This is a genomic window from Candidatus Methylopumilus turicensis, from assembly GCF_000953015.1.
Lineage (GTDB): Bacteria > Pseudomonadota > Gammaproteobacteria > Burkholderiales > Methylophilaceae > Methylopumilus_A > Methylopumilus_A turicensis.
Genome location: NZ_LN794158.1, coordinates 1,151,819 through 1,382,504, shown reverse-complemented (window position 1 = coordinate 1,382,504; position 230,686 = coordinate 1,151,819). Strand labels below are relative to the sequence as shown.

At 44.5% G+C, this 230,686-nt stretch carries 220 protein-coding genes and 2 tRNA genes (2 of these 222 cut by a window edge); 126 read left to right on the top strand and 96 right to left on the bottom strand.

Annotated features, from left to right (window positions below):
- From alaS to mog, 8 genes are all read right to left on the bottom strand, one after another.
- On the bottom strand, positions 1 to 1,456 hold the 5' portion of the coding sequence (alaS, locus tag BN1209_RS06910; protein ID WP_045751522.1) for an alanine--tRNA ligase. Its footprint begins 1,181 nt before the window's first position; 1,456 of the gene's 2,637 nt are visible here — the first part of the coding sequence; the start codon lies at positions 1,454 to 1,456; the stop codon falls past the left edge of the window.
- A gap of 37 nt (positions 1,457 to 1,493) precedes the next feature.
- Positions 1,494 to 1,979 carry a recombination regulator RecX gene (recX, locus tag BN1209_RS06905; RefSeq protein ID WP_045751521.1) on the bottom strand — a complete coding sequence of 162 codons (486 nt, stop codon included), beginning with the start codon at positions 1,977 to 1,979 and terminating at the stop codon, positions 1,494 to 1,496.
- Positions 1,963 to 3,000, bottom strand: a complete 1,038-nt coding sequence (recA, locus tag BN1209_RS06900) for a recombinase RecA (protein WP_045751520.1) — start codon at positions 2,998 to 3,000, stop codon at positions 1,963 to 1,965. Before recA ends, recX begins: the two co-directional genes overlap by 17 nt.
- Before the next feature lie 243 nt (positions 3,001 to 3,243).
- On the bottom strand, positions 3,244 to 3,741 hold the full coding sequence (locus BN1209_RS06895) for a CinA family protein (protein WP_045751519.1): 498 nt from the start codon (positions 3,739 to 3,741) through the stop codon (positions 3,244 to 3,246).
- The gene (locus BN1209_RS06890) at positions 3,723 to 4,223 is read right to left on the bottom strand and encodes a phosphatidylglycerophosphatase A family protein (RefSeq protein ID WP_045751518.1); all 501 of its coding nucleotides are present in this window, start codon (positions 4,221 to 4,223) and stop codon (positions 3,723 to 3,725) included. Before BN1209_RS06890 ends, BN1209_RS06895 begins: the two co-directional genes overlap by 19 nt.
- Positions 4,207 to 5,169, bottom strand: a complete 963-nt coding sequence (thiL, locus tag BN1209_RS06885; RefSeq protein WP_045751517.1) for a thiamine-phosphate kinase — start codon at positions 5,167 to 5,169, stop codon at positions 4,207 to 4,209. The genes BN1209_RS06890 and thiL overlap by 17 nt, the downstream gene beginning before the upstream one ends.
- 15 nt (positions 5,170 to 5,184) lie before the next feature.
- Entirely contained in the window at positions 5,185 to 5,583 is a 399-nt protein-coding gene (locus BN1209_RS06880; RefSeq protein ID WP_045751516.1) for an MAPEG family protein, read from the bottom strand.
- A gap of 15 nt (positions 5,584 to 5,598) precedes the next feature.
- The gene (mog, locus tag BN1209_RS06875; RefSeq protein WP_045751515.1) at positions 5,599 to 6,183 is read right to left on the bottom strand and encodes a molybdopterin adenylyltransferase; all 585 of its coding nucleotides are present in this window, start codon (positions 6,181 to 6,183) and stop codon (positions 5,599 to 5,601) included.
- A 133-nt stretch (positions 6,184 to 6,316) separates the two neighbouring features.
- Between mog and BN1209_RS06870 the strand changes: the two genes are divergently transcribed.
- Positions 6,317 to 7,042, top strand: coding sequence for a PDZ domain-containing protein (locus BN1209_RS06870; protein ID WP_082048424.1), 726 nt, complete (start codon positions 6,317 to 6,319; stop codon positions 7,040 to 7,042).
- Between the two features lie 16 nt (positions 7,043 to 7,058).
- Here the strand turns inward: BN1209_RS06870 and yjgA are convergent, their stop codons facing one another.
- The gene (yjgA, locus tag BN1209_RS06865; protein WP_045751514.1) at positions 7,059 to 7,631 is read right to left on the bottom strand and encodes a ribosome biogenesis factor YjgA; all 573 of its coding nucleotides are present in this window, start codon (positions 7,629 to 7,631) and stop codon (positions 7,059 to 7,061) included.
- Between the two features lie 57 nt (positions 7,632 to 7,688).
- Here yjgA and pmbA point away from each other — a divergent pair, with 57 nt between their 5' ends.
- Positions 7,689 to 9,032 carry a metalloprotease PmbA gene (gene pmbA / locus BN1209_RS06860; RefSeq protein WP_045751513.1) on the top strand — a complete coding sequence of 448 codons (1,344 nt, stop codon included), beginning with the start codon at positions 7,689 to 7,691 and terminating at the stop codon, positions 9,030 to 9,032.
- Between the two features lie 74 nt (positions 9,033 to 9,106).
- Here the strand turns inward: pmbA and BN1209_RS06855 are convergent, their stop codons facing one another.
- The 11 genes from BN1209_RS06855 to BN1209_RS06805 all read right to left on the bottom strand — a co-directional run bounded on the left by BN1209_RS06855 (position 9,107) and on the right by BN1209_RS06805 (position 17,643).
- Complete coding sequence (locus tag BN1209_RS06855) at positions 9,107 to 9,835, bottom strand: MlaA family lipoprotein (protein WP_045752046.1); 729 nt, start codon at positions 9,833 to 9,835, stop codon at positions 9,107 to 9,109.
- 103 nt (positions 9,836 to 9,938) lie between these two features.
- Positions 9,939 to 11,381 carry a cryptochrome/photolyase family protein gene (locus BN1209_RS06850; RefSeq protein ID WP_045751512.1) on the bottom strand — a complete coding sequence of 481 codons (1,443 nt, stop codon included), beginning with the start codon at positions 11,379 to 11,381 and terminating at the stop codon, positions 9,939 to 9,941.
- A 27-nt stretch (positions 11,382 to 11,408) separates the two neighbouring features.
- Complete coding sequence (rlmH, locus tag BN1209_RS06845; protein WP_045752045.1) at positions 11,409 to 11,876, bottom strand: 23S rRNA (pseudouridine(1915)-N(3))-methyltransferase RlmH; 468 nt, start codon at positions 11,874 to 11,876, stop codon at positions 11,409 to 11,411.
- A 35-nt stretch (positions 11,877 to 11,911) separates the two neighbouring features.
- Complete coding sequence (gene rsfS, locus BN1209_RS06840; protein WP_045751511.1) at positions 11,912 to 12,274, bottom strand: ribosome silencing factor; 363 nt, start codon at positions 12,272 to 12,274, stop codon at positions 11,912 to 11,914.
- A gap of 49 nt (positions 12,275 to 12,323) precedes the next feature.
- Positions 12,324 to 12,704, bottom strand: a complete 381-nt coding sequence (gene panD, locus BN1209_RS06835) for an aspartate 1-decarboxylase (protein ID WP_045751510.1) — start codon at positions 12,702 to 12,704, stop codon at positions 12,324 to 12,326.
- A 104-nt stretch (positions 12,705 to 12,808) separates the two neighbouring features.
- Positions 12,809 to 13,684, bottom strand: a complete 876-nt coding sequence (gene panC / locus BN1209_RS06830; RefSeq protein WP_045751509.1) for a pantoate--beta-alanine ligase — start codon at positions 13,682 to 13,684, stop codon at positions 12,809 to 12,811.
- Between the two features lie 5 nt (positions 13,685 to 13,689).
- Positions 13,690 to 14,502: a 3-methyl-2-oxobutanoate hydroxymethyltransferase gene (gene panB / locus BN1209_RS06825; protein WP_045751508.1), complete on the bottom strand. Its 813-nt coding sequence runs from the start codon at positions 14,500 to 14,502 to the stop codon at positions 13,690 to 13,692.
- Between the two features lie 7 nt (positions 14,503 to 14,509).
- Complete coding sequence (locus BN1209_RS06820) at positions 14,510 to 15,157, bottom strand: deoxynucleoside kinase (RefSeq protein ID WP_045751507.1); 648 nt, start codon at positions 15,155 to 15,157, stop codon at positions 14,510 to 14,512.
- Between the two features lie 35 nt (positions 15,158 to 15,192).
- Positions 15,193 to 15,672, bottom strand: coding sequence for a 2-amino-4-hydroxy-6-hydroxymethyldihydropteridine diphosphokinase (gene folK, locus BN1209_RS06815; protein ID WP_045751506.1), 480 nt, complete (start codon positions 15,670 to 15,672; stop codon positions 15,193 to 15,195).
- Positions 15,669 to 17,069, bottom strand: coding sequence for a polynucleotide adenylyltransferase PcnB (pcnB, locus tag BN1209_RS06810; protein WP_045751505.1), 1,401 nt, complete (start codon positions 17,067 to 17,069; stop codon positions 15,669 to 15,671). The genes folK and pcnB overlap by 4 nt, the downstream gene beginning before the upstream one ends.
- Positions 17,070 to 17,097: 28 nt before the next feature.
- Positions 17,098 to 17,643 (bottom strand): cob(I)yrinic acid a,c-diamide adenosyltransferase, encoded by a 546-nt coding sequence (locus BN1209_RS06805; protein ID WP_082048464.1) that lies wholly within the window; start codon positions 17,641 to 17,643, stop codon positions 17,098 to 17,100.
- Positions 17,644 to 17,739: 96 nt separating this feature from the next.
- Between BN1209_RS06805 and murI the strand changes: the two genes are divergently transcribed.
- Entirely contained in the window at positions 17,740 to 18,549 is an 810-nt protein-coding gene (gene murI / locus BN1209_RS06800; protein WP_045752043.1) for a glutamate racemase, read from the top strand.
- A 101-nt stretch (positions 18,550 to 18,650) separates the two neighbouring features.
- Here the strand turns inward: murI and BN1209_RS06795 are convergent, their stop codons facing one another.
- Positions 18,651 to 18,842 carry a zinc-finger domain-containing protein gene (locus BN1209_RS06795; protein ID WP_045751504.1) on the bottom strand — a complete coding sequence of 64 codons (192 nt, stop codon included), beginning with the start codon at positions 18,840 to 18,842 and terminating at the stop codon, positions 18,651 to 18,653.
- 45 nt (positions 18,843 to 18,887) lie between these two features.
- The gene (locus tag BN1209_RS06790) at positions 18,888 to 19,802 is read right to left on the bottom strand and encodes a branched-chain amino acid transaminase (RefSeq protein WP_045752042.1); all 915 of its coding nucleotides are present in this window, start codon (positions 19,800 to 19,802) and stop codon (positions 18,888 to 18,890) included.
- A gap of 340 nt (positions 19,803 to 20,142) precedes the next feature.
- Between BN1209_RS06790 and BN1209_RS06785 the strand changes: the two genes are divergently transcribed.
- From BN1209_RS06785 to BN1209_RS06755, 8 genes are all read left to right on the top strand, one after another.
- Positions 20,143 to 20,721: an SCO family protein gene (locus BN1209_RS06785; protein ID WP_045751503.1), complete on the top strand. Its 579-nt coding sequence runs from the start codon at positions 20,143 to 20,145 to the stop codon at positions 20,719 to 20,721.
- An 85-nt stretch (positions 20,722 to 20,806) separates the two neighbouring features.
- On the top strand, positions 20,807 to 22,222 hold the full coding sequence (ccoN, locus tag BN1209_RS06780) for a cytochrome-c oxidase, cbb3-type subunit I (RefSeq protein ID WP_045751502.1): 1,416 nt from the start codon (positions 20,807 to 20,809) through the stop codon (positions 22,220 to 22,222).
- A gap of 37 nt (positions 22,223 to 22,259) precedes the next feature.
- The gene (gene ccoO, locus BN1209_RS06775) at positions 22,260 to 22,994 is read left to right on the top strand and encodes a cytochrome-c oxidase, cbb3-type subunit II (RefSeq protein WP_045751501.1); all 735 of its coding nucleotides are present in this window, start codon (positions 22,260 to 22,262) and stop codon (positions 22,992 to 22,994) included.
- Between the two features lie 57 nt (positions 22,995 to 23,051).
- Positions 23,052 to 23,219, top strand: coding sequence for a cbb3-type cytochrome c oxidase subunit 3 (locus BN1209_RS09050; RefSeq protein WP_082048423.1), 168 nt, complete (start codon positions 23,052 to 23,054; stop codon positions 23,217 to 23,219).
- Between the two features lie 14 nt (positions 23,220 to 23,233).
- Positions 23,234 to 24,175 (top strand): cbb3-type cytochrome c oxidase N-terminal domain-containing protein, encoded by a 942-nt coding sequence (locus BN1209_RS06770; RefSeq protein WP_045751500.1) that lies wholly within the window; start codon positions 23,234 to 23,236, stop codon positions 24,173 to 24,175.
- Between the two features lie 136 nt (positions 24,176 to 24,311).
- A complete protein-coding gene (gene ccoG / locus BN1209_RS06765) occupies positions 24,312 to 25,739 on the top strand; it encodes a cytochrome c oxidase accessory protein CcoG (protein ID WP_045751499.1) in 1,428 nt (475 codons plus the stop codon).
- A 26-nt stretch (positions 25,740 to 25,765) separates the two neighbouring features.
- Positions 25,766 to 26,533 (top strand): FixH family protein, encoded by a 768-nt coding sequence (locus BN1209_RS06760; protein ID WP_082048463.1) that lies wholly within the window; start codon positions 25,766 to 25,768, stop codon positions 26,531 to 26,533.
- Between the two features lie 10 nt (positions 26,534 to 26,543).
- The gene (locus tag BN1209_RS06755; RefSeq protein WP_045752041.1) at positions 26,544 to 28,988 is read left to right on the top strand and encodes a heavy metal translocating P-type ATPase; all 2,445 of its coding nucleotides are present in this window, start codon (positions 26,544 to 26,546) and stop codon (positions 28,986 to 28,988) included.
- 64 nt (positions 28,989 to 29,052) lie between these two features.
- On the opposite strand, the gene pqqA is transcribed toward BN1209_RS06755, so the two are convergent.
- From pqqA to BN1209_RS06680, 16 genes are all read right to left on the bottom strand, one after another.
- Positions 29,053 to 29,124 (bottom strand): pyrroloquinoline quinone precursor peptide PqqA, encoded by a 72-nt coding sequence (pqqA, locus tag BN1209_RS09045; protein ID WP_081624291.1) that lies wholly within the window; start codon positions 29,122 to 29,124, stop codon positions 29,053 to 29,055.
- A 162-nt stretch (positions 29,125 to 29,286) separates the two neighbouring features.
- Complete coding sequence (locus BN1209_RS06750) at positions 29,287 to 29,997, bottom strand: M48 family metallopeptidase (RefSeq protein ID WP_045751497.1); 711 nt, start codon at positions 29,995 to 29,997, stop codon at positions 29,287 to 29,289.
- A 1-nt stretch (position 29,998) separates the two neighbouring features.
- Complete coding sequence (locus tag BN1209_RS06745; RefSeq protein ID WP_045751496.1) at positions 29,999 to 30,709, bottom strand: lysophospholipid acyltransferase family protein; 711 nt, start codon at positions 30,707 to 30,709, stop codon at positions 29,999 to 30,001.
- 20 nt (positions 30,710 to 30,729) lie between these two features.
- The gene (gene gmhB, locus BN1209_RS06740) at positions 30,730 to 31,269 is read right to left on the bottom strand and encodes a D-glycero-beta-D-manno-heptose 1,7-bisphosphate 7-phosphatase (protein WP_045751495.1); all 540 of its coding nucleotides are present in this window, start codon (positions 31,267 to 31,269) and stop codon (positions 30,730 to 30,732) included.
- A gap of 2 nt (positions 31,270 to 31,271) precedes the next feature.
- Complete coding sequence (glyS, locus tag BN1209_RS06735; RefSeq protein ID WP_045751494.1) at positions 31,272 to 33,377, bottom strand: glycine--tRNA ligase subunit beta; 2,106 nt, start codon at positions 33,375 to 33,377, stop codon at positions 31,272 to 31,274.
- Positions 33,374 to 34,333, bottom strand: coding sequence for a glycine--tRNA ligase subunit alpha (gene glyQ / locus BN1209_RS06730; protein WP_045751493.1), 960 nt, complete (start codon positions 34,331 to 34,333; stop codon positions 33,374 to 33,376). Before glyQ ends, glyS begins: the two co-directional genes overlap by 4 nt.
- A 73-nt stretch (positions 34,334 to 34,406) precedes the next feature.
- Positions 34,407 to 35,888: an apolipoprotein N-acyltransferase gene (lnt, locus tag BN1209_RS06725; protein ID WP_045751492.1), complete on the bottom strand. Its 1,482-nt coding sequence runs from the start codon at positions 35,886 to 35,888 to the stop codon at positions 34,407 to 34,409.
- Between the two features lie 173 nt (positions 35,889 to 36,061).
- Positions 36,062 to 36,436, bottom strand: a complete 375-nt coding sequence (locus BN1209_RS06720) for a hypothetical protein (RefSeq protein ID WP_045751491.1) — start codon at positions 36,434 to 36,436, stop codon at positions 36,062 to 36,064.
- Positions 36,437 to 36,499: 63 nt separating this feature from the next.
- Positions 36,500 to 37,336 carry an HlyC/CorC family transporter gene (locus tag BN1209_RS06715; RefSeq protein ID WP_045751490.1) on the bottom strand — a complete coding sequence of 279 codons (837 nt, stop codon included), beginning with the start codon at positions 37,334 to 37,336 and terminating at the stop codon, positions 36,500 to 36,502.
- A 35-nt stretch (positions 37,337 to 37,371) separates the two neighbouring features.
- The gene (gene ybeY / locus BN1209_RS06710) at positions 37,372 to 37,839 is read right to left on the bottom strand and encodes an rRNA maturation RNase YbeY (RefSeq protein ID WP_045751489.1); all 468 of its coding nucleotides are present in this window, start codon (positions 37,837 to 37,839) and stop codon (positions 37,372 to 37,374) included.
- Positions 37,832 to 38,812 carry a PhoH family protein gene (locus BN1209_RS06705; protein ID WP_045751488.1) on the bottom strand — a complete coding sequence of 327 codons (981 nt, stop codon included), beginning with the start codon at positions 38,810 to 38,812 and terminating at the stop codon, positions 37,832 to 37,834. The genes ybeY and BN1209_RS06705 overlap by 8 nt, the downstream gene beginning before the upstream one ends.
- A 6-nt stretch (positions 38,813 to 38,818) precedes the next feature.
- Positions 38,819 to 40,150, bottom strand: a complete 1,332-nt coding sequence (gene miaB / locus BN1209_RS06700) for a tRNA (N6-isopentenyl adenosine(37)-C2)-methylthiotransferase MiaB (RefSeq protein ID WP_045751487.1) — start codon at positions 40,148 to 40,150, stop codon at positions 38,819 to 38,821.
- Between the two features lie 170 nt (positions 40,151 to 40,320).
- Positions 40,321 to 41,850, bottom strand: coding sequence for a ubiquinone biosynthesis regulatory protein kinase UbiB (gene ubiB, locus BN1209_RS06695; RefSeq protein WP_045751486.1), 1,530 nt, complete (start codon positions 41,848 to 41,850; stop codon positions 40,321 to 40,323).
- Positions 41,851 to 41,891: 41 nt separating this feature from the next.
- Positions 41,892 to 42,464: a ubiquinone biosynthesis accessory factor UbiJ gene (locus BN1209_RS06690; protein WP_045751485.1), complete on the bottom strand. Its 573-nt coding sequence runs from the start codon at positions 42,462 to 42,464 to the stop codon at positions 41,892 to 41,894.
- Between the two features lie 5 nt (positions 42,465 to 42,469).
- Positions 42,470 to 43,210 (bottom strand): bifunctional demethylmenaquinone methyltransferase/2-methoxy-6-polyprenyl-1,4-benzoquinol methylase UbiE, encoded by a 741-nt coding sequence (gene ubiE / locus BN1209_RS06685; protein ID WP_045751484.1) that lies wholly within the window; start codon positions 43,208 to 43,210, stop codon positions 42,470 to 42,472.
- Between the two features lie 98 nt (positions 43,211 to 43,308).
- The gene (locus BN1209_RS06680) at positions 43,309 to 43,698 is read right to left on the bottom strand and encodes a gamma-butyrobetaine hydroxylase family protein (protein ID WP_045751483.1); all 390 of its coding nucleotides are present in this window, start codon (positions 43,696 to 43,698) and stop codon (positions 43,309 to 43,311) included.
- 151 nt (positions 43,699 to 43,849) lie between these two features.
- On the opposite strand from BN1209_RS06680, the gene ccoS reads away from it, so the two are divergent.
- Entirely contained in the window at positions 43,850 to 44,068 is a 219-nt protein-coding gene (ccoS, locus tag BN1209_RS06675) for a cbb3-type cytochrome oxidase assembly protein CcoS (RefSeq protein ID WP_045752040.1), read from the top strand.
- A gap of 311 nt (positions 44,069 to 44,379) precedes the next feature.
- Here ccoS and rpoH read toward each other — a convergent pair whose 3' ends face one another.
- Positions 44,380 to 45,240 carry an RNA polymerase sigma factor RpoH gene (rpoH, locus tag BN1209_RS06670; protein ID WP_082048421.1) on the bottom strand — a complete coding sequence of 287 codons (861 nt, stop codon included), beginning with the start codon at positions 45,238 to 45,240 and terminating at the stop codon, positions 44,380 to 44,382.
- A 144-nt stretch (positions 45,241 to 45,384) separates the two neighbouring features.
- On the opposite strand from rpoH, the gene BN1209_RS06665 reads away from it, so the two are divergent.
- Positions 45,385 to 46,662 carry an MFS transporter gene (locus BN1209_RS06665; protein WP_045751482.1) on the top strand — a complete coding sequence of 426 codons (1,278 nt, stop codon included), beginning with the start codon at positions 45,385 to 45,387 and terminating at the stop codon, positions 46,660 to 46,662.
- Between the two features lie 3 nt (positions 46,663 to 46,665).
- Here BN1209_RS06665 and BN1209_RS06660 read toward each other — a convergent pair whose 3' ends face one another.
- The 10 genes from BN1209_RS06660 to BN1209_RS06615 form a co-directional block, all read right to left on the bottom strand.
- A complete protein-coding gene (locus BN1209_RS06660; protein WP_052661121.1) occupies positions 46,666 to 47,565 on the bottom strand; it encodes a hypothetical protein in 900 nt (299 codons plus the stop codon).
- 48 nt (positions 47,566 to 47,613) lie between these two features.
- Positions 47,614 to 48,522, bottom strand: coding sequence for a permease-like cell division protein FtsX (gene ftsX, locus BN1209_RS06655; RefSeq protein ID WP_045751481.1), 909 nt, complete (start codon positions 48,520 to 48,522; stop codon positions 47,614 to 47,616).
- Entirely contained in the window at positions 48,519 to 49,184 is a 666-nt protein-coding gene (locus BN1209_RS06650) for a cell division ATP-binding protein FtsE (RefSeq protein WP_045751480.1), read from the bottom strand. Before BN1209_RS06650 ends, ftsX begins: the two co-directional genes overlap by 4 nt.
- A complete protein-coding gene (ftsY, locus tag BN1209_RS06645) occupies positions 49,181 to 50,164 on the bottom strand; it encodes a signal recognition particle-docking protein FtsY (protein ID WP_045751479.1) in 984 nt (327 codons plus the stop codon). Before ftsY ends, BN1209_RS06650 begins: the two co-directional genes overlap by 4 nt.
- A gap of 105 nt (positions 50,165 to 50,269) precedes the next feature.
- A complete protein-coding gene (locus BN1209_RS06640; RefSeq protein ID WP_045751478.1) occupies positions 50,270 to 51,346 on the bottom strand; it encodes a sulfate/molybdate ABC transporter ATP-binding protein in 1,077 nt (358 codons plus the stop codon).
- A 28-nt stretch (positions 51,347 to 51,374) separates the two neighbouring features.
- Complete coding sequence (gene cysW, locus BN1209_RS06635; RefSeq protein WP_045751477.1) at positions 51,375 to 52,265, bottom strand: sulfate ABC transporter permease subunit CysW; 891 nt, start codon at positions 52,263 to 52,265, stop codon at positions 51,375 to 51,377.
- 11 nt (positions 52,266 to 52,276) lie between these two features.
- Entirely contained in the window at positions 52,277 to 53,110 is an 834-nt protein-coding gene (cysT, locus tag BN1209_RS06630) for a sulfate ABC transporter permease subunit CysT (protein WP_045751476.1), read from the bottom strand.
- A gap of 165 nt (positions 53,111 to 53,275) precedes the next feature.
- Positions 53,276 to 54,124 (bottom strand): sulfite exporter TauE/SafE family protein, encoded by an 849-nt coding sequence (locus BN1209_RS06625; protein WP_045751475.1) that lies wholly within the window; start codon positions 54,122 to 54,124, stop codon positions 53,276 to 53,278.
- Between the two features lie 82 nt (positions 54,125 to 54,206).
- Positions 54,207 to 54,911, bottom strand: coding sequence for an MBL fold metallo-hydrolase (locus BN1209_RS06620; protein WP_045751474.1), 705 nt, complete (start codon positions 54,909 to 54,911; stop codon positions 54,207 to 54,209).
- A gap of 39 nt (positions 54,912 to 54,950) precedes the next feature.
- Positions 54,951 to 55,301 (bottom strand): ArsR/SmtB family transcription factor, encoded by a 351-nt coding sequence (locus BN1209_RS06615; RefSeq protein ID WP_045751473.1) that lies wholly within the window; start codon positions 55,299 to 55,301, stop codon positions 54,951 to 54,953.
- A 126-nt stretch (positions 55,302 to 55,427) separates the two neighbouring features.
- Between BN1209_RS06615 and BN1209_RS09040 the strand changes: the two genes are divergently transcribed.
- Together BN1209_RS09040 and BN1209_RS06610 are read left to right on the top strand one after the other, a co-directional pair.
- The gene (locus tag BN1209_RS09040) at positions 55,428 to 55,880 is read left to right on the top strand and encodes a YeeE/YedE family protein (RefSeq protein ID WP_082048420.1); all 453 of its coding nucleotides are present in this window, start codon (positions 55,428 to 55,430) and stop codon (positions 55,878 to 55,880) included.
- 2 nt (positions 55,881 to 55,882) lie between these two features.
- Positions 55,883 to 56,302, top strand: coding sequence for a YeeE/YedE family protein (locus BN1209_RS06610; protein ID WP_045751472.1), 420 nt, complete (start codon positions 55,883 to 55,885; stop codon positions 56,300 to 56,302).
- Between the two features lie 53 nt (positions 56,303 to 56,355).
- Here BN1209_RS06610 and BN1209_RS06605 read toward each other — a convergent pair whose 3' ends face one another.
- Genes BN1209_RS06605 through BN1209_RS06595 form a run of 3 tightly spaced genes read right to left on the bottom strand, consistent with a single transcriptional unit; the run spans position 56,356 to position 59,300 of the window.
- Complete coding sequence (locus BN1209_RS06605) at positions 56,356 to 57,357, bottom strand: sulfate ABC transporter substrate-binding protein (protein WP_045751471.1); 1,002 nt, start codon at positions 57,355 to 57,357, stop codon at positions 56,356 to 56,358.
- Positions 57,358 to 57,386: 29 nt separating this feature from the next.
- Positions 57,387 to 59,024: an OprO/OprP family phosphate-selective porin gene (locus BN1209_RS06600; RefSeq protein WP_052661120.1), complete on the bottom strand. Its 1,638-nt coding sequence runs from the start codon at positions 59,022 to 59,024 to the stop codon at positions 57,387 to 57,389.
- Positions 59,025 to 59,081: 57 nt separating this feature from the next.
- On the bottom strand, positions 59,082 to 59,300 hold the full coding sequence (locus tag BN1209_RS06595; protein WP_045751470.1) for a YezD family protein: 219 nt from the start codon (positions 59,298 to 59,300) through the stop codon (positions 59,082 to 59,084).
- Positions 59,301 to 59,596: 296 nt separating this feature from the next.
- On the opposite strand from BN1209_RS06595, the gene BN1209_RS06590 reads away from it, so the two are divergent.
- The 6 genes from BN1209_RS06590 (at position 59,597) to gloA (ending at position 64,016) form a co-directional block, all read left to right on the top strand.
- Positions 59,597 to 60,907 (top strand): M16 family metallopeptidase, encoded by a 1,311-nt coding sequence (locus BN1209_RS06590; RefSeq protein WP_082048419.1) that lies wholly within the window; start codon positions 59,597 to 59,599, stop codon positions 60,905 to 60,907.
- Positions 60,897 to 62,210 carry a M16 family metallopeptidase gene (locus tag BN1209_RS06585; RefSeq protein ID WP_045751469.1) on the top strand — a complete coding sequence of 438 codons (1,314 nt, stop codon included), beginning with the start codon at positions 60,897 to 60,899 and terminating at the stop codon, positions 62,208 to 62,210. Before BN1209_RS06590 ends, BN1209_RS06585 begins: the two co-directional genes overlap by 11 nt.
- A 1-nt stretch (position 62,211) precedes the next feature.
- The gene (gene rsmD, locus BN1209_RS06580) at positions 62,212 to 62,763 is read left to right on the top strand and encodes a 16S rRNA (guanine(966)-N(2))-methyltransferase RsmD (protein WP_144402557.1); all 552 of its coding nucleotides are present in this window, start codon (positions 62,212 to 62,214) and stop codon (positions 62,761 to 62,763) included.
- Between the two features lie 69 nt (positions 62,764 to 62,832).
- Positions 62,833 to 63,321 (top strand): pantetheine-phosphate adenylyltransferase, encoded by a 489-nt coding sequence (gene coaD, locus BN1209_RS06575; RefSeq protein ID WP_045751467.1) that lies wholly within the window; start codon positions 62,833 to 62,835, stop codon positions 63,319 to 63,321.
- Positions 63,322 to 63,343: 22 nt separating this feature from the next.
- Positions 63,344 to 63,595, top strand: coding sequence for a YfhL family 4Fe-4S dicluster ferredoxin (locus BN1209_RS06570; RefSeq protein ID WP_045751466.1), 252 nt, complete (start codon positions 63,344 to 63,346; stop codon positions 63,593 to 63,595).
- A gap of 25 nt (positions 63,596 to 63,620) precedes the next feature.
- Positions 63,621 to 64,016: a lactoylglutathione lyase gene (gloA, locus tag BN1209_RS06565; protein WP_045751465.1), complete on the top strand. Its 396-nt coding sequence runs from the start codon at positions 63,621 to 63,623 to the stop codon at positions 64,014 to 64,016.
- 125 nt (positions 64,017 to 64,141) lie between these two features.
- Here the strand turns inward: gloA and dnaJ are convergent, their stop codons facing one another.
- The 11 genes from dnaJ to BN1209_RS06510 form a co-directional block, all read right to left on the bottom strand.
- Positions 64,142 to 65,266, bottom strand: coding sequence for a molecular chaperone DnaJ (gene dnaJ, locus BN1209_RS06560; protein WP_045751464.1), 1,125 nt, complete (start codon positions 65,264 to 65,266; stop codon positions 64,142 to 64,144).
- Between the two features lie 103 nt (positions 65,267 to 65,369).
- Positions 65,370 to 67,295: a molecular chaperone DnaK gene (dnaK, locus tag BN1209_RS06555; protein WP_045751463.1), complete on the bottom strand. Its 1,926-nt coding sequence runs from the start codon at positions 67,293 to 67,295 to the stop codon at positions 65,370 to 65,372.
- Positions 67,296 to 67,391: 96 nt separating this feature from the next.
- Positions 67,392 to 67,919 (bottom strand): nucleotide exchange factor GrpE, encoded by a 528-nt coding sequence (gene grpE / locus BN1209_RS06550; protein ID WP_045751462.1) that lies wholly within the window; start codon positions 67,917 to 67,919, stop codon positions 67,392 to 67,394.
- Between the two features lie 110 nt (positions 67,920 to 68,029).
- On the bottom strand, positions 68,030 to 68,875 hold the full coding sequence (locus BN1209_RS06545; protein ID WP_045751461.1) for a lysophospholipid acyltransferase family protein: 846 nt from the start codon (positions 68,873 to 68,875) through the stop codon (positions 68,030 to 68,032).
- Positions 68,875 to 69,846 (bottom strand): lipopolysaccharide heptosyltransferase I, encoded by a 972-nt coding sequence (waaC, locus tag BN1209_RS06540; protein ID WP_045751460.1) that lies wholly within the window; start codon positions 69,844 to 69,846, stop codon positions 68,875 to 68,877. Before waaC ends, BN1209_RS06545 begins: the two co-directional genes overlap by 1 nt.
- A gap of 39 nt (positions 69,847 to 69,885) precedes the next feature.
- A complete protein-coding gene (locus tag BN1209_RS06535) occupies positions 69,886 to 70,899 on the bottom strand; it encodes a glycosyltransferase family 9 protein (protein WP_171816510.1) in 1,014 nt (337 codons plus the stop codon).
- Positions 70,900 to 71,061: 162 nt separating this feature from the next.
- Positions 71,062 to 71,808, bottom strand: a complete 747-nt coding sequence (locus tag BN1209_RS06530; RefSeq protein ID WP_045751458.1) for a glycosyltransferase family 2 protein — start codon at positions 71,806 to 71,808, stop codon at positions 71,062 to 71,064.
- A gap of 11 nt (positions 71,809 to 71,819) precedes the next feature.
- On the bottom strand, positions 71,820 to 72,803 hold the full coding sequence (gene galE, locus BN1209_RS06525) for a UDP-glucose 4-epimerase GalE (protein ID WP_045752035.1): 984 nt from the start codon (positions 72,801 to 72,803) through the stop codon (positions 71,820 to 71,822).
- A 4-nt stretch (positions 72,804 to 72,807) separates the two neighbouring features.
- Positions 72,808 to 74,028: an O-antigen ligase family protein gene (locus BN1209_RS06520; protein WP_045751457.1), complete on the bottom strand. Its 1,221-nt coding sequence runs from the start codon at positions 74,026 to 74,028 to the stop codon at positions 72,808 to 72,810.
- Between the two features lie 12 nt (positions 74,029 to 74,040).
- The gene (locus BN1209_RS06515; RefSeq protein ID WP_045751456.1) at positions 74,041 to 74,811 is read right to left on the bottom strand and encodes a glycosyltransferase family 25 protein; all 771 of its coding nucleotides are present in this window, start codon (positions 74,809 to 74,811) and stop codon (positions 74,041 to 74,043) included.
- 627 nt (positions 74,812 to 75,438) lie between these two features.
- Positions 75,439 to 76,296 carry a glycosyltransferase gene (locus BN1209_RS06510; RefSeq protein ID WP_045751455.1) on the bottom strand — a complete coding sequence of 286 codons (858 nt, stop codon included), beginning with the start codon at positions 76,294 to 76,296 and terminating at the stop codon, positions 75,439 to 75,441.
- A gap of 174 nt (positions 76,297 to 76,470) precedes the next feature.
- Between BN1209_RS06510 and edd the strand changes: the two genes are divergently transcribed.
- The 6 genes from edd to BN1209_RS06480 all read left to right on the top strand — a co-directional run bounded on the left by edd (position 76,471) and on the right by BN1209_RS06480 (position 81,919).
- Positions 76,471 to 78,285 carry a phosphogluconate dehydratase gene (gene edd / locus BN1209_RS06505; RefSeq protein WP_045751454.1) on the top strand — a complete coding sequence of 605 codons (1,815 nt, stop codon included), beginning with the start codon at positions 76,471 to 76,473 and terminating at the stop codon, positions 78,283 to 78,285.
- Positions 78,286 to 78,410: 125 nt separating this feature from the next.
- Complete coding sequence (gene eda / locus BN1209_RS06500; protein WP_045751453.1) at positions 78,411 to 79,037, top strand: bifunctional 4-hydroxy-2-oxoglutarate aldolase/2-dehydro-3-deoxy-phosphogluconate aldolase; 627 nt, start codon at positions 78,411 to 78,413, stop codon at positions 79,035 to 79,037.
- A 75-nt stretch (positions 79,038 to 79,112) separates the two neighbouring features.
- Positions 79,113 to 79,784: an HAD family hydrolase gene (locus BN1209_RS06495; protein ID WP_320408763.1), complete on the top strand. Its 672-nt coding sequence runs from the start codon at positions 79,113 to 79,115 to the stop codon at positions 79,782 to 79,784.
- A gap of 34 nt (positions 79,785 to 79,818) precedes the next feature.
- The gene (locus BN1209_RS06490; RefSeq protein WP_045751451.1) at positions 79,819 to 80,550 is read left to right on the top strand and encodes a glycosyltransferase family 2 protein; all 732 of its coding nucleotides are present in this window, start codon (positions 79,819 to 79,821) and stop codon (positions 80,548 to 80,550) included.
- A gap of 26 nt (positions 80,551 to 80,576) precedes the next feature.
- The gene (locus BN1209_RS06485; RefSeq protein ID WP_082048418.1) at positions 80,577 to 80,939 is read left to right on the top strand and encodes a lipid-A-disaccharide synthase N-terminal domain-containing protein; all 363 of its coding nucleotides are present in this window, start codon (positions 80,577 to 80,579) and stop codon (positions 80,937 to 80,939) included.
- Entirely contained in the window at positions 80,936 to 81,919 is a 984-nt protein-coding gene (locus BN1209_RS06480; protein ID WP_045751450.1) for an NAD-dependent epimerase, read from the top strand. The genes BN1209_RS06485 and BN1209_RS06480 overlap by 4 nt, the downstream gene beginning before the upstream one ends.
- 14 nt (positions 81,920 to 81,933) lie before the next feature.
- Here BN1209_RS06480 and waaF read toward each other — a convergent pair whose 3' ends face one another.
- The 6 genes from waaF to hrcA all read right to left on the bottom strand — a co-directional run bounded on the left by waaF (position 81,934) and on the right by hrcA (position 88,234).
- Positions 81,934 to 82,905, bottom strand: coding sequence for a lipopolysaccharide heptosyltransferase II (gene waaF, locus BN1209_RS06475; protein WP_045752033.1), 972 nt, complete (start codon positions 82,903 to 82,905; stop codon positions 81,934 to 81,936).
- An 87-nt stretch (positions 82,906 to 82,992) separates the two neighbouring features.
- The gene (rfaE1, locus tag BN1209_RS06470; protein WP_045751449.1) at positions 82,993 to 84,456 is read right to left on the bottom strand and encodes a D-glycero-beta-D-manno-heptose-7-phosphate kinase; all 1,464 of its coding nucleotides are present in this window, start codon (positions 84,454 to 84,456) and stop codon (positions 82,993 to 82,995) included.
- 4 nt (positions 84,457 to 84,460) lie between these two features.
- Positions 84,461 to 85,024, bottom strand: coding sequence for a D-sedoheptulose 7-phosphate isomerase (locus BN1209_RS06465; RefSeq protein ID WP_045751448.1), 564 nt, complete (start codon positions 85,022 to 85,024; stop codon positions 84,461 to 84,463).
- Positions 85,025 to 85,037: 13 nt separating this feature from the next.
- Positions 85,038 to 86,006, bottom strand: coding sequence for an ADP-glyceromanno-heptose 6-epimerase (gene rfaD / locus BN1209_RS06460; protein ID WP_045751447.1), 969 nt, complete (start codon positions 86,004 to 86,006; stop codon positions 85,038 to 85,040).
- A gap of 76 nt (positions 86,007 to 86,082) precedes the next feature.
- A complete protein-coding gene (gene hemH, locus BN1209_RS06455; RefSeq protein WP_045751446.1) occupies positions 86,083 to 87,189 on the bottom strand; it encodes a ferrochelatase in 1,107 nt (368 codons plus the stop codon).
- A gap of 25 nt (positions 87,190 to 87,214) precedes the next feature.
- Entirely contained in the window at positions 87,215 to 88,234 is a 1,020-nt protein-coding gene (hrcA, locus tag BN1209_RS06450) for a heat-inducible transcriptional repressor HrcA (protein ID WP_045751445.1), read from the bottom strand.
- A gap of 120 nt (positions 88,235 to 88,354) precedes the next feature.
- On the opposite strand from hrcA, the gene BN1209_RS06445 reads away from it, so the two are divergent.
- The 3 genes from BN1209_RS06445 (at position 88,355) to BN1209_RS06435 (ending at position 91,821) form a co-directional block, all read left to right on the top strand.
- The gene (locus BN1209_RS06445) at positions 88,355 to 89,218 is read left to right on the top strand and encodes an NAD kinase (RefSeq protein WP_045752032.1); all 864 of its coding nucleotides are present in this window, start codon (positions 88,355 to 88,357) and stop codon (positions 89,216 to 89,218) included.
- 7 nt (positions 89,219 to 89,225) lie between these two features.
- Positions 89,226 to 90,881 carry a DNA repair protein RecN gene (gene recN / locus BN1209_RS06440; protein WP_045751444.1) on the top strand — a complete coding sequence of 552 codons (1,656 nt, stop codon included), beginning with the start codon at positions 89,226 to 89,228 and terminating at the stop codon, positions 90,879 to 90,881.
- Between the two features lie 148 nt (positions 90,882 to 91,029).
- Positions 91,030 to 91,821: a tetratricopeptide repeat protein gene (locus BN1209_RS06435; RefSeq protein ID WP_144402586.1), complete on the top strand. Its 792-nt coding sequence runs from the start codon at positions 91,030 to 91,032 to the stop codon at positions 91,819 to 91,821.
- A gap of 47 nt (positions 91,822 to 91,868) precedes the next feature.
- On the opposite strand, the gene fur is transcribed toward BN1209_RS06435, so the two are convergent.
- A complete protein-coding gene (gene fur / locus BN1209_RS06430; protein ID WP_420885812.1) occupies positions 91,869 to 92,300 on the bottom strand; it encodes a ferric iron uptake transcriptional regulator in 432 nt (143 codons plus the stop codon).
- Positions 92,301 to 92,386: 86 nt separating this feature from the next.
- Between fur and bamE the strand changes: the two genes are divergently transcribed.
- From bamE to BN1209_RS06400, 6 genes are all read left to right on the top strand, one after another.
- The gene (gene bamE, locus BN1209_RS08930; protein ID WP_171816509.1) at positions 92,387 to 93,832 is read left to right on the top strand and encodes an outer membrane protein assembly factor BamE domain-containing protein; all 1,446 of its coding nucleotides are present in this window, start codon (positions 92,387 to 92,389) and stop codon (positions 93,830 to 93,832) included.
- Positions 93,833 to 93,889: 57 nt separating this feature from the next.
- The gene (gene dapB, locus BN1209_RS06420; RefSeq protein ID WP_045752029.1) at positions 93,890 to 94,690 is read left to right on the top strand and encodes a 4-hydroxy-tetrahydrodipicolinate reductase; all 801 of its coding nucleotides are present in this window, start codon (positions 93,890 to 93,892) and stop codon (positions 94,688 to 94,690) included.
- A 179-nt stretch (positions 94,691 to 94,869) separates the two neighbouring features.
- Entirely contained in the window at positions 94,870 to 95,982 is a 1,113-nt protein-coding gene (gene carA / locus BN1209_RS06415; RefSeq protein ID WP_420885827.1) for a glutamine-hydrolyzing carbamoyl-phosphate synthase small subunit, read from the top strand.
- 7 nt (positions 95,983 to 95,989) lie between these two features.
- The gene (carB, locus tag BN1209_RS06410) at positions 95,990 to 99,193 is read left to right on the top strand and encodes a carbamoyl-phosphate synthase large subunit (RefSeq protein ID WP_045751441.1); all 3,204 of its coding nucleotides are present in this window, start codon (positions 95,990 to 95,992) and stop codon (positions 99,191 to 99,193) included.
- 105 nt (positions 99,194 to 99,298) lie between these two features.
- A complete protein-coding gene (gene greA, locus BN1209_RS06405; RefSeq protein ID WP_045751440.1) occupies positions 99,299 to 99,775 on the top strand; it encodes a transcription elongation factor GreA in 477 nt (158 codons plus the stop codon).
- Between the two features lie 32 nt (positions 99,776 to 99,807).
- On the top strand, positions 99,808 to 100,260 hold the full coding sequence (locus tag BN1209_RS06400) for a DUF4149 domain-containing protein (protein ID WP_045751439.1): 453 nt from the start codon (positions 99,808 to 99,810) through the stop codon (positions 100,258 to 100,260).
- A gap of 25 nt (positions 100,261 to 100,285) precedes the next feature.
- On the opposite strand, the gene BN1209_RS06395 is transcribed toward BN1209_RS06400, so the two are convergent.
- Positions 100,286 to 100,513 (bottom strand): YhbY family RNA-binding protein, encoded by a 228-nt coding sequence (locus BN1209_RS06395; protein WP_231855166.1) that lies wholly within the window; start codon positions 100,511 to 100,513, stop codon positions 100,286 to 100,288.
- Positions 100,514 to 100,636: 123 nt separating this feature from the next.
- Between BN1209_RS06395 and BN1209_RS06390 the strand changes: the two genes are divergently transcribed.
- From BN1209_RS06390 to glmM, 4 genes are all read left to right on the top strand, one after another.
- On the top strand, positions 100,637 to 101,269 hold the full coding sequence (locus tag BN1209_RS06390) for an RlmE family RNA methyltransferase (protein WP_045751437.1): 633 nt from the start codon (positions 100,637 to 100,639) through the stop codon (positions 101,267 to 101,269).
- A gap of 91 nt (positions 101,270 to 101,360) precedes the next feature.
- Entirely contained in the window at positions 101,361 to 103,253 is a 1,893-nt protein-coding gene (gene ftsH, locus BN1209_RS06385) for an ATP-dependent zinc metalloprotease FtsH (RefSeq protein ID WP_045751436.1), read from the top strand.
- A 69-nt stretch (positions 103,254 to 103,322) separates the two neighbouring features.
- On the top strand, positions 103,323 to 104,147 hold the full coding sequence (gene folP, locus BN1209_RS06380; protein ID WP_045751435.1) for a dihydropteroate synthase: 825 nt from the start codon (positions 103,323 to 103,325) through the stop codon (positions 104,145 to 104,147).
- A gap of 54 nt (positions 104,148 to 104,201) precedes the next feature.
- Positions 104,202 to 105,560: a phosphoglucosamine mutase gene (glmM, locus tag BN1209_RS06375; RefSeq protein WP_045751434.1), complete on the top strand. Its 1,359-nt coding sequence runs from the start codon at positions 104,202 to 104,204 to the stop codon at positions 105,558 to 105,560.
- A 44-nt stretch (positions 105,561 to 105,604) separates the two neighbouring features.
- On the opposite strand, the gene BN1209_RS06370 is transcribed toward glmM, so the two are convergent.
- Positions 105,605 to 105,880: a helix-turn-helix domain-containing protein gene (locus BN1209_RS06370; RefSeq protein ID WP_045751433.1), complete on the bottom strand. Its 276-nt coding sequence runs from the start codon at positions 105,878 to 105,880 to the stop codon at positions 105,605 to 105,607.
- A gap of 118 nt (positions 105,881 to 105,998) precedes the next feature.
- Between BN1209_RS06370 and BN1209_RS06365 the strand changes: the two genes are divergently transcribed.
- Positions 105,999 to 106,667: an outer membrane protein gene (locus BN1209_RS06365; protein WP_045751432.1), complete on the top strand. Its 669-nt coding sequence runs from the start codon at positions 105,999 to 106,001 to the stop codon at positions 106,665 to 106,667.
- A gap of 61 nt (positions 106,668 to 106,728) precedes the next feature.
- Here BN1209_RS06365 and BN1209_RS06360 read toward each other — a convergent pair whose 3' ends face one another.
- Positions 106,729 to 108,510: a glutamine--tRNA ligase/YqeY domain fusion protein gene (locus BN1209_RS06360; protein ID WP_045752028.1), complete on the bottom strand. Its 1,782-nt coding sequence runs from the start codon at positions 108,508 to 108,510 to the stop codon at positions 106,729 to 106,731.
- 67 nt (positions 108,511 to 108,577) lie between these two features.
- Here BN1209_RS06360 and BN1209_RS06355 point away from each other — a divergent pair, with 67 nt between their 5' ends.
- Genes BN1209_RS06355 through BN1209_RS06340 form a run of 4 tightly spaced genes read left to right on the top strand, consistent with a single transcriptional unit; the run spans position 108,578 to position 111,063 of the window.
- Positions 108,578 to 109,636 carry a biotin--[acetyl-CoA-carboxylase] ligase gene (locus tag BN1209_RS06355; RefSeq protein ID WP_231855125.1) on the top strand — a complete coding sequence of 353 codons (1,059 nt, stop codon included), beginning with the start codon at positions 108,578 to 108,580 and terminating at the stop codon, positions 109,634 to 109,636.
- A gap of 16 nt (positions 109,637 to 109,652) precedes the next feature.
- Positions 109,653 to 110,393 carry a type III pantothenate kinase gene (locus tag BN1209_RS06350; RefSeq protein WP_045751431.1) on the top strand — a complete coding sequence of 247 codons (741 nt, stop codon included), beginning with the start codon at positions 109,653 to 109,655 and terminating at the stop codon, positions 110,391 to 110,393.
- Positions 110,390 to 110,578, top strand: a complete 189-nt coding sequence (locus BN1209_RS06345) for a hypothetical protein (RefSeq protein ID WP_045751430.1) — start codon at positions 110,390 to 110,392, stop codon at positions 110,576 to 110,578. The genes BN1209_RS06350 and BN1209_RS06345 overlap by 4 nt, the downstream gene beginning before the upstream one ends.
- Positions 110,579 to 110,583: 5 nt before the next feature.
- Positions 110,584 to 111,063: a nuclear transport factor 2 family protein gene (locus BN1209_RS06340; RefSeq protein WP_045751429.1), complete on the top strand. Its 480-nt coding sequence runs from the start codon at positions 110,584 to 110,586 to the stop codon at positions 111,061 to 111,063.
- Between the two features lies 1 nt (position 111,064).
- Here BN1209_RS06340 and BN1209_RS06335 read toward each other — a convergent pair whose 3' ends face one another.
- The 4 genes from BN1209_RS06335 to aceE all read right to left on the bottom strand — a co-directional run bounded on the left by BN1209_RS06335 (position 111,065) and on the right by aceE (position 117,412).
- Positions 111,065 to 111,412 carry a hypothetical protein gene (locus BN1209_RS06335; protein ID WP_045751428.1) on the bottom strand — a complete coding sequence of 116 codons (348 nt, stop codon included), beginning with the start codon at positions 111,410 to 111,412 and terminating at the stop codon, positions 111,065 to 111,067.
- 157 nt (positions 111,413 to 111,569) lie between these two features.
- Positions 111,570 to 113,351, bottom strand: coding sequence for a dihydrolipoyl dehydrogenase (gene lpdA, locus BN1209_RS06330; protein ID WP_045751427.1), 1,782 nt, complete (start codon positions 113,349 to 113,351; stop codon positions 111,570 to 111,572).
- Positions 113,352 to 113,360: 9 nt separating this feature from the next.
- A complete protein-coding gene (aceF, locus tag BN1209_RS06325) occupies positions 113,361 to 114,695 on the bottom strand; it encodes a dihydrolipoyllysine-residue acetyltransferase (protein WP_045751426.1) in 1,335 nt (444 codons plus the stop codon).
- A gap of 62 nt (positions 114,696 to 114,757) precedes the next feature.
- Entirely contained in the window at positions 114,758 to 117,412 is a 2,655-nt protein-coding gene (gene aceE, locus BN1209_RS06320; protein WP_045751425.1) for a pyruvate dehydrogenase (acetyl-transferring), homodimeric type, read from the bottom strand.
- Between the two features lie 254 nt (positions 117,413 to 117,666).
- Here aceE and BN1209_RS06315 point away from each other — a divergent pair, with 254 nt between their 5' ends.
- Complete coding sequence (locus BN1209_RS06315; RefSeq protein ID WP_045751424.1) at positions 117,667 to 119,130, top strand: M17 family metallopeptidase; 1,464 nt, start codon at positions 117,667 to 117,669, stop codon at positions 119,128 to 119,130.
- A 121-nt stretch (positions 119,131 to 119,251) separates the two neighbouring features.
- Here BN1209_RS06315 and BN1209_RS06310 read toward each other — a convergent pair whose 3' ends face one another.
- Complete coding sequence (locus BN1209_RS06310) at positions 119,252 to 120,250, bottom strand: CYTH domain-containing protein (protein ID WP_045751423.1); 999 nt, start codon at positions 120,248 to 120,250, stop codon at positions 119,252 to 119,254.
- A 38-nt stretch (positions 120,251 to 120,288) separates the two neighbouring features.
- Positions 120,289 to 120,741: a SixA phosphatase family protein gene (locus BN1209_RS06305; RefSeq protein ID WP_045751422.1), complete on the bottom strand. Its 453-nt coding sequence runs from the start codon at positions 120,739 to 120,741 to the stop codon at positions 120,289 to 120,291.
- Between the two features lie 125 nt (positions 120,742 to 120,866).
- Here BN1209_RS06305 and BN1209_RS08925 point away from each other — a divergent pair, with 125 nt between their 5' ends.
- The 5 genes from BN1209_RS08925 to BN1209_RS06280 all read left to right on the top strand — a co-directional run bounded on the left by BN1209_RS08925 (position 120,867) and on the right by BN1209_RS06280 (position 124,943).
- Positions 120,867 to 121,886 (top strand): hypothetical protein, encoded by a 1,020-nt coding sequence (locus tag BN1209_RS08925; RefSeq protein ID WP_052661118.1) that lies wholly within the window; start codon positions 120,867 to 120,869, stop codon positions 121,884 to 121,886.
- 2 nt (positions 121,887 to 121,888) lie between these two features.
- Positions 121,889 to 123,595: a single-stranded-DNA-specific exonuclease RecJ gene (recJ, locus tag BN1209_RS06295; protein ID WP_045751421.1), complete on the top strand. Its 1,707-nt coding sequence runs from the start codon at positions 121,889 to 121,891 to the stop codon at positions 123,593 to 123,595.
- Between the two features lie 89 nt (positions 123,596 to 123,684).
- Positions 123,685 to 124,446 (top strand): triose-phosphate isomerase, encoded by a 762-nt coding sequence (tpiA, locus tag BN1209_RS06290; RefSeq protein ID WP_045751420.1) that lies wholly within the window; start codon positions 123,685 to 123,687, stop codon positions 124,444 to 124,446.
- 49 nt (positions 124,447 to 124,495) lie between these two features.
- Entirely contained in the window at positions 124,496 to 124,852 is a 357-nt protein-coding gene (secG, locus tag BN1209_RS06285; RefSeq protein ID WP_045751419.1) for a preprotein translocase subunit SecG, read from the top strand.
- A gap of 6 nt (positions 124,853 to 124,858) precedes the next feature.
- Positions 124,859 to 124,943, top strand: a tRNA-Leu gene (locus BN1209_RS06280).
- A gap of 119 nt (positions 124,944 to 125,062) precedes the next feature.
- Here BN1209_RS06280 and BN1209_RS06275 read toward each other — a convergent pair.
- Complete coding sequence (locus tag BN1209_RS06275) at positions 125,063 to 125,722, bottom strand: META domain-containing protein (protein WP_045751418.1); 660 nt, start codon at positions 125,720 to 125,722, stop codon at positions 125,063 to 125,065.
- A 590-nt stretch (positions 125,723 to 126,312) separates the two neighbouring features.
- On the opposite strand from BN1209_RS06275, the gene BN1209_RS06270 reads away from it, so the two are divergent.
- From BN1209_RS06270 to BN1209_RS09205, 13 genes are all read left to right on the top strand, one after another.
- Entirely contained in the window at positions 126,313 to 127,773 is a 1,461-nt protein-coding gene (locus tag BN1209_RS06270) for a mannose-1-phosphate guanylyltransferase/mannose-6-phosphate isomerase (RefSeq protein WP_045751417.1), read from the top strand.
- 83 nt (positions 127,774 to 127,856) lie between these two features.
- Positions 127,857 to 128,969: a nucleotidyltransferase family protein gene (locus tag BN1209_RS06265; RefSeq protein WP_045752025.1), complete on the top strand. Its 1,113-nt coding sequence runs from the start codon at positions 127,857 to 127,859 to the stop codon at positions 128,967 to 128,969.
- A 180-nt stretch (positions 128,970 to 129,149) separates the two neighbouring features.
- Positions 129,150 to 129,602, top strand: coding sequence for a type II secretion system major pseudopilin GspG (gene gspG, locus BN1209_RS06260; RefSeq protein WP_045752024.1), 453 nt, complete (start codon positions 129,150 to 129,152; stop codon positions 129,600 to 129,602).
- 2 nt (positions 129,603 to 129,604) lie between these two features.
- On the top strand, positions 129,605 to 130,792 hold the full coding sequence (locus BN1209_RS06255) for a type II secretion system F family protein (RefSeq protein WP_045751416.1): 1,188 nt from the start codon (positions 129,605 to 129,607) through the stop codon (positions 130,790 to 130,792).
- Positions 130,789 to 132,501 carry a GspE/PulE family protein gene (locus BN1209_RS06250; protein ID WP_045751415.1) on the top strand — a complete coding sequence of 571 codons (1,713 nt, stop codon included), beginning with the start codon at positions 130,789 to 130,791 and terminating at the stop codon, positions 132,499 to 132,501. Before BN1209_RS06255 ends, BN1209_RS06250 begins: the two co-directional genes overlap by 4 nt.
- A complete protein-coding gene (locus BN1209_RS06245) occupies positions 132,479 to 133,399 on the top strand; it encodes a hypothetical protein (protein ID WP_045751414.1) in 921 nt (306 codons plus the stop codon). The genes BN1209_RS06250 and BN1209_RS06245 overlap by 23 nt, the downstream gene beginning before the upstream one ends.
- Before the next feature lie 62 nt (positions 133,400 to 133,461).
- Positions 133,462 to 133,935 carry a hypothetical protein gene (locus BN1209_RS06240; protein WP_171816508.1) on the top strand — a complete coding sequence of 158 codons (474 nt, stop codon included), beginning with the start codon at positions 133,462 to 133,464 and terminating at the stop codon, positions 133,933 to 133,935.
- A complete protein-coding gene (pilO, locus tag BN1209_RS06235; RefSeq protein ID WP_052661117.1) occupies positions 133,932 to 134,552 on the top strand; it encodes a type 4a pilus biogenesis protein PilO in 621 nt (206 codons plus the stop codon). Before BN1209_RS06240 ends, pilO begins: the two co-directional genes overlap by 4 nt.
- Positions 134,546 to 135,184, top strand: a complete 639-nt coding sequence (locus BN1209_RS08920) for a hypothetical protein (RefSeq protein WP_052661116.1) — start codon at positions 134,546 to 134,548, stop codon at positions 135,182 to 135,184. Before pilO ends, BN1209_RS08920 begins: the two co-directional genes overlap by 7 nt.
- A gap of 81 nt (positions 135,185 to 135,265) precedes the next feature.
- Positions 135,266 to 137,296 carry a secretin N-terminal domain-containing protein gene (locus tag BN1209_RS06225; RefSeq protein WP_320408762.1) on the top strand — a complete coding sequence of 677 codons (2,031 nt, stop codon included), beginning with the start codon at positions 135,266 to 135,268 and terminating at the stop codon, positions 137,294 to 137,296.
- On the top strand, positions 137,297 to 137,767 hold the full coding sequence (locus BN1209_RS06220) for a type II secretion system protein (RefSeq protein WP_045751412.1): 471 nt from the start codon (positions 137,297 to 137,299) through the stop codon (positions 137,765 to 137,767).
- 4 nt (positions 137,768 to 137,771) lie between these two features.
- Positions 137,772 to 138,218 (top strand): type II secretion system protein, encoded by a 447-nt coding sequence (locus BN1209_RS06215; protein WP_082048415.1) that lies wholly within the window; start codon positions 137,772 to 137,774, stop codon positions 138,216 to 138,218.
- Between the two features lie 8 nt (positions 138,219 to 138,226).
- Positions 138,227 to 138,961, top strand: a complete 735-nt coding sequence (locus BN1209_RS09205) for a type II secretion system protein (RefSeq protein ID WP_197539008.1) — start codon at positions 138,227 to 138,229, stop codon at positions 138,959 to 138,961.
- 17 nt (positions 138,962 to 138,978) lie between these two features.
- Here the strand turns inward: BN1209_RS09205 and BN1209_RS06205 are convergent, their stop codons facing one another.
- Positions 138,979 to 139,590, bottom strand: a complete 612-nt coding sequence (locus tag BN1209_RS06205) for a lytic transglycosylase domain-containing protein (RefSeq protein WP_231855124.1) — start codon at positions 139,588 to 139,590, stop codon at positions 138,979 to 138,981.
- A gap of 119 nt (positions 139,591 to 139,709) precedes the next feature.
- On the bottom strand, positions 139,710 to 139,838 hold the full coding sequence (locus BN1209_RS09255) for a hypothetical protein (protein WP_269446871.1): 129 nt from the start codon (positions 139,836 to 139,838) through the stop codon (positions 139,710 to 139,712).
- Between BN1209_RS09255 and BN1209_RS06200 the strand changes: the two genes are divergently transcribed.
- On the top strand, positions 139,804 to 140,220 hold the full coding sequence (locus BN1209_RS06200) for a type II toxin-antitoxin system PemK/MazF family toxin (protein WP_045751410.1): 417 nt from the start codon (positions 139,804 to 139,806) through the stop codon (positions 140,218 to 140,220). The two genes, BN1209_RS09255 and BN1209_RS06200, sit on opposite strands and share 35 nt — an antisense overlap.
- A 246-nt stretch (positions 140,221 to 140,466) precedes the next feature.
- Positions 140,467 to 141,294 (top strand): XrtB/PEP-CTERM-associated transcriptional regulator EpsA, encoded by an 828-nt coding sequence (gene epsA / locus BN1209_RS06195; RefSeq protein ID WP_045751409.1) that lies wholly within the window; start codon positions 140,467 to 140,469, stop codon positions 141,292 to 141,294.
- Positions 141,295 to 141,378: 84 nt separating this feature from the next.
- Here epsA and BN1209_RS08915 read toward each other — a convergent pair whose 3' ends face one another.
- Entirely contained in the window at positions 141,379 to 143,385 is a 2,007-nt protein-coding gene (locus tag BN1209_RS08915) for a tetratricopeptide repeat protein (protein ID WP_052661114.1), read from the bottom strand.
- Between the two features lie 79 nt (positions 143,386 to 143,464).
- Positions 143,465 to 144,208 (bottom strand): DsbC family protein, encoded by a 744-nt coding sequence (locus tag BN1209_RS06185; protein ID WP_045751408.1) that lies wholly within the window; start codon positions 144,206 to 144,208, stop codon positions 143,465 to 143,467.
- Positions 144,209 to 144,713: 505 nt separating this feature from the next.
- Here BN1209_RS06185 and BN1209_RS06180 point away from each other — a divergent pair.
- The 12 genes from BN1209_RS06180 (at position 144,714) to BN1209_RS06130 (ending at position 166,768) form a co-directional block, all read left to right on the top strand.
- Entirely contained in the window at positions 144,714 to 145,517 is an 804-nt protein-coding gene (locus tag BN1209_RS06180) for a PEP-CTERM sorting domain-containing protein (protein ID WP_045751407.1), read from the top strand.
- Positions 145,518 to 145,546: 29 nt separating this feature from the next.
- A complete protein-coding gene (locus tag BN1209_RS06175; RefSeq protein ID WP_045751406.1) occupies positions 145,547 to 146,983 on the top strand; it encodes a hypothetical protein in 1,437 nt (478 codons plus the stop codon).
- 178 nt (positions 146,984 to 147,161) lie between these two features.
- Positions 147,162 to 148,730, top strand: a complete 1,569-nt coding sequence (locus tag BN1209_RS06170; RefSeq protein WP_045751405.1) for a ShlB/FhaC/HecB family hemolysin secretion/activation protein — start codon at positions 147,162 to 147,164, stop codon at positions 148,728 to 148,730.
- 135 nt (positions 148,731 to 148,865) lie between these two features.
- Complete coding sequence (locus BN1209_RS08910) at positions 148,866 to 152,747, top strand: two-partner secretion domain-containing protein (protein WP_082048414.1); 3,882 nt, start codon at positions 148,866 to 148,868, stop codon at positions 152,745 to 152,747.
- Positions 152,701 to 158,886 carry a filamentous haemagglutinin family protein gene (locus BN1209_RS08905; protein ID WP_052661112.1) on the top strand — a complete coding sequence of 2,062 codons (6,186 nt, stop codon included), beginning with the start codon at positions 152,701 to 152,703 and terminating at the stop codon, positions 158,884 to 158,886. The genes BN1209_RS08910 and BN1209_RS08905 overlap by 47 nt, the downstream gene beginning before the upstream one ends.
- A gap of 226 nt (positions 158,887 to 159,112) precedes the next feature.
- On the top strand, positions 159,113 to 160,783 hold the full coding sequence (locus BN1209_RS06160) for a DUF2341 domain-containing protein (protein WP_045751404.1): 1,671 nt from the start codon (positions 159,113 to 159,115) through the stop codon (positions 160,781 to 160,783).
- A 72-nt stretch (positions 160,784 to 160,855) separates the two neighbouring features.
- Positions 160,856 to 161,266, top strand: coding sequence for an ExbD/TolR family protein (locus tag BN1209_RS06155; protein WP_045751403.1), 411 nt, complete (start codon positions 160,856 to 160,858; stop codon positions 161,264 to 161,266).
- Positions 161,267 to 161,270: 4 nt separating this feature from the next.
- The gene (locus tag BN1209_RS06150; RefSeq protein ID WP_045751402.1) at positions 161,271 to 161,675 is read left to right on the top strand and encodes an ExbD/TolR family protein; all 405 of its coding nucleotides are present in this window, start codon (positions 161,271 to 161,273) and stop codon (positions 161,673 to 161,675) included.
- Positions 161,675 to 162,361 (top strand): TonB C-terminal domain-containing protein, encoded by a 687-nt coding sequence (locus BN1209_RS06145; RefSeq protein WP_045751401.1) that lies wholly within the window; start codon positions 161,675 to 161,677, stop codon positions 162,359 to 162,361. Before BN1209_RS06150 ends, BN1209_RS06145 begins: the two co-directional genes overlap by 1 nt.
- Before the next feature lie 77 nt (positions 162,362 to 162,438).
- On the top strand, positions 162,439 to 164,085 hold the full coding sequence (locus BN1209_RS06140) for a putative porin (protein ID WP_231855123.1): 1,647 nt from the start codon (positions 162,439 to 162,441) through the stop codon (positions 164,083 to 164,085).
- Positions 164,086 to 164,096: 11 nt separating this feature from the next.
- On the top strand, positions 164,097 to 164,789 hold the full coding sequence (locus BN1209_RS06135; protein ID WP_052661111.1) for a coiled-coil domain-containing protein: 693 nt from the start codon (positions 164,097 to 164,099) through the stop codon (positions 164,787 to 164,789).
- 173 nt (positions 164,790 to 164,962) lie between these two features.
- Entirely contained in the window at positions 164,963 to 166,768 is a 1,806-nt protein-coding gene (locus BN1209_RS06130) for a GGDEF domain-containing protein (protein WP_144402555.1), read from the top strand.
- A gap of 58 nt (positions 166,769 to 166,826) precedes the next feature.
- Here BN1209_RS06130 and BN1209_RS06125 read toward each other — a convergent pair whose 3' ends face one another.
- The 5 genes from BN1209_RS06125 to BN1209_RS06105 all read right to left on the bottom strand — a co-directional run bounded on the left by BN1209_RS06125 (position 166,827) and on the right by BN1209_RS06105 (position 172,109).
- On the bottom strand, positions 166,827 to 167,474 hold the full coding sequence (locus BN1209_RS06125) for a hypothetical protein (protein WP_144402554.1): 648 nt from the start codon (positions 167,472 to 167,474) through the stop codon (positions 166,827 to 166,829).
- Positions 167,435 to 168,040 carry a hypothetical protein gene (locus BN1209_RS06120; protein ID WP_052661110.1) on the bottom strand — a complete coding sequence of 202 codons (606 nt, stop codon included), beginning with the start codon at positions 168,038 to 168,040 and terminating at the stop codon, positions 167,435 to 167,437. The genes BN1209_RS06125 and BN1209_RS06120 overlap by 40 nt, the downstream gene beginning before the upstream one ends.
- The gene (locus BN1209_RS08900) at positions 168,040 to 170,298 is read right to left on the bottom strand and encodes an IPTL-CTERM sorting domain-containing protein (RefSeq protein ID WP_052661109.1); all 2,259 of its coding nucleotides are present in this window, start codon (positions 170,296 to 170,298) and stop codon (positions 168,040 to 168,042) included. The genes BN1209_RS06120 and BN1209_RS08900 overlap by 1 nt, the downstream gene beginning before the upstream one ends.
- 88 nt (positions 170,299 to 170,386) lie before the next feature.
- Positions 170,387 to 170,770, bottom strand: coding sequence for a VanZ family protein (locus BN1209_RS06110; RefSeq protein ID WP_045751398.1), 384 nt, complete (start codon positions 170,768 to 170,770; stop codon positions 170,387 to 170,389).
- Entirely contained in the window at positions 170,760 to 172,109 is a 1,350-nt protein-coding gene (locus BN1209_RS06105; protein ID WP_231855165.1) for an undecaprenyl-phosphate glucose phosphotransferase, read from the bottom strand. Before BN1209_RS06105 ends, BN1209_RS06110 begins: the two co-directional genes overlap by 11 nt.
- A 451-nt stretch (positions 172,110 to 172,560) precedes the next feature.
- On the opposite strand from BN1209_RS06105, the gene epsL reads away from it, so the two are divergent.
- From epsL to BN1209_RS05885, 43 genes are all read left to right on the top strand, one after another.
- Positions 172,561 to 173,808, top strand: coding sequence for an XrtB/PEP-CTERM-associated polysaccharide biosynthesis outer membrane protein EpsL (gene epsL / locus BN1209_RS06100; RefSeq protein WP_045751397.1), 1,248 nt, complete (start codon positions 172,561 to 172,563; stop codon positions 173,806 to 173,808).
- Positions 173,809 to 173,912: 104 nt separating this feature from the next.
- A complete protein-coding gene (locus BN1209_RS06095; RefSeq protein ID WP_197539007.1) occupies positions 173,913 to 174,953 on the top strand; it encodes a TIGR03790 family protein in 1,041 nt (346 codons plus the stop codon).
- Between the two features lie 149 nt (positions 174,954 to 175,102).
- On the top strand, positions 175,103 to 176,095 hold the full coding sequence (locus BN1209_RS06090; protein ID WP_045751396.1) for an EpsD family peptidyl-prolyl cis-trans isomerase: 993 nt from the start codon (positions 175,103 to 175,105) through the stop codon (positions 176,093 to 176,095).
- Positions 176,096 to 176,170: 75 nt separating this feature from the next.
- Positions 176,171 to 176,950, top strand: coding sequence for a polysaccharide export protein EpsE (gene epsE, locus BN1209_RS06085; RefSeq protein ID WP_045751395.1), 780 nt, complete (start codon positions 176,171 to 176,173; stop codon positions 176,948 to 176,950).
- Positions 176,951 to 176,960: 10 nt separating this feature from the next.
- Complete coding sequence (gene epsF / locus BN1209_RS06080) at positions 176,961 to 178,355, top strand: chain length determinant protein EpsF (protein ID WP_045751394.1); 1,395 nt, start codon at positions 176,961 to 176,963, stop codon at positions 178,353 to 178,355.
- Positions 178,356 to 178,377: 22 nt separating this feature from the next.
- Positions 178,378 to 179,250: a chain length determinant protein tyrosine kinase EpsG gene (epsG, locus tag BN1209_RS06075; protein WP_045751393.1), complete on the top strand. Its 873-nt coding sequence runs from the start codon at positions 178,378 to 178,380 to the stop codon at positions 179,248 to 179,250.
- A 347-nt stretch (positions 179,251 to 179,597) separates the two neighbouring features.
- Positions 179,598 to 180,683, top strand: a complete 1,086-nt coding sequence (gmd, locus tag BN1209_RS06070; RefSeq protein ID WP_045751392.1) for a GDP-mannose 4,6-dehydratase — start codon at positions 179,598 to 179,600, stop codon at positions 180,681 to 180,683.
- The gene (locus BN1209_RS06065; RefSeq protein ID WP_045751391.1) at positions 180,683 to 181,630 is read left to right on the top strand and encodes a GDP-L-fucose synthase family protein; all 948 of its coding nucleotides are present in this window, start codon (positions 180,683 to 180,685) and stop codon (positions 181,628 to 181,630) included. Before gmd ends, BN1209_RS06065 begins: the two co-directional genes overlap by 1 nt.
- On the top strand, positions 181,627 to 182,532 hold the full coding sequence (gene xrtB, locus BN1209_RS06060; protein WP_082048411.1) for an exosortase B: 906 nt from the start codon (positions 181,627 to 181,629) through the stop codon (positions 182,530 to 182,532). Before BN1209_RS06065 ends, xrtB begins: the two co-directional genes overlap by 4 nt.
- On the top strand, positions 182,522 to 183,238 hold the full coding sequence (gene epsI, locus BN1209_RS06055) for an exosortase-associated protein EpsI, B-type (RefSeq protein ID WP_052661108.1): 717 nt from the start codon (positions 182,522 to 182,524) through the stop codon (positions 183,236 to 183,238). Before xrtB ends, epsI begins: the two co-directional genes overlap by 11 nt.
- Positions 183,239 to 183,241: 3 nt before the next feature.
- Positions 183,242 to 184,330 (top strand): CgeB family protein, encoded by a 1,089-nt coding sequence (locus tag BN1209_RS06050; protein WP_082048410.1) that lies wholly within the window; start codon positions 183,242 to 183,244, stop codon positions 184,328 to 184,330.
- A gap of 4 nt (positions 184,331 to 184,334) precedes the next feature.
- Positions 184,335 to 185,492, top strand: a complete 1,158-nt coding sequence (locus tag BN1209_RS06045; protein ID WP_045751390.1) for a glycosyltransferase family 4 protein — start codon at positions 184,335 to 184,337, stop codon at positions 185,490 to 185,492.
- A 100-nt stretch (positions 185,493 to 185,592) separates the two neighbouring features.
- Positions 185,593 to 187,116 carry a hypothetical protein gene (locus BN1209_RS06040; RefSeq protein WP_045751389.1) on the top strand — a complete coding sequence of 508 codons (1,524 nt, stop codon included), beginning with the start codon at positions 185,593 to 185,595 and terminating at the stop codon, positions 187,114 to 187,116.
- 36 nt (positions 187,117 to 187,152) lie between these two features.
- Positions 187,153 to 187,968: a hypothetical protein gene (locus BN1209_RS06035; protein WP_144402553.1), complete on the top strand. Its 816-nt coding sequence runs from the start codon at positions 187,153 to 187,155 to the stop codon at positions 187,966 to 187,968.
- Between the two features lie 28 nt (positions 187,969 to 187,996).
- On the top strand, positions 187,997 to 189,529 hold the full coding sequence (locus BN1209_RS06030; RefSeq protein WP_045751387.1) for a lipopolysaccharide biosynthesis protein: 1,533 nt from the start codon (positions 187,997 to 187,999) through the stop codon (positions 189,527 to 189,529).
- Positions 189,530 to 189,631: 102 nt separating this feature from the next.
- Entirely contained in the window at positions 189,632 to 190,744 is a 1,113-nt protein-coding gene (locus BN1209_RS06025; RefSeq protein WP_171816507.1) for an acyltransferase family protein, read from the top strand.
- 64 nt (positions 190,745 to 190,808) lie between these two features.
- A complete protein-coding gene (locus tag BN1209_RS09250) occupies positions 190,809 to 191,933 on the top strand; it encodes a glycosyltransferase family 4 protein (protein ID WP_144402552.1) in 1,125 nt (374 codons plus the stop codon).
- A gap of 56 nt (positions 191,934 to 191,989) precedes the next feature.
- Positions 191,990 to 193,177, top strand: coding sequence for a glycosyltransferase (locus tag BN1209_RS06015; RefSeq protein ID WP_045751384.1), 1,188 nt, complete (start codon positions 191,990 to 191,992; stop codon positions 193,175 to 193,177).
- A 108-nt stretch (positions 193,178 to 193,285) separates the two neighbouring features.
- Positions 193,286 to 193,750 carry an LbetaH domain-containing protein gene (locus BN1209_RS06010; protein WP_231855122.1) on the top strand — a complete coding sequence of 155 codons (465 nt, stop codon included), beginning with the start codon at positions 193,286 to 193,288 and terminating at the stop codon, positions 193,748 to 193,750.
- Positions 193,747 to 194,592 carry a glycosyltransferase family 2 protein gene (locus BN1209_RS06005; RefSeq protein WP_045751382.1) on the top strand — a complete coding sequence of 282 codons (846 nt, stop codon included), beginning with the start codon at positions 193,747 to 193,749 and terminating at the stop codon, positions 194,590 to 194,592. The genes BN1209_RS06010 and BN1209_RS06005 overlap by 4 nt, the downstream gene beginning before the upstream one ends.
- A 24-nt stretch (positions 194,593 to 194,616) precedes the next feature.
- On the top strand, positions 194,617 to 195,825 hold the full coding sequence (locus tag BN1209_RS06000; RefSeq protein ID WP_045751381.1) for a glycosyltransferase WbuB: 1,209 nt from the start codon (positions 194,617 to 194,619) through the stop codon (positions 195,823 to 195,825).
- Positions 195,826 to 195,845: 20 nt separating this feature from the next.
- Entirely contained in the window at positions 195,846 to 196,991 is a 1,146-nt protein-coding gene (locus tag BN1209_RS05995) for a glycosyltransferase family 4 protein (protein WP_045751380.1), read from the top strand.
- A complete protein-coding gene (locus BN1209_RS05990; protein ID WP_045751379.1) occupies positions 196,981 to 198,009 on the top strand; it encodes an acyltransferase family protein in 1,029 nt (342 codons plus the stop codon). The genes BN1209_RS05995 and BN1209_RS05990 overlap by 11 nt, the downstream gene beginning before the upstream one ends.
- 154 nt (positions 198,010 to 198,163) lie before the next feature.
- Complete coding sequence (gene galE / locus BN1209_RS05985; protein ID WP_045751378.1) at positions 198,164 to 199,210, top strand: UDP-glucose 4-epimerase GalE; 1,047 nt, start codon at positions 198,164 to 198,166, stop codon at positions 199,208 to 199,210.
- A 283-nt stretch (positions 199,211 to 199,493) separates the two neighbouring features.
- Complete coding sequence (locus tag BN1209_RS05980; RefSeq protein WP_144402551.1) at positions 199,494 to 201,305, top strand: putative bifunctional diguanylate cyclase/phosphodiesterase; 1,812 nt, start codon at positions 199,494 to 199,496, stop codon at positions 201,303 to 201,305.
- Positions 201,306 to 201,702: 397 nt separating this feature from the next.
- Positions 201,703 to 202,059 (top strand): NADH-quinone oxidoreductase subunit A, encoded by a 357-nt coding sequence (locus BN1209_RS05970; protein WP_045751376.1) that lies wholly within the window; start codon positions 201,703 to 201,705, stop codon positions 202,057 to 202,059.
- 31 nt (positions 202,060 to 202,090) lie between these two features.
- Entirely contained in the window at positions 202,091 to 202,567 is a 477-nt protein-coding gene (locus tag BN1209_RS05965) for a NuoB/complex I 20 kDa subunit family protein (RefSeq protein WP_045751375.1), read from the top strand.
- Positions 202,568 to 202,578: 11 nt separating this feature from the next.
- The gene (locus BN1209_RS05960) at positions 202,579 to 203,172 is read left to right on the top strand and encodes an NADH-quinone oxidoreductase subunit C (protein ID WP_045751374.1); all 594 of its coding nucleotides are present in this window, start codon (positions 202,579 to 202,581) and stop codon (positions 203,170 to 203,172) included.
- A gap of 120 nt (positions 203,173 to 203,292) precedes the next feature.
- Positions 203,293 to 204,546, top strand: coding sequence for an NADH-quinone oxidoreductase subunit D (locus BN1209_RS05955; RefSeq protein ID WP_045751373.1), 1,254 nt, complete (start codon positions 203,293 to 203,295; stop codon positions 204,544 to 204,546).
- A complete protein-coding gene (nuoE, locus tag BN1209_RS05950; RefSeq protein WP_045751372.1) occupies positions 204,546 to 205,019 on the top strand; it encodes an NADH-quinone oxidoreductase subunit NuoE in 474 nt (157 codons plus the stop codon). The genes BN1209_RS05955 and nuoE overlap by 1 nt, the downstream gene beginning before the upstream one ends.
- Positions 205,019 to 206,341, top strand: a complete 1,323-nt coding sequence (gene nuoF, locus BN1209_RS05945) for an NADH-quinone oxidoreductase subunit NuoF (protein WP_045751371.1) — start codon at positions 205,019 to 205,021, stop codon at positions 206,339 to 206,341. Before nuoE ends, nuoF begins: the two co-directional genes overlap by 1 nt.
- 1 nt (position 206,342) lies before the next feature.
- Positions 206,343 to 208,724: an NADH-quinone oxidoreductase subunit NuoG gene (gene nuoG / locus BN1209_RS05940; protein ID WP_045751370.1), complete on the top strand. Its 2,382-nt coding sequence runs from the start codon at positions 206,343 to 206,345 to the stop codon at positions 208,722 to 208,724.
- A 26-nt stretch (positions 208,725 to 208,750) separates the two neighbouring features.
- A complete protein-coding gene (nuoH, locus tag BN1209_RS05935; protein WP_045752007.1) occupies positions 208,751 to 209,776 on the top strand; it encodes an NADH-quinone oxidoreductase subunit NuoH in 1,026 nt (341 codons plus the stop codon).
- 21 nt (positions 209,777 to 209,797) lie between these two features.
- Complete coding sequence (gene nuoI, locus BN1209_RS05930; RefSeq protein WP_045751369.1) at positions 209,798 to 210,289, top strand: NADH-quinone oxidoreductase subunit NuoI; 492 nt, start codon at positions 209,798 to 209,800, stop codon at positions 210,287 to 210,289.
- A 27-nt stretch (positions 210,290 to 210,316) separates the two neighbouring features.
- Positions 210,317 to 210,952 carry an NADH-quinone oxidoreductase subunit J gene (locus BN1209_RS05925; protein ID WP_045751368.1) on the top strand — a complete coding sequence of 212 codons (636 nt, stop codon included), beginning with the start codon at positions 210,317 to 210,319 and terminating at the stop codon, positions 210,950 to 210,952.
- On the top strand, positions 210,952 to 211,257 hold the full coding sequence (gene nuoK, locus BN1209_RS05920) for an NADH-quinone oxidoreductase subunit NuoK (RefSeq protein WP_045751367.1): 306 nt from the start codon (positions 210,952 to 210,954) through the stop codon (positions 211,255 to 211,257). The genes BN1209_RS05925 and nuoK overlap by 1 nt, the downstream gene beginning before the upstream one ends.
- 36 nt (positions 211,258 to 211,293) lie before the next feature.
- The gene (nuoL, locus tag BN1209_RS09165) at positions 211,294 to 213,315 is read left to right on the top strand and encodes an NADH-quinone oxidoreductase subunit L (RefSeq protein ID WP_420885811.1); all 2,022 of its coding nucleotides are present in this window, start codon (positions 211,294 to 211,296) and stop codon (positions 213,313 to 213,315) included.
- Positions 213,316 to 214,806, top strand: coding sequence for an NADH-quinone oxidoreductase subunit M (locus BN1209_RS09160; protein WP_045751366.1), 1,491 nt, complete (start codon positions 213,316 to 213,318; stop codon positions 214,804 to 214,806).
- Positions 214,807 to 214,846: 40 nt separating this feature from the next.
- Positions 214,847 to 216,295 carry an NADH-quinone oxidoreductase subunit NuoN gene (gene nuoN / locus BN1209_RS05905; RefSeq protein ID WP_045751365.1) on the top strand — a complete coding sequence of 483 codons (1,449 nt, stop codon included), beginning with the start codon at positions 214,847 to 214,849 and terminating at the stop codon, positions 216,293 to 216,295.
- A 12-nt stretch (positions 216,296 to 216,307) separates the two neighbouring features.
- Positions 216,308 to 216,598, top strand: coding sequence for a DUF2818 family protein (locus BN1209_RS05900; RefSeq protein WP_045751364.1), 291 nt, complete (start codon positions 216,308 to 216,310; stop codon positions 216,596 to 216,598).
- Positions 216,599 to 216,782: 184 nt separating this feature from the next.
- Positions 216,783 to 217,529, top strand: coding sequence for a L,D-transpeptidase Cds6 family protein (locus BN1209_RS05895; RefSeq protein WP_144402550.1), 747 nt, complete (start codon positions 216,783 to 216,785; stop codon positions 217,527 to 217,529).
- A gap of 4 nt (positions 217,530 to 217,533) precedes the next feature.
- On the top strand, positions 217,534 to 218,112 hold the full coding sequence (locus BN1209_RS05890; RefSeq protein ID WP_045751362.1) for an NUDIX domain-containing protein: 579 nt from the start codon (positions 217,534 to 217,536) through the stop codon (positions 218,110 to 218,112).
- Between the two features lie 16 nt (positions 218,113 to 218,128).
- Positions 218,129 to 218,971: an NAD-dependent epimerase/dehydratase family protein gene (locus BN1209_RS05885; protein ID WP_045751361.1), complete on the top strand. Its 843-nt coding sequence runs from the start codon at positions 218,129 to 218,131 to the stop codon at positions 218,969 to 218,971.
- On the opposite strand, the gene BN1209_RS05880 is transcribed toward BN1209_RS05885, so the two are convergent.
- Together BN1209_RS05880 and BN1209_RS05875 are read right to left on the bottom strand one after the other, a co-directional pair.
- A complete protein-coding gene (locus tag BN1209_RS05880; RefSeq protein WP_045751360.1) occupies positions 218,944 to 220,440 on the bottom strand; it encodes a pyridoxal phosphate-dependent decarboxylase family protein in 1,497 nt (498 codons plus the stop codon). The genes BN1209_RS05885 and BN1209_RS05880 overlap by 28 nt on opposite strands.
- On the bottom strand, positions 220,441 to 221,067 hold the full coding sequence (locus tag BN1209_RS05875; protein ID WP_052661107.1) for a 2OG-Fe(II) oxygenase: 627 nt from the start codon (positions 221,065 to 221,067) through the stop codon (positions 220,441 to 220,443).
- Between the two features lie 90 nt (positions 221,068 to 221,157).
- Here BN1209_RS05875 and BN1209_RS05870 point away from each other — a divergent pair.
- Both BN1209_RS05870 and BN1209_RS05865 read left to right on the top strand, forming a co-directional pair.
- Positions 221,158 to 221,234, top strand: a tRNA-Val gene (locus BN1209_RS05870).
- Between the two features lie 106 nt (positions 221,235 to 221,340).
- A complete protein-coding gene (locus BN1209_RS05865) occupies positions 221,341 to 221,934 on the top strand; it encodes a hypothetical protein (protein WP_045751359.1) in 594 nt (197 codons plus the stop codon).
- A 17-nt stretch (positions 221,935 to 221,951) separates the two neighbouring features.
- On the opposite strand, the gene BN1209_RS05860 is transcribed toward BN1209_RS05865, so the two are convergent.
- Both BN1209_RS05860 and cysC read right to left on the bottom strand, forming a co-directional pair.
- Entirely contained in the window at positions 221,952 to 222,788 is an 837-nt protein-coding gene (locus BN1209_RS05860) for a COG3904 family protein (RefSeq protein WP_144402549.1), read from the bottom strand.
- Positions 222,789 to 222,808: 20 nt separating this feature from the next.
- A complete protein-coding gene (cysC, locus tag BN1209_RS05855) occupies positions 222,809 to 223,381 on the bottom strand; it encodes an adenylyl-sulfate kinase (RefSeq protein WP_082048408.1) in 573 nt (190 codons plus the stop codon).
- Positions 223,382 to 223,453: 72 nt separating this feature from the next.
- Here cysC and cysQ point away from each other — a divergent pair, with 72 nt between their 5' ends.
- Positions 223,454 to 224,260 (top strand): 3'(2'),5'-bisphosphate nucleotidase CysQ, encoded by an 807-nt coding sequence (gene cysQ / locus BN1209_RS05850; protein ID WP_231855121.1) that lies wholly within the window; start codon positions 223,454 to 223,456, stop codon positions 224,258 to 224,260.
- A gap of 11 nt (positions 224,261 to 224,271) precedes the next feature.
- Here the strand turns inward: cysQ and BN1209_RS08895 are convergent, their stop codons facing one another.
- Genes BN1209_RS08895 through BN1209_RS05840 form a run of 3 tightly spaced genes read right to left on the bottom strand, consistent with a single transcriptional unit; the run spans position 224,272 to position 226,915 of the window.
- Positions 224,272 to 224,679 carry an FAD synthase family protein gene (locus BN1209_RS08895; RefSeq protein ID WP_052661106.1) on the bottom strand — a complete coding sequence of 136 codons (408 nt, stop codon included), beginning with the start codon at positions 224,677 to 224,679 and terminating at the stop codon, positions 224,272 to 224,274.
- The gene (locus BN1209_RS05845) at positions 224,672 to 226,120 is read right to left on the bottom strand and encodes a CDP-glycerol glycerophosphotransferase family protein (protein WP_045751357.1); all 1,449 of its coding nucleotides are present in this window, start codon (positions 226,118 to 226,120) and stop codon (positions 224,672 to 224,674) included. The genes BN1209_RS08895 and BN1209_RS05845 overlap by 8 nt, the downstream gene beginning before the upstream one ends.
- A 3-nt stretch (positions 226,121 to 226,123) precedes the next feature.
- A complete protein-coding gene (locus BN1209_RS05840; RefSeq protein WP_082048407.1) occupies positions 226,124 to 226,915 on the bottom strand; it encodes a Stf0 family sulfotransferase in 792 nt (263 codons plus the stop codon).
- A 548-nt stretch (positions 226,916 to 227,463) separates the two neighbouring features.
- On the opposite strand from BN1209_RS05840, the gene BN1209_RS05835 reads away from it, so the two are divergent.
- Both BN1209_RS05835 and BN1209_RS05830 read left to right on the top strand, forming a co-directional pair.
- A complete protein-coding gene (locus BN1209_RS05835; RefSeq protein ID WP_045751355.1) occupies positions 227,464 to 228,726 on the top strand; it encodes a TolC family protein in 1,263 nt (420 codons plus the stop codon).
- Positions 228,726 to 230,686, top strand: the 5' portion of a protein-coding gene (locus tag BN1209_RS05830) for a type I secretion system permease/ATPase (protein ID WP_144402548.1). It continues 277 nt past the right edge of the window; 1,961 of the gene's 2,238 nt are visible here — the first part of the coding sequence; its start codon is at positions 228,726 to 228,728; its stop codon lies beyond the right edge, outside the window. The genes BN1209_RS05835 and BN1209_RS05830 overlap by 1 nt, the downstream gene beginning before the upstream one ends.

The window sequence follows — 230,686 nt, the reverse complement described above, 5'->3', positions numbered from 1 at the left end:
TCAGCGCATTGACCGCTGAACCGTCTTTGTATAAGGCAAGCACTTTGGCTTCTGTTGAGAGTTCATCGTAGCCACGGAAGTTGGTCGATGCGCCATCATATTCAACGTTGGTGGCCATTTTGAATTTACCAGCAGAGCGGGCTTGTTCTTTTTGGCGTGACATCGCAGTATCAAAAGCAGCTGAATCTACACTCACATCTCTCTCACGGCAAACGTCTGCTGTTAGGTCCAGTGGGAAGCCGTAAGTGTCGTGCAATTTGAATGCGGTTTCGCCGTTAAATGTTGTATTACCTGCTTTTGCCATTTCAGACAATTCTGCTTCTAAAATCGCCATGCCATTCTCAATGGTTTCAAAGAATCGATCTTCTTCTTGTTTGAGTACTTCAGATACGCGTGTTTGCGCACTTGAGAGTTCTGGATAGGCTTCGCCCATTTCAGCTACTAAATCCGGCAACACTTTATGGAAGAATGCAGCGCGGGCGCCAAGTTTGTAGCCGTGACGTATTGCGCGACGGATAATCCGACGAAGCACATAGCCACGGCCTTCATTGCCAGGAATCACGCCATCGGCAATTAAGAAGCTACACGCGCGGATGTGGTCAGCCAATACTTTAAGTGATGGATTATCTAAATCCGTTGTTTTGGTTTCGCGTGCTGCAGCTTTGATGAGCGTTTGGAATAAGTCGATTTCATAGTTCGCATGTACATGTTGAAGTACTGCTGAAATACGCTCTAAACCCATGCCTGTATCAACAGAAGGTTTCGGAAGTGGATGCATCACGCCAGCTTCGTCACGATTGAATTGCATGAACACGTTGTTCCAGATTTCGATGAAACGGTCGCCATCTTCATCTGGACTGCCTGGAGGGCCACCCCAAATGTGTTCGCCGTGGTCGTAGAATATTTCAGTACATGGACCGCAGGGACCGGTGTCGCCCATCATCCAGAAATTGTCTGATGCGTAACGAGCGCCCTTGTTGTCGCCAATGCGGATAATGCGCTCAGTTGGCACACCGATTTCTTTTGCCCAAATGTCGTAAGCTTCGTCATCTTCTGCGTAAACAGTGACGGTGAGTTTGTCTTTAGGAAGCTTGTAAACTTCGGTCAATAATTCCCATGCGTATTTGATAGCATCGCGTTTGAAGTAATCGCCAAAGCTGAAATTGCCTAGCATTTCAAAGAATGTGTGGTGGCGGGCTGTGTAGCCAACGTTTTCTAAGTCGTTGTGTTTGCCGCCAGCACGTACACATTTTTGGCTGGTGGTTGCACGTGTGTATGGACGTTTATCAAAGCCTAAAAATACATCTTTAAATTGGTTCATCCCTGCGTTAGTGAAGAGCAGAGTAGGATCGCCGTGCGGCACCAATGAGCTAGAGGCCACCACTTGGTGACCTTTAGACGCAAAAAAGTCTAAGAATTGTTGTCTGATTTCTCTAACAGATACTGTTTTACTCATTCAATTAGCCTATTTATTTTCTTTGGTGACGGCCCTGCTAAATATCGTCTTTTTGCTCGTTAATGACTTTTTTGATTATCTCAAAACCAAAGCCGCGGCTTTGTAAAAACCGCGCTTGTTTTGCCCATTCTTCTCTTGAACTTGGCGGTGCATCGTATTTTTTCCGCCACACAGCTTTCGCATTCACCAGTTCGTTTTCTTTTATATCTTGCACCGCTTCGAAAATAAGTTCATCAGAGACGCCTTTTTCTCTCAGTTCATTTGCAATGCGTGCACAACCAAATTTTGATTTGCGTGCATGTAAAATCTGCTCGGTAAATCGAGTATCCGATACCCAATTTCGTTTATTGAAATCCGCTAATATTTCGGGGATAACTTCTGTATCTAACTCATATTGTCTAGCGACAGTGTTCAATTTCTTTGCAAGTTCCGCAACGCTGTATTCGCGTTTAGCTAAATAATCTAGTGCACGCTGACGCAACGAAACTTGCGGCTTTTTTTTACCTTTAGTCTGCAGCGTCATCAGGGCCAATCGTTTTCACGATCGCATCTAAATTGCCTTTTGCGTTTGCACGAATCTTCGCATCAATTTCATCCGCCACTTCCGGATGTTCTTTTAAGTACTCACGTGAGTTGTCTTTGCCTTGGCCAATCTTCTCGCCGTTATAGCTATACCAAGCGCCTGCTTTTTCAACGATTTTAAGATCTGATCCTAACTCTAAAATCTCGCCTTCGCGTGAAATACCTTCACCGTACAAGATATCAAACTCAGCTTGTTTGAATGGCGGGGCAACTTTGTTCTTCACAATTTTTACGCGGGTTTCAGATCCGATGACTTCGTCACCTCGTTTGATGGCCCCTGTACGGCGAATATCTAAGCGAACGGATGCGTAAAATTTAAGTGCGTTACCACCAGTTGTTGTTTCAGGATTGCCGAACATCACGCCAATCTTCATTCGGATTTGGTTAATGAAGATGACCATGGTGTTGGTGCGCTTGATGTTGCCAGTAAGTTTTCGTAATGCTTGGCTCATTAAGCGCGCTTGTAAGCCCATGTGCGAGTCGCCCATTTCACCTTCGATTTCCGCTTTCGGAACCAGTGCGGCTACAGAATCGACCACCACAATGTCAACTGAGCCTGAACGTACCAACATATCGGCAATTTCTAAGGCTTGCTCACCTGTGTCAGGTTGGGAAATTAAAAGCTCGCCAACATTGACCCCTAGTTTTTGTGCATATTGTGGATCGAGTGCGTGCTCAGCATCAATAAATGCGGCTGTTCCGCCCATTTTCTGCATCTGTGCAATGACAGATAGTGTGAGAGTTGTTTTGCCAGAAGATTCAGGGCCGTAAATTTCAATGACACGTCCGCGAGGTAAGCCGCCAATGCCTAGTGCGATATCTAGGCCCAATGAGCCTGTTGAAACCGCCTGTATGTCTTCTGCGACTTCTGTGTCGCCCAAGCGCATGATTGAGCCTTTGCCGAACTGCTTTTCGATTTGCGAAAGTGCTGCTGCCAGTGCTTTGCTTTTGTTGTCGTCCATGTCGTCCTCTGGTTTTTTCTCTTTATTGATTAAGGCTTTGTTTACGCCATAAAAGTGCTAAAAAAGTCTTCAAATCAAGAATGTAATTATTCCACAAATTAGGCCTAAAAGTAAGGCTAAGACTAGGACTAATTGCCGTTGATTAGTTATTTTGAAGGGTTTTTTAGCGTTGGTTTTTTGATTTTAGCAAACCATTGTACGAACGTACACTATTAATTGAAGATAATATGGAGGGGTTGATTTTTAACTCTGTTGGTTGAGAAAGTCTTTGAGTCCAATAAGCAATGCGATGGTGGATTGCTCGCGAATTTGCTCTCTATTGCCTTGGAATAAGTAAGTTTTGCTAATGGAAGGCAAGTCGTTGCTAGCCCAAGCAAAGCAAACTGTGCCGACAGGTTTTGTGGAAGAGCCTCCCTCTGGCCCTGCGATCCCTGTCACGCTTGCAGCAATATTGGCCCTGCCTTGCTGAAGTGCGCCAATCGCCATTTCAATTGCGGCTTGTTCGCTCACTGCGCCGTGTTGCGTGAGTGTAGTTTCTTTCACTTTGAGTAAATCCTGCTTGGCTTGATTGCTATAAGTGACCAATCCACTATCAAACCAAGCTGAGCTGCCTGCGATATTGGTGATAAGGGCTGAAATTAGCCCACCAGTGCAGGATTCCGCTAAGGTAAGTACATGCTTTTTAGCGAGTAGTAGTTTACCTATTTCTTGAGATAGTGCTTTTAATTCAGGGCTAAACATAACAATACTTTTAGGCTAATAATTGCATAAATGGCAGCGAGCAGGTCGTCAAACATCACGCCAAATCCACCTTTTAGTCTCGCATCGCAGTGACGAATAGGCGCAGGTTTCCAAATGTCGAATAAGCGAAACAACACAAACGCGATGCCCCACCATAAAGGACTTGCCGGCGTGAATTCTAGTACTAGCATTATGGCGACAATTTCATCCCACACAATACTGCCGTGGTCTGATACGCCTAAGGCATTGCCAGTCTTGGTGCAGAGCGGAATGCCAACTAAAAATAAAACGGCGAGGGTGATGCAGTGTGTTGGCTCGGGCGTGAAAGTGAGCATCCAAAACAGAGGTAAGCCAATAATCGTGCCGATACTGCCCGGTGCTTTTGGTGATAGCCCGCTGCCAAAACCCAAGGCAACAAAGTGGCTCGGGTGACGAAGTAAAAACTGCAGGCTTGGTATGGTGGCTTTAACCGAAGTGGTCATAGCCCGTCCTTTTTAGTTCGATGAGTTGGCGATTTTTATCATAAAGATTGATCTTGGTCTCTTTAGTCGTTACGCCAATGGTAGAAAGTTTTAAATTTAATTTTTCCCCAATGGCTAAAATTGCATCATGTTGGGTTACGGGCGCGGTAAAGCATAACTCATAATCATCGCCGCCAGCTAGGCTGAGGCTTTGCAGCGTTGCAGTATCTAATTTTTGGCTAAGATTGACGTGCGGAATATCCTCCCAGTATAGATCTGCGCCTAAATTTGAGCGTTCTAAAATATGCCCTAAATCGGCTAATAAACCGTCGGATATATCAATTGCACTATTGGCCGCACCTCTCAAAGCCAATCCTAGCGTCACCCTTGGCTGAGGCGCTTGTAATGCATGAATGCAAGTTTGTTTTTCACTGATGGATAAAACATTGTCTATGAGCTTGTTTTGTAGTTCTGCTAAACCCAATGCCGCGTTGCCTAATGTGCCAGAGACCCAGACCTCATCGCCCGCTTTTGCGCCATCTCGTCGTAAGGCTTTGCCTAAGGGTACTTCGCCCATGATTTGGACGCTAATGTTGAGCGGGCCACGCGTGGTGTCGCCACCAATCAGACTGACACTAAATTCATCAGCACAAGCAAAAAATCCCCGTGAAAACTCACTCAGCCAAGTTTCATCGATGTTGGGCAACGCAATTGCAAGTGTTGCCCACTTTGGTATAGCCCCCATGGCGGCCATGTCTGAAATATTAACAGCGAGTGATTTCCAGCCTATAAAGTAAGCTGGGCAATCCTCTAAAAAATGAGTGCCTGCCACAAGCATGTCAGATGAAATAGCAAGTTGATGGCCAGCGCTGATTTGAATAAGTGCGGCATCATCCCCCACGCCCAAGTCGATATTTTGGCCTGGTTTAGTAAAGTATTTTTTGATGAGATCAAATTCAGAAAGCATAAGTTAACGCTCGCATTAAAACGGCTGAAAGAAAGATTTAGTCAGCAGCAACAATGCACAAATCGCGATGATATTGATTGTGGTGGCGGTGCCAAAGATTCGAAATTTAAAATTCTCGTTAGTTTGACTGACCCCATAAGCATGAGCGACGCGTGCTAAGACCAGCAAAATACCAAGGCTATGAATGATGAGTGTTGTGAAGCCCTGCATTTCTAACATCCCAATAAGCAGGATAGTCAATGGAACATATTCTGCAAAATTGGCATGGACTCTTGATGCTCGCAATATGCTTTTTTCACCGCCATCACCAATCGCTACTTTATGTTGGCGTCTTGTTTTAATCGTTTTGATTGAGAGCAAGATAAACAGAAGTGCTAACACAGCTGCGTAGTAGGATGTTATATGAAGTTGCATGGCCGTCTCAATGAGTTATTTGTTAGTAGCGGATTTCGGTCTAAAGGCTTGAACGAACTCTGGATGAGTTTCAATGTAAGGTCCACCAATCAGATCAAGACAATAAGGCACCGCAGCAAAAATGCCATGCGTCGTTTGTTTGCCTGAGGCATCTTTTAACCCTTCTAATGTTTGGGCAATCGCCTTGGGTTGGCCTGGTAAGTTGATAATTAAACATTGTTTGCGAATGACGGCTATCTGGCGAGAAAGAATAGCCGTTGGCACAAAATTTAAACTGATTTGACGCATTTGCTCGCCGAAGCCAGGCATTTCTCTATCAGCGACAGCAAGTGTGGCTTCAGGAGTGACATCACGAATCGCGGGCCCTGTACCACCCGTCGTTAAAATCAAGCTACATTGGGCCTCATCCACTAACTGTTTAAGTGTCCATTCAATTTCGGATTGCTCATCTGGGATAAGCCGCGTTTCAGCTTGCCATGGTGAGATGAGCGTCTTAGTAAGCCAGTCTTGGAGGTGTGGCAAGCCAAGATCTTGATAAACGCCTTTTGAAGCGCGGTCACTGATTGAAACAAGACCAATTTTAATTGTTTGTGCTGACATTTGAATTATTTCGACTCAGGGTTGGTCTGACTTCAGTGATTAGGTTTTAAAGTGAAATCATCCCATATTATGAGTCGAAACTGTTATTGTGTTTATATTGAGTGATTCAAATGGTAAAAATAATAAAGGAAGTATGATGCGTTTACTAAGCTATATGTTGTTAAGTTTTCTTGTTGTAGCGAATGTCTCAAAAGCTGAGGATGCTAAGTCTTTAGAGGAGATGGTTGCAAATCAAAACTTTTTCATCAATACCTATGTTGAGTCAAAAACAACAAATGCAAAACGAATTGTCTCGAATGCGGAGCCAAAAATTTATTCAGGTACGGATAAAATTGCCGATAAACAGCGCATGGAAGAGCGTGGATTTGAATTGATTGGCTATTCTGATTTTAAAGCGGGAAATGTAGCGCCAGACTTGGCAATGCCGCAAGCTAAAAAAGTGCACGCGGAAGTCGTGTTGGTTTACAGTGAGCGCGCTGATAAACCTTCGGCAACTGCAAAAATTCAGCAGTTACGTGAAGCTAAAAAGACGGGTCAAGCACCACTTGAAGCGGGCGCAAGTTATGCTTACTTCGCATCTTATTGGGCTAAAATTGCTAAGCCATCAATGGGTGTTCATGTAAAAGTCCCAGAAAAAGACGATGACGCTGATGGCTTACTGGTGATGGTGGTGATAGATGGCTCAGCCGCGGAAAAAGCGGGAATCACAAAAGATGACTTTTTAGTGAGTATCGGGGAGGTCACCCTTTTAAAGGTCGCTGATCTGACCAAAGCAGTGACGCAATATGCGGGTCAAACAGTCGATGTGGTTTACACGAGGAATCGAATGCGCCTTGAAAGCAAAATGACGTTGAATTAAACCCTAGACTTCAATGTTAGTCGGTTTTGTTTTCATCATAACCAAAGTCTTCACTTGAGGAATCTTGACCGCCAGAGGTGATTTCTCTCAAGAGCTTAAACAGCTCCCGGCTACTTTTAGGTGGCTTCGCTAAGGAGGCTTCGCGACGTGCATTGCGTATTAAAGTGCGGACTTGTTGACTATCAATATTTGGATGTTGATTGATAAACTCAGAAAATGCACTTTCATCTTCAATCAGGCGAGTACGCCAACGTTCTAGGTTGTGAAAGTAAGCGTTTTCAGCCGTATTTTTACCTTCCCACTTTTCCATTTGCTCAATAATCGGTGCGACATCAATCTCTCGCATTAAGCTGCCGATATATTGTTTTTGGCGACGTGTAGCGCCATTGGCGGTAATGCGCTTAGATTCGTTGATTGCATCCAATAATCGTTCAGGTAAATCCAAAAGTGCAAGCTTACTGTTAGGCAAAGCAACAAGCTTTACGCCAAGCTCTTGTTGAGCATCGGCTTCTGCTTTAAGTTTGGTTTTACTGATTGGTTCGATTAAATCAACTTCTTCAGCGTTGGGATCTATCTTTTTAGGTCTCATAGTGCGATATGATAGCAGTTTTTAGAAATTCATTTGAATGAGAACGGTACAAATCCAATGAGTGAGCCGCGATTTAGTTATTCATTAGCGCAATTGCAAGAGATGAGCGAAAAGGTTTTGCGCCTTGCCAAAGAAGCGGGGGCGAGTGCTGCAGAGGCTGAAGTCAACTTAGGCTTTGGCCAAAATGTTTCAGTGCGGATGAGTGAGACAGAAACTATTGAATATAACCGGGATAAAGGCGTTTCGGTCAGTGTTTATTTTGGTCAGCAAAAAGGTCATGCGAGCACTTCCGATCTCTCGCCCCAAGCGCTTCAAGACACCGTAGCGGCGGCTTGCAATATTGCGCGTTACACCGCTAAAGACGAGTTTTGTGGTTTAGCTAATGCAGATTTAATGGCAACGCATATACCTGATTTAGATTTGCATCATCCGTGGGATATTTCGGTGGACAGTGCGATTGAATTAGCTAAGGTTTGTGAAGCTGAAGCCCTCAGTGTGGATGCTCGAATTACGAATTCAGAAGGCGCCGCTATCTCAACGTACGAAGGGATGTTCGCTTACGCTAATACGCATGGCTTTAATGCGGGCTATGCAAGCTCGCGACATAGTTTAAGTTGCTCTGTCATTGCAGATGACGGCCAAGACAACATGCAACGTGACTATTGGTATAGTACGGCTCGCTCGTCCGATGATTTAGAGAGTGCTGAGTATGTTGGTCGCTTGGCTGGTGAGCGCACAGTAAGAAGATTAGGAAGTCAGCGCATTAAAACAGCCCAAGTGCCTGTGATGTTTGATGCTTCACTATCTTCTGGTTTGATTTCTCATTTAATTTCCGCGATATCGGGTGGAAGTTTGTATCGTAAATCTTCATTTTTATTGGATAGTTTGGGTAAGCAAATCATGTCGCCTTCAGTGACGATTGAAGAGCAACCCCACTTATTAAGAGGTTTGGGGAGTAGTCCTTTTGATAATGAAGGGGTAGCAACGCATTCACGTACTTTGGTGAAAGATGGCGTGCTTCAGGGCTATGTCTTATCGAGCTATTCAGCACGCAAGTTGGGGATGCAGAGCACAGGTAATGCAGGCGGTAACCACAATTTAATCGTGAGTCACGGCAGCTTGGATTTTAATGGGATGCTGAAAGCGATGGACACCGGATTGTTAGTGACAGAGTTACTAGGTCATGGCATTAATATGGTGACTGGAGATTACTCGAGAGGCGCTGCAGGATTCTGGGTCGAAAAAGGCGTCATTGTTCATGCAGTTGAAGAAATTACAATCGCAGGAAATCTAGCTGAAATGTTTAAGCATATTATCGCGATCGGGAATGACGTTTTAGTTCAGGGTTCTAAGCAGGTTGGCTCAGTGCTGATTGAAGGTATGACGGTTGCTGGCGACTAGTCACAAAGATCGGTGATTTCGATAGGCACAAAAAAACCATGCTCTGATGAACATGGCTTTTGTTAAAGCATGAGTTACTTGGACGGTTTAGAATTATCTGGCTCAAAGCCATCATAATTGACAACTACTTCGCCATCCGCCACTTGGTTAGCACGTCTTTGTAAATAAGCATCACGCATAAATGTGTATGGATCAAGCGCGGCTTCATCTAACAAGTCACTGCCCGGAAGTAGCGCTGCGCGTGTATCAATAAATTTAGTGCCGATAAGAGTATTACGGACTCTTGGATTATCAACATATCCTAGAGGATCAATGGTGATTAAATCTACTGCCAAGCCTGTCGTGTCGCGGAAGGTACTTGGTCCAAAAAATGGTAGCATTAAATATGCTCCATTACCTACACCCCAATAGCCAAGCGTTTGGCCGAAATCTTCTTTGTATTGTGGGATGCCTTGTTTGGATGCAATATCAAACAAGCCTGCAATACCCACGGTACTGTTGATCACGAAACGACCTGCACTTTCAGCCGCCTTGTTAAATTTAAACTGAAGCGCTTGGTTAATGGCGGTCACAAATGTTTTTAAGTTTGCAAAGAAGTTATTAACACCACTTCTAACAGGGGTTGGCAGCACCGCTTTGTATGCGCCAGCGATTGGTTTGAAAACTGCTTTGTCAGACACATCATTAAACTTATAAACACCACGATTAAAACCCTCAAGCGGATCTTTATTGTCGACTGAAGCACAGCCTGTCATGAGCGAGATGATCAATACCATTAGTAGTGTTAAAAATTTAGTTCGCATTTTATTTCCGATTTGAATATTAATTTGCATAAAAAACCTTAATGCAATTAATGATTACTTTAACTGAGTGATACTTTTGTGTCCATAAATTTAATTTTATTTCTCAGCTTTGCCCGGCGTGTTCCCCGGCACTCTTGTATAAAGCGAGTGACAAATTCCTCTGCGTTGCATGATCCACAATTGGGTGAGGGTAAGTTTTACCGATTTGCAGATTAAGCATTTCTTGTTTTAGAGAAGGTATTAGCCAAGGCGCATGTATTTCTTTGTCTGAGCAATTCGCTAACTCAGGGACGTATCTGCGGATAAACTTGCCGGCGCTATCAAATTTTTCAGATTGGGTAATGGGGTTAAAAATTCTAAACCAAGGTTGTGAGTCACAGCCCGTGGAGGCGGCCCACTGCCATCCGCCATTGTTAGCACTTAGGTCAAAGTCGATCAGTTTCTCAGCGAAATAACGCTCGCCCCAACGCCAGTCGATTAATAAATCTTTCACTAAGAAGCTAGCGACCACCATACGTAATCGATTGTGCATATAGCCAGTTTGGTTCAGTTGTCTCATGGCCGCATCAATCAGCGGGTAGCCGGTTGCACCATCGCACCAAGCTTGGAAAATTGCTTGGTCATTAGGGAACGGCAATGCATCAAATTCCGCTTTGTAAGCCTTGCCATCGGCTACTTTAGGGTGGTGATACAAAATCTGAAAGTAAAAGTCTCGCCAAATCAGCTCATTGAGCCATGTTTCAGCACCAGCGCCGCCAGTACTTTTTGCGGTTCTTGCAAGATGACGGATTGAAATCGTGCCAAAACGTAAATGTACCGAAAGGTAAGAGGGGCCTTTAACTGCAGGGAAGTTTCGCGCATCTTGGTAGTGAGTGATGCGGTCTTTGAAATCTTCAAACAGTTGAAGTGCGCCAGACATGCCGGTCGGCAATTTCATTTGACTAAGATTGGTTGTTTTGAAGCCCATTTCGTCCAAGCTAGACATTGCATCAGCTTGATATTTTGCTAAATGCTTTGCATAGCGATCAACCTGGTAAGCTTGCACAAAGTAATCATCGAGCTTTTTAAGATGTGCGTTTTTGTATGGCGTAAACACGCCGTAAGATTTGCCCTGCTGCGTCAGCACTTCATCTTGTTCAAATAAAACCTGGTCTTTAAATTGATGAAACGCAATGTTATGTTTTGCTAGTTTTTCCGCAACATTGGCATCTCGTGCTACTGCCTTTGGTTCGTAATCACGATTGCTGAAGACAGCCTCAACGCCTAATGCTAGCGCTTTTTTAACCACAATCTCTTTGGCAACGCCATACTCAACAATCAGGTCGCTCCCTTGCATTTGAAATGCCGCTTTAAGTTCTTTGAGGCTTTCCCAGATAAACTCAACACGACGATCAGCTTTATCTTCTAACTGGTCTAGTATCTCTTGATCAAATACAAAGATGCAAAAAACTTGTGCTGAGTTTTTAAGTGCATGGTAAAGCGCAGCGTGATCATAATCACGTAAATCTCGACGAAACCACACTAAAGATTTATTGTATTCTTGCATGCGGATGTTTTGGTCGCGTTGAGGCGATTACTCTCGATGGTATGGATGATGGTTAATGACAGACCAAGCGCGATAAAGTTGCTCCGCGAGCACGACGCGCACCATGCCATGTGGCAGCGTGAGTTTCGATAAGCTCCATAGCCAGTCTGCATTTTTTTTGATGTCAGGATGCAAACCGTCAGCGCCACCAACAAGCAGGCAAACGTCACGACCATTGCCTAGCCAACTACTCATGCGCTCAGCCAATTGCAATGTAGTGACTTCTGCGCCACGCTCATCAAGCGCGACAACAAAATCTTTGCCACAAGCTTCTAAAATGCGCTTAGCTTCGGCTTCTTGAACAACATTGGCATTTTTGCCAGCAGCGCGTTTATCAGGTTTGATTTCGATGATGTCGACCGTGGCCTCACGTGGCATGCGTTTAATATATTCAGCGCATGCTTGCTCAACCCACGTTGGCATTTTGTGACCAACACTGATGATGCGTATTTTCATATTGGTACGTGCTTGAAGCTCAAGCGGCAAGCAATTTAGGGCGCTTTAGTGTCGTTGGTGATGTGGCGATTGCCTTCTGCCGCACCCCAAAGTTGCTCTAGGTTGTAATAGGCGCGTGTCGCTGGCAGCATAATGTGAACAATAATATCGCCCAAGTCGACCAATACCCATTCTCCTTCGCGCTCACCTTCAGTCCCGCGTGCTTCAACACCAAGCTCTTTTAATTTAACAATCACATTATTTGCCATTGCCTTAGTTTGGCGTGATGAGGTGGCGTTTGCCACAATCATATAACTGGCCATTGACGTCAATTTACGCACATCCATTACGGTGATGTCATAGCCTTTGATGTCTTCAAGCGCGTCAACAACGGCTTGTTTCATTGCTTCTAGTTCCATAGGGCTACTTTCTTGTGGTGAATTTGCTGGTAAATTGAGTGTGAAGGGCTTACGCCGCTTGAACAGGAATGCCGCGTCGTTGGTCAACGATACGGTTATCTTGGTCAACGTAAACGAGTTGGGGTTTGAATTTTTCGAGTTCTAATTCGGTATAGCTTGCATAGCTAGCGATAATCAATAAATTGCCTGGATCAGCCTTACGAGCAGCGGCGCCATTCACGGAAATAATACCAGAGCCACGTTGCGCACGAATTGCGTACGTAGTGAAGCGCTCACCATTACTGATGTTGTAGATGTCGATTTGTTGATATTCATGAATGTCAGCTGCATCAAGCAAGTCTTCATCAATCGCACATGAGCCCTCATAGTCCAGCTCCGAATGCGTGCAGCGCACTCGGTGCAATTTGGATTTGAGCATGGTTCTTTGCATAGATTTCCTATGGTTTTGATTGAAAAGCACGCACATTATAGTCGCTTAGTGTCGGTCACGCAAAATTACAAAAACTTGGATAAGTCCAAGGCTGGACAGGGGTTTTAAGCAGTTAAATTGAATTCGATATTGTCGATTAATCTTGTTGTGCCCTGACGTGCGGCACCAAGTACGACAAGCTTGTTATCGTTTTGCGTTGCAGGAAGGAGTGTTTGCGCTGAACGGACTGAGATGTAATCCACTATCCATCCTAGCTGCGTTAAGCATTCTGTGCTTCTTGCCTCTAAGGCTTTAAAATCAGTATTGCCTTGTTTGATCGCATCAACTAACAAGCTCAATTCACTGTACAAACGCGGTGCTTCTAACTTTTGTGCGGGTGTTAGATAGCCATTGCGAGAACTCATCGCCAAGCCATCCTCCTCGCGCTTGGTATCGGCAGCCATAATTTCAATAGGCAAATTAAATTGCTTCACCATGTCACGAATGATGAATAGCTGTTGGAAGTCTTTTTTTCCAAAAATAGCGATTTTAGTTTGTGCGCCGTTAAAAAATACGAGATTGAATAGTTTGAGAACCACGGTCGCCATGCCTGAGAAATGCCCTGGCCTTGCTGCGCCGCATAGTTCGTTAGCGATACTTGGTAAGTTGATGCTGATGCTTTGATGGGTGTTATTAGTCGAAGCATCAAAGTCTGGATATATTTCCTGTTCGCTTGGCGTGAATACAATATCAGCACCTGCTGCTTTTAGTTTTGCCAAGTCAACATCCAACGTTCGTGGATACTTGCTCAAGTCTTCATTTGCGGCAAATTGCAATGGGTTCACAAAAATGCTGACCACAACACAAGCGTTTTTCGTTTTTGCAAGCTCAACTAATTGAATATGCCCTGCATGCAAATTGCCCATGGTTGGTACAAAGGCAATCGCTGTTTGTTTTGCTAATGCTTGTGACAAAGTTTCAGAGGTTTTAACGATCTGCATAAAATTTAATAGCTGTGTTCAACGCTAGGAAACGTTTTGTTTTTCACTGCGGACACATAAGCTTGAATCGCGGCTTGAATAGTGTGGTTTTCTACCAAGAAATTTTTAGTAAATCGCGGCGATTTGAAATCATCGGGTCTTTTGGATGCAGGGCCAGTGTAAATGCCAAGTAGGTCTTGAATGACCAGCACTTGCCCATCGCAATCAACGCCAGCACCAATACCAATGGTTGGTGCTTTGATGCTTTCGGTAATCCGCTTAGCCAGAGCAGCTGGTACCATTTCCAGCAACACAAAACTCACGCCTATTTTGTCCATTTCGATGGCGTCTTGTAAAATGTTGAGCGCGCTTTCGTCCGTTTTCCCTTGAATACGATAACCACCCAACTGCATGACGGATTGCGGCGTAAATCCTAAATGTGCGCAAACAGGCACGCCATTTTTAATTAAGAATTCCGCCGTTTGAACGATGCCTCCACCACCTTCAATCTTGACGATATCGGCACCCGCGGCCATCAGTTTTTTTGCATTGACCAATGCGACTTCATTATTTTGCTCGTAGCTTCCAGCAGGCATGTCAGTCATGATGCAACAACTTTTGACGCCTGCGGCTACCGACTGGGTGTGGTATTCCATGTCCCGCATGGATACGGCCAATGTGTTTTCGGCGCCTTGTAACACCATTCCCAGCGAGTCGCCGACTAAAAGCATATCGACGCCTGCTGCTTCATTAAGTTTTGCAAAGGTAGCGTCATAGCAGGTAAGCATAGCGATTTTCTCATCGCGTGTAACAAGACTCTTTAGTTTTTCTAGCGACATGTTGCGCTTAGTTCCAATCGGGATTGAAAAACTCACGGCGGCTTTGCACTTGCATAATGCGTTCAACGAGCAGATCTAGTGCTTCATCGCTGGTGGTGATGTTGATTTTTTCATTATTCACAATCAGCAACGGTGAACTGTCGTAGGTGTGGAAGAATTCACTGTAAGCATCCGAAAGTCGCGTTAGATATTCACGCGGAATAGCTTGCTCATAGCTGATATTGCGCTGCTCGACGCGTTCAATAAGGGCGTCTACAGGAGTTTGTAAGTAAATGACTAAGTCTGGCCTAGCCGCTTGCACTTCCATGGTTTGATAAATTTGTCGGTAAAGTGAAAACTCTTCATCATTTAAGTTGAGGCGGGCAAATAACGGATCTTTTTCTAAAAAAAAGTCTGCGATAGTGGCATCGCCAAAAATATCGCGCTGACTTAAATCACGAATTTGATTGCTACGTTGATGCAAAAAGAAAAGCTGAGTTGGTAACGCGTAGCGCTCAGCATCTTGATAGAACCTTGCTAAAAAGGGGTTGGCTTCTGCTTTTTCTAGTAATAAGTTCACAGGAAATTGATCGGCTAATTTACGCGCAAGCGTGGTCTTGCCGCTGCCAATTGGCCCCTCTATCACAATGTAGGGAAATTTTTCTGTGATATTCATTTTCACGTTTTATACCTGAGGACTTATTTTTAAAATTAAGGTTTGCTTACGCCCTGATTATCGCATTTTGCGGCAACTACGTCAGCGTATCCATGGTTGCCAATGTTAATTTTTGGTGCGATTTCGGCAAGCGGCAACATGACAAAGCCCCGTAAATGCATTCTTGGATGCGGTATTGTCAGTTCTGGTGTGTTGATGACGAAGTTCTCATAAAGTAAAACGTCTAGGTCAAGCACTCTAGGTGCATTGGGAAAAGGCCTTTCTCGACCATGTTGGTTTTCAATATCCAAGATTGCGTGCAGCAGCGCTAAAGGCGTTAATTCAGTTTCTATTTCGGCAACGGCATTCATAAAATCGGGTTGATTGTCATAACCAATCGGGACAGTCTTGTAGAGTGAGGATGCTTTGATGAGCTTGATTTTTGGGGTGTTTGCAATGCTGTGCAAAGCTTGCTCAATTTGTGCTTGCGGATTATTTAGATTGCTCCCCAAAGCGATGAAAGCCTGGTGCTTCATTGTGAAGGAGGTTTTCTTCTGCGACGACGACGAGGCTTGGATTCAGTTTGGTTGCCTGCGGGAAGGTTTTTTAGCAGAGTTAAGCGCTCATCTGCATGAGATTCTGCAAACTTCGTCCACCATTCACCAAGCTCCATCGGAACTTCGCCTGACTCACAACGTAATAACAAAAAGTCATATGCGGCCCGATAGCGTGGATGCTCTAGTAGACCAAATGGACGTTTGCCCACACGCATTTCAAACCGAGGTTGTAGGCCCCAAATTTCCTTCATGGTGGTGCTGTAGCGTTTATGAATAGCGAGCTTCTCTGCTTGAATGTCGCTGACTTCTGTCATGGCCATATGAAGGGCAGGAATCGGACGATTCCCTTGCTTTTGATAGCGTTGCCATGCCACCAACACTTCGTGCCAAAGTAAAGTTGCGAAGAAAAATCCAGGTGAAACAGGCTTTTCAGCCAGCACGCGGGCGTCAGTATTTTTGAGTGCTAAATTGACGAACTTTGCGCCGATAGGTTGTTCAAGCACAACGTCTAGTAATGGAAGTAGCCCGTGATGTAAGCCATGTTTGCGCAATTGAATAACGCTTTCAATCGCGTGGCCAGACAAGAATAATTTGAGCATTTCATCAAACAGACGTGACGGAGGCACATCATTTAACAGTGTCGCTAATTTTGGAATGGGTGATTCTGTTGCCCCATCTATTTTTAAACCTAATTTTGCCGAAAGACGAATAGCTCTGAGCATTCGCACTGGGTCTTCACGATAGCGAGTAACGGGGTCGCCAATCATTTTTAATATTCCAGCTTGAATATCGGGGACACCGTTGTGGAAATCTAGGACATCTTCGGTCGCTGGATCGTAATACAGCGCATTGGCAGTGAAATCGCGACGAACGGCATCCTCTTCTTGGTTGCCAAAAACGTTATCACGCAGAATTCGACCGGAGTCGGCCACTTGGTTCTCATCACTTTCGCCCAAATGGCTGCCGCGGAAGGTCGAAACCTCGATGGTTTCGTCACCAAACATCACATGCACTAGTCGGAATCGGCGTCCAATAATGCGTGAGCGGCGGAACACACGATTCACTTGTTCTGGCGTAGCATCGGTCGCCACATCAAAATCTTTAGGACGCTTTTTGAGGAGCAGGTCTCTTACTGCACCGCCAACAATGTAAGCTTCGAAGCCGGCTTTTTGCAAACCTTCGGTTGTTTTTACGGCAGCATTGCTGAGCAAACGACGGTCAATTCCATGCGTTTTACTCGCAATACGTTTGGCGCTATGACCTGCATTTTTATTGGTGTCGGCGGGCTTATTAGCCCGGCCATTTTGCTTGGCAGTTTCATGCTTGGCGGATTTGTCTTTTTTTGAAAATACGCGCTGCAGTAGTTTTTTAATCATTCAGGCTCAAGGTTCAGTTGTTCTTAATTTAAGATTTATTATGCCACAAGACATCGGGCACGTTGGCAGCATGATTGATGCTGCGACACATGACAAATAACAAGTCTGACAAACGGTTGATGTATTGCAATGAAATGACGGTGACTGTTTCATCACGGTTGAGCTTAATCATGGAGCGCTCAGCACGTCGGCATACTGTTCGTGCTAAATGACAGTAGGCAGAAGCGCGGGAGCCACCAGGCAAAATAAATTCTTTAAGTGATGGAAGGGGCTCGTTTAGTTCATCGAGCACATTTTCTAGTGCAGTGACGCGTTCTGTTTTTAGCATGGTGTAGCCCGGAATGCAGATTTCCCCTCCCACATCAAACAGATCATGTTGAACATCATCAAGCGTGCTTCGTATCGCTTCAGGTAATGGTTCAGTCAGCAATATTCCGATCACTGCGTTTAGCTCATCAACGTCACCCATGGCGTCGATACGTAAACTGTCTTTATTGATTCGTGAGCCATCACCAAGGCCTGTGGTGCCTGTGTCCCCTGTTTTTGTATAAATCTTACTTAGTCTATTCGCCACCTTGATATCCTTGAAGCTTTTAATATAGTTGATATTGTAACTGATGCTGATGATAGAAAATGACATTCTGGTGCGAGTTCAGCTAAACTCATGGGCATGCAAAAAAACTTGAATTTTTCTGCCGCCCCTATCGGTGTTTTTGACTCAGGTGTGGGCGGTATTTCTGTGCTCAAACACCTTCGGGCATTGATGCCACATGAAGATCTTATTTATGTCGCTGATTCTAAGTTTGCCCCCTATGGCAATCAAACACCGGCGTTTATTCGAGCACGAAGTTTTTATTTGGCTGAATTTTTAATCAATCAAGGTGTTAAAGCTTTGGTCGTTGCATGCAACACGGCTACTGCCGCAGCAGTGGCTGACTTACGTGAACGCTACTCTGACTTATTGATTATTGGTATGGAGCCAGCATTGAAGCCTGCGGTAGCGGCAACAAAAACAGGCGTAGTTGGTGTGCTCGCGACTAGCGGCACCCTAAAAAGTGTTCAGTTTGCTGCTTTATTGGAACATTATGGACAGGGCGTTCAAGTCGTGACGCAAGCATGCATTGGCTTGGTAGAGTGTGTGGAAAAAGGCGAGCTTGCTGATGCATCAACAGTGGCGTTGTTGCGTCAGTATGTTCAGCCTTTGTTAGACGCCAATGCAGATACCATTGTGTTGGGATGTACGCATTACCCCTTTTTAAAGCCTTTAATCGAACAATTGGCTGGAGGAAGCGTTGTGTTGGTTGATACAGGCGATGCTGTAGCAAAGCACTTAAAGAGTAGGCTACAAGAGAGTCAGCTCCTGAGTGCTTCAGATGTTGCGGGGAACGTTAGCTTTTGGTCCAACATTAATGCGGTTGGTACTGAAAAAGTCATCAGCGCCTTGTGGGGGAATCCAGTGAGTGTAGCGCAATTAACTTAATTCTGGATTTAACTTAGGTCTAGATGTAATTTAGGCCTAGATGTAATTTAGGCCTGAATTTACATTAAGTCTGAATTGATAAGTCTGGTTTGATTTAGAACTTAGTGATGGCCCGTTTTTTCGCCCGCTTTTAGTTGGTATGTTGTCCCGCAATAAGGGCAGCTTGCTTTACCTGTTTCAGACAAATCCAAAAATACACGCGGATGAGAACACCACAGAGCGACCTCATCGGTAGGGCAGTGTAATGGTAAATCCTTTGCACTGACTTCAATGATTTTAGGGTTGTTGGCCATGTGGTGCTTCCTTAATCTTTCTGAATTGAATGAGACGGCAGTTTCTTAAGCTAACGTTAGCCAGTCAGCATGTTTCGCTGATTTGCCTTTAACAATATCGAAGTACATCGATTGGAGTTTTTCCGTGATCGGGCCGCGTTTACCCTCGCCGATTGCACGATTATCTAGCTCACGGATTGGCGTTACTTCAGCAGCTGTGCCAGTAAAAAATGCTTCATCTGCCGAATAAACTTCATCACGAGTGATGCGTTTTTCAATCACTTCTAAGCCTATTTCGCCAGCTAATTGGACGATGGTGTCGCGCGTAATGCCTTCAAGTGCGCTGGTTAAGTCTGGTGTGATTAATTTACCGTTACGAACAATAAATACGTTTTCGCCAGATCCCTCAGCCACAAAGCCGTCAACATCTAACAACAAAGCCTCATCGTAACCATCTTGCGCGGCTTCTTGGTGTGCCAAAATAGAGTTCATGTAGTTACCATTGGCTTTGGCTTTACACATAGTAATGTTGACATGGTGACGTGAAAAAGAAGATGTCTTGACGCGGATACCATTTTTAATGGCTTCGTCGCCCATGTAAGCACCCCAAGTCCAAGCGGCAACAATAACGTGCGTTGATAATGTTTTCGCTGAAATGCCCATTGCCTCAGGACCATAAAACGCCATTGGACGCATGTAGGCTGATTCAAGATTGTTTTCACGCACCGCCGCTTTTTGCGCTTCCATGAGCGTTGCTTTATCAAAAGGCATTTTCATGCCTAAGATGTGCGCTGAGCGGAAAAGTCGGTCTGTGTGTTCTTTCAAGCGGAAAATTGCAGGGCCTTTGTCTGTCTTGTATGCACGTACGCCTTCGAACACACCCATACCGTAATGCAATGTGTGGCTAAGGACGTGTGTCGTGGCGCTACGCCAATCCACCATTTTGCCGTCATACCAAATAAGACCGTCACGGTCAGCCATTGATGTGGCGATTGCCATGTTAATTCTCCAGCGCGCAAAAAACCTCAATTGTAAACGCTAGCCCGCGTGCTGAATAGACGCAATCAAACTAACTTTCAAAAATGAAGTTTATTTTTCGTTGAAAATAGGCTTAAAAAAAACAAAAATTGAATCTATAATGCTCAAACTTTCTGAAGCGCGAATATTAATATGTGCTGTTTGTTTCGTTGCGCACTGCCATCGTTCGGAGTGAGTTTCTTCATTTAAAAAGGCTTTGGCAAGCAATACGATTGTTTCAGGGCGTTAAATTCTTAACGGGTTGAATTTTGTTCATCGATCGTTGTCATGTATTGAGAAGAGAATGTACAAAATTTTATCAATACTGATTGTTTTGATTTTAAGCGGGTGCGCGCGTGATAAAGCGCAGAATGCCAATTATTTTGGGACAAACATTTCTGGCACCGGCATTACGAACGAATTAACGCTAAACGATCATTTTGGACATGAGCGCCAGTTAAGTGATTTTGTTGGTAAGAGTTTAGTGGTTGTTTTTGGATATACTCATTGCCCAGACATGTGTCCGACCACGATGGCGGATATGGCAAAAGCAATGAGGCTGCTCGGTGACCAAGCTGACCAAGTCCAGGTGGTTTTTATCACGCTGGATCCAGAGCGTGATACTAAAAAGATATTAGCGCAGTATGTGCCGAGTTTTGATGGGCATTTTATAGGCCTTTATGGGCATCCCAATCAAACTGTCGACATTGCTAAACACTTTAAAGTGTTTTATGAAAAACAATCATCAGCGACTAGTTATGGTTATACGATTGATCATGGCGCAGGAAGTTATGTCTATGACAAAACAGGAAAAATAAGAATTTATTTCAAGTATGGTCAAAAGCCGGTTGAAATTGCAAGTGACATAAAGCAAATTTTGTAACTCATTCAAGCTTGCTTTTAGGTAATCAAAAGTAGTTAAATATCGAAAGTTAAAGTTAATCATTTTAGTTTTAGGAGACGTGGTTATGACGACTGCGAGTGTTACAAATACTGAACAATACAATTATGACGTGATTCGAAAGTTCGCGATCATGACGTTGGTTTGGGGCGTGGTGGGAATGTTGGTTGGGGTATACATTGCCTCTGAACTTGCCTTTCCCGTATTGAACTTCGATATTCCTTACATTACCTTTGGTCGCTTACGTCCAGTTCATACTGGCGCTGTCATCTTTGGTTTTGGGGGTAGCGCGCTCTTCGCAACTTCTTATTACATTGTGCAACGTACTTGCCAAGCTCGTTTATTTAGCGATGGCCTTGCATCTTTCACCTTCTGGGGTTGGCAGGCTATTATTGTGTTAGCCGCGCTTGGTAATGTGATGGGTTACTCACAAGGCCGTGAATATGCCGAGATGGAGTGGCCTATTGACTTGCTGATTGAAGTCGTTTGGGTGGCGTATCTAGTTTTGTTTGTGGCGACTCTGATGAAGCGCAAACAACCACATATTTATGTTGCCAATTGGTTTTACCTCGCGTTTATCCTAGCAACGGCTCTGCTTCACACATTCAATAACTTGGCAGTACCCGTCAGTTTGTTCTCGATGAAGTCATATAGTCTCTTCGCCGGCGCGCAGGATGCGATGACACAGTGGTGGTATGGACATAACGCGGTAGGCTTCTTCTTAACAGCGGCATTCTTGGGCATGATGTATTACTTTGTGCCTAAACAAGCTGGCCGTCCAATTTACTCTTACAGACTCTCAGTGCTGCATTTTTGGGCATTGGTGTTCTTGTACATGTGGGCAGGTGCGCACCACTTGCATTGGACTGCGATTCCTGACTGGACATCAACGTTAGCTGCGACATTCTCTATCATGCTCTTGCTTCCATCGTGGGGCGGCATGGTAAACGGGATTCTTACATTGTCTGGGGCTTGGGACAAAATGCGCACTGATCCAGTGATTCGCTTCTTGATTGTGTCTCTCTCTTTTTATGGCATGTCTACATTCGAAGGTCCTGTGATGTCATTGAAAGACGTAAATGCACTTTCGCATTACACGGATTGGACGATTGGTCACGTTCACTCAGGCGCACTGGGCTGGGTAGCGATGGTCACTTTTGGTAGTTTCTATCATATGGTGCCTAAACTTTGGAATACTCAAATGTATAGCAACCGTCTCATCAACATCCACTTTTGGTTAGCGACGATTGGTATTTTGCTTTACATCACTGCGATGTGGATCTCAGGCATTATGGCTGGTTTAATGTGGCGTGCTTTTGATGATTTCGGCAATTTGCAATATGCATTTATTGAGGCTGTTGCAGCGGCGCATAACCTTTACATTATGCGTGCGGTTGGCGGATTATTCTTCCTAAGCGGTATGGTCTTGATGAGTTACAACATGTACAAAACGATCAAGAGTGGCACAACTGAACAGGCTTAAGCTTTAAGCCTAAACCATTATAAAAGCTGGAGTTACCATGAAGCATGACAATATCGAACGTAACGTGGGTATATTGATTATCCTAACAATGCTCGCAATTAGCGCGGGTGGTTTAGTTGAAATCGTCCCGCTGTTTTTTATCAAAGAAACTGTTGAAAAGGTTGACGGTGTTCACCCATACAGCCCACTTGAATTACGAGGCAGGGATATTTACATTCGCGAAGGTTGTTATTTGTGTCACTCACAAATGATTCGTCCATTCCGCGATGAAGCCCTACGTTATGGACATTACTCACTAGCAGCTGAATCAAAGTATGATCATCCATTCCAATGGGGCTCAAAGCGCACAGGTCCAGACTTGGCGCGTGTCGGTGGCAAATATTCTAACGATTGGCACACGCAACATTTAACAGCGCCTCGGTCACTAGTGCCGCAGTCTGTTATGCCAAACTACCCTTGGTTAGTAAAAACAGATTTGGATTATTCTGATATTCAAGGCCGAATGAAAGCGTTGAGAACCACAGGCGTTCCATACTCTATTAGTCAGGCTGAATACGACAAGAACGTGAAAGAGTTTGGCGCGGATGTAGCTAAAAACCTACATATTCCTGATGCAGAGAAAAATCTTCTCGCGCAAGCGCAAGCAGGTAACTACGATACCAATCCAGAGAAGCTAACTGAGACAGATGCATTGGTTGCTTACTTACAGTTACTTGGAACGATGGTTGATTTTAGAAAATATGACGATGACTACTTTGCTAAATTCCGCTAATCGCGTGGGTTATCAAAGTATTATTGATGATAAATATTTTAGCTAGGGGAAATTGATATGGAATGGCTAATGTGGTTTACCAAGTTTGAAAATACCAAGCCAGTATCTTTGGTTATTTTCTTCGGCTTATTCTGTGGGGTATTGATTTATCTTTATGGAAGCAAGCAGCGCGGTGCGCAATTAGAAAGTTTCAAACATATACCTTTGCAAGATGACGATATTTAAGTAGGGAAAAAATCATGAGTCAGGACAACAAAAAAGCAACAACTCAGACAACGGGTCACGTTTGGGACGATGATCTAGAAGAGTTAGATAACCCATTACCTAGGTGGTGGATCTGGGGTTTTTACGTTACATTTGCCTTTGCGATCGTATATTGGTTGTTTTATCCGGCATGGCCTGTAGCGAACACCTACACCAAAGGTATCGCCGGCTTAAATAATGTCACTTATGTTGCTACTAAAGCAGATGGCACACAAGAAACGAAAACCACACACTGGAATATGCGTTCTAAGTTAATGGTTGAAATGAACGAATTAAAAGCAGAGCAAAAGCAATACTTTGATAAGGTTGCTTCTAAGTCTTTTGAAGAAGTCGCAAAAGATCCGGAATTAATGCAGTTTGTTAACTCAGCGGGTAAAACGTTATTTGCCACTAACTGCGCGCCATGTCATCAAGCAGGCGGTCAGGGAAAGGTGAAATTTTCACCCAACTTGACAGATGACCACTGGCAGTACGGTGGTGCTTATGAAAATATTGAGACTACTATTATTGCCGGCCGTAATGGTGTGATGCCTTCATTTAAAGCGATTTTGAATGATGAGGAGTTGTCACAAGTGAGTAGCTATGTCTTGAGTTTGTCAGGTGAACCACATAATGCTGACGCAGCCAAATTAGGTGATGCAATTTTTCACGGTGATAAAGCCGGTTGTTATGCTTGTCACGGTGCAGATGCTAAAGGTAATCCAGCCATTGGATCTGCAAACCTTACAGATAAAATCTGGCTATGGCCTGATGTGTTAGGTGCTAAAACGCCTGAAGCAAAGCTCACTGAGGTTAAAACGCTTATTTATGATGGAATGAACAAAGGGGTTATGCCAGTTTGGGGCGCTCGTTTAAAGCCAGAACAAATCAAATTGTTAACTGTTTATGTGCATGATAGTTTAGGTGGTGGTAAGTAATTCATCGCTTGCAATACAAGCACTTGTTTTAGCGTCATTGTTTGTCGAAAACAGCTTAAACAAGCCAACACATCGTTGTAGTTAACAAATAAAGGCTTGCAAGTAATTGCGGGCCTTTATTGTTTGAAAGAAGATAATGTCAGAACAAGCAGATAAATCACTTTATCAAAAACACATACCCATTGTGACGCGGTCCGTTAAGGGCAAGTTTCGTCACTTCAAAACAGCCGTCATGGTGCTTGCTTACTCTGTATATTTCTTGCTGCCATGGATGCCTTGGGATCGTGTCAGCGCCGCAAGCCAAGCTATTTTGTTTGATCTCACATCACGCCGCTTTTTTATCTTTGATTTGATCGTTTACCCGCAAGATATTTTTTGGTTGGCGATGCTGTTATTTATTGCCGCTGCACTCCTATTTTTTGTAACGGGTCTTGTTGGTCGCGCTTGGTGTGGTTATTTTTGTTTCCAAACCATTTGGTCGGACCTCTTCATTCAAATTGAGCATTTAATTCAAGGCGAACGTCCAGCAAGATTGCGCTTAAAAAAACAAGCTTGGAACGTCGAAAAAATATTCAAAATAGGTTTATCTCATGCGTTGATGATATTGGTTTCATTTTGGACGGCCGTGACTTTCGTTTGTTACTTCAGTTACGCCCCCATGTTTGTCCAAGCATTTTTTAACGGTACGGCTTCTTCAGGCGGCTATTTTGCCGTGTTGATACTCACAATTTCAACCTACATTGCAGCGGGAATCGCCCGCGAGCAAATCTGTTTGTTTGCTTGTCCATATGCCCGTTTTCAGGGGGTGATGTATGAAGCTGACACTTTAGCTGTTACCTATGACGCTAAGCGTGGCGAAGGATTAAAAGGACGCACTATCCCAATTCAAGGGTTAAAAACACATGACGAGCGGACTCAAGCTGGTCACGGCGATTGTATTGATTGTGGATTCTGTGTGCAGGTTTGCCCGACAGGGATTGATATCCGAAATGGTCTTCAGTATCAGTGTATTTCGTGTGGTCTTTGTATTGATGCCTGCGATAACATTATGGATTCTGTTGGTTATCCTCGCGGCTTGATTCGTTATGACTCTGAAACTAATCTCGCGAGTGATTTACCGCATCCACCCAAAGTGATGTGGAAGCGGTTCAAAGTGCTTGGTTATGCAGGTGCCATACTGTTAATGACGGCATTGTTGTTTTATAACATTGGTACTCGAACCACGACCGAGGTAAACGTTCAGCAAGTTCGTCAGCCTCTTTACGTGATGCTGTCTGATGGTAGTTTTAGAAATCGATATGTGATCCATATCGTTAATAAAACAGAAGCTGATGAAATTTATGCAGTTGATGTAGAAGGGATTTCGCCAAGATCACTCGATATGCACTTTTTCAAACAGGTCTCTATCAAAGCGGGTAAAGGCTTAAATATGAATGCGACAGTGAATTTATCTGCCGAAGATGCATCCAAGATCGACGAGTTTAACTTTTTGATCACGCGCGCATCAACAAGTGAAGTGATTAGGGTTAAAACTAATTTCAACAGTCCGAGAGAGCACGACTAATGCCAATATTTGCAAATGAATTAAGCATGACAGAAACCCTGTTTGGTGGCTTACTTGTTGCCGTCATTTTATTCTTTTTGGTTCGCAAGGCAGGCCTTTCAAATTTTTGGGCGGGGGTGCTAAGTGGGGTTTTACCATTTATTACTTACATCGCATACAGCAGTAAGCACTGGCCTGGTGGCGATGTTCTGACCATTCATTTCGCTGTTTATCTTGCCAATGCAGGCTTACTGATTGTTTTTGGGGGCATGCAAAAGAAAAAAGAAAATATGCATTGGGCACCAAGAGTCATTATTGGCTTTTTTATGGGGTTGTTGCTGCTGAATGCAATACTCCTATCAGTCGCGACGCGAGGCCTGCCTGATCTGATTACACGCTCTTTTTTACCTAACCCCGCCAATCGTCAGGTGCATACAGGCTTTCCTGGTGTCATTCCGCATGATAGAAATAAACTTTATGAATCTCATGTGCAAAAGATTGAGCAACAAAAAAATCTCGGTTGGAATGTTGATATTCAAGGCTTAGATGTGTTGAAAAATAATCTTGCATCCAATATCACGATTAAGTTATCTGACAAACAACGACAGCCGATTGTTGCTGCGACGATCACGATCGAGTTTTGGCGTATGGCCAACAGTGCAGATGATCAAACGATCCGGTTTTCTGAGACGAAGCCTGGTGAATATCACGCGATGTTGCGTTTGTCGGATCAAGGTTTGTGGCTGAGTGATCTAGAGATTGTGAAAGGCGAAGCGCACTACGCACTTAAGCAGCCGATAACCGTTGGGCAATAGCATTAAAGTGATGCAAATCGGGCGGCAAGAGCAAACGCAACATCATTTATCTCAAGCTAAAGTAGTCTGCTTCCACTGTGGTTTAACACTTCAACAGGGATTTAATTTTTCAGCGACTGTTTTTGGGGTGTCCCAAAAGATGTGCTGTCGAGGCTGTCAGTCTGTCGCCGAGTCTATTGTTGAGAATGGTCTAGAAGACTATTACAAGCATCGTACTGAACTTCCTAAAACCGCTGAAGACCTCGTTCCCGATGTGCTGCTTCAGCTCGCGCTTTACGACCATCCTGAAGTACAAAAAAGCTTTGTGCTCGATGGCGAAGGGGACTACAAAGAGGCCTCGCTTATTCTTGAAGGCATTACCTGTGCTGCTTGTGTTTGGCTCAACGAGCGGCATTTAAATCAGTTGTCTGGTGTTATAAGCGTTAATGTGAACTACGGTTCACAGCGCGCCCGCGTTCGCTGGAACGACCATCAAATCAAGCTTAGTCAGATTTTGGCTGAAATCAATAAAATTGGCTATCACGCCCATCCTTTTAGTGCGCAGCAACAAGATGCCTTACGTCAGCAACAACGTAAATCGGATTTTAGAAGGCTTGCCGTAGCTGGCTTAAGTGCCGGTCAGGTCATGATGATAGCCGTGGCCTTATATGCAGGCCCTGCCCAAGGATTGGAATTTGCAACCGCACAATTATTACGCTGGTTTAGTTTTGTCCTAACTATCCCAGCGATTACTTATGCCGCGTGGCCGTTTTACGTTTCTGCATGGTGCAGTATTCGCAATCGCCAAGTTGGCATGGATGTGCCCATCAGCTTAGGCCTAATGACTGGCTTTGTGGGGAGCGTCTGGGCAACCGTGCACGGGCAAGGCGTGGTGTATTTTGACACGCTCACCATGCTCGTGTTCTTCTTGTTGGGCACACGCTATCTCGAACGTAATGCCCGTGAAAAGTCTATTGAAGCCTCAGAGAATCTTTTACGACTCGCGCCCGTCATGGCGACGAAAGTAGAGGGGCAGACGCAAACTTTAACCCCAGTGATGGAGTTGAAATTAGGTGACCTTATTCTAGCGAGACCAGGCGAAACCATTGCCGCGGATGGCAAAGTGGTGACAGGCGAGAGTAGTGTGGATGAGTCCCTGCTCACCGGAGAAAGCCGCCCACTGCCCAAATCTTTAGGCGCCCAAGTATTTGCAGGCAGTATCAATTACGAGAGTCCGCTTACCATTCAAGTCACCGCAATTGCTGAAAACACCATGCTCGCGGGCATTTCCCGTTTACTAGATAGAGCGCAAGCAGAAAAGCCAAAGCTCGCCGAAACGGCTGACCGTGTTGCTGCATATTTCACAAGCGCTTTGCTTGTCACCGTTGCCTTGGTTGCCTTGGTCTGGTGGCAAATTCAGCCTGACCGTATCTTAGAGATTGTGCTGACGGTTTTAGTGGTGAGCTGCCCTTGTGCCTTATCCCTCGCCGCCCCAGCAGCGTTTGCTGCGGCTGGCTCGCATTTGATTGAACGTGGCGTTTTATTAACGCGTGGCCATGCTTTAGAAACTTTGGCTAAGGTCACACATTTTGTGTTTGATAAAACAGGCACACTCACACTAGGTCAGCTAAGTTTAGTGAATACCATCACGCATGCTGATCTTGATGCAGAAGCCTGTTTGCAACTCGCCGCGAGTTTAGAGAAACACTCAGAGCATGCGCTTGCAAAAGCCTTCCTAAACGCACAGGGTCATCACCCAGTGCAATTAGCGACGGAAGTGAAGAATATCCCAGGCCAAGGGGTTGAGGGGCTGGTAGCGGGGCTTAAATTGCGTTTGGGCAATGCGAAGTTGCATCAGACTTTTTCGGCTGATTTAGCGCAAGAGTATTTATCAGGAGCAACTGTGGTTTGGCTCAGTGATGAAACACGTTTGCTCGCGACTTTTGTATTGGCAGACCAAACGCGGCCAGAGGCTCAAGCGCTCATCCAAAAATTGAAACAGCAAGGCCTGCAAGTGTCGATTTTGAGTGGCGATTCGGCTGAAGCAGTCTCGCACTTTGCCAAATTGGTTGGTGTAGATGACTGGAATGCGGCCTGCTCGCCAGCAGATAAATTAGCCCATCTCCATGCTTTGCAAGCGCAAGGCGCAGTAGTGGCAATGGTGGGGGATGGCATTAACGATGCGCCAGTGCTGGCGGCTGCGCAAGTTTCCATGGCCATGGGCAGTGGCACACAAATGGCACGCGCAACGGGTGATGTGGTCTTGCTTACCGAACACCTATTAGAAATTGAACATGCGCTGGTGACCAGCCGATTTGGCATCAGCGTGATTAGGCAAAATTTTATTTGGGCAATTGCTTATAACCTGGTTACTTTGCCATTTGCGGCAACTGGTTTGCTAAGCCCATGGATGGCGGCGATAGGCATGTCAGTTAGCTCGCTGATTGTGGTCTTGAATGCGCTTCGATTGAAGTGACCCTCACATAAAGAAAAAGACAGCCTAGGCTGTCTTTTTTTTAAACAACAATTCTTAAAAAGAATTATTTGTTCATTACGTACATTGTTACTTCAAAGCCGAAACGCATTTCTGTAGCTGCTGGTTTTGTCCACATAATAATTCTCCAAATGTTTGTTTAAGTTGCTTTGCAGTCATTGCATCGCTTTGAATGAATAATACGCTTCACATCAAAAGTCACGCTATCAGTGTTCATGAATAAGCACTCATGATTTTCATTAACTTGCTAAGTCGGCGGGTTCATAGTGATAGCCTATACTCAGATACGGTGCATTTTAGCCGACCAAGCTTTGAGTTCTTTTTCTGCAGTTTTGTAATCTGGATAAATTCGCTCCACCGTTGCCCAAAATTTAGCAGAGTGGTTCATTTCTTTAAGGTGAGCCAATTCATGCGCCACCACGTAATTTATGATGTGTGGCGGGGCTTGCAACAAGCGCCAATTGAGCCTTACTTCTCCGCGACTATTACAGCTCCCCCAACGTGAACGTGCGCTGCTTAAAAAGAGTGGTGGTGTGTCCACACCAAGCTTGGCTGCGAGTAATGCAATGCGCCTTGTGAAGTCAGTCAGCGCTTGTTTTTTGTACCATTGCAGCACTTTTCTAGCGATGCTGGTTTGGTTGTTGGGGGTGGGCAGTGCAACAGAAATACGGCCTGGCTCATATTCTAAAGCGCGACTAACCGAATCCATACGAACAGAAAGTTCGATGGCATTGCCGAGTAAAAGTAGTGATGCGCCATCTTCCCAAATGAATTTCTCAAGTTGGTTTTCTTGCTGAGATTGTAGTTTTTTGACTATCCAATCGGCTTTGCTGAGCAACATGCGCTCTAGCTCTTTTTGTGAAAGTCGCGTTGGGGCATGAACAATTAAGCCATTGTGGTTGATTTTTAGGCCAACGGTTTTACGAGTGCGACGCTCTAGGGTGTATGGAATTGCTTCGCCATTGGGAATAGGCAAATGGAACTGTGTCATTTTAGCGATTTCTTAAAAGCGGCATTTCACTTTCAATCCATGCTTCCACCATTTGATTGACTGCATCTGGCTTTAAGCCCGAAGTTTCAATTGGCTTACCGATGCTAACGGTAATCACGCCAGGTGTTTTTAAGAATGAATTTTTGCGCCAAAATTCACCGGCATTGTGCGCAACAGGAACAACAGTGGCTTGAGTATGCGTAGCTAACCAAGCGCCGCCAATATGGTATTTGCCTTTTTTGCCTGGTGCGATGCGTGTGCCTTCAGGGAAAATCACAACCCACAAACCTTTTGCTAGTCTATCCATGCCTTGGTCAACCATTTGTTTAAGTGCTTCGCGACCCGCGGCTCGGTCAATGGCAATGGCGCGTAGTGCTGCGAACGCCCAACCTAAAAATGGAATCCACAAAAGACTGCGCTTCATCACCCAAATCTGCGGGGGGAAAATGGTTTGGAACGCGATAGTTTCCCAAGCAGATTGGTGCTTGGCTAAAACGATGCAAGCGTGATTGGGGATATTTTCTTTACCGATGACGCGGAAGCTTAAGCCGCAAGTGACTTTAAGCCAAAACATGGCAAGGTAAGCCCAGCTGCTGACGATGCGTGAATGCAGGACTGCTGGTAAAGGGAAAAGCAAAATCGCCAAGACTGAAAATATAGGGGTGATCACAAGCATCCCTAGATTAAACAATATTGATCGTATTGATTGCATCTTATTAAGCCTTATTTCCCTTAGTTTTTTGCAATGATGTGTTGAACGGCTTCTGCTAAATCAGCGAAAACCAAAGTGCCATCAGGCAAGCCGCCAGTTGCCAAAGTTTGCTCACCTTTGCCTGTGCGAACCAACATGGGTTGCATGCCCAGCACCGCGCCCGCTTGGAGGTCACGTAAAGCATCACCCACCATCGGCACGCCTTTCATGTCTTGGCTAAAACGTCTGCCTATCTCTTCCATCATGCCTGGTTTTGGTTTGCGGCAAGCGCAGTTGTCATCTGCTGAATGTGGGCAGTAAAACATCGCATCGACTCTGCCGCCAAGTTGGCCAAGCGCCTTGTGCATTTTGTCGTGGATTGCGTTAAGCGTCACCATGTCAAATAGCCCACGGCTAATGCCAGATTGGTTAGTCGCAATCGCCACGCGGTAGCCACTTTGGTTGAGGAGTGCAATCGCCTCTAAACTGCCTGGAATAGGAATCCACTCGTTGGTGCTTTTTATAAAGTGAACAGAGTCAAAATTAATGACACCGTCTCTGTCTAGCACCACGAGTTTCATCTTTATGCCGCCAGCTTAGATAAGTCAGCCACGCGGTTCATGGCTTGGTGGAGCGTTGCTAGTAAGCCTTGTCGGTTGGCTTTAAGCGCAGGGTCATCAGCGTTCACCATCACATTATCAAAGAAGTCATCCACAGGCGCTTTGAGTGCCGCTAATGCTTTAAGTGAATTGGTGTAGTCGCCACTCTCAAACAAGGCATCTGCTTCTGGCTTGATTTTAGCAAGGGTGCTTGCTAAGGCTTTTTCAGCAGGTTCTTGAAGCAGGGCATCGTTGATTTTTGCTTCTACATTGCCTTCAATTTTCTTCAAGATGTTACCAACACGTTTGTTAGCCGCGGCAAGCGCTGGTGCTTCGTCCAAGCTTGAGAATGCGCGCACGGCTTCTAAGCGTTTTGGAATCTCGCTCAGCAAGCTTGGGTTGAGCGCTAATACCGCATCTACCTCTTGAGCGCTCGCGCCTTGTTCACGTAAATTAACACTCAGGCGGTCAAAGCAGAACTCGGTAATTGCGGCTAAAACACCCGCTTTATCTTCCACTTTGAATTGTTGAAGCGCCAGGTCGATAATCGTCTCAAATGAAATATTGAGTTTGCACTCAATCAGCATGCGGATAATGCCCAATGCCTGACGACGCAGTGCAAATGGATCTTTGTCGCCCGTTGGCTTTTCGCCGATGCTAAATAAGCCGACTAATGTTTCTAATTTGTCGGCAATGGCGACTGCAATACCGACGATGCTACGAGGTAATTCATCCCCTGCAAAACGTGGCTTGTAGTGATCTTCAATCGCAAAAGCAATGTCGTTATCTAGCTTTTCATGTTGCGCATAGTAGCGCCCCATGATGCCTTGTAACTCTGGAAACTCACCCACCATGTCGGTCAGCAAATCCACTTTTGAAAGCTGCGCGGCTTGCTCTGCTTTAGTCGCTAAGTTGGCATCACCAATCTTAGATGCAATCGCTTTGGCTAAATCACTGACGCGTTTTGATCGTTCGGCTTGCGTGCCTAGCTTATTGTGATAAACCACTTTTTCTAAGCCGCTCAGTCTTGAAGCTAAGGTTTTTTTGCGGTCTTGGTCAAAGAAAAATTTAGCATCAGCCAAACGTGGTCTAACCACACGTTCGTTACCATCCACTACTTTGAATGGGTCTGCCGGACTGATGTTAGAGACGATTAAGAATTTGTTGGTGAGCTTGTCGTTAGCATCGAGTAGTGGAAAGTATTTTTGATTCGCCTTCATGGTCAAAATCAAACACTCTTGCGGTACTTCCAAGAACTCAGTCTCAAATTGGCCAAGCAACACATTTGGACGCTCAACTAATGCCGTCACTTCATCGAGCAAGGCATCATCTTCGATAGGCTTGAGGTTTTGCTTTTGCGCTGCCGCCGTTAATTGGCGGACGATTTCAGCACGGCGTGCATCAAAGCTAGGGATAACTGCGCCTTCATTTTGCATTTGTGCTTCGTAGCTATCTGCATCTTTAATTACCACAGGCGAAACGCTCGCTTCAAAACGATGGCCTTGCGTGTGGTTGCTAGACTGTAAACCAAGTACGCTCAAAGGCACGACTGTATTGCCATGCAAAGCGACTAGGCCGTGGGCGGGACGAACGAAGTTAACGCTTTCCCAACCATCGCCCAATTGATAAGTCATGACTTTAGGAATTGGCAGTTTGCTTAAAGCTTCTTCAACGGCTTTTTGTAGGCCTTCAGAAAGTGAAGCCCCTTTGACGAGCGCATCGTAAAACAAGATGTCCGCTTTACCATCATTTTCACGTTTGAGTTTTGAAAAGGCAGATTCGTCAGCACCTAATGCGTTCAACTTTTTCACTAGTGCAGGCGTTGCATTGCCATTAGCATCCAAGCCAACTGTCACAGGCATTAGCTTTTGTGAAACGGCTTTGTCTTCAGCTTGCGATGACACTGCCGTAATGTGAACCGCTAAACGGCGTGGTGAAGCATAGGCTGTTGCAGTGCTACTCTCTCCTGTTAAGGCCTGGGCTTTAAGCACTTCTAATATTGTGCCAGCAAAAGAGTCACCTAGCTTCTTAAGCACTTTAGGCGGCAGTTCTTCGACAAATAATTCGACTAATAAATTGTTGCTACTCATGCTGCTGCCTTTTTATTTTGTGCTTGCTTCTCAAGTTCAATTTTTTCTAACACCTCATCGGCCCATACTTTTGGCGCCATTGGGAAGCCAAGGCGGGCGCGGCTATCTAAATAGCCAGCAGCAACTGCACGTGCCAAGTTACGAATGCGGCCAATGTAAGCAGCACGCTCAGTTACTGAAATTGCGCCACGCGCATCGAGCAAGTTGAAGGTATGGGCGGCTTTTAGCACTTGCTCGTAAGCAGGCAAGGCTAGTTTATTTTCTGTGAGGTGCTGGGCTTGTTTTTCGTGCGCATTAAATGCGGTAAGCAAGAAATCTACATCACTGTGCTCGAAGTTGTAGGTCGATTGCTCGACTTCGTTTTGATGGAATACATCACCGTATTTCACATCGGCTGAGCCATTCACTCCCTTTGAGTAAATAAGGTCGTAAACATTATCCACGCCTTGAAGGTACATGGCCAAGCGCTCTAAACCGTAAGTGATTTCGCCAGTAATTGGTTTGCAGTTAATGCCACCCACTTGTTGGAAATAGGTGAATTGTGTGACCTCCATGCCGTTCAGCCAAACTTCCCAACCCAAACCCCATGCGCCTAGCGTTGGGTTTTCCCAGTCATCTTCTACAAATCGGATGTCGTTTTGTTTGAGGTCAAAACCGAGTGACTCAAGTGAGCCAAGGTAAAGCTCAAGAATATTCGCTGGTGCTGGTTTTAGCACGACTTGGAATTGGTAGTAGTGCTGTAAGCGGTTTGGATTTTGACCGTATCGACCATCTTTAGGGCGGCGGCTAGGTTGCACATAAGCGGCTTTCCATGGCTCTGGACCAAGTGCGCGTAAGAATGTGGCAGTGTGAGAGGTCCCCGCACCAACTTCCATGTCGTAGGGTTGCATCAGCGTGCAACCTTGCTTATCCCAGTAGTTTTGCAGGTTTAAAATAATCTGTTGAAACGTCAGCATGATTGGTTTTCTTGTTTTATTAATGCCGCAATTTAATAGAATACGTTCGCGGCGTAAGTGGTAACACGCGATTTTACTTCTTTTTGCGCCCCCATAAAAGAATTAACGCGATGAATAATAAACTGATAATCGCCCAATTGCCCCAGCGGATGTACGGCGTGCTGCCTGTGTAACCTTGAACAGTCCCGTTTAAGATGACGGTAGTGAATTGCGGCACGGTGGCAAGCACATTGCCTTTGTTGCTGATAATGGCTGTCGCGCCAGTGTTGGTGGCGCGAAGCACCATGCGGCCTGTTTCTAAAGCGCGCATTTGTGAAAACTGTAAATGTTGTTCGGCGGCACTTGAGCGACCATACCAAGCGTCGTTGCTGGCATTGACCAGTAAAGTTGCTCCCGGCAATTGGCGAATAATTTCTTCGCCAAACACGTCTTCATAGCAGATATTCACTGCAATTTTTTGCCCTGCCATTTGCATCGGCCTTTGTTCGTGACTTCCTCGGCTTAAATCGCTGAGCGGCATGTTGAGCCAGTCTCTGTAAATCCAGCCAAAAACTGACTTAAACGGAATGAATTCGCCAAACGGCACCAAGTGCGATTTGTGATAAGTCTGAACGGCATCAAGGGTTGAGATGCCCAGCATGGTGTTGAAATAAGCATCTTTATTTTGTGACACTGCACCAACCAAAATGGCTTTGTGGTCTTGCATGGCGATGGTTTTGAATGGCGCCAACACTTGGTCTTGCGCCATGTCTTTTTGTGCCAAATTGATGGCCAGCGGCAAGGCAGTTTCTGGCAGGATGACCAACTCAGCGTGTGCTTGCTTGGCCATGCTCAAATACTGATTCACGGTTTGGATGGCAATAGCCTCATCCCATTTTATTTCTTGCGCAATATTCCCTTGGATTAAAGCAACTTTAGTCGGCTTGCCAATCGGGATTGTCCAATTAACGAGGCTGGCGGCCCCGCCAATCATCCAAATGGTCAAAATCCCTGCAAATGCCACGCGACGGTGTCTGTTTTGTGCAATCAAAACTAAAAGGCTTGCACTCACTGTGACCGCGAAGCCCACACTAAACACGCCGAGTATTGGTGCATAGCCAGCCAGTGGGCTAAATGGTACTTGTGAGTAGCCAACCGCTAACCAAGGGAATCCAGTAAAAATCCAGCTTCGCACCCATTCGCTCAGCACCCAGAGTATGGCTGCGCTGGCAAGTGGATGAACGCTAAGTTTTGCTGAGTAGCCAACGAGTGCAGGGAATAGCGCCAAAAATGCGCACAAGAGAAAGGTTGCCAACCCTGCCATCCAAAATGGCATGCCGCCGATGTCGTGCAGGCTAATATATATCCAATATATGCCAGCAATGAAAAAGCCCAACCCAAAAGCAAACCCTATTTTTGCGGCTTGCTTAGGAGAGGTGGTGAGTTCCCACAAATAAAATAAGCCTGCAAGGCTGATGACGGGTAGGATGAAAACATAAAACGGCGCAAAACCAAATACGCATAAAGCACCCAATAGTAGGCTAGTGATCTGTGGGGGCAGGTTAATTCTTTGCATGATTTCAGTACTTGTTGAGTTGAGTACTATTCTACGTGCAAATTTCTGGGAGCAGATTTAAAAATTGATGCTAAGCCCGTAAGGCGCTTTTCTATAAAATATATTCGCTAAAGCAGATTATTTTCACCAAAAAAAAGCGACTTAAAAAGCCGCTTGTTAGATTGTGTGAGACTCTATTTTTTGCCTGGTGTCACTTTAACCGCATCCGCTGGAACTTCTTTACCATCATTATTCATAAATACTACCATCACTACTTTATCGTCTATAAAGTCTAACTCAGTGGTTTGATAATACTCACCTTTGTCATTCGTATTTAAATAGTGATACTGCCAAATAGACGCAAAGGCTTTACCAGCTGACGATTGTACATCTTCGGCCATACTTGGCTCACCAAGCTGTTCAATAATTTTAGCTTTATCAAACCCATTAATTTTTTCAACAAATTCTTTATCAGCGGTTGGAATTTCAGCACTTTTTTTGGCTATTGCTGTTTCAGCAAACGCTACACCAGAAAGGCTGATTAACAGTGCGAATGTAACTAACTTCATGGTGAGCTCCAAATCATAGGTATTGTTGTGAGCGGAAGATCGGAAATAAGTTCCAGTTGTTGGCTATTCTGACGCTTCCTGAATCTCTAATTGTTCAATCAGTACGGAATGCAAGCGACGGCTATCAGCTCTTAGGGCCGTAAACTTTAGGTTGTTGAATGTCACCGTTTCACCCCGTTTTGGGAGGTGGCCGAATTGACTCACCACTAACCCACCGATGGTTGAAAACTCTTCATCACTAAATTCTGTACCCAGGATTTCATTGAAATCAGCGATTTCAGTCAGCGCTTTTACACGGTATCTACCTTGTGTATCACGAATGATATTGTCTTCTGTTTCGTCAAAGTCGTATTCGTCCTCGATGTCGCCAACGATTTGTTCAAGCACATCTTCAATCGTAATCATGCCTGCAACACCGCCATACTCATCTACCACGATCGCAATATGATTACGGTTGCTGCGGAATTCTTTGAGCAAAACATTGAGGCGCTTAGACTCAGGGATAAATACCACTGGGCGTAACATATCGCGCACATCAAAGTCTTCGCCTGCGTAATAACGCAGCAAGTCTTTCGCTAATAAAATGCCAATAATGTCATTTTTGTCATCATCAATGACTGGAAAACGTGAGTGTGCGGTTTCAATCACGAAGGGAATAAACTCTTCTGGCCTCTGCGTGATGTCGATCACATCCATTTGAGAGCGTGGAATCATGACGTCGCGTACTTGCGTTTCGGAAACTTGAAGCACGCCTTCAATCATGGCGAGCGCATCTGCATCTAGTAGGCTTTTTTCAAAGGATGCATGCAAGAGCTCGACAAGTTGTTCGCGGTCATCTGGCTCGCGTAATAGAAAATGACTTAACCGCTCCAACCAATTTTGTTTTTCTGCTTCAGCCATGATATTTGCTCTCGTTTTCCATTAAATATGAAAGATTATTCGTTATCAGCATATGGAGCTGCATCGCTGTAGGGGTCTGAATAACCAAGTTTAGTCAAAATTTGTGTTTCTATACTTTCCATCAATTCCGCTTGTTCTGCAACCTCATGGTCGTAACCATGCGCATGCAAAACACCGTGCGCTGTTAAATGGGCAAAGTGTGCTTCTAAGGTCTTGCCTTGCTCTTTGGCTTCTTTTGCCACTACGGGAGCGCAAATCACAATATCAGCCATGATGAATGGCTCTTCTGCCAATGGAAACGTCAGCACATTGGTTGCGTAATCTTTTTGGCGATAGGCATTATTAAGGTCAAGACCTTCGGCTTCATCCACGATACGTAAAGTGATTTCGCTATCCACGCGGATGGTATTGCGCGCCCAGCGTTTGAATTGCGTGGCAGTTGGTAAGCCAGTGAGTTCGCTGGCGTATTGCACATCCATAGAAAGAATAGGGTGTTTACTCATGTTTTTGATGTTTCGGGTCGTGTGGTTGAGCATGTTTAGATGCATCGTATTTTTCGTAGGCATTCACGATCTTTTGGACTAAAGGATGGCGTACCACGTCTTCGGATAAGAAGTGCGTAAAGGCAATGCCTTTGATATCTTTAAGCACTTGTTGTGCTTCGACTAAGCCGCTTTTTTGTCCGCGCCCCAAGTCAATTTGCGTCACGTCGCCTGTAATCACCGCTTTAGTGCCAAAACCAATACGCGTTAAAAACATCTTCATTTGTTCGGGGGTGGTGTTCTGCGCTTCATCTAAAATGATAAAGCTTTGGTTAAGCGTTCGGCCGCGCATGTAAGCCAGTGGTGCAACTTCAATGGCGCCACGTTCAAACATCTTGTTGACGCTATCGTAACCACCCAAATCGTAAAGCGCATCGTATAAAGGGCGTAAATAAGGATCAACTTTTTGTGATAAATCTCCCGGTAAGAAACCTAGGCGCTCACCTGCCTCCACCGCTGGACGAACGAGGACGATTCTTTTTACTTTATCACGTGTAAGCGCATCCACTGCGCAAGCCACCGCAAGGTAGGTTTTTCCAGTGCCTGCTGGGCCGATGCCAAAGGTGATGTCGTAATCTTGCACTTGTTGCAAATAACTCACTTGGCGAGGTGTGCGTCCATGTAAATCGGCACGACGGGTCATCAGGTTTGGCATCGCGGCGGTAGTAATTGTGTCAGCGTTGAGTTTGTTGGCTTCAACTAAACTAAGTTGAATGTCTTCCAATTCAATGGCCTCTTTTGACCGCGCGTAGAAGCTTTCTAATAGCTGTGCTGCAATCCGCGTATTGTCTTTGTCGCCGCTGAGTTTGAAATGTGCACCACGACGGGCGATTTCAATTTCTAAAGCGGATGCGATTTGTTTCAGATTCTCATCAAGCGGGCCACAGAGATTAGCAAGGCGGTGATTATCTTCTGGTTGTAGCGTGATTTCCATGATTACCTATTCAACAATCACGCCGACTAAACGGCGTGGGTTAGAAACGTCAGTGATTTTTACATTCACAAATTGCTGAATGAGGCGTGCATCGCCTTCAATATCAACAACACGGTTGTTATCGGTTTTTCCTGCCAGTAATGAAGCGTCTTTCCAAGATGCTCCTTCAATCAACACGCGTTGCACAGAACCTAGCATGGCTTTTGAAATAACTTTGGCTTGGGCTTCATTAATGGCTTGAAGTTTCGCTAGGCGTGCTAATTTCGTTGCTTCAGTGACATCATCTTTTAAAAATGCGGCTGGCGTTCCTGGACGCGGGCTGTACAAAAAACTAAAGCTTGCATCAAAGCCCACGTCTTGCATCAGTTTTACTGTGGCCTCAAAGTCGGCTTCGGTTTCGCCTGGAAAGCCAATAATAAAGTCAGAAGTAAATGTAAGGTTTGGATTGGCAGTCCGTAGTTTGCGAATAATAGATTTAAATTTTAGCCCAGTGTAATTGCGTTTCATCGCCATCAAAATACGGTCGCTGCCCGCTTGCACAGGCAAATGCAGTTGCGCCGCCAACTTAGGCACATTAGCAAAGCAGCTAATTAATTGCTCGCTCATTTCGTTGGGGTGGCTAGTGGTAAATCGAATGCGCTCGATTTGTGGAATTTCGGCAATTGTCTCAATGAGTAGTGCTAAATCAGCCTTATCGCCTTCGTATTCAGTGCGATAAGCATTGACGTTTTGCCCAAGCAGGGTGATTTCTTTTACGCCTTGCTCTGCCAACTGAATCGCTTCGGTCAGAATATCTTCAAATGGGCGTGAGACTTCTTCACCGCGGGTGTAAGGCACCACGCAAAACGTACAGTATTTGCTACAACCTTCCATGATGCTTAAAAACGCACTGGCGCCTTCAACGCGTGGGGGTGGCAAATGGTCAAACTTTTCAATTTCAGGAAAACTAATGTCCACTTGCGATGCGCCACTGGATCGACTTGTTTTGATCATTTCTGGCAAGCGGTGGAGGGTTTGAGGGCCGAAAACAATATCAACATACGGAGCCCGTTTGATGATGTTCTCACCTTCTTGGGAAGCCACGCATCCCCCCACGCCAATCACTAAGTTTGGATTTTTTTCTTTGAGTTCGACAAAACGTCCTAAATGACTAAAGACTTTGTCTTCTGCTTTTTCGCGCACTGAACAGGTGTTGAGCAAAATGACATCGGCATCCTCAACTGTCTCTGTGGTAACCATGCCATCGGAAGTTGAAAGCATATCCGCCATGCGCGAAGAGTCATATTCATTCATCTGACAACCAAAGGTTTTGATGAAGAGTTTTTTAGGGGAGTTCATGCTTAGGCAAACGTTGCGCGCTGCAAAGAGCGGAGCAAGTTGTTGGGATGTGTGGGGCTGCAGGAGCAACTTCGCAAAATAGTTTTAAAACTCAGAAAGCTAAGCGTTAATTGTAGCTTAGCTAGACTTGATTGCCAAACGCCATGGAAGATATTTCTGAGCTTATTGTTTTACTTATTCATCTGCCATAAGACTAAAACAATGGCTGAAAGGAGCGCTGTGATTAACAGGCGAAATGCTCTACTTTGTTTACGATGTTCTGCTTGTAAACGGTTCAATTCAATTTTCAACTCGGCGACCTGATTAACGTCATGCATTAAAAACGCATCAATTTTGCGTGGTAACGTTGGCAATACGGCGCCCCAATGCGGTGCTTCATTTTTGATACGTTTCAATACACTACGCCAACCAATTTGCTCGCTCATCCAGCGCTCAAGCAGTGGCTGTGCTGTCTTCCATAAATCTAGATCAGGGTCTAAATCGCGGCCCAAGCCTTCAACGTTAAGTAGTGTTTTTTGAAGCATGGTGAGCTGCGGTTGAATGATTAAGCCAAATCTTCTGGCTGTGTGAAATAAACGAATGAGTACACGACCGAAAGAAATGTCTTTAAGCGGTTTGTTGAAAATAGGCTCGCAGACCGCACGAATGGCCGTTTCAAATTGGTCAATAGACACATCGCTTGGTACCCAACCAGACTCAATATGTGCTTGCGCAACTTCGCGATAATCGCGGCGGAAAAAAGCCAGGAAATTACGAGCTAAATATTGCTTATCGCTTTCGGTGAGGGTTCCCATAATGCCAAAATCAAGCGCGATATAGCGGCCATCGTTAGCCACCTGAATATTGCCAGGATGCATGTCAGCATGGAAAAAGCCATCACGAAAGACTTGCGTGAAGAATATCTCCACGCCATCTCTCGCAAGTTTAGGTATATCGATGCCCATGCTTCGCAATTTACCCACTTGGCTTACCGGGGTACCATTCATCCGCTCCATGACCATGACTTGCTCATGACACCAGTCCCAATAAACTTCGGGCACTTGTAACAGCGGGCTGTTCGGAAAGTTGCGACCAAGCAAACTGCAGTTGGCCGCTTCAAGCATGAGGTCAAGCTCGTTATTAAGGTGCAGTGAGAAATCAGCCACCACTTCCCGCGGACGTAATCTTTTTCCATCAGACAGCAAGGCCTGAATAAGCCAAGCTGCAACTTCTAATAATTTAATGTCTTTTTGAATAACGCTTGCGATGCCTGGTCGTAAAATCTTAACAGCCACTGGTTTGCCATCCATTAAGTGTGCAAAGTGGACTTGTGCTACCGAAGCGCTGGCAATTGGGGTGATGTCGAATTGACTGAACACTTGATTAACCGGCTTGTTATAAGTCTCGATTAATACCTGTTCAACAAGTGCATATTCAAAAGGGGGGACTTGGTCTTGAAGCTTGGCGAGTTCGTCAGCAATATCAAGTGGAATCAAATCACGACGAGTTGAAAGCATTTGACCAAACTTCACAAAGATCGGCCCAAGCGCTTCTAGCGCTAAACGAAGACGCTCACCGCGCGCTTGTTTTTTGTTGCGGAAAAATAATACTGTTTGAAGCAATTTTCTGAGGAAGCGGAACTTGCTATGCGCGAGTACAAATTCATCAAGCCCAAATTTGAGGGAGATGAAGAGGATTTTGATGAGTCTTAATAAGCGCATAAATTTTTTCTATTTTTTCTTTTTAGCTATTTTTGGATGATTTATTTTGCGCGTATTTTTGCCATGCGCTTTTCTAGGCGCTCAACGTCATCACGAAGCACGTCAACTTGCTGCACAAAATCTTCGACATGGCGTTTTTTAGCGATGAGTGGATTTTCTTCTTGCCAGTACTCTGCAGCCATTTCGGCAAAATTCACCATTTGTTGTTTGGCTTCCTTGGCAGTGTCTTTAACTAAAGTGCTCGCTTTGTTCGCCGATATGTCACCAAGGACTTTACTTAAATCCTCTTCGTAATCCCATTGAATGTTTTGTAACACTTTAGCCAATGTTTTAGCGAGTTCTGTATCCCCTTCAATACGCACTTTAGACATGGCATCACTATCTTTTGCCAAGAGTCGCAATGCAAGCGAAGCAGATAAATGAATGGAAGCATCTGCATGGCTTGTTTCACCTGCTACCGCCAAACCACCATCTTCTAGTATGGTGAGGCTTGCTTGGGCTGGTGGTATATAAAAACGGACTGTTTTGCCACTAAAAGGTAAAAGATGAGACCGCGCCCATTGGTTTTGCGTGACAAGATGGTTTAGTAAGCGCGTTAATAATGGCTTGAACATAAAATCTAGACTTTCCAGCCTTTATGTAAAGCCACAACCCCGGCTGCTAAGTTGTAATAGTCGACTTTGGCTAAGCCTGCATCCAGCATCATTTGACGCAATGTTTCCTGATCTGGGTGCATACGAATTGATTCTGCAAGATATTGATAGCTGTCTGCATCTTTTGCAAATAATTTGCCCATGATTGGTAATAACTTGAATGAGTAAGCGTCGTAAATTGGGGCCAGCGGCTTCCAGACCTTAGAAAATTCTAGTACCAGCAACCGTCCGCCAGTCTTTAGTACACGGCGCATTTCGGCTAAGGCTTTATCTTTATGGGTCATGTTACGGAGGCCAAACGCAACAATCACGCAATCAAAATGATTGTCTGGAAATGGAAGTTTTTCTGCATCGCATTGCAATGCAGGCACTGCAGCACCATCATCAATTAAGCGGTCACGGCCCACAGCAAGCATCGAGGCATTGATGTCAGTCAAAATGACTTGGCCAGTTGGCCCTACTTTTTTATTGAACAGTCTTGATAAATCGCCACTGCCACCAGCAACATCGAGTACTTTATCGCCAGCTTTGACGCCACTTACTTCAATTGCGAAGCGTTTCCATGTGCGGTGTAAGCCAGCCGACATCACGTCATTCATCAAATCGTACTTTTGAGCGACCGAATGAAACACTTGACCAACTTTACTGGCCTTTTCGTTTTCTTTAACAGTTTTAAAACCAAAATGCGTTTGATTGGAGTCGGACATCTTTACTTACCTTTTTAAACTTTTGTTGAATCAAGCTTCAATAAATATATTGATCTTTTTCGCTGCGACCTGATTCATTAAGCGCAATGCATAAAGACTTATTGAACAGTTTCGATAGGGTTGCGCTTTACCCCTGCTGCATCGAGCTTACCGATGTATTCCAACCAAAGGCCTTCGTAATTTCGGGCTAAGTCGTATAAATAATCCCAAGAGTACAAGCCAGTATCATGACCATCTGAGAAAATCAGCTTAATCGCATATTGTCCGACAGGTTCAATCGCTAAGATGTTCACATTTTCTTTACCGACCTGAAGAACCTCTTGCCCAGCGCCGTGCCCACGCACCTCTGCGGATGGAGAGTAAACGCGAAGAAATTCACAGGAGAGCATGCATTCGGTGTTGTCAATGAACGCAATTTCTAAAAGCCGTGATTTTTGATGCAGTTTTATACTGCTCGGTATGGGTTGGTTGCCGTTATTTGAGTGCATAAATTTTAAATAAACCTAAAGTTGAATCATAGCAGAAAGCGCCTTCGCATTCAGTCAACCCAAGGTTGGCTGATATAAACTCAGCTGAATGCAGTTTAAGTCGGTATTATAATGATTTTATAGATTGATTATTTTTAAAGGGATTGGTTGCTTGAGTCTAAATGCTTTATTTTTTCAATTGGGTTTGACGATCGTTTTTATTGGATTGGCAGCGATTGGTATTTTTTGGGCCATTAAAAACGGGCAGTATGATGACCTTGATGGCCCTGCGCAAAGAATTTTGATGGATGAGGATGACCCGATGATTCCTTTTAAACAGCGCAAACAATCCTCACGATCTGTTGAACAAGATCGAGCAAATTCTAAATAAAAGCCTCTGCCTACATCTTTAAGTTGAACTGTCTCGCCTATACTTATAAACTACTGTTTTAGATTGTTTAGCACTTAATCATTCACTTTATTTAAACGGGCTCAGTATGAAACAATATTTCACATTTGAAAATTTGCCATTAACAATCATCGTTGGATTAATTACATTTTCTTGGTTGAGTGCATTATCAGTGATCTTTTTTCACTAAAAGACTGATAAGCCATAGTTGAAGCCTGCTCCCATAAGACACAGGCATCAGTTTCAAAGCAATAAAAAAGCTGCCTAGGCAGCTTTTTTATTGCTTTCATTTTTTAATGCGCATGCGCAGCTAAAGCAATTTTCATTTTTTCCATCGCCTTTTGTTCAATTTGGCGAATACGTTCAGCAGACACGCCAAACTCATCCGCTAAGTCATGCAAGGTTGCACTGCTATCCTGTGTGAGCCAGCGGGCTTCAACAATTCGACGGCTTCGCTCATCAAGGCTTGCAAGGGCGCTCGCTAGGCCAGTTGTTTGCAAATGCTCTTGCTCAATCGCGGATAACATTTCTGAAGGCTCAGGATGTTCATCTTCTAAATAAGCAATCGGACTAAAAGTGTCTTCGCTGTCGTCATCACTATTGCCCTCGAGTGAGATTTCATGGCCACCAAGGCGCGATTCCATCTCCAATACTTCTTCAGGCTTTACTTTAAGCTCACGCGCAATATGCGCCACCTCATCAGGCTGAAGGCTACCAGCGCCAGTTTTCATGCTACGTAAATTAAAGAATAACTTGCGTTGAGCTTTGGTCGTCGCCACTTTCACCAAGCGCCAATTGCGCACAATGTACTCATGCATTTCCGCTTTAATCCAATGCATTGCAAACGATACCAAACGCACGCCGCGTGTTGGGTCAAAGCGTTTTACCGCCTTCATTAGGCCGATATTGCCTTCTTGAATTAAATCGGCTTGCGGCAAGCCGTAGCCAGAGTAACCACGCGCAATGCTCGCCACTAAACGTAGGTGTGAAACGATGAGCGCTTTTGCAGCCTCAAGGTCGTTATTGTTTTTCAGGCGCGTTGCGTAATCCAGCTCTTCCTCTGCGGTGAGCACAGGAAAGGCTTTGATGGTGCGCATGTACTGGTCCAAGCTATCTAAAGCCGATGGAATCGGTAAGCTCAATGCATTCGTCATGGATTTGCCTTTATTCATGGTGCCAATTTTAGCACTCTACATTCGAGAGTGCTAGCCCTTAAAAGTTCCACCTTTTTCAAATTGTAAGTGCTGACCAAGCGATCGGGTACAATCCCCAAAAACACTTAACGAGAATCTATTCAAATGAAACAAGATGCCGCATTAATGCAACCCAACCCTCAAGGAAAAATCTTGTTAGGGAGCTTGGTCGGCACGACGATTGAATTTTTTGATTTTTACATCTATGCCAATGCCGCTGTCCTTGTTTTTCCTACTTTGTTTTTTCCATCTAGTGATGCAACGAACGCGATGCTGCAGTCACTCGCGACATTTGCGATTGCCTTTTTTGCGCGCCCCTTAGGCTCAGCCGTATTCGGACATTTCGGTGATCGCGTGGGCCGAAAAGCGACCTTGGTTGCTGCCCTCATGACCATGGGGCTGTCGACAGTGGCGATCGGGTTGTTACCAACCTATGCGAGCGTGGGCATTGCCGCGCCTGTGTTATTAACCTTGTGTCGTTTTGGCCAGGGCTTGGGTTTAGGAGGCGAATGGGGCGGGGCGGTATTGCTCGCAACTGAAAACGCGCCGGCGAATAAACGGGCCTGGTATGGCATGTTCCCCCAACTTGGGGCGCCGATTGGCTTCTTAATGTCGGGTGGAATTTTCCTGCTACTTAGCGATACATTAAGCAATGAACAGTTTTTTGATTTTGGCTGGCGCATCCCATTTTTAGCGAGCACTTTATTAGTCTTGGTTGGCTTATATGTGCGTCTTAATATCACCGAAACACCCGCTTTTTTAGAATCATTAAAATCCAATAAGCGTGTCAAAGTGCCAGCGATTACGGTGTTTAAAGAACATGGGCGCCATTTGTTTTTGGGTACTTTTATTGCCCTGGCGACCTTTGTGTTGTTTTACTTGATGACGGTGTTCACCTTGAGCTGGGCCACGACGAACTTAGGGTTTTCACGTCGTGAGTTTTTGTTTATACAACTTTTTGCCGTTTTATTTTTTGGCTTAGCTACTCCTATTTCTGCACTGCTTGCGGATAAATTTAGCCGCAAAGCGGTATTGATGACTGCATCACTTGCTATTGCTGCTTTTGGCCTATTGATGGCGCCATTATTTGGCTCTGGCGATGTGGTCAAAATCACCTTATTTTTATGCCTAGGTTTGGGGTTGATGGGCATGACTTATGGCCCGCTCGGTACGATGCTTTCGGAGTTATTCCCGACCGAAGTTCGGTATACAGGCGCGTCACTCACGTTTAACTTTGCGGGTATTTTAGGGGCTTCGTTTGCGCCGTTTATTGCGACTTGGCTTGCCGGGAATTACGGCTTGAGCTTTGTGGGTTTTTACTTGTCTGGCGCTGCGTTGATTACTTTATGCGCTTTGGCATTTAGCAAAGCAGAAGCGAAATGATCATTATCTGAAGCCGTGATTCGGGAACATTTCCCGCAATAAAAACTGCTCTAATTCAGCCGTATCTTCCAACCTTGCAGATTTAGTGATGGTGCGACCCTGGCGTTGGGACTCCCACTCAAAGTCGCCACTGTAGTCCTTACGAATAATTAATATCATTCGCCTGACGATGGCCAGCTCAATTGTTTCGTGTGGCTTGGCTTGCACGTCAAATATTTCTAGTCGCGCATTGTTGTAATTATTCTTCCAGCCTTTGAAGCTAAATTGCGCAGTATGTAAGCCAACTTCGCGAATCTGAAAAATCCCATTGGTGCCATCCTGCGCTAAGTTTCGCTTAATGATGGCGTCGCGCTGATCTTCATTCGGCGTGCCACGCTCTTTGGCTGTGGCAGCTTGTTCTTCTGCTTGTCTGCGCTGACGATTTGCATTCACCAAGGCCATCATATCAACGGGTTGATCTGCTAGCGTTTGTTTATATGTCTCTTGTTGTTTAATCGGCACCTGAAGCTGACTGTTGCTTTGGGGCTTTTGCGTTGCCATCACGGGCGGGGTTGGCGCTTCTTTTTTAACCACTTTTTTTTGTTTAGGCGCTGGCTTTGGTGGTTCGGGTATTGCAGGCGCAGGCTCCGCCATTTTTTGTGGCTGTGGTTTATTGAGCGTAATGGTCAGCGCCTGTGGTGGCGGAAAAACACTGTTGGGTTTGATGAGATTGGGCAATACAAAAAACAAAATCACCGCGTGGATAAGCAATGAAATAATAATTGCAAAGCTGGTGTTCCGACTAATGCGAATGTTGAGGTGAGCATCGCCTATCGGCGGTAAATAAAAAGTTCGCGATGCCAAATGTTGGTTGGCATTAAGCTCGGCAATTTTTTGTGCACGTGTCGTCCAAGGGAGTTTCATGGATTACTTTGTGAAATGACTAAGCGCTTTAGTTGAGTATTGATTGCATTATAGTTTTTCAATCTTCGCTAACGATCTGTTAACGGCGATAAAAGAACCGAGCCAACCCAAGCTAACCGCACTCAATAGCATGGCTAGGGTAATCGTTGCATTGGGCATACTAAGTCTAAATTGACTGGCATATAAATCTGCAATTTCAGTTACTGACGTGTTAAAAAATTGCACCACGGCCAGCACGATCAGCCAAGCCGCCAATCCACCGCCAAGGCCATAAAGCGTGCCAGCATATAAAAAAGGACGGCGAATAAATTGATTGGTGGCGCCGATGAGTTTGCTCACCTCGATTTCCTCAAGTTGCGTCATGATTTGCAGGCGAATGGTATTGCCAATAATGGCGACCAAAGCAAAGCCAAGCAGTACAACCAAAACAAAAATCGCTTTTTTACCTAATTTGAGCACGGTGTCTAAACGCTTAATCCAGTTAGCATCTATTTGCGCCAGCTCCACGCCGTTCCATTGTTGCATCTCTTGTTGCAGGCGCTCAATGCTCTCTGGCTTGATGTCTTTAGGCGTCACAAAGTAAGCATCTGGCAGCGGATTTTTATTTAGACTAGCGGTGATATTGGCAGTATCCGCGTTTTCCTGAAGTTGCGCCCAAGCAGTCTCTTTGCTCACGAACACATACTTGGCAATATCCGGATGTTTTTTTAACTGAGCATCAATGTTTGCTTTGGCACTACTTGAAGCATCCAGTTTTAAAAATAAGCTCAGTTGAGGCTTGCTTTCAACCCGACTCGCCACTTGGCCTAAATTGTCGACAATGGTAAATAAAATGGCAGGAAGCGAAAGTGTCACGCCCATGACACAGCACATTAAAAAGGTGCCTAATAAGTGTTGACGCATCCGATCCGCTACCATTTTGGCGGGTTGAATGTGTTGGTTTAGCCATTGATTCATGCGGATAATTCTCCATGTTGCAAATGCAATACTTTCATGACGGTTTGCATATTTTCTGGAATATTGTGGGGCAACTCATGGCAAGCGATGATGACGGTAACGCCCACTTGTTGGAATGCGTATAAGAACCCCAAAATATCGGCGGCATAGTTTTCATCAAGGTTGCCAGTGGGTTCGTCGGCAATTAGGATGGCAGGGCGGCTGACCACAGCGCGAGCAATCGCAAGGCGTTGCTGCTCACCGCCAGAAAGCGTAATGGGCATGGACTTTTCTTTTGCGAGTAATCCAACTTTGTCCAAAGCGGCACGAATACGCTTGGCGGCTTCTTCACCCAAGATGCCATTGATATGCAGTGGCAAAGCCACATTCTCAAAGCAATTGCGATCGTAAAGTAATTTGTGGTCTTGGAAAATTAATCCAAAGTTACGTCGTAAATAAGGAATCGCGGCCGCTTTTAGTTGGCTGACGTTTTGATTGTTAATCAGTACTGTGCCAGAAGTCGGGCGCTCAAGTCCTGCAATCAATTTGAGTAATGTGCTCTTACCTGCACCGGATGCGCCTGTGACAAACACCAAGTCGCCTTGGTTGATTTCAAACGTTGTGTTTTTAATGGCATCAAAGCTACCTGGATAGCGTTTGCTGACTCGGTCGAATTTAATCATTCAAATAATGCCTCTACAAATTCGCTTGCTTTAAAAGGGCGCAAATCTTCAATAGATTCACCCACGCCGATGAATCGAACGGGGATAGGCCTTGTTTGCGCAATCGCGGCAATCACACCACCTTTGGCCGTGCCATCTAATTTGCTCAATACTAATCCTGTGACGCCGAGTGCATCGTCAAAGGCTTTGACTTGCATCACCGCATTTTGACCAGTGTTGGCGTCCAGCACGAGCAGTACTTCATGCGGTGCGCCTGGTAGTGCTTTGTTGATGACGCGCTTAACCTTACTAATCTCTTCCATCAAATTAAGCTGAGTTGGCAAACGGCCAGCAGTGTCAGCCAGCACAACGTCAATGCCTTTTGCTTTCGCTGAGTTGATGGCGTCGAAAATCACTGCTGCAGCATCGCCACCTTCGCTCGCCACCACATGCACATCGTTACGCTCTCCCCAAGCTTGGAGCTGTTCGCGAGCAGCTGCTCTGAAAGTATCGCCAGCGGCAATCAGTACAGACTTACCTTCTGCTTGGAATAAATGGGTGAGTTTGCCGATGGTGGTGGTTTTGCCTGCGCCGTTAACACCAGTGAGCATAATCACAAAGGGTTGGTGTTCTGAAGTGTTGAGCGGTTTTTCTAATGGTGCCAATAAAGCCATCAGCGACTCTTTAAGCGCCGCTTTGAGCTGTGATGTGTCGCTGAGTGCTTGGCGAGCAACACGCTGTTTAATGTCGTCGAGTAAGGCTTGTGTGGCTGAGATGCCAACGTCGGAGGTCAGTAAGATAGTTTCGAGTTCCTCGTAAACATCCGTATCAATTTTGCCGCCACCAAACAAACTGGCAAGTTGATTGCCTAGTTGGCTGCGTGTGCGTGATAACCCTTGTTTAAGACGTTCTGCCCAGCTTGCTTTTGATGCTGCTTCTGCTGGGGCTTCTGCCTTAGTTTTTGCTTCTGGGGTTTTGTCTTTTTTGAAAAAATCGAACATAGCATCTTATCGAGTGAGTTAACGCCATTTTAGTCGCAAAGCCCCCTGCACGCTATCGTCTTGATGGCGTGCAGGGGATAAATGGATTGCAGAAGGTGATTTGTTTTAGGCTGATGCGGTGTTGTCCACAAAAACGCGAACATTGCGTGGGTAAATAAATACCTGTTCGCCAGTATTTAAAGCGAGTTCGCGGAAGCGTTCTTGGGTAAGTTCAGCTTCGATAATCGCATCTTGGCCTAGCTGTTGCAGCTCAAGTCTTACCAACGGGCCGATGGCATGAATGTAATTTACTTTCGCTTCAAAAGCCGGCGCAGTGCCGCTTTTGATTCTTTGCACATCAATATCATGCGGACGAATGAAAGCCAGTGCCGCACCATCTGCTTGCTGGTTTTCTTTTTCAAGCTTAATGCTCAAGCCGCCAATGCTGGCTTCGCCTTCTACTACTTGGCTATTAAATTGATTCACATGCCCCAAGAAGTTGTAGACATAGGCTGTTGCTGGCTTGTCATACACTTCTTGCGGTGTGCCAATTTGCTCAATCTTGCCTTTGTTCATTACTACAATGCGGTCAGCGACTTCCAGTGCTTCCTCTTGGTCATGCGTCACAAATACGCTGGTGATATGAAGCTCATCATGCAGACGGCGCAACCAACGGCGAAGCTCTTTACGCACCTTTGCATCTAAGGCGCCGAATGGCTCATCAAGTAACAATACTTTTGGCTCAACAGCCAAAGCGCGCGCCAAAGCAATACGTTGGCGTTGACCACCTGACAGCTGAGGAGGATATCGATCAGCTAGCCAGTCCAGTTGCACAAGCTCAAGTAACTCATGCACCCGGCGTTTAATTTCGGCATCGCTAGGACGAGTTTCTTTTGGGCGCACACGCAAACCAAATGCCACGTTTTCAAATACGGTCATGTGGCGGAATAGGGCGTAGTGTTGGAATACAAAGCCCACTTGGCGCTCACGCACATCACGCTCCGTGGTGTCTTTGCCGTGAAAATGGATGCTGCCAGCATCAGGCGCTTCTAAGCCTGCAATGATGCGAAGCAATGTGGTCTTGCCGCAACCAGAAGGGCCAAGTAGCGCAACAAGCTCGCCGCTAGGCACATCGAGCGTCACATCATTGAGTGCACTAAAGTCACCAAAGTTTTTTTTCACATGACGGATTTCGATACTCATAAAATAATCCTCTTAAAGTTTCTGCTATTTAGTTTTGTTCTATGGCACGTGCGCTTCTTGCGGCGTGCCATTCAACGATAGATTTCAATACCAAAGTCACCAGTGCCAATAAGGCTAAAACGGATGCCACCGCAAAGGCCGCTGCGTAGTTGTACTCGTTATACAAAATTTCAACATGAAGCGGCAGCGTGTTGGTCATGCCACGAATATGGCCTGACACCACAGACACTGCACCAAACTCTCCCATTGCGCGGGCATTGGTTAATATGACGCCGTATAGCAATCCCCATTTGATGTTCGGTAAAGTGACGCGCCATAAAATTTGCCAGCCAGAGGCTCCTAGCACTAAGGCTGCTTCTTCCTCATCTTTGCCCTGAGCTTGCATGAGAGGAATCAATTCACGTGCGACAAATGGGACGGTCACGAAAATGGTCGCGAGTACGATCCCAGGGAGCGCAAAAATGACTTTGAGGTCATGATCTGAAAGCCATTGACCAAACCACCCTTGTAAGCCAAAAACAAGCACGTAAATTAATCCAGCAATCACCGGTGAAACAGCAAAAGGCAGGTCGATTAAAGTGATCAGGATGCTTTTGCCTTTAAACTCAAATTTAGCAATCGCCCAAGCGGCGGCTACGCCAAATACTAAGTTGAGTGGCACGGCGATCAGCGCAGCAATAAAAGTGAGCTTCATCGCTGATAGTGCGTCCGCATCAGAAAGTGCTGAAGCATAGGTATCAAAGCCTTTGCTTAATGCCTCGGTAAAAACTGCCACGAGCGGCATAAATAAAAACAAGCTTAAAAACAGCAAAGTGACGGCAATGAGTGTCCATCGAACCCAAACAGGCTCTGATGTGGCGCGGCTTTTGGCGACTCTTGCGCTGTATTTTGAAAATTGCGTGGTACTAATGCCTGACATGGGTTTGATCCTTAAATCGCTGTTGCATTGCGTCGACTGCTCCACCATTGCAAGCCATTAATCGCAAGCAATAGGAGGAATGAAATGATGAGCATCACCACCGCAACCGCGGTTGCGCCAGCGTAGTCATACTGCTCTAGCTTGGTAATAATGATGAGCGGGGTGATTTCAGACACCATCGGCATATTGCCCGCAATAAAAATGACGGAGCCATACTCACCAATGGCGCGGGCAAAGGCTAATGAAAAACCAGTGAGCAGCGCAGGTGCAATCGCTGGGAAAATAATCTTAGTAAACGTTTGCCAGCGGTTCGCGCCCAAGCTTGCGGCCGCTTCTTCGGTTTCTGCTTCCAAATCTTCCAGCACAGGTTGCACGGTGCGCACTACAAAAGGGAGCCCAATAAAGGTTAAGGCAATCACCACGCCAATTGGGGTAAATGCCACCTTAATATCATGTGGTGCAAGTAGGCTACCAATCCAGCCATTGGGCGCATAAATGGCTGTTAATGCGATACCGGCCACTGCGGTTGGCAAGGCAAAAGGCAAATCCACTAAGGCATCAATAATACGTTTGCCAGGGAAGGTATAGCGTGTGAGCACCCAAGCAGTGAGTAGTCCGAACACAGCATTAATTGAAGCGCCAATCAGTGATGCGCCAAAGGTGAGCTTGTAAGACGCAACAACTCTTGGTGAAGCAACCGCCACCCAAAACTCGTGCAGACTTAAAGCGCTGGTTTTAATGAAAGCAGCTGAAAGTGGGATGAGCACAATTAAGCTTAAATAAAAGATGGTGAACCCTAAGGAAAGATTAAACCCAGGGAGTACGTTGTGATGTTTTTTTGCCATAAATTGCCGCATCTAACTAAATAAGTTGTGCGTAATTTATCAGACTTCATTATCAATATTAAATAATGAATGATGATATTGATATTCTTATTTGTTATATAAAAATATCAGCAGATTGATTGGTGTCAAGTGCTTTTGGAGGTTGATCTTGCCAAGGGGGGCTGCTTAGTTACCAAATAACATATTGAGTAACATCAGTAAGCCAATGAATAAGGACAATAATGAAAACATAAGCATACGGATAAGATTTGGGATTTTGTCATGAAGCCATCTGCCTAAAAACATGCCGCTGAGCATCGAAATTGTAAAAGGCAGCGCGATCGACCATAAGATAGTTCCATTGCCCGCGTAGCTTATAGTGCTGGCGATCGAGACCAAAGCAATGACCGCAAGAGAGGTCGCAGTGATTATCTTCGTTTCTAAGTTTGAAATTCGTTGCAGTGTCGGCACAATAATGAAGCCACCTCCCACGCCGAGCAATCCCGACAAGAACCCGGAAAGTCCACCAGTAGATATTAGGCTGACAGTGCAATGAGCGGTCCAAAATAGTTTAGATGTGGCTGGATGCAATGCACAGGCAGGCTCTATTTTTTTAACGAGATTTTTCCCATTGATGGTCTCAGTGCGATTCGTTATCAAAAGGGGAGAGACGTTCATGTTTTTGAATGATCGCCATGCAACAACGAATAGAACTGCAGAAAATAGCATTGCCAGCGTTTGTTCACTGAGATGGTGCGCAACATATACACCAATAGGCGCGCACAGTATCCCAAATGTCGCCAAGATCCCTGCTGCTTTGTATCGGACTATGCCGGCTCTGAGGCCTATTAATGCAGCAATGCCTGCTGAGATTGAAATGGCGATCAGTGAAATGGGGGCGGCTTCTATCATTTTGATATCTAAAAAAAGAACCAAAAGGGGCAAGGAGAGAATTGCACCACCAGCGCCAGTCAGCGCTAATACCAAGCCAATAAATAGTCCCAGCAATATCGTAATAAGGATAGGGTCAATCATTGTTGATCTAACATGGAATTGTTTGGGAGTGCCTCTGAGTTCAATGCTAAGTCCTTGTCTATTTTGTTGGGTATCGAAGGGCTTAGGCAGCCTGTGGCGACGCTACTTTTCCGCATGCCTGATTGGCAGGCACTGCGACGTCGATATATTTGGGGTAGGCTAACTTAAGCTCGCTCATCAAATTAATGAAGGCTTCGCGACTTCGGTTATTTCCCAGGCGCTTATTATTTTTACGCTCTTCCCCCACGGTTGATTGGGTGTTGCCGTTGTAATCATGCCCAGGATAAATAATGACATCGTCATTCAAGCTAAAAATCTTGGCATGAATGCTGTCATAGAGCTTTCCAGCATCGCCACTTTGGAAATCCGTGCGGCCACACCCGCCAATCAACAATGAGTCTCCTGTAAATATGCGGTCTCCTGCAAAGAAGCTAATGCAGCCATTGGTATGGCCAGGCGTGTATCGGACCTCTAAATCAAGGCTGCCAACTATGAGATGAACGCCATCAGTCACCAATAAGTCACCGCACATTGCGCCAGCATCACGATGTACAACGCTTTTACTGCCTAGTTTTTGTCTCAGAATGTCTGCAGCTGTCACATGGTCTGCATGCACATGCGTTTCGAGTGTGTAAACTAACTTCAAATCTTGTGCATCTAGTTTTTTTAGGTACTTAGGCACTTCAGATTCAACTGTATCAATCAGCACCGCTTGCTTGGTTTTTTCACAAGCCAGTAAATAGGTAAACGTGCAGGTTTCCGTCTCAAAGAATTGTTTAAAAATCATCTTGCTCTCCGATCGATTTTATTTTTAGCGTTGGGCGACTTATTGCGTAGCTTGAAGAGAAAAAATAAGCGCTTCATTTGCTGCCGCCTCTTGGCTCATTTGGCTTGCAATTTGTCCGCAAACTAAATTACATAAATCATAAATGCGTTGGTCTGCGATGGTGTAATACGCTTTTGTGCCGCGGGCTTCGCGCTTAATGAGCCTTGAGGCGGTGAGTAAAGTCAGATGTTTCGATACATTCGCCTGTGTGCCGCCTGAGATTTCAACAAGCGCGGTTACGTTCTTTTCACCATCTCTTAAGCCATTTAAAATCTTGAGCCGCATAGGCTCTGCCAAGGCTTGAAAGTATTTGGCAAGTTGAATAAAAGCTTGGTCATCTAACTGCATCATTAAAATATCTTTGGATAAAAGTATTAATCTATAATACATGAGTATATAGTTATATATAAATATATTTAATACACACACATCACTGCTTAATTTAAACTGTCACTAAAAAGTACTTGGGAGTTCACGATGTCCGTTACCATTGATTGGGTCAATTTCACACCCAGCAACGCCTTTTTTGGGGGGCTGCTGATAGGGTTGGGCGCTAGTTTGTTAGTAGTTTTTAGGGGCAAGATTGCTGGTATCAGCGGAATTCTTGGCGGGTTAATTGATATGGATAGTACTGCTAATAGCCATCGCCTTTGGAGAGGGCTTTTCCTGATTGGCCTGCTTGTCTCAAGTTTTGTTTATCAACTATTTGCGCCTTTGCCTGAATCAAGCATATCCGCCTCTTTAAGCACCTTAATCGTCGCTGGTCTCTTGGTAGGCTTTGGCACGCGGATGGGATCGGGTTGCACTAGCGGGCATGGCATATGCGGATTAAGCCGTCTATCACTTAGATCTTTAATTGCGACAATCAGCTTTATGTTTTCGGGCTTTGTCGTTTGCTACTTATTTCTCCATGTTTTAAGGATGAGTTAAACATGAAAAATATCATGACATTACTATCTGGAATAGTTTTCGGGCTCGGTTTAATTATCTCCGGTATGACCAACCCAGCTAAAGTAATTGGATTCCTGGATATTACAGGCGCATGGGATCCAAGCTTGATGTTTGTGATGATTGGCGGAATAGCTGTTGCCTTTGTTGGATTTAAGTTCGTACAAGATAAAACCCAAGCTATGTTTGATGAACCTATTCATTTGCCAGGCACAACGCACATCTCCAAAGAGCTTGTGATTGGCAGTCTATTGTTTGGTGCTGGCTGGGCATTGGCTGGTTTTTGCCCGGGCCCTGCATTGGTGACCATGGGGGCAGGCTACAAAGAAGCGTTTATTTTTGTGATAGCAATGATAGTCGGTATGACTATTCACGATCATCTTTTCAAGGCCTGCAGAAAATAAAAAAAGGTGGCTTGATTATTATTCAAGCCACCTGTTGTTTCCTGATTTCTTAATTACTTCTGGTAGATTTCATCAAAAGTACCGCCATCTGAAAAGTGCGTTTTTTGCGCCTTTTGCCAGCCGCCAAATACTTCATCAATCTTCACTAAATTCACTTTTGGGAATGATTTTTCGTATTTTTTAGCCACAGACTCTAAGGTTGGGCGGTAGTAGTTTTGTGCTGCGATTTCTTGGCCTTCATCAGAGTACAAGTACTCTAAATATGCGGTTGCTACGGCACGGGTTTTACGTTTATCGACCACTTTATCCACCACAGTCACGGTTGGCTCAGCCAAGATTGATAGTGAAGGCACTACAATCTCAAACTTGTCTGGACCTAACTCTTTTTGTGCCAAGAATGCTTCGTTTTCCCAAGCGAGCAATACATCGCCAATTCCGCGTTCTACAAACGTCGTAGTAGAGCCGCGCGCGCCAGTATCTAGTACAGGTACATTCTTAAAGAGCTTCGCAACGAACTCTTTTGCTTTCGCTTCATCGTTGTTGTTGTTTTTTAGTGCGTATGCCCAAGCAGCGAGGTAGTTCCAACGAGCGCCGCCTGATGTTTTTGGGTTAGGGGTAATCACAGAAACGCCTGGCTTAATCACATCATTCCAATCCTTAATTTTCTTAGGGTTGCCTTTGCGTACTAAGAAAACAATAGTTGAAGTGTATGGCGCGCTGTTATGACCTAAACGCTTTTGCCAATCTTTGGGAATGAGTTTGCCTTTTTCGTAAAGTTGGTCAACGTCGTAAGCAAGTGCAAGTGTTGCCACGTCGGCATCCAAGCCATCAATAATCGCGCGGGCTTGTTTGCCTGAGCCGCCATGTGATGCCTTAACTGTTACGTTGTCGCCAGTTTTTGCTTTCCAATAGCTAGCAAAAGCTTTGTTGTAATCTTGATAAAGCTCACGTGTTGGATCGTAAGAAACGTTTAGTAACGTGATATCAGCTGCTTGCGCAATTGGTGCGAGCACCAATGCAGTTAGCAGGCTAATGTGAAGTAATGATTTTTTCATGATTTTTCCTTTAGCTTGTTTGAGTTAAATTAAAAGGTGACTTGGAATCGGGCTAAGACTGCTTTTTCATCTGGGCGGTCTGCGACAATTCGAGTTCCGGTTGCTACATCAGCACCTGTGCCTGTTGCAGTGTTTCCTGAAATTGAACCACCATCAAAAGAGGTTTGGGCATAATTGACAGCGATTTTTGCATTTTGATTCAGATACCAGTTTGTGCCGATGGTCCAAGTCTTAGCGGCTTTTGCACTGAGGGTGCCGTCAGCGTAGGCGCCATTTAAAGCCACGTTTGCAGGTGCAGTTCCACCTGTACCATAGTTTTCTCCGGCTACATTACCAGCACCATTTTTAAACGTATTGCTATCAAGATTAATTTCGCTGTAACGCGCCACTAGCTCCCATGCGCCCCAGCCGCCTTTGTCCAAATCGAAATCATTCTTAGGTTTGACACCTTTGAATGAAGCATCTTCGCCTGTAATCAGGTAAGTCACGCCAATATTAAATGCATCGTGCTCTAGTTGCTTTTTAGTACCAGCTAGAATTGGAAGTTCAGCATTGGTTGTCGTTCCGGCACCGCGGTCTGTTAATGAAACGTCTTGATAAACACGCGCATATTCTGTGATTAAGCCAAATGGACCATTGTAGTAATAAGCCTGAGGCGAAACTCTAAGACGTTTGCCATCTGCGACAACGTTATTGCCATATCTGAAGAAAGTATTTTGGCCCTCAGTCACGTAGCTTGGTAAGCCATTACGTGTTGCATCAGCAGCTGTGGTATCTGTCCAGTTCAGGTTTTGCTCGCCCTTGAAGTCGGTATAAGTGCCACCAAGTCCAAAGCCTAAGCCAGATAGCGCTGAAATATCATCTTTGAACGGCGTTGCGAATAAGCGAGCAGTATATTCACGTTCTCCATTATAAGATGCGCCGGTTGTGATGTTACCGCCATCTGCCACGCCGTTAACGATACCAAAAGCGTAATCAAGTTTCTTATCGAACAGTGAGCCATATACCGCCACACCTAAGTCACGGTTAGGCAGAATTGCATTAGTCACATAACTGCGCTCGAGGAACTTAATATCACCGCCACCTTGCAAACGCTCCAGGCCAACAAAGCTTTTGAACTTACCAGCCTTAAGATTAAAGGCTGGGTTTAAGTTTGCATCTACATAAGCATCGACTACTGATGCACTCCCACCGCCAAATTCAGGCGTAAAACGGAAGCCGTACTTATCGTTAATTTTGCCTTCAATAGTAGGGCGAACGCGACGAAGCAAAGATGAACTATCAGCATCATTAAAGCCATCGTCTGCAATATTTCCCGCACGGTTTCTTGATCTTGATCGAACGTCATTAGCCCCATCGATAAATTCACGATGATCTGCCTGAATAAGGCCTCTGAATTTAATTTCGTTTTTGCCATCAGCTGAAGCAAAAGAGAAGCCACCACTGCCGGCTTTTACAACAGGCGTTTCTTTTTTCTTGGCGGCAGCTGCTTCTTCAGCAAGTTCGCTTTTGCGGTCTAGTACTTTGATTTTTTGATCTAGCTCTTGCACCAATTGGCGCAGTTTTTCTAGTTCATCGCTATCATTAGCTAAGGCTTGGCCTGACAATGTAAGGCCGACGAATAGGGGTGCAATGAGCACCGGGATTAGTTTTTTCTTAATGTGCATGTTAACTCCAGGGTTATCTAAATGTTTTTTTTGCTTGGGTAACGTTCAGACGTCTGATCAGTTACTATCTTGTAGAATTTTTGCCGCTGATTTTTCAGTGGGCGTTATTGGGTTGTTTGTTGAATCAGTGAATCTCACTTTTTCGCGCTTTTCGATTTGTGTCACACGGCCCTCATGGACGGTAATTTCAACCGAGCCAAAACGCAGCGAGTTAATCGCTGACAAAAGCGCTTGTACTAAGCTACTGTTTTGTTTGTTTGCTGTTTCAGTGCTCATTTGATTCACCTTTTCATCTTGCCTTGCTGCGAATGACGAGCACTTTATCAACGTTATTTAATAATTAAAAATACTTATTATTTATAAATAAATAACCAAATAGAATATAAGGGGCGTGTGACGAACTTAATAAGATGATGGCTGGTCTGAAAAACGAGCATCTATGTGCAACGCAATTAATGAGGCGATGCCAGCTATAATGTAATGCTGTTGAGGAGAGTTAAAACGTGCGAATTTTTAAACTAAGAAACCTATCATTGAGCCTGTTGCTGGGCTTGTCTTTCTCGCCTTTGGCCATGTCGGCGGAGGTTCAAGAGTTTAAGTTAGATAATGGTCTAAAGATTGTGGTGCAAGAGGACCATCGAGCACCAGTGGTTGTGTCTCAAGTGTGGTATCGCGCTGGGGCTTTAGACGAAGTGAATGGCAAAACTGGGGTAGCACATGTGCTAGAGCACATGATGTTTAAGGGCACTAAAGCGGTGCCTGCAGGAAAATTTTCACGTTTAATTGCTGCGGCCGGCGGTAAGGAAAATGCGTTTACTGCCCAAGACCAAACGACTTACTTTCAGCAACTAGAAAAATCTAATTTGCCGCTTTCAATGAAACTTGAAGCCGATCGTATGGCAAACTTAAATTTAACGGATGAAGAGTTTGCGAAAGAAATTAAAGTAGTGATGGAAGAGCGTCGCTGGCGCACTGAGGATAAACCTCAATCCAAAGTGACTGAACAATTTAATTCAACTATTTATCATGTACATCCCTATGGTCGTCCTGTTGTGGGCTGGATGAACGACCTCGAGAATATGACGGCGGATGATGCGCGCGAATGGTACAAAACTTGGTATGCGCCAAACAACGCCACCTTGGTGGTGGTGGGTGATGTGAACGCACAAGAGGTGCTCAAGCTAGCAAAGCAATATTTTGGTCCGCTTAAACCGCATGCACTCCCAGCGCGAAAGCCACAAGTGGAGCCTGAACAAAAGGGTGAGCGTCGCGTAGTAGTGAAAGCACAAGCAAAGCTGCCATACGTATTGATGGGTTTTCATGTGCCATCACTCCAAGATGCGGATAAAGACGTTGAGCCTTATGCGCTGGAGATATTAGCTGGGGTACTTAATGGCAACGCATCTGCACGCTTAAATCAAAATCTCGTCCGCCAAAGCCAAATTGCAGTAGACGTGGATGCGGCCTATGACATGGTGCAACGTGGTCGTCAGTCAATCTTTGTGCTGGATGCTACGCCTTCAGAAGGCAAGTCAGTCGCGGAGCTAGAAGCCGCGATTTTGAATGAAATTGAAAAGATCAAAACAGGCGGTGTCACGGAAGAAGAGTTGCAGCGCGTCAAAGCGCAAGTGATTGCGGCGGATGTTTATCAACGCGATTCGATGTTCTACCAAGCCATGCAAATTGGTAATTTAGAAACGGCTGGATTCTCTTGGCGTATCCTGAAGGGCTACCCTGCAAAACTTCAAGCAGTGACTGCTGAGCAAGTGCAAGCGGTGGCAAAGAAGTACTTCAACAAAGACAATTTAACGGTCGCGACGCTAGACCCTCAACCTATCGACCCTAATGACAACACCCCGAAAGGAAAGCCACATGTTCACTAAATCGCTTATTCGTGGCTTAGGCTTTACGCTAATTGGCCTATTGGCTTCTCTGCAAGCACAGGCAGGCTTAAAAATACAGCAATGGCAAACAAGTCGTGGTGCAGAAGTCTATTTTGTCGAAAATCATGATTTGCCGATTATCGACATTAGTACGAACTTTTATGCAGGAAGTGCGCGTGATGATGCATCTAAACTTGGTGTTGCTGGTATTACTCGTCATTTAATGACGTTGGGCGCAGCTGGCTTAACCGATGAAAAAATCTCTAAACAGTTTGCTGATATTGGCGCGCAATTAGGCGGCGGCATTGATGATGATAAGTCCAGTGTAAAGCTTCGTACTTTAAGCAGTGCCCTTGAGCGAGACAAAGCCTTGGACTTGTATACCAAGATTTTGCAAAAACCTGACTTTCCTGAAGATGTATTAGCGCGTGAAAAAGCGCGTGTGATTGCAGGGCTGAAAGAGGCAGCAACGCAACCAGAGACCATCGCGGATAAAGCTTTTAGCAAAGCTTTATTTGGTGCGCATCCTTACGGTTTCAATTCAGAGCCTGAGCAGATCGATCAAATAAAACGTGATGATGTGCAAAAGTTTTACCGCACTTACTACGGTGCTCAAGGTGCGGTAATTGCTTTAATTGGTGATATCAGTCGTGAGCAAGCCGCACAAATTGCGGAAAAAATCTCATTGGACCTGCCTCAGGCTGAGAAGCCAAAGCCATTAGCCTCTGTGATTTATCCTAACTCCGCCAATGAGCAGCGTATCGCCCACCCTGCAACGCAAGCCCACATCTTGCTTGGTTACCCAGGCATAAAGCGTGGTGATGCCGACTTTTTCCCACTGTATGTTGGTAATTATGTGTTGGGTGGTGGCGGCTTTGTTTCACGCTTAACCGAAGAAGTACGTGAGAAGCGTGGTTTGGTGTATAGCGTCTACAGCTACTTCATGCCGATGGCGGAATTAGGTCAGTTTCAAGTTGGCCTGCAAACCAAGCGTGAGCAAGCCGATGCGGCACTGGCTTTGGTACGTGAAACCTTAGATAAATTCATCAAAGATGGTGTGACAGATGCAGAATTAAAAGCCGCGAAACAAAATCTTGTCGGCGGCTTCCCAATGCGCATTGACAGCAATGGTAAGATTTTGGATTACCTTGCGTTGATTGGTTTTTATCATTTGCCGATGACCTATCTAGATGACTTTAATGAAAATCTAAATAAGGTTACAAAGGCGCAAATTAAAGACGCATTTAGTCGGCGCATTCATCCTGAAAAAATGGTCACGGTAGTGGTGGGTGGCGACTCATAAATTGAGCAGAAAAGCAAATAACACGGTTCGAATTAATGCAGGGGATTGGCGCAGTCGTCTGCTCAAGTTCCCTGATGTAGATGGCTTACGCCCAACACCTGACAGAGTGCGCCAGACTGTTTTTAATTGGCTGGGGCAAACGCTTCATGGGTTAAGCTGTTTGGACTTGTTTGCGGGCACGGGGGTGATGGGCTTTGAGGCTTTGTCGCGTGGTGCCACGCAAGTGGTCTTGATAGAGAAGTCACGCGCTGCTTATCAAGCCTTAGTGGACAATAAAACGACGTTAAAAGCGACCAATGCCCAAGTGCTTAACGTCGATGCCTTGCAATTCCTCAAGCAAAATCAGCAAAAATTCGACGTGATTTTTGCAGATCCCCCATACCATCAAGGCTTGTTAGATCAAGTATTGCCGCTTATCAAAACAGCGTTATCAGAAGATGGTTTGGTGTATGTTGAAGCTGAGTTTGCGCTAACTGATAACGCCGACTGGCAAGTCTATAAGTCAGGCAAGGCCGGCAATGTTTTCTATCATTTATTAAAAACCGCCACTTAGTAAAACCTCCAGAGCCTGTTAGAATTGGGCTATTGACCTCACACCACTGGTCGCAATTCGGTTGATGCTATGCAAAACAATCTAAAAGTCGTTTATCCAGGTACGTTTGACCCTATCACGATGGGGCACGAAGATATTGTGCGCCGTGCTGCAAGCTTGTTCTCTGAAGTGACTGTGGCGGTCGCGAGCAACCCAGGTAAAAAGCCATTTTTTGATTTGAATGAGCGCGTTGAAATGGCGAGCCATGTGCTTAAAGATTGCCCTAACGTTAAGGTGATTGGTTTTTCAGGCTTACTGATGCAGTTTGTACAAGACCAAGGCGCCCGTGTGGTGATTCGTGGCCTGCGAGCGGCTTCAGATTTTGAATATGAATTTCAATTGGCAGGTATGAACCGCAAGCTTTATCCGCAAGTGGAGTCTGTGTTTTTAACCCCATCCGAACAATTCATGTTTATTTCTTCAAGCTTAGTACGCGAAGTGGCCATGCTGGGCGGAGATGTCACACAATTCGTTTCACCGCATATCCAAGCATGTATTAATACCAAGTTGAAAAAGTAATAGAAAGTTAACAGGTTTACGTATGGCGTTAATGATTACCGATGAATGCATCAATTGCGATGTGTGTGAACCAGAATGCCCGAATGGTGCGATTTATCAAGGCGAGTCTATCTATGAGATCGACCCCAACTTATGTACTGAGTGTGTCGGGCATTACGATAAGCCGCAATGCCAAAAAGTTTGCCCAATAGACTGCATTCCGCTTAACCCTGATGTGGTTGAAACTCAAGCGCAGTTGCAAGAAAAATATCAACGCCTAATGGCGACTAAGTAATTTTTTATATTGAAAGGAAGTCATGATGCGCATGCTACATACCATGTTACGTGTGGGTAATTTAGAAAAATCCATTCAGTTTTATACTGAAATTTTAGGCATGAAAGTGCTGCGTCAGCATGATTTCCCAGATGGAAAATTCACATTAGCATTTGTTGGCTATGGCGATGAAAAAGACCATACCGTATTAGAACTCACTTACAACTATGGTGTAGAAAGTTACGATATGGGCAAGGCCTATGGACATGTGGCGATTGAAGTGGATGATGCCTATGCGACCTGTGAACAAGTCAAAAAAGCCGGCGGTAAAGTGGTGCGTGAAGCTGGACCGATGATGCACGGCACGACTGTGATTGCTTTTGTAGAAGACCCTGATGGCTATAAAGTGGAGTTCATTCAAAAAGGGACATATGGCGTGTGAATAATCCGCTTTAGCGGATATATTCCACGGACAAGACCCCTGCGGTCTTTCAGCTTCAACTTCTGAAATTTATAGTTAATAAAAAAGCCTGCTGATGCAGGCTTTTTTATTAACACTACTTTTAATTATTCAAAGAAGTCTTTCACTTTATCTAACCAACCTTTAGCACGCGGGCTGTGCTTTTCTGAATCTTGTTGATTGATCGCCTCTAACTCGCGCAATAATTCGCGTTGTTTTTCGTTGAGTTTGACTGGCGTTTCAACCACAACATGCACCATTAAATCGCCATTTTGATTGCTTCGAAGTGGCTTGATTCCCTTGCCACGTAGTCTAAATGTCGCCCCTGTTTGAGTTTCTGCAGGAATTTTCATTTTTGCATGACCATCGAGCGTCGGGATTTCAATCTCACCGCCAAGCGCCGCAGTCGTGAAGCTAATCGGCATTTCACAATGTAAATCGCCACCTTCACGTTGGAAGATTTCGTGTTGTTTTAGGTGCACAACCACATACAAGTCACCCGTCGGGCCGCCATTGACGCCAGCTTCACCTTCGCCTGTTAAGCGAATACGATCTCCTTCATCCACGCCTGATGGAATTTTCACCGATAAGGTTTTGTGCTCTTTAACACGTCCATCACCATGGCAGCTTGGGCATGGGTCTTTGACCATGCGACCGCTACCATGACATTTTGGACAGGTTTGTTGCACGGAGAAAAAGCCTTGTTGCATACGCACTTGGCCGTGACCTTGGCAGGTGGTACATGTGACTGGCGATGTGCCTGCTTTAGCGCCTGTGCCATTACAAGGTGAACATTTAGACATGACTGGAATACGGATTTTGGTCTCTGTGCCGCGCGCAGCATCTTCGAGTGAGATTTCCATGTTGTAACGCAAGTCGGCACCGCGATAAACATTAGAGCGACGACCACCACCTCCGCCACCACCAAAGATGTCGCCAAAAATGTCACCGAAAGCATCGCCAAAATTACCAAAGCCAGCACCGCCAGGACCAGGGCCTGCGCTAGGATCGACGCCTGCATGGCCATATTGGTCATAAGCACCACGCTTTTGGTCGTCAGAGAGCATTTCATAAGCTTCTTTGGCTTCTTTGAATTGCTCCTCCGCTTTTGGATTGTCTGGATTGCGGTCAGGGTGATACTTCATCGCAAGTTTGCGATAAGCTTTTTTAATTTCTTCTGCTGAAGCATCTCGGTTGACACCAAGTACTTCGTAATAATCACGTTTTGCCATTATTCTGTCGCTTATAAGGTTGGGCTAAAAATGCATGTAAAAATGCAAGAAAGCACACCCACGCTTTTGACGAGGATGTGCTTATCTTTACCAATAAAAAAGATTATTTTTTATCAGACTTTACTTCTTCAAACTCAGCATCGACCACTTCAGCATCAACTGTTTTTTCGCCTTGTGGTTGCGCTTCAGCACCGCCAGCTTGCTGAGCTTGTTGCTCAGCGTAAACTTTTTCGCCTAGCTTTTGTGATGCTTCCATTAATGCATTCGTTTTAGCTTCAATCGTTTCTTTGTCACCCTCTTTTAGCACATCTTCAACATCTTGAACTGCCGCTTCAATTTTCGCTTTTTCGTCAGCATCCAATTTGTCGCCGTGCTCTGTTAACGATTTTTTCACACTGTGAATCATGCCGTCTGCTGCGTTACGCGCATCAACCAACTCACGCAATGCTTTGTCTTCATCGGCATGCGCTGCTGCATCTTCTTCCATGCGTTTGATTTCTTCTTCAGACAAGCCTGAGTTTGCCTTAATCGTGATTTTGTTCTCTTTGCCAGTGGCTTTATCTTTTGCAGATACATGCAAGATACCGTTAGCATCAATATCAAAAGTCACTTCAATTTGTGGCATGCCACGCGGTGCTGGAGGAATGTCGCTCAAGTTAAATTGACCCAAGCTCTTATTGCCAGATGCCATTTCACGTTCACCTTGCAACACTTGAATGGTCACAGCGTTTTGGTTGTCTTCAGCTGTTGAGAACACTTGTGATGCCTTAGTTGGAATCGTTGTGTTCTTTTTGATGAGTTTAGTCATCACGCCGCCCATGGTCTCAATACCGAGTGACAATGGCGATACGTCTAACAACAACACGTCTTTTACATCGCCTTGCAATACGCCGCCTTGAATTGCTGCGCCAACAGCCACCGCTTCATCAGGGTTGACGTCTTTACGTGCTTCTTTACCGAAAATCTCTTTTACTTTTTCTTGCACTTTGGGCATACGGCTTTGACCGCCCACCAAAATTACATCGCCGATTTCATCGATGCTTACGCCAGCGTCTTTTAGGGCTGTGCGACAAGGTGCAATCGTGCGTTCAATCAAATCTTCAACCAAAGATTCAAATTTAGTACGGGTAATTTTCACGACCAAATGTTTAGGGCCAGAAGCATCTGCAGTGATGTAAGGCAAGTTCACTTCAGTTTGTTGTGCTGAAGAGAGTTCAATCTTCGCTTTTTCAGCCGCTTCTTTTAGACGTTGCTTAGCAAGCAAGTCATTACGCAAATCAAGGCCGTTCTCTTTCTTGAACTCATCAGCCAAGAAGTCAATCATGCGATTATCAAAGTCTTCACCGCCCAAGAACGTGTCGCCATTGGTTGAAAGTACTTCAAATTGGTGCTCGCCATCGATGCTTGAAATCTCAATGATAGACACGTCAAATGTACCGCCACCCAAGTCATACACTGCAATCTTGCGATCACCTTCTTGTTTGTCTAGGCCAAATGCTAATGCCGCTGCAGTTGGTTCGTTGATGATACGTTTAACATCTAGGCCAGCGATACGGCCGGCATCTTTTGTTGCTTGACGTTGGCTGTCGTTGAAGTACGCAGGCACGGTAATTACTGCCTCTGTCACTTCTTCGCCTAAGTAGTCTTCCGCAGTTTTCTTCATTTTGCGTAAAACTTCAGCAGAAATTTGCGGTGGTGCCATTTTTTGCCCACGCACTTCTACCCATGCATCACCATTGTCGGCTTTTGCGATTGAGTAAGGCATTAGATTGATGTCTTTTTGAACTTCTTTTTCGTCAAAACGGCGACCGATTAAACGCTTAACCGCGAACAATGTGTTCTTAGGGTTGGTCACTGCTTGGCGCTTAGCTGGCGCGCCAGTTAAAATTTCGCCATCATCTTGGTAAGCGATGATAGATGGTGTAGTGCGCCCGCCTTCAGCGTTTTCAATCACGCGTGGCTTGCCACCTTCCATGACGGCCACGCAAGAGTTGGTGGTGCCTAAGTCAATACCGATAATTTTACCCATGAGATATTCCTCTTTAAATAATTAGTTAATTCAAAATTTCTATGTACTGTTAATGGGGCTAAGTTTTGATCTTTCAAGACCCCATTTTGAAAAGTTCTATTCTTTTGCTTTGACGACCATCACTAAAGCAGGGCGCAGAACGCGTTCATTCAATGTGTAGCCTTTTTGCAAAACGCTATGCACGGTATTTGGTTCACCTTCGGCTTCAATGGCGCTAATTGCTTGATGTTTGTTTGGATCAAACTTTTCACCAACCGGGTTTACTTCAGCGATATTGAATTTTTCGAATACGCTAAATAGCTGTTTTGAAGTTAATTCAACACCGTCTTTGTAGCTTTCAAGCGTGGCATTCGCCACACCAAGCGCAGCATCTAAGCTGTCTTTAACTGCTAACAATTCACCAGAGAATTTTTCAAGCGCATATTTGCGCGCTTTGTCGATGTCGTCAGTCGCGCGGCGGCGGATATTTTCGCCTTCGGCTTTGGCATACAGCACAGCAGCTTGTTGCTCCACTAATTGCGCTTCTAGCTCCGCAATGCGCGCTTCAGGCGTTTTTTCTGTTTCAACAGAAGCTTCGGTTGTATTTTCAGCTTCAGGAGTTTGGTTTTGGTCTTCTTGCGACATAAAAATCCCTTATTTTTAGTGATTTGTTTTTACGATAAGTTGCTAAATGGGGATGATGTGGATGATTACAAGAGCAAAAATTAAATTTTGCTGATAATTTTTAAGCGAGATTAGTTTCGAACTTTATAACGGTCATAAATCCACATGTACTGCGAAGGGCACTGCGCTATGGTGTTCTCAATTGCTTGATTGAGTAATTCAGGTGTGTTGATGCCACCTTCAGGAATCGGCTTAATATGAATGTGGTAGCCACGTCCATTTGGCAATCGCTCACCAAAGGCCATGAGCACTTGCGCACCAGATTTTTGTGCAAGTTTCGATGCGAGTGTCATGGTGTAAGCTGGGCGTCCAAAAAATGGCGCCCATTCGCCTTCCCCTTCATATGGCGCTTGATCGGGCAAAATCCCAATCGCCTCACCACGTTTTAAGGCTTGAAGTAATAGCTTCACGCCTTGCGCATTAGCTGGTGCCAGGCTCACTTTGCCGCGTTGACGCCCTTGATTAATAAGCGGCATCAGCCAACTTTGTCTGGGGGGGCGGAATAATACGGTGATCGGGTGAAATTGCCCGTAGTAAAGTGAAGTAATTTCAAAGCATCCCAAGTGAGGCGTTAGAAATATAATGCCTTTGCCTTTACTTAAGCCTGATTCAACGTGCTCCCAGCCAGTGCAGCCTTGATACCATGGTGATAGTCTGGAGTAATCTTTAAACCAAATAGCAAAGGTTTCTAAGAAGGCTTTGCCTGTTTCACTAATGTTGCGGTGTAATGTTTTTTTGAGGCTGACGCTATCTTTTGTTAACTGGCTTAGCTTTAGGTTTGTGTTGATTAAGTGAGCGTATTTTTGGTAACTTAAATAGCTTAACCAGCCCAGTGCAGAGCCTAATAAGTGCACAACCCATAATGGCAGCTTTGCGAGCAGTTTTAGCATGTATGCCAATATTTGGTGATTCAACATTAGAACGTTCCTAGCCTATCAAATGCACTAAACACTTCGCTAGGTTCAGGCATGCGACCTTTTCCACCTAAATTAATCGCAAGTGCATTTTGGCCACCATAAGCACCATTCAAATCAGGATGTGTGTCTGTATAAATGGCAATTGTTGGAACGTCCATTGCCACTGCAAGATGGACTAGGCCCGTGTCTACACCCACAGCTGCTTGTGCGCCCGCGGTAATATGGGCAAGCGTTGTGATACTGGACTTCGGCAACACAACGGCTTGTGGCACATGTGTGGCAATAATGTTGGCGCGACTTTTTTCAGTATCACTCGCCCATGGCAAGCAGAGGGTGATGCCTTTTTTGGCCAATAAAAGACCTAAAGAAACCCAATGGCCCATCGGCCATAGTTTTGAATCACGACTGGTCGCATGAAAAGCCATGACGTACTTTTCAGGCAATTGCATATCAATTTTTTTAACCAGTTCGTTTCTTGGCAGTCCAAAGTTTGGCGCGCTTGTCGGCACTCTAAAATTGAGTGCTAATGCAGTTAACTGGCGATTACGCTCAACAGCATGTTGTGTTCGCGAGATAGCGAAGCGGTGGTGATATAAAAAACCAGCTAGTCTCTCGCGCGCAGTGCTCGGACTTTGGCCATAGCGTTTTCCATTAGCCAGACAGCCAATTAACGCGCTTTTTAGAAGCGATTGAGTATCAATAATGAAGTCGTAGTGCGTGCTTTTTAAGGCGAGCTTAAACGCTTTAATTTCCAGCCAAGTTTTTTTGCTAAATACATGTTTGCGCCAGCGGCGAATAGCGACTGGGATGACCCTGTTAATCTGAGGATTAAGCCTCAGCATATCTGTAAAGCCCTCCTCAACCACCCAATCAATCTGAGCGCTAGGAAACTCTGCATGGATGTCAGCGATGATGGGGAGGTTGTGAATCACATCACCCATGGATGAGGTTTTGACGATGAGGATACGCAAGGAATGTAATTTTCTGTGAAGATGCGTCTATTTTAACGCTTAAGAAGCCTTAAGAGGATAGCGTTCTTTAAGTCGCTCGAAAACTTGCTGGGCTGAGATCGAGTTCATGCAAGGGGAGGCGCTTTGGCAGGTTACAAATTGTGAGCTTTCAGCTAGGCAAGTGCATGGGCTACTCATGGCTAACTCATGATCTTTGTAAATCGGAGCTGCGTGGCGCACTGAATCTGCTGTGCCAAATAGCCCAATTACCTTAACCCCCAGGCCTGCAGCAAAATGTAGTGGCCCTGTGTCACCAGAAATTACAAGTTTTGCTTGGTCTAGCACAGATAAGTACATTGCCAAATCATTCACTGGGGGTAATTCAAAAGCATCTGGCAATGCTTTCTTTAGTTCTGCAATAAGATTTCGCTCGCGCTCGTTAGGCCCCGCTGAAAAAGCGATTTTGTAGCCAGCCTTAGTCGCTAATTGATAAAACTCAACCCAGCGCGCAATCGGCCATTCTTTTTTCTCTTGAGATGTACCTAAATGGCAGATGATCTGGTGATCTTGCAATAATTGCTTAGCTTGAGAGGCTAATAATGGATTGGCAACAATTAACATTTGAGGTGCTGTTGTTTCAGATGTGCCCATCAAGAGCCTCAACATTTTTAAATGTCGTTTAACCCAAGAAGTAGGAAGTAAGCTGGTTTGTATGGTTCGGGTGTAAGCTAGCTTTTGTAATAAAGTAAGTTGGTGCTCTATGGCTGAAACTCTAGATTTTGCACCCACCAAAAGGCTTAAAATACTTCCTCTGTCATTGCCAACAAAGTCGACCGAAAGGTCAAATTTTTCTTTACGTAGTGCTTGCACAAAAGGCAGTGACTCTGAGAGCTTAGCTTTGCCTCTCTTACGTGGGAAAGCCCAAGTTTTTGTGATGAATGGTAGATGCTCAAATATGGGAGCAACTTCTTTAGCCACTAAAACATGAATTTCTGCTTCAGGGTGTTGGTAATGAAGCGCCTGAAGAGCGGGTGTAATGAAAACGGCATCACCAAGGTATTTAAACTGGATCACTAGAATTTTTTGGATTTTTCTGCTGGGCTTGAATGACTTAAGCATAAATCGATGACTCTATCTTTGCGTTGTGTCTATTATGATATAGACCTCTGCTAACAAAATAAGAAAATTATAAAATAGGTGTTGTAACGAAAGAGATAGGATCTCGTCACATTGATTTTATTGTTGTGATAGCAAGTATAGCTTTAGATGTTTGTAATAAGATGATTCTGCGTTTGCGATTGCTAGGATTAAGCCAGCTTGACCATCTAAAAAACCTAGCTTGATAAAGTATGTTCGAAAAAAAGCCCAAAACCCGTGCGCAAGGGCCTTAGGAAGAGAACTGTTTTTACCATTTGCTAGCATGTCATTTGCAGAGCCTGAGGAGTAACGATTCATTTTTTCTAAAACTTCGTGACAGTTTTTGTAGCTATAGTGAATCATATGAGATTTAAGATGGCCGACTCTGAAAGAGGTAGAAAGATTTGCATGAATTTCATGGGTTGTAAATCTTGCGAATCCCCTCTTGAAAAGACGTCTTGTTCTATCAGGCCACCAGCCAGAGTGGTTCATGAATTTTGTGATAAAAAATGATTTTCTCGGAACGTCATAAACCTTGTGTTCTTCATGAGTTATGACGTTAAGTATTTCAGTTTTTAGTTCGGGAGTAATCCGTTCGTCAGCATCTATCGAATAAATCCAGTCGCCTTTAGAAGCATCTATTGCTTTATTCTGCTGTGGGCCATAACCTGGCCAGTCAGTTTCAAGTACCCTTGCTCCTAATTTTTTAGCAATATCTACGGTGTCGTCAGTGCTGCCAGAGTCAACTACTAATACTTCATCTGCGAAGGATGCGCTGATTACGCAGTCACTAATGTTGAGAGCTTCATTTTTTGTGCAAATGACTATGCTTAAGGTATTCTTCAAAATGGTCTTTCTTATATATAGCGCTTAATTTTAGTTTCCCAATTCAATGCATGCTCAATGATTGTTTCTATTTGTTCAAATTTTGGAGTCCAGCCAAGCTTTTCTCTGATCAAAGCTGAGTCAGCAATTAATTGCGTAGGATCGCCATCACGTCGATTCGAAAACTTGAATTTTACTTTTTTCTGAGAAATTTTTTCCACAGCATTCACAACGTCCAAGCACGAGTATCCCTTGCCATTGCCTAAATTAAACTCCATTGATTCATTGCAAGATAGCAACTTTTTCAGTACCAGCAAATGTGCATCACACAGATCTGAGACATGCACATAATCACGTATGCATGTGCCATCTGGCGTTGGGTAATCATTCCCAAAAATATTTAGCTCAAATTCTCCAGACAAGGCTGCAAATATAGTGAGTGGAATTAAATGTGTTTCTGGGGTGTGTCTTTCGCCCAGTTCAGCCTCCGGATCTGCTCCTGCAGCGTTGAAGTAACGTAATATCCCGTATTGAAGCTTGAAGTTTTTGTTCAGTGTGCGTATGAACTCTTCAATAACCAGCTTTGTTTTTCCATAGGGGTTGATTGGGTTTTTTTCATGGGACTCCTTAATCATTTCGGATTGAGGGTGCCCATAAACCGCAGCCGTTGAAGAGAATATTAGTTTTTCTACGTTATGCAAGTGCATTGCATTAAGCAAATTTAATGTCCCGATTACATTGTTTTCGTAATACTTATTTGGGTCTGATACCGATTCAGCTACAGAAATGAGACCTGCAAAATGAATGACGACATCAATGTTTTGTGAGGCAAATAAATGATTTACGGCAACGCTATCCAACAGGTCAATTTCAATGAGGTTGTTTGCTATCAGTTCATGCTTGAAGCCATTCGATAGGTTGTCTACCGTAATAATTGAGAAGCCTTTCCGCTCTAAAAGCTTCACCATATGAGAACCTATATAGCCGCCTCCTCCAGTCACTAAAACAGTCTTCATGTTGTTATTGGTTTGATTTTTCTGAGACATGACCAGCAAGCATTACACCGAGCCAAATAAATATGAAGCGTCCCTCAGTGAATGTTGAAAAATGGGAGCTAAACATGCTGGTCCCACACCAGGCTAGGAGAACTCCCGATCCTAGTATTTTATGTTCTCGAGATGAAGGTTGTTGTAATGAGGCGGTTGCAAGCATATAAAGAAAAGACATTAGGCCGAGTAGGCCGAGCTCCGCAACTATTTTTAAAAATTGATTGTGAGGGTCGTGAAGAATGACCTTTTGCCACTCTGGGGCATTCTGCATTCTTTCTGAATAAGCTTTTTGAAAGCCTCCTAATCCCACTCCCATAAGAGGCTTTTCTTTAATCATTTCGATTGTATTACCCCAAAGCTTTACTCTTTGTCCCATTGACGTTGGTTCGGCAATTTTGTCTACATTCTGCATTTCATTGATTCCCCTTGAAACCCCTTCATGAACTCTTGGGGATATAAAGATAAGGGTTGGAATTAACAATGCAACAAGAATGATAATTGAATTTATTTTTTTGTATGTCATTGCATAACTAACTACAGAAACTATTGTAAGCGTCAGTAAAACAAGATAACCACTCCTGCCTGGCGTGATGAATGAAACATTAATTACTAGCGCCAAAATACCTAATACAAGTATGGTAATTTTTGGTTTTTCTAATTTAGTGGGGGCGATGACTAATTTTGTGAAAATTACAAATGCAGCGATTGAAAAAATCATGCCTTGAGTCGCATGATTTCGGACAAGAACACCAGCCTCCCATCCATGCACTGCGTGATTTGTTAGGAACATTATATAAGACGCGACACAAGCGGCGATGCTAAAAGACATAAAACCTTTGAGTGCCTTTTCCTTCCAGATAGCCTCTTGAAAAAGCACTAAAGATATAGGTAGCAGTATTATTTTACGCCAGCTCCATAGTGAGTTCAGCGCTTCCGTTAGAGGAGCAACACTCCATGTTGTAGAAATCGCAAGTGTCAGAATAAAAACTACAGAGCTCACAAATAGGGGCTGACTTTTACTATTCCAAATCGTTGTTCTAATTTCCTTGGAAGTTATGCAAAAAGCAAATAAAACCATTTCAAATAAATTGCTTAGTGCAGGTGAAAAAAGAATCGCTATTAATTCAAGAATAATTAAGTATCTTGTAATTACAAGGGGGCTTATTTTTTGTTTTTTGAAAAAATTAATCACAACGAGCCTAACTTACAAAATATTTAATTTAAATTTGATTATGGCAATCCATCGCCTAACTACTCTGCGGTGCTTATTCCATTTATATCTTAACATATTGAACAACCACGAGTGTTTTTGTCTATTTAAGTCTAGATGACTTTTAAACATACCCGTCACACTTCCTTGTTCAACTAAGGCAGGTCTCGCCCAAAAACTTTTTACTGCTGAAGTCTGGTCTATCAGTTTAATCAAATGGTCAGCTGGTAACGATATTTTGTTTTGCTCTAACCATTGAAGCCTTTTTTTACAGGCATCAATGTCTGTGATGTATCCCTCCGTTGTGGCGATGGGCCTCTCTAAAAGTAAATTGTCGACTGCTAGTTCTGCCATTGGAATTTTGACATCTGCACCACCTAAAAAAATCAAATATCCAGGATCTAACCTGCTAGCTTCCTCGATGACTAGTTTAAATTGTTGGTTGAAGGTTTTAGACAAAAGGGCATCATCTTCAAAGATTAGAATTTTTTTATAGTTACTTTTTAAGGCATCTTTCCATGCCTGAATGTGCTTTAAAACCAGAGAAATTTGAGCCATTGATAACTTGTTTGACTCAAAGGTTTTTAATGAATCTAAATCAATCTCAGGAATGTCATGTGAGAAAATAAATTCAAATTGAATATTGTGCTTTTTCATCTCTCTCTGAATATGCGCAATCCGTTCAGTAAAGGTTTTGACAGAAAGAACATATACCTTGTCTACAAGAGCGCCAGCGGAGACGTCTATTGCTTTGCGTTTAATCATTGCCTAAAGCCTTTTAAATTTTTTACTCAAATTGACTCTTAAAAAAACTGTAACAACATTACCAAATGTTGTTTTTTCTTCGTTTTCATCAAAACAGATACTCCCAATCAACTGATGGCCAAGAGCGATGCCATTTCATATATCAATCGAAACCGCTTACTCTCATTACATAAAATCTCAATAACTTTTATCCGCCGGGTTGTAATGGCTGGTATCAGAGCTCTTAAGTAGCTTCTCCATGAAAACACCTTTTGTGATTTATTGGTATTTTCTAGACTCTCTGATTTACCTAACTGAAGGTTCCTATCTTCTAAGAATAGAGTCTTATGAGAAGAGAATATCTTGAGAGGTGGAAAAGTGTTGGCATAAACTTTCCATTTGTCACACGAGTCACGATTTCTATATTAAAAGGCTCTTTTTAATCCATCCATAAAATAGCTTTGACCCTAAATCGTTTTGTTCTCCTCGAAAATAAATGCTTCTCTAGATATAAATCAACACTTGGTTCAGCCCTTCTTAATAACAGCTCTGAGCTCGATCGAAAATTGTTATGCAGTCTGCAGTCTACAGTTACAGTGTGGGACATATTTTTTTAACCAGGATATTAGAGTAGGTGGTTGAGCTATATCAGGTTGTGAAATGTTTTTTGTTGAGTTTTATGTTAAACCACTTTTCAATTCTCATTGCCCATCGGTGTTTCTTTTCACGCTTCGTTAACTCATGGTTTTTGTTTGGCGTGAAATTTTGCTCTGCCTCATTTTTTAGCCAGTTGTTTGCGATTGCTGGGTGCGTTCCATCAAATGGCTTTAATGATTGAGGGTCAATCTGATATCCATTAAATAATGGATGATCATGTTTCCAGTATTTGCCTACGCGTTCATTTTTTTGGCGCATCGCTTCTACACTTCTCACATGACCATAATGATAAATTGGCGCACCTACTAAAGCAGCTCTCGGATAGCGGCCTTTTCTGTTCTTGTCCATCACCACAAAATAGAGTCCATCTGGCGCCCAGCTTCTGATGGTGTTACGAATAATCCTGCACTCTTGTCTGTACCAAGCGGGGCTGATGGCAACCCAGTCTGGGCTACCAAAGAAGTGATGGTAGTCAAACGCAAGTGCTTCAACTTCTGGATTGTTTAGATGCTTTTCCATTGAAGCTTTGATTTTTTGCAAGTCATCTTCATGCAACACTTCATCGCCTTCAAGATAAAAAGCCCAGTCTCCAGTGCAATTGTATTGCGCAATCATTTTTTGCTGTGCATAAACAAAACCACGATCTTGCATTTTTTCATTCCACTGGGTCTGGATGATGCGAATTTTGTCTGAGCCGATGGCGCGAATGCGTTCGAGCGTGTCGTCCTCGCTATCGCCAACAGCCACAATAAATTCATCGCAGATTGGGAGGGCGGAAAGGATGCTTTCTATGAAGGGGTAACCAAGAAGCGTGCCGTTTCGTATAAAGGTAAAGCCGCTGATTTTCATTTTTATATTGGTGATGGTTAATTTCGCCTTTGAGTATACTAAAAAAAACAGAATTACCAAGCTTAAATCCGGTTAAAAGATGTCTTTTGGGCTGGGTTTGAGGGCTGTTTGAATTGACGATAAGCCCTGCATTGGGGATAATCAAAGACTAATTCAATCCTCTATAGCGACAGCATGAAACAAATCCTAAATGAAGTGACCGAACGTATTCGTGAGCGCAGTGCGCCTACGCGTTACGCTTATTTACAACGTATTGAGAAGATGGCTGCACGCACTCGTGGGCCTGATCGTATGGGCTGTGCTAACGTGGCGCATGCATTTGCGGCAATGCCAGCAAATGATAAATTTAAAGTGGTGGTTGAAAAAGCACCAAATATCGGCATTGTGACTGCCTACAATGAGATGCTCTCTGCGCATCAGCCTTATGTGAATTTCCCGGAAGTGATTCGTGCTGAAGCCCATAAATATGGCGCTACAGTGCAAGTGGCTGGCGGCGTGCCTGCGATGTGTGATGGCATTACACAGGGCGAGCCTGGCATGGAGTTAAGCTTATTCTCACGTGATGTGATTGCGATGAGTACTGCTGTTGCGCTTTCACATGACGTATTTGATGCTGCATTGCTCCTTGGCGTGTGCGATAAGATTGTTCCCGGTTTGTTGATTGGTGCTTTGCAATTTGGCCATTTGCCTTGTGTATTCGTGCCTTCTGGCCCGATGAGCACTGGTTTGGATAACACTGAAAAATCTAAAGTGCGTGAAAAATTTGCGGAAGGCAAGGTTGGTCGCCCTGAATTGTTGGCTTCTGAGTCAGCGGCTTATCACGGTGCTGGCACTTGTACTTTCTACGGCACGGCCAATAGTAACCAAATGCTGCTTGAAGCCATGGGCTTGCATGTGCCTGGCGCGGCTTTTGTCCATCCTCATGATCCGCTTCGGGCGTGTTTGACACGTGAATCTGTTCGCGTGGTGTTAGAAAATACCTATCAAAATCGTTATATGCCTATCGGCAAGATGGTTGATGAACGTGTCATTGTGAACGCGATTGTGGCCTTATTGGCCACGGGTGGTAGTACGAACCACTGTATTCACTGGGTAGCTGTTGCACGTGCAGCGGGCATCATCATTGATTGGGCAGATTTTAACAAACTATCTAAAAACACACCGTTGTTGGCGCGCGTTTATCCAAACGGTAAAGCAGATGTTAACCAGTTCCAAGATGCAGGTGGCCCATCATTCGTGATTCGTGAGTTGGTGGAAGGTGGTTACATGCATGAAGATGTTCAATCTGTGGTGATTGGCGGCTTGCGTGATTATTGCAAAAAACCACAGACCGACGGCACAAGCTTGAGCTGGGTTGATTTGCCTAAAGAAAGCCCTGACGAAACAATTTTACGCACATCATCTAAACCATTTAGCGCTTCTGGCGGCTTGCTCTTGTTGCAAGGCAATCTTGGCCGTTCAGTGATTAAAAGCTCAGCTGTACCTGAAGACCGTCATATCATCGAGGCGCCAGCCGTGGTGTTTGATGCGCAAGAAGAGTTGTTAGAAGCTTTTGAGCGTGGCGAATTAGAAAAAGACTTTGTGGCGGTGGTTCGATACCAAGGCCCTAAAGCGAATGGTATGCCAGAGCTCCACAAATTAACGCCGCCATTGTCTGTGCTTCAAGGTAAGGGCTTTAAAGTAGCGATTGTGACTGATGGTCGTATGAGCGGTGCATCAGGCAAAGTGCCTGCAGCAATTCACTTGTCACCGGAAGCTTCAGCTGGCGGTGCGATTGGCAAGATTCGTACAGGCGACATAATCCGCTTGAACGTCATTGCGGGCACCTTAAATGCTTTAGTGGATGAAGACACTTGGAAAGCACGTCACATTGAAGAGTTAAGTGACTCAAAACGCTTTGCAAACGCCCATGGCATGGGGCGTGAGTTGTTTGGTGGGATGAGAAGTAATGTGCTAACAGCCGAAGAAGGCGCAGTCACCTGGCTGTAAAATAATTGATTGATACTGCGTTGCTTTCGCTTGCCGTGCTAGATGCACTGTCTTCGCGAAAGACGCCTTGTCTGAATCAATTTTGAACGGTTTAATCATTTTTAAAATTATAGAAAAAGTAGAACATGAATACATTAGATTTAGCTAAAGAAGGGCCAGTTATTCCAGTCATCGTGATTAACCGTGTTGAAGATGCGGTGCCGATGGCTGAGGCTTTGCTTGAAGGTGGCATTAAGGTGCTTGAGGTGACTTTGCGTACTTCATGTGCATTAGCTGGTATGGAAGCGATTGCGAAGGCGGTGCCTGAAGCGATTTTGGGTTCTGGCACTGTGCGTAACAACAAAGATGCACAAGCTTCTAAAGACGCAGGTTGCAAATTCGCTGTAAGTCCAGGCTACACAAGCGAGCTAGGTCAGTTTGCACGTCAAATTGGTTTGCCATTGTTACCAGGCGTTTCAACAGGCTCTGAAATCATGATGGCGAATGCGGATGATTATTATTTCTTGAAGCTATTCCCTGCAGTTGCAGTTGGCGGCATTAATTTACTAAAAGGCTTTGCGGGTCCATTTGGCGATGTGAAGTTTTGCCCAACCGGTGGTGTGACGGTTGAATCAGCGCCACAATTTTTATCATTACCTAACGTGGTGGTTTGTGGTGGCACATGGCTAACACCTGCGGATGCTGTGGCGCGTGGTGATTGGGCGCACATTACAAAATTAGCAAAAGAAGCTAGCGCGATTAAGCCTGCCTAATTTAGATCATTTTAGTTTGTTATTTATTTATTCAAGTCCGAACCTATATTCAGCGAAGTCGCTGGATATAGGTTTTTGAGTATTCAGGGGATGCGACCACTCGCTGAATACAAAACGCTAGTCTTTGATTGTGATGGGGTAGTGCTCAATTCCAATCAGCTTAAGATACAGGCTTATTATGATGTGGCGATTAAGTTCGGGGCGAATAAAACACAAGCTCAGGCCTTGGTTGATCATCATGTGAAGTTTGGCGGTATTTCGCGCTATCCAAAGTTTGAGTATTTTTTGCGTGAGATTATGCAGCTGACAGTCACAGAGCAAGCCATGCATGACTTGCTTGATAGCTTTACTGCAGAAGTAAAAAGACTGCTGACCGATTGCGAAATTTCGCCTTACCTTCACCATGTTCGAAATGAAAACAAGCATGCAAAATGGATGATTGTTTCAGGTGGCGACCAAGCGGAGTTGCGTGACATATTTAAGCAACGTGGTATTGATAGAATGTTTGATGCTGGTATTTACGGTAGCCCAGATAATAAAGATACCATTCTGGCGCGTGAACTCGATGCAGGCAGCATTGTTAAACCCGCGTTGTTTATTGGGGATAGTCGATATGACCATCAAGCTTCCACCAATGCGGGGTTAGATTTTGTGTTTTTGAGTGCTTGGACAGATGTTGAAGGTTGGCAAGATTATTGTGCCAACCACCAAATAACGGTTTTTAATCACCTTGGCGATCTTAGTTGAGGGTGATCTGATTTGAAAAGGTTAAGCTAATTTCATGGCGAAATTCACCCCTCCCAAAAAACTCTCCGTGGTCGTGCCCGTGCGTAACGAGCAAGATAACGTTGCGCCTTTAATTGCTGAAATTAATGCGGCGCTCCATGGCTTTACGCATGAGATTGTGTACGTCAATGATGGCAGCACCGATGCAACGCATGCGCGCTTGCAACAATTACAAACGCAGTATCCACAATTACGCATTGTTCGCCATGCGAATAGCTGCGGTCAAAGCACAGCTGTGCGTTCGGGTGTTAAGGCTGCTAAGTATGATTGGGTCGCTACGCTAGATGGTGATGGGCAAAACGATCCTGCCGATATTCCCAAACTGATTGCTGCGCTGGAAGAGGGCGTTTGGCTGGTGGGTGGTAACAGAAGACTAAGTCGTCGTGATACTTGGATTAAGCGTATATCTTCGGTAATTGCTAACACAGTCCGCTCAAAAATGTTGCGTGACGATACGCCAGACACAGGTTGTGGTTTAAAACTGTTCAATAAAGCTGCCTTTCTAGATTTGCCTTATTTTGATCACATGCATCGCTTTTTGCCTGCCTTGATTAAGCGTGCTGGTGGACAGATTCGTTCTGTGCACGTGAGTCACCGTAACCGCGAGTTTGGTCAATCCAATTACGGAACATTGGATCGATTAATGGTAGGGATTGTGGATTTGTTTGGTGTGGCATGGTTACAACGTCGCGCTAAATTACCTGTCATTGTTGTTGACGAAACTTAATAAGAAAAAGTCCAAATAGGAAAAGTATGGAATACGGTATTACTTCTTTTTTTCATCACATCGTTGATTCCGCGCATCATTATTTTAGTAGCACCTCGCAAGGAGATCTGATTTGGCTTTGTGTGGGTTTGTTTGGTCAAGTTTTGTTTATGATGCGCTTTATCGTCCAATGGCTTCATAGTGAGCGTCATCAAAAAAGCATTATTCCTGTGAGCTTTTGGTATTTCAGTTTAATTGGGGGCATAACAGTTCTACTTTACGGTATTCATAAATTAGAGCCGGTGATTATTTTTGGCCAAATTCCAGGCACCTTTGTTTATGCAAGAAACTTAATCTTAATTAAACGCCATGAGAAGACTCAGCGTGAATTGCAAAAGGATGTGGCGTGAAAATTTTAGTGACAGGTGCTGCTGGTTTTATCGGCCACCAAACCACACTTAGATTATTAGCCCGAGGCGATATCGTGATTGGTGTTGATAATCTCAATGATTATTACGATGTCAGCCTTAAAGAAGCACGTCTAAATGATATTGCCAAACATCCACATGCAGGCAACTTCAAATTTATTAAGCTCGATTTGGCTGATACCTCAGCAACTGAAGCCTTGTTCAAAGCAGAGCAACCAGAGCGTGTCATTCACCTCGCGGCACAAGCAGGGGTGAGGTATTCACTGCAAAATCCGCACGCCTATGTGCAAAGTAATTTAGTGGCTTTCACTAATGTCCTAGAAGGCTGTCGTCACAACAAAGTAGCGCATTTAGTCTATGCCAGCTCGTCAAGTGTTTATGGCGGCAATACCAAGTTGCCATTTAGCGAGCAAGATACGGTGGATCATCCTGTTAGCTTGTATGCGGCCACCAAAAAAGCCAATGAGCTGATGGCACATACTTATAGTCATTTGTATGGTATCCCAACCACAGGTCTTCGTTTCTTTACGGTCTATGGCCCTTGGGGACGTCCTGATATGTCGCCATTCTTGTTTGCTGATGCGATTTTGAATCACAAGACTATCAAGGTGTTTAATCACGGCGATATGATGCGTGACTTTACTTATATCGACGATATTGTTGAAGGCGTGGTCCGTGTGGCGGATAAGCCTGCAACGCCAGAGCCCAATAGCAGTGTGCCTTATCGTGTGTTTAATATTGGCAATAATCAGCCTGAAAAGCTCATGGATTTTATTGGCATGCTTGAAGATGCTTTTGGTAAAGTTGCTGAGAAAGAATTTTTACCGATGCAAGACGGTGATGTCAAAGCCACCTATGCAGATACTCAGGCTTTGGAAGCTTGGGTCGGATTTAAGCCTTACACGCCATTAAACGAGGGTATTGCGAAGTTTGCGACTTGGTATAAAGCTTTTTATAAATAGGCTGATAAAAAAGTTTATTGGAATAAATGCATCACGCTTTCGGGCGTGATTTTTTTTAAGCATTGCATATGTTCAACGGGGTTTGTCAGGGGGCAGGTCCGCTCAAAACATGGGCTGCAAGGCAGGCCCAGATATTGAATGTGAGACTTATCGCTCATTGGTGGTGTGTGGTGCGGGGTGCTTGAGCCAAAAATCGCGATAAGGTTTTTGTCTAAAGCCGCGGCAACATGCATCAGGCCTGAGTCATTGCTGATCACGGTGTCGCATAGAGCCATTAAGTCGATGGCTTCGCCTAGCTTGGTTTTTCCGCCTAAATCTAAACAACCATTTTTCGTGAGTTGATTGATTTGCTTAGTGTAAGGCATGTCTTTTTCAGAGCCAAAAATCCAAACTTCCCAGCCTTTAGCCAGCGCGGCTTTCGCAGCTTCGGCATAGTATTCAATTGGCCAGCGTTTAGCTTCGCCATATTCAGCGCCAGGGCATAAGCCAAGGACTTTGTGAGATGGTTTTTGATGACCAATTTTAGTTAATGTGACCAAGGCATTGGTATGATTAGCAATCAGTTTTGGGTTGGGGAGCTTATTGGGCAAATCGACATTTTTAGCTAATCCCAATGTGACAAAACGATCCACTGTTTTTGGTAGTTTGGCTCTATTTAACGGACGAATATCGTTAATTAAACCATAACGCATTTCTCCTAAAAAACTAGTCCGCCGCGGAATATTTGCTGCAAAAGGCAAAATGGCTGATTTAAGGGAGTTGGTCAGAACAATGGCTTGCGTATAAGCCTCTTTGCGTAAGCGCTTGCCAAAGCGGATGCGTTCCCAAAACGCAAACTCCCCGTGCTTGAAAGGGAGGGCAATTGCGTTTGTTACTTCGGGCATGCGCGCTAAAAGCGGTGATGTCCAAGCGGGGGCTGCAACGTCAATTTGGCATTGTGGGTTTTGTTGTTTGAGCGTGATGAATAGGCTTTGTGCTAAGACCATGTCACCGACCCAAGCTGGGCCTAATACGAGGATTTTTTCAGATGCTGAGTGAGCGTTTTGCACAGAATTGATTGAATGTGAAATGGATTATTGCGCCATTTTTGCTATGATTTTGCTCGTGCTGCGGCCTTGCACCAATGGGATAAGCTTCACTTGCCCGCCCCATGATTTGACTTCCACGCCGCCCACTACTTGCTCCTCCGTATAGTCATCACCTTTGACAATCACATCAGGCTTCACTGCATGGATAAGATTAAGCGGAGTGTCTTCATCAAACAAAATCACGGCATCAATGGCTTCTAATGCGGCCAATACGCGTGCTCTGTCGTTCTCATGGATGACTGGTCTCGTTGGCCCTTTTAAAGCGCTCACTGATCTATCGGTATTTAAGCCAAGGATAAGCTTGTCACCGGTCTTTTTAGCGGCTTCCAAATAAGTCACATGCCCAGCGTGAAGTAAGTCGAAGCATCCATTGGTAAAGACGATTTTTTGTTTAGCGGCGCGCCAAGCGTCTACCTTTAATTTCAAGCCTGCTAAATCCGTAATTTTATCGGCTTGCTCGCTGGTATTTTTTGCAGTTAACTCATGAAGGAGTTCATCCAGCTGAATAGGCACGGTGCCCACTTTTCCAACGACAATTCCCGCAGCGGTATTCGCTAAACTAAGTGCATCTTGTGGGCTTAGGCCATGAATTAAACCTGCCGCTAGCGTTGCAATCACTGTGTCGCCAGCGCCAGAGACATCAAACACCTGCTTAGCAGTTGCGGCTAAGTGGTGTTCATTAGTTTGATCAAATAAGGTAATACCTTCTTCGCCGCGCGTGACGGCTAAAAACTCAAGGCCTAAATTCAATTTCAGTTTCTTTGCGCCAGCTAATAAAGCCGCTGTGTCGTTCATATTCACACCACACGCCTCAGCGGTTTCTTTCTTATTTGGGGTGAGTGCGGTTGCGCCTTTATATTTGCTGTAGTCCTGGCCTTTAGGGTCGGCAAGAACGGGAATGTTCGCTTCTTTACATGCTTGAATGATGGACTGGCACACATCGTCACTCAGAACGCCTTTAGCGTAGTCTGACAAAATCACGATGGATGGTTTTTCGTGAAGTGCACGCGTAATCAATACATGCAATTCCGCATTTTCTTCAGCGCTAAATTTCGTTTGGCTTTCTTGGTCGATGCGAACAATTTGCTGGTGCGAGCTCATGACGCGTGTTTTACCGATCGTTGGTCTTGTGGATGATTGAATCACCGCTTCAGATTTGATGCCTAGATGATTAATCAACGCCAGCAATGTTGTTGCTTCTGCATCTTCGCCCACACAGCCTGCAATGCGCGTACTGATGCCTAAGTTGGCTAAGTTAGCCGCCACATTGGCTGCGCCGCCTGCGCGGTCATTTTGTTGTTTGAGAAGCACCACTGGCACCGGCGCTTCAGGAGATATACGCTGTACATCGCCAATTAAATAGCGGTCTAGCATGAGATCGCCAATGACCAGCACCCATTTATGAGATTCGTTGAATAACTTGACGGTATTAATGAGGTCTTGGTTCATGGTTTTATTCTGACTCAAGCAAGTCGCACAAGCAATGGCCAACAAAAATATGCGCTTCTTGAACACGGGCGGTTTCGCTTGAAGGCATGACTAGGTTGTATTTGCATAATGCATTCATCTTGCCTCCAGTGCCGCCAGTCAGACCAATCGTCGTTGCACCTAATTTATTTGCTTCTTCAATCGCTGCAACCACGTTTTTGCTGTTGCCTGAAGTGGTGATGCCAATTACCACATCTTCTGGGCGGCAAAGGGCTTCGATTTGGCGCGCGAAAATATAATCGTAGCCATAATCATTACCCACAGAGGTAATGATGGATGTGTCAGTTGTGAGTGCAATGGCTGCCAAGCCGCGACGCTCTTTTTTAAAACGCCCCACAATTTCAGCCGCGATATGTTGGCTATCAGCTGCGCTACCGCCGTTACCCATGATTAAGATTTTACCGCCACGCTTGATGCAGGCTTTAAGCTCTTCAGCAACAAGGCTAATTTGCGGAATTAAATCGCCTAGTTTGGCAAACATCGCTTGGTGTTCGGCAATGGCGTTTTGTAAGTTTTCTGATGAGGTCATGGTTTTTATATTGTTAGCAATAAGGGTCAGCTTGCAAGAGATAGTTTTGCACGTAGTCACGCACACCGTCTTCTAGGGTATGAAATTTTGCTGTGTAGCCAGCGTCTGCGAGTTTGAGCATCTTCGCTTCGGTGAAGTATTGGTACTTGCCGCGTAGGTCTTCTGGCATGTCGATATAAGTAATGTTCGGTGCTTTTCCCATGCTGGTCATCACTGCACTTGCAAGGTCTTTAAATGCCCTTGCTTGGCCTGTACCGATATTGTAGATACCAGATTCACACAGGTTATTTATAAAATGCACAACCGCCGCAGCCGCATCTTTGACATACACAAAATCACGCAACTGCATGCCATCTTCATAGCCCGCTAAATGGCTCTTGAATAACTTCACGTTGCCTTCAGCTTTGAACTGATTAAACGTATGGAACGAGACACTGGCCATACGCTCTTTGTGGTATTCGTTAGGGCCATACACATTAAAAAACTTAAAGCCTTGCCATTGAGGAGGGCTTTTGTGCGCGCCTTGTTGCAGGGCCCATTGGTCAAAGTATTGTTTTGAATAGCCATAGCCATTGAGTGGGCGAAGCGTATTAATGTCGCAAGCATCATCGTAGCCTTGCTCGCCGGCACCATAAGTGGCGGCAGAACTGGCGTACAAAAATGGCACTTTGTTTTCAGTACACCAATTCCATAAAAACTGGCTGTAGCGAATATTGTTTTGGACTAATTTATTGAAGTCGCGCTCGGTCGTCGCGCTAATCGCACCCATGTGGATGATGGCGTCGATTTTAGGCTTACCCGCTAAAAAGCAAGCAAGCTCGCTTTTGTCTAGATAATTGGCGTAGCGGCGTTTCACAAGGTTTTGCCACTGTTCAGGGTGCTGAATGTCGTCCACAATCACCAAGTCATCTCGGCCTGAATGGTTGAGATGCCATGCAATCATGCTGCCGATCATGCCTGCGCCACCAGTTATTACTATCATCTTTGCTTACCTATTTTTGGTTGCCTGTTTTGCTTAAAGCAAACGAATTCAAACATTATAAACGCTTAGTCTAGATTTAGGCCTTTTCGCTTAATGCCTGAGCGCGTTGTGCAGTCAGCTTGGCTTGTTTTTCGGCCTCTTGTGCATTCCATTCGCTCGATACCCAGCCCTGCAGGTTTTCCATGGCGATATCGCACATCGCGTTAATCCAAGCTTCACGCCCATTCAGGCATGGAATGTAATGGTATTCACCGCCACCATGGCTTTGGAAGATATGTTTGCCTTCCATGGCGATTTCTTCCAGCGTTTCTAAACAGTCACTGCTGAACCCTGGACAAATCACATCAATACGTTCAGTTTTGGCCTTGCCTAAATCTTCTAACGTGCTCGCCAAATAAGGCTTTAGCCACTCTTGTTTGCCAAAGCGAGATTGGAACGCGATTTGATATTCTTGTTTGCTGAGGTTGAGTGCTTCTGCCAATAAGCGACCTGTTTTCATACATTCACAGTGGTAAGGGTCGCCTTTGAGTAAGTGGAATTTCGGCACGCCATGAAAACTCATGACTAGCTTGCTTGGCTTGCCGTTAGTCGCCCAATGTTCTTGAACGCTGCTGGCCAATGCTTGAATGTAAGCAGGATGGTCGTGGTAATTACGAATGGTGCGAATCGCTGGTACATTGCGTGTTTTGAGTAAGACTTTCCAAATTGCATCTAATGAAGCCGCTGTGCTACTTGACGCATATTGCGGATAAAGTGGAAACACTAATATTTTATTGCAATGTTGCGCTTTGAGTCGCTCAATTGCAGAAGCCATGCTTGGGTTGCCGTAGCTCATGCCAAGCTCAACCACATAAGGCGATGCAATACGTTTGCTTAAAAAGCTTGAGAGCAGTGTTTTTTGTTTTTGCGCATTAACCATCAAAGGCGAGCCTTCGCTGGTCCATACCATGGCGTATTTTTCAGCGGATTTTTTTGGACGAATAACCAAAATAATGCAATGTAAAATCCAGCACCAAATAAAGCGCGGGATTTCGACGATGCGTCTATCCATCAGAAACTGGCCTAAGTATCTTTTTAAGGCTTTTGCATCCGGGGCATCAGGCGTCCCAAGGTTGGCGAGTAAAATGCCGACTTTTGCCTGGTCGCCATGTTGATAAGGGGGTTCTACTTTGTAGTAAGCCATTTTTCGGTCTTTATTAAAGTTATCGTTAAGTATTTGATAGCGCGTTTGAAAGAAGTTTCGCCGTAATATCCACAATTGGAATGACGCGTTCGTAGGCCATACGGGTTGGACCAATGACGCCAAGGGTGCCGACCACTTGACCATCGGCTTCGTAAGGGGCGGTGACCATGCTGCACTCATCCAGTGGCAAGTATCCGCTTTCGCCGCCAATAAAAATCTGGATGCCTTCAGCGCGCTGACTGTTGTCTAGCAATTGCATCAGCGAAGTGCGGCGCTCAAATATCTCAAACAGCTTGCGTAGCGAAGTCACGTTAGTTGATAAATCGTCCACCTGAAGTAAATTCCGCTCGCCTGAAATCACCACATTGTCCTTGTCTTCATCCAGTGCTTTGCCGCTGGCATCAAGTGCGGCGGCCATAAGGCGCGTCATGTCAGATTGCATTTGCTTGAGCTCTTCATGCAGTTTTTGCTGTGCCTGCTCAAACGTAAACCCGGTGTAGTGCTGATTAAAGAAGTTCGTCGCTTGCACCAACTCGGATGCTGAGTAGGGCTTCTCGGTCAAAATAATGCGGTTTTGCACATTGCCATCGGTGGTCACGATAATCACTAAAATACGCTTCTCAGACAAAGGCAAAAATTCCAAATGCTTAAACGCAATCCTTTTGCGTTTTGGAATCATCACCAAGCCAGCAAATTGCGTAAGCTCTGAAAGCATGCCTGCCGCAGAAGAGATCAACTCTTGTGGGTCTGGAGAGCGAAGCTCATGTTTGAGGCGCTGAATTTCTTGGCTGTGCATTGGTTGAACTGTGAGCAAAGTATCCACAAAGAAACGATAGCCGCGCTGTGTTGGAATGCGACCCGCTGACGTGTGCGGACTGGTGATAAAGCCTAAAGCCTCTAAGTCCGACATTACATTACGGATGGTCGCAGGACTTAAATCCAACCCTGAGCATTGTGAAAGCGTACGCGAACCCACAGGCTGTCCATCATTAATGTAATGTTCAACCAAGGTTTTGAGTAGAATTTGTGCGCGTTTGTCTAACATGCTTGTGGCTGAAATGAGGTCAAAAAATGCATTTTTGTATCATAGCAAGCCTACTCTTAATTCAAAAGCTTTTACGCAACAGACTTCTATGTCAGGCTTGAATATGATTAAATGTATGAGATGAAAAAAGCCTTCAAAAATGTGGCCATTATTGGCAAATATAATGCCTCTGAAATGCGCGACAGCATCCTTGAGATGTGTACGTTTTTAGCCTCTGAGCAAGTGACCGTCTTTTTAGAAACGGCCACGGCTAGTCATTGCAATCTCTCAGGTTTTGCGACGCTGGGGATGGATGAGATTGGCGAAAAGGTCGATTTGGCGGTGGTGCTGGGCGGTGATGGTACGATGCTGAGCGTTGCACGTAAGCTGGCCGACAGCCATATTCCGCTAATTGGCGTGAATCAGGGGCGCGTAGGTTTTTTAACTGACATTAACTCCGCTAACATGCTCGATGATATGCGTCATCTCCTCGCGGGCGATTACACTACCGAAGAACGAATTTTACTCAATGCGACCGTATTTCGAGATGGTCAACAGATCATGACCGGTCGTGCGATGAACGATGTGGTGATCAACAAAGCAGGCATGTCACGCCTGATTGAGCTGGAAGTGAATATCGATGGCCAGTTCGTGCACAGACAACGCTCGGATGGTTTGATTTTAGCTACGCCAACCGGCACAACGGCGTATGCGCTTTCAGCAGGTGGTCCGATTTTGCACCCTACGCTCGATGCGATTACTTTAGTGCCCATTTGTCCGCACACACTCAGCAATCGTCCGATCGCAATCCATAGCAACAGCAAAGTTGAAATTACTTTAGTGCATGGCGATGATGCGGGCGTGCATTTAGATGGGCACTTGCAGTTGGCATTGTTAGCGGGTGATCAATTGCTAGTGCAGCGAGACGAGAAAACTGTCTCACTACTACATCCAATCGGCCATAGTCATTACGACATGCTCAGACAGAAGCTGAACTGGGGCTAATCTAAGCATGTTGCAAACGCTTTCCATTCGAGATTTTGTCATTGTTGATGCTCTCAATATAGAGTTCTCAACAGGCTTTACTGTGCTGACGGGCGAAACCGGCGCTGGCAAATCCATTCTGATTGACGCACTGTCGTTAGCGATGGGCGCGAGAGGCGAGGGTGGCATCACACGTGCTGGTTGTGAAAAGGCCGAAATCAGCGCGAGTTTTTATATCGCCAAGCTAGAAGGCCTCAAAGCTTGGATGCAAGAAAACGAAATTCCTAACGATGACGACCAATTGCTCTGCCGTCGTGTGATTTATGCAGATGGTCGTTCACGGGCTTTTATCAACGGACAACCCGCGACGATTCAACAGCTTAAAGATGCGGGTGAGTTTTTGGTGGATATTTACAGTCAAAATGCCCACCACTCCCTGCTCAAACTCTCCACTCAGCGTGAAATTTTTGATGATTATTGTGGCTTGAGTTCGCTTGCGGCTCAAACATCATCTGCTTTTAAGCAATGGCAAACGCTTTATCAGCGCCGCATGGAGATGGAACAAAATGCCAGCAAATACGCGGATGAATTAGCAGAACTGCGCGATAAAGTGCGTGAATTAGTACAGTTAGCCTTTGCGGTCGATGAATGGGAAAACTTGCAACAAGAGCACAGCCGTCTTTCGCATGGCGCGAGTTTGCTTGCGGGTTGTGAGCAATGTCGTGAATTGTTATCGGAGGGTGAGATTTCAGCATTGCGTCAATTGAGTACTGCGCAAACCAAATTGCAGGCCTTGCGTGATTACGACGCAAATTTGGATGAGGCACTTGGGAGTTTAGATTCTGCAATGATTCAGCTGGATGAAACTGACCGATTTTTAAATCGCTATCTTCAGCGCGCTGAGTTGGATCCTGAAAGGCTTGCAGAAATAGAACTGCGCATCCAAACCATTCATGCGGCCTCACGCAAGTATCGCGTGCGCCCTGAAGAATTATCTGAATTGTTGCTTCAATGGCAAGCCCGCATGGCTGAACTTGAAAGCGTGCAAGCGGATGGCGAACTTGCCCGACAAGAAGCTGCTGCAAAGTTGGCTTATGATGCTTTAGCCGAAAAACTCAGCGAAGGTCGCCATCAAAAAGCGCCTGAATTGAGCCACAAAATCACAGGCGAAATGCAGCGCTTATCATTAGCTGGCGGGCGATTTGATGTTGCTTTAAGCCCACAAACGCCAGCAAGTACAGGCTTGGAGCAAGTTGAATTTTTGGTGGCAGGCCATGTGGGGGTGGAAGCAAGGCCGCTCAATAAAGTGGCCTCAGGGGGCGAGCTTTCTCGGGTGAGTTTAGCAATCCGCGTCGTGACTGCTCAGCAAGGCAGTGTGCCTACTATGATTTTTGATGAGGTAGATGTTGGCATAGGCGGCGGGGTGGCTGAAGTCGTTGGGCAACTTTTAAATCAGCTCGGCGCAGGGCGCCAAGTGTTGGTGATAACCCATTTGCCACAAGTGGCTTCGCAAGGCGCTCAGCATCTTAATGTCAAGAAAATCCAGCGCGACAACGTGACGCTTAGCGCTATTGAGCCTTTGGATGAAAGCGCGCGAGTTGAAGAAATTGCCCGTATGCTGGGTGGTGTGGAAATCACCGAAACTACACGTCAGCATGCCAGAGAAATGTTGGCTAGCGAATAAAAAATATTCCTCAATCTTTCCCTTGAATTAAGTTTGGCCAACCCCAATCTTCATATTAAAGTTTATCAAAACCAGTTTGCTCTAAAAAGCGTTTTCTTAACTGGCATTATTTAAACTAACAATCTTTACAAGAGGAAACAGCATGCGAATGAAATCCTTACTAAGCGTTTGTGCTTTGGCGCTGGCTTTTAATATGACATTGCCGACTTATGCGGCAGATCAATTTTCGCTTCATGATGTTTATCAAGCAGCGGAAACGGGCAATATGGCCAAGGCGCAAGCCATGATGGAGCAAGTGTTACGTGACCATCCTGATAGCGCAAAAGCCCATTATGTGGAAGCGCAGTTGTTGGCTAAACAAGGCAAGTTAGCTGCCGCTGCTGCCGAGCTTAGCACTGCAGAACGCTTAAAACCAGGCTTGCCAGATGAAAAGCCACAAGCCGTGCAAGCACTTAAAGCAGTGATTGCTGGACAAGCAGCTAATGCGGGTAATGCACGTCCACAAGAAGCGCAAAGCGGATTCGGCATGGGCTCAATATTGCTAGTGTTAGCTTTAATCGTATTTATCTTCTTTGTTGGCCGTGCTATGGGACGTCGAAGCAATCCAGTTGTCTATCCTGCGAATAACAACAGTGGTCCTTATGGCCAACAAGCGAATGGCGCGGGCATGCCAATGGGTGGCCCAGTAGGCGGAATGGGCGGTGGCATGGGTTCAGGTATTTTAGGTGGATTGGCCACGGGTGCAGCACTTGGTGCTGGGATGGTGGCAGGACAAGAACTCATGCACCACTTCACTGATGGCGACAAGGGTAATAACGGCATGGTGAGTGATGCCAACGCAGGTGATTCCTGGACAAATACCAACGACATGGGCGGTAATGACTTTGGTGTGACTGACAGCGGCTCATGGGATGATAGCGGTGGCGGTGATTGGACTTAAGCGGTAGAAAGAAAAAGGGGCGTGAGCCCCTTTTTTGTTGTTAAAAATTATTGATGCGGACAAGGGTTTTTGGTGCAATCTGCGTAGATATAAAGTGAATGTTCGTTAATCTTAAAGCCGCGCTCTTCAGCGGCTTTGTGTTGTAAGGCTTCGATATTTTCATCACAAAATTCTTCAACCCGACCGCATTGCATACACACAATATGGTCGTGATGCTCGCCGTGATTAAGTTCAAAAACGGCTTTACCGCCTTCAAAATGGTGCCGCACTAGTAAGCCTGCTTGTTCAAATTGTGTCAGCACGCGGTAGACCGTAGCTAAGCCAACGTCGTCACCTGTGCTTAGTAAAATTTTGTATACATCCTCGGCCGACATATGCCGCTCTTTGCTTTTTTCAAACAAACTCAAGACTTTTAATCTTGGCAACGTAGCTTTCAATCCGGCATTTTTTAGTTCATCAGGTTCACGTGTATTCATCATTGCTCGCATGGCTTTTGTTTAAAGGGGTGCGCCCCTTTGTTGCTACTTATGGGACCTTAAGTCGTGGTATATTATCGCTAATTCTTATGAAAGTCATTGCGATGCGTTACTTAGTTTTACTGCTTGCTGTTCTGAGTGCTTCTTGCACATCTACCTTACCATCGTTAAAGCCCTATCATTTAGATGTTCAGCAAGGAAATGTGGTGACCTCAAAAATGATGTTACAACTTAAACCTGGTATGACGAAATCGCAGGTGCGCTATGTGATGGGCACCCCCCTACTGCAAGATAGTTTTCATCAAGATCGCTGGGATTACCTTTATCAAATGAATAAGGGTGGTAACGTCATTGAGCGTCGTCGTGTGATTTTGGAATTTAAGAATGACGGCTTAGCGGCAGTGCGTGGTGATGTCATCGCGGCTGGTTCACCAGGCGCAGAAAATGCACCTATGGCGACGATTGATGAGGTGAAAACGGCGAAAAGTGATAAAACGCTCTTAGCCGAAGATGCTAAATCGAGTTGGATTGATCGCTTCAAGTTCTGGAAAGATGACGAAAAAACAGAAGTGGTAAAGACAGAAGCAGTCAAAACAGAAGTAGTCAAAACAGAAGGCTCAGTGGTTAAGCAAAAACCAGTGACACCAACACTCGAATCGGTTGCTAAGGCGGATGCTGTTGTGAGTCATGCACCTGAAATCGTCAAGCCTACTCAAGCGCAACAGCCTGAAGCAAAGGATTCATCGCTTGGTCAGGTGGCGATTGTTGAAGCTACTCCTCAGCAGCGATTGACTGAAACCTCACCAACGCTAGGCGATAAAGCGCCACCTCAAGGTGCAATGAATGAGGCGATGCCTGTCGATGCGAAAGCAGAGATCACCATAATGGTGAATGCTTGGGCGCAAGCCTGGCGCACTAAAAATGTGGGTGCTTATTTGGCATTTTATTCAGATCGATTTGTGCCCGAGGGGGCTAGCCGTAAAACATGGTTGGCTCAGCGCAAGCAACGCATTGCTGGGCAGTCTGGTGTCATTCAATTAACACTTGAAAATATTAAGGTTGATCTGAATGCCAACTCTGCGCGTGTTGAGTTTTTGCAACACTATTCGAGTGGAAAGTTTGCCGATCATGTGACCAAAGTATTGAGTTTGAGCCGAGAGCAAAATCAATGGCTGATTGTTAGAGAATCTCTCGCAGCTAAGGCTTCAAAAGTCGAAGCGAATGATGGAGCGCAAGTGGTAGAGGTATTTAAGTTGCGAGATGTAACGGCTGATGAAAAATCAGAAGCGATGCCAGAGAAGATGATGCAGGAGTCGGCGAGAAAGGCGCTTGAGCCGGCAGTCCCAGCGAAGCCTGAGCCCGTGAAAGCAGCGCCAGCCATTGTGCCAGCGCCCAAAGAAGTTAAGCCTGTTACGACTGACTTGGCGCCAGCTAAATCAGAAGCTGCTAAAGCTGAGTTGAACAAATCGAAGGCTCTGCCGCCAGAAGATGCGCCAGGTTATTTTGAGCGCATGCTCGAAAAAATTGGGTTCTAAGCCTAAATTAAGATGTTGGTCAGGGTTGAAATGAAAACAAAAAAGAAATGGATTGAAATGTTAAAAGTAGTGATTGCAGGTTGTTCTGGCCGCATGGGTTATGCACTTTTAGAAGGCGTTTTCGCGGATAATGAGTTGGTGTTGCATGGCGCTTTAGATCGCGCAGATAGCCCTCAAATCGGCCGCGATGCGGGCGAGCAGTTTGGCAAAAAAACAGGGGTATTGATTAGTCATGATGTCGATGCGGCCCTAAAAGATGCTGATGTGCTGGTGGACTTTACCCGCCCAGAGCCTAGCTTGGTTTATTTGGCTGCTTGCCAAAAATCAGGCGTCAATATGGTGATTGGCACAACGGGTTTTACTTCTGAACAGAAAGCGTTGATTGCGAATGCGGCTAAAGATATTTCGGTAGTTTTTGCGCCGAACATGAGTGTTGGCGTGACCTTGTTGATTAATCTTGTGCAGGCTGCGGCAAAAGTGCTTAGTGAAGGCTACGATATTGAAGTGATTGAAGCGCATCATCGCCATAAAGTGGATGCGCCATCTGGCACGGCCCTACGATTGGGTGAGGCGGCGGCAAGTGCTTTGGGTCGCAATTTAGAAGAGTGTGTGATTTATGGCCGAGAGGGCGTGACGGGTGAGCGCGACCCAAGTACGATTGGTTTTGCAACGGTGCGTGGCGGCGATGTGGTGGGTGATCATACGGTGCTATTTGCTGGTATTGGTGAGCGTGTGGAGTTGACGCACAAGGCAAGTAGCCGAGCAACGTTTGCCCTTGGGGCTTTGCGCGCCGGCAAATTTATACAAGGTAAAAAATCAGGCCTGTTTGATATGCAAGATGTCTTGGGTTTGAAGTGATCTTTGAAGTGAAGTAACTTTGCAATAAAGCTGATTGATGGCCTCGCCTAATTCAGCTATAATTGAAACATTATTTAGCGGGACGAGCACAACACTCATCCCGCTTTGCACATCCGCTTCTCTTCGAGCGATAACTATTTAAAAACAAGGGGTTACAAGTGCCGCAACACACACCAGCCATGTTAGTACTTGCTGATGGGACAGTGTTTCGTGGTATTTCAATTGGCGCTCCCGGCCAAACCGTTGGTGAGGTGGTGTTCAATACCTCAATGACTGGTTATCAAGAAATCCTCACAGACCCATCTTATACCAAACAAATCGTTACCTTGACTTACCCGCACATCGGCAACACAGGTGTGAACTCTGAAGACGTTGAATCAGGTCAGGTTTATGCAAGCGGTTTAATTATTCGTGATTTGCCATTAGTGCATAGCAATTGGCGTAGCGAACAATCTCTTTCTGATTATTTGGTTGCCAACAATGTGGTGGCAATTGCAGATATCGACACGCGTAAACTTACTCGCATCCTTAGGGAAAAAGGCGCGCAAGCTGGCTGCATTATCGCTGGCGCGGTCAGTGAGGCTGAAGCTTTGGCGCAAGCAAAAGCTTTCCCCGGTTTGTCAGGCATGGACTTGGCGAAAGTGGTGAGCGTTAAAGAGTCTTATGCGTTTGCTGAAGGTGAATGGGATTTGGTTTCTGGCTATGCAAAACCAAGCAATCCAGCTTTTCATGTAGTCGCATTTGATTACGGCGTTAAACGCAACATTCTTCGCATGTTGACTTCGCGCGGTTGTAAAGTGACTGTATTGCCAGCGCAAGCAACCGCTGAGCAAGCTTTGGCATTGAAGCCGGACGGTGTGTTTTTATCAAATGGTCCTGGCGACCCACAACCATGTGACTATGCAATTTCCGCGATTAAAACCATTGTTGATAAAGGCGTGCCAACATTTGGTATTTGTCTAGGTCATCAATTGTTAGCCTTAGCTTCTGGCGCAAAAACACTCAAAATGAAATTCGGACATCACGGCGCCAATCATCCTGTCCAAGATGTTGATGACAAGCGCGTATTTATTACCAGTCAAAACCACGGTTTTGCGGTCGACGCTGACAGTTTGCCAGCTAATTTGCGCACAACGCATGTGTCGCTTTTTGACGGTAGTTTGCAAGGCATTGCTCGCACTGATAAGCCTGCGTTTAGTTTCCAAGGTCACCCTGAAGCGAACCCTGGCCCAACTGAAATGAGTTATTTGTTCGATCGATTTGTCGAATCCATGAAACAGCACAAGCAATAAGAAAACTATGGCAAAACGTACAGACATTAAAAGTATTTTGATTATTGGCGCTGGCCCGATTGTAATTGGTCAGGCGTGCGAGTTCGATTATTCAGGTGCGCAAGCATGTAAGGCGCTGCGTGAAGAAGGTTACCGCGTTATTTTGGTAAATTCTAATCCAGCGACCATCATGACTGACCCTGAAATGGCGGATGCAACCTATATCGAGCCAGTGACTTGGCAAGTGGTTGAGAAAATTATCGCTAAAGAGCGTCCAGATGCTTTGTTGCCAACGATGGGTGGTCAAACGGCTTTGAACTGTGCTTTGGACTTGGACAAGCATGGCGTTCTGAAAAAATATAATGTTGAGTTGATTGGTGCGAGCAAGCACGCGATTGATAAAGCAGAAGATAGACAAAAATTTAAAGAAGCGATGACCAAGATTGGTCTTGGTTCAGCACGTTCTTCAATGGCGCATAGCCTAGAAGAAGCATTGCAAGTGCAAGCTAGCGTTGGTTATCCGGCAATTATTCGTCCATCATTCACTATGGGTGGTAGCGGTGGTGGTATTGCTTATAACCGTGAAGAGTTTGTGACAATTTGCGAGCGTGGTCTCGAAGCTTCGCCAACTAAAGAGTTGCTGATTGAAGAGTCTCTACTAGGTTGGAAAGAGTATGAAATGGAAGTGGTGCGTGACACCAAAGATAATTGCATCATTATCTGCTCAATCGAAAACTTAGATCCAATGGGTGTTCATACTGGCGACTCTATCACTGTTGCACCAGCACAAACGTTGACGGATAAAGAGTATCAAATCATGCGTAATGCATCGCTTGCGGTGCTGCGTGAAATCGGCGTGGACACTGGTGGTTCAAACGTACAGTTTGCGATTAATCCAGAAGATGGTCGTATGATTGTCATTGAGATGAACCCACGTGTATCACGTTCATCAGCATTGGCTTCAAAAGCGACTGGTTTCCCAATTGCAAAAGTAGCGGCGAAATTAGCTGTGGGCTTTACATTGGATGAACTTAAGAATGAAATTACTGGTGGTGCAACCCCAGCATCATTTGAGCCATCAATTGACTATGTCGTCACTAAAATCCCACGTTTTGCATTCGAAAAATTCCCGCAAGCCGATTCACGCTTAACGACACAAATGAAATCTGTAGGTGAAGTCATGGCCATTGGCCGTACTTTCCAAGAGTCATTCCAAAAAGCATTGCGCGGCTTAGAAGTCGGCGTAGATGGCTTAGATGAAAAAACTTTAGATATTGACCAAATTCAAAAAGAACTTGGTGAGCCTGGCCCTGAGCGTATTTGGTATGTGGGCGACGCTTTCCGTGCTGGCATGACCGTAGCGCAAGTACATGACCATTCTAAAATTGATCATTGGTTCTTGGTGCAAATCGAAGACATCATCAAACGTGAAATGGCATTAAAAGGCCGTCACTTAGCAGATTTGGACAAAGATGCGTTGTTCCAATTAAAACGTCGTGGTTTTTCAGACCGTCGTTTAGCTTATCTATTGGGTACGGATCAACATGCAGTGCGTGCATACCGCCAAGCACTCAATGTGCGTCCTGTTTACAAGCGCGTGGATACTTGCGCGGCTGAATTTGCGACCAATACTGCTTACATGTACTCCACTTATGAAGAAGAGTGCGAAGCAAAGCCTAACGATAAAAAGAAAATCATGGTATTGGGCGGTGGTCCAAACCGTATCGGTCAAGGGATTGAGTTCGACTATTGCTGCGTACATGCAGCATTCGCGATGCGCGAAGATGGTTATGAAACCATTATGGTGAACTGTAATCCTGAAACTGTTTCAACAGATTACGATACTTCTGACCGCCTTTATTTTGAGCCGCTTACATTGGAAGATGTGCTTGAAGTCGTAGCCATTGAAAAGCCAGTTGGTGTGATTGTGCAATATGGCGGTCAAACACCACTTAAATTGGCGCGCGATTTAGAAAAAGCGGGTGTGCCGATCATTGGTACCTCACCAGATGCGATTGACCGTGCCGAAGACCGTGAACGGTTCCAACAAATGTTGCAAGCGTTAGGCCTGAAACAGCCACCTAACCGCACAGCCAGAACGCCAGACGAAGCATTGCGATCAGCACAAGAAATTGGCTATCCATTAGTGGTACGGCCTTCGTATGTGCTTGGTGGTCGTGCGATGGAAATCGTGCATGAGCAAGCGCAACTTGAGCGCTACATGCGCGAAGCGGTAAAAGTATCAAATGAATCGCCCGTGCTGTTAGACCGTTTCTTAAACGATGCGCTTGAAGTAGACGTTGATGCCTTGTGTGATGGCGATGATGTGATTATCGGCGGCATCATGGAGCACGTTGAACAAGCCGGCGTTCACTCTGGTGACTCCGCATGTTCATTGCCTCCTTACAGTTTATCTACAAAGCTTCAAGACGAATTGCGTGTGCAAACAGTACAAATGGCCAAAGCGCTGGGCGTAGTTGGCCTGATGAACGTCCAGTTCGCGATTCAAGGTGAAACGGTTTATGTGCTCGAAGTGAACCCTCGTGCATCACGTACAGTGCCTTTCGTTTCCAAAGCATGTGGCTTGCAATTAGCCAAAATCGCAGCACGTTGTATGACAGGCGTAAAACTAAAAGATCAAGGCGTCACCAAAGAAATCGTACCGCCTTATTATTCTGTCAAAGAGGCCGTATTCCCATTTATTAAATTCCCAGGCGTGGATACGATTCTTGGCCCGGAAATGAAATCAACCGGTGAGGTCATGGGAATTGGCAGTACCTTCGCTGAAGCGTTTGTGAAGTCACAACTAGGTTCAGGCGATGTATTACCTAAAGGTGGAAAAGCCTTTATCAGTGTGCGTCGTGAAGACCGTGAGCGCGTAGTAGAAATTGCACAAGCTTTAGCGAATTTGGGTTTTCAATTGCTCGCAACACGCGGTACAGCCGGTGCGCTGGTTGAGGCTGGCTTACATGTAACGCCAGTGAATAAAGTAGCGGAAGGCCGTCCACATATTGTAGACATGATCAAAAACAATGAAATTAACTTTATTGTTAACGTGACAGAAGACAAGCGTGCAGTGCATGACTCCTACGCTATTCGTCGCAATGCCCTACAACAAAAAGTGACTTACTATACAACATTGGCTGGTGCCAAAGCTGCGTGCATGGGCATGGGGTATATGCAAGAGCTGGAAGTTCAGTCATTGCAAGAGTTGCATAAAACACTCACATAGTAATAAGATAACAAATCATTAACCACGCCTAGTTTGTTAGGTGTGGTTTTTATTTTATATAGACCGCAATTAGCGACACAACGAACAAGAAACAAGGTAGATAACATGAATCAAATTCCAGTCACAGTCAAAGGCGCAGAACTCTTAAAGGCTGAGCTTCAACGCTTAAGAAGTGTCGATCGCCCTGCCGTGATTGAGGCCATTGCCGAAGCACGCGCTCAAGGTGACTTGTCTGAGAATGCAGAATACGAAGCTGCCAAAGAAAAACAAAGTTTTATTGAAGGTCGACTTGCTGAAATTGAAGCAAAACTTTCAAATGCAATGGTGATTGATCCTAAAACGCTCAACGCAGAAGGACGCTGTGTGTTTGGTGCAACAATTGATGTAGAGGATTTGGATACTGGTGATACCGCAACCTACCAAATTGTAGGGGATGACGAAGCGGATATTAAGTCTGGCAAAATTTCGATTAGCTCACCAATTTCACGTGCGTTAATAGGCAAGTCAGCAGGTGATGTTGCAGAAGTCGTTGCCCCTAACGGCATCCGATCTTATGAAGTGTTGAATGTGCAATATATTTAGTTTAATGAGGACTTAATCACCTAAGGCGACCAATGAAACAATTTGCAGACAAGTTAGCATTAATTTCAATTACCCTTTGGGTGGGCTCATTGTGGGCTATTGGTTATATTGCAGCGCCAACATTGTTTTATCATCTGCCTGATCGCCTAGTGGCAGGTAGTTTAGCTGCGGAAATGTTTACGATTGTTGCCTTTATTGGCATGGCTTGTGGTGCTTATTTATTACTGAATCGATTGACTAAGTTCGGTGGCCTCGCCTTTAAACAGGGTTTCTTTTGGGCCGTGTTCTTTATGCTCTTGCTCACGTTGGCAGGACATTTTGGTATCGCACCAATTATTGCTCAGTTAAAAGCTGATGCATTGCCATCGGATGTGATGCACAGTGTGTTTGCTAATCGCTTTGAAGCTTGGCATGGCATTGCCAGTATTGCTTATGCGATTCAAAGCTTTTTGGGTTTGGTGTTGGTATTAAAAGCGACCCGGTAATCTCGAGTCGCTTTAAGTTGACATTTTACTTAGGAATAACGATTTTTGCAGGTTCACCTTGGCGGTAAATAACCAATTGTTTGCCGATATGATGGACTTTAACGGCGCCAGTCTTTTCACAGATTTCTTCTAGCATGGCAACACGTGCTTCTCTGTCATCACCAAATACTTTGATTTTGATCAGCTCGTGGGCATTTAGGCTGTTTTCAATTTCTTGCAAAACGCTGTCTGTCAGGCCATTATTGCCAACCATGACAACAGGATTTAATTTGTGTGCCAAGCCGCGAAGGTGGCTGATTTGTTTAGTATTCACGCAGTATTTATCTTATCTTGTTAATTCATTAAAAAAGTCATTTTATCACATGAAGCATAGGCCATGAAAAGAACCAAAACCAGTAAAGCTTGGATGCAAGAGCATGTGAATGACCCTTACGTGAAGCTTGCACAAAAAGATGGCTATCGTGCGCGAGCAGCATACAAGTTGATAGAGATAGATGATAAAGATAGGTTGATTAAGCCTGGCATGGTCGTTGTTGATTTGGGTTCAACACCAGGGAGTTGGTCTCAGGTTGCGATTCAGCGTCTGAAAAACAATGGACGTGTCATTGCTTTGGATTTGTTGCCCATGGTGGGGATTCCTTGCGTTGAGTTTATTCAAGGGGATTTTCGTGAGGACGAAATCCTTGAGCAGTTAGAGGAAAAATTGAATGGTCAACAAATTGACCTTGTAATTTCTGATATGGCCCCCAATATAAGTGGCATTAGTTCGGTGGACCAACCGAACGCTGTTTATTTAACCGAATTAGCCGTGGAGTTCAGTCTTAAATGGTTGAAACCGGAAGGCAATTTTTTAGTCAAGGTGTTCGTAGGCTCAGGTTTTGAAGAAATTGTAAAAATTATGCGCGAGAACTTTGAAAAGGTTGTCACAAGAAAACCTAAGGCCTCACGTGATCGAAGTACAGAGGTTTACTTGCTGGGTTTGAAACGAAAAGCTAACAATATTGAATAAGCTATTTAATTGCTCGGTATTCCGCTAATACTGTCTTGATTTAGTGGTAAGATTTTAATTAACCAATAGCAGTTTTTAAAAGGATGTGATTTTGAATAACACAGTCAAACAAATCGCGATATGGGTGATTATTGCCATCATCATGATGTCTGTATTTAACCAATTTGCTAACAAAAATGGTGCAGATAATCAGATTGTTTACTCACAGTTCATTAATGAAGTGAAGCAAGGTCACGTCGCTAAAGTGACGATTGAAGGTCGCGTTTTACGAGGTGAAATGAATGATGGTAAAAAATTCAACTCATATGCGCCTTATGACCCGGGCATGATGGGTGATTTGCTCAGTAACAACATCAGAGTTGAAGCGAAGCCAGAGCAAGAGCAATCATTATTAATGAGCATCTTGCTCAATTGGGGCCCGATGTTGCTGTTGATTGCTGTTTGGATATTCTTCATGCGCCAAATGCAAGGCGGTGGTAAGGGTGGCGCATTTTCGTTTGGTAAGAGCAAAGCCCGTCAGTTAGATGAAGCTTCTAATCAAACCACTTTTGCCGACGTGGCAGGCTGTGATGAAGCCAAAGAAGAAGTATTTGAATTGGTCGAGTTTTTGCGCGATCCAGGTAAATTTCAAAAACTAGGTGGTCGTATTCCGCGTGGTGTGTTGATGGTTGGCCCTCCGGGCACTGGTAAAACCTTGCTTGCTAAAGCAATTGCAGGTGAAGCTAAAGTGCCTTTTTTCACCATCTCTGGTTCTGATTTTGTTGAAATGTTTGTGGGTGTGGGTGCTGCGCGTGTGCGAGATATGTTTGAACAAGCTAAAAAAGCGGCGCCATGCATTATCTTCATTGATGAAATCGATGCCGTCGGTCGCCATCGCGGTGCAGGTACAGGTGGTGGTAATGATGAGCGCGAGCAAACGCTTAACCAAATGCTCGTCGAGATGGATGGCTTTGAGCCTAATTCAGGCGTGATTGTCATCGCCGCAACTAACCGAGCTGACGTATTGGATAAAGCGCTTCTACGTCCAGGTCGTTTTGACCGTCAAGTCATGGTCGGTTTGCCGGACATCCGTGGTCGCGAACAAATTCTGTTAGTGCACATGCGTAAAGTGCCGATTGATGCCGATGTTAAGGCGGATATTCTTGCGCGTGGCACACCTGGCTTTTCAGGTGCTGATTTAGCTAACTTAGTGAATGAGGCGGCGCTTTTTGCTGCACGACGTAATAAACGCACCGTCGATATGTCTGATTTCGAAGATGCCAAAGATAAAATCTTCATGGGTCCAGAGCGTACCTCTATGGTGATGCGTGAAGAAGAGCGTCGTAATACCGCTTATCACGAGTCAGGTCATGCTGTTGTGGCCGAGTTGCTACCCAAGGCTGACCCGGTGCATAAAGTCACCATCATGCCGCGTGGTTGGGCGCTTGGTTTAACTTGGCAATTACCCGAGTTTGACCGCATCAGTAACTATCGCGACAAAATGCTAGAAGAGATTTCGATTTTGTTTGGTGGTCGTATCGCTGAAGAGATTTTCATGCATCAAATGTCAACCGGCGCTTCAAACGACTTTGAACGTGCAACTAAGTTAGCACGTGACATGGTCACGCGTTACGGCATGTCGGATGCACTTGGTACCATGGTGTATGCAGGGAGTGAACAAGATTCAATGTTCGGTAGCATGTCATCTAAAACCGTTTCTGAAGCGACGCAACAAAAAGTGGACGCTGAAATTCGTCGCATTCTAGATGAGCAGTATGCGATTGCGAGACAATTGCTAGAGTCCAATCGAGACAAGGTTGAAGCAATGGCTGCCGCGCTACTTGAATGGGAAACCATCGATGCAGATCAAATTGGCGACATCATGGCAGGCCTGCCACCAAGAGCACCTAAGCCTAGCCAATCAAGCAACAAGGCGGCTAAGAGCGATAGCGGCACAACAGGCAGTCAGCCAACTGTCGCGCCACAACCTGCAGCTAAAAACTAAAACTCTTCATCATGGCAAGCCATGTGATGTATTGGACTTAACACCAGTCCGTTACATGGCTTAATTAATATGCATTTTTCCTGCGGTAAATTCCAACTTGATCTCTCCACGCCACGTATCATGGGCATTGTGAATGTCACCCCTGATTCATTTTCTGATGGCGGACAATTCAACACCACAGATAAAGCCGTGGCACACGCCATGCAGTTGGTTGAGCAGGGCGCTGATATTTTAGATATTGGTGGTGAATCTACGCGTCCTGGCGCAACTCCCGTGCCGCTCGAGGAAGAGCTTAAGCGTGTCATTCCTGTGATTAATGCTTTAGCAAAAGCGGGCGTTCCACTTTCGATTGATACTTATAAACCGGAAGTGATGCGCGCCGCGATTGATGCGGGCGTGGATATTGTGAATGACGTTTGTGCTTTGCAAGAGACTGGTGCGCTTGAAATTGTTGCGGCTAGCCAAGTAGGGGTATGTTTAATGCACATGCAAGGCCGCCCACAAACCATGCAAGCCGATCCACAATATCAAGATGTCGTTGCTGAAGTGAGTGGCTTTTTAGCCGCAAGATTAAAAGCCGCAGAGCAGGCCGGTATCGCTCGCGAGCGCATTGTTTTAGATCCGGGTTTTGGCTTTGGTAAACGCACCGAGCATAATCTGACTTTGCTTAACCACTTATCAAGTCTACAATCGTTAGGCTTGCCTTTATTGATTGGGCTTTCACGTAAATCAGTGTTGGGGCAGGTGGTCGGCTTAAGTATAGATGAGCGCATCCATGCCAGCATTGCCGCCTCAGTGGTTTCGGTAATGAAGGGTGCTAACATTGTGCGTGTGCACGATGTGAAGCCTACAGTGGACGCTTTAAAAATCGTTTCTGCTGTGATGAAAAATTAAAAATAAGCCTTAAAAAATAGACCTTGAAAAATAGGCATTGAAAAGAAAAACATAATGGGTAAAAAATATTTTGGTACAGATGGTATTCGTGGTCGTGTTGGCACTAGCCCAATTACACCTGAGTTCGTCATGCGATTAGGCTATGCCGCTGGCCGTGTGTTGGCCAATGCAGATCTTCATTTGGCCAAAGATGCACGCCCAACAGTATTGATTGGTAAAGATACCCGTATTTCAGGCTATATGCTTGAATCCGCCTTACAAGCAGGCCTATGTGCGGCGGGCGTGAATGTGCGCCTCACAGGCCCAATGTCAACACCAGCTATCGCCTATTTAACACGTGCGTTAAGAGCGCAAGCGGGTATTGTGATTTCAGCCTCGCACAATCCTTTTGAAGATAATGGCATTAAGTTTTTCTCAAGCTTAGGCACCAAATTGCCCGATGATATTGAGCATCAAATAGAAGCTGAGCTTGATAAGCCGATGGAAGTGATGCCATCAGCGGCTTTAGGTCGCGTTAAGCGGATTGATGATGCTGCAGGTCGCTATGTGGAGTTTTGCAAAAGCACCTTCCCAAATGATTTAGATTTACGGGGCTTAAAGATCGTCCTCGATTGCGCTAATGGCGCCACTTACCATGTTGCACCGCCCGTGTTCCATGAGCTGGGTGCCGAAGTGATTGCGATTGCCAATCAGCCCAATGGCTTAAACATTAATGCCGACTCAGGCACAACCCATCCGCAAGCGCTATGCAAAGCGGTGGTTGAGCACAAAGCAGATTTGGGCATTGCATTTGATGGCGATGGCGACCGCGTGATGATGGTGGACTCAGCAGGGAATCTGCTCGATGGCGACCAACTGCTTTATATTATTGCCCAGCACAGACATCAGCAAGGCGAGCTTGGCGGAGGAGTGGTCGGCACTTTAATGACTAATCTTGCGTTAGAGCATCACTTCCAAAAATCAAATATTGCATTTACGCGTGCCAAAGTTGGCGATAGGCATGTGCGTGAGATGCTGGTGAAAAACGATTGGCAACTGGGTGGCGAGAACTCGGGCCACATTCTTTGCCTAGATAAACATACTAGTGGTGATGGCATTATTGCAGCACTACAAGTATTAGCCGCGCTTAACGCGCGAAACAAAACGCTGCTTGAAGTTGGCAAGACTTTGACTTTATATCCACAAGTGTTAATTAATGTACCTGTAAAACGCCGAATTGATATGGAAGCGAATCCTGCGGTGCAAGCCGCTGTTAAAAAGGCAGAGCAAGTCTTAAATGGCAACGGCCGGATCTTATTAAGAGCTTCAGGCACCGAATTAAAATTCCGCGTGATGGTTGAAGGCGTGGATGGTAACTTGGTGAATGAATTAGCGAAAGAAATTGCCGAAGTGGTGGCGGAACAAGCGAAATAGATCTTGTTGTGATAGTAAATAAAAAGGCAGCCTAGGCTGCCTTTTTAATTCTGACGCTTAAATTTTAGAATGTATTCTGCTAGGTCATCATCAGTCGCATAAAAGTAAGGGGCTGGTGTGCCTAGTACGTCAGCTAATCGCTCCAATGTTTTTAAATCAGGCACATGTTTTCCTCGTTCGTACTGGTTAATTCTTGCGCTTGCAGAAAACTCATCTATTCCAGCTAGTATGCCTAATTTTTCTTGAGATATTTCTGCTCTCTTTCTCGCCTGTCTAAGTCTTTTAGCAACAATATTAGAGATGTCATCTTTTGTTTCCATTCTAAGATAGTCTTAGTTTTTGCTTGACATTAAACTAAGGAATCCTTAGTGTTAATTTAATGAGTTTTCAATTTGGCAATGGTTGTTATTTTATTTTTAATAAAAGTTAGGAAAATAGATGAAAAAGATTTTATTGGTTTCTGTTTTATTGGCAGCGTCAGCGAGCGCTTCTGCAGCGGATTTGAAACCTTATGTTGAAGGTCAGCTTGGTTGGGGTAGCGTCGGTGATGTTTCAACTAAAACTTATGTAGGCACAGTTGGTGGTGTAGCTTATAACGGTCAAGTAAATCTAGATTACGGCTCTAACTTAGCATGGGGTGGTGAGCTTGGTTTGGCCAACATTGCGGATTCTAACTTCCGTGTTGGATTGTCTTTTACCAAAATGACTTTGGATATTGATAGCGTAGCCGCGTCGGGGACGCTTTCCTATAACGGCACGAACTATACTGGGAGTACAGGCAATTTGAAGCAGACGTTTGCAAATCGTGGAATTAGCTTTGATTCTGACATGAAGCTATACATGGTAAACGCTTATTATGACATTCCAACTGGTTCACAATTGACACCGTTTATTGGTGCAGGTGTTGGTGTGGCTAGTCTTGACCATGCAGGAAGTGAGTTGGCTTTATCTGCAACTGGGGGTCTTAAATATAGCTTCGATAAGAATTTGTATCTAGGTGCTAAAGCGACTTACTATCGCGTAAATGGTCCCAAAGATGATCTTGGCCTAGAGTATGAAAATGTTGATGCTTATACAGTGAAAGCGCTAGTGGGTTATCAATTCTAATAAATTAAAATGCCCATAAAAAAAGCCCGCTAGTGCGGGCTTTTTGTTTGACTAGTTCATCTTACTTCTGCCAAGTATCTTTCAGTGTCACCGTTCTGTTAAACACTGGCTTGCCAGCTACGCTATCTTTTCTATCCGCTACAAAATAGCCGTGACGTTCAAACTGGAAGCTTTCAGCTGGTTGTGCGTCTTTTAGGCTTAATTCTAATTGTGCAGTAATAGTGGTGACAGAATTTGGATTAATGTCATCCAAGTAGTCGCGGTCGCCAGCACCTGGGTGTGCCTCTTTGAACAATCGGTCATACATGCGAATTTCAGCCTCGTAGGCGTGATTAGCCGATACCCAGTGGATGTTGCCCTTAACTTTCACGCTATCGGAGCCTGGCGTGCCTGATTTGGTGTCTGGGAGGTATTCGCAGTGCACTGTTGTCACATTGCCGTTGGCGTCTTTATCAAAACCTGTGCATTTCACCACATAACCATAGCGTAAACGCACTAAACCATCTGGCACTAAACGGAAGAAGCCTTTGCTTGGTTCTTCCATAAAGTCTTCACGTTCAATCCACAATTCTTTGGTGAGTTGAACAGTGCGTTTGCCTAGCTCTGGTTTAAGCGGGTGGTTAGGCGCAAAGCAATCTTCCGATTGTGATTTTCCATTAGAGTCGACTGGGTAGTTATCAATCACCAGTTTAATTGGGTCGAGTACCGCGATACGACGTTCCGCAGAAAGGTTGAGCGTTTCGCGCATGCAATCTTCAAGAATGGTGTATTCAATCCAAGAGTCTGATTTTGAAACGCCAATCCGGTCAGCAAATAAACGGAAACCTTCAGGGGTGTAGCCGCGACGTCGTGCGCCAGCTAATGTTGGCAAGCGTGGATCGTCCCAGCCTGATACATGTTTATTTTCAACCAAATCAATGAGCTTACGTTTTGACAGCACCACGTAAGTGAGATTTAGACGGGCAAACTCATATTGTTTTGGCAGTGGATGCGCGAGCATGCCAGCTTCAGCTAATCGCTCTAACACCCAATCGTAGAATGGGCGTTGGTCTTCAAACTCAAGCGTACAAATCGAATGGGTAATGCCTTCAAATGCATCTTCAAGCGGATGTGCAAATGTATACATTGGGTAGATGCACCATTGGTCGCCCGTATTGTGGTGATGCGCACGTTTAATACGGTAAATCGCTGGGTCACGAAGATTGATGTTAGGTGAGGCCATGTCAATTTTGGCGCGCAATACCATGCTGCCATCCGCATGTTTGCCATCGCGCATTTCGCGGAACTTGCTTAAATTTTCTTCGATAGATCTGTCACGCCATGGCGAATTTTTACCAGCCTCAGTGAGGGTGCCGCGATTAATGCGCATTTCTTCCGCAGATTGCTCATCCACATAAGCTTTACCTGCGCTGATTAAAGCTTCAGCTGCTTGATACATCATTTCAAAATAATTGCTCGCATAATATAAATGCGACTTGCCAAAAGCCTCCCAGCCGAAGCCTAGCCATTGCACCATTTCAGTGATGCTATCCACATATTCTTGTTCTTCTTTTTCTGGGTTGGTGTCATCAAAGCGCATGTGGCACACGCCTTCATAATCGCGCGCTAATCCGAAATTTAAGCAAATACTTTTGGCGTGACCAATATGCAAATAGCCATTTGGTTCTGGTGGAAAGCGTGTACGAATTTTGGCTGGATCAGGTTGGCCTGCTGCATGGTGCGCAGCGTCTCCTGGCGTGCCTGCCCAGTGGCGGTTGGCATTAGTCCCCTGTGCTAAATCACGGTCAATAATGCCGCGAATAAAGTTAGAAGCAGGTGCGATGGGTGTTTTTTCTGATGACATATCAAATACATTAAATAGATTAACCATCATTTTACACTGTGAGCGCCTTTGCGTGGCGTGTTCCTTCATGATGCCAGCGATCAGCCATGCTAAACTCTCGTTCAATATGATAAACGCACTAACATTCCCAATTTTACGCTTGCTAGTCGATGGTCGATTTCACTCGGGCGAAGATATTGCCAAGCACTTTAATGTGACGCGGACGACTGTTTGGAGTGCGATTCAAGAAGCGCAAGCAATGGGTGTTGAGGTGTTCTCAGTCCGCGGTCGTGGCTACAAATTGCCCGATCCTATTACCATGCTCAATCAAGAAGAAATTCTCAATGCAATTGGACCAGAGCGAGCTTGGTTCAAGCTGGAGCTGCATGACACGCTGGAGTCCACCAATACCTATTTGATGAAAAAAGCCAACCAAAGCCAATCACAAATGCTGGGTGGCCAAGTTGCTGCCCACGCAACTTGTGTGGTGACAGAGTTGCAAACGGCAGGCAAAGGCCGCCGTGGACGTGCTTGGCAGGCAGGCTTAGGGGCAAGCTTAACGTTCTCATTGCTTTGGCGTTTTCAAATGGGTGCATCAGCGCTTTCTGGTTTGAGCTTGGCTGTAGGTGTGGCTTTAATCCGCGCGTTTCGAACATTAGGTATTTCAAACGCAAAACTCAAATGGCCCAATGATGTACTGATTGAAACACCGGCAGGTAAGCAAAAATTAGCGGGTATCTTAATTGAGCTACAGGGCGATATGGATGGCCCAAGCGCGGCGGTGATTGGGGTGGGCATTAATCTTCGCTTGCCTGAAAACGTCGCACGGAATATCGACCAGCCATTTACTGATATTTATAATATTCAACCTGAGGCGGCAAACCCAAACCTCTTGCTTGGTAATGTGCTAAAACACATGGCTGATGTGTTAAGTGCTTTTGAGCAAAGTGGGTTTGAAGCTTTGCGTGAAGAATGGATGCAATATCACGCCTATCATCAACAGCCCGTAAGAATGTTGATGCCGGATGGCCGTGAAGTGTTGGGTGAAGTGATTGGCGTTGCTAGTGATGGTATTTTGCTGGTGAATACGCCACAAGGTGAGCAGCGTTTTTCAGCGGGTGAAATTAGTTTGAGAGGTCTGGTTTGAAAAGAGGTAAGGCGTAATGTTAGCAATAGACTCTGGTAATACACGCACCAAGTGGGCGGTATTTGCCGATGATGGTCGTATTCAAGAGGCTGGCGTTTGCTTAAACGCCGAGCTTGCAGCGTTCGTCATTCCTCCAAGCTGGCAACTTTGCAAACATGCCATTGTTGCTAATGTGGCGGGTGAGCGTGTGGCTGCAAGCATGACAGCATTATTAAAAAAAGCAGGCTTATCTTACGTTTGGGCAAAAGCCGAAGCTGAAACACTAGGCCTAAAAAACAAATATGAGGTGCCAGAAAGTTTAGGTGTCGACCGCTGGGCCGCGCTGTTGGCTGCATTTAAGCGCTATCTCAATCAACCCGCTTGTTTGGTCGTCAATGCAGGAACTGCGCTCACCATTGATGCCATCTATCAGAACGCTTTTATTGGAGGCTTGATCGTGCCCGGTTTTAGCATGATGCAAAACGCATTATTGCAAAATACGTCTGCGGTTAATCCACAAAGCGGTCAAGCTAAAACCTTTCCGCTCAACACGGCTGATGCAAGTTACAGCGGCGTTTTAAGCGCGATTGTCGGTGCCATTGTGATGCAGGCAGATAAGTTAGAGTCACACTGCCAAGATGTGCCGACTGTTGTGATCACAGGTGGCGATGCAGCCATGCTGATGCCTATTTTGACGCAAGTGTTTGGTGCCAAGCCTGTGCTGGCTGATAATTTAGTATTAGAAGGTTTGTATTTGATGGAGCGTGCAAAATCATGAAGCGCAGTATGATTCTTTTGGTTTTGTTCAACATGATTATTTTTGCCTACTTTCAATTGGCGAATTTGTCTGCAACTACTGGGCATAAAGCATTACCAGAAATTCATCCTGAAAAAGTCCAATTGCTGAGCGATGCACAAGTTCAGGCCTTGCCAACAGTTTCAGCACCCTCCGCCACAGAGTAGACAAGATGACGATCGCTATTGAAACACGTCCGCCTTTTCCGCCATTCACTCGCGAAACCGCTATTCAAAAAGTACGCATGGCTGAAGATGGCTGGAATAATTGCGACCCAGAAAAAGTGGCTTTGGCTTATACCGTGGATAGTGAGTGGCGTAATCGCAATGCGTTTATAAATGGCCGTGCGGAGATTGTTGAGTTTTTAACGCGCAAATGGGCTAAAGAGCACGAATACCGTTTGATTAAAGAGTTATGGGCGTTTGATGGCAACAGAATTGCGGTTCGTTTTGCTTATGAGTGGCATGATGACGCAGGCCAATGGTGGCGATCATACGGTAACGAGAATTGGGCGTTCGACGAAAATGGCCTCATGCAAAAACGCTATGCGAGCATTAATGATTTAGCGATTAATGAATCAGACCGTTTGTTCTATTGGCCGCAAGGAAGAAGGCCCGATGCGCATCAAGGGTTGAGTGCGTTAGGTTTGTAGTTTAACTTTCAAAAAGAAAACCACGTTTTGCAAATGTGCTAACGAAAATATAGTTAGGAATAAATAGCGCGATCCCTATCTTCCAAAACCCTGCTGTGTCGAATTGAAAGTCAGTTAACACAAAGAAGAAAAATCCCAACACGCTCATGTGAGCTAGGATACCCGCCAGCAAAATCATTAAGTCTGTAAATATAGTCGCAGACTTGCCGATAATCGCAATGAATATAGAGAATGCAAAAATAGCCCCAACAATTTGTCCTGCGAATAATGGAGACATGACGGCAGCGATTAAAAAGGTAAATAATGTTCGTCCGCGTTGCGCTTGTTGATGTTCGTTAAGAATCGCCATTTGCTAATTTCCCTGTTGAGTTGAGTTAGCTGATTTTAGCATGGAGAATATTCAATTTACATTAAAAATCAATATGTTAAATATTTAACATTTGGGCCGAGCATAAAATTTATGCAATAAAAAAGGAGGCTTAAGCCTCCTTTTTTAATTCAGTTGATTACCGTTTCTTAATATATAAATCGGTGATCGTGCCTTCTTTCATTTCAGCTGCGAAGCACACTGTTTCTGAAAGTGTTGGGTGCGCATGAATCGTCAAGCCTAAGTCATGTGCATCCGCACCCATTTCAATCGCTAAAACAGCCTCTGCAAGTAATTCACCCGCATTGACCCCAACGATCCCAGCGCCAATCACGCGGTGTGTGTCTTTATCAAAAATGAGCTTGGTCGTGCCTTCAGTGCGCCCCACAGAGATTGCGCGTCCGCTCGCCGCCCAAGGGAAGCTTGCTTTTTCGATGGCAATGCCTTTGGCTTTTGCTTCCGTTTCTGTTATGCCAGCCCAAGCGATTTCCGGGTCGGTATAAGCGACGGATGGAATCACCATGGCTTGGAATTCGACCTTATGGCCTGCAATGACTTCAGCGGCAACTTTGCCTTCGTGTGTGGCTTTGTGCGCCAACATTGGCTGACCGACAATATCGCCAATGGCGAAGACATGTGGCACGTTGGTGCGCATTTGTTTATCGACATTGATAAAGCCACGCTCATCTACAGCCACGCCTGCATTCTGGGCGTCAATATTGAGGCCGTTTGGACGGCGACCAATGGAAACCAAGACGCGGTCGTATACTTCCACACCTTTCGGTGCATCGGTATTGCCGTTGACACCTTCAAAGCTCACATGGATGCCGTCTGTTTTGGCTTCAATATTCGCTACTTTGGTGTTGAGCATAATCGCTTCAAAACGCTTTTCCATACGTTTTTGCAATGGACGCACTAAGTCACGGTCGCAGCCTTGAATAAGACCATCAGTAAATTCCACCACGCTGACTTTTGAGCCAAGCGCATCGTAAACCGTACCCATTTCAAGACCAATAATGCCACCGCCAATCACCAGCATGCGTTTTGGTATATCAGCCAAGGCTAGAGCGCCTGTTGAGTCCATGATACGTTCGTCATCTGGTGCGCCAGGGAATTTCGTCGCTTGTGAGCCGGCTGCAATAATTGCGTTTTCAAAGCCTACTTTGGTAACTTTGCCATCCGCGCCTGTGACAGCGATTTGCTTAGGGCTGGTGAATTTACCTAAGCCTTGCACCACGGTCACTTCACGTTGTTTTGCCATGGCGGATAAACCACCAGTAAGCTTGCCCACCACGTCGTTGGCTTTCCATGTGCGGAGTTGCTCAAGGTCAACATTTGGTTGACCAAAAGATACACCGTGATGCGCTGTTTCTTCGGCTTCAGTAATTACTTTGGCTGTGTGTAATAGCGCTTTAGATGGAATACAACCCACGTTTAAACAAACACCGCCTAGTGTTGAGTAGCGTTCAATGAGCACCACTTTTTTACCTAAGTCAGCGGCGCGGAAAGCGGCAGTGTAGCCACCAGGGCCAGAGCCCAATACCAAAACTTCACAAGACACATCATTGTCGCCTTGTGTTGCGGCTGGTGTTGGCGCTTGGTTGCTCACAGGTGTCGCAGGCGCAGCTTCAGTTTTCGGTGTTTCCGCTTTAGGCGCTTCTGTTTGAGTTGCGCTAGCAGCTTCAGCTTCAAGCACCAAAATGGGCGAGCCTTTTGCAATCTTATCGCCTACTTTAACTTTGATTTCTTTGACTACGCCAGCATCTGAAGATGGAATATCCATGGATGCTTTGTCTGATTCAAGCGTGATTAAAGAATCTTCTTTTGCAACGATGTCGCCTACTTTGACCAATACCTCAATCACATCAACGCTATCGAAGTTGCCAATATCAGGGACGATGACTTCTATTAAATTGCTCATGCCAACCCCTTAAAGTAACAAACGACGAACGTCGGATAACATCATGCGCAAGTGGCTAGTGAAACGCGCGCCATCTGCACCGTCAATCACGCGGTGGTCGTATGAAAGGGACATTGGCAAGATGAGGCGTGGCTCAAAGCCGCCTGTTTCCTTGTTGTAAACAGGTTGGAATGAAGAGCGAGATACACCCAAAATCGCCACTTCAGGGCAATTGATAATGGGGGTAAACATCGTGCCACCAATCCCGCCTAGGCTAGAGATGGTGAAGCAACCGCCTTGCATTTCTTCAATCTTCAATTTGCGTTCACGGGCTTTGCCAGACAAGTCTGCCAAATCGCGGGCAATATCGAGCACATCTTTTTTATCCACATCACGTACCACCGGCACCACCAAGCCATCTGGTGTGTCGCATGCGAAGCCGACATTGAAGTAGTTTTTCATAATCAAGCTATCGCCATCAGCAGAAAGCGATGCGTTGAAGTTCGGATAAGTGCGAAGCGCATTCACGACAGCTTTCATTAAGAAAGCGAGTAGTGTTAATTTTGCGCCGCGTTTTTCAGCATCAGCCAGCATTGACTTGCGGAAATCTTCTAGGTCAGTAATATCTGCTTCATCGAACTGCGTGACGTGAGGCGCAGTCACCCAGTTTCGGTGAAGATTTGCACCAGATAATTTTTTGATACGTGAAAGCGGTTTGTGTTCAATTTCGCCGAATTGGCTGAAGTCAATCACAGGCATTGCTAATGTCGTTAAACCAGAACCCATGTTTTCAGAGCGAGGTTTTGCAAGTTCGCCTTTGACAAAGGCTTGCACGTCTTCTTGGCTAATCCGGTTTTTAGGGCCGGTGCCACGCACCAAGCTGATATTCACACCAAGCTCACGTGCGAATTTTCGTACCGATGGACTTGCGTGCGCTAATTTGCCATCTGCTGCCACCGCGCTGGCACCAATTGGATTAGGTGTAGCTTGTGGTTGAATGACTTTCGGCACTTCAGGCACCGGGCGTGATGGCTCAGGAATGGCGACTGGTTTTTCGTCAACCGTGACAGTCGCTACCACTGGGGTTGCACTTGGCTGGGCGGCAGGTTTTTCTGCAGGCGCATCTTCAGAAGCGTCTAGCGTCAAAATCAAACCACCTTGAGCGGCTTTGTCGCCGACCTTCATGCTGATGCTTTTCACTACACCACCAAATGGCGCAGGAATGTCCATCGACGCTTTGTCAGATTCTAAAGTGATAAGCGAGTCATCTTTTGCAACAGTATCGCCTTCTTTGACAAGTAATTCGATGACGTCAACGCTATCAAAGTTACCAATATCCGGGACAAGAACTTCTTTAATTGCCATGCTGTTATTCCTTAAGAGAGTCTTCTCTGTGTAAGCCTATTGTTTGTTTAAACGGTTGCTGCTTAAACTGTTGTTGGATTAGGGCGGCTTGCGTCGATTTTATATTTCTTAATCACTTCAACGGCTTTGCTTGCAGGCACTTTGCCTTCGTCCGCTAATGCTTTAAGCGCGGCAAGCACCACATAATATCTATCCACTTCGAAGAAGCTGCGGAGCGCTTCACGGCTATCACTGCGGCCATAACCATCAGTACCTAAAGACACAAAACGTTGTGGCACAAAGTTACGGATTTGGTCTGCAAATGACTTCATGTAATCGGTTGATGAAATCACAGGGCCTTCAGCGCCGCTCAAGCATTCAGCCACATAGCTGAGTCTTGGTTTCTTCTCTGGGTTGAGCATATTCCAACGGTCAGCATCAAGGCCTTCGCGGCGAAGTTCTGTGAAGCTTGTGACGCTCCACACGTCTGGTGATACGCCCCAGTCTTTTTCAAGCATTTCGGCCGCTGCGATGACTTCACGCAAGATGACGCCACTGCCCATTAATTGAACTTTAGGGCCTTTTGCTTTGGATTTGCTAAATGCGTACATCCCTTTAAGAATGCCAGCCTCAGCGCCTTTCGGCATTTCTGGATGGCTGTAGTTTTCATTCATCAAGGTGATGTAGTAATACACATCCTCTTGGTTTTGCACCATGCGGCGCATGCCTTCTTGAATAATCACGGCAAGCTCGTAACTAAAGGTTGGGTCATATGACACGCAGTTTGGAATCGTCGCAGACATTAAATGGCTGTGGCCATCTTCATGTTGTAAGCCTTCGCCGTTCAAGGTGGTACGGCCAGCGGTTGCGCCCAATACAAAGCCTCGTGCACGTGAGTCGCCGGCAGCCCAAGCCAAGTCACCAATACGTTGGAAACCAAACATTGAGTAGAAGATATAGAACGGAATCATTTGTGTGCCGGTGACGCTGTAAGCAGTCGCCGCAGCAATCCATGATGAGAACGCGCCAGCTTCGTTGATGCCTTCTTCTAGAATCTGACCGTCTTTAGACTCTTTGTAGTACATCACTTGGTCGTTATCTTGCGGTTCATACAACTGGCCAGCAGAAGAGTAAATACCCAATTGACGGAACATACCTTCCATCCCAAAGGTACGGGCTTCGTCAGGCACGATAGGCACAATGTATTTACCGATTTGTTTGTCACGTACTAATATTGAAAGAATACGCACAAACGCCATGGTGGTTGAAATTTCACGGTCGCCAGTTGCGGTGAGCATATTCTCGAACGCTGACAGTTCAGGCACAACAAGCTCGTTACCTTTACGGCGACGTGCTGGCACAGAGCCACCCATCGCTGCGCGACGCTCAGCCATGTAAACCATTTCTGGAGAGTCTGCAGGTGGTCTGTAGAAAGATAAGCTCTCTACTTGTTCGTCTGTGAGCGGTAAATCGAAACGATCACGGAAGGCTTTCAATGAATCGATGTCCATGCTCTTTTGTTGGTGCGTTGTGTTTTGTGCTTCACCCGCATCGCCCATGCCGTAACCTTTAACGGTCTTCGCTAAGATAACGGTTGGTTGACCTTTGTGCTGTGTTGCTGCTGCGTAGGCTGCATAAACTTTGTGAGGGTCGTGACCGCCACGGTTTAAGCGCCAGATGTCTTGGTCAGACATCGCTGCGACCATTTCCTTCAATTGAGGATACTTGCCAAAAAAGTGTTCACGTGTGTATGCGCCACCCTTAGCTTTAAAGTTTTGGTATTCGCCATCCACGCACTCTTCCATGCGTTTTTTGAGCAAGCCATCTTTGTCCATTGCAAGTAGTGGGTCCCAATACGAACCCCAAATCACTTTCAATACGTTCCAGCCAGAGCCACGGAAATCAGATTCCAACTCTTGAATGATTTTGCCGTTGCCACGCACAGGGCCGTCAAGGCGTTGTAAGTTGCAGTTAATCACGAAAATGAGATTGTCTAATTTTTCGCGTGAGGCCAATGAAATCGCGCCTAATGACTCAGGCTCATCCATTTCGCCGTCGCCGCAGAATACCCAAACTTTACGGTCTGAAGTATCCGCAATGCCGCGGTCATGAAGGTATTTTAAGAAGCGTGCTTGGTAAATCCCTTGCAATGGACCAAGGCCCATAGAAACGGTTGGGAATTGCCAGAAGTCAGGCATCAACCAAGGATGTGGGTAGCTTGATAAACCATTGCCGCCCGTTTCTTGACGGAAGTTATCCATTTGGTCTTCGGTTAAGCGACCTTCTAAAAATGCACGCGCATAAACGCCAGGGGATGAGTGGCCTTGGAAGAATATCAAGTCGCCGCCGAATTTGTCATTCGCCGCACGGAAGAAGTGGTTAAAGCCAACGTCATATAAAGTCGCCGCTGATTGGAAGCTGGCAATGTGCCCGCCCACGCCAGGTGATTTCTCGTTGGCGCGAAGTACGGTCATGATGGCATTCCAACGAATCAGCGCACGAATGCGGCGCTCCATATCGGGATTGCCAGGTAATCTTTGTTGCAAATGCGTAGGGATACTATTCACATACGCAGTCGTTGCGTTGTAAGGTAGGTAAGCGCCTGAGCGGCGGGCTTTATCAATCAGTGTTTCTAATAAGAAATGCGCACGCTCGGTTCCCTCGTTGGCCAATACCGCATCAATGGCTTCAAGCCATTCTTGGGTTTCTTGTGGGTCAATATCGGGGGTAAATGCCATGGGGTGGTTCTCCAGAAAGCTTTTAGAATGATCTAAAAGGTATAATCAACTAGAAATATTACATCTCTAGGTCGTTATCATTTGTTAGTAAAAATAATAAGTGATTGTTTGGTTAACCCACATTTTCCCTTTATTGACTAAATTGGTCAAGTTTTAGCGGGGTTTTGCGAGCTTAATCAATTACATAAATCTAGCGTAATTGAAGAATATAATGAAATTTAACGACATTTAAACGAAATTAGTGAGGTTTTTGTATGTCCATCACCCTTAAACAAAATTTAATGCCTGCAGATGAAAATGCTTTATCGGCGCAAACACACCTTTTATTTGTTTTGTCAGCAGATTGTCCAGATACGTTGCCATTTTTAAGCGTATTAAATGCCAAGTTAACGCGTACTAATAAAAAATATGCGGATTTGCAAAAAGGAGCGGTGGTTGCAGATTTGCCGAATGGGGCTTTAGCAAGCTGGGTGGTGTTGGATGAAGGCTTGTCAGCGTTTAAGCGCCAAACGCAATTGCGGAAAGCAATTAAACCTTTGCTCGATGAAAAGCCAGCTGCATTGGCTATTGCCGTTTACGGCTCAGAAGGTGCGCGTCAGCAAGCTGCGAAAGATGCCTTCTATGTGGTGAGTGTGAATGCCGCTGAATTGCCCGAGCGTAAAGGCAAAGTGGCGCAAAAAGAAACGAAGTCTGAGGTTTTGAGAGAAGTGTCTATTTTTGGCTGGCAAGATTCGACTGAATTTGCTGAGATTCAAGCCATGATTGCAGGTAATGTTTTGACGCGAACACTCACGATGACGCCGCCAAATGAGCTTAATCCTACGCAATATCGTACTAAAATCGCTGAACTTGCAAAATCTAAGGGCTGGCAATATCAAGAATTTGATATGCAACAACTCACTCAAATGGGGGCTGGTGCTTTCGTCGCTGTAGGCCAAGGATCAGACCCGCAAGATGCTGCAATAGTCCATCTGACTTATTCACCAAACGATGCGAAGAAACATATCGCGCTGGTGGGCAAGGGCATTTGTTTTGATACGGGCGGACATAACCTTAAGCCGGCTAAATATATGAACGGCATGCATGAAGACATGAATGGTTCAGCGGTTGCTTTGGGTGTCTTGCTTGCGGCAACAAAGGCTAAACTGCCAATGAAGATTGATTGCTGGCTAGCCATTGCTCAAAATCATATTGGGCCGCTTGCATACAAACAAAATGATGTGGTGACTGCGCTTAACGGTACCACGATTGAAATTGTGCATACCGATGCAGAAGGCCGCATGGTCCTGGCGGATACCTTAACTTTAGCGTCTCGTGAAAAGCCAGATTGGATGGTAGATTTTGCCACACTGACTGGCAGCATGATGAGTGCTTTGGGCGATCGTTACAGCGGCGTGCTAGGTAATCATCCTGCGCTACTTTGTAAGGCGGTTGGCCTTGGTGCCGCGGTGGGTGAGCGTGTTTGCGCATTCCCGTTTGATGATGATTACGATGAAGACATTGAAAGTAGCATTGCTGACATCAAGCAATGTACGTTGGATGGTGGCGCTGACCATGTACATGCCACTAGATTTTTATCTAAATTCATTGAACATGATGTGCCATGGTTGCATGTAGATTTATCCTCATACAACCGTAAGGGTGGTTTAGGTGCTGTAGCGAGTGATGTTAACGGTTTTGGCGTTGCGCTGACGTTTGAATTGCTTAAGCAGTATTGATGCGTTTTACTCGAAAATTGATCACTGGGTGAATGAAACTGTCTTTTATTCAGATAATGGGCATCGCATTCATCAACGTCATGATGATTGATTAACCTAAAGCCGCTTAACTGCGGCTTTTTTATTGATGTAACCAAGCCCCCAGGCGAAGTAATATTCGTTGATAGCGCTGACCATTCAAAATAGCATTGAGGTTTTGATAAGCAAAGTTGTCGCAGGGCGAGATTAAGAATTGTGCCAACCATTCTAAGTCTTGAATGATGCTGAGCGTATCTCTATCGGTGGCACGGTAGCCGCTATAGGCTAAAGCGCTAGCGAGACGATTATTAGCAAGCTTCATGTGATAAACCGCTGGAGTATGATTTACTTTTTTCAAGATTTCTTGATTATCCTGCATGCTAGTCAGCGCCTCTTGCATGATTTGCTTGGTGGTTGGCGGCGACTTAAAGCGCTTGATATTCATGGCTTGCGCATGAGTCTTAATCAAAGGCTGTGGCCGCAAATAACGATAGCCCATTTGTGCTTTACTGCCATTCTCAATACTCATGGGAATGTCTTGTTGCAACGCTAAGGCCAGCTCAAATAAGTGATAAGTGTTGCCTTGCTTGAGTTCGATTTCTAATTCCTGAATCGGGCAGATATGCTCGCAAGCATGATCGGTTGAGCTTTTGAGGTCGCCAATATCCGCAGACACTTCAATCACTGACCCATCTGGGTAGTTGAGTAGCCAATCAGTGCGCACCACATCGACAATAAACACAGGTTTCAGCGCTGCTCTCAGCTTCTGGTCAGCAAAAATATTGGCTAAATGCGGCTCAGTAATTTTATTAAAATCGGGCGCATTGTTAGTGAGCAAATCTTCCCACTCCAGGCGCTGATGCAAGCCGCCTATTGATTGCCCTGTACTTTTGATGGCTTGAAACCAACCGCCTGACATACTGCGTACACGCAAATTTAAACCTGCATCTAACAAGGCTAAATCTGGCGTGTCGTAATAAATGCTGACGAGTTTGCGGGTCCATGGCGCTTCAACTAATCGTTCCGTAATCGCGGCGTGTTGGTTGAGCAGGTGTGCGCATGACTCAGCAATACGAAGCTTGAGTTCGATTTCGTTGGCCATGGCTAACTGTTTTGCTTAAAGGGGAGAGTAAAAAAGCGCTAAAGCATGTCAGGAGAAATCACAGCGCGAATGATCGCCTGTTCTTCCTCTGCACGTATCCGACTTGCAATCCACCAAACCGCCCCTTTTTTCACACACCAATAATGGGTTTTATGTGTCATCGCGATGGCGGCCGCCATACCAAGTGTCGGTTGGTGGCCAACGATTAATACGGCGCCTTTACTGGTATCCCAGTTGGCTACTTTCAACAAATCATGCGGTGATGCACTTGGCGCTAATTCATGCAGCGTCGTAAATGGCAAATCTAAAGCACTGGCTGTTTGTTGGGCACGTTTGGCTGGACTCACTAAAATGCGGGTCTCTTTGGGCATGCGCGCTTTAAGCCAAGCCGCCATTTTTTTTGCTTGTTCAAGACCCGTTGAAGTCAGTGCGCGTTCGTCATCCGGGTAGCCATCTTCAGCCTCAGCATGACGCCATAAAATTAGTTCCATAGCTTGGATAGATTTCAGTCAAATGTATGTGAAAATAGTATAGTGAAATGAAATTTATTCAAAGTAATTTATGACCTGCCAGGCGCCATCATGCTTGGTTTGTTTCTTGGCTGGGTGTTTTAGAAATGAGTGATGATTTGAATCTGGATGTTTATTTTCCCCAATTTGCAAAGTTCTTGCTGGCAAGCAACAATTGCACGGCATTTTCTAAACTCAGCACGATCGGTGCTTGGCAGCGTGATACTGAGTACGCGCTTGAGGCAAGCTTATGCCGACAATTTGAAGTTCAAAAACAGGCAGATTGGCCACTCGCCCCGATCATGCTTCTAGGTGAGTCTCATATACAAGCGACGGGTTATTGGCTTTTAGTCCATCCAGTGAATTTTGTGTTGCAGCGTGATTTCTTTAGTCTTGGAGAGTCCCTCCATTTATCTCCTTCAGAAGCCGCTTCCCTCTTGGCAGATTTCAACCATCACTTTGCTGAGGATGGTTTACGCTTTGTGCCAAGTCAATCAGGTCATTGGTGGTATCTCCATATTGACGCGCACGTAGAGGTTTCAACGTATTTGCTTGCTGAATCTCTTGGGCGAGATGTGGGTAAACATTTGCCAAATGGCAAACAAGGCATGCAATTTCAGGCTTTACTCAATGAGGTGCAAATGCTTCTGCATGACCATGCAGTGAATGCTGCGCGTGAACAACAGGGCTTGCCTGTGATGAATAGTCTTTGGCTTTCAGGCGGCGGAAGCTTTCAAGCAATGCATCATGCAGCTAAACCGCCGGCTTTTAATTTATTCGCGAATGACATGTTGAGTGCTGGCTTGGCGAGTTTCACTGGCATTACTCCGCAAGACTTGCCATCGCACTATCAGTCTTTCTGCGATAAAAAGAGGCAAGGGGATGCGGTGGTTGTATTGAATGAGGTTCAAACGCATGCCGTTGAGAAACTTGAAGCGGATTGGTTTGCGCCATTGTTGCAGGCATTAAAGCGCAAAGAGATTGATACCTTGCGTTGTCATTTTGATGTCCATGGCATGACATTTACACTCACAGTCAAATCGACCGATACATGGCGCTTTTGGCGCTGGAAATTTTGGCAAAAAGCCGCTTCAGTGACTTCCTATTTTCAATTGGCAGACGCGTAAGTATGGCAAACATTATTCAACGTTCTTTTAATGCCGTGGCAGCGGATGCGCTCAGTCAAGCGGGTTTGATGCCAATCCTAGCCAGAGTGCTTGCTGCGCGCGGTATTGCGCAAATGAAGCAACTAGATGTCTCCCTGGCGCAATTAATCCCACCTGAGCAGCTCACCAACGCGTCGCAAATGGCCGTTTTGCTGGCAGATGCCATTGCACAAAAGCAATCATTGCTGGTGGTCGGAGATTATGATTGTGATGGTGCGACAGCAACGGCAGTGGCGGTCAGAGGCTTGCGCAGTATGGGTGCCCAAGTAGATTATCTGGTGCCCAATCGATTTGAATATGGCTATGGCTTAACGCCCGAAATTGTTGAGCTGGCTGCTGAACGCAAGCCAGACATCATCATGACTGTGGATAACGGCATCGCGAGTGTGGATGGTGTTGCTAGGGCCAATAGCCTAGGGATTAAAGTGCTGGTCACGGACCACCATTTGCCAGGCGACTTAACCCCAGAGGCGGCTTGCATGGTGAATCCAAATCAACACGGGTGTGATTTCCCCAGTAAAAACCTAGCGGGTGTTGGGGTGATTTTTTATGTGATGCTGGCCTTGCGCGCTGAACTCAGAAATCGTGGCGTATTTTCAGAAAAGCCTGAGCCTAATTTAACTGAATTACTCGACATTGTGGCTTTGGGCACTGTGGCTGACTTGGTGAAGCTAGACGATAATAATCGCATTTTAGTCGAGCAAGGTTTACGCCGCATTCGGGCGGGCAAGGGCTGTGTGGCGATTCGTGCATTATTAAAGATAGCCGGGCGAGAAGCGTCAAAAGTGAATGCACAGGATTTAGGCTTTAGCGTGGGCCCGCGCCTCAATGCGGCAGGGCGACTTGATGATATGGCGCTTGGCATTGCCTGTTTGATCTCGGATGATGAAATCGAAGCCACCGTCATGGCGCAACGCTTGCACACCATGAATTTAGAGCGTCGCGCCATTGAAGCGGATATGCAGGAGGCGGCTAATATTTCTTTGGATGAAGTGGATGTCAGCGGGCAGTTTAGTTTAAGTATTTTCGAGCCAGATTGGCATCAAGGTGTGATTGGTATTTTGGCCTCTCAGGTGAAAGAGCAATATCATCGGCCCGTTATTGCGTTTGCCTTGGGTGCTGATGGCAACTTGAAAGGCTCTGGTCGATCTATCAAAGGCTTACATTTGCGGGATGCATTAGATCTCGTTTCAAAACGTCATCCAGATTTGATTTTTAAATTTGGCGGACACGCCATGGCAGCGGGCTTAACGATCCCGCATGATGGATTTAATGCTTTTAAGCAAGCCTTCGAAGACGTTGCTGCCAGTTTACTCACGCCTGCAGATTTAGATGCCGTGATCGAAACCGATGGATCACTGTCGGCGCATGAAGTCGATTGGGATGTGGCTGTGGCATTAGATAAACAAGTGTGGGGGCAAGGCTTTCCTGCGCCATTATTTAGTGATGTGTTTATTGTCAATCAGCAAAAAGTGGTGGGTGAGCGACATCTTAAGCTTTCGTTGCAAAAAGCAGACGATCAGACCGGCCGCATAATCGATGCGATTTATTTTCAGCAGCAAGACTTTTTGCCAACTAAAGTGCATGTGGTGTATGAGTTGCAAACCAATGAATTTAACGGTCGCCAGCGTGTGCAGCTTAACGTCCGGCATTGTATTCCAGTTGGGTAATCCATATTCAGTCATACGCCTAGCGTCATGAGCCTTGAGTAATAGGGTCTGCAAGCGTAAAATTCGCGTCAAATTTATAAGGTTCAAATATGCGTCGTAAGCTGGTGGTAGCAAATTGGAAAATGCATGGGTCGATTGCCCAGAATCAGCAATTGTTCGACGCATTCAAACAAAAATTAGCGCCTATCGACAATGTCGATTTCGCGGTCTGTGTGCCTTACCCCTACTTATTCCAAGCGCAAGTAGTGCTGTCCGGCACTAACATTGCTTGGGGCGCTCAAAACGTTGGCAAATATCCGGTTGGCGCTTATACGGGCGAGGTCGCGGCAAGCATGCTAAAAGACTTTGATGCGACCTATGTGATTCTTGGGCATTCTGAGCGTAGCACCGCTTATTGTGAAAGTGGTGAGAATATTGCGGCCAAGTTTGTGACGGCCAAAAATGCAGGACTAACGCCAGTATTGTGTGTGGGCGAGACCTTGCAAGAGCGTGAGGCAGGCATGGAGCAGCAAGTGGTGGCAGAGCAGTTAGATGCCTTATTGCTCAGCCAAGGGGGTGCAGTATTTGAACATGCGGTCGTTTCTTATGAGCCGATTTGGGCGATTGGCACTGGTTTAAGTGCCACTCCAGACCAAGCCCAGGCCATGCATGAGTTCATCCGTGCGCGTATTGCGGGTTACGATGCTGATGCCGCAAATAGCTTACGCATCCTCTATGGGGGTAGCGTAAATCCTGTAAATGCGTCACAATTGCTAGTTATGCAGGATATTGATGGCGGCCTGATTGGGCGTTGTTCATTAGATGCGAACGATTTTGAAAAAATTTGTCTTGCTGCAGCGGCCGTTCGATAGTTAGCACCGCTGTCACACGCAAGCATTTTCGGAAGAAACAAAAGAAATTATGGAAAATTTAATTACAGTTATTCACGTATTAGCATCCGCCGCAGTCATTGGTTTAGTCCTTCTGCAGCACGGCAAAGGTGCTGATATGGGTGCTGCCTTCGGTAGCGGTGCATCAGGCAGTTTATTTGGGGTAAGTGGCTCTTCTAACTTTATGAGCCGTGCCACAGCGATTTGTGTCGCTGTGTTTTTTACCACCAGCTTAACCTTAGCTTACATGTCGGGCCACCGTGCTGACCGCGTGAGTGTTGTTAAATCAATCACCACGGAACAAGCTGCGCCAAAATCAGCAGCACCTGCTGCAGTGCCGGCCCCAGCAAATAAGCCAGCGCCAGCGAATAAGGAAGTGCCTCAGTAAAATTAAGCGGCTGTGGTGGAATTGGTAGACACGCCATCTTGAGGGGGTGGTGACGAAAGTCGTGAGAGTTCGAGTCTCTCCAGCCGCACCAACAACTAAACCCCGAATTGTGTTCACAATGCGGGTTTTTTGATGCAAGTAACTCTCTTGCTGCCCACCTTGCTTCGCCTACCATCCCATCCTGTCATTCCTTACTTAGAGCATACATCTTTATGTTTTCTTTTGGCTTGATTGTGATTTTTTTGTTTTTTTCTTTGATGCTTTAGCTTTTGGGGATTTGGCTTTTGAAGTCTTTCTATCTTTTAAAGATTTCTTGTCTTTTTTACTATGTGATCTTTTTGCCATCTGCACATTAATCTCTTGATCATAAACTCTGAGCTCCATCATTACCCTGCCGCCACTTTTGAGTACTAGCCTTTCCCCTTGGATGGCAAAGCTATCGGCCATGAGTAGCATGTTAAATACCATCACTTCTTCGTCTTTGCTTTCAGGACAGTCGTTAAGTGAGGTTTCAAGTTTTCCTAATCTAAATGCCCCGTCGTCTGAAGCGTTGAATTTCCCTGTCAGGTAGTTGCAAGCGCCAAAGGCTTTATATTTCCCATTCTTGTTAAACCCAAATTGCCAGTGGTTTTCATGCGCGATAAAGTTGTTCGAGATCAAAATCCTGCTCATTTGCCAATTTTGATTATAAAGCTCTGAAAGTGAAGTACGTTCTGTGGCGGTGGTGGGTTTCAATTCTTTTACAACAGCAGTTTTTGATGGCTCAGCTTGAGCGATCTGAGCCAGTTTTGCTTTTAGTTCTTTATCATGATTTACCTTTAAGGTGATATCTTCGGCGGCGACTTCTTGGACGATGATCTTTTTAGGCATTGAAATGTTGAGCGCACTTGATTGCTTAGCTGGCTCAGTCGGAGCTTGATTGAGGTATGTATCTAACTTTTGGGGCGATTGCTCAGCGCTTTCATCGCCAGTTTTTCTTCTAGTTTCCTCAATGGGCTTAGTCTATGTGACCTTGTCTTCATTCGTAAGCCATTTTTGGATGCTTTTAAATTCACCTGGTAGGATTTCAATTGGTTGATTGATCTCAAAACAACCGCTCAGCGTTAATAGAACAATAATCCAGAACAAGTTTTTTTCATGGTAAGCCTTACTCGGTCGCAAAGTGACTATCCTAATATCAAAGTATTTTATGGCAAAAACATATTTTATGAGTAGATCTACTTTTGGCTTGGCGGCTAGAATTAAATTTCAGTCTTGGATTTTGGCGATATTTTGAGAAGTCCTTTAATATGAGACTTATTGCGTCCAATCATCCCAACAAGATCATCGCTGACACATATATTTGATTTGACTATCCAAGGCCAGTCAATTTATTCTTGCCTACCCTGATGTCACTAAATGCAATGACGTGACGGTAATGATGCGCCCTTACTGATTCAATATTGAAGAGAACGATTGATATGTCCAACATCGCTGCAGATTTAAAAGTCCAACCTGTCATCTTGTCTGGCGGATCAGGCACACGGCTCTGGCCCATGTCGCGAGAAAAGTATCCCAAGCAGTTGCTCCCTTTGTTTGGTGAAGACTCCTTGTTGCAAGGCACGGTTCGCAGATTAGATGGCATCGCTGGCTTAACATTGGCACCAACCATGGTGGTCTGCAATGAAGAGTACCGCTTTGTGATTGCTGAGCAATTGCGTTTAATGGGCAAAGAGGGCGTGATTGTTTTAGAGCCAACGGGCAGAAATACCGCCCCAGCGCTGACCTTAGCCGCGCTTGAAGCTGATGGTGTAAATGGCGATCCTGTGCTTTTAGTGATGCCTGCCGATCATATTATTCTTGATAATGCCGCCTTTCAATTAGCCGTTCGTCAGGGGGCAAGTTTAGCGGCAGCGGGCATGATCGTTACCTTCGGCATTACACCGGATTGCCCAGAAACTGGCTATGGTTATATTCAAACGGGTCAGTCCTTGCCCCAATCAAGTGCTTTTGAGTTAACACGTTTTGTGGAAAAGCCTAATCGCGAGATAGCGCAAACCTATGTGGATGACGGTAACTACTTATGGAATAGCGGCTTATTTATGGTGCGTGCCTCAGTGTGGTTATCTGCCATGGAAAGTTGTCGACCAGATATTTTAGCCGCATGCAAAGCCGCTTGGCAGGGTGAACAGCTAGATGGAAATTTCGTTCGCGTGGGTAAGGCTGAATTTGCCAGCTGTCCTAGCGACTCGATTGACTATGCCGTGATGGAGCGTATCGCTGCTGGTCAAGCGAATTTACCCTCAGCTGCCGTGATCCCTCTGGCCGCGGGTTGGTCTGATGTGGGCGCATGGGATTCCTTATGGCAAGCGTTAGATAAAGATAATGTCGGCAATGCGGTGCAAGGGGATGTGTTATTAACAGATTGCAAAGATACATTAGCATTTTCTGCGAGCCGATTAGTGGCCTGCGTTGGGGTGAGTGATTTAGTCGTCGTAGAAACTGCAGATGCCGTGCTTGTTGCCCACAAGAGTAAGACGCAAGATGTGAAAAAAATTGTTGATCAGTTAAAACAGCAGGGCCGAGTAGAAGGATCGTTGCATCGTAAAGTTTATCGTCCATGGGGCTGGTACGACAGTATTGATGCCTCAGATCGCTTTCAGGTCAAGCGCATTATGGTCAAGCCAGGAGCGAGGCTCTCATTACAATTGCATCATCATCGCGCTGAACATTGGATCGTGGTGAAAGGTACAGCCAAGGTCACCCGTGACGAAACCAGTTACATCGTCACAGAAAATGAATCTACCTATATACCGCTTGGCATTAAGCATAGGCTAGAAAATACCGGAAAAATCCCGCTCGAAATCATCGAGGTACAATCTGGCAGCTATTTAGGGGAAGATGATATTGAGCGTTTTGAAGACGCTTATGGAAGAGCATAAGGCTTACACGGCTTTTAAAAAACGCATTTTGATCGATGCAAATCACCACACAACACTACCAAAATGTAATGGAAACAAACAAAATGACACAGCAACTAAAAGGGATGATTCTTGCCGCTGGACAAGGCACACGAGTGCGCCCACTGACGAAAGACATGCCTAAGCCTATGATTCCTATTTTAGGTAAGCCCGTGATGGAGTACTTAATCGAGCATCTGGCACGTCATGGCGTACATGAAATCATGGTCAACGTCGCACACTCCTACCGAAAAATTGAGCACTACTTTAGTAATGGTAGTCGCTGGGGTGTGGATATCGGCTATTCCTTCGAAGGTGTTTATGACCATGGCGAGATCAAGCCATCACCTTTAGGCTCCGCTGGGGGTATGCGCCGCATTCAAGACTTTGGTGGGTTTTTTGACCAAACAACGATTGTGTTGTGTGGTGACGCGTTGATTGATTTGGATATCGGCGCAGCGCTAAAAGAGCACAAAGCAAAAAAGGCCATGGTGAGCATTGTGACCATGGCGGTGCCTGACAGCGAGGTCGTGAACTACGGCGTTGTGGAGACCGATGAGGAAGGGCGCGTGCTGTCTTTTCAGGAAAAGCCTAAGCCAGAAGAAGCCCGCTCCAACCTAGCCAGCACGGGCATTTATTTCTTTGAGCCAGAAGCGATTGCGCTCATTCCACCTGGCGTGGTGTTTGATATTGGCAGTCAATTATTCCCATTGCTGGTCGAAAAAGGCCTGCCCTTTTACGCGCAAAATCGCAGTTATAACTGGATTGATATTGGCCGTATCTCGGACTACTGGGAAGTATTACAGCGCGTTTTACGTGGCGAAATTAGTTTTATGAAAATCCCAGGTAAGGAAGTCAAGCCAGGCGTTTGGGTGGGCTTAAATACCTCGGTCGATTGGGATAATGTCAAAATTGAAGGCCCAGTGTATATTGCCTCAGGCGCCCGTATTGATGCAGGTGCTGAGATCGTTGGCCCATGCTGGATTTCACATGGTTCGCATATTCGTAAAAATGCCAAAGTCATCCGGTCGGTATTGTTTGATTACACACGCATTAGTGAAGGGGAGACCTTTTATGAAATGATTGTGTCACCCAACTACTGCGTGGATCGCAGCGGCAGAACCTACTACATCGGCGATGACGACTGTATTTTGCGCTGGGGTGATGCGCGTTCATAATTGGCGCGATATCTTTATCGCGCAATCTAGTTTTTGCGCAATCTAGCCAATTATTTTTGCGGCGACAGGACAGGTAACTAGTTAAAAATGTCATTTAATTGAAACAAATCTGTCAAATTCTTCAGATAGAATCATCAGTCTTGTAATAAAACTGATTTTGCTATGTTGAAGGGCAATCTAATGACCAACCCATTGAGTAAAAGACCATTAAGCAATAAACGATCAAATTTAAGCCAACGTGGCTTTACTTTGTTGGAGCTATTGGTGGTGATGGTCATTATTGGCCTGCTCGTTGGTTATGTCGGCCCTAAATATTTCGCCCAAATCGGCAAATCAGAAGTCAAAGCGGCGCGCGCGCAAATCGATGCTTTAGAAAAATCATTAGACCAATATCGTTTAGATACCGGCCACTATCCCGCCACCGAGCAAGGCTTGGCAGCGCTGATGGTGAAACCAGCAAGTGAGGCACGTTGGTCAGGTCCTTATCTTAAGAAAAGCGTGCCTGCAGATCCTTGGGGCAACCCTTACCAATACAAATCCCCTGGCGAACACGGCGAATACGATTTATCTTCTTTAGGTAAAGACGGTCAACCAGGCGGGGTAGATGAGATGGCGGACATTGTCAGCTGGTAGTTATGCTTTATGACCTCAGTGTATTACGCGGCAAAGAATATTCATCGCTACGACTAGATGCCGTCAGCGAGCAGATGGCTATTGGCAGTGCTAAGTCTTTAGGCTACACCGTATTTTCAGCTAAACCAGCGGGCAGTGGATGGCAAAAACACTTCACCAAGCGTGAGCGCTTTCCGATCATGCTGTTTAGTCAAGAAATGCTGGCCTTGTTGGAAGCCGGACTTAACTTGATGGAAGCCATTGAAGCGCTTGCAGAAAAAGAAACGCGTCCAGAGGTCAGACAAACACTTCAAGGCATACTGAGGCTATTAAGTGAAGGTCAGCCATTGTCCACCGCCATGCAGTCTTTTCCACAAGCGTTTCCGCCATTGTATGTGGCAGCCTTGAGAGCGAGTGAAAAAACAGGCGGAATGGCTGATTCACTCAAGCGGTATATCGCTTATCAAAGTCAAATCGATCAAGTGAAAAAGAAAGTCATCTCAGCGTCTATTTACCCAGCGATGTTGCTGTCGGTTGGCAGCTTGGTGGTGCTGTTTTTAGTGGCGTATGTCGTGCCTAAGTTTGCCCATATATACGAAGACATGGGTAGTGACCTGCCATTTTTATCACAAGTATTACTTTCATTGGGAACGTTTATTGAGCAACATGGATTTAGCTTGATGATGTCATTGCTTGGATTAATGGCTTTAGCCGCCTATTTATTAAGTCTAAAATCTGTGCGTACCAAGTTAATGGAGATGGTATGGAAAATTCCAGCCATTGGTGAGCGTATGAAAATCTATCAACTCTCACGCTTCTATCGTTCTTTGGGCATGCTGCTGATTGCCGGTATTCCGATTCTTAATGCGCTCAAGATGGTTTCAGGTCTGCTCGCCCCCGCCTTAAGAGTGCGCATGCTGGCGGCTTCCGAACAAATTCGTCAAGGCCAAGCCATCTCCATGGCCATGGAGCTCAATGATCTTTCAACGCCTGTTGCACTGCGAATGCTGAGGGTGGGGGAACGGAGCGGCATGATGGGCGAAATGATGGAGCGTATTTCTAGTTTTTATGATGAAGAAACCGCGCGCTGGATTGATTGGTTTACCAAACTATTTGAACCCTTACTCATGCTGTTCATCGGCTTTGTGATTGGGTTTGTGGTGCTCATGCTGTATATGCCCATTTTTGATTTGGCGGGAAGCATCCAATGAACCAGCCTATCATCCACCAAGCAGCGCCTAAGCTTATTAGTGCGGAGGCAATTCAACAGGCAAAACAAATTGCCCAGCAATCTCGTCGCCTTTTGATTGAGGTATTGGCAGACCAAAGCGAGCTCTCGCAAGAGGCATTTCTTGCGGCACTAGGGGCGGCGTTTCAGTACGTGACCCTTGATAACAAAGCCTTACATGAACTTAGCACGGATTTTGATGTGTTAGCGTTTGCTGAAGCCTATCAGCATGAATGTATTCCGCTTAGAAATCAGCAAGGCGATTTATTGGTTGCCATCGCCGACCCATTTGCGGAAGGCCTTGCTAATTGGCTCATGGAAAAGGTACGCGAGCCATTTGCCTTGCGCTTATCGCATTATGCCGACGTGTCTGCTTACTTATCGCGTTTTGAAGAAACGCTTAAAGCCATGGACAAAGTCATGGCAAACGAAGAGGAATCAGGCCAGTCAGCCCTGCATCAAATTGAAGGAGTGGAGCAACTATCCTTAAGTAGTATTTCAGCAGATGCCAGTCCAGTCATTCGCTTAGTGAATTCCACCTTGTACGATGCCATGAAAATTGGCGCGAGTGATATTCACCTAGAAACGACAGGTTTAGGCTTAGCGCTTAAATATCGAATCGACGGCGTGCTAGATACCGTCGGTGCGATTCAAGGTGCCGAGATGGCAGAGCAAGTGATTTCGCGGATTAAAGTGATGGCGGAACTCGATATTGCGGAACGTAGAGTCCCGCAAGATGGGCGCTTTAAAGTCAATATCCAAAATCGCGAAGTCGATTTGCGTGTGTCTATCATGCCTAGCGTGTATGGCGAAGATGCCGTCTTGCGTATTTTGGATCGCAAGGCCTTGACCGAGCAATCTAAGGGCCTGACCCTTGAACACATTGGGATTGACGAACTCACTCGCAATCAATTTCGTGCGCTAGCGCAAGAGCCTTACGGCATGGTGCTAGTCACAGGCCCCACCGGTAGCGGTAAAACCACTACTTTGTATGCGGCTATCTCAGAGGTCAATACGGGCAAAGACAAGATTATCACCATTGAAGATCCGGTTGAATACAACTTATCTGGCGTGCTACAAATTCCCGTGAATGAGAAAAAAGGCCTCACCTTTGCGCGTGGACTGCGTTCTATCTTGCGTCACGACCCTGACAAAATTATGGTGGGCGAAATTCGCGACTCAGAAACCGCGCAAATTGCCGTGCAAGCAGCGCTTACCGGTCACTTAGTTTTTACTACGGTCCACGCTAATAATGTGTTTGATGTGATTGGCCGTTTTATTAACATGGAAGTCGATACCTATAGTTTTGTCTCTGCACTCAATGGCATTTTGGCACAGCGACTGGTGCGCTTAAATTGCACCAATTGTGCGGTGAGCTACCAGCCATCGGATGAGCTATTGGCAAAATCTGCAGTGACTCAAGAAGCTGCTGCCGGCATGACTTTCTTAAAAGGCCAAGGTTGCGGTCAATGCCGCGGTACCGGGTATAAAGGGCGTATGGCCGTCGCTGAGTTACTCATTTTAGATGACGAAATTCGCGAAATGATCATAGCTCGTGATCCCATTAGACAACTCAAAGAAACCGCTCGCCGCAAAGGCTTGCGACTTCTCCGTGAAACTGCAGTTGAAGCAGTTGCCAACGGTAAGACAACTTTAGAAGAGATTAACCGTGTCACTTTTATTGCGCTTTAAAAATCAGTTATTGACCCAGCAAGTCGCCAGTCTAGGCGCGGATGCTGTGGCACTGCTGCGCCTAGAAAATGGCATGGCTAAACGATTACTCGAAAAAAATCTTGCGCCGATGGCTGCCAATCATCAGGTTGCCCATCAGGCACAGTCTTGGGCAAGCGCGATCATTGCCTTAGAAAACTTACTATCAAATGCAAACGCTCAGACACAAAGCAAGCCTTCAGGGAATGGTCTGCCATTAACGCTGGTGTTATCCAATCAATTCGTCCGTTACAAAATCATTCCGGCTATGCCAGCTTTCAGCCCTGCTGACAAAGTGATGGCCGTCGCCACGCATTGTTTTAGAGAAAGCTATGGCGACAGTGTGGATCATTGGACGATACGCGCGAATCCGCTTCCGCATGGTGATAGCCTTTTGATCAGCGCTATAGATACCGAATTGGTCACGGCAATCGAAGCGCTCTGTCAAAAGCATCAGTCTAAGCTTAATTCATTGCAGCCCTATTTGATGAGTGGATTTAATAGTATGCGTCGTCAGATAGGCACTGGTGTGAGCTGTTTGGTTCAGGTGGAAGCAGGCCGCTTAACGATTGCTTTAATGCGCGACGGCAATTGGCAAAGTATCACGGCGACCAAAACCTCTGAGGATTGGTCGGATGATTTAGCCGCGCTTATTTCACGCGAGTTGCTCTTGTCTGGCCTTCAAATAGCTGGCTTGCAGAATACGCAGGCAAGTATCTATTTTTCCGCGCTGCCCACACTTCAGGATGAAAAAATCAAGCAAGGCTTTAAGCAAAACAATCCCGCTTGGCAAGTGCTACCCGCTAATCAAAAAGCCATTACTGGCTATATGCCTAGCAAAGATCAGCCATACACCATGGCATTAAGTGCGGTGTTTTAATCATGCGCGCCCTCCATCTCGATTTTGCCTCAAGTCGCAAGCCATCCTTGCTAGGACTTGCAATGTTCACACTCGGGCTGATTGTGCTCATGACTGTTTGGCAGCGACATACTCATATCAATCAACAACTGTTAACGTTAGATCAATCCATCTTGCAATTAAAAGAACGTAAAGGTCTCAAACCAGCCGAGCCGCAGCTACAAGCAAAATCATCGGCTGATCTTCTCGCTAAAATTGAAGAGGCCAAAAAACTCGCGAGTTTCTTGATGATTCCATGGGGCGATGTCTTGAATGCACTTGAATCTTCAGCCTTAGATGGCCTTGCGCTGCTAGCGATAGAGCCAGATGCGAAGAAGCGCCAACTCAAAATCACAGCCGAGGCGAAGAATAAAGACATCATGTTTAGCTACCTAGAAAAGCTCGAGGCCAGTGGCGAGCTTGCCAACGTTTACCTGCTCAAGCATGAAGTCGTCGAAGATGTCGATCAGCATCCCATCCGCTTTGTCGCAGTGGCAACTTGGAAAGATCACCAATGAGCAAGCCTAATGTGAGCAAATTCAAGATGAATGCTGTTGATATCAATAAGGTTAACATCAGTAGCCTGCTAAGTTATTTGGAAGTTTTACGCCATCAGCTTGGGCTGCTCGGTATGCTTGGCCTGTTAGGTTTGGTCGTTTCTCTAGCGATGGGACTGACTTCATTGTTGCCAGGTGAGCAGGCTTTACAACAAAAAACCCAAGCGCTGGCTTGGATAAGTCAGCAACCTATTGCATCTGGCGAGCAGCAAGCTAAATTGCCTAAACTCAATGATGAACAAGCCCTGCAAAAGTTTTATGCGCAATTTCCGCCAGTCGGCGAGGTGTCCAAAGTCTTAGCCGGAATTCATCAGTTAGCGCAAGAAAAAGGCATTAGCCTAGTGGTGGGCGAATATAAGCTAGCACCCGATGCCAATAATCCGCGCCTCATGCGCTATGAGATTATTTTTCCGGTGCAGGGTAGTTATAAAAACCTCAAAGCATTTATTGCTGGTGCCAGCGAGCAATTTCCTTCCCTGGGTCTAGCTGAAGTGAATATCAAACGTGAAACAGTCAAAGATACTGCCGTGCAAATAAAACTCAGTTACGCATTACTGTTAAGGCGTGAACCATGTTGAGCCCAAAGCAAAGATGGATGATGCTTGGTGGTTTGCTTGCCTTAACCTTGCTCGCTATTTATCTGGTTCAAGAACCTGTTGAAGAAAGTTTGCCACAAGAAAGCTCAACAAAAGACAGCCAAACAACAAAAACATCGCAAGAACAGCGACCAGAATCCGCTTCTTTTGCAAATAATACATCGTCTCAATCTGCCATCAAAGTGGCTGAAGAAGCTGTATCGGTATTGCCAGATCTCACGCAAAAGCATCTGTTTGTGGAAGATAAAAGTAAAAAAACGCAGGATTTATTTAAGGGTCACGCTTGGTATGTGCCACCGCCACCACCCAAGCCTGTGCCGGTAAAAGTAGAGCCACCACCACCTCCCGCAGCGCCGCCAGTGCCATTTTTCTACATGGGCAAATTAGAGCAAGCGCCACAAGCGACGCAAGTGTTTTTAACCGCTAATAACAAAGTGTTGTCAGTCACTGTGGGTAAAAATGTGGATACGCTTTGGCGCTTAGATAAAGAAGAGGCGAATACGCTCACCTTCACTTATTTACCTTTAGGGCTGACCAAAACACTGTCAAAAGCCTTGCGTGCTCCCGCAGGGGAAAAAACAGCAGAACAAAATAATCCGGATGGGGCAATTTAATGTCTTTTCTAAATCAATGCAGTAACCAGTTTTTTAGTACACAGCAGTTCAGTAAAGATGCAACCATACAAGGAAATTTGCATGATGTTTAGCTTTCAATTCAGTCCATCCTTTCAGCGTGCAATATCGCTGTGCCTAATTACCTCGTTATTAAGTAGTTGTGCGTTTGCACCCTGGGAAAAATCAGCTGTTAAAGGTAAAACTCCCGAAGAGCGCAGCGCTAGCGCTCAAAAGCAAGTCACTGAAAAACCCGAAGCCGCCATTCCGCGTAAAGATTTATTAGTTACGCAAGATCAAGCAATTACTGAGCTACTCACCGAAGCAGAAAAAGCTCGCAACAGTAGTCGATTGGATGAAGCCAGTGCCCTATATGAACGTGTGATTACTTTAGCGCCTAATAATGTGCGCGCTATTTCTGGCAAAGCTGGTATTGAGCGTAAGCAAAAGCAACGAGTGCGCATTGAAGAAGCAAGCAAACTAAATACCAATAAAAATAGCGATGCAGCGCTAGCAATTTTGCGCGGGGTGCTCATGGAAACCCCAGAAAATAGTGAAGCACTCGCTTTGCAAACTGAAATTCGCAGCCAAAAGCCATTGGCCCGCATCGAGCCACCCAAACTTAAGCCGCCATTCCAAAAGCCAGTGACGCTGGAGTTTAGAGATGTGACCGTTAAGATGATGTTCGAGGCTTTATCACGCGCAACAGGGATTAACTTTATTTTGGATAAAGATATTAAAAGTGAAACCAAAGCCACAGCGTTTATTAAAAATGCCCCAATAGAAGAAGCCATCGAAATGGTGCTGGCGACTAATGGACTGGATAAAAAAGCCCTCACCGAAACCAGTGCCTTGATTTTTCCGAATACTGCCCAAAAAAATAAAGACTATAAGGAGCTCATGATTAGAAGTTTCTATCTCACTAATGCTTCAGCTAAGCAAGTTGCAAGCACCCTCAAAACGGTCTTGAAGTCTAAAGATGTGGTGGTGGACGATAGGCTAAATATGATCGTGATGCGTGACACCCCTGAGGTGATCCGTATAGCTGAGAAATTAGTAGCAGCTAATGATTTAGCTGACCCAGAAGTGATGCTAGAAATTGAAGTGCTAGAAATAAGTCGAAGCAGGTTCCAAGAGTTGGGTATAGCTTACCCCAATCAGATTTCTATTAACAATCTTGTATCACTGGATACTGCAATTTTATCAGGGACGTCTGCAGCAACCGTTGCAAAAACAACGACTCAAACATCGCAACAGCTTACGGTTGATAGTCTCAATAAGTTAACCAGTAGGTCGCTCAGTGTTTCCCCAAACCCTGCATTTAACTTTAGAAAAACTACAGATGATGTAAATTTAATCTCCAATCCAAGAATCCGGGTGCGGAACAATGAAAAAGCTAAAGTCTTGGTGGGCGACAAAGTGCCAGTCATCACCACCACTTCCACAGCAAATGTAGGGATCTCTGAGAGCGTTGCTTATTTAGATGTAGGCATGAAGCTTGATGTTCAGCCACGCATTACCTTGGATGATTTTGTGAATATTAAGATAGAGCTAGAGGTTAGTTCTTTAGGAGGGGCTACTACCACTAAAAATGGCGCGACGGTGTACACCATAGGAACGCGCTCCGCCAGCACTCAACTTCGTTTAAAAGATGGTGAAACACAGGTACTAGCTGGCTTAATTTTAGATGATGAACGTAAAAATGCCAGCAAGCTGCCAGGGCTGGGCGATCTTCCGTTCTTGGGTCGTTTGTTTGCTAACCAAGCAAATAAAAAGTCTAAGACCGAAATTGTGCTCGCAATTACCCCGCGCATTCTCGGCAATATTAGTCGTCCTAATGCTGAAATTTCCGAGTATTGGTCAGGTACGGATGTGCAGATTAATGATAGACCACAGATTAGTGTGCCAATGAGCAGTGGCTTAAAATTGGTGCGTGAATTGCAAGTGGCCGAACCAGCGACTGCAGAGTCAGTTGTATCACAAGAGGCTGTCCTAGACCCATTACCAATCCCCACCCCTCCAACTTCTCCTCCAGTGACTCAAGATCTGAAGGCGGTTGTTCCCTCTGATCCAAAGGCTCCAACACCTATTGATCAAGCAACGCCTGCGCAATAAATGAAAACAGCTGGGTTTACATTAATTGAGCTTGTGGTCACGGTGATGATTGTGGCTATTCTGGCAGCGGGCGCCGTGCCAATCGCGCAGTTAACTATACAGCGTAACAAAGAAACGGAACTTAAGCAGGCACTAAGGCAGATCAGAGAGTCAATAGATTTATATAAAAAAGCGGCTGATGAAGGAATGGTTAAAAGAACACTAGATCAAACAGGCTATCCGCCAAGTTTAGAAGTGTTGGAGCAAGGCGTAATCAACCAAAAAGATACCAAAGGTAAGGTAATCAAGTTTATTCGCAAAATACCAAGAGACCCCATGAATAATGACGCCGACTTAAAACCAGCAGAAACATGGGCCAAGCGAAGCTACGCCAGCGATGTTAACGCACCAGCAGAAGGGGCGGATGTCTACGATGTGTATTCCCGTAGTCCCAAAAAAGCCATTGATGGCACGATCTATAACACTTGGTGAGCCTATGAAAGCAATTAATAAGTTACTGATCAAATGCAAGGGTTTGTCTCAATCTCAGCGGGTATCTTACTCATCCAAAAAAACAAGCCGTGGATTTACGCTAATTGAATTGATGGTGGTGATGACCGTCATCGCCTTATTGATTGCAATTGCCGTGCCACGCTATTTTCATAGTGTAGAACAAGCGAAAGAGGCAACATTGAAGCAGTCGCTCAGCGTCATGCGGGTGGCGATCGATAAATTTTATGGGGATAACGACCGTTATCCGGCATCAATTAAAGAGCTAGTCACTAAAAAGTATATCCGTGCGGTACCGATAGATCCCATCACAGAAAGCACTGAAACCTGGGTGACGCAATCTCCAAGTTTGGATACGACAGGTTCTGTTGTTGATATTAAAAGTGGCGCAACAGGTAACGCTAAAGATGGTACAGCTTATGCCGATTGGTGATGAACATCATGCGAGCTCAACTCAGTAGCAATTTTCAGCATGGCTTCACTTATATTGGCCTGCTTTTATTTATCGCCATCACTGGCTTAGGCTTATCAGTGGCAGGCATGAGCTGGCAATATCAAGTGCGCGCTGAAAAAGAAAAGCAATTGCTATTTGTGGGTGCAGAATTTAGAAACGCCATCAATAGCTACTATGCAAGCTCGCCAACCGTCGCCAAGGTTTATCCTGCAAGCCTCAATGACTTGTTGCTTGACAAACGCATGCCTAATATCAAACGGCATTTGCGTAAAATATATCTAGACCCCATGACAGGCAAAGCAGACTGGGGCTTTGTGACTCAGCAGGGACGTATCGTGGGGATTTATAGCCGCTCAACGCTAGCACCATATAAGCAGAAAGGCTTTAATGTGGCAGAGGATTCACTAGTTGGTGCAAAAACCTACAAGGATTGGATATTTGGGCGCAATGGAAGTGTTGAGCAAAAAACTTCGGTTGATTCATCAAGTTTATCGAATCCAGTCGCGCCTAGTCCCATCACCAGTTCAGAATCTAATCTTGCAAATAACTCAAAAAACGGAGCTAAACAAGAAGCCTTGGATAGGCAGAACAATTCGAATAATCCAGCGGCAGAAGTAAGCCCAGATGGAAACAGTTCATCTAGTCGTCTTGATAAGCTAGATTATTATAAGAAACATGGGGTTGTCCCCCCTGATAGCTATTACTTAAATAATGCACAGTGATGTACAAATAAGTTGATCTAACCAGCACGCAATTGTCTATACACACTCAATACTTTAGGCACATACAAACGTGTTTCCATAAATGGTGGAATCTTCATGTGGTGCTTACTCACTGACTTAGGGCCCGCATTGTAAGCGGCTAACATTAGCGTCAGGTTGCCGTTAAATAAGGTATGCAACTCGCGCAAGTATTGTGCCCCAGCCAACACATTTTGTGCGGGGTCGTAAGGATTGGTCACATTAAAGCGCCTTGCCGTGCTGGGCATTAATTGCATCAAGCCTTTTGCGCCACGCCGTGATACAGCCCTGGCGTTGTAATTTGACTCTACTCGGATGACTGCATGAATTAAAGCAGGATCAATAGCGGTTTGAGCAGATGCGCTAGCTACCGCATCGCTAATTTGTTGTCGTGACCAACTATCATTACCCTCATTACTGTGAGGATTCCTCGCGATGTTATGTTCAGTGTTGCTTAGCGAGCGTATTTCATTTTCAATCAGCAGCTCATAGCGAACACGCTGATTTGTCTGTTCTGAATCACTGAGTATATTGGTCAGCACAATCTGCTCACTTGTATCTTGCTGAATATAAATATCAGCCTGTGCGATTGGTGGCGCTAAAAATGGCATGAGCGTCGCCATCATCAAAAAGGCACTAATCGATTCTTTAATTGATTTTATAGCTTGCTGATATGTAATTTTCATAAGAAGTTAACATAGCTGATTAAAATGACAGGCGGATGACATGGCTACGAGAGATATGTTTTTTCAATCAGCGCGTAAACCACGCCGTTGTACGGACGAATAATCTGCTTTAGCACATATTTGCTGTGCTTAATACCAATGCGATATTGTTCAGTCCCAACAAATGATGACATTGTTTGGTGTTTATTTCCCGACTTATTAGGAGCACGAGGTCCCAAGCCAAGGCCCGCATTGGTTATTGAAGTTGGTGTTGATGGGAACAATAAGACCGTTGTCACTGTTGTGTATGGAGCAACCAAAAAGCTCAATCGATTGTATCCATCAGAATTTAAGATTCAAAAAACAGATGGGGCAAGTTTTAATATATCTAGCTTAGCCGCCGCTACTAAACTTGACTGCAATCATCAAGTCAATTTGGCTTACTGCACGACTTGGTTTGTTACAGCGCCTCGGCAGTTATACGTCAATCAGCCAAAACTTGGGGTGCTTGCACCCAATTTAGTTGCTCGTGCCAAGCAGGCTTTTGATTGCAGTCGCAAATTGAGAATGTCCTAATATGCGCCCAAAACAGACTAGAGAAACTCAGTTCTCTGGAGAATATTCCGTTCGTGGTGCGCGTGTCGAAACATGAACAACATAACACCCCATAACACCCCATAACACCCCATAACACCCCATAACACCCCATAAGAACTAGCCCTGTCACCTCAAAAGTGAAATTTTTCTGCAATAAAATCATCATGCTTAGGTCATATTAAATTTGTATATTCTTGTAATAATTTTTAAATTTGTCAAAAATTCATGGCTAATGTTCAACCAGCTTTAACTGAAGAAGAATCCGTACTGCTATTGGATGTTTTTGAAGAGTCGCTTCGAGTGTATAAGCGCGAGCAGTTTTTCTCATGGTTGCAAGGTTCATTACAATCCTTGATTCCTCATGAAGTATTGATTTGCGGCGTCAGTCTAAAAAGTCAATCCCAGCTCCATTTTGAAAGTTTTGTGAGCACCCGTTATGTGAATGACCAGCATGTAAGGCTTGTCACGGGTTACGAGGATGGTATCGTTAATCGTGTCATTGATGCTTGGAAAAAAGATCTTCGACCAATACTAGTTTCCCACACCCTTGATGAGGTCGACCATGGCCCTTATCGGGTGCCGTTTGTGGAGAGCGAAGAAGTACTAAAACAATTGGAACTTAGGAATATCGCTGCCCATGGCCTCTCCAATAAAGAAGGCGATGTGATCACCTTTTTTAGTTTCTCTCGAATAGCCGGCGAGCCCAATCCTAGACATGCTTATATTTTACAATTGCTGGTACCGCAAATGCATCATGCATTTTTGAGGGTGATGAACGATAGACGTAAGTCTGCGAATAAACCTGTCGAGATTGAACAACGATCAGAATTGATAGAAAAAACGTTTCAAACCGAAAAGCAACTAATATCACCACGTGAAATTGAGGTGTTGCGTTGGGTTTTTAAAGGAAAAACCAACCCGGAAATTGGAGAAATCCTTTATGTGAGTATCAATACGGTTAAAAACCATGTGCATAATGCGATTTCTAAACTAGGGGTTGAGAATAGAGCACAGGCTGCAACCTTGGCGCATAAAATGAACTTGCTTAAATAGCGATATTTGAGCAATATCGGCTTTTAGCTACTTTTTCTTAGTGATAAATTGATGACATATTCCTCTATTTAAGCCCAGCTAAACTTAATCATCCGTTTGTTCAAAATCATGTAACGCTAACCTTACTTGATGGATCACACTTTTCCAGTCGTCAATTTCTGGTTGCCTAAACAAGGTTGCAGTTGGGTACCATGGGCTATCGCTTCTATCTAGCATCCAGCGGTAATCAGGTGCAAACGGTAATAAAATAAACACTTTCTTACCCAAGACACCGGCCAGATGCGCCACCGAAGTATCCACTGAAATGACTAAATCCATATTTTCAATTAGTGCGGCAGTATCAGAAAAATCATTCAGCGCATCTTGATGTTGATGTATTTGCTTTAAGGCATTTAATGTATCTAAATCATTGGGTCTGATTTCTTTTTGTAAGCTATGAAACTCAAAAGGAAGATCCAGGAGCGGTGTTAATTGCTTTAGCAGCAAGCTACGATTGTGGTCATTTTTGTGTGTGGTAGAACCTGACCATACAAGGCCTATTTTTAGTGGTGATTTAAGCCCTAATTTATCCCGCCATTCTTTGGTTTTATTTTTTTCTGCAAATACATATGGAATTTCTGCAGGGATACTAGATACATTCGTCTTAAAAGCGTGCGGCAAGCTCATCATTGGGCAATGTAAATCAAACTCTGGAATCGCATCACCTTGCTTAATCAGTGTCACTTCGTTTTTTAGCGTGGATAACAATGAAATAATCGCTTCAGGTGCTTCTAAGATAATTTGCTTAGGCGCAAGTCCTTCAACCATGGCGATGTAGCGACAGAATTGTATGGCATCCCCAAGCCCCTGTTCTACATGGATCAGAATGATTTTATCCTTTATGGCTGTGTCACCTAGCCATAAAGATTGTGAAAAGTTTCTCAAGGCTAAATCGCCTCCTTTCCAGCGCCACTCATAAAGTGCCCAGCCTTCTTCATATTCACCTAATAAGAGTTTAAGCAGGGCTTTATTAAAGTAAGCGTCAGCAAATTCAGGGTCAATGTTAATCGCTTTATCATAATTGGCCATTGCCTGTTTGGCACTAGTTGAATTGATTGGCTTGAGGTCTTTTATTGTATTTCCGCGATGTATCAGTGCTGGAATATAGTGGGGATTAATGCTGAGTGCTTTGTCTAAATCAGCCATGGCTTTATCGTATTGGCGGCGTTCTAGATATGCTCTGCCACGGTTCGAATAAGCCTCAAAGAATTGAGGCTTTAAGTTAATCGCTTTATTGAAGTCAACAATAGCTTGGTCTAAATTGCTTAGCGCCAAGTAAACATTGCCGCGATTGCAGTACGCTTCAGCATAATTGGGATTTAGCTTAATCGCCTGCGCATGGCTAGCGATCGCGATATCGTAAAATTTAGCTTTGCGCAGTGCATTCCCACGATTGGAGTAGGCCTCAAAATAATTGGGGTTAAGGCGAATAGCTTGGTCATAACTCGCAACCGCAGTTTCGAACTGTTTCAATTCCTGAAGAACGTTACCTTGATTGGAATAAGCTTCAGCAAAATGAGGATTTAAGCGAATGGCCTTTTCATAACTCGCTATTGCCTCCTGATATTGTTTGAGTGATTGAAGCGCATTCCCACGATTGGAATAAGCCTCAAAATAATCAGGATTTAGATCAATGGCCTGGTTGTAACTGTCGATGGCGGCCTGCAATTGATTTGTGGCCTGAAGGGCATCTCCCCGATTAGAGTACGCACTCGCAAAGTCAGGGGTGAGGCGAATGGCTTCGTCATAACATGAGATTGCTGACTTAAACTGATTGAGCGCTTGAAAGGCGATCCCAAGGTTGTAATGTATTAAGCCATAATCAGGATGCAACTTGATTGCTTTAGATAATAACGACAATGCTTGCTCATAATGCTTAGTCTCTAAAGCAATCGCGCCGGCAAGCTGCAATGCATCAAAATGCATAGGTTGCCGATTGAGAATCTGCTGGTAAATCACCTGCGCATCTTTTAAATAGCCTTGTTGATGAAAAGCGTAGCCTTTCATCAGCATTTCATTCAATGGTTCGGATGTTGCGGCTTTGTTTCTCAACGTTGCGAGTCCTTATTTTTATTACGATCACTTAGGTGTAGGGATTAACCAGACTCACTAAATTGATGTTGCCAGATGATTATTGATGCGCCTTTATCGCCGCCACCAATTCTTGAGGGTTTTGGGTTTGATGGCCGTTCTTTAAGTAAATAGAAGGCGTGCCTGAAACACCTATTTCAACAGCAAGCTTTTCATTTGCAGAGAGTGGATTGTCACAGTTTGCCTTTTCTGGCGCTGTGCCTTTCACCATAAAATTAGTCCATGCTTCCGCTTTATCTTTAGCGCACCAGATGGATTCAGATTTTGTCGCCGCATCGGGGTGCAAGGTTTTTAATGGAAGCAAAAAGATATAGGCGGTGTAATTGCTTATGCCAGCTTTTGCTAAGCCACTTTCTAACGACTTGCAATAAGGACAATCTGGATCACTAAATACTGCGAACTTGTAAGCACCAGAACCCTTTTTTATTTCAATCGCATTTTGTAGAGGGAGCTCGCTAAATTTAATGGTCGTCAGTTGTTTTAAGCTTTCTTCAGTTAGATTCTTCTTGCTCGTCGTGTCCATCATCGCACCATTAACGATCACGTAAGAAAAGTTTTTATCCGTATAAATCAAATTGCCCTGGACAAATACTTCATATAAACCAGCAATCGGCGAAGGTTTCACGCTCCTCGCTTTAACTGGAGGCGTTCTGCTTTCAAGCGTTGATTGGATCGTTGCAATATCCTCTTGTACGCCAGCGTGTGCCAGCAAGCTGACGCTTGCGAATAAAATGGCTAATGCGCGCTGAATAATATGACGGCAGAAACAGTTGTTTGTCACCATGGCGACTCCTTATATATATAAAAGATGTTGTGTATGGCAAAAGCACGTTGCTAAAGGCCATGATTGTTATGATGGATCATCTTATTGATGGATTGCAATCATACGTATTTTTAATGACGCAAATGTGACATCGCTGGTTTTTGCACATCACACCATTTACTGGCCTCAGTTCATCATTGGCTTAAGAATGGGCTTGGATTTGAGCGGTTTTATTGAATCATTATCAGGTAAAAGAAAATTATTTTTTATAGTCCGAAAGCACTAGGCGTTGATAAAACTATTGCAATACTTCATGTTTATAGTGCAAAGAATGAACAAAAAAAGTTTTTTGTATTAATTTTTTGGTTCATGTTTGATTGAATATTTTAGTAGCTAAGTTCGTGCATATAGTCCGAAAGCACTATATGAGCATCATAAAAATTTAACAGTAGCGCCTTAAAGTCTACTTCGCGTAAATTTTAAGTGATGTTTTGTTTTTTTAAGTAGTATTCTTAAAGGAAATTTTATGAAATTCAAATTTAAAGCTTTAGTAGCTTCTCTAGCGTTGGTTGCTGCTGTTCCAGCCAGTGCTGCAATCGCAACATCAGCTAGCGGTAATTCAAGTTTAATCTTGTCATTGTTTGATTCAACAGGTGCTGTTTCTGCAACATTCGATCTAGGTTTCACCAAGGAATCTTTCGTTCAAACTGCTGATGCTTCTTGGAATCTTTCAACAAATGTTGATCAGTCAGCAGCATGGAACTCTTTCACAGCTGCTGCAAACATGGGTACTGCTCAATACGCTGTGTTTGCTGGTGATGCATTGGGTTCAGGTGCTGGTGCGCAGTCATTGTTCACTACTGGTGCTGGTGTGATGGCTCGTATTTCAAATTCAACATTAACTACTGCATTGTCATCATTTGACGTTTACATCAATGCAAACAATGGTGCTGCATCACACAATGCCGTTGCTGATGGCGGTAGCTTTAATAATGCAAGTAACGGCAATGCTTACGTTGGTGTTTCATCTGCCTACGGTGGTAATGCAGGTAAAGTTGGAGCCTTTGGTTCAGATGCAAACGGTTTAGTTGGTACAAACTTAAATGTTTGGAATTTAACAAGTGTTGCTGGCAATGGCTTGCAACTAGTTACAGCAACACAATTGAACAATGCTGGTTTTAATCCATATTTCAACTTATCAGCTGATGGTGTTTTGTCTTATGTGGCTTCAGCACCAGTAGCAGCTGTTCCGGAAGCGGATACAACTGCAATGATGTTAGCTGGTATTGGATTAATGGGCTTTATTGCTCGCCGTCGTAAATCAGTTTAATTATTTATTACAATATCTAAGGACATAAAATGAAATTAACTAAATTAGCATTAGCTGTTGCAGCAACTTTGGTTGCTGGTCAAGCATTTGCGGCGCCAGTAACGCAAGCAAACGTAGTGTCTGCACGTACTGCAGGTACATTACAAGAAGTTTGGTTGTCAGGTGCTTCAGCACCAACATTCAACGTATTTGACAGCTTTGCACGTGGTTGTGATGCAAACTCAGTCAGTATTTTCACTAGCAACACAGCAGCGGGTAAGCCAGGTGGTCTTGGTGATTTTAATGCTTACGCTTGTACACGCGCTGGTGCAGTAACAGTTTTATACCATACAGTATCCGGTGGTTCTTTCAACGCTTATGCTCCGCATATGCCAGCTTCACTTGGTACAGCTCCAGATGGTTCAGCATTCCCAGCAGTTTTGCAACGCGTTAAAAACGTTGGTACAGCAACATGTAGTGGCTCTGGTGTTTACACACCAACAAATAACCCTTCATACTTAACTGGTGGCGCGACTACGATTCCTGTGTCATTCAATTGTAATCGCGGTACTGCAGCTGCTTTGGCTGACTCAGCACCAGCGTTACCACAAGGTGGTTTCTCAGATGTTGAAGCAAAATTGTGGGGTTATGACGTCAGCGCTTACGGTACTGAATCTGCAACAAACGTACAACAAGCTTTTGGTATTGTTGTAACAACAAAACTTTACCGCGCGCTTCAAGTGGCGCAAGGTATTTATGCATCAACAGCAGCAGCGGATTCTGCAGATGCATCATTCAGCCCAACGAATGCACCTAATATTACTTCTGCACAATATGCAGCGATCGTGCAAAATGGTGGTGGCTACCAAACTGATTGGGCTCCAATCTTAGGTGCTGCTGGTACTGGTAAAAATGTTAACTTGGTGCGTCGTACTGGTACATCAGGTACACAAGCTTCATCAAATGCATTCTTCTTGAATAACCCATGTGCATCAGGTGCTCCAGCAGGTCAGACTTCTCCAGCTACTGTTGCTCAAGCATCAGATACATTTACAGTGACTGAGCAGTCTGGCACTTCAGGTGTTCGAACAGCTTTGACAACAATTAATAGCCATGCAACACAAAACTTTGGCCTAGGTGTTGTTTCACTAGAAAATCTACCGGCTGCAGCTTACAAATATGTCAAGATTGATGGCGTTCACCCTGAGGCTGGCGATACAACAACTGCACGCGCTACGATGGTTAACGGTAGCTACAAATTTGTAATGGAAATGAACACGTTCGTTCCGGCATCAGCTCAAGGTACTTATGCAGAAACATTAATTGGCGAGATTGCAACTGGTTTAGGTAATCCAGCAACTTGTACTGATGTAGGTCGCGGTATGGCGTTGTCTCCAATGGGTGGTTCAGCATGTGAAGTTGGTACTTTTGTTGCTAAAGGTACTAAGTTCGGTAACAACTGCGCACCTATGCAATTGTACTACTAAGAAATAGTTTTAGCAGGCTTTTATAGCTGTTTTGTAAATGTAAACGCACCCTTGCTTGCAAGGGTGCGTTTACTCATATTGAGATGTCATTTTAATGTAACGTAAGGTAACTAAAATTAGCCTGAATGTTAAGTACTATCCATCAAGCAGTCATTTTTAGTGCTGCTGGCAATAAACAATGAAGATTGAGAAAAATCAGGTGCGAATTTTATTATTAATTCCGATGTTGATACTGAGCTTAGCTGCATATGCAGAAGCTGAAAAAAATGTATTCGACATTATGGAATACCGAATTCAAGGCAATACGGTGTTGTCGACTGACAATATCGAGCAAGCCGTTTATCCTTTTCTTGGTGAAGCCAAAAGTGTAGACGACGTAGAGTTAGCGCGCGGGGCGTTAGAAAAAACCTTTCATGACGCAGGCTTTTTGACGGTGCTCGTGAATATTCCTGAACAAGATGTTGGTTCGGGCGTGGTAAAGCTTGAGGTAGTAGAAGGCAAAGTGGCAAAATTACGCGTGCTTGGCGCTCATTATTATGCGCTAGGCGCTATTAAGCATAAGGTGCCAGACTTTGCCGAAGGCACTATTCCTAACTTCACCCAAATTCAAAAACAAATGGCTGCTGTCAATGGGAGCGCTGATCGAAGTGTAACGCCCATTTTGCGTCCATCCAAAACGCCAGGCAAGGTGGAAGTGGATCTTAAAGTGCAAGATAGCTTGCCTTTTCATAACGGCATTGAGCTTAATAACCGCTATTCCAATAACACCACCGAAACCCGCTTGAGCGGCTATATGCGTTATGACAATCTATGGCAAGCAGGCCATAGTTTAAACATGAGCTTTCAGGTGACGCCGGAAGATTTAAACGAAACTAAAGTGGTTTCAGGCACTTATATGATTCCTTATGCTGGGGATTATTGGGTGATGTATGGCGTAGTTTCAAAAAGTAACATCAGTGCAGTGGGCGACTACAAAGTGATCGGTAACGGTAATATCGTCGGCATGCGCTATATCCATCCTTTGCCAGCGCTAAAAACTTACTATCACAGCCTCACCTTGGGTGTTGACTATAAAGACTTTAAAGAAACAGTGGGTGTGCTGGGCTCGGATAGTTTTAATACGCCTATCGCATACACGCCTTTTAATATGGGCTACGATGCCACGCTTAAAGGCGAAGATAGCACCACGCAATTGAATACTGGCGTGACTTTTTCAGTGCGTGGCTTGGGTAACGATGAACAAGAGTTTGCCAATAAGCGCTATTTAGCGCAGTCAGATTTTGCTTATATTCGTGCTGGGCTTAAGCACACTCAAAACATATACAAAGGCTGGCAGGTGTATGCCAACGTCAATGGTCAATTGTCAAACCAGCCGCTTATTTCAAGTGAGCAATTTGTGGCAGGGGGCTTAGACACGGTAAGGGGCTATTTGGAATCTTCAGCATTTGGCGACCAGGGGATTAATACCTCTTTTGAGCTGCGCACGCCGCCACTTGCTAAATATGTCTCCGGCAAAATTGCCGATATGCATGGCCTTGCATTCTATGATGCTGCGCATTTAAGCGTGAACGACCCGCTCCCCAAACAAACCGATACTTTTAATTTAGCTTCTTACGGCCTTGGTTTGCGTCTTAAAGGCTGGCATAAAATGTTTGCCCAGGTTGAGCTTGCAAAGGCTTTACGGAGTGCCGGCCCAGTGGTTGAAGGTGACACAAGGTTGCATTTCCGTGTCGGCTACGATTGGTAAATGGGCTGGCAAGCTATCGCTAGATGTATTGTTAGCTAGCTGAATTTGGGTTCTGTAAATTGAGATTTTACAATTTTAGATTCTAAAATTAGATTCTTTAAGTGCATTTGATGGTATGTGTCTAAAAGGTGTTTCATGAATAAAAACGTATTTAGATTAGTGTATAGCAAGCATCTGGGCATGTTCGTTCCAGCGGCAGAAACGGCCTCAGGCCATGCTGGCAAGGCTTCTTCCAGCGCTGCCCGTAGCCGCAGACGGTTGTTGGCTGTCATGATGGCCAGCAGTCTTGCTTTATCCGCTAGTTTAAGTATGGCTGACGCTTTGGATGGGTTGATGCCAACTGGGGGCTTAGTGCCAGCAGGGAACCCAGCCTCTTGGGAAGGTGCCACTTACGTAAAAAATGGTGCAGTCATGGATATTAATCAAAATATCCCTAAGGCCATTTTGAATTGGGAAAAACTCAATTTATCCAATGGCGAAACGCTGAACTTCAATCAAGCAAGCGCATCATGGTCTGCCCTCAATCGCATTCATAGTATTGATCCAAGCAGTATTGCTGGTAATGTCAATGCGCTCGGCCATGTGTATTTTATTAATAGCAATGGCATTATTTTTGGCAATGGTGCACAAATTAATGTCGGATCGCTCACCGCAAGCTCGCTTAATCTTACCGATACATTATTTAAAAACGGGGTCATCTCTGATCCTAAAAACCCATCATTTTCAGGCACCACAGGATTTGTGCAAGTAGATGCAGGCGCAAATCTGAATGCAAGTGCGGGTGGTCGCATTATGCTGCTGGCGCCCAATGTCCGTAATGATGGCATCATCCACACCCCTGAAGGCCAAACCATCTTGGCGGCAGGACAAAAAGTATATCTTTCCGGCAGTACTGACCCTGCAGGCCTGTTGGTTGAGGTAGATACTGGTGGCACTGCGACCAATTTGGGTGACATCGTCTCGAAATTGGGTAATGTCACGATGGTTGGCTTAGCGGTCAACCAGCAAGGTAGAATCTCAGCGTCCACGTCGGTGCGGGCTAATGGTTCTGTTAAGTTGTTAGCGCGCGATACTGTGACTGTCCCACAAAATCAAGCTGTCGCTAGTCGTGGTGGTGTGCTGACTTTAGCCAATAATAGCGTCACTAAGATTGATGTAGAAGTGGCAGATAAAGAAGAAATTCTCACATCTCAATTGACCGATACTTCAGGAAATAAGGTGTTAGGATCATCGAAGGTGGAGTTGAGTGGTGGGGTCATTAATATTAATGGCAGTATTGTCGCGAATGGTGGAGATGTAAGTGCCATTGCCAAATTCAATCCTAGTTTATCAACAGATCTAAAAAACTCTGCTGCAGACGCTGTTTCTGCAACCCGTGTTTATCTTGGCAGTGATGCTTCTATTGATGTCTCGGGTTTAGATGCTACTGCACCTATGTCAAGAAATCAGTTGGAGATTCAGCTCTATTCTGAGCAGTTAAAAGACACGCCTTTATTGCGCGGTACTGATTTTTTGGGTAAGACGATTTATGTGGATGCTCGCAAGGGCACAGACTTAATTGCTGCCGATGCGCTTGAGGCCGCCAAAGCGATTAAAGGCGTTACCATTGCTGAAGTGATGTCAAAAGCAGGTACTGTAAAATTTGAGAATAGTCTAGGCGATGTGATCCTAGCAAAGGGCTCGAATGTGGATGTTTCTGGCGGAACTGTGACTTATGAGTCAGGCTTTGTACGCGAGAGTCAAATACTCTATAAAGGCAATAATATTGCCATTTCTGCGGCAGATAAAAATACGCCCTATGAAGGGTTTGCGGATATTTATTCGGTAACCGACCAAAAGTGGGGGGTCACCAGAAGCTGGGATCTTGGCAATAAATATGGTCAATTCTATCAGGCTTACGCCAATGGTAGGGATGCAGGGGCTGTCAATATTGTCGCCACAAATGCGCTATTAGCCGCTGATTTAAGAGGCTTTCAAAAAGAGGGTTATTACCAGCGTGATGGTCAAGTGCTGGGAGGAAGCTTTATTTTTACGCTCAATCCAGCTGCAGGGGATTCGCCCAGCTTTAGATTTGTGACTGACAATAACAATATCCTGTCGAGTAATTTTTCAGTTGTAGGTGAGCTCGATACTGCCTCTCAAAAATTTGGGCTGGGAAGCTCGCTCACACCTGGTGTCATTCAAGTTGAGACAACCATGTTTTCAACAGATAAAACCGCATCTGCAGGTGGATTTAGTCGGTTCAGTTTAAATGCTTTGGCGGGAAATATTGCCGTAGATGCGCCTATTCAACTCTCACCCAAAGGCAGTGTTGAGCTACAGACTATGGGGCAGATTAACGTCAATGCGAGTATTACTTCGCCTGGCGGTATGATAGCAATCAAAGGGGGCGATACAAGTTTAGGTGACAATGTAAACATAAGTACCTCTGGTATTTATACTAACGACACAGTGGGCATTGCTGGTGCCACTCTAAATAATGTTGTGACAGATGCTGGCACGATTACGATTGCACAAAATGATATTAATAATAGAGGACTCTCTATCGGACAAGGTGTCCGCATTGAGGCGAACGCTGGCGCTTGGTTAAACAGTAGTAAGCTATTGAATGGTGGTAAAGGCGGAAGCATTACGCTTACTGGGGTTGCTAGTCTTGGCGATACAATCACTTCGGCCTATGGTTTTAGCAAGGGAGGAAGTCTTGCTTTAACTGCCTATCGAAATATTCAAGTGGGTGGTCAATCTCCAGCGGCTCTGGACATCGCGAACACATTATGGTTGCCTGAAAGCTTTTTTGGTCAGGGTGGTTTTAGTCAATACAACATTAAGACCAGTTATTTAGATTCCTCTATTTTGATTGGTGATTTTGCAGGTACAAGGACAACGATTCTCCCGCAAACACAAACGCTACTGACAAATGCGGGCTATCGGTCTTTATTAAGTGGCGCTGATATGAGCATTGTGGCGAGTCCAATATTGCCAGCGAGTTATCTCCGAAAACCTGCATCCATCACTTTTAATTCATTTGGTAAGTTAACGCTTCAAGAGAATGCTACCGTGAAGTTAGATGCGCCTAATTCAGGTGCTGGCGGAAGTATTGGTCTGCAATCAAATGAGCAAATGACCCTCTTGGGTAGCCTCATTACACCAGCAGGCGTTATTAGCGCTGATTTGCTAAGTACAATGAGTCAATATCCTGAATATGATGATAAATTGAGCATTTTTGTAGGTTCTCAGGCTCTGTTAAGCGCAAAAGGACATTATGCCGTGACGCCAAGTAATAATGGCCTCATTAAAGCAGCAGTATCAGAAGCTGGAAGTATTAGCTTAAATGGTGGTGACCGAGCGGTGGTTGTGCTTAAAGAAGGGAGCCTGCTTGATGTAAGCGGTGTGTCAGGGGAAGTGGATGAAGCCCTTCAGGCTGGATATGCCAGAAAAATACTGAATGGTTCGGCCGGCAGTATTAGCATCGCTGGGCGTAATGGCATGGTGCTTGATGGTGATATGAAAGCATCAGCTTCAGCTTCTGGCGCAGATGGATCTTTAAGTATAACTTTCGCAGGCAGTGATGATTCAACGGGTGTTTATCCCAACGGCGCTCGTATATTTGAGCTAACGCCAAGCAAGGTTGTTCGTGGTTTAAATATTGACGTTAACAGCACATTAACTGCATTTAATGGTTCTGGCGTTATCTCCTCTGGCCTTATTTCCGCACAGCAGATTGCTGATGCCGGTTTTGGAAAACTGACCTTAGATGTTGATCGAAGTGGGCAGGGTGACAAGATTTTAATTGCTAATACATTAAATTTGAAGTTACAAAACTCGCTTATCCTCAAAACTAGCTTGCTTGAAGTAGCTAATAACGTCACTGCTAATTTAAGTGCAGATTATATTGCAGTGGGTGGTGCATCTTCAGTAAGGCCTTCATCAGGGGGGGGGGGAGTTACAACTCAATGGGCAGTGGATAGATTTGATTGGCGATGTGGCTTTCGCAGGGGTGAGTGCAACAAAACTTAATGCCCAGCTGGATATTCGTGGTCGTGGTTTAAAAGCGGCTACAGAAGCTTCACTATTAACAAATGGGGCCTTAACCTTGACTGGGCGTCAAATATATCCAGTCACTAATGGTAAGTTTCGTTTTGAGACGATCGGGATTGATAGCAGTATAGAAATTAAGTCGAGTGGTATTAGGGCAACCGAAATCCCTTTATCAGCTTCAGGGCTGCTGACATTGAAGGCCGACAATATTATTCAAGGCGGGTCTTTGCGTGCGCCACTTGGGCAGATTGTGTTAGATGCCAATAAAAAGCTGATTTTTGATGCGGGAAGTTTGACCTCTGTGTCTGCTGAAGGGCAAATGATTCCTTACGGTTTAACCCGCCTCGGAGGTCTAGACATCACCGAGCCAACGCAACAAGCGGTTGCAAATGAAAATGATGTTGCGCTAAAAAAAATAACAGCAAAGCAAGTCAGTATTTCAGCACCTGCCGTCGAGATGAATGTTGGCGCAACTATTGATATTTCTGGCGGTGGCGACACGCTAGCGTATGAATGGATTCAGGGCATAGGCGGCTCAAGCGATATCTTGGCTAAGGCAGGTACTTTTGCAGTGCTGCCCAATATTAAAAAGGGCGAATACGCACCATTTGATTACAACTATACCCAGCCCAGTATAGGTATTAATGCTGGCGATAGCATTCATATTGCTGGCGTGAAGGGTTTAGCCGATGGCGACTACGCTTTATTGCCAGCACGTTATGCCTTATTGCCTGGTGCTTATATGGTGCAAACTTCCACTAAAGCGATCACGCAGGCAACCAGTGCACTTCAAGTCGATGGTTCAACATTGGTATCTACTTATAAATCAAATGGTGGGTACACTGATACCAATTACAATGCTTTTAAGATAACAGATGCGAGTATTTTCAATACACCTAAAGGCAGCGTTTCTAAAGCGATATCAGAGTATAGGCTCACCTATGGGAACCAATTTTTTAGCAAATTAGCTCAAGATTCAGGCCTTGCTATTCCTAGAATTTCCTCTGACGCAGGCCAGTTAGTGATTGCTGCATCCAATAACCTGGTGCTAGACGCTTCCGTTTTAACGAATAAAGCGGAGACCTCCCGAGGCGGTGTGGTGGACATTACTTCTAACTCTATTAAAGTGGTTGGTACAAAAGGCGCTGATGTGTCAGGTATTCTCCAGCTGACGGCCGCATCATTAAATAATTTAAACGCCGAAAGTTTGTTATTAGGCGGTACGCGCACAGCAAAAGATGATGGATCAACCCAAATTACTGCTGGGGCAAGTAACTTGGAGTTCGCAAACAACAACGAAAATAAATTGTTGGTGAAAGAGCTCATTGCTGCCTCTACTGACACACTTACGGTAGCAGCTGGGGCAAGTATTAGCACGGCTTCAGCAAGTGAATCGACAGGTAGTAGTAAACTAGAAACGACTGGTACAGGGGCTTTACTTGCAGTTTCATCATCAAATGATTTGGAGCTGGAGCGCACTGGCAACACTGCAACTGGTGATCTAAGCATTGCGGCGGACTCTAATATATCGGCGAGTCGCTCTATGGTGCTGGACTCTAGAGATACAGCAAACTTGGCTGGCACAGTCACTGTATCAAATGCAGGTTCAATATCACTGGGTGCTGGTCGTATTCTTCTTGGAGACAGTGGCAATGACATAGGGTTAAAAATCAGCAATGATTTGCTATCCAGTTTTGGGCAGCTTGCTAAGGTGACACTGAACAGCTATGAGAATATAGATATTTATGGTGCAGTTGACCTTGGAAACAAGGCGCTTGATCTTACTTTGAATGCTGGTGCTATCGCCGGACACATGGCTCTGAATCAAACCGCGAAACTCAGTGCTAATAACTTCGTCCTTAAAAACTCACTGGGCGCAGTTGCCGAGTCGTTAAATTCTATCTTAGCTGGCCAGCTTGAAATTAATGCTAATAACATTCAGCTTGTTGGGGGTGTTGCTAACACTAGTACGGCTGTCACGGGCTTTGACGCAGTCCAATTAAATGCAGCCAAAGAGATCACGGTTGCTGGGCTCGGCACCACTAATATTAACGCAACGACCACCAGCCTCAAAAGCTCTCGTATCTCTGCTGCTTCTGCTGCTGATTTTACTATTGCCGCAACAGGTGCGATGACGACTGTATTACCAACTACACAGGCGGCTTTGGTGGATGCAAGTGGCTTAGGTGCCAAGTTAACAATGACAGCATCGACGCTAACGCTAGGCGGTAAAGTTGACTTACCTAGCGGTCGGTTGATCGCAAAAGCCAGCGCAGGCGATCTCACGGTCAGCGCTACTGGACAATTAAAAGCAACGTCAGTCCCCGTTAAGTTTGATAAATACACTGAGTACACGCCTGCTGGCAAGATTACTCTGCAGACAGATTTAGGTAATGTTGTTGTTGAGTCTGGTGGCTTGGTGGATGTCTCTGGTAAACAAGCTTTGGGTGAGGTTGGTGGCGATGCTGGCAGTATCAATATCATATCTAAACATTCGGCAACGGTTAATGGCAGTCTTAAAGGGCTTGCATCTGCTGGCAATAAAGCAGGTGATTTTGTGCTTGATGCGAATGCTTTGACTTTGCCAAACTTTACTTCACTCAATACAGCCCTCAATACGGGTGGTTTTACGAACTTGCGAGACCTGAGAGTGCGTACTGGAGATATCACCATTGCTGCCGGAGATACGGTCACCGCTAAGCATGTCATCTTAAGCGCAGATGCTGGCAAGATTGATGTGTTAGGTACTGTGGATGCAAGCGGTAGTAATGGTGGCAAGATTGAGATGTATGCTAGCGATAATTTGACCTTAAAAACAGGATCAAAATTGCTCGCTAAAGGGACTGGGGAGGCATTGGTTGCCGGGGATAGTTTTGTTGGCGCAGGCGGTAAGGTTTTACTTTCTTCCTTATCTCAAGCTAGTACTTCAGCCATTTCTGCGGAAAGTGTTGCACTCATCGATGTGAGTGGAGATCAGCAAGGCGCAACTCTTGGTGAAAAAGGCAGTGTGATAATGCGTGCCTACCGTGGTACTTCTGGTACCGCTAATACTGTGAATGTTGACACAACCGCAACTGCTACTGTTAAAGGTGCTGAGAACGTAAGACTTGAAGGCGTGAGAGTTTATACAAGCACTAGTTTTAACACGACCACACCGAATATTGTGACAGACACAAATGCTTTCTATACAGCTAATCCTGGTGCGGGTATTTATACAACTCAAGATGGGGCGAATGTCACCATATTGCCAAATATAGAGGTGAGGAGCAGTGCAACATCAGCTCTAGTAGATTTAACCGTTGGAGCTACAGCGACTGATTTGAATATGCGAGCTTTTGGTGTTTTACAAGTTGGCAAAGGCGGTACATTGACCTTGAGATCGAATAATAATCTCAACATTAACGGCACATTGAGCGATGGATTTAATGGCGTAGCAACGAATTCAGTATTGCAGACAGGGAATACCTTTAACTTTAACCTAGTTGCTGGTGCAGATTTGTCATCTGCGAATCAGTTGAGCACGATGAAAAGTGCCGATGCGACAAAGGGTAACTTTAACCTAGCAAATACCAAATTAATTAGAACTGGGACAGGTGAAATTAATATTGCTGCAGGTGGTAATTTGACAATGGGCAATGACAGTTCAGTAATTTATACCGTAGGCAAAGCTGCTGATACTTTTGCTGGGTTTTCTAATCCATCAACCACAACTGCTGCAAGCTACTTGACCAAGGGGGGTGATATTAACATTAATGTACAAGGCGACATTACTGGAAAAATTGCTTCAGGAAGTAGCCAGCAACTGATTAGCCAATGGCTATTCCGTCAAGGCGGTGGTACTGGGAATAAAAATGTGAGCTGGTGGCTGCGACCAGACCTATTTAAGCAGGGCGTCGCCGCATTGGGTGGTGGGGATGTCACTGTAAATGCGGGCGGCAATATCACCAACTTTTCTGCTTCGGTGCCTACAACCGCTCGATTTAGTGGAACGGGTGATTTGAGCTTTAATGGCGGGGGAGGTTTATTTGTAAAAGCTGGTGGGAGTATTGCGAGCGGCATTTACTTTGCTGGTAAAGGAAATATTGATTTATTCGCTGACGGAAAAATCACCTCAGCGACCAGTAATTTTGGAACTACATTAGCCTTACAAGATGCGAGTGCTAAAGTTTCTGCGGTGAAAGGCGTAGCTATTGAGACAATTTTTAATCCTACGATGTGGGCTCAGTCTAGTGTTAATGCGTCTAATGGACTTAGTGTGGATGGAAGTAATTCGTTTTTCATGACCTATGGCCCAAGTAGCACTGTTGATGTCAGTTCGATATATGGCGACGTTACTCTGGGGCTAACGGCAACAGCCAATATCACTAGTAAAACATCTACTGGACTACCTAACTTTTCTAAGGCTCCGACTGCTTTAGAGGTTCTGCCGGGGGATGTGCAGGCCGTTTCATTTGCAGGCAATATTGGGCTGGGAAGATTAGTTTTATCCCCCGCCCCAAATGGGAATCTTAATTTGCTTGCTTCTGGGAGTGTTAGCACCATTGGTACTAGCCTAATTGGCATGTCGGATGCCGATGTTAATATTCTTCCAAGTGTGCTGAACCCTATTTCTGACGCTTCTAAGATTCCTGCAGCAGTTAATTACTTAAGAGATGGTCATGCGGCAAGTGCAGTACATTTAAGCGATAGTGCCTCATTGGTAGTGGTCGCTAAAAATGGCTCGATAAGCATGCCTGGCGCATCTGGAAGCTTTGGTTTGTCCTCAGCTAAAGCACTAGACATTTTTGCTGGTAAAGATGTATCAATTAATGCAAGTATTCAACATAACGCTAGCCAAGACCTTTCGGTGATTCAAGCGGGCCGTGATGTGGTGATGCCAACAACTCAGGGATCAAAAATTCAAGTAGCTGGTCCTGGCGAAATTTTCATTGAAGCAGGTCGCAATGTAAGCTTAGGTGCAAGCCAAGGTATCTCGGCGGTCGCGAATACTTTAAATCCTGCATTACCAATTCAAGGGGCTTCGTTGACTGTGCTTGCAGGTGCGGGTGCTTTGGGGTCTTCTGTTGCTGACTATATTGAGAGCTATATTAATCCTAATGGCTCTGGTCCTAGCACATTGCAAAACAACCCTACTTTATTGGCTGCATACAAAAGTGATACTAAAAAAGCAGTCGCGAGTTATATACGCAATATGACAGGTGACGCTTCATTGTCTGAAGATGCCGCAATGACACAATATTTGGCGATTGATCTTGATAGGCAAGCAATTTTTGCCTATCGACATTTTTCATCTGAACTGCTCGCATCGGGTAAAGGTTATGCTGAAAGCCAAAACCACGATAGGGGTGATAAAGCGATTGCTAGTTTGTTCCCTTCCGATCGTAACTACAAAGGGGATTTGTCGCTTTATAACAGCCAGATTCGTACTAGTCGAGATGGCAGTGTGGATATTCTGACGCCGGGTGGCTTTATTAATGCGGGTGTTCCAACATCCTCAGGCAACAATATTGGTATTGTGACCGAGCGTGGTGGGGCGATTAGAGCCTTTGCAGAAACTGGTTTCCAAGTGGAGCAATCAAAAATTATTACCCAGTACGGCAGCGATATTACGGTGTGGGTAAATAACGGCGATATTGATGCTGGTCGTGGATCTAAAACAGCGCTTTCAGTGCCGCAGCGAGTTGTGAGTACAAATGCTGATGGTAAAACGACTATTGAGGCAAAAGGCGCAGCAGCGGGTAGTGGTATTCGCGCACAAACCTATGATCCTGATGGTCCGACTGGCGTGCAAATAGCCCCACCTTTAGGCAGCGTTGCATTGATTGCGCCACGCGGCATTCTCAATGCCAGTGAGGCGGGGATTGCTGCAGGTAACTTCCTGGCAGTGGCAACGCAAGTGTTAGGTGCAAATAACATTTCTGTTTCGGGTACTTCAAGCGGAGTGCCTGTGGCAAGTACTGGCAGTGTGGCTGGGGCAATGACGGGTGTTTCTAATGCGGCGGCCGATGCAACTAAGTCGATTGCAAGTGATATTTCGCGCCAAGCAACGACCAATAGCACTGTCAAAACGCCTATGCCATCCTTAATTTCTGTTGAGGTGATTGGTTTGGGTGACTAAGTCGTTAATGACAATCAGGGCTGAGCCTTGCCAAGGGGATATTTTTTAGCGCTGTATTTATAGCGCTAATTTTTTGAGTTGTTTAATTAACTAGATTAGTTAATCGGTAGATTCAAAAATAGAGCGCTAACAGCGGATGTATTAAAAGTCTAATTAACTAGCCCTATTTCATCTTACCGTAACATTTAATCCCTATATTTCGTATTCTGTTTTAGGAGAGCTTTAAGTGATAAAAAAATTATGTGTGTTAGCCACGTGCTTGATTCTTCCTTTGTTAGCGCAAGCTGCTTGGAACAGTGATTGGGCAAATCAAAAAAAGATTAGCATTAATGCCGTAGGTGTGACCCCTGCTCAAGTACAGTTTCCTGTGGTGGTCCGTTTGCACTCAGGCAACTTTGATTTTAGCGCTGCGAATGTGGATGGCTCTGATCTGCGGTTTATTGCGGCAGATGACAAAACGGAACTGAAATTTCATATTGAAAAATACGACTCGGTAAATGAGTTGGCCGTCATTTGGGTGCAGTTACCAAAGGTTGACGCGGCAGATAAAGAGGCACATTTCTGGGTCTATTCAGGCAACGAAAAAGCCACAGTAAGCGCAGATGCTAAATCCACTTGGGATGCAACGACGGTTGCAGCCTTTCACTTTGCAGAAAAAGCACTCCTACAAGATAGCTCAGCGAGCGCACTAGTTGCGGCAGGTGAAGTCACCGTTCAAAAATCGGCATTACTTGGTGAGGCGGCAGTATTTAACGGCAAACCTTTAACCATTGCGGCTATTCCAGCGCTGAAAGGCGCAGCGGCTTACACATGGTCAGCTTGGATTAAGCCTGCCAACATTACGCAAGCAGCAACATTAGTGAGCTTAGGTGATGTCTTAAGTCTAAAAACAGATGGTCAACAATTAAGCTTAAATGCGGGCGCAGCTAAGGTGGCTGGCGGTGAACTTAAAGCGGCGACATGGCAACATGTAGCGCTCACCGTGGATGGCACCAAAGCAAATCTTTATATCAACGGTATCTCAGTGGCGACAGGCGATGTGCTAGCGGCAGATGCATCAAGCAATATCAAAGTGGGTGATGCTTTTACTGGCGAAATTGATGAAATGCAAATGGCTAATGTGGCACGAAGCGCTGAATGGTTAAAGCTAAGCGCCAGTGCACAAGGCATGGATAGTCAACTGTTAAAAATTGAAGCGGGTGACGATGAAGAGGGTGGTGATGGTGAGCCAAACTACATCGCTATTCTGATTAGTAGCTTAACCATCGACGCGAAAGTGGTGATTGCTATCTTGGCGGTGATGTTCGGGATTAGTACTTGGGTGATGGTTAAAAAAGCCAAATTGGTTTCAATTACCGATAAAGACAATGCCCTATTCCTAGAGCGCTTTCAAAATGCAGGCAATGATTTGCTTTCATTAGACAAGGGCGCTAACTATGAAAACTCAACGCTTTACCGACTTTATACGGCTGGGTTGCGTGAGATTCGTAAGCGTGAGCAAGCAGGTGAAAAGTTGGCGCTGAGTGGTGCTTCGATGGATGCGATTAAAGCGGCAATTGATGCTGACTTAGTGCGCGAAACCCAAAAACAAAATGCGGGCATGGTGCTGCTCACCATCGCGATTTCAGGGGGTCCTTTCTTGGGTCTGCTTGGTACCGTGGTGGGCGTGATGATTACTTTTGCGGCGATTGCAGCGGCGGGTGATGTGAACGTTAACGCGATTGCGCCAGGTATTGCGGCGGCGTTGTTAGCAACGGTGGCGGGTTTGGCAGTGGCGATTCCAGCGCTGTTTGGTTACAACTATTTAGCTAGCCGTATTAAAAACATTACCATCGCCATGCAGATTTTTGTGGATGAGTTTGTGACGCGGACTGCTGAGTTGTACGGCAAGCAATAATGACTGATTTTTTAGCAAGCATGTCAGTGAGCATGTTCGTCAACAAGCCAGTGCAATTCGGGGGCAGACAATATGTCTGAAGGCGTCAAGGAAGAGAACCAGCTTTACGACGAGATTAACATTACACCGATGTTAGACTTGGCTTACGTGCTACTTGTGATTTTTATTATCATGACGACGGCTTCCGTGCAGGGCGTGAAGGTGGAAACGCCGGTCACGCAAGCAACCGCGCCTTTAGCCAAGCCGAAGATGCGCGCCATTACCATTACCAGCGATGGCTCAGTGTATTTGGACGCTTATCCAGTGGATATGGCCACCTTGGAGCAGCGCTTGGCGGAGTATAAGAGTGGCAACCCAAGCTTGCCTGTGGTACTAAAAGCGGATGCGGTCGCGCACTTTGATAAGGTGTCTGAAGTACTGGGCATCTGTAAGAAACTAGATATTACTGAAGTTGGTTTAGTCACTAAAAAGCAGGCCGGATAAGCACATGCAAGTTCAAAATGAAGCACAGCCTTACGACACCATTAACATCACGCCGATGCTAGATTTGGCTTATGTGCTTTTGGTGATCTTTATTTTGATGACCACCGCTGGCGTGCAAGGCCTCACAATGAACTTGCCTAAGCCTTCTAATAAGCCCAGCACAGAAAAGCACGATGTCAAAATCGTGCAGGTGCAACAAGGTGGCGGCGTGTTAATTAATGGCATCGGTGTGAGCATGGCGGAGCTTGAGTCGCAGCTTAATGCAGCCAAAGCTAAAGATGACAAATTTAACGTGATGATACGCGGCGATGCGGATGCGCCTTATGCTGGCGTGATTAGCGTGATTGATTTGGTGAACCGTTTAGAGATTAGCAATGTTGGTTTAGTGACCGGCAAGATAGGCACCTAATGCAAGCAAAAGCAATCCCATCAAGCAGCTCTGTATGGTTAAAGCGCGTGGCTTTGATCTTGGCGGGAGTCTTAGTCTTAGCGGGCTTATTCTATTTGGGTAAGGCATTAATGTCTGGCGGCACTACGCACAAAAAAGCAGTGACCACAGTGAAGTTATTGCCTGATACACCGCCACCACCACCTCCGCCACCACCAAAAGAGCCGCCTAAAGAGCAGCCAAAAGAAGTCAAAGAGGTGAAAGAAATACAGCAGCCTAAGCAAGAGCAGACGCCACCGGCTGAAGTCTTGAAGATGGAAGGCACAGCGGGGGATGGCCCAAGTCCCTTTGCAGCAGGTGCAGTGAATAGTGAATACAAGGGCGGTGATGTAGGCACTAAGATTGGCGGCAGAAAAGGGCTTGCTGCTTTTGCTTGGTTTACGGGGCAAGTCAAGGTGAAGGTTGAAGAAGCCTTGGCTGCCGATAAAGATTTATCTGTGGCGCAATATCGCTTAGTGGTGTTGCTTTGGCTAAACACTGCAGGCCATATTGAGCGGATTGAATTACAAGGCACAAGTAACAACGAAAAAACAGATGCGCTGATTAAGAAGGTGCTGACCGGCAAGCTGGTAGCGAATGAGCCACCACCTAGCGATATGCCGCTGCCTATTAAGATACGCATCACCTCAAAAAATAGTGGCTTGTAAAAAATAATTTTGAATGGTTTTTCAAAGAATCATTTCCCAATAAAAGATTTGCTTATAAACGATTTACTCAGGAACGTATGATGATTAAACAACAATTTAACCCTGCGATGGCCATCACGAGCATTAGTTTAGCTTCGATGCTGATGATGTCATCGCCGCTATTGCAAGCGGGCGAGCGCGAGTCATTAGAACAACTGCGTTCAACGACACTGAATTTGATTGATATGTTGGTGAGTGAAGGTGTGCTATCAAAAAGCAAGGCCGATATTCTTAAAAAAGATGCTGAAGCCGCTAGACTGGCATCAGCAGAAAAAGATGCTTTAGAGAAAGCAGAAAAACAAGCTGAAAAAGGTGAGCCGATTAATGAGGTGGCTGCCAAAACTGTTCGTGTGCAGTATGTGCCTGACTTTATTAAAAAAGAAATGCGCGAAGAAGTTAAAAAAGAATTGATGACCAAACTCAATTACAAAGCGGGTGAGCGCTTGGGTATGCCCGATTGGATTGATCGTATTGAATGGACGGGCGATGTTCGCCTACGTTTTGAGCGTGATGCTTTTGCTGAGGGTAATGCTTCGCCACTTAATTTCACAGCTAACGAAAACCGAAATGCTGCAGTGACCAATACTTCAGAAGATAGAGATCGTATGAGATTGCGTGCACGATTAGGTGCGAATATCAAGATTAATGATTGGCTAAGCAGTGGTATTCGCATGACGACAGGGAGCAATGTTGACCCTGTTTCTCCTAATCAGACCATGGAGAGTGTGGATAGTAAGTTCTCATTTGCGTTAGACCGCGTATTTTTGAAAGCGAAGCTAGGCAGACGTTTATCAGCCACAGGCGGTCGTATGGAGAACCCGTTCTTTGGTACCGACTTGGTATGGGACCCTGATTTGGCCTTTGATGGTGTGTTCGCAAAATACACGCCAGAGTTAAGTGATACGGTTTCAGCCTTTGTAACAGGGGGTGTGTTCCCGATCGATGAGATACAAAGTTCAGACACGAACAAAGCTAAAAGCAAATGGCTGGTTGGCGGACAGGCAGGCATACAGTGGAAAACATCCCAAGTCTCCAGTAAATTTGCAGTTGGTCTTTATGACTTTCAGAATGTCGAAGGCACTCTAAATACGGTCAATGCAACTGATTATAGAGACACTGCACCAGCGTTTAGGCAAAAAGGTAATAGAACTTTTAGCATCAACTCTAGTTACGTGAGGTCACTGTCACCATCGGATAATAAAGCATGTGCATATGGTGGACCTTGTGGCCTTGCTTCCAAGTTCCAACAATTGAATGTCACTGGTCAGGTAGAACTTTTAACATTTAACCCGGTACATATTATTTTAACTGGCGATTATGTTAAAAATATTGGCTTTGATTCAAACGATTTTGCAAATAAAACTGGATTAGCATTGGGAAGCTTCAAGAAAGAAAACCAAGGTTATCAAGTGAAGTTGTCTGTTGGTACCGCTAAAGTGACGAATGCGAATGATTGGGAAGTGTTTGGTGCATACAAGCACCTGGAGGCAGATGCTGTTTTAGATGCATTTACTGACTCAGACTTTCGTCTTGGCGGGACAGATGCTAAAGGCTGGATCCTTGGAGCGAGTTACGGGATTGATAAAAATGCATGGGTGTCAGGTCGTTGGTTAAGTGCCGATCAGATTTCTGGTTTGCCGCTTGGGATCGATGTGTTGATGTTTGATTTGAACGCTAAGTTCTAAGGCGACGACGAATGGAAACTACCATCATGAAGTCGATTTTTGGGCCTGGTAAAATCATCATTGGGCTATTGCTTACAGCGAGTTTCTTTTTGAATCCTGTGCACGCGGCTGATAAGAAAGATAAAGCGGCACGCCGTGCGCAGCAGATGGTGCAGCAGATTCAGCAAGAAAAAGCCCAGTTGCAGAGCCAACTTGATCAGGCAACACAAGCAAAAGCAGTGTTAGATGCAGATATGGCAAAAGCCCAAGAAGAAAACGCCACCCTAAAAACCAAGTTCGGTGCCGCAAATCGCAAGATTGAGGGTTTGGAGATTAGCTTAAAAGAAATGACCGCTGAACGTTTGGCGTTTGAAGCCAAATTGCTCAAAACACAGGTTGAGCTAGAAGCCACTAAAACGGCTTTGAATGAACTTGATGTGAAATATCAAGCTAATGTATATGATCTAAAGGTGAATGAGCAGCAACGCGCTAACTTAACTGCCACCACCATTCAAAAAACCAAAGTGATTGATGCTTGCTTGGCTAAAAACGCTAAACTTTATGACTATGGTTTGGAATTGGTCAAGTTATACGAAAACCCTAGTTTGTACAAAAAAGCGGTGTTGACTGAGCCGTTTTCACAAATCAAACGCGTGGAACTTGAGAATATTTTGCAAAACTATAATGACAAAATAGACCTAGAGAAAGCGACTGGTTTTCAGTAGTTGGATGTCATCGTTAGACATTTTTCACAAGCGCAATATCAAAATTGCCATAACAAAAGTAGCAAAATAATACATAACTAGCTTTTATTTCATATTGGCTAGTTATGTTGTCATTTAGATGACACATGCATCAATTACAGTGATGTATCGGTTTTTTTCTGGACTTTTTGTTCGTGCTACCCAACAACAACAGCCTACCGCTTGACGAACTTCAGCTCTATTCCAAGGAAAAACTCGACCTTGGTTTGGAAGTGTTCCTGCGTGACAATCTTCTGCAGGCAAGCTTTCAGCCGATCTTCGATTTTAATACTGCCAAAGTTTTAGGTTTTGAGGGCTTGGCGCCTATTGAACTGATTCGTGCCGCGAGGGTGAGCTCAACCGTGGTCGAGGGGGAGTATCTTGGCCGTCACCTCGTTTTAGAGTCTTTTGCTAAGCAAGGCTTAGAAGGTAAAATTTTCTTAAACGTGAGCTTAGATGTGTTGTTGCAGTCTGAAGCAAAAACCGGTGAGACACTAAAGTATTTAGCGGAATTTGGTTTGTCGCCAAGCGACGTGGTGATCAAGCTCAGTCGATCTGAAAGCGGTGCGGATGTTGGGTTACTCACGCAAGCTTGTGCACATTATCGTGGCATGGGATTTCAGCTTGCGATTTGTAACCTCAATCAAGGCTTTTCCGGCTTAAGTTTGTGGTCAGAAGTAAAACCAGAATACGTGCAGCTAGATAAGGACTTTATCGATGGAATTCATCACGACAAGGTGAAACTAGAAATCGCTCGGTCTATTTATGAGGTGGCTTCTCAGTCAAACGCAAAGGTGATTGCTGATGGCGTTAACAATTCATTGGACCTCATGGCGATCCGCGACCTGGGGGTTGACCTAGGACAAGGCAGTTGTCTCGCTGAAGCTGCAGTAACCCCAGTACAAATCTTGCCTGAAGCGGTGATTAAATCTTTATTGCGCGTTGAAGCCCCGCGTGAAAATGTGTTGCAAACAAGGGCAACGGTTTCTAAATTACTAAGATATGTGACGCCCGTCAGTCCGTCTGACACAAATGAAGAGGTGTTCAGACTGTTTGAGCAGAATCCAGACCTTCATGCGGTTCCTGTGGTACAAGCAACTAAGCCTTTAGGCCTGATCAGTCGTGGAGCGATGATTGATAGTTATGCACGCCCCTATCGCCGGGAGTTATTCGGGGATAAGTCATGCGTCACCATGATGGATGACGCTTCCATTATTGTGGATCACAATACCACTGTACAAGATCTTACAGATCTGATTTTACGAAGTGATCCACGACACTTATCTGCCGGCTTTATTGTTTCCAATGCCGATGCGTATCTTGGGATGGGAAACGGCCATGATCTGTTGCGTTTAATCTCCAACCTACAAATTAATGCAGCGCGTTATGCTAACCCTTTAACACTTTTACCCGGCAATACCCCCATCTGTGAACAAATCGATCTGCTCATTCAATCAGGGACATCGTTCGTGACTTGTTATTTTGATTTAGATAACTTTAAGCCCTTTAATGACGTATATGGCTTCCAAAAGGGCGATGAGGTGATTCAATTGACGGCACGATTAATCAGTAAAGCCTGTGGCATGTTTGATTTTGTTGGCCATATTGGTGGTGACGACTTTATTGTGCTTTTTCAAAGTGCTGATTGGGAGCAGCGTTGTTATGACTTTTTGGATGAAGTTTCCAATGCTTTTCCGCAGGTGTATGACGAAGAAGATCGATTGCGTGGTGGAATTGAGGCAGAAGATAGAAAAGGGGTTAAGCACTTTTACCCAATTCTCACCATTTCTATTGCTTCGGTGAAGGTTTCACCTGGCATGTTTCCATCACATCATGAAGTCTCGGAAGCCTGTATCAGCGCCAAGAAATATTCCAAGAAGTTCACAGGTAATAGCATGTTTATTGAACGCCGACTTCCTTTCATTGTATCTTCAAAGCAGCAGTCAGAGCAGGTTCATTAAACCCACTTCATACTTCTAGACCTTAGGTATTCATCGCCATTGTGATGCATCTCATTGGCTAGTCATGAATGCTACTACTCATCCATTTACTACTAATCCCTATCGCCATTACACTGATCGCAATGCTGAGCATGATCAGCCCACCACCATTCAAAAAATCACTCCAATATAACAGCAAGCCATGGGCGTCGCCTGTTACATTCAGTGCTTTTTCTAGGTTAGCCCACAGCATATAAATAAATTGCATGGGGAAATCGAGCAGCATCAAGATTAGTATCAATGGCGCACCGAAGCTGATTCGATAAAAGTATGCTTGATATTGTTTTTTGAATACGTCTGCGGGCCAAGCAAGGACTAAAGTAAAAAAAATCACCACGGGTTGCAAGGCATAATCTAGCGGAATGCGACTGCTAATTAACCGTGCGTTTTCAATGAAGTAATATTGTTCGCCAATAAAAAAGGGATGGCTGACTAAGCCTTCAAATTGCACAAACTGTTGGCCTTGAAACCACGTAATGATGAGTGATGAAATATCGATGCGACTATCCACATGGTGAATGGTGAAGTGATAAAGCGGCAACAGTGCTTCCATTAAATATCGACCATACCAATGGGTGAGGGCAGTGAAGCTGGTGCCAAGTAATAACAATCGAAAGCTACTTCGTATCATTTGGCGTTTAAGTGTGGTTGATTTTTCTGCAGCCAATAATGGTAAAACAAGCCTGCAATGGTAATTAATGCCAATGGTGCAATGGTGCCGTGTAGCAGTTGAAACAAGGCTTTGTCAGCACGGAAGGCATAAAACAACAGTAATATACGCAATTCATTGACGGTATAAATCAGGACTAATCCAAGAATAATGCCTGATAACTTTGCGCGCCAACCTATTGCGACACTTAATAAGCCGGCGATGAGAATAAATAAGGCTTCCACGCCCTCACAGCCTATCTTAATCACCAAACCACCCCCGGGCGCTAAAATTTGATTGCCCAAGGCGCTTGCTTCAATTTTCGGCGTGAGCAGATGAATCAACATCACCGCTGGCTTGACAATGACAGTTCCACGAATAAAGTAGCCTACTGTCTCATCGCGCACCATTTGCCAGCTGGCTTGCATGAGGATGAATAATAAAATAAACACCAAGGCTTGCTTGATAAGTGAGCTAACTGGGTTTGGCTTGTCTTGATGAGAATCTTTTGGACTGTATTTTTCCTGGCTGGGCCATTCCGACTGATTCGGCCAATAATCGATGCCTGGAATGGGCTTAGCCATTAATGGCCTGTGCCTTTATTTTGCATCTTGCTATTTAGCTTGAGTGATCTAAATTGCGCTTTGTGGCCAATAGCAATCATCAGCGCCATCATGAATATCATTCCCCATTCTGGCAGCGTTGGGCTGTCTCCCGTCTCAGAGCCGTCGCTCATGGCCACTTGTATAGATGCCGCATTATTGTCCTGCGTGCTGTCTGGTAAATCTGAACTGACACTTGCCAAGAGTTGGGTGTTGCTGCCGATGCTATTCCAATGGACCTGCATGGTCAGTGAGGCAGTGCTATTTACACCGAGCGTGCCGAGTAGGCAATGTACGATATTGTTGGTGGCCGAGCAGTTGGCATTGCTTGAAACAAACGTCGCGCCTGCAGGAAGTGTGGTGGTGACTGCAACGTTTGTTGCCACTTGCGGGCCAGCATTGCTCACAGTAATGATAGAAGGCTGCTGCGTGCCGAGGCTAATGGCATTAGGGCCAGTGATGCTTACGCTTAAATTGGCATTCGCAGAAGGGTTAAGTTTCCAATTAAGTTGTACAAATCCAGCAGCACCGTTGCGACCATCAAGCGCAATTTTATATTCTTGTCCGGCTTGCGCTTGCAGCAGCACACTGCTGTTACCAACACCAAAGCCATCATTATCATTGGCGACAACATTGCTTAAAGCGTTAACGGTAGTGCCTCTGTAAACTGCCAGCAGGGTGTCATAATTGCTGTCGTGAGTGTCCAAGCTTAGTTGGCCGTTTGCTGGCGCTGTCCATTTCCACCATACCGACTGCCCGCCAGTGTTGCCCGCATGGTTTGGCTCACCTGTTTCTTTGGTTGATAGTATGGATGAACTGCTGACGCTACCACTATTGTTGGTATTGGAGAGTGCGCTGGCAGAGGCGAAATTGTTATTCGTTGGCAAACTAGCCAGTGCCTGGAGCAAGTCCAATCTTGGGAAGCTTAAGTTGTTTCGAGTATCGGTCACCCTTGGAACTCTTGTATTCGTTAAGCGACTTTGAAGCTGGCTAGCGGTTTCTGAAGGAAAAGCCGATCGTAATACGGCGATCGCCCCAGCGACATGAGGTGCAGCTTGGGATGTACCACTCAGTTTTATCCCAGCAGAAGTTATATTAACGCCTGGGGCTAATATTTTGAGAAAGTTGGCGCTATTTGAAAAGCACACCACTTGATCGGCGGCTGTCGTTGCATCGGTGCAGCCAGTTCCCCAACTGATGCCACCCTCATTGCTGTCATATACAGCGCCCACGGACACGGCATCTGGTGAACAAGCGGGGCTAATTAGTCCGTCTGTATAGCCTCCGTTTCCTGCTGCAATTACCACACTAATTCCTGCCGTTTTGGCGCTTGTGATTGTGCTTGATGACCAGTCGTTGCTGCAGGGGCTGGTGTATTTGGTGTCGCCACCTAAACTCAGGTTAATCGATGCAATGTTATATTTGCCCTGATTGCTGATACCCCAATTAATGGCGGAAATAATGTCATTACTATAGGCGCCGCTGGCCGTATCAAAGACATTGATGGCAGCAATTTTGCTACCCGGAGCCACTCCAATGATAGTGCCAGCTACATTGTTGCCATGATCATGATTAGTCGCTGCCTGTCGAGATCCTATGATTCTATTCGAAGTCACTTGATCTATTGAAGCAATCACCTTACAGCTGGCAGGTGAACCTATACCAGTACATGATCCAAAATCAGACTTGGTGTAATCTAGGCCGTTGTCTATCACTACCACTGTGGTGCCAGCGCCTTGCTTACCTAATTTGTATGAAAAGGTTTGATTGATCAGGCTTGAGTTTTGTATGGAAATAAGATGCATTTTCTCGTTGATATACATAGCTTTAACCCCGGCTTGCGCAATAAAAGCTTCAAGCGCTACTTTGGATTTGAAGCGTTTAAAGCCCATCGGCAAATGGCTGTAACTTTGTAAATCTTCAATCTCTGGGCGCCTTGTCGGTAAATCGACACGATCTTTAAGGGCTTTATATTTTTCGACCTTATAGGCACGGATTTCGTCATTATCACGGCGCTTAGCCAATCTATTGCGCATCGTCTTGGTGACCGTTTCAATTTCTGCATCGTCGTACTCGATGATGAGATCAACCGGATTGCCTGCAGCAAGCTCGAGGTTGACCTTGTCCGTTAATTCTGTGGAAAGGGTGACGCCAGCCATAGCTGGCTGAGAAAAGACTTGCTGCATGAGCAGCGTTAAATAAAAGACGCCAATTAAACGGATGGTATTAACAGGTGCCATGGTGATGAGTTTGTATTCCTTATTATATTGCTAATGGCTGCTGAAAGCCTTAATCCAGCATGGCTATGATTGTCTATGCAATATTGACTTAATCTTTAATCCAGCCAAGTTTCTTTTTGATCCAATAGTCGGGCAATATTGCCAGCAAGCAACCTAGTGCATCTGCGGCATAATCGCCTGCATCTGCTGATCTTCCAGGAATATACATTTGGGCAATTTCATCGCAAGCTGCAATGCTTACAGTCATTAGCAACACGATAGGCAGAGGGGTTTTTCGGAAGGCTAAACCTATTAGCATCGCCATGAGGGCGTAGGTGCAAAGATGCACAACCTTATCCCACGGCGGATTAAACATGCTACCAGCGCCAGGTTGTCTGCCCCCAATAAAAATGCCCACAAGCATCAGCACCAGGCCAATGATGGCGATTACTTGAACCCAACGATGTTTATATATATGTGGTTTAGTAGGCATTTTTTTCTTTTCTTAATAACATGGCGATCGTTTTGAGCACGATATAAATATCCAGTTTAGCGCTCCAGTTGCGCAGATAATCAATATCATATTCGATACGGCTTTGCATTTTTTCTAAGGTGTCGGTCTCGCCGCGAAAGCCATTGACTTGAGCCCAGCCAGTAATCCCAGGACGCACCTTATGGCGCACCATATAACCTTTGATGATTTTACGGTAAGTTTCATTGTGAGCCACTGCATGTGGCCTGGGGCCAACAACGCTCATGCGACCTTGCAATACATTAATAAACTGCGGTAATTCATCTAGCGAAGTTTTACGCAATAGTCTGCCGAATGGAGTAATGCGCTGATCTTGCTTGGTAGCTTGCACAACGACCGCGCCATCTTCAGCCACCGTCATGGTTCTAAATTTGTAGACTAAAATTTCTTTGCCATCTAAGCCATAACGACGTTGTTTGAAGATAACCGGGCCCGGTGAACTCATTTTTACGCCTAGGCTAATGATGAGTAATATGGGCGAGATCAGGATCAATGCGGCCACTGAAAATAGCAAATCGAACACGCGTTTGATCAGGCCATCGATACCTGCAAAAGGAGTTTCACAAAGCGTAATGACCGGAATGCCGTCGACTTGGCCTACACTTCCTTGAATCAAATCCGTTAAAAATATATCCGGCAAAAAGTATATGGAGGCTGTCGTGTCTTTGAGTTCATCGAGCACTTTAACGATGCGTGGTCGATTTTCCATGGGCAAGGACATGTAGACAATATCTACTTGATGTTGCTGCATGTATTCGGTGATGTCTGTGATTTTCCCCAGGATAGGGTGCTGAATTTCACCATCCAATTCCACGCTTAGCCTGTCGGCCGAGCGGTCATCAAAAAATCCCAAGCATTCAGTGTTGTTGTATTCCGAGTTTTGTAAGCTGGCTGCAATTGAAATGCCTTGTTTGTTCATGCCTGCAATAATGGCGTAGCGTGTGGGGCCTTGTATTTGTAAAATAAACGGTGCAATCCCCCGCAGTGCAAACACTGCAATGATTTGGCAAATGGGGGTCAGCCATAACCAGATTTGCATCACATATTTATCGAAAAATCCTAAGTGGTGGGTGGCTAACGCGAATGTTAATAACATGCTTGCAAGAATGAGCCAAGAGACCAGTATGTTTCTGATGATCTTCCATGGCGCGATATTGATTTTAGTATTGCCAGGGAAGGTGACGGAAAAAATGATGACTGAGAATATGAGGTAGTTTGGAAGCAGTTCGCCATCGAACCAAATGGCAAGACCCCAAAGTGTCAACACAATAATGAGCGGCTCAATGATAGATTCTAGAATAAAAAGAATGTTGTCACGGGATAAAGCAATGCCGGAGGCCTTGCGAATTGAGTTGCTTGCATTGGGTCTATTCGGCATGGCGCCAGCTTTATTTGTTGTTAACATTGATTATTTGAGACTTTTTTAGATGGCAGGTAAGAATTTTGATTACTTTTTTTGCTGTGCTTAACTAACGATAATTGTATTTTTACAATCCGATTTAAAAACATCGCAAATTAAGCATACATACAATAATTTCTTTGTGATCATAACTGATAAATGTTGCACTTTCTTTACAAGCGAGTGACCATTTAATTATATTAATAAATCTGTAACTTTTTAATTGATATACTAATTTATAACAATTATGATAATTAGGTTAGCGAATTTGCAAATGTTGTTGATATAAATTCTGATTTAATTTTAGGCGTTAACTTTATTGTTGGTTGCCAAATATACTGAGCACTTTTTTATGTTGCAAGTCTCAACTTTCCTTTTGAATTTGAATGGCATCATCGGATTGATGGTCAGTCAACACGTCAGCAACTCTCATTTTTATTTGCTGCGTGCTTTACGCTATGTATTAGTTGCCCCTCTTTTAATGACATCCACATTAGTATTGGCGGATGCGCAAGACACCGTCAATGTAATCGTAGGGATGAGTCGAACGATGGATGACAACTTTTTCCGTAAGCCTGTTGCGCCAGTCTCTGAAACGATTACTACCTCCTATGCAACCCTCAGTGTTAACAAGCAGTATTCAATGCAGCGCCTGAATTTTGAATACACCATCAGAAATAACGCTTATCAAAATTATAGTTCGCTAGATTCTGTGGGTAATAACTACAAAGGGTCTTGGGCATGGTCATTAACGCCTAGGTTAACGGGTGCCTTGTCAATACTTCGCGCAGAGTCTGCTATGGGGTTTGCTGATGCAACCTTCGTCGCTGCTAATAAATCACCCATCCTGACCAATGAGGTTCAAAACTTTTTGATGGATTGGGCGCCGCAAGGTAATGTGCATTTTTTAGGCGGATTTACTCGTACAGTCTCTCTTAACTCAAGTAACTTCCAGCCAGATCGCGGCAACACCACAAATGCAATCGATTTGGGTGTTAAATATGTTTTTCCGTCAGGCAGTGAAGTCACCATGATGCAGCATCAGCGCCAAGGCGAGTTTGCAAATATTAATCCGCTTTTGCCACAAACCTTTACAGAAAATGAAACGGAAGCTAAATTCAATTGGCGTGTGACCACCAAGTCTTCGGCGAGTACCAGGGTGGCGATGGTTGAGCGTGAGCATGATCAAGCAGGCGGTAAAGATTTTTCAGCGCGTGATTATTCGGGTTGGGTGGGTGATGCCAGCCTTAGTTGGACGCCCACTGCTAAGTTACAACTCACCGCCTCTGCTGCAAGTGCCATTGTTGTTTACCAAAGCCTCAACGCGAACTATGCCAGAAACAACAGCCTGAGCTTTACCCCGACTTATGCCTGTACCAATAAGATTATGGTGACTGGCAGCGCAAGCATTTCCGAGCGTGTGGTTGAGGGGCTTAATGAAACCGACACCATTGAGAATGCGAGTTTAGGTTTAGATTGGACGCCGAGACGATATGTAAGCTTTGGCGCGAAAGTGCAAAAGATGAGCAGAACATCTACTACCGCTAATAAAGATTTCTCAGACTTAATAACGACCTTGACCGCAAATATTAATTTTTAAGGCTGTTACTATTTTTAATTCAGCTTCCGCGATCTCAATAGCTAAAAAAAGCTGGTACAAAAATACACTATTAAATAGTGTCTAATTCAAGTGATTAAATTCAAGTGATTAAATTTTTAATTTTTCTGGCCATTACTCTTTCTAATTTAAATTTGGCGCAAGCGGCAGACGCTGATGTTACTCCTCGTAATAGAGCCAGCACGCTTGGCCCAGAGCAAGTGGCGCTGGTGATTAATGATGCGGATCCGAGCAGTGTAAGAGCGGGGGATTACTACCGCATTGCGCGTGGCATCCCCGCCGAAAATGTCGTGCATGTGAGTATCAAAAATGCACCGAATCGATTATCGCTTGCTGAATTTACTAGCCTGCAAGCTGAAATTGAAGCGCAGTTAAATGCCAAAGAGCAAGTAATTCTATTGGCCTGGACTGCGCCGTATGCGGTGGAGTGCAACTCGATTACTTCTGCGCTCACCTTGGGTTTTGATGCCAAGCAGTGTGCGGATACTTGTGGGGTGGGTAAGTCCAGCCCTTATTTTGACTCGGTAAGTAAAAAGCCATTTGATGATTTGCGTATCCGCCCAGCCATGCTATTGCCAAATGACTCTTTCATGCGCACCAAGGCGCTCATCGATAGAGGGGTGCAAAGCGATGCTGGGGTATTTAGAGCGACCGCTTATTATTTGACGACCTCTGATACCAACCGCAATAGTCGCGCGCCTTTTTTTCCGCCAACGGGATTAAATATTCCACGTGCTGGGCTTGCGATTATAAATATGCGATCAGATAAATTAGTGGGTGCACGTGATGTGATGATTTATCAAACAGGCTTAGCGAATGTGGATGGTTTGGAGACCCTAGGCTTTTTGCCTGGCGCATTAGCTGATCATCTCACATCGTTTGGTGGGGATCTTGCTGGTAAGGGGCAAATGAGCGCGCTGCGATGGCTAGATGCTGGCGCAACAGCAAGTTATGGGACGGTTTCTGAGCCTTGTAATTACTGGCAGAAATTTCCAAATCCAACCGTATTATTAAAATGGTATGTAAACGGTGCCACTGCGATTGAAGCTTATTGGAAAAGTGTGGCTTGGCCAGCGCAGGGCGTTTTTGTGGGTGAGCCTTTAGCGGCACCGTATGGGCGTCTGTAGTTTTTTATTATTTTGTCATGTGTAACTAATCTGGCTGAAATTTGTAATAAAAATGAAACCTGGATTTAATATAATAGCAAATAAATAAAATATCAAAAATATCAAAAATTAATTTTTTAGTCGTTTGGTAGAAATTTTAAGGAACACAAATGCATAGCAACTCACATGACTTATTGAAAACATCTAAACCTAATCTTGCTAAGCTGGTATTGATGATCGCACTTGTTGGTTTGGTAGCTGGCTGTGGAAAGAAACAAGGCGGCGATGAAAAGTCTTCCCAGTCTCTCGTCAGCGTGGATGGTGAAGAGATCACGGTGTACCAAGTGAATAATGAATTGCAGCGTGCCAATATCCAACCTGCCCAGCAGGAGGCAGCGAGTCGTCAAATTCTTCAAGGATTGGTTGATCGTCAAATTTTGCTGCAAGCGGCCCATAAAGAAAAGTTAGATCGAAAACCACAAGTAATGCAGGCAATTGAAAACTCAAAAATGCAAATTTTGGCGCAAGCGTATTTGCAAGAGCGTCTTGCTTCAGTAGCAAAACCAACGAGCGCTGAAATCGAAGAGTATCGTGCGCAGCACCAAGATATTTTTGCTAATCGCAAAGTTTACGTAACTGACGAAGCCGTATTCGCCCTGGAAGCGGGCAGTACAGAGAGTCTGCAAGAAATTGCAAAGTCAGAAAAAACGCTCAAAGACTTAGAGGGTTGGTTAAAGTCACATCAAGTGAAATATGCGGTGAAGCGTGTGGCGCATGCTGCTGAAACACTGCCACCACAATTGCTCGCCCAGTTTGGCAAGATGGCAGTTGGTCAAATGGTATTTATTGGGGCAAATGGTCCAAATACGCAAGCCATGGCAGTGAGTATGGCTGAAATTAAAGAGATGCCAATTTCAGAGAAAGATTCAAAGCCTTTGATTGAAAGGATTTTGACAGAAGAAAAACGTAAACAAACGGCAGAAGCCGAATTGAAGCGTCTGCGTGAAACTGCAAAAATTCGATACATTGATAAGAAGTTTGATCCAGCCAATGCGCCTAAAGTTGAAAAGCCAGTTGAGGCTGCTAAACCGGCTGATAATGCACAAGAGGAAGCTAAGAAAAAAATGGAAAGTAGTGTGAGTAAGGGCTTGAATGGACTTTAAGTTGTTGAAATTGTTTTAAATGGTGCTGGGCTTTAATTTAGCCTTTAATCTAGTTTTAATTTAAGGGGTGGTGTGATGAGGAAAATCCTCGCAAGTTTGATGTTGTTGCTGGGTGTTTGGGCGCATGTCGCTTCAGCAGACGATGGCAACTATCTGTTGGGCCCAGGCGATATGTTAAAAATTACTGTTTATAACAACCCTGATTTGACATTGGAAACGCGCATTACTGAAACCGGCACGATTAGCTTCCCATTATTAGGTGAAGTTGCGCTTGGCGGCATCACTGCATCGGCGGCGGAAAAGAAACTTTCTAACCAGCTGGAATCGGGTGGCTTTGTTAAGCAAGCACAAATCAATATTTTGGTGGTGCAGTTCCAAAGCAAAATGGTTTCAATCTTGGGGAGTGTTTTTAAACCGGGTCGTTATCCTTTGGACCGCAGCATGAATCTCACCGAGGTGCTCGCCCTTGCTGGTGGGGTGCCGGCGGATGGCTCAGACATGATAACGGTGATTGGTAAGACTGGCAAAATAGAATACGACTTACGCAATATCGTTAAAAAAGGCGATGGCACACAAAATATCAATTTAGTCGGTGGTGAGATTGTTTATGTACCACGCGCCCCAATGTTTTACATCTACGGTGAAGCGCAGCGCCCAGGTTCGTATCGTATTGAACGCGATATGACGGTAATGCAAGCGCTGGCGTTGGGTGGTGGTCCAACAGCAAGAGGTACGCAGCGAGGTGTTCAATTGCATCGTCGTAATGCTAGCGGGGTGGTGCAAGTGCTCAGCCCCGAGCTCACAGATCTCGTTAAGCAAGATGATGTTCTCTTCATAAAAGAAAGTTTGTTTTAGGACGCTAGCCATGAATTTCTCTGAATTTTTACTCATCTTAAAAGCAAGGCGCATGATTTTTTTCGTGACGCTAGGCTTAGTGGTCATCTCAACCTTAGTGGTTAACCTGATCACCCCTAAAACATATAAAGCAGTCGCCTCTATCGTACTCAATGCAAAAGGCGCTGATCCGGTGACTGGGCTAGTAGTTCAAGCATCCATGATGCCAGGCTTTATGTCGACGCAAATTGATATTATTACTAGTGAAAAGGTTGCAATTAAAGTCGTTGAAAATCTTAAGCTGACTGAAAATCAAGCCGCTGTTGCTAAGTTTAACGAGGCTACCAAGGGTAAAGGTGAAATTAAATCTTGGATGGCTAAATTGTTACTCAACAATGTGAGTGCGAAACCCTCGCGTGACAGTAGTATCGTTGATATTTCATTTACAGGTGTTGACCCAGAGTTTGTGACTACTATGGCAAATGCTTTTGCTGAAGCTTATCAAGAAGTCAATATTGAGTTAAAAGTGCAACCTGCGCAAAAAGCCGCTGAATTTTTAGGTGTTCAAACACAGGTGTTGCGCAAAAACCTTGAAGAGGCGCAAGCAAGGCTTTCTAAATATCAACAAGAAAAAGGCTTAACCAGCGTAGCTGGGAGCATGGATGTGGAAAGTGCACGTCTTAATGATTTATCTTCCCAATTAGTTGCGGTACAAAATCAAGCGAATGAAGCGAGCACTCGTCAACTTCGTACCGGTGGCACAGGCGATGAATCTCCTGATTTAGCAGCAAACCCAATGGTACAAAGTTTAAGAATGGATATTGCCCGTGCAGAATCGAAATTTTCAGAGCTTTCACAACGCTTGGGCCCTAGTCATCCGCAATACCAACAAGCCATGGCTGAGATCACTAAACTCAAAAGCCAATTGCAAGAAGAAAAAGTTAAAGCACGGAGCACCATTGGCGGTACTGCAAGTATTCACAAACAACGTGAAGCAGAACTTCGTGCCGCGCTTGCTGCACAAAAAGCTCGCGTGCTTGAACTCAACCTAACGCGTGATCAATTGACTGTATTACAACGTGACGTTGAAAACGCGCAGCGTGCCATGGATCAAGCAGGTCAGCGCTTTACGCAAACAACGCTTGAAGGCAGTGCTAATCAAACTGATATTGCCATCCTTAACCCAGCATCCCCACCGCCCTCAGTCGAAGGCCCGAGAGTTAAGTTTAATACCATTTTGGCCTTATTCTTAGGGAGTTTACTAGGCATCTTTATTAGTTTAACGGCAGAAAAAATGGACCAGCGTGTGCGTTGCAGAAATGTGGTGTGTGAGCTACTAGATTTACCTGTTTTGGCGGTAATCAGCAGTCGCCGTGTGGGGCCATTTTTTAGACGCATCAAGGCTTTATCTCCGAAAGCCAACTAAATTTAGAGTAAGGAAAATTTGTATGGAAACAAATATCAATACCGGGTCAAGCACAGCTGGACAGCCAAAGCAAAGTCCTATTGGTGGGCTGTTAGTCGAGCTGGGTAAAATATCTCAGAATGATGTTGAACGCATTGTGAAGGTTCAGCAAGATAAGGGAATGCGTTTTGGTGATGCAGCTATTTATCTAGGGTTGATTACAGAAGCGGATATTAATCTGGTCTTGTCGATTCAGTTTAATTATCCCTATCTTCAAGTGGGCAATGGTAATTACAGCCAAGAACTAGTCGCAGCTTACGCACCATTCACTCCGCAAGTTGAATCGCTCCGAACCTTACGTACTCAGTTAATGAAAAAGTGGTTTAGCGAGGGCAATAAAGCATTAGCGATTGTCAGCGTAAATCCTGGGGAAGGCGGAACTAACTTAACAGCTAATCTTGCTATTTTATTTTCGCAATTAGGGATCCGTACCTTATTGCTCGATGCCAATCTTCGTGAACCGCATCAACATGAACTGTTTAATCTGACTGAGAAACGTGGTCTTTCAGATATTCTAGCGGCGCGTAACGACAAAAGCTTAATTAGCAATATTGAGGCTTTTCCAAACCTCTCAATTTTAGGTGCGGGTACTTTGGCGCCAAATCCGCAAGAGTTGCTCAATCGCGCGACCTTTGCCAATTTCATGACACAAGCGATGGCATTGTATGACGTCATCTTGGTAGATACATCCCCTGCTGTGGACTCTGCTGATGCACAAGCCATTGTGGCACGTTGTGGTGGTGCGCTATTAGTATCAAGACTTGATCACACTAAAATGTCAGATTTAGCTGCAGTGAAAGCGCAAATATCTGTGACAGGTGCACAAATTGTTGGAGCGGTCATCAATGATTTTTAAGCGGTCTGTTTAAATCCTACATTTTAGTTTCACATTTAGCTAACTATATTTAATAGCAGTGCATATTTAATACCTGGGCATTTTTAATGGCTAAGCATACTAAACTTGTTGTGAGCAACCTAGTATCCATCGAGTCTAGTGAGTCAGTAAACCTCTGATGTGCTAGGCTAGTTTTTTATGGGTTTTCTGAAAAATATCACCTAATAGAGACGAGCCATCTCTGCGGTTGTCATCCGTTTGTCATGATGGACCCTCAAAATATCAGCCTGAAATAGATGTGGGCTTTAAGTGTAAAATAGGCGTTGGCAATCCGCTTACATGATTAATATAGATAGAAGCATCCTCATATGAATAAAGTTGCACTGATTACTGGAATCACCGGCCAAGATGGCGCTTATCTAGCCGAGTTTTTGTTAAAAAAAGGTTATATTGTTCACGGCATTAAACGTCGCGCCTCTTTATTTAATACTGACCGTATTGATCATTTGTACCAGGATCCGCACGTTTCAAATCGCAATTTAGTCCTGCATTACGGCGACTTAACCGATTCCACCAATCTCATTCGTATCATTCAACAAGTTCAGCCTGACGAGATTTACAATCTAGCTGCGATGAGTCACGTTGCGGTAAGTTTTGATACACCAGAATACACCGCCAATGCAGATGGCATTGGTACTTTGCGCATATTGGAAGCAATACGTATTCTTGGTTTGGAAAAGAAGACTCGTTTTTATCAAGCCTCGACATCTGAACTGTATGGTTTGGTACAAGAAACTCCACAAAAAGAGACCACCCCATTTTATCCGCGCAGCCCTTATGCGGTTGCTAAGCTATACGCTTATTGGATTACCGTTAATTATCGTGAGGCTTACGGTATTTATGCATGTAATGGCATTTTATTTAACCACGAGAGCCCAATTCGTGGTGAAACGTTCGTTACCCGTAAAATTACCCGTGCTTTAGCCCGCATTAAACTCAATCTGCAAGATTGCCTCTATCTTGGCAACATGGATTCTCTGCGTGACTGGGGTCATGCTAGAGACTATGTTGAGATGCAGTGGCTCATGCTGCAGCAAACGCAAGCAGATGACTTTGTGATTGCGACTGGCATTCAATACAGCGTGCGCGACTTTGTGAATATTGCCGCTAAAGAGTTGGATATTCATATTACTTGGCACGGAGAAGGTGTGGACGAAACTGGCCTTGATGATAATGGCAATGTGATTGTAAGAGTCGATGCGCGTTATTTTAGACCTACTGAGGTAGAAACTTTGCTTGGTGACCCAACCAAAGCCAAAGAAAAACTAGGCTGGACACCTAAGACGACTTTTCATGAGTTGGTGGCCGAAATGGTCCGTGAGGACCTCAAAAGTGCAGAGCGTGATGAATTAGTCAAAGATCATGGCTACTCTGCGTATGATTACAACGAATAATGCTTAACAACCTAGACGCTAAAATTTATGTCGCTGGCCATCGCGGAATGGTGGGGTCGGCGATTGTGCGTCACCTATTGGCTAAGGGTTACACCAGCATCATTACCCGCACACACGAGCAACTTGATCTGCTCGATCAAAAAGCCGTTTTTGCATTTTTAGCGGAAACCCAACCAGACTATCTCTTTATTTCGGCGGCTAAGGTCGGCGGAATTCAGGCCAACAACACTTACCGCGCTGATTTCATTTATCAGAACCTAGTGATTGAAGCGAATCTGATTCATGGAGCCCATCTTGCTGGTGTTCAGCGCTTGTGCTTCTTAGGCTCAAGCTGCATTTATCCGCGTGATTGCCCGCAGCCGATTAAAGAAGACTATCTGCTGACAGGCCCGCTAGAGACGACTAACGAACCATATGCCATTGCTAAAATTGCAGGCATCAAACTTTGCGAAAGTTACAACGCGCAGTATGGCCGTCAGTATGTGTCAGCCATGCCCACTAACCTTTACGGCCCCAATGATAACTATGATTTAGCTAATAGCCATGTCTTGCCAGCACTAATCCGCAAAGCATATGAGGCTAAACAAGCTGGTAGCCAAGACCTTGTCATTTGGGGTTCGGGGACACCTAAGCGTGAGTTTTTGTATGTCGATGATATGGCGGATGCTTGCGTTTTCTTGATGGAAAAAAATATCCACCAGGGCATTTATAACGTTGGTACAGGGTCTGACGTCACCATCCGTGAATTAGCTGAGGTGGTCATGGAGGTCGTGGGGTTTGAGGGCAGTATCGTATTTGATCAAACTAAGCCTGATGGCACCCCAAGAAAACTACTCGATGTGAGTCGCTTAAAAACCTTAGGTTGGCAATCTAAAACACCATTAAAAATGGGGGTTCAGCTTGCATATGCCGCCGCATCTTTTGTTAAAGAGGGTCTAGGCGCATGAGCAAGGCGACTTTGTTAGGTGGTTTAGTATCGGACTATCGACTGGTTAAGCAACATTTGCTGGCGAATCCTGCTATATGGTTGATGTGTGCCGGCTTGGCACTGATGTTTACGCCAACCTTATATGACTTATATTTTGTGAGTGAATTATGGCTCGATGATCAGCATTCACATGGACCAATTATCTTGGCCATCTCGCTTTGGTTGCTCTGGAAGCGCTGGCATGAAGCCCCTGATTTGGTAAGTTTGCAATCATCTCCGGCACTTGCTTGGGTTTGCTTTATTATCGCAGGTGGCTTGTATGTGCCTGGTCGTGCATTAGATATTATTTATTTCGAAACGGGTGCTTTTGTTTGGGTTTTGGCTGGAGTGATCCTCATGGCTGGCGGCACCAAGCTACTCAGCCTGTTGAAGTTTCCACTATTTTTTATGCTATTTATGATTCCATTACCCAACACGCTCATTGGCCCGCTGACTGGGGCAATGAAGGAGGCGGTGTCTTTGGTGACGGTGACGATTTTAGGGTGGGCTGATTTTCCTGTCGCGAGAAATGGTGTCATTATCAGCCTTGGGCAATATCAGCTATTGGTGGCGGATGCTTGCTCCGGCATGCGCACTTTATTTATGCTCGAAGCGCTTGGCATTCTTTACCTCAATTTAGTGCACTTTTCATCTAGGCTTCGCAACATCGTATTACCCATCCTGATTATCCCCATCTCATTCACCGCTAACGTGGTGCGTGTGATTGTGCTGTCGCTGATCACATACTATTTAGGCAGTGAAGCAGGGCAAGGATTTTTACATGGCTTTGCCGGCATGGTGCTGTTTATTGCCGGGCTGTTAATGATGCTTGGGGCAGATCATCTATTACGTTTATTGAGTGCAAAATTAAATGCGCGCTGAAACAATCACCAAGCCTATTCAAAAGCCGCATTTTCAGCATTGGCTCGCTGTAGTATTCATGCTTTCCTGCACCCTGTTTGCTTGGTGGCTCACCCCGCATGAAAAATGGTTTGATCATATAGGCGAGCCGCAGTTTGAACGAATCATCCCGCCAAGCTTTGCAGACTGGACGCAAGTCTCTGATGGCAATAACACCTTGATTGTGAATCCGGAGCAGCAAGAAACATTGAACGACCTTTATACTCAAATTGTGAGCCGCACTTATGTACAGAAAAGCACGGGTCGCCGCTTAATGCTATCGCTCGCCTATGGCGACAATCAAACCTTTTCAAAGCAGCTCCACCGCCCAGAGTCTTGCTACTCATCGCAAGGCTTTAAAATTCAAGCATTGCATGCTGAGCAAATGCTCGCCAATAGCAGGTCTATTGAAGTGCAGCGTATGAATGCGCAAGTGAGTAATCGGCAGGAGCAAGTCAGCTACTTTATTCGAATTGGTGATCGTGTAATGAGTGGACCGCCTAGCAACCTCAACTTAGCACGTATGCACATGGGGTTAAAAGGCTATATTGCGGATGGCTTGTTGTTTAGGGTCTCTGAAATATCAGATGACGACAAGGCCTCACATCAACTCCATGACCAATTTATCAATGACCTGCTAAAAGCGCTAAGCCCAGGGCAGCAAACCATGCTGATTGGTTCAAATTAAACCGTGGTTGGCTTACTTGACATTCTCTATTTTGGGCCCATCAGCGGTACTTGTTTAGATCGTGCGAATGCTTTGCGCCGATTAGGCCATAACGTTAAACATATCGATTTGCGAACGATGCTACCCACAACATCATGGGTAGATAGAGTGACTTGGCACTTAGGGGGCAACTTACTTGCCTTCTTGCTGATTCCCAATTTGGCCAAAGCCTTAAAAGGTCAACATTATGATCTGTGTTGGGTCGATGGCGGCGAATGGGTCACGCCCAAAGTGATGAAGTTATTACGCGGTCATGCCCAAAAAATCGTGAGTTATAGTATTGATGACCCCTTAGGGCCAAGAGATGGCGCACGCTTTAAAGCCTATCGTCAGAGCCTGCCTGAGTATCAACTTAATGCGGTGGTAAGAAATGAAAATGTTGCCGAAGCGTACGCTTTAGGTGCTGTGGATGTGATTCGGGTGTACCGCAGTGCTGATGAGGTGTCTCATGCACCAAGAAAACTGTCAGATATTGATCAGAAGGCATGGGATGCCGATGTGCTTTTTTTAGGTACATGGTTTCCTGAGCGTGGTCCTTTTTTATTGGATTTAATTTCGCAGGGTGTTCCGTTGACGATTCAAGGATCTGGATGGCACAAAGCACCTGAATGGCCGCAATTAAAAGCTTATTGGAGAGGCGGTTCAATTGCTGGGGATGACTATGCCAAAGCCATCCAATGTGCCAAAGTTAATTTAGGTATGGTGTCTAAGGAAAATCGCGACCTTCATACGACTAGGTCCTTAGAAATCCCAGCGCTTGGCGGACTGCTGTGTGCTGAACGTACTATCGAGCATGCCCAAATGTATGAAGAAGGAAAAGAAGCCTTGTTTTGGAATGATGCACAAGAGTGCGCTGAAATCTGCAAACTGGCACTTGCCGATGAGCCTAGTCGCCAAGCCATAGCAAAAGCTGGTCAGCAAAGATTGAATCGGAATGGTCATTTTAATCAGAAGCAAATGCAGTTGATTATTGCTGTTATTGATTTTTCTGAGAGTCACAGTCAACAGTCCAATTCTGATTTTGAAAAATCAGAAAGTTTGAAAGCGCTATAGCAAAATGAAAATAGCCTTATCCGTAGCTGCTAAATTTCATACCTTTGATCTGGCAAGGGAGCTTTATGCTCGCGGTGTATTAGCGAGTATTTTTACGGGCTATCCTCGATTTAAGCTAAAAAATGAAGTGCTGCCCAATGCGTTGATAAAAACTTTCCCTTGGGTACAAACCCCTTATATGGCGTTTCCTTTTATGCAGCATTTACCCAGATCTTTCATTAGAGAATGGGAAAATCTCTCAGCCATTACATTTGGTGATTATGTTGCCCGTAATTTGCCAGAATGCGACCTGTATGTTGGGCTTTCTGGTTCAGCTTTGCCAGCAGGAAAAAAAGCGCATCAGCGAGGGGCTAAGTTTATTTGTGATCGAGGCTCATCACATATTCGCGCCCAAGATGAATTATTACGCGAAGAGCATGCGCAATGGAATATGCCTTTTGTTGGCATTGACCCAAGAACGATTGCTAGGGAAGAGTTGGAGTACGAGGAAGCCGATGGTATTACGGTGCCATCTACCTTTGTCTATAGAACCTTTGTTGAGCAGGGAATCCCAGCTAATAAACTAAGATTGCTTCCCTATGGCGTGAATCTCTTCCGTTTTCAGCCAATAGAGAAACCAGACCCGCAACGTTTTGATATGCTTTTTGTAGGTGGGATGAGTTTGCGCAAAGGCATTCAGTATTTAGTGCAGGCTTATCAGAAAGTGAATCACCCAGCAAAATCATTGACTTTTGTGGGTGCGCCATCAGCAAGCCTAATTGAAGCATTAAGCGCGCGTGGACTATGGCCAGAAGATGCAATTGTATTGGGGCATATCCCGCAAGCAGAGCTAAAGCAGATAATGAGCCTTAGTCATGTGTTGGTTTTACCAAGTCTAGAAGAGGGCTTAGCTATGGTAATGGCTCAGGCAATGGCCTGTGGCTGTCCAGTTGTTGCAAGCAACCATACAGGGGCTGAAGATTTAATGACGGATGGTGTCGAGGGCTTTATTGTGCCAGTGCGAGATGTGGGTGCGCTGACTGAAAAGCTTCAGCGTTTGGCAGATGCGCCAGCGCTGAGAGATGAAATGGGCAGCAAGGCCTTACAAAAAGTACAGAAAATTGGTGGCTGGCGTGCGTATGGGGATCATGCAATGGAAATTTATAAGGAAGTGATCGGATGAAATTTATATCGAGCATTCAGCTTGTAGTTAACATACTTGGTGTTGTAAACGATAGGCATTTTATGAGCTTAATCACACTTCATGAGAAAGCAGGCTGTTAATGAGAGTTTCTTCATTCATTATTTTGGTATTACTTTTATCTTCCTTAGCTGCCTTTATTGCTCAACTGCTCATCGATTTTTCAACAGTCAATATTGCTACATCTTGCCTTGCACTTTTAACAGCGCTTGTCATTTCGAGCTACATTAAAAGAACAGATGCCATTCAAACCGATCCTTTATCTACATTTGCAATTTTCGGGTTTGCAGTCACTACCCAAGTTGGCGCCTTGTTGTTTCAATCCTTGGCATGGACATCGCTAAGTGAGGGATTGCGACAACCGATAGAAACGTTCGCTACGCTTTTCGTTTATCTTATCGTGGCTTTAGTCGCGCATAGTTTTTTTAGGATGCTTACAAGCGATAAAACCGCAAAGCCGTCTATGATGTCGGCCTTACTAGAAAGAGCGCGACTTTACGAAGTACCGCCTTCTGGAGCGCTTTGGATGATGGGATGGTTTGGTGTGCTTGCGATCTTTTTTGGCCGTGGTGATGCGGTCGGTAGCAAAGTCTGGGATGGATTTAGATTTTTAATTTACACGCCATTTTTAATTCCTGTTTATTTGAATTTGATCGGTAAAAGTTACGCGAATGCTTCAAGAGAGTTTTTCTTTTTGGCAGCATGGTTTTCGTTACTTGTGATGTTTGGGATGTTGCTAGGGACACGCGCTATTATTTTTACAGGGTTTATGATCATCGGGCTTATTTATTTATTAGCTGGATTGCGTAATAATGCATTTTTAAAAAGTAATCAAATTTTTAAGTTCAGCGTATTTTTTGTCCTGATTTTGCCCCTAGTTGGACCTGCTTCAGACTTGGCAACCGCTATTCAAATTACGAGGCAGAGTAATGATAGATCGATAGAGCATACGCTTGATGTTGCCCAAAAGCCTTATTTGCTTGAAAAGTATAGAGCGACAGAAGTCACCAACGCACAATATGGCGCGTATGACGAGGCTTATATCAGCAACCCCATATTTAAAAGATTTGTAGAAACCAAGTTCCATGATAACGCCCTTTATTTTTCATCTAAATTATCGGATGGCGGTAAAGAGGCGCTTGCTGAAAAAACAAGTGATTTATTATTTGGAATCTTGCCACAACCCTTTTTAGATTTTCTAAAAATCGATGTGGATAAGTTGACATTAAGATCTTCCATGGGTGATTATTTAGCCAACTTTTCATCAGGTATCCCACTTGGCGGATACAGAACGGGTTCTATGTTTGCCCAAGGTCAAGCGCTCATTGGGCCATTTTTCATCGTCACGTATTTTATGATTTGTATGGCATTATTTTATTTGATGAGCTTGCTAAGCAATAAGTCCAATTCTGTCGTTACACTCTCTCCACCAGGATTGCTTTTAATCTGGAGCTTTTTCATTTCAGGAATTACTGCCGAATCGCTTCATCAAATGACAGCCTTCCTTGCCCGTAATTTGATGCAATCCCTTCTTATTTATCTGCTTTTATTTTGGCTCTTCAGGTTATTTACGAAGCCTGTAGTGTTAAACAAGCCTGTGATATAAATTGCTTCAGCTTGATTTAAGAAAGGGGATAGAGAGATGTCATGTGAGCTAATTTGTACGGGTTGGTATTCGTCTAACGAACCTAGAGTATATCAAACCTTCGGTGACGAAAGTGTTCGTAATCAGTCATTTAGGTCATTATGGTGGCAGTCAGTAGATACTTTCATACAGCCAAAGCATGTGCTAGTGGTTGACTCTGCATCATCAGTTAAACCGCATGATAATCTTTTTTCATCAACCAAGACTACTCAAATAGAATTACTCAAAAACCCAGGTCACGCGCAAAACTGCACTACACATTACGCAGGTTGGATGGCATCTATATTAGTTGGTTTGGAGTTCTCACTGCTCAATGATGTAGATTTTTTCCTCTATGTCGAGCAGGACGCCTTAGTTTATGGAAAAGGCTTTGTGGAAAAAATTAAGCAAAAATTATTACAAAACGATTTTGTTTTTGGAGATGGTGGCAAGTTTGCCGAAATTGAGCAAAGTGTTTTTGCCGTTAACAAAAAAGGGATTAGAAAATTTTTATCTGCGTTGCACGACATTAACTATTCAGACCGAGTGGTTTCACCAGAAATCAAATTCATGTATGCCGCTTCATTATTAAAATCATCTGGACTGGCAGGCGCGTTGTCTTATAACCAGCCAAGACTAATGCGTCGTCTTTACAATAAGTTATTTTGTCGTGTGATGCCCATCCTTAAACAGTATGAATTGTTACCTTTTGGGTATGGCAGAGTTAGGCCGATTAATTTTGCCGACGATACTTTTTATTTCCAGCAGGGCTCGGTTGATGAGATTAGTGCATACAAAAAACTGACCGGCTTCAACGATATGCTGAACAAGTAATGATTGTTCAGATAAAGAGTGATGATTAATGAACGCCACCAAACGCTTTTTATCAGGTAGCGCTGCATCATGGGCGAGAATTATTCTGAATGTCATCACTCAGTTTGCACTCGTTCCCATCTTTCTTTCTCATTGGTCTGTGGAAGAGTATGGATGTTGGTTAGTCATCGCCTCAGTCACTGGATTGGCATCACTGTTTAGTATTGGGCATCAATCATTTCTTGAATTTGAGTTTTTGAGGGTTGGCGACAAAAATCCACAACAGCTTTCTTTGTTATTTTATTCCTCTATTCCATTTGCACTTCTACTCTGTTTGCTTGAACTGATCTTGGTGGCTGGCGCCATATTTTTCGGCTGGCTTGATCCAATGTTTGATTCAAACAACCCATTAGATCGACACTTATTGAACCAATCTTTTTGGGCGATGATTGTTTTTTCTTTGGGATGGCTAGTCAATACGGGTATTGGCGGTTTGGGTGGCCGTTTAGTTTCCCCTTTTGGTCATTTCCCAAGATTTGCTTGGTGGAGTTTTGCTTTGGCGCTATCGACCGCGGTAGCCTCGGCGATAGCGGTTTATGTAGGCGCTGGCTTGCTAGACACTGCCATCGCGGTGACGCTGACAAGCACGATAATCAATATTCCTATCCATATGGATTTATGGCGTTTATTGAAGCATCATCATCTAAACCCAATTAAACCAGATTTAAAAATGGGTGCAAATCTCACCATAAAATCTATGGCATTAGCGCTGACCAATGTGATCGAAAATCTTCGACAACAGGGCATTCGCGTATTTTTGAGCACCATTGTTGGATTGTCTCAAATGACAGCATTCTCCACGACAAGAACAATTAGTAATGTTTCTTTGCAGGGGATGTCCACCGTGACTAACCCTGCCATGCCGGAGTTTATGCGATATTTGCGGGAAAAGGATGGCGCACGTGTGGACTCCGTCATGGGTTTTCTATTATTTTTAACCGTGATCGTTTTTGCACCCGTCTTAGTTGGACTGCAATTAATTATTCCCGACATATTTCTGTTATGGACGCGTGGGAAAATAGAATTTGATGGATTTTTATTTGGACTTTTCTCGATTAGTTTGATGATTTATGCAATAGGTAGGCCATTGTTTGCAATTATTCAAGGCAATAATCTTGTTAAATCTCAACTCATCATCTCTACCGCAGTTGGTTTGATAGCCATAGTGGGCGTTATTGTCATGTCTACTTACTTTGGCATTAGGGGCGCCGCCGCCGCCTTACTTTTTGCTGAAATTGCAGGATGTATGTTGGCTTTGATTTATTCACTTAAATGGCTATCTATTCATCAGATGCAGTTGCCATATAAGCTATTTTATTTAGCGGGCACATCGATGTTAATGGCTGCTTTTGGCATCCTGCTAATGGCAGCGATGCCTGAAAAAAAGTTAATGATATTTAGCTGTGTATTCATCTTATGTGCATTGTTAGGCTATGTCTTTGTTCGGCAACTTCCCAAGATAGCACTAGATAAACTTGAAACTATTTTGTTAGTGCTCACAAGGCAAAAGCGGGCGCAATGAACCTCGTTCTATTCACCCATCCTCACTTTTTAAACTCTCAAAGCATGCCGCGTTTCGTGCGTATGCTTGAGCATGTTTTACCGATCTTGGGCTAGGATTAAAATGAAAGTTGAACAAAAATTTAATACTATGACTAATTTTAATAGATACCCAACGCTTGATTTATTTCGTGCAATTGCTGCATTGAGCGTCTTTGTTCATCATTTTTATCAGCAGAATGCAGATTTTTTTGATAAAAATTACACTTCTCCATTTTTAAGTTTTTTAGGTGGGTGGGGTGTTACGTTATTTTTCGTCATTAGCGGATTTTGTATTCATCACTCTAGACTTCTGTCGGTTGAGAAAAATGGCAGATTCGATTTGATGCAGTATTTCCTTCGGAGATTTTTTAGAATTTACCCAGGTTTTGTTGTTTGTGTTTTAATTTTCTTTTTTATTGGGCAACATTTCACCTCTAATTTAGTCCCCAATTCTCAGCCAATAGCTATATTTATGCATTTGGGAATAATTAGTAGTTTTTTTGTTGACTACAATGTGGGGATCAACAAGGTATTGTGGTCGGTTGTTGTTGAGTGTCATTTTTATATTTTATATGCAATGTTATGGCGCAAATTCACCGGGCTAAATTCTACTATCAGGATGTTGCTGCTATCTTTGTTTATCGGAGCGGCTACTTTTTTATTGTCAGTGACTTTATTTCCTCAGGGTGCCGAGCGTGTTCTGGTACAGAAAATCTTCTTGGCAAGCTGGTGGATTTGGTGCCTAGGTGTTTTAGTAGCGGAATTGCTTAATAAGAGACCCGTTTTTTTCAAGACTACCTTTGCTAATCGAACAGCTTTGCTGGGAATTATAATTATTTCTTTTGGCGTAGCTTATTTACCATCCGCATACAGTCTTCAACTTCAAAGGTTCGCCCTTCCTTTTTTATGCGCTGGGCTAGTATATTTTGCGCTTCAGGATACATACAGTTTCAACAATGTTAGATCTCTTTATCAAATAGGAGTAGTCTCTTACTCACTTTACTTATATCACCCCCTTGCTTTAATGATCGGTACTCTGTTGGAGCTAGATTTATTTTGGCAAGCAATTCTGGTTTTTCCATGTGGAATAACTATTGCAATTCTAGGGTATTACCTAATTGAAAAGCCTGGTGTTGCTTTCGGGAGGGCGCTATTTACTAATCTAAAAACTCTTAATAAACGTGCTTTGTTTTAGAGTAAGTGAGTCTGTCTTGAAAATTATTCTATTCACCCACCCTCACTTTTTAAGCTCTCAAAGCATGCCGCGTTTCGCGCGTATGCTTGAAGAGGCTTATTTATTGAGAGGGCATGAGGTGAAAGTTTGGTCGCCACAGCCTGTTGCTTATCAGCTTGTGCCAAGTGGGCGTTTTTCTAAATGGGCAGGTTATGTGGATCAATATATTTTATTCCCGCTTTGGGTGCGGAGGCAGTTAAAAAAACAGCCATCGGATACTTTGTATGTGTTTTGTGATCAAGCCCTTGGCCCATGGGTGCCGTTAGTCAAAAATAAAGCACATATTGTGCATGTGCACGATTTGCTGGCTTTACGGTCTGCGCTTGGTGATGTGCCAGAAAATCCGACCTCGTGGTCTGGCAGGATTTATCAACGCTATATTCGGCGGGGCTTTAAGCAAGCCAAGCACTTTATCTCTATTTCAAATAAAACCCGTGACGACTTGCATCATTTTGGGCAGGTGTCAGCAATAAATTCTCATGTGGTTTACAACGGCTTTAACTATCCTTATTCGCCTATGGCTAAAGCTGATGCGATGCGTGTGCTAAGTGATGCGAATTTGCCAGCGCATTTTGATGGCATGTTGTTGCATTTAGGTGGCAGCCAATGGTACAAAAATTTAGCGGGCGTGATTCGTATTTATATTGAATATGTCAACGCCGAAAAAAACCCTTTACCACTTTGGTGTATTAGCCCTAACCCTAACCCTCGGGTGCAAGCTTTGCTTAAACAGGTACCGTCAAATGGAAAGGTATTGTTTTTTCAAGGGATTGATAACCATGCCTTGCAAGCGGCTTATTCCTTGGCGCGTGCCTTTGTTTTCCCGAGTCTTGCTGAGGGCTTTGGTTGGCCAATTATTGAGGCCCAAGCTTGCGGATGTCCAGTGCTGACTTCTGATGCAGCACCAATGAATGAAATTGGCGGGGTGGCGTGTGCTTATATTCCAGTGTTAAAACCCAAAGATGATGCTGAGTTATGGGCAAAAAATGCCTCAAATACATTAATTGCTTTGTTATCACTTCATGACGCGGCGCGAAATAAGCGGGTGGCAAGGGGCTTAACGCATGTGCAGCAATTTAATGCGGAGCACGCGATAGAAAGCTATCTGAATCACTATCAACAAGTCATGCTTACAACAAGCCATTCATAAAAATATGATGAATCCTACTAAACATATGCTGAATTAAGCCCAAAAAGAAGCTACCCATGAAAATTTTACATATTATTTCTTCGATTAATCCCACAGGTGGTGGGCCAATGGAGGGCGTGCGTCAAGTTGGCACAAAGAAGATCGAGATGGGCCACTCCGTCAGTGTGTTGACCTTGGATGACCCCGCTTCACCGTTCATCGAAGATTATCCGCTTAAAGTCCATGCTATTGGCCCATCGGCAGGTAGTTATCGCTATAACAGCCGTTTAGTGCCTTGGCTTAAAGAAAACGTGGATCGTTATGATGTAGTGGTGATTAACGGATTGTGGCAATACCATGGTTTTGGTGCTTGGCGAGTATTGCATCGTAAGGATATCCCTTACTTTGTCTTTTGCCATGGCATGTTAGATCCATGGTTCAAACACACTTACCCGCTTAAACATCTAAAAAAATGGCTGTATTGGCCTTGGGCTGAGTATCGATTACTCAGAGATGCAAGAGCAGTTTTTTTTACTTGTGAAGAAGAAAAAATCCTAGCCAGACAATCCTTTTGGTTATATAAAGTACGCGAACAAGTGGTGAATTATGGCACTAAAACACCGCCGAGCGAGCGTGAAGCTTTAGCCGAAACTTTTTACACCCAGTATCCAGCACTTCGTGAAAAAAGAGTGTTTCTATTTCTAAGCCGCATCCAAGAGAAAAAAGGCTGTGACTTAAGTATTGAGGCATTTGCAGAAGTTGCGGCCAAGGATATTAACCTTCATTTAGTGATCGCTGGCCCCAGCCAAAAAAAATATCAAGAAAAGCTCCAAGCACTCGCACAGCGTTTAGGGGTTGCTGACCGTATTACCTGGACAGGAATGCTACAAGGCGACATGAAATGGGGTGCCTTTTATGCTAGCGAAGCTTATGTCTTATCTTCGCATCAAGAGAACTTTGGCATCGCGGTGGCAGAAGCGCTTGGTTGCGGCATTCCAGTTCTCATCTCGGACAAGGTCAACATTTGGCGAGAAATTGAAGCTGACGGGGCTGGCATTGTTAATCCGGATACCTTAGCGGGCACCAAAGAAAGTTTTAGGCACTGGTTGGCTTTAGATGAAACCGCCCGCCAACAAATAGGAGTAAATGCAAAGCGATGTTTTGAAGAGCGCTTTACCATTGAAGCGATGGCTAAAAGCATTTTACGAAATCATCAGAAGTGGATTAAACGCAAAGATGATCATGGGTTAAACAGTCATGATTAATTTAGGGTTCATACAATGATTATTCAAGGCAATGATCCTTACACGCAACCCTCTTTTTCCATGCAAAATAGAATAATGCGGGCAATTTGGGGCGTGGTATGGTTAATAATGTTTCGTACAAGCCCACGTCCGTTTCATGTGTGGCGCAGGTTTTTATTGCGCTTGTTTGGCGCAAAGCTTGGTAAGCATGTCAATGTATATCCGACAGTAAAAATATGGGCGCCTTGGGCGCTTGATATTGGAAGTTTTGTTGGGGTGGCGGATGGCGTTACGCTTTACAACATGGCGTCGATCACAATTGGCGATTACTGCGTGATTTCTCAGGGGTCACATCTTTGCGCTGGCTCACACGATATTGATTCTGCTAACTTTCAGCTCATCACCAAGCCTATTTCGCTTAATAGCTATGTCTGGGTTTGCGCAGAGGCGTTTGTCGGACCTGGTGTGAAGATTGCAGACGGTTGTGTATTGGGTGCAAGAGCTGTGGTTGTGAAAAGTATTGTTGAGCCTTGGACAGTTTGGGCGGGTAATCCCGCCGTGAGGAAAAGATTACGTAAAAAGGTGATTGTATGAGCGGTATATCAGTACTGATACTGACTAAAAATGAGCAACAAGATCTTCCGGGATGTTTGGAGTCTGTGGCCTGGAGCGATGATGTTCATGTCCTAGACTCTCAAAGTACAGATAACACTTTGCAAATCGCTGAACGCTTTGGTGCCAAAATCACCGTGCGTGCTTTTGATGGATATGCTTCGCAACGAAATTTTGGTTTGCAGCTGCCTTTTAAATATCAATGGGTGTTGATTTTAGATGCGGATGAACGCATTACGCCCTCTCTTGCATCTGAAATGAATACATGTGTGCAGAGTGCTGCTACAAATGTTGCTGGTATTCGTATGCGCCGACGTGATATTTGGTGGGGTCGTTGGCTCAAACACGCGCAAATTTCACCATTTTATGTTCGCCTTGTTCGTGTTGGAAGGGCGCATTATGAGCGTGAAATTAATGAAGTACTGATAGTTGATGGCGATATTGCCGAGCTCGCAGAGCCTTTTGATCATTATCCTTTTTCTAAAGGGCTGGATCATTGGATTAGTAAACACAATACCTACTCCAGAATGGAAGCAAAAGTCCTTGCTAATGGACTGATTGTTAAACCAGTTTGGAACATTGCATTGTTTGGTAAAGATTTTGGTGAGCGTCGCGTGCATCAAAAAGCTATTTTTTATGGCTTACCCGCTCGCCCATTGATTAAATTGCTTTATATGTTGATTCTTCGCCGTGCATTTCTTGATGGATGGGCAGGGATCAGATACGCCATCCTTCAGTCTATTTATGAGTATTTTATTGTGCTTAAAACCCAAGAGCTTAAAGAAGAAAAAGGGATTCAAATCCTTTCTTCTCAGCAAAGTTAAAAGCCACCGTTCGAGATTCTGATTTTGAAAATCCTCATTTACAGTGCCAACTTCGCACCTGAGCCAGTAGGCATAGGCAAGTACTCGGGTGAAATGGCCGCTTGGTTGGTTTCACAAGGCCATCAAGTTCGCGTGGTTGCCGCGCCGCCATATTATCCTGCTTGGAAGTTAGATCAAGCATATGTTTGGCCTCCTTATCGTCGAGAACAATTGCAGGGTGTGGACGTTTGGCGAACGCCTATATGGGTGCCAAAAGCCCCTGGTGGTTTAGTGCGTATTGTGCATTTATTAAGCTTTGCGGTTTCATCCTTGCCTGTCATGTTGTGGCAAACACAATGGCGCCCCAATGTAGTAATGGTGGTTGCGCCCGCTTTGGTTTGTGCGCCAACCACTCTTTTGGTGGCTAGACTAACTGGCGCTAAAGCTTGGTTGCATATTCAAGACTTTGAAGTGGACGTGGCTTTTCAGATGGGCTTGCTAAAAAACCCATTGTTGCAACGCATGGTGCTTGCTGCCGAACGTGGTTTGCTGAGAAGTTTTGACTATGTTTCATCTATTTCTGGCCGAATGTTAGATCGACTCCGTCAAAAAGGGGTGAAGGAATATCAAGTCAGATTTTTCCCCAATTGGGTGGATATTTCGCATATCTATCCCTTAACGAGCCCAAGTGATTATCGAGAAGCACTGGGCATTAAGCCCGACACTAAAGTGGTGTTATTTTCTGGCACCATGGGAGGTAAGCAAGGATTAATGGTGATTCCAGAAGCCGCTAGAAAATTAGCGCATCGACAGGACCTGATGTTTGTTGTGTGTGGTGATGGTGTCATAAAACCGCAATTAGAAACGGCTAGCATCGGGCTTGGCAATATTAAATTTTTGCCCTTACAGCCATTTGAACAACTCGGGCAATTATTAGGCTTGGCTGATATTCATTTATTGCCACAAAGCCCAGAAGCGGCAGATTTGGTTTTGCCCTCTAAACTCTCAGGCATGTTAGCAAGTGGCAGGGTGATAATTGCGACTTGTTTGGCAAATACAGAAATTGCTAATGTGGTTGCCCATTGCGGTTTGGTGGTTGCGCCAGAAGATAGTGATGCTTTAGCAAAAGCCATTGAGCAGTTGCTGGATGATAACGAAGCCCGTTTGCAATTTGGCAAGCAGGCTAGGCTTTATGCAGAAAAGAATTTAGCAAGAGACTCGGTGCTTGGAAGACTGGTGGAGCAGTTACAGTAGTGCTTTTTAGGGGACGTGAATTGGAACAGCAAGCTAATTACCCAGCCGTTGGGGATATCGTGATTTTTCAACCAGAATTTATTGAATTTGGTGGTGAGGAGCGTGTGATACTTTCTCTTTCAAGAGAGTTGCATGCGCAAGGCAAGCCCCATTCAATTTTGTGTTACTGGGATCATATTAATTTGGCGGCTTATGCAACTTGGCCATTAAAAGTATATCAATTAAATCCATCTAAGAACCCCATCAGTAAAGTTTTATCTTTGCGCCGTTGTTTGCAGTCCATTTATCAAGTGGGTAGCCCAACACCAGTTTTATTCAATATCCAATCGGCTTATCATGCTGGGCTGGCGACAAACGCGCCATATCATGTGCGTATTCCTGACACTTATAGTTTGCTGGGCTTTAAGCCGGAGAGCGCTCAGAAGGAGACCCCTTCACTTCTCAAATGCTTCAAAAGTAAACTAATGAGCTTAATCTGTCATTTCGCAACTCGTCGTGGCATTCGAAATTCTAAAAAATTCGTTACGAATACACTTGCCTTGCGCGAAGAAATGCAGCATTTATACGGTCGAAGCGCCGAAGTGATTTATTTGGGTGGGTTTGGTGGCTTAATCGACAATGTGCCTGAGCGTGCAGCAGCTCCTATTAATTTATTTACGGTTTCAAGATTGCAAACCAGTAAACGTATCGATTGGATTTTGTATGCACTGGCAGAAATAAAACGTGATGAAGACTCTTATCCAGCGTGGTGTTTGCATATTGCGGGTACTGGCCCTGACCAAAATACGTTGCAAAACTTGTGCGAAACCCTAGGAATCAGCGATCAAGTTATTTTTCATGGTTTTGTGAGTGATGATCAATTACAAAAACTATATGAAACTTCGCATGTTTTTTTAATGCCCGCTAAGCAAGGGTTTGGCCTTCCCGCGATTGAGGCGCTTTATCAAAAGCTTGGCTTGGTCGTTAGCGATGAATCTGGCGTTGTTGAAATTTTGCAAGATACTAACTGGGTCACCATTGCACATGGTGGTAAAGCCGGATTTGTAAGCGCGACCAAGGAGATGCTTAAAAGGGTCGAGGATCCTGGGTTTTATCAAAATCCTATGCCGGAGTTGCCTACTGAAGCTTTATGGGCCAAGAAAATTATTAGCCATTTTGGATGGTAATAGATTGGTAACTTCTCGCAATAAGACCATAGATGTAGCCAAGGGATTAGGAATTATTCTTGTGGTATTTGGCCATAATGCACTTGCAAATGTTGAGATACATAGTCTTATCTTCTCATTTCATATCCCGCTATTTTTATTGCTTTCAGGGATTTTTTTCAACCCCCAACAGTCTTTCACCCAACTCATCCTTGCAAAATCTGATGGACTGCTAAAACCTTATTTTTTAGTCGTTGGGGTGCTTGGGTTAATTAAGATTATTGCCAGCGCGAAGTTGCCATTATTGATATTTTCGATACTTTATGGCAACGGAAGCAACACATGGCCCCCTCTTTGGTTTTTACCCTATCTTTTCTTTTTGTTTTTGTTCGCTTGGTTTTTTATAAATTTAATACCATCTAGATATACTAATTCATCTTGGTTAATTTCATTACTTATTTTGGTTTTGTTCATCCTCGGTTATACCTCACTAAAATTTTCTGAGCATCAACTTGGTACCTATGGACTTCCATGGAGTTTAGATTTGGTTTTTATTGGCAGTGCATATTTCTTAATTGGACATAAGATGTCAATTTATTTGACGAATTTTAAGCAAAGTTTTATTTGGTTTTTTGTAGCAACAGCAACTTTTTGTTTAACCCATTATTTTTTTGATGAAACTATAGATTTAAACTTAAGATGGTATGGTGACTTTCTAATTTGTACAGTTCAGGCTTTAAGTTCGATTTACCTAATTTTCGTACTATCAAAATTTTTGAGTTTATCTAACATTTGCAATAAAGTACTAGCCTACATAGGTAATGGAAGTTTATTCATTTTAATTTTTCATTGGCCGTTTCAACAAAAATCTTTCGCCTTTTTTAATGCTCATTGGGCTGAAAAGACATCATTGGAAATTAACTCCTTATTATCTTTTACAATTGGTATTATTTTTCCTCTGCTAATTTGGGAGGTGGTGAAGAGAAATTATCATTTATCTAATTTAATGCTTCAGCGAAAGTTAACAGCTAGGGTTTAGTTAAATTAAATTACGATTGAATTAGATGTGATAACTCAAGTATTTGTTATAAACATTGTCTATTGATCACACAGAGCTTCTGAATGGGTTTCACCAGTGATTATCTTTTAGTTTTTGTACCATATACAATTATGCTTAATCAGGAAAACATGAAATGGCAACCAAAAAAATTCTAATCACAGGCGGTGCTGGCTACATTGGATCCCACACTTGCGTAGAAATAATGAACGCTGGTCATGATCTAGTGGTAGTTGATAACTTAAGTAATAGTAAGTTTGAAGCTCTAGCTAGAGTGCAGCAGATTACGGGTAAAGAATTAGCTTTTCATCAGGTGGATGTGCGGGATAAGCAAGCTCTGCGTGAGGTATTTACGCTGTATGATTTTGAAGCAGTAATCCATTTTGCCGGGCTCAAAGCGGTGGGTGAGTCAGTTCAGCATCCCTTGCGATATTACGATTGTAATGTTGGTGGGGCTGTTGCCTTATGTGAAGTGATGGCTGAGTTTGGTGTGAACAGGCTAGTTTTTAGTTCTTCTGCTACCGTCTATGGTGAGCCCGATGTGATGCCGATTCGTGAGGATTTTCCAGTAGGCGGCACAACGAATCCTTATGGCGCGAGTAAGTTAATGATAGAAAATATTCTTCATGACCTGCAAGCCTCAGATCCAGCATGGCGGATTGCTGTATTGCGCTATTTTAATCCTGTGGGTGCGCATGCTTCTGGTTTGATCGGTGAGGATCCAAACGGAATACCTAACAATTTAATGCCTTATATTGCTCAAGTGGCGGTGGGTAGGCGAGATTGTTTGAGTGTTTTTGGCGGTGACTATGCAACGCCAGATGGCACTGGCGTTCGCGATTATATTCATGTAGTTGATTTAGCCAAAGGGCATGTAGCTGCGTTGGATTATCTTTCAAAAACACCGGGTTTGTTGACCGTTAATCTAGGCACTGGCAAGGGATTGAGTGTGCTAGACATGGTAAATGCATTCCAGACCGCAAGCGGCATTGAAATTCCTTATCAGATTGTCGATCGTCGCCAAGGCGATATTGCATGCTGTTATGCGGACCCAGCCCTAGCTGCTGAGGAATTAGGCTGGCGTGCAGAGTTAGGCGTGGATGCCATGTGCAGTGATGCTTGGCGTTGGCAATCAACTAATTTGAATGGCTATGATGATTATCATTTGGTGTTTGATTTCTGAAAAACCGGTCATTTATTAAGATAAGCCCAACTTGACTAAACAATAATATCCCCTAAAGGCCACTTAATTTTGTCCTTAACACCTCTTTCATTTTTTCTCACTAAATACTTTTACATCGCGTAATCCGTCCTCATTAGTTGTCATTTATGGTGATTGTTCAATACTAATTCTCAAGATCGATCTTAAGGTATAATTTAATTTCATAAAAAAATGTCAGAATTATGACAATTTTGAGTGTTCTTGAGTAATTAAGTACTTTTATTCAAGCTATTAGAAATCTATCGTGAATATTAGGGTTTTAGAATTGGACGTATTAAATAAAAACAAGCTTGAGACGGAAAACTTAGTGGACGAGCTAGTCTCCGCCAATAAGCTACTTCTTGCACAAAATGCAGCATTAGCCCATGAAAATAAAGAACTTGGCGTTATTGCGTCCATTTTTAATTCGCAAGAGGGGATGGCGATTGTTGATGCTAGTCTCAATATCGTGCGTGTGAATAAAGCTTTTACAGAAATTACTGGCTATAGCGCAGAAGAAGCCATTGGGATGACGCCTAAATTGCTTAGCTCTGGTAAGCACGACAAAGTTTTTTATGCTCGCATGTGGCAGAGCTTGAACAACGAGGGGAGATGGGAAGGGGAAATTTGGAATCGCCGCAAAAATGGTGAAATTTATCCTCAGTACCTGAGCATTGCTGTGGTTTACCATGCTGCAGGCCATGTTGCTAATTACGTTTCCACGTTGACAGATATTTCTAAAGGTAAAGCGGCAGCAGATAAGATCTCTAATCTTGCTTTTTATGACCCTCTAACGCAGTTGCCTAATCGCCGTTTATTTCTTGATCGGCTTGGTCACGAGTTGGTGGCTAATAATCGAGATGTTCGAAGAGGCGCTCTGCTCTTTATTGATTTAGACCATTTTAAAAATCTCAATGACACCCTTGGGCATATGGTGGGTGATTTATTACTTCAGCAGGTGGCTGCGCGCTTAATGCTGAGTGTTAGAAAAACGGATACCGTGGCGCGGCTGAGTGGTGATGAGTTTTTTATTTTTTTAGCCAATTTAAGTGATAACGAAATTGAGTGCGCTAAGCGAGCTAAAGAGCTTGCAGATAAGATGATTGGCTTATTTGATACAGCGTTTTTGCTTAATGAGCATAGTTATAGAATCACAGCGAGCATGGGCGTGACCTTATTTAATGGGGATGAAACTTCTATTGATATGGTGCTAAAGCAGGCAGATATTGCCATGTATCAGGCCAAAGCAAAAGGTCGAAATACAGTTTGCTTCTTCGAGAATAGGATGCAGGATGATATTACTCGTTACGTGAAACTTGAGCGTGAACTAACCACAGCGATTGCGTTAGGGCAGTTTGAGTTGTTTTATCAAGTGCAGGTAGATGACAAGCAAAAGCCATTTGGTGCTGAAGCCCTCATTCGCTGGAACCATCCAGAGCTAGGTTTGGTCTCGCCAGGTTACTTTATTGAAATGGCGGAAGAAACTGGCTTGATTGTGCCGATAGGTCAATGGGTGTTAGAAGCTGCATGCGAGCAATTAAAAGCTTGGGAAGCGATCCCGAAAATGCGTAGCCTTACCTTAGCCGTCAATATTAGTAGTAAACAATTCCATCAAGATGACTTTGTCACGCACATAAAACATATTGTTAAGCAGTATGGTATTCATCCTGCCTTGCTCAAGCTTGAGTTGACTGAAACTGCATTTAGTAAAAACATCGAGTCCTTGATTTCAAGCATGACGGCCTTAAAAGGCATAGGCATACAATTTGAACTAGATGATTTTGGAACGGGGTATTCTTCTTTGCAATACCTTAAGCGGCTTCCGCTTGAACAGCTCAAGATTGACCAATCATTTGTGCGTGAGATTGAATACAACGAAAATGACAAACAGATTGTTCGGACCATTATCTCAATGACGCAAAACTTAGATTTAAAAGTGATTGCCGAAGGGGTGGAAACAGAAAACCAAAAACAAATTTTACTAGATAGTGGTTGTCAGCGTTTCCAAGGGTATTTGTTTGGTAAGCCTTTACCTATTGCTGAGTTTGAAGAGTCGATTTTAAATTCAATTGCTTAATTTTACTTCAAGTCATCGAGGTGTTCTTCATTCCTTAGCATCTCTAGCCATATTCATTCTCTGACTCTGTCCTAAACTTTTAAATGAGTTTGAAGCTTTCAGTTTCAGATCTTATATTTGGTATCTTGTATTTGGTATCTTGTAGCACGCTATCTAAGTTCGATATTTTCAAGTGTTGTGCTTATTTTGGTTTTGAGTGCATTGATTGAACGATTTTATGCATTATATTGTCATGACAAAGGCTTACCATTAATTGCATTAAAATCTTTGCCAAGACGCGAAATGGCTTTGCCAGAGGCCCCAAGCTTGGGTTACAATTGTTGCAATTTTTTGAGGTTAAAAAACTTCAATGATTGCATTAAGCAATCATCAATCGCAGTGAAACCGGAGTTTTAACGTGCTGGAAAATTATTTTCCTATTCTTCTTTTTGTGTTGGTTGGCTTAGCCGTTGGTGTTGGACCACTTGTCCTTGGAAAGCTTGTTTCTCCAAACCGCCCGGACGCAGCAAAAAATTCCCCTTATGAGTGTGGTTTTGAAGCATTTGAAGATGCTCGCATGAAGTTTGACGTGCGTTATTACCTCGTCGCTATTTTGTTTATTTTGTTTGATTTGGAAATCGCATTCTTATTTCCTTGGGCGGTTGTGCTCAAAGAAATTGGATTGTTTGGCTTCTTGGCCATGATGGTGTTCCTTGGTGTGTTAGTCGTTGGTTTCATCTATGAATGGATGAAGGGCGCGCTGGAATGGGAATAACAATAAGTCTGCTTGAGATGAAAGTACTCAAATGAGCATCGAAGGTATTTTAGAAAAAGGTTTTGTCACCACGACGCTAGACACGGTGATTAACTACACAAGAACAGGTTCAATGTGGCCAATGACGTTCGGGTTGGCATGTTGCGCGGTTGAGATGATGCATGCGGGTGCTGCCCGTTACGATTTAGACCGCTTCGGTATTGTGTTCCGCCCGAGTCCACGTCAGTCTGATGTGATGATTGTGGCTGGTACGCTTGTGAATAAAATGGCACCCGCGCTTCGTAAGGTGTATGACCAAATGGCAGAGCCGCGTTGGGTGATCTCAATGGGCTCATGCGCCAATGGTGGTGGTTATTATCACTATTCCTATGCTGTGGTGCGAGGTTGTGACCGCATCGTGCCAGTTGATGTGTATGTGCCAGGATGCCCTCCAACAGCAGAAGCTTTGCTCTACGGCATTATTCAGCTGCAAAACAAGATCAAACGCACCAACACGATCGCTCGCTAAGGTAAAAGAAGATGACGCGATTAGAGACCCTCAAAGAAAACATCGAAACAGTCCTTGGTGATCAAATCACCAAATTAACATTGGCACTCAATGAGTTAACCATTGAGTGTGCTGCGGCTGACTTGATTAAAGTCACTAAAAAATTACGTGATCACAAGACGCTCAAGTTTGAACAATTAATCGATTTATGCGGCGTAGATTACCAAGATTATGCGGATGGCACTTGGGAGGGTTTGCGTTTTGCCACGGTTTACCATTTGCTTTCTGTGACGCTTAATCATCGAATCCGCTTAAGAGTGTTTGCGACGGAAGATGACTTCCCAGTGTTTCCAACATTAGTTGAGCTTTATCCAGTTGCCAATTGGTTTGAGCGTGAGTCATTCGACCTGTTCGGTATCATGTATGAAGGCCACCCAGATTTGCGTCGATTGCTGACTGACTATGGTTTTGTCGGTCATCCGTTCAGAAAAGATTTCCCAATGATTGGTAACGTCGAGATGCGTTACGATCCAGAACAGCAGCGTGTGGTGTATCAGCCTGTTTCCATCGAATTGCGTAATAATGTGCCGCGAGTTATACGCGACGAGGGCTTCCATAATGGCTAATTGCAATTTGTCTTCAAGTGATTACGGCGTTGTCGTCGCTCGACGTACTGTTTGTACTGTCATCACTCCTTCGCCTTGTCTTCACTCGAAGACAAATCGCAAAATGAATGAAAGTTTGCTATGGCAGAAATAAGAAATTACACCATGAACTTCGGTCCGCAGCATCCTGCGGCGCACGGGGTGTTACGTTTAGTGCTTGAGCTTGATGGCGAAGTGATTCAGCGTGCTGACCCGCACATTGGCTTACTCCACCGTGGCACAGAAAAGTTAGCGGAAAACCGTACTTACTTGCAATCTGTTCCTTACATGGATCGCCTTGATTATGTATCCATGATGGCGAATGAGCATGCCTATGTCATGGCCATCGAGAAGATGATGGCGATTGATGTGCCATTTCGTGCGCAATATATTCGCGTGATGTTTGATGAGATCACCCGTATTTTGAATCACCTGCTCTGGTTGGGTGCGCATGCCCTAGATGTCGGTGCAATGAGTGTGTTCTTGTATGCCTTCCGTGAGCGTGAAGATTTGTTTGACGTTTATGAAGCGGTTTCTGGCGCACGTATGCATGCCGCATATTATCGTCCGGGTGGCGTTTATCGTGATTTGCCAGAACGCATGCCGCAGCATTTGGAAACTAAATTCCGTAGCAAAAAAGAAATCCACAAGCTCAATGACAACCGTCAGGGTTCAGTGCTTGATTTTATTGAAGATTTCGCAAACCGCTTTCCAGGCTATGTGGATGAATATGAAACGCTACTCACTAATAATCGCATTTGGAAACAGCGTACGGTAGGGGTTGGTGTTGTGACGCCGGAGCGTGCATTAGCGCTTGGTATGACAGGCCCAATGTTGCGTGGCTCTGGCATTGCTTGGGACTTACGTAAAAAACAACCATATGAAGTTTATGACAAGCTTGACTTCGATATTCCTGTTGGCGTGAATGGCGATTGCTATGATCGCTACCTCGTTCGTATTGAAGAGTTTAGACAATCGAATCGCATCATCAAACAGTGTGTTGAATGGTTGCGTAAAAATCCTGGTCCAGTGATTAGCAGCGACAACAAAGTGGCGCCGCCGGATCGCGAGGGCATGAAAACGAACATGGAAGATTTGATTCACCATTTCAAATTGTTCACAGAAGGTTTTCACGTGCCAGTAGGTGAGGCTTATGCTGCTGTTGAGCATCCTAAGGGTGAGTTCGGTATTTATATGATTTCGGATGGCGCGAATAAACCTTATCGCTTAAAAATTCGTGCGCCTGGCTTCCCACATTTGGCGGCTTTAGATGAAATGACAAAGGGCCATATGATTGCCGATTTGGTGGCCATCATTGGTACGCAAGATATTGTGTTTGGGGAGATTGATCGATAATGTTGTCTCAAGTGTCTCTCGATAAGATCGAATACGAATTAACTAAGTATCCAAAAGAAAACCGCCAAGGCGCAGTGATGTCTGCATTGCGTATTGCACAGGCTGAAAAAGGTTGGCTCTCTAAAGAAACCATTGCGTATGTGGCTGAGTATTTGGGTATTCCAGCCATTGCAGCTTTAGAAGTCGCAACCTTTTACAACATGTACGACTTGCAGCCAGTGGGTAAATACAAAATCACCATTTGTACCAACATTTCATGCATGTTGCGCGGCTCTGACGAAATTGTGGACCACCTTCAAACCAAGCTAGGTGTTGGTTTCAATGAAGTCACACCAGATGGTCAGTTTTGCTTAAAAGAGGGTGAATGCATGGGCTGTTGTGGTGGTGCACCATTGATGCATGTCAACAACACAAAAATGCATGAGTTTTTAACGCCAGCTAAAGTCGATGAAATTCTCGGGGAGTTGAAGTAATGTCATTACATAAAGCCCCTATTGTTAGCGATTTGAATAAACAAACCTTGGTGACATTGCGCACCTTGTCTGCGTCTAGTGATGCTAACCCTGGTAGTCTAAAAAATTACGAAAAGCTCGGTGGCTACGCGCAATTCAAGCGTATTGTCACGGACAAAGTAAAAGCGACTGACATTATTACTGAAGTGAAAACTTCAGGCTTGCGTGGCCGTGGTGGCGCAGGCTTCCCAACCGGTCTTAAGTGGAGCTTTATGCCACGTTACTTCGATGGTACTAAGTACCTCGTATGTAACACCGACGAAGGCGAGCCAGGCACCTTTAAAGATCGCGATATTATTCGCTATAACCCACATCAACTGATTGAAGGCATGGCGATTGCCGCTTATACCTTGGGTGCGCGCGTTGGATATAACTACATCCACGGTGAGATTTGGGAAGACTACGAGATTTTTGAAGAAGCATTAGATGAAGCAAGAAAAGCGGGTTATTTGGGTGAAAACCTATTTGGTACTAACTTCTGTTTCGATCTTTATGCCGTGCATGGTTACGGTGCTTACATTTGCGGTGAAGAAACCGCACTGATTGAATCTATCGAAGGCAAAAAAGGCCAACCACGCTTTAAGCCACCATTCCCAGCGAGTTACGGGGTCTTTGGTAAGCCAACCAATGTGAATAACACTGAGTCTTATGCTTCGATCCCATGGATTTTGCAACACGGCGGTCAAGCGTTTCAAGACCTAGGCGTTTCTAACTCAGGTGGGACCAAGCTGTTCTCAGTGTCAGGCCATGTAGAAAAGCCAGGTAACTATGAAGTTAAAATGGGCACGCCGTTTATTGATTTGCTCGAAATGGCGGGCGGGATTTGGAAGGGTCGTACGCTTAAAGCGGTGATTCCTGGCGGCCCATCAACCGCGGTGATGCCGGCATCAGCGATTCTAGGTGCAACCATGGATTATGAAGGGCTATCAAAAGCTGGCTCTAGCTTGGGTGCGGGCTCGATGATTGTGATGGATGACACGACTTGTATGGTGACCACCCTCAAGCGTTTGTCTTACTTCTTTTATGAAGAGTCATGTGGCCAATGTACGCCATGCCGTGAAGGGACAGGTTGGGTATATCGCGTGATTAAACGCATCGTGGATGGCGAAGGCAAGATGGAAGACTTGGACTTGTTGACAGATATTAGTAACAACATTTCAGGCCGCACAATTTGTGCGCTTGGCGAGGCAGCGGCAACGCCAGTCCTCAGTTTTATTAAGCATTTCAGACCAGAATTTGAATATTACATTCAGCATGGCAAATCCATGGTGACAGGCAAATAATATGTTGAAGATTGAAATAGACGGCAAACAAGTCGAAGTCGAAAACGGCACGACGATTATCGACGCGGCTGACCAGCTTGGCGTTGCAATTCCTCGTTTTTGCTACCATAAGAAATTGTCTGTGGCCGCCAACTGCCGTATGTGCTTGGTGCAAGTTGAGAAATTTAACAAACCATTACCGGCCTGTGCAACGCCAGTTGCCGATGGTATGAAGATTTTCACACGCTCGAAATCAGCGATTGAAGCACAAAAAAGCGTGATGGAATTTTTACTGATTAACCATCCTTTAGATTGCCCAATTTGCGATCAAGGTGGTGAGTGTGATTTGCAGGATGTCGCCGTTGCTTATGGTGGAAGCGGTTCACGCTACACGGAAGAAAAACGTGTGGTGTTCAATAAAAACATCGGCCCGCTTGTCAGCACCGATATGACCCGTTGTATTCAATGTACGCGCTGTGTTCGCTTCTTGAAAGAAGTGGGCGGCATGCAAGAGCTTGGCCTAGTTGGTCGTGGCGAACATGCTGAGATTACGGCTTATGTCGATAAGAGCGTTGATTCTGAGCTTTCAGGCAATATCATTGATTTGTGTCCAGTAGGTGCATTAACCAGCAAGCCATTCCGTTACTCAGCACGTAGCTGGGAATTAACACGTCGTCCAACCATCGCAGCCCATGACGGCTTGGGCTCCCACGTTGAAGTGCACGTCAAAAATGATCGCGTGATGCGCATTGTGCCGCGTGAAAAAGAAAGCATTAACGAGTGTTGGTTATCTGACCGCGATCGCTTTTCATACGATGGTTTAAATAGTCCAGAGCGCTTGACCAAGCCGATGATTAAGCATCATGGCGAATGGCATGAGACAGACTGGAAGTCAGCACTCGAGTATGCTGCCCGTCAAATTAATGAGACGGTAGAGGAAGATCCTGCTGGTTTAGGCTTCTTAGTTTCACCTAATGCCACGATGGAAGAGGGTTTCTTAGCGAAGAAAATCGCACGCGCGCTCTCATGTGGCAATATCGATCACCGTTTACGTCGTAGTGATTTCCGTTTAGATGGCCGCTTTCATGGCACGCCTTGGATGGGATGTAATATTGCCGACGTTCAAAAAATGGATCGTATATTAGTGGTGGGTAGCAATCTACGTAATGAACATCCACTCCTGACACAACGTATTCGTCGCGCAGTTGCTGACGGTGCAGAGTTGTCCATGGTGAACCCGATGAATGACGATCAGCTGATTAAGGTGAGTCATCAAGCGATTTGTTCACCGAACGATATCGTCAATGTGTTGGCACAGATTCTAAAAGCCATGTCTGGCTTACAACGTCTATCTCTTTGCTTGCCTAAATCGATTAGCGATTTGTTAGAAGGCGTCGTCGTGCGTGAGAACAGCCAGGCGATTGCTGAGAGCTTAGCCGGTCACGGTAAAGAATTAGATTTAATCAATCCAAAGAGTGCATTATTCTTGGGTAATATTGCCCAATATCATCCACGCTATGCTGAAATTTATACATTAGCTGAAGCGATTGCTTCGCTCTGCGGTGCCACGTTCGGTGTGTTATTCGAATCATCAGACCGCGTCGGTTTGGACATGGTGCGTGTGATTCCTGGCCAAGGCGGATTAAACGCTAGAACCATGTTGGAACAACCAAGAAAAACTTATGTGCTTCTGAATGTAGAGCCAGAGTTTGATTGTGCAAACCCAGCCGTGGCAAATGCAGCCATGGAAAAAGCAGAGTGCGTCATTGCGCTGACGGCTTATAAATCAAGCGCACTTGAAAATGCCGATGTGTTACTGCCTATCGCACCATTTACTGAAACCTCAGGCACACGCATGAGCATGGAAGGTCGTGTTCAAAGCTTTGCTGCCGCTGTTAAGCCGCTTGGAGAGTGCCGTCCTGCTTGGAAGGTGTTGCGTGTGTTAGCGAATACACTAGACCTAGACGGTTTTAATTTTGAGAGTAGCGAGCAAGTGAAAACTGAAGTGTTTGGTGGTGAAAAACCATCTACAGTCGTCTGGAATCGTTTGAACAACAACCTACGTATTTTGTTTGATGTGAAAGTGCAAGAAAAAACAAACGTACTCCAACGCTTAGGGGAAGTCCCACAGTACTTGATGGACTCTGTTGTGCGTCGCTCTGGCCCGCTAAATAAAACTAAACAAGTTGCCGAGCCTGTCGCTGGGATGAACGCTAAACTAATGGCCGAGCTAGGTGTGCAAGAGGGTGACTTGGTTGTGGTAAAACAAGGGATTGGTTCTGCAAAGCTAAAAGTTAAGCTGGATGCTGGTTTAGCCAAGGGTACTGTACGTGTTCCAACTGGCTATGACTTGACTTCATCTTTGGGTGAGTTGATGGGCGAGATTGAGGTGGCAAAAGCATGAGCGGATTCATTGAGTCATTCTTAGCCATGGGTGCCACCACGTTTGGTTCATCCTGGCCTGCGGTTTCTTTGACGGTGTGGACGCTGCTCAAAATTGTGGCCATCGTTTTGCCGTTAATGGGTGCCGTTGCCTATTTAACACTCGCTGAACGTAAAGTGATTGGCTATATGCAAGTGCGTATTGGCCCAAATCGTGTGGGTTACTTCGGTTTGCTTCAGCCGCTAGCTGACGGTATCAAATTATTGATGAAGGAAATTATTATTCCTTCGGAATCAAGCAAAGGTTTGTTTTTGCTTGGGCCTGTACTTGCGATCGCCCCGGCATTTGCGGCTTGGGCAGTCGTGCCATTTGATCCAGATATGGTGTTAGCGAATGTGGATGCAGGATTACTTTATATCCTAGCGATGACCTCTGTTGCGGTCTACGGCGTAATCATTGCGGGTTGGGCATCGAACTCTAAATACGCCTTCTTGGGCGCGCTTCGTTCTGCCGCACAAATCGTGTCATATGAAATTGCAATGGGCTTTGCTTTGGTGGGCGTGTTGATGTGCGCTAACTCATTAAATCTTGGCAAAATCGTCATGGCGCAATCAGGCGGTATTTTTGAATGGTACTGGTTGCCATTGTTTCCGCTGTTTATTGTGTATTTTATTAGTGCGGTCGCTGAAACTAACCGCGCGCCATTTGACGTCGCTGAAGGCGAGTCTGAAATTGTAGCGGGTTTCCACGTTGAGTATTCAGGCATGGCCTTTGCGGTGTTCTTCTTAGCTGAATATGCCAACATGATTTTGGTGTCTATGCTTGCTGCGATTATGTTCTTGGGCGGTTGGTTGTCACCTGTGCCTTCACTCATTCCAGATAGCTTCTTGTGGCTATTAGCAAAAGTGGGCTTCTTGCTGTTCTTCTTCTTGTGGTTCCGTGCGACTTTCCCACGTTATCGTTACGACCAAATCATGCGTCTAGGCTGGAAAGTATTTATTCCAATTACACTGGTTTGGATTATTGTCGTTGGTGGTTTGATGCAAACTTCTTGGGGCTATTTGTTCCACTAGGTGGGCGATTAAGAGCTAAATATGTTTAAGAAAATTAAAGAAGTTATTTCAAGTTTAATGCTCATCGAGCTGCTGAGAGGCATGCTACTGACAGGGCGTTATTTCTTTGCACGTAAGATTACGGTGCAATACCCTGAAGAGCGTACCCCAATATCTTCACGCTTTAGAGGTTTACACGCACTGCGCCGCTACGAAAATGGTGAAGAGCGTTGTATCGCTTGTAAGCTTTGCGAGGCGGTTTGTCCTGCCATGGCGATTACCATCGAATCAGAGCAGCGCGAAGACAATACACGCCGAACCACAAAGTACGATATCGATTTAACTAAATGTATTTTCTGCGGCATGTGTGAAGAGTCTTGCCCAGTGGATTCTATTGTTGAAACTCGTATATTTGAGTATCACGGTGAGCAACGTGGTGATTTGCTTTACACCAAAGAGATGTTGCTTGCGGTGGGCGATAAGCTTGAAGCGCAAATTGCTGCTGACCGTTCTGTTGACGCTAGATTTAGATAAGGCGCTTTAAGTATGATATCCCACAGCATGATTTTTCAAGACTACGTTTTTTATTCGCTCGCGATCATTCTGCTATTTGCAGGTTTGCGTGTAATTACCGCGCGTAACCCAGTGCATGCCGCCTTGTTCTTGGTGCTTGCTTTCTTTACTGCAGCTGGCATTTGGTTGTTACTAGAAGCAGAGTTTCTTGCGATAGCGTTGGTGCTGGTGTATGTAGGCGCCGTGATGGTGTTGTTCCTGTTTGTGGTGATGATGCTAGACATTAACCTCGACAAGTTGCGAGAAGGCTTCTGGGATTATTTGCCGATGGCTGGTTTCATTGGGGTGCTGATGGCTGCCGAAATGGTGATGATTCTTGGCACCAAGCATTTTGGCCTAGCACGCATCAGCGCACCAAAAGCACACGCTGCTGACTACAGCAATACGGCGGAATTAGGTCGTGTGCTCTATACCGATTATCTAATGCCGTTTGAACTAGCCGCTGTCGTATTGCTAGTAGCGATTGTTGCGGCCATTGCCTTAACACTTCGTGATCGTAAAGACTCCAAATTTATTAATCCTGCAGACCAAGTCAGAGTAAAGCGTGCAGATCGTATTCGTATGGTGAGCATGCCAGCTGAGGTTGAAGTGCCTGCAGTGGAAACAGAAAAGGCGAAATCATAATGGTCAGCTTGTCACATTATTTGATTTTAGGTTCATTGCTATTTGCCATCAGTGTGGTGGGGATTTTTCTTAACCGCAAAAACGTGATTATTTTATTAATGGCGATTGAGTTGATGTTGCTCGCGGTAAATTTGAATTTCATTGCTTTTTCACATTACTTAAACGACATCGCTGGCCAAGTGTTCGTATTTTTTATTCTCACGGTGGCGGCGGCAGAGTCGGCAATTGGTCTGGCGATTTTAGTCGTGCTGTTTAGAAACTTAAGAACCATTAACGTTGATGACCTTGATAGCTTAAAAGGCTAATTTGAAATAATGAACATGCTATCTATGAATATCTCAATGCAACAAATTTACCTAGCCATTCCGCTATTGCCACTCATTGCTTCAGCCATTGTGGGGATTGCCAATAAAGCTTTACCTCGCTGCTTTGCCCATATCCTGACGATAATAGGCGTAGCGGGGGCATTTGCTTTGTCTGTGTATGTGTTCTTGGATGTCTTGCAAGGTAATACCTATAACGGCACGGTTTATACCTGGATGACCACTGGCAGTTATACGTTTCAAGTGGGCTTTTTGATTGATAAATTAACCACCATGATGATGTTGGTGGTGACGTTTGTTTCATTAATGGTGCATATCTACACCATCGGCTATATGCACGAAGATGAAGGTTATCGTCGTTTCTTTAGCTATATCTCACTATTCACTTTCTCGATGTTGATGCTCGTGATGGCGAATAACTTTATGCAGTTATTCTTTGGCTGGGAAGCGGTAGGCTTGGTTTCTTACTTGCTGATTGGTTTCTGGTACACCCGCCCAACGGCGATCTACGCTAACTTAAAAGCATTCTTGGTGAACCGTGTCGGTGACTTTGGGTTCTTGCTTGGGATCGGCATGGTGCTTTGGTGCTTCGGTAGCCTTGATTACACAACCGCGTTTGAGCAAGCACCGCGTTTCGCGCATGCCACAGTGGATATTATTCCTGGTGTGCATTGGTCAACCATGACGGTGATTTGCATTTTATTATTTATCGGCGCGATGGGTAAATCAGCGCAAGTGCCATTGCATGTTTGGTTGCCTGACTCAATGGAAGGCCCAACGCCAATTTCAGCCTTGATCCACGCGGCAACGATGGTGACAGCGGGTATCTTTATGGTGGCACGAATGTCACCGTTGTTTGAATTGTCCACGACCGCACTTTCATTTGTGATGGTCATTGGTGCGATTACAGCGCTATTTATGGGCTTTCTTGGCATTATTCAAAATGATATTAAACGTGTGGTGGCTTATTCAACGCTTTCGCAGCTAGGCTATATGACGGTTGCACTTGGTGCTTCAGCTTACTCAGTGGCCATCTTCCATCTGATGACCCACGCTTTCTTCAAGGCCTTGTTATTCTTAGGCGCTGGCTCTGTCATTATGGGGATGCACCACGATCAAGACATCCGCAATATGGGTGGGCTTCGTAAGTACATGAAGATTACTTGGTTGACCTCACTAATTGGTTCATTAGCCTTAATCGGTACGCCATTCTTATCAGGCTTTTACTCTAAAGATTCGATTATTGAAGCGGCGAAGTTGTCGCACATTCCAGGCAGTGGTTTCGCTTACTTCGCAGTGCTTGCAGGTGTGTTTGTCACGGCCTTTTATTCATTCCGTATGTATTTCTTGGTATTCCACGGTAAAGAGCGTTGGATGGATGCAAAGGCGCATCACCAAGAAGCAGGCCATGATGACCATGCACATGACGACCATGACCATCACCACGGCCTAGGCCCTAATGATGTACCGCACGAGCAGCCATGGGTGGTGACATTGCCGCTTGTGTTACTGGCGATTCCATCACTCGCGATTGGTTTTATTGCGATTGAGCCGATGTTATTTAAAGGCTTTTTTGACGACATTATTTTTATCGATAGCGCAGCACATCCGGTGATGCATGAGCTTGCTGAAGACTTCCACGGCGCAGTTGCAATGGGCTTACATAGTTTGACCTCATTACCATTTATCCTTGCACTTTCTGGGGTAGTGTTGTCGTGGTTCTTCTACATGAAGCGCCCAGATATTCCAGCTGCTATCCAAGCTAAATGCGGTTTGATTATGCTTGTACTAGAAAACAAATACGGCTTCGACAGTTTTAACGAAAAAGTATTCGCAGGTGGCTCACGCTTAGTCGGTAGCAAACTTTGGAAAATTGGTGATGTGCAGTTGATTGATGGTGTGATGGTCAATGGTACGGCGAATCTGATTGGCCGTATCTCCAAGGTAGTTCGTGGATTGCAGTCAGGTCTGATTTACCACTATGCGTTTGCCATGATTATTGGCGTATTTTTACTACTTACCTTATTCATGAAGGTTTAAATGACAAGCTTGCCTCTTCTTAGTCTTGCGATTTGGGTGCCTATCTTAGCGGGCATCTTAGTCTTGTTTACTGGCGATGATAAAAATGCATCATCTGCGCGTTGGATTGCTTTGCTGGGAAGTTTAGTGGCCTTTGCTGTGACCATTCCGCTTTATACAGGCTTCAATTTTGCGGATGGGGGCTTCCAGTTTCAAGAGGGTTTTAGCTGGATTCCAACCTTCAATATTCATTACCACTTAGGTGCTGACGGTATCGCTGTGCCTTTGATTTTGCTCACAAGCTTTACTACGATTTTGGTGGTGATTGCCGCTTGGGAAGTCATTCAAAAGCGTGTTGCGCAATATATGGCCGCTTTCTTGATTATGTCTGGTTTGATGATCGGCGTATTTAGTGCGTTAGATGCCATCCTCTACTATGTATTTTGGGAAGCGATGTTGATTCCAATGTTCTTGGTGATTGGTGTTTGGGGCGGTCCAAATCGCGTTTATGCGACGATTAAGTTCTTCCTCTACACCTTGCTTGGTTCATTGCTGATGTTGGTGGCTTTCATCTATTTGTTCTATCAAACTAATAGTTTTGAAATCGTGGATTACTACCACTTGCCGATGACAATGCCAGTACAAATTTTGGTGTTCTTGGCATTCTTTATGGCTTTTGCGGTGAAGATTCCAATGTGGCCAGTGCATACATGGCTGCCAGATGCCCACGTTGAAGCGCCAACAGGTGGTTCAGTTGTGTTGGCAGCGATTGCCTTGAAGTTGGGCGGTTATAGCTTCTTACGCTTTGCCATGCCAATTGCGCCAGATGCTGCGCACTATCTTTCTGGCTTTATGATTGCTTTGTCACTGATTGCTGTGGTGTATATCGCGTTTGTGGCATTGGTTCAGCAAGACATGAAAAAGCTGATTGCCTATTCATCCATCTCACACATGGGTTTCGTGACGCTAGGTTTCTTCTTGTTTAATTCGATTGGCCTTGAGGGCTCAATTGTACAAATGATTTCACACGGGTTTATTTCAAGTGCGATGTTTTTGAGTGTAGGTGTGCTTTACGACCGTATGCACTCGCGTCAAATTGCCGATTACGGTGGGGTGGTGAATACCATGCCTAAGTTTGCAGCCTTTGCCGTTCTATTTGCGATGGCCAATGCAGGTTTGCCAGGCACATCAGGTTTTGTGGGTGAATTTATGGTGATTTTGGGCGCATTACAAAATAACTTCTGGTTCGCTTTCTTAGCATCAACGACCTTGATTTTGGGTGCGGCTTACACTTTGTGGATGGTGAAGCGAGTGTTCTTTGGCGAGATTGCCAATTCGCATGTGGCGGAATTGGTCGATTTGAACAAACGTGAATTGTTTATCTTAAGCACACTCGCAATATTGGTGATTGGCTTTGGTGTTTATCCTCAGCCGATTACAGAAATGACGCACGCAACGGTCTCGCAATTTTTAGACCACATGGCACAAACGAAAATACCAGCAGGTTTATAAGGCGCGTTGATTCGCCGGACACGAATGGAAATATAGAAATATGAATGGACTTCAATCAGATATTATTTCAGCGCTACCAGAGCTTTTTGTGCTCTCTATGGCGATGTTCATTTTATTGACGGATTTGTTTTTAAAGCCATCTAACCGCATCGTTATTTTCTTACTGACGCAACTTACTTTACTGGGTGCGGCTTTTATCACTATCGCTACCCACAAACCGAGTGTTATTTATGCGTTTAGCGGCATGTTTGTGGATGACTCTTTTGCCGATGTGATGAAGGTCATGATTTATCTCAGCACCGCACTATTTTTGGTGTACAGCCGTTCTTACATTACTTTGCGCGGCATGTTCCGTGGCGAGTTTTATGCCTTAGTACTATTTGCAATGGCAGGCATGATGGTGATGGTGTCGGGACAACATTTCTTGACGCTCTACATGGGTTTAGAGCTACTGTCTTTATGCTTGTATGCCTTGGTAGCGCTAGACCGTGATAATGCTCGTGCAACAGAAGCTGCGATGAAGTACTTTGTATTGGGCGCATTGGCTTCTGGCATGTTGCTCTATGGGATGTCCATGATGTACGGCGCAACAGGTAGTTTGAATATTTCTGAAGTAGCAAGTGCGTTATTAAATGGCTCACAAGACAAACCAGTGCTTGTATTGGGTACAGTGTTTATTGTCGCTGGCTTGGCGTTCAAATTAGGTGCGGTGCCTTTCCAAATGTGGGTGCCAGATGTTTATGAGGGCTCTCCAACGGCTGTGACCTTGTTTATTGGCTCTGTCACTAAGCTTGCTGCGTTTGCATTTTTGATTCGCATCTTGGCGCAAGGTTTGTACGTGCTAGCGATTGATTGGCATAGTATGCTCATGATCATGGCCGTGCTTTCCATCATCATCGGTAACATCACGGCGATTGCACAAACCAATCTTAAACGTATGTTTGCTTATTCAACGATTTCTCATGTTGGTTTCTTATTGTTTGGTTTGATGAGCGCCAGCATGAATGGCTATATCTCATCGATGTTCTATATTGTTTCTTACGTGCTGATGACCTTGGCCGGCTTTGGCATGATTTTATTGCTCTCGCGTAAAGGGTTTGAAGCTGAGCAGTTAGATGATTTGAAAGGCCTTAATCAACGCAGCCCATGGTTTGCATTCATGATGCTGATCACCATGTTCTCAATGGCTGGCGTTCCACCAACATTAGGCTTCTACGCTAAATTTGCCGTGCTGCAAGCCGCGCTTCAAGCAGGCTTTTTATGGCTAGTGGTGTTTGCTGTGCTCATGGCAGTGATCGGTGCTTTCTATTATTTACGCATCGTAAAACTCATGTATTTTGATGAGCCAACAGATAACAAACCTATTATCAACCCCCCAGAAATGAACATCTTGCTCAGCCTTAATGCGCTAGCGTTATTGGCATTAGGGATAATGCCGCAACCTTTAATGGATATGTGTGCCTACGCAGTCGCACACAGTCTCCAATAGGCCATCATCTAAATGACCAATCTTATTCTCTTGTTATTAGCATTGGTTCTGGCGAATTCGCCTTGGTTTTCTGATCGTTTATTTTTTGTGATTCCTGTGAAGCACCAACCTAAAAATATCGCTTGGTGTTTGTTTGAATTAATTAGTTTGTACTTCATTCTTGGATTCATCATTCGCTACGCTGAACAAGCAAAAATGGGGCAGGTCGCTACTCAGAAATGGGAGTTTTATGCGATTACGGCTTGTCTGTTTTTAGTCTTAGCATTCCCTGGTTTTATCTATCGTTTTTTCTGGAAGAAGTAATCTAACTTAACATGACGCTGTTCCTTGATAAGGAAAATATCAAATGAAAAGTTATCCTTTGATTAAAATGATTTTGTTATGTTCTACCATTGTTCTCACTTCTTGCACTTACGCGACCAAGCTTGGTGATAAGCTGTTCCCCGATTCAGAATTCAATACTTTAGTTGTCAAAGCAGATGCGGCCATGCAAGATGAACAATGGGCTAAGGCTGCAGAACTATATAAAAAAGCAGGTCATCTTAAACCGGATGACATGGCTCTCAAGTTAAAAGAGGCAAAAGCCTATCAAAATGATGGGAAGTTTTTGCTAGCATTCAATACCTATCAAGTTATCATTGACGCAAAATTGCCCGCTAGTGAAGCGAATAAAAGAATTGAACAAGCTGCAAAAGATAATCAAATTAAATTTGGTTTTAAGATTGCGCCTAGTGATGTTAAGGCAGATCAAGTAAAAGAGTCCCTAAATCAAGAGGTGCTTCAAAAAGATGAAGTCATCGAAGAGAAGGTGATTGAAGAGCCCCCCGCTATTTCAGAGCATTCACTGAGTTTAGAAGAGGTCATGGCACCTCCCGAGCAAGTTAAAGCTTTTGCGGAGGATACGAATAAATCTGTCTTGGAAGCGCTTAACGCTTGGGCGGGTGCGTGGGAGACTAAAAACTTGACGAAGTATTTTGCCCACTATGTCGATGATTTTGCCGGGGACCTTCCAAATGCTAAAGCGTGGCGTCAGTCTAGAAAGATTAAAATATTGCACAGTCCGCACATTAAAGTCAGTCTGTCAGAAATTCAAGTACTGAGGCACCAAGGGACGGTCGAAGTTACTTTTAAGCAAAATTATGAGTCTGCGACCTATCAGGATATCGGACACAAGACCTTGGTCATGAAATATTTAAAAGGACGTTGGCTCATCAAGAAAGAGTTATTTAACTAAAGATATGAATAAAGAAGATCAACATTTAATTGAAAGTCGTCTTTCATCCGAATTGGTTTTGGATGGGGGATTTCTAAAAGTCAAACGCGACCAAGTGCTTTTACCAAGTGGCAACCAAAGTCAGCGAGAGTTCATTTTGCATCCAGGGGCGGTGCTAATTATTCCAATGCTTGATAATGGAAATTTGCTGCTTGAGCGCCAATTTCGCTATCCCTTGAATCGGGTGTTTGTTGAATTGCCAGCAGGCAAAATCGACCCTGATGAAGATCTGCTATTCACTGGTCAACGAGAGCTGCTCGAAGAAACAGGCTATGTCGCAAAAGAGTGGATGTATCTTGGACACCAACATCCATGCATCGGTTACTCTGATGAAGTGATACACATGTTCTTGGCCAAGGGCTTAGAGGAACGTGACACAAATTTTGATGAGGATGAAGCGATCGAGTTGTTTGAGGCAAGCTTAGATGATTGTTTGCAAATGGTCGCCACTCAGCAAATCACCGATGGTAAAACTGTTTTAGCCTTAATGTATGTTGAGAAATATTTGCAAGGGATTTGGCCAGCTTTGTCTTTGCATGAATAAGGTTAAAGGCTAAGATTTGTCACATCAAGTGCTCATTGTTGGTTGTGGCGATTTAGGCCTTGAGCTTGCACACCAACTTCAATCACATGGCTTAATGCCTATCGGTTTGCGCCGATCTTTACATTCAGATTTTTCATTTGAGTGCATTCAAGCCGACGTGACTGAGCCAAGTTCATTGTTGAGTCTTTCAAGGTTAGATCCTGATTTTCTTGTTTACTGTGTCGCGGCGAGTTCGCAGAACGATGAAAGTTACCGTCAGCATTATGTTGAAGGCTTGCGTAACGTCCTCGCTGCATTGAAAGACGCGAGTAATCTCAAGCACGTGTTTTTTGTGTCTAGTACCAGAATGTATGGCCAAAGAACGGGTGCCTTGCTCGATGAAAACACCGTTCTACAAGAGATGGATTTTGGTGGTCAGCGACTATTGGAAGCGGAAGACTTGCTCAAGCAAGCTGGAAAATTGTGGTCGCACACAGCCTTAAGACTTACCGGTATTTATGGCCCTGGCAGAAATCGTATGATTCACATGGCGGCTAATCCATCTCATTGGCCTCTACAAAATACGATTTCTAATCGCATTCACCGCGATGATGCAGCAGCATTTATTGTGCACTTGATTCAAATGTTTCTGAATACTCAGCCCATTGAAGATTGCTATGTGGTCACAGATAACAGCCCGGTTTCTCAATATGAAGTATTGCTGTGGATAGCCGCGCAAATGGGCATAGAGATTGAGAGTGATATGCCCGATATTGTTGGTGGCAAACGCATGTCGAATCAGCGCATGTTGTCGACAGGGTTTAGTTTGAAATATCCTGATTACAAAGCTGGCTATTTAGCTATGCTCAACACGGCTTGAGATCCCAAAGCCACACGCTCTAGCAATTCATCTAAATCTAGCGCTGTTGTAAATGGATTCATGAGTGTCGTGCGTAACCAAGTAACGCCATGCAAATTCACTTGAGTAATATGGAATGCGCCGCTTTGAATAATGTGCTGGCGAATAGCACTTTGGTGATTGTTGATGGCTTCTTGGCTTAATTTTTTATTCAAAAACCTAAAACACACAATATTCGTTTCAGGCTTCATCAGTAATTCAAAACTAGACTTCCTCTGAATTTTTTCGGCAAAGACTTTAGCTTTAGCAAACGCTTCATCCACCAATGCACCCATGCCTTCAGTACCGTATAAAGAAAATGCGGCCCAAAGTTTGAGTGCCATCATGCGCTTGGTACATTCCAAAGTACGGTAGCTGAGATTAAAGGCCTCGTCTTCATGATTGTCTCCTTGGAATAAATACGAGGCATCTTGGCTAAAGGCGACGTAGCTATGTTGCTCATTTTTAAATAGCACGGCTGAAACGGCTGCGGGCATATACATTAATTTATGCCCATCCCACACCACGGAATCAGCCAGCGCAATGCCGCTTAGTTTTTCACGATGACTCTCTGAGAGGAGGGCGGAAGCGCCATGTGCGCCATCCACATGAAACCATAGCTCATGCGCTTGGCAATACTCCCCAATGGCTTGCAGCGGGTCGATGCTGCCTGTGGGTGTGCATCCTGCATTAGCAACCACAGCGATGATGGTATCTTGGTTTTCTAAACACGTTTGGTGTGCATTTTTCAGTGCGATTAAATCTAATCGACCGTTTTTATCGGTCGTGATTTTAATCACGCTGTTAGTGCCCAAACCCATCAATCCAGCTGCGCGTGAAACGGAATAGTGTGCATGTTCAGAAGCTAATATTCTTAATGCTGGTTGTTGTGTAATGCCATCTTTCCAGACATTAGAGGATGGATTCGCTTTGCTCGTGCTAACTTGCCTAGCCACTAACAAAGCAGTGAGATTGGCCTGTGCGCCACCAGAAGTCAGAACGCCGCCAGCAAAGCTCCAAGACACCTCATCAATCAAAGCGCATAACCAACGAATCACTTGGCGCTCTAGCATCGTGGCACTGGGACCCGCTTCATAAACCGCCATGGCTTGATTGGTCAGCGATGCGACTAAATCGCAAAGCGCTGCCATCGGCAATGGGCAAGCCACTTGATGACCCATATTGTGTGGATGGTGGATGGCTAAGTTGTTGGGGAGAATTTCTTGGCTGAGTTTTTCTAATAAACCTTGCGGATTAATGGTCGATTTCTGAGGTAATGGCAGATGCCAATGTTGATCTTCAATGCTCGGCACTTTCCAATTTAAGACTTTTGAAGTGCCTGCGATATTCGCTTTTAAATGCGCTGCCAATAAATCAATCAATTGATGACCTGTTTCAGCAAATTGCTGCGCATCAAATATTTCAGCGATGATGGGGTTGCTATGTTTCATTTAACTATTCAGGCTTCTTGCTCTAAACCAGCCAGTAATGCTCATGCGTTCTCGGTTGGCGGGTAAGACTTCATGTAGGAAATCGCTCGATAAAAACACCACCATCTTGCCCGCTTGGGGAGTGATGTCAATAAAACGAGTGGTGTCATTTTCATCAAGATACATTCTCAGCTGGCCGCCATCTTCAGCCTTCCAATCGTCATTGAGATATAAAATAGAGCTGATTTTACGTTCTGATTTGCCAATGAATTGGTCGAGATGTTTTTGATAGCCTGCGCCTGGCGGATAAATTGCAAAATGGCTTTCAAACTCAAATAAGCCTAAAAAGAATGCTTGGTTAATCGCTTGTTGAAGTTCCGACATGAGATTCAGATAGTCAATCTCAGCTTCACTTGCATCGCTGGCGTCTATCCAATGAATAAAATCGCCACGAAGTGTTGGGTTCTCTACTTTGGTGATGCCAGTTGTTGCTTTGTGCATTTCGCCGGCGTTTTGCAAAAATTTGGCGTGCGTCGCTAGGCATGCAATCTCTTGAGGATTGAGAAACTGTTCAATCACCGCATAACCCTGTTTTGCGATGTTGTCGGTAATGGTCGAGATTGAGTGTTGTAGAGTGGGGGATGTCATAGTCTTTATTATAGCGTGATGGTGCGTAAGCTTCATTTGCTTAATCAAGGTCAATGCGCTAAAATTCACACCTCTTTTGAAAAGACAAATAGGCGGTTAGCTCAGTTGGTTAGAGCGCTTGGTCGACATCCAAGAGGTCACCAGTTCGAATCTGGTACTGCCTACCAAGACCACTTCTCAGTATTCATTTCCCTTATTGATTTCTCATTGAATCGGTGCGTGATATGTCACGCGGATATTGGGGGCAAGTCACTTTTATAGAGGTTATGTATCATGTTTTTTATAAAAAAATTATCTCAGCGCTACCAACCCGTTGAGGATAGGCTTCAGTTTGCCATCGAAAATGAGTCATCAGAGATTATCGTTCTTTGGATAACGCAAAGAATTTCAAGGCAATTGTTGCGTGCTTTGGATGATAAGTTTAAATTTAGCGCTGCTACAATAGCTTCTAAAGTCAATCCAAAGTCTACAATTTCAACTTTACCTCAGCTTGATCTTCAAAAAAGTCAGGCAAATCATCCATTAAATAAAGCACGACTGGTTGATAATGAGAAATTGAAAGAGCCAGCTGTTATCATCAATGATGCAAAAGAGTCTGGCCTAGTGCATACGCTTAATTTTTCTGTTAAAGAAAATAAGATTGAGATCACTTTCAGATGGGGAATTACGGGTGCAGCATTAGTTCTGCTTGATCAAGATCAACTTAAAGTTTTTTGGAAAGGGCTATTGAAGTTGTTCGCAGTTGCGAAATGGCCTCAAATTGCTATTAATAAAGAACCAAAAGAAACAAGAAAAAATACTGCTGCGACAGATGAAGATGTGGAGGATGCTTTTGAGGCAATTTTAACTTCCAAGTTGATGCATTAAATTAATAAAGCTGAGTATTAATCTCTAAGATTTTTTTTGTAGCACTCCGCAAATACATGAGGCATGTTTTTCACGTAAAGACATTGTTTTAATGTGTTATTAATTTTTTCGTTGAATGTCGCCTGCGATAAATTCTTATTAAAAGCATCTTTAAAGCCTGAGAACTCTCGTTCGACAAAAAAAGAATCAAAGCCATCTAGCCCAAATGTTTTAACGTCATTTTGTGATAGCCAATATAATTTGTCAGTAGAGAGTGATCTAAGTTTTTCATGAAAACTCGGGTTGATATTCATTTCATCGAAGAACCCCTGACTCCCATTATCAAAATCCATTAATTTTTTTTTGGCCACTTCATGAAGATCAGGATTTAACTCATAAACCACTCGAGAGTTTTTATCATTTAACGTAATTTTTGTGGCGTGTATGCCTATCGAGTTAGGAATGGATGATCGATATACTCCAGCTGCATAAATATAAACGCATGCGCTAGCGCATCTGTTGGTAACAAATATAAATGCATTATTTTTTCTCAATAAACGCCCAATTTTGAGTGCTGCCTCTCCGTCACCTCCCATGCTGTCGATTAACACAATAAACCGTCCAGGCTGAATATTTTGATTACCTAACTTTTCGATATTCAGTTTAATTTTATCGTATAAGCTTTTTGAAATTTTGCCACTAATACTGAGAACAGCAATTTGATTTTGGCTATTATTTTTTAGCTCAATAAAATTCGCTGGATCCTCAAGTGATGGACTAAATTGAGCAGCAGAACAGTTGGCGACCCAAAAATGTGCGACCAATAATAATGCGAAGAAGGAACCTATCGATTTTTTGGAATGTATATTGAGCATACTAAATCACAGTCACTTAGTTACTTCCCTAAAGTTAAACTAATGATGGATTCATAATTACTATCGGGTAAGTAATGAATTTCTGCATCAATTGGCGCTTCATAGGGACTATCTATGCCGGTCATATTTTTTAGGAAGCCATCTCTTGCCTTCTTATAAAGACCTTTAGGATCACGTTGTTCACAAACTTCTAAAGGGGTATCGACGAATACTTCAAAAAAATTGTTTGTACCTATAAGATCTCTTGCCATTTTCCTTTCGGATCTGAAGGGGCTGATAAATGCTGTAATCACAATTAATCCTGCATCGATCATCAATTTTGCCACTTCAGCAACGCGACGAATATTTTCTGCTCTATCCTCTTCACTAAACCCTAAATCTTTATTAAGTCCTAATCGTAAATTATCACCATCGAGGATATAGGTATGTTTTTTCAACTGATTTAACTGCATTTCAAGGACGTTTGCTAAGGTGGATTTTCCCGAGCCAGATAGGCCTGTCAGCCAAATTACTTTACCTGTTTGGTCTTTAATTTTTTCACGTTCATGTCGAGTGATATTGATTTTTTGATAATGAATATTCTTAGGTATCATGTTATGTTGGCATCTGTTTGTTTGTAAATGTAGGTCGTCATTAGCATGATTTAAATTTTATAGGATTTAAACTTGATCAACACTCATCATTTAAACGATTTCGTTCCAATACTTAAAAAAATTTGTTTTGAAGCTGGTCAAACTGTGATGAAGGTATATGCTTCGAATAAGCTTGGCGTTAGAGAAAAGTTGGATAAAAGTTTAGTTACTCTAGCTGACTTAGCTTCACATGATTATATTGTAGAGCAATTAAAAAAGACATGGCCAAACATAAGCATTGTTTCTGAGGAAGATACTAGTATTAGTTTTAATTCAAATGGTGTCGAACAGTTTTGGTTGATTGATCCACTTGATGGTACAAAAGAATTCTTGGTTGGAAGTGGCGAATTTACAATTAACATTGCTTTAATTCATAAAACAAAGGCTGTCATGGGATTTGTTTATGCGCCCGCCATGAGTTTGCTTTATTGGGGTGGGCAAGGTCTTGGCGCTTACAGAATGTTAGATCGGGTTGAAACGCCTATACAGGTTGCCCTATATAATCCTGGTGCTATAAAAAGGATAGAGGCGAGCAAAAGTCATTTAAATGATGCTACAACGTCTTTTATTGAGTCTTTGGGCGAGGTTGAATTAAGTTATACGGGAAGTTCGCTTAAGTTTTGTAGAATAGCAGAGGGATCAGCGGATATATATCCCAGAATCGCACCAACGTCCGAGTGGGACACCGCTGCAGCTCAAGCTGTTTTGGAGGCCGCAGGCGGAGTGGTTGTTGATTTGAATGGAAGAAGTCTCGTGTATGGTAAATCAAATATTCTCAACCCGCCCTTTATCGCTACATCCAATCGGAGCTTGATTCCTGGACTTCTCACGGTTTTGTAGACACCTAGCCACTAGTATTTTTTTGATGTATTTATTATTTCAGTTGTTGAGACGCCGTGTGTATATGGGATTTCCAATATCATATCGCTAGGAAGATCTCTGCAATCGTAGAGACGGACCTCTCTTTCATCATGATTTTTAGATCCAAAAACATATAAATCAAAATTATGCTCACGCATAAAATCAAGTGTTATCTCTCTAGGGCCATCTAATAAAACCTGGTCAACATAACGAATGGACTCCACCACTATAGCCCGCTCTTGTCCGTCAAATAGTGGTTGTCTTTTCATGGAAATTACACGTTCATCTGGTGTCACACCCACTGTTAGCCAGTCACCCAAACCTTTTGCTAACTTAAAGAAGTTAATATGACCGTAATGAAGAATGTCAAACACACCTTTTGCATATACTTTAATCATTTACATTTTCTCTTAAATACTTAATTATGTTTTTAGCTACTCGTAAAGATGATTTACCATCTTTGAGGTTTCCAAATAAAAAGTTGGAAAAAACGTCTCTTTGTTTAGACTTTATATTAGGATTTTTAAGTTGATTCTTTACTTCCAAATATAGCTCTAATGGATTGGTAACTACAGAAGCTGCACTATGCATTTTCCATTCAATAGCATCTGGTGAATAGTGACCTGATGCTTCAGCAAGTTTACGATCAATCAAACAAATCAATGGTTTATCTACCAATAACCACGCTAAAGCTGCGCTAGAAACATCTGATACCATTAAGTCGCACTCATGAAAATATTTTGTGATATTTGAATTTGGGTTAGTGTCTATAAGAGTATTGTTATTAGATTTAGATTCGTCTAGCCAACTTTTTATTAAATTAGGTATCCCTAATAAATGAGGGTGCGGCTTGACGATTAGCTTTATTGAGCTATCGGCACCCCTCAATTTTTTAACTAAATCAGTTTGCAGGAAAAAAGCAGCGCTTAAACCTTGATTAAAAGTCGGTGCAAATAAAATAGATTTGGTATGGGATTTTTCATCAGAACTGGGGTTTGTTGGCGATGAATAAAAAAAATCATCTAGTTGTGGATAACCAGTTACCCATATTTTACTATTGGGCACGAGCATTTCATCAACCATTAATTCTCTTATACTTTCAGATGAAACACATATTTTATCGCAATGAGATGCACCAATTGCAGCATGATTCTTATCACCTAGCCCATGCCTTGTATTTACAATTAAAGCATTCGGACAATAGGTTCTTATTTCGGATAAATTTCCATATAAAGCTTCTGAAATCAAAATTAACTTAGGTTTGATTGTTTTTATAAACCAGATGCTATTTGAAAAAATAACTTTAACATTTTGATTGAGTAACTCCTCCGCTATGCGATGTTGGATAGAATAGTGAAAATCTTTTGCAATAAAACAAACGACATCTATAGGTTCGGTTTTAAATAGGTTGGAAGCCTTCAAGTTAAACTCATGAGCTGTTGTGGGCATAACCACATAACTTAACGGAAGTAAACTTATGTTATTTCTTATTTTCTCTATTAAAGCGAGGTGATAAAAATCATTTTTTAGATAATTATCTTTTGTATTTTCTTGAAAATCAATTTTCAAAAAAAGCTGTCTTGCCATAGGAAAATTATTTGATAAAAGTAGGTATCTAATAGATAGCAATAGGTATGAAACACTAAAAAAATCTCTCTTTAAAATATTTTCGACTAACAACTTCACTTCAAAATTATTTTTTGTAAAAATTAAGGCATCAAATAATATTTTCCATATTTCTATATCATCGCCAACTTCAGAGAGATATTTTCTGCACAAAACTTCTGATATAAAGGGGTCGCTCGTCTTTATTTTTTTAATAAAAATAGATTTATCCATTAATCACAGCGCTATATTTAATCCGATAGTTTTTAATAGTTGTTCTTTATAATTTTTTGACAGTTTCTTATTCATTTTTTTTGTAGGAATTGCTGGTATTTCTTCAGGGTATATTTCAAGAAAATTCAAGATTTCTTTTGCTTTCATTTGGTAGCACTCAATTAAGTCTTCGTGGTAAATCTCGTATACAGGTTTATTTGAATACTTAAAATAATTTTCCCATGATGCATCTTCTCTGGTGATATCTGTAAGGTGCTTCAAAATTTGAGGACCATTGAAAGGAGGGTCAGGAATATCATATTCATTCAACCAGCCTTCTTGATCTGAGTGAAATACTCCTGTCGTAACTGCTTTATAGTAACTAATGGCCTGTGCCAACTTGTCCCTTCTTCTAACAAAAATAAACTTGTCGAAATTGTTGATTAATGAGTTAATTTTTCTTGAATCAATCGTTTTTGATAAATTTTCCAAGTGTCTCCAATGAATCTTAATCCCAAAAGCGCCATTTTCAGTAGTTCTTCTGGACTCTATCTGCTTGATATATTCATTTAACAGGATTGGTTGATGACTAATGCGATGCCAGGCATGCATGAGCAATGGATTTAAATATTCTTTGGGATCGCCTGCCAAATGGGTAGTAAGTAACATTTTTGAAATTAATGTAGAGCCACTTCTTGGTGAACTAGCTATGCAGTATCTTTGTTTAGGTTGAGAAACCGAGGCAAAGTCTATGGAAGGGGACATTTGATCCTCGTGATACTTTAATCTTTTAAGTTGAATTTGTTTATTTCTCATTTTTACTTAATTTTTATTGTGGGCTGGTTTGCATTTGAGTAAAGCGTTCTATGTGATGGCATATTATCAACATTAATAAATATTAAAAACAATCTTTATTAACAGTCTAAGAAGATGGCAGCAGAATAAATTCATCCCAACCTAGTTTAACTACAATCAATACCGTCAGAGCTAATTACACCCAAGTCTAGCTAATCGCTACCGTATCGAGAAAAAATTTGAGCAATTAATCGTTGTTATTTTGGTGTTCTGCAATCGCTTTTATGGAAGTAGTTTGCGATCAGGCAATCACTCCATGAGTAAGATTTTTTCGTGTTAATTAGGTCTAGTTAAAATCTGATGATAGGAATTCAACGGTCGAATATCGAGAATTACTCTACCAAAACTAACTATGAGTGTGTTTGGGATGTTTATCAGGGGTTTATTCGGCAGGGGTCATTGAATGTGCACTTAAGAGTGATTGAATAGTTTTTGCTTAAAATTGATTCATCGGATAAACTGATTTCCTTTAATAAAAATATAAATCATCTACATGATTGTCTTTAATTATGGCTTATGAAATTAAACACTATTTGAAATTTATTTCTCCCTTATTTTTGTGGGCTTTAAGTTTTAGTAGTCACGTTAATGCGGATTCCCCAATACCGTTATCACTCAAAGATGCAATGATTTCCGCTACTCAAACGCACCCAACGGTTACAATGAAAAGAAAAGAATACGAGGCATCGCTTTATTCAGTGGATGCTGCAGAATGGCAAAGATTCCCCTCATTTTCTGTGACGACCAGCAACAGTCCTTTGAGCACTACTCCAGTGACTATACTAACTATTGATCAACCGATTTGGTCTGGGGGAAGGATTACCGCTAATATAGAATCTTCAAGGGCTAAATCTATTGTTGCGGCGGCCTCAATTTTTGAAGCAGAGCAATCAATTCTTGTCAAAACCGTCTCAGCCTTCTCTGAAATCTTGCGATTGCAATCAAGGGTTCTGGCATCTAATGAAAATATTGAGGAGCACCAGAGGCTTCTAGCCTTAATTGAAAGAAGATCAAATAGTCAAATTAGCCCTGAATCTGAAGTAACCATGGCAATAGCACGATTGCAGCAGGCCAAGTCGGAGTTGGTTCAGTTGCAGACTCAGCTTGTGAACGCTAGAGCCGATTTGGAACAACTTATTAGCATGCCAGTGGGCCAACTTCGGGTGCCAGCATTTAACCTAGATTTCGATAAAAATTTTGAACAGGTGCTTTCCCAGGTGATGGCCTACTCTCCAAGGCTAAATCGCTTACATTACGAGGTGATTGCCTCAGATCATGAGACGGATCTTAAGAGGTCTAATCTTATGCCCCAAGTGAGTATTCGTCACCAAGACTTTTATGGGGGGAATTATCCGGGAAACACTACTTTTCTAGCTGTCACCTTTCAGCCAGGTAATGGTCTTTCTTCCTTTTCTAATATTAAAGAATCGGAATCAAAACGAGATGCGGCAGAGTCAAACGTCGATGTTGCAAAAAAAGAGTTGGCAGATGATTTGAGGACGGCCTGGTTTAAAGTTGAATCTAGTCGAGCCGAAAAGGATATTTATTCAAAATTAGTTGAAGCAACTCGAAGTCAATATGAGTCGTCGGTCAGGCTATATGCTGCTGGAAGAAAGGGTTGGCTTGAAGTGTTGAATTTTAGAAAAGAAGCTACACAGGCGAAGTATCAGTCAGCTGATTCCGAGTGGGGTGGATTTTTTGCTATGATGAAAATCAAAATCAATACTGGCACAGTCAATGAGTTTATGAACATCAGCAGTATGGATAGATAATGATGACATCCAAACCAACCTCTACAGGCATCAATGTGATGAATGTCTCGGAGGAGCAGCTAAGAGAGAACGAAATCTCATCTAATGATGATTTAGAATTAAATACCTTGCTAGCTAGACTGGCGAGGTTGCAAAACGTAGCGATGCCCTTACATCGATTTTCAATGGCATCAGAGAACTTTTCTGGCGTTAATTTCATGGACCTTCCGAGGGCGGCAAGGGCAGTTGAGCTCTGGATGAACGCCTTTCCCTCAGGAAAGGCTTACCAGCAAGATGAAAGCCTTTCTAGGGAACATTTGCCAGCCCTTTGGATTTCAAAAGACTATCAATCTATCAAACTTATCAAGGGGGCGATGAGTCACGGCGGTTTTCTGGCTGAGGATTTTAATGGTGAGGTTGCAGAACTCGACGTGGATGAGGTTATGGATGGTTATACGCTCATTCTTAGGCCCAAAATTATTGAACAAAAAGAATCTGCCCGTCCAATAAGCTCCGCACGTGATTGGTTCTTGTACGCTTTAAGAAAGAAAAAGTCTGTTTTTATTGAATCTATATTTGCCACAGCAATGATGAGTGTGCTTGCTTTGGCAAGCTCTTTCTACACTATGCAAGTATATGATCGGGTCATTCCCTCCCAAGGGTACTCAACGCTTACCGTCTTAACTGTTGGTGTTTTGGTCGGGGTTTTACTTGAGCTTATGATGAAGCAATTACGGGCTTTTATTGTTGATCGTGGTTGTAAAGCTATCGACCAAGAACTATCAGGGGTCTTTTTTGGGCAGGTGCTGGATATACGAATGGACGCGCGCCCAAGATCTGTTGGAACATTTGCTGGCCAAATTAAGAATTTTGAAATGGTCAGAAATTTTATGACCTCATCAACGCTTTTTGTATTGGCAGACGCTCCCTTCGTTCTCTTTTTTATTGCTGTTATCTTTGCTGTAGCTGGCTGGCTGGCCCTTATTCCCTTGCTATTTCTTCCAGTCGTTATTGCGATCGGACTTTACGCTAAATGGCGAATTAGTCGCTATTCTGGTGAACAAATGGATGGTGCTAATAAAAAAAGCGGTTTGCTAATTGAAACAATTGACGGTATTGAAGCGATTAAGTCGGTCGGTGGTGAGTGGAAGATGCTGGGTCGTTGGAATAATCTGACCAAAGATTTATCAGAAAATGAGCTAAAAATTCGCACGAGTACCATGCAGGCGACTAGTTTGACACAATCATTGCAGCAGTTATGTTATATCGCAATGATTGCAGCCGGCGCCTATGCGGTTACGACTGGTCAAATCACGCAGGGCGCTTTGATCGCTTGTTCAATTATCAGTAATCGTGCGCTTTCCCCAATTGGACAAATTACAGGAATGATTGTGCAATGGCAGCACGCCAAAGAAGCGCTTAAGGGCCTTGATGATATTATGGCCCTGGAGTGCGATCGTGATCCTACTCATGATCTCGTTATTCCCGAAACGTGTTGGGGTAATTTGAGTTTAGATGCTGCAACCTTTAGCTATACCGACGATGTGGTTGCTCTTGCTCCCTTAACATTAACTATCAAGCCAGGTGAGCGGGTCGGTATTATTGGTTCAGTGGGGTCTGGTAAAAGCACATTGATTAAACTTTTATCTGGGCTTTACAAGCCTAGTGAGGGCAGAAGTTTTTTAGATGGTGTTGATATGATGCAGATGGCCCCTGAATTTGTTCGCGAGCATTTAGGATACCTCACCCAAGATGTGCGTTTGTTTCACGGCACATTGCGAGAAAATTTAGTCATGGGTTTGCCATCACCTACCGACTCTCAAATTTTGGCTGCCGCCGCGGCCACCGGTCTTAATGTATTGATTCAATCGCATCCAAAGGGTTTGGGGTTGCCAATTATGGAAGGTGGGAGGGGATTGTCTGGTGGTCAGAGACAGCTTGTTGGCTTAACGAGGATGTTAATTGCGAAACCTAAAGTTTT

Bases quoted from the DNA above. Each gene is read 5' to 3' on its own strand.
- recX (WP_045751521.1), bottom strand. From the start codon at position 1,979: ATGACGCTGCAGACTAAAGGTAAAAAAAAGCCGCAAGTTTCGTTGCGT.
- recA (WP_045751520.1), bottom strand. From the start codon at position 3,000: ATGGACGACAACAAAAGCAAAGCACTGGCAGCAGCACTTTCGCAAATC.
- BN1209_RS06895 (WP_045751519.1), bottom strand. From the start codon at position 3,741: ATGTTTAGCCCTGAATTAAAAGCACTATCTCAAGAAATAGGTAAACTA.
- BN1209_RS06890 (WP_045751518.1), bottom strand. From the start codon at position 4,223: ATGACCACTTCGGTTAAAGCCACCATACCAAGCCTGCAGTTTTTACTT.
- thiL (WP_045751517.1), bottom strand. From the start codon at position 5,169: ATGCTTTCTGAATTTGATCTCATCAAAAAATACTTTACTAAACCAGGC.
- BN1209_RS06880 (WP_045751516.1), bottom strand. From the start codon at position 5,583: ATGCAACTTCATATAACATCCTACTACGCAGCTGTGTTAGCACTTCTG.
- mog (WP_045751515.1), bottom strand. From the start codon at position 6,183: ATGTCAGCACAAACAATTAAAATTGGTCTTGTTTCAATCAGTGACCGC.
- BN1209_RS06870 (WP_082048424.1), top strand. From the start codon at position 6,317: ATGATGCGTTTACTAAGCTATATGTTGTTAAGTTTTCTTGTTGTAGCG.
- yjgA (WP_045751514.1), bottom strand. From the start codon at position 7,631: ATGAGACCTAAAAAGATAGATCCCAACGCTGAAGAAGTTGATTTAATC.
- pmbA (WP_045751513.1), top strand. From the start codon at position 7,689: ATGAGTGAGCCGCGATTTAGTTATTCATTAGCGCAATTGCAAGAGATG.
- BN1209_RS06855 (WP_045752046.1), bottom strand. From the start codon at position 9,835: ATGCGAACTAAATTTTTAACACTACTAATGGTATTGATCATCTCGCTC.
- BN1209_RS06850 (WP_045751512.1), bottom strand. From the start codon at position 11,381: ATGCAAGAATACAATAAATCTTTAGTGTGGTTTCGTCGAGATTTACGT.
- rlmH (WP_045752045.1), bottom strand. From the start codon at position 11,876: ATGAAAATACGCATCATCAGTGTTGGTCACAAAATGCCAACGTGGGTT.
- rsfS (WP_045751511.1), bottom strand. From the start codon at position 12,274: ATGGAACTAGAAGCAATGAAACAAGCCGTTGTTGACGCGCTTGAAGAC.
- panD (WP_045751510.1), bottom strand. From the start codon at position 12,704: ATGCAAAGAACCATGCTCAAATCCAAATTGCACCGAGTGCGCTGCACG.
- panC (WP_045751509.1), bottom strand. From the start codon at position 13,684: ATGCAGATCGTTAAAACCTCTGAAACTTTGTCACAAGCATTAGCAAAA.
- panB (WP_045751508.1), bottom strand. From the start codon at position 14,502: ATGTCGCTAGAAAAACTAAAGAGTCTTGTTACACGCGATGAGAAAATC.
- BN1209_RS06820 (WP_045751507.1), bottom strand. From the start codon at position 15,157: ATGAATATCACAGAAAAATTTCCCTACATTGTGATAGAGGGGCCAATT.
- folK (WP_045751506.1), bottom strand. From the start codon at position 15,672: ATGAAGCACCAGGCTTTCATCGCTTTGGGGAGCAATCTAAATAATCCG.
- pcnB (WP_045751505.1), bottom strand. From the start codon at position 17,069: ATGATTAAAAAACTACTGCAGCGCGTATTTTCAAAAAAAGACAAATCC.
- murI (WP_045752043.1), top strand. From the start codon at position 17,740: ATGCAAAAAAACTTGAATTTTTCTGCCGCCCCTATCGGTGTTTTTGAC.
- BN1209_RS06795 (WP_045751504.1), bottom strand. From the start codon at position 18,842: ATGGCCAACAACCCTAAAATCATTGAAGTCAGTGCAAAGGATTTACCA.
- BN1209_RS06790 (WP_045752042.1), bottom strand. From the start codon at position 19,802: ATGGCTGACCGTGACGGTCTTATTTGGTATGACGGCAAAATGGTGGAT.
- BN1209_RS06785 (WP_045751503.1), top strand. From the start codon at position 20,143: ATGTACAAAATTTTATCAATACTGATTGTTTTGATTTTAAGCGGGTGC.
- ccoN (WP_045751502.1), top strand. From the start codon at position 20,807: ATGACGACTGCGAGTGTTACAAATACTGAACAATACAATTATGACGTG.
- ccoO (WP_045751501.1), top strand. From the start codon at position 22,260: ATGAAGCATGACAATATCGAACGTAACGTGGGTATATTGATTATCCTA.
- BN1209_RS09050 (WP_082048423.1), top strand. From the start codon at position 23,052: ATGGAATGGCTAATGTGGTTTACCAAGTTTGAAAATACCAAGCCAGTA.
- BN1209_RS06770 (WP_045751500.1), top strand. From the start codon at position 23,234: ATGAGTCAGGACAACAAAAAAGCAACAACTCAGACAACGGGTCACGTT.
- ccoG (WP_045751499.1), top strand. From the start codon at position 24,312: ATGTCAGAACAAGCAGATAAATCACTTTATCAAAAACACATACCCATT.
- BN1209_RS06760 (WP_082048463.1), top strand. From the start codon at position 25,766: ATGACAGAAACCCTGTTTGGTGGCTTACTTGTTGCCGTCATTTTATTC.
- BN1209_RS06755 (WP_045752041.1), top strand. From the start codon at position 26,544: ATGCAAATCGGGCGGCAAGAGCAAACGCAACATCATTTATCTCAAGCT.
- BN1209_RS06750 (WP_045751497.1), bottom strand. From the start codon at position 29,997: ATGACACAGTTCCATTTGCCTATTCCCAATGGCGAAGCAATTCCATAC.
- BN1209_RS06745 (WP_045751496.1), bottom strand. From the start codon at position 30,709: ATGCAATCAATACGATCAATATTGTTTAATCTAGGGATGCTTGTGATC.
- gmhB (WP_045751495.1), bottom strand. From the start codon at position 31,269: ATGAAACTCGTGGTGCTAGACAGAGACGGTGTCATTAATTTTGACTCT.
- glyS (WP_045751494.1), bottom strand. From the start codon at position 33,377: ATGAGTAGCAACAATTTATTAGTCGAATTATTTGTCGAAGAACTGCCG.
- glyQ (WP_045751493.1), bottom strand. From the start codon at position 34,333: ATGCTGACGTTTCAACAGATTATTTTAAACCTGCAAAACTACTGGGAT.
- lnt (WP_045751492.1), bottom strand. From the start codon at position 35,888: ATGCAAAGAATTAACCTGCCCCCACAGATCACTAGCCTACTATTGGGT.
- BN1209_RS06720 (WP_045751491.1), bottom strand. From the start codon at position 36,436: ATGAAGTTAGTTACATTCGCACTGTTAATCAGCCTTTCTGGTGTAGCG.
- BN1209_RS06715 (WP_045751490.1), bottom strand. From the start codon at position 37,336: ATGGCTGAAGCAGAAAAACAAAATTGGTTGGAGCGGTTAAGTCATTTT.
- ybeY (WP_045751489.1), bottom strand. From the start codon at position 37,839: ATGAGTAAACACCCTATTCTTTCTATGGATGTGCAATACGCCAGCGAA.
- BN1209_RS06705 (WP_045751488.1), bottom strand. From the start codon at position 38,812: ATGGAAATCACGCTACAACCAGAAGATAATCACCGCCTTGCTAATCTC.
- miaB (WP_045751487.1), bottom strand. From the start codon at position 40,150: ATGAACTCCCCTAAAAAACTCTTCATCAAAACCTTTGGTTGTCAGATG.
- ubiB (WP_045751486.1), bottom strand. From the start codon at position 41,850: ATGCGCTTATTAAGACTCATCAAAATCCTCTTCATCTCCCTCAAATTT.
- BN1209_RS06690 (WP_045751485.1), bottom strand. From the start codon at position 42,464: ATGTTCAAGCCATTATTAACGCGCTTACTAAACCATCTTGTCACGCAA.
- ubiE (WP_045751484.1), bottom strand. From the start codon at position 43,210: ATGTCCGACTCCAATCAAACGCATTTTGGTTTTAAAACTGTTAAAGAA.
- BN1209_RS06680 (WP_045751483.1), bottom strand. From the start codon at position 43,698: ATGCACTCAAATAACGGCAACCAACCCATACCGAGCAGTATAAAACTG.
- rpoH (WP_082048421.1), bottom strand. From the start codon at position 45,240: ATGACGAATGCATTGAGCTTACCGATTCCATCGGCTTTAGATAGCTTG.
- BN1209_RS06665 (WP_045751482.1), top strand. From the start codon at position 45,385: ATGAAACAAGATGCCGCATTAATGCAACCCAACCCTCAAGGAAAAATC.
- BN1209_RS06660 (WP_052661121.1), bottom strand. From the start codon at position 47,565: ATGAAACTCCCTTGGACGACACGTGCACAAAAAATTGCCGAGCTTAAT.
- ftsX (WP_045751481.1), bottom strand. From the start codon at position 48,522: ATGAATCAATGGCTAAACCAACACATTCAACCCGCCAAAATGGTAGCG.
- BN1209_RS06650 (WP_045751480.1), bottom strand. From the start codon at position 49,184: ATGATTAAATTCGACCGAGTCAGCAAACGCTATCCAGGTAGCTTTGAT.
- ftsY (WP_045751479.1), bottom strand. From the start codon at position 50,164: ATGTTCGATTTTTTCAAAAAAGACAAAACCCCAGAAGCAAAAACTAAG.
- BN1209_RS06640 (WP_045751478.1), bottom strand. From the start codon at position 51,346: ATGAGTATCGAAATCCGTCATGTGAAAAAAAACTTTGGTGACTTTAGT.
- cysW (WP_045751477.1), bottom strand. From the start codon at position 52,265: ATGTCAGGCATTAGTACCACGCAATTTTCAAAATACAGCGCAAGAGTC.
- cysT (WP_045751476.1), bottom strand. From the start codon at position 53,110: ATGGCAAAAAAACATCACAACGTACTCCCTGGGTTTAATCTTTCCTTA.
- BN1209_RS06625 (WP_045751475.1), bottom strand. From the start codon at position 54,124: ATGATTGACCCTATCCTTATTACGATATTGCTGGGACTATTTATTGGC.
- BN1209_RS06620 (WP_045751474.1), bottom strand. From the start codon at position 54,911: ATGATTTTTAAACAATTCTTTGAGACGGAAACCTGCACGTTTACCTAT.
- BN1209_RS06615 (WP_045751473.1), bottom strand. From the start codon at position 55,301: ATGATGCAGTTAGATGACCAAGCTTTTATTCAACTTGCCAAATACTTT.
- BN1209_RS09040 (WP_082048420.1), top strand. From the start codon at position 55,428: ATGTCCGTTACCATTGATTGGGTCAATTTCACACCCAGCAACGCCTTT.
- BN1209_RS06610 (WP_045751472.1), top strand. From the start codon at position 55,883: ATGAAAAATATCATGACATTACTATCTGGAATAGTTTTCGGGCTCGGT.
- BN1209_RS06605 (WP_045751471.1), bottom strand. From the start codon at position 57,357: ATGAAAAAATCATTACTTCACATTAGCCTGCTAACTGCATTGGTGCTC.
- BN1209_RS06600 (WP_052661120.1), bottom strand. From the start codon at position 59,024: ATGCACATTAAGAAAAAACTAATCCCGGTGCTCATTGCACCCCTATTC.
- BN1209_RS06595 (WP_045751470.1), bottom strand. From the start codon at position 59,300: ATGAGCACTGAAACAGCAAACAAACAAAACAGTAGCTTAGTACAAGCG.
- BN1209_RS06590 (WP_082048419.1), top strand. From the start codon at position 59,597: ATGTCGGCGGAGGTTCAAGAGTTTAAGTTAGATAATGGTCTAAAGATT.
- BN1209_RS06585 (WP_045751469.1), top strand. From the start codon at position 60,897: ATGTTCACTAAATCGCTTATTCGTGGCTTAGGCTTTACGCTAATTGGC.
- coaD (WP_045751467.1), top strand. From the start codon at position 62,833: ATGCAAAACAATCTAAAAGTCGTTTATCCAGGTACGTTTGACCCTATC.
- BN1209_RS06570 (WP_045751466.1), top strand. From the start codon at position 63,344: ATGGCGTTAATGATTACCGATGAATGCATCAATTGCGATGTGTGTGAA.
- gloA (WP_045751465.1), top strand. From the start codon at position 63,621: ATGCGCATGCTACATACCATGTTACGTGTGGGTAATTTAGAAAAATCC.
- dnaJ (WP_045751464.1), bottom strand. From the start codon at position 65,266: ATGGCAAAACGTGATTATTACGAAGTACTTGGTGTCAACCGAGATGCT.
- dnaK (WP_045751463.1), bottom strand. From the start codon at position 67,295: ATGGGTAAAATTATCGGTATTGACTTAGGCACCACCAACTCTTGCGTG.
- grpE (WP_045751462.1), bottom strand. From the start codon at position 67,919: ATGTCGCAAGAAGACCAAAACCAAACTCCTGAAGCTGAAAATACAACC.
- BN1209_RS06545 (WP_045751461.1), bottom strand. From the start codon at position 68,875: ATGTTGAATCACCAAATATTGGCATACATGCTAAAACTGCTCGCAAAG.
- galE (WP_045752035.1), bottom strand. From the start codon at position 72,803: ATGAAGACTGTTTTAGTGACTGGAGGAGGCGGCTATATAGGTTCTCAT.
- BN1209_RS06515 (WP_045751456.1), bottom strand. From the start codon at position 74,811: ATGATTAAACGCAAAGCAATAGACGTCTCCGCTGGCGCTCTTGTAGAC.
- BN1209_RS06510 (WP_045751455.1), bottom strand. From the start codon at position 76,296: ATGAAAATCAGCGGCTTTACCTTTATACGAAACGGCACGCTTCTTGGT.
- edd (WP_045751454.1), top strand. From the start codon at position 76,471: ATGAAACAAATCCTAAATGAAGTGACCGAACGTATTCGTGAGCGCAGT.
- eda (WP_045751453.1), top strand. From the start codon at position 78,411: ATGAATACATTAGATTTAGCTAAAGAAGGGCCAGTTATTCCAGTCATC.
- BN1209_RS06490 (WP_045751451.1), top strand. From the start codon at position 79,819: ATGGCGAAATTCACCCCTCCCAAAAAACTCTCCGTGGTCGTGCCCGTG.
- BN1209_RS06485 (WP_082048418.1), top strand. From the start codon at position 80,577: ATGGAATACGGTATTACTTCTTTTTTTCATCACATCGTTGATTCCGCG.
- waaF (WP_045752033.1), bottom strand. From the start codon at position 82,905: ATGGTCTTAGCACAAAGCCTATTCATCACGCTCAAACAACAAAACCCA.
- rfaE1 (WP_045751449.1), bottom strand. From the start codon at position 84,456: ATGAACCAAGACCTCATTAATACCGTCAAGTTATTCAACGAATCTCAT.
- BN1209_RS06465 (WP_045751448.1), bottom strand. From the start codon at position 85,024: ATGACCTCATCAGAAAACTTACAAAACGCCATTGCCGAACACCAAGCG.
- rfaD (WP_045751447.1), bottom strand. From the start codon at position 86,006: ATGATAGTAATAACTGGTGGCGCAGGCATGATCGGCAGCATGATTGCA.
- hemH (WP_045751446.1), bottom strand. From the start codon at position 87,189: ATGGCTTACTACAAAGTAGAACCCCCTTATCAACATGGCGACCAGGCA.
- hrcA (WP_045751445.1), bottom strand. From the start codon at position 88,234: ATGTTAGACAAACGCGCACAAATTCTACTCAAAACCTTGGTTGAACAT.
- BN1209_RS06445 (WP_045752032.1), top strand. From the start codon at position 88,355: ATGAAAAAAGCCTTCAAAAATGTGGCCATTATTGGCAAATATAATGCC.
- recN (WP_045751444.1), top strand. From the start codon at position 89,226: ATGTTGCAAACGCTTTCCATTCGAGATTTTGTCATTGTTGATGCTCTC.
- BN1209_RS06435 (WP_144402586.1), top strand. From the start codon at position 91,030: ATGAAATCCTTACTAAGCGTTTGTGCTTTGGCGCTGGCTTTTAATATG.
- fur (WP_420885812.1), bottom strand. From the start codon at position 92,300: ATGATGAATACACGTGAACCTGATGAACTAAAAAATGCCGGATTGAAA.
- bamE (WP_171816509.1), top strand. From the start codon at position 92,387: ATGAAAGTCATTGCGATGCGTTACTTAGTTTTACTGCTTGCTGTTCTG.
- dapB (WP_045752029.1), top strand. From the start codon at position 93,890: ATGTTAAAAGTAGTGATTGCAGGTTGTTCTGGCCGCATGGGTTATGCA.
- carA (WP_420885827.1), top strand. From the start codon at position 94,870: ATGTTAGTACTTGCTGATGGGACAGTGTTTCGTGGTATTTCAATTGGC.
- carB (WP_045751441.1), top strand. From the start codon at position 95,990: ATGGCAAAACGTACAGACATTAAAAGTATTTTGATTATTGGCGCTGGC.
- greA (WP_045751440.1), top strand. From the start codon at position 99,299: ATGAATCAAATTCCAGTCACAGTCAAAGGCGCAGAACTCTTAAAGGCT.
- BN1209_RS06400 (WP_045751439.1), top strand. From the start codon at position 99,808: ATGAAACAATTTGCAGACAAGTTAGCATTAATTTCAATTACCCTTTGG.
- BN1209_RS06395 (WP_231855166.1), bottom strand. From the start codon at position 100,513: ATGGTTGGCAATAATGGCCTGACAGACAGCGTTTTGCAAGAAATTGAA.
- BN1209_RS06390 (WP_045751437.1), top strand. From the start codon at position 100,637: ATGAAAAGAACCAAAACCAGTAAAGCTTGGATGCAAGAGCATGTGAAT.
- folP (WP_045751435.1), top strand. From the start codon at position 103,323: ATGCATTTTTCCTGCGGTAAATTCCAACTTGATCTCTCCACGCCACGT.
- glmM (WP_045751434.1), top strand. From the start codon at position 104,202: ATGGGTAAAAAATATTTTGGTACAGATGGTATTCGTGGTCGTGTTGGC.
- BN1209_RS06370 (WP_045751433.1), bottom strand. From the start codon at position 105,880: ATGGAAACAAAAGATGACATCTCTAATATTGTTGCTAAAAGACTTAGA.
- BN1209_RS06365 (WP_045751432.1), top strand. From the start codon at position 105,999: ATGAAAAAGATTTTATTGGTTTCTGTTTTATTGGCAGCGTCAGCGAGC.
- BN1209_RS06360 (WP_045752028.1), bottom strand. From the start codon at position 108,510: ATGTCATCAGAAAAAACACCCATCGCACCTGCTTCTAACTTTATTCGC.
- BN1209_RS06355 (WP_231855125.1), top strand. From the start codon at position 108,578: ATGATGCCAGCGATCAGCCATGCTAAACTCTCGTTCAATATGATAAAC.
- BN1209_RS06350 (WP_045751431.1), top strand. From the start codon at position 109,653: ATGTTAGCAATAGACTCTGGTAATACACGCACCAAGTGGGCGGTATTT.
- BN1209_RS06345 (WP_045751430.1), top strand. From the start codon at position 110,390: ATGAAGCGCAGTATGATTCTTTTGGTTTTGTTCAACATGATTATTTTT.
- BN1209_RS06340 (WP_045751429.1), top strand. From the start codon at position 110,584: ATGACGATCGCTATTGAAACACGTCCGCCTTTTCCGCCATTCACTCGC.
- BN1209_RS06335 (WP_045751428.1), bottom strand. From the start codon at position 111,412: ATGGCGATTCTTAACGAACATCAACAAGCGCAACGCGGACGAACATTA.
- lpdA (WP_045751427.1), bottom strand. From the start codon at position 113,351: ATGAGCAATTTAATAGAAGTCATCGTCCCTGATATTGGCAACTTCGAT.
- aceF (WP_045751426.1), bottom strand. From the start codon at position 114,695: ATGGCAATTAAAGAAGTTCTTGTCCCGGATATTGGTAACTTTGATAGC.
- aceE (WP_045751425.1), bottom strand. From the start codon at position 117,412: ATGGCATTTACCCCCGATATTGACCCACAAGAAACCCAAGAATGGCTT.
- BN1209_RS06315 (WP_045751424.1), top strand. From the start codon at position 117,667: ATGTCCATCACCCTTAAACAAAATTTAATGCCTGCAGATGAAAATGCT.
- BN1209_RS06310 (WP_045751423.1), bottom strand. From the start codon at position 120,250: ATGGCCAACGAAATCGAACTCAAGCTTCGTATTGCTGAGTCATGCGCA.
- BN1209_RS06305 (WP_045751422.1), bottom strand. From the start codon at position 120,741: ATGGAACTAATTTTATGGCGTCATGCTGAGGCTGAAGATGGCTACCCG.
- BN1209_RS08925 (WP_052661118.1), top strand. From the start codon at position 120,867: ATGAGTGATGATTTGAATCTGGATGTTTATTTTCCCCAATTTGCAAAG.
- recJ (WP_045751421.1), top strand. From the start codon at position 121,889: ATGGCAAACATTATTCAACGTTCTTTTAATGCCGTGGCAGCGGATGCG.
- tpiA (WP_045751420.1), top strand. From the start codon at position 123,685: ATGCGTCGTAAGCTGGTGGTAGCAAATTGGAAAATGCATGGGTCGATT.
- secG (WP_045751419.1), top strand. From the start codon at position 124,496: ATGGAAAATTTAATTACAGTTATTCACGTATTAGCATCCGCCGCAGTC.
- BN1209_RS06275 (WP_045751418.1), bottom strand. From the start codon at position 125,722: ATGCCTAAAAAGATCATCGTCCAAGAAGTCGCCGCCGAAGATATCACC.
- BN1209_RS06270 (WP_045751417.1), top strand. From the start codon at position 126,313: ATGTCCAACATCGCTGCAGATTTAAAAGTCCAACCTGTCATCTTGTCT.
- BN1209_RS06265 (WP_045752025.1), top strand. From the start codon at position 127,857: ATGACACAGCAACTAAAAGGGATGATTCTTGCCGCTGGACAAGGCACA.
- gspG (WP_045752024.1), top strand. From the start codon at position 129,150: ATGACCAACCCATTGAGTAAAAGACCATTAAGCAATAAACGATCAAAT.
- BN1209_RS06255 (WP_045751416.1), top strand. From the start codon at position 129,605: ATGCTTTATGACCTCAGTGTATTACGCGGCAAAGAATATTCATCGCTA.
- BN1209_RS06250 (WP_045751415.1), top strand. From the start codon at position 130,789: ATGAACCAGCCTATCATCCACCAAGCAGCGCCTAAGCTTATTAGTGCG.
- BN1209_RS06240 (WP_171816508.1), top strand. From the start codon at position 133,462: ATGTTCACACTCGGGCTGATTGTGCTCATGACTGTTTGGCAGCGACAT.
- pilO (WP_052661117.1), top strand. From the start codon at position 133,932: ATGAGCAAGCCTAATGTGAGCAAATTCAAGATGAATGCTGTTGATATC.
- BN1209_RS08920 (WP_052661116.1), top strand. From the start codon at position 134,546: ATGTTGAGCCCAAAGCAAAGATGGATGATGCTTGGTGGTTTGCTTGCC.
- BN1209_RS06225 (WP_320408762.1), top strand. From the start codon at position 135,266: ATGATGTTTAGCTTTCAATTCAGTCCATCCTTTCAGCGTGCAATATCG.
- BN1209_RS06220 (WP_045751412.1), top strand. From the start codon at position 137,297: ATGAAAACAGCTGGGTTTACATTAATTGAGCTTGTGGTCACGGTGATG.
- BN1209_RS06215 (WP_082048415.1), top strand. From the start codon at position 137,772: ATGAAAGCAATTAATAAGTTACTGATCAAATGCAAGGGTTTGTCTCAA.
- BN1209_RS09205 (WP_197539008.1), top strand. From the start codon at position 138,227: ATGCGAGCTCAACTCAGTAGCAATTTTCAGCATGGCTTCACTTATATT.
- BN1209_RS06205 (WP_231855124.1), bottom strand. From the start codon at position 139,590: ATGCCATTTTTAGCGCCACCAATCGCACAGGCTGATATTTATATTCAG.
- BN1209_RS06200 (WP_045751410.1), top strand. From the start codon at position 139,804: ATGCGATATTGTTCAGTCCCAACAAATGATGACATTGTTTGGTGTTTA.
- BN1209_RS09255 (WP_269446871.1), bottom strand. From the start codon at position 139,838: ATGTCATCATTTGTTGGGACTGAACAATATCGCATTGGTATTAAGCAC.
- epsA (WP_045751409.1), top strand. From the start codon at position 140,467: ATGGCTAATGTTCAACCAGCTTTAACTGAAGAAGAATCCGTACTGCTA.
- BN1209_RS06185 (WP_045751408.1), bottom strand. From the start codon at position 144,208: ATGGTGACAAACAACTGTTTCTGCCGTCATATTATTCAGCGCGCATTA.
- BN1209_RS06180 (WP_045751407.1), top strand. From the start codon at position 144,714: ATGAAATTCAAATTTAAAGCTTTAGTAGCTTCTCTAGCGTTGGTTGCT.
- BN1209_RS06175 (WP_045751406.1), top strand. From the start codon at position 145,547: ATGAAATTAACTAAATTAGCATTAGCTGTTGCAGCAACTTTGGTTGCT.
- BN1209_RS06170 (WP_045751405.1), top strand. From the start codon at position 147,162: ATGAAGATTGAGAAAAATCAGGTGCGAATTTTATTATTAATTCCGATG.
- BN1209_RS08910 (WP_082048414.1), top strand. From the start codon at position 148,866: ATGAATAAAAACGTATTTAGATTAGTGTATAGCAAGCATCTGGGCATG.
- BN1209_RS06155 (WP_045751403.1), top strand. From the start codon at position 160,856: ATGTCTGAAGGCGTCAAGGAAGAGAACCAGCTTTACGACGAGATTAAC.
- BN1209_RS06150 (WP_045751402.1), top strand. From the start codon at position 161,271: ATGCAAGTTCAAAATGAAGCACAGCCTTACGACACCATTAACATCACG.
- BN1209_RS06145 (WP_045751401.1), top strand. From the start codon at position 161,675: ATGCAAGCAAAAGCAATCCCATCAAGCAGCTCTGTATGGTTAAAGCGC.
- BN1209_RS06140 (WP_231855123.1), top strand. From the start codon at position 162,439: ATGATGATTAAACAACAATTTAACCCTGCGATGGCCATCACGAGCATT.
- BN1209_RS06135 (WP_052661111.1), top strand. From the start codon at position 164,097: ATGGAAACTACCATCATGAAGTCGATTTTTGGGCCTGGTAAAATCATC.
- BN1209_RS06120 (WP_052661110.1), bottom strand. From the start codon at position 168,040: ATGGCTAAGCCCATTCCAGGCATCGATTATTGGCCGAATCAGTCGGAA.
- BN1209_RS08900 (WP_052661109.1), bottom strand. From the start codon at position 170,298: ATGGCACCTGTTAATACCATCCGTTTAATTGGCGTCTTTTATTTAACG.
- BN1209_RS06110 (WP_045751398.1), bottom strand. From the start codon at position 170,770: ATGCCTACTAAACCACATATATATAAACATCGTTGGGTTCAAGTAATC.
- epsL (WP_045751397.1), top strand. From the start codon at position 172,561: ATGTTGCAAGTCTCAACTTTCCTTTTGAATTTGAATGGCATCATCGGA.
- BN1209_RS06090 (WP_045751396.1), top strand. From the start codon at position 175,103: ATGCATAGCAACTCACATGACTTATTGAAAACATCTAAACCTAATCTT.
- epsE (WP_045751395.1), top strand. From the start codon at position 176,171: ATGAGGAAAATCCTCGCAAGTTTGATGTTGTTGCTGGGTGTTTGGGCG.
- epsF (WP_045751394.1), top strand. From the start codon at position 176,961: ATGAATTTCTCTGAATTTTTACTCATCTTAAAAGCAAGGCGCATGATT.
- epsG (WP_045751393.1), top strand. From the start codon at position 178,378: ATGGAAACAAATATCAATACCGGGTCAAGCACAGCTGGACAGCCAAAG.
- gmd (WP_045751392.1), top strand. From the start codon at position 179,598: ATGAATAAAGTTGCACTGATTACTGGAATCACCGGCCAAGATGGCGCT.
- BN1209_RS06065 (WP_045751391.1), top strand. From the start codon at position 180,683: ATGCTTAACAACCTAGACGCTAAAATTTATGTCGCTGGCCATCGCGGA.
- xrtB (WP_082048411.1), top strand. From the start codon at position 181,627: ATGAGCAAGGCGACTTTGTTAGGTGGTTTAGTATCGGACTATCGACTG.
- epsI (WP_052661108.1), top strand. From the start codon at position 182,522: ATGCGCGCTGAAACAATCACCAAGCCTATTCAAAAGCCGCATTTTCAG.
- BN1209_RS06045 (WP_045751390.1), top strand. From the start codon at position 184,335: ATGAAAATAGCCTTATCCGTAGCTGCTAAATTTCATACCTTTGATCTG.
- BN1209_RS06040 (WP_045751389.1), top strand. From the start codon at position 185,593: ATGAGAGTTTCTTCATTCATTATTTTGGTATTACTTTTATCTTCCTTA.
- BN1209_RS06035 (WP_144402553.1), top strand. From the start codon at position 187,153: ATGTCATGTGAGCTAATTTGTACGGGTTGGTATTCGTCTAACGAACCT.
- BN1209_RS06030 (WP_045751387.1), top strand. From the start codon at position 187,997: ATGAACGCCACCAAACGCTTTTTATCAGGTAGCGCTGCATCATGGGCG.
- BN1209_RS06025 (WP_171816507.1), top strand. From the start codon at position 189,632: ATGAAAGTTGAACAAAAATTTAATACTATGACTAATTTTAATAGATAC.
- BN1209_RS09250 (WP_144402552.1), top strand. From the start codon at position 190,809: ATGCCGCGTTTCGCGCGTATGCTTGAAGAGGCTTATTTATTGAGAGGG.
- BN1209_RS06015 (WP_045751384.1), top strand. From the start codon at position 191,990: ATGAAAATTTTACATATTATTTCTTCGATTAATCCCACAGGTGGTGGG.
- BN1209_RS06010 (WP_231855122.1), top strand. From the start codon at position 193,286: ATGTTTCGTACAAGCCCACGTCCGTTTCATGTGTGGCGCAGGTTTTTA.
- BN1209_RS06005 (WP_045751382.1), top strand. From the start codon at position 193,747: ATGAGCGGTATATCAGTACTGATACTGACTAAAAATGAGCAACAAGAT.
- galE (WP_045751378.1), top strand. From the start codon at position 198,164: ATGGCAACCAAAAAAATTCTAATCACAGGCGGTGCTGGCTACATTGGA.
- BN1209_RS05965 (WP_045751375.1), top strand. From the start codon at position 202,091: ATGAGCATCGAAGGTATTTTAGAAAAAGGTTTTGTCACCACGACGCTA.
- BN1209_RS05960 (WP_045751374.1), top strand. From the start codon at position 202,579: ATGACGCGATTAGAGACCCTCAAAGAAAACATCGAAACAGTCCTTGGT.
- BN1209_RS05955 (WP_045751373.1), top strand. From the start codon at position 203,293: ATGGCAGAAATAAGAAATTACACCATGAACTTCGGTCCGCAGCATCCT.
- nuoE (WP_045751372.1), top strand. From the start codon at position 204,546: ATGTTGTCTCAAGTGTCTCTCGATAAGATCGAATACGAATTAACTAAG.
- nuoF (WP_045751371.1), top strand. From the start codon at position 205,019: ATGTCATTACATAAAGCCCCTATTGTTAGCGATTTGAATAAACAAACC.
- nuoG (WP_045751370.1), top strand. From the start codon at position 206,343: ATGTTGAAGATTGAAATAGACGGCAAACAAGTCGAAGTCGAAAACGGC.
- nuoH (WP_045752007.1), top strand. From the start codon at position 208,751: ATGGGTGCCACCACGTTTGGTTCATCCTGGCCTGCGGTTTCTTTGACG.
- nuoI (WP_045751369.1), top strand. From the start codon at position 209,798: ATGTTTAAGAAAATTAAAGAAGTTATTTCAAGTTTAATGCTCATCGAG.
- BN1209_RS05925 (WP_045751368.1), top strand. From the start codon at position 210,317: ATGATTTTTCAAGACTACGTTTTTTATTCGCTCGCGATCATTCTGCTA.
- nuoK (WP_045751367.1), top strand. From the start codon at position 210,952: ATGGTCAGCTTGTCACATTATTTGATTTTAGGTTCATTGCTATTTGCC.
- nuoL (WP_420885811.1), top strand. From the start codon at position 211,294: ATGCAACAAATTTACCTAGCCATTCCGCTATTGCCACTCATTGCTTCA.
- BN1209_RS09160 (WP_045751366.1), top strand. From the start codon at position 213,316: ATGACAAGCTTGCCTCTTCTTAGTCTTGCGATTTGGGTGCCTATCTTA.
- nuoN (WP_045751365.1), top strand. From the start codon at position 214,847: ATGAATGGACTTCAATCAGATATTATTTCAGCGCTACCAGAGCTTTTT.
- BN1209_RS05900 (WP_045751364.1), top strand. From the start codon at position 216,308: ATGACCAATCTTATTCTCTTGTTATTAGCATTGGTTCTGGCGAATTCG.
- BN1209_RS05895 (WP_144402550.1), top strand. From the start codon at position 216,783: ATGCAAGATGAACAATGGGCTAAGGCTGCAGAACTATATAAAAAAGCA.
- BN1209_RS05890 (WP_045751362.1), top strand. From the start codon at position 217,534: ATGAATAAAGAAGATCAACATTTAATTGAAAGTCGTCTTTCATCCGAA.
- BN1209_RS05880 (WP_045751360.1), bottom strand. From the start codon at position 220,440: ATGAAACATAGCAACCCCATCATCGCTGAAATATTTGATGCGCAGCAA.
- BN1209_RS05875 (WP_052661107.1), bottom strand. From the start codon at position 221,067: ATGACATCCCCCACTCTACAACACTCAATCTCGACCATTACCGACAAC.
- BN1209_RS05865 (WP_045751359.1), top strand. From the start codon at position 221,341: ATGTTTTTTATAAAAAAATTATCTCAGCGCTACCAACCCGTTGAGGAT.
- BN1209_RS05860 (WP_144402549.1), bottom strand. From the start codon at position 222,788: ATGCTCAATATACATTCCAAAAAATCGATAGGTTCCTTCTTCGCATTA.
- cysC (WP_082048408.1), bottom strand. From the start codon at position 223,381: ATGATACCTAAGAATATTCATTATCAAAAAATCAATATCACTCGACAT.
- BN1209_RS08895 (WP_052661106.1), bottom strand. From the start codon at position 224,679: ATGATTAAAGTATATGCAAAAGGTGTGTTTGACATTCTTCATTACGGT.
- BN1209_RS05845 (WP_045751357.1), bottom strand. From the start codon at position 226,120: ATGGATAAATCTATTTTTATTAAAAAAATAAAGACGAGCGACCCCTTT.
- BN1209_RS05840 (WP_082048407.1), bottom strand. From the start codon at position 226,915: ATGAGAAATAAACAAATTCAACTTAAAAGATTAAAGTATCACGAGGAT.
- BN1209_RS05835 (WP_045751355.1), top strand. From the start codon at position 227,464: ATGGCTTATGAAATTAAACACTATTTGAAATTTATTTCTCCCTTATTT.